189 protein-coding genes and 2 riboswitches (2 of these 191 cut by a window edge) are annotated in these 230,686 nt (G+C 71.1%); of the genes, 88 read left to right on the forward strand and 101 right to left on the reverse strand.

Annotated features, from left to right (window positions below):
- Positions 1 to 619, reverse strand: the 5' portion of a protein-coding gene (locus ACXKZF_RS13995) for an HAD family hydrolase (protein WP_243223582.1). It extends 281 nt beyond the left edge of the window; the window shows 619 of its 900 coding nt (coding positions 1–619); the start codon lies at positions 617 to 619; its stop codon lies off the left edge, out of view.
- Positions 616 to 1,884: a serine--tRNA ligase gene (gene serS, locus ACXKZF_RS14000; RefSeq protein WP_488984595.1), complete on the reverse strand. Its 1,269-nt coding sequence runs from the start codon at positions 1,882 to 1,884 to the stop codon at positions 616 to 618. Before serS ends, ACXKZF_RS13995 begins: the two co-directional genes overlap by 4 nt.
- A gap of 175 nt (positions 1,885 to 2,059) precedes the next feature.
- Between serS and ACXKZF_RS14005 the strand changes: the two genes are divergently transcribed.
- Positions 2,060 to 3,349 carry a diacylglycerol kinase family protein gene (locus tag ACXKZF_RS14005; RefSeq protein WP_082484762.1) on the forward strand — a complete coding sequence of 430 codons (1,290 nt, stop codon included), beginning with the start codon at positions 2,060 to 2,062 and terminating at the stop codon, positions 3,347 to 3,349.
- Positions 3,350 to 3,567: 218 nt separating this feature from the next.
- A complete protein-coding gene (locus tag ACXKZF_RS14010; protein WP_243223584.1) occupies positions 3,568 to 4,938 on the forward strand; it encodes a cryptochrome/photolyase family protein in 1,371 nt (456 codons plus the stop codon).
- Positions 4,939 to 5,103: 165 nt separating this feature from the next.
- Here ACXKZF_RS14010 and ACXKZF_RS14015 read toward each other — a convergent pair whose 3' ends face one another.
- Complete coding sequence (locus ACXKZF_RS14015) at positions 5,104 to 5,532, reverse strand: Asp23/Gls24 family envelope stress response protein (RefSeq protein ID WP_488984596.1); 429 nt, start codon at positions 5,530 to 5,532, stop codon at positions 5,104 to 5,106.
- A 173-nt stretch (positions 5,533 to 5,705) separates the two neighbouring features.
- Between ACXKZF_RS14015 and ACXKZF_RS14020 the strand changes: the two genes are divergently transcribed.
- A complete protein-coding gene (locus ACXKZF_RS14020; protein WP_488984597.1) occupies positions 5,706 to 6,755 on the forward strand; it encodes an LLM class flavin-dependent oxidoreductase in 1,050 nt (349 codons plus the stop codon).
- An 88-nt stretch (positions 6,756 to 6,843) separates the two neighbouring features.
- Here the strand turns inward: ACXKZF_RS14020 and pheA are convergent, their stop codons facing one another.
- Positions 6,844 to 7,806 carry a prephenate dehydratase gene (gene pheA, locus ACXKZF_RS14025; protein ID WP_055951385.1) on the reverse strand — a complete coding sequence of 321 codons (963 nt, stop codon included), beginning with the start codon at positions 7,804 to 7,806 and terminating at the stop codon, positions 6,844 to 6,846.
- A 63-nt stretch (positions 7,807 to 7,869) separates the two neighbouring features.
- Positions 7,870 to 9,279 (reverse strand): lipocalin-like domain-containing protein, encoded by a 1,410-nt coding sequence (locus ACXKZF_RS14030; protein WP_162240794.1) that lies wholly within the window; start codon positions 9,277 to 9,279, stop codon positions 7,870 to 7,872.
- Positions 9,280 to 9,505: 226 nt separating this feature from the next.
- Between ACXKZF_RS14030 and pgm the strand changes: the two genes are divergently transcribed.
- Positions 9,506 to 11,152 carry a phosphoglucomutase (alpha-D-glucose-1,6-bisphosphate-dependent) gene (pgm, locus tag ACXKZF_RS14035; RefSeq protein ID WP_243223587.1) on the forward strand — a complete coding sequence of 549 codons (1,647 nt, stop codon included), beginning with the start codon at positions 9,506 to 9,508 and terminating at the stop codon, positions 11,150 to 11,152.
- An 809-nt stretch (positions 11,153 to 11,961) separates the two neighbouring features.
- Here the strand turns inward: pgm and ACXKZF_RS14040 are convergent.
- The 3 genes from ACXKZF_RS14040 to ACXKZF_RS14050 form a co-directional block, all read right to left on the reverse strand.
- Complete coding sequence (locus tag ACXKZF_RS14040; RefSeq protein WP_243223588.1) at positions 11,962 to 13,008, reverse strand: NAD(P)-dependent alcohol dehydrogenase; 1,047 nt, start codon at positions 13,006 to 13,008, stop codon at positions 11,962 to 11,964.
- Between the two features lie 121 nt (positions 13,009 to 13,129).
- Positions 13,130 to 16,717: an RICIN domain-containing protein gene (locus ACXKZF_RS14045; protein ID WP_488984598.1), complete on the reverse strand. Its 3,588-nt coding sequence runs from the start codon at positions 16,715 to 16,717 to the stop codon at positions 13,130 to 13,132.
- Positions 16,718 to 16,929: 212 nt separating this feature from the next.
- The gene (locus ACXKZF_RS14050) at positions 16,930 to 17,973 is read right to left on the reverse strand and encodes a LacI family DNA-binding transcriptional regulator (RefSeq protein ID WP_055951400.1); all 1,044 of its coding nucleotides are present in this window, start codon (positions 17,971 to 17,973) and stop codon (positions 16,930 to 16,932) included.
- Positions 17,974 to 18,083: 110 nt separating this feature from the next.
- Between ACXKZF_RS14050 and ACXKZF_RS14055 the strand changes: the two genes are divergently transcribed.
- From ACXKZF_RS14055 to ACXKZF_RS14075, 5 genes are all read left to right on the forward strand, one after another.
- Complete coding sequence (locus ACXKZF_RS14055) at positions 18,084 to 19,007, forward strand: carbohydrate ABC transporter permease (RefSeq protein WP_243223590.1); 924 nt, start codon at positions 18,084 to 18,086, stop codon at positions 19,005 to 19,007.
- 122 nt (positions 19,008 to 19,129) lie between these two features.
- Complete coding sequence (locus tag ACXKZF_RS14060; RefSeq protein WP_055953234.1) at positions 19,130 to 19,939, forward strand: carbohydrate ABC transporter permease; 810 nt, start codon at positions 19,130 to 19,132, stop codon at positions 19,937 to 19,939.
- A gap of 135 nt (positions 19,940 to 20,074) precedes the next feature.
- Positions 20,075 to 21,427: an ABC transporter substrate-binding protein gene (locus tag ACXKZF_RS14065; RefSeq protein ID WP_156459071.1), complete on the forward strand. Its 1,353-nt coding sequence runs from the start codon at positions 20,075 to 20,077 to the stop codon at positions 21,425 to 21,427.
- Between the two features lie 71 nt (positions 21,428 to 21,498).
- Positions 21,499 to 23,019, forward strand: coding sequence for an alpha-N-arabinofuranosidase (locus ACXKZF_RS14070; RefSeq protein ID WP_488984599.1), 1,521 nt, complete (start codon positions 21,499 to 21,501; stop codon positions 23,017 to 23,019).
- 15 nt (positions 23,020 to 23,034) lie between these two features.
- Complete coding sequence (locus tag ACXKZF_RS14075; RefSeq protein WP_488984600.1) at positions 23,035 to 24,756, forward strand: glycoside hydrolase family 35 protein; 1,722 nt, start codon at positions 23,035 to 23,037, stop codon at positions 24,754 to 24,756.
- 202 nt (positions 24,757 to 24,958) lie between these two features.
- Here the strand turns inward: ACXKZF_RS14075 and ACXKZF_RS14080 are convergent, their stop codons facing one another.
- On the reverse strand, positions 24,959 to 26,230 hold the full coding sequence (locus ACXKZF_RS14080; RefSeq protein ID WP_488984601.1) for an MFS transporter: 1,272 nt from the start codon (positions 26,228 to 26,230) through the stop codon (positions 24,959 to 24,961).
- A gap of 68 nt (positions 26,231 to 26,298) precedes the next feature.
- On the opposite strand from ACXKZF_RS14080, the gene ACXKZF_RS14085 reads away from it, so the two are divergent.
- Entirely contained in the window at positions 26,299 to 26,883 is a 585-nt protein-coding gene (locus tag ACXKZF_RS14085; protein ID WP_055951416.1) for a TetR/AcrR family transcriptional regulator, read from the forward strand.
- A 129-nt stretch (positions 26,884 to 27,012) separates the two neighbouring features.
- Here the strand turns inward: ACXKZF_RS14085 and ACXKZF_RS14090 are convergent, their stop codons facing one another.
- Positions 27,013 to 27,978, reverse strand: coding sequence for a helix-turn-helix transcriptional regulator (locus ACXKZF_RS14090; protein ID WP_488984602.1), 966 nt, complete (start codon positions 27,976 to 27,978; stop codon positions 27,013 to 27,015).
- Between the two features lie 95 nt (positions 27,979 to 28,073).
- On the opposite strand from ACXKZF_RS14090, the gene ACXKZF_RS14095 reads away from it, so the two are divergent.
- The gene (locus ACXKZF_RS14095; protein WP_488984603.1) at positions 28,074 to 28,490 is read left to right on the forward strand and encodes a VOC family protein; all 417 of its coding nucleotides are present in this window, start codon (positions 28,074 to 28,076) and stop codon (positions 28,488 to 28,490) included.
- A gap of 22 nt (positions 28,491 to 28,512) precedes the next feature.
- Here the strand turns inward: ACXKZF_RS14095 and ACXKZF_RS14100 are convergent, their stop codons facing one another.
- A complete protein-coding gene (locus tag ACXKZF_RS14100) occupies positions 28,513 to 29,487 on the reverse strand; it encodes a LacI family DNA-binding transcriptional regulator (RefSeq protein ID WP_488984604.1) in 975 nt (324 codons plus the stop codon).
- A gap of 41 nt (positions 29,488 to 29,528) precedes the next feature.
- On the opposite strand from ACXKZF_RS14100, the gene galT reads away from it, so the two are divergent.
- The 3 genes from galT to ACXKZF_RS14115 all read left to right on the forward strand — a co-directional run bounded on the left by galT (position 29,529) and on the right by ACXKZF_RS14115 (position 33,333).
- Complete coding sequence (gene galT, locus ACXKZF_RS14105) at positions 29,529 to 30,704, forward strand: galactose-1-phosphate uridylyltransferase (protein ID WP_243223599.1); 1,176 nt, start codon at positions 29,529 to 29,531, stop codon at positions 30,702 to 30,704.
- On the forward strand, positions 30,701 to 31,864 hold the full coding sequence (galK, locus tag ACXKZF_RS14110; RefSeq protein ID WP_055951432.1) for a galactokinase: 1,164 nt from the start codon (positions 30,701 to 30,703) through the stop codon (positions 31,862 to 31,864). The genes galT and galK overlap by 4 nt, the downstream gene beginning before the upstream one ends.
- A 512-nt stretch (positions 31,865 to 32,376) precedes the next feature.
- Positions 32,377 to 33,333: a squalene cyclase gene (locus tag ACXKZF_RS14115; protein WP_488984605.1), complete on the forward strand. Its 957-nt coding sequence runs from the start codon at positions 32,377 to 32,379 to the stop codon at positions 33,331 to 33,333.
- 46 nt (positions 33,334 to 33,379) lie between these two features.
- Here ACXKZF_RS14115 and ACXKZF_RS14120 read toward each other — a convergent pair whose 3' ends face one another.
- The 8 genes from ACXKZF_RS14120 to ACXKZF_RS14155 form a co-directional block, all read right to left on the reverse strand.
- Complete coding sequence (locus tag ACXKZF_RS14120; RefSeq protein WP_488984606.1) at positions 33,380 to 34,363, reverse strand: LLM class F420-dependent oxidoreductase; 984 nt, start codon at positions 34,361 to 34,363, stop codon at positions 33,380 to 33,382.
- 214 nt (positions 34,364 to 34,577) lie between these two features.
- A complete protein-coding gene (locus ACXKZF_RS14125; protein ID WP_488984607.1) occupies positions 34,578 to 35,777 on the reverse strand; it encodes a hypothetical protein in 1,200 nt (399 codons plus the stop codon).
- Between the two features lie 11 nt (positions 35,778 to 35,788).
- Complete coding sequence (locus tag ACXKZF_RS14130; RefSeq protein WP_488984608.1) at positions 35,789 to 37,075, reverse strand: hypothetical protein; 1,287 nt, start codon at positions 37,073 to 37,075, stop codon at positions 35,789 to 35,791.
- The gene (locus tag ACXKZF_RS14135; protein WP_488984609.1) at positions 37,072 to 37,227 is read right to left on the reverse strand and encodes a hypothetical protein; all 156 of its coding nucleotides are present in this window, start codon (positions 37,225 to 37,227) and stop codon (positions 37,072 to 37,074) included. Before ACXKZF_RS14135 ends, ACXKZF_RS14130 begins: the two co-directional genes overlap by 4 nt.
- Positions 37,228 to 37,587: 360 nt before the next feature.
- Complete coding sequence (locus tag ACXKZF_RS14140) at positions 37,588 to 38,586, reverse strand: DNA-methyltransferase (protein WP_488984610.1); 999 nt, start codon at positions 38,584 to 38,586, stop codon at positions 37,588 to 37,590.
- A complete protein-coding gene (gene lplAB / locus ACXKZF_RS14145; protein WP_488984611.1) occupies positions 38,565 to 39,614 on the reverse strand; it encodes a lipoate-protein ligase LplAB in 1,050 nt (349 codons plus the stop codon). Before lplAB ends, ACXKZF_RS14140 begins: the two co-directional genes overlap by 22 nt.
- 118 nt (positions 39,615 to 39,732) lie before the next feature.
- Positions 39,733 to 41,964 (reverse strand): MMPL family transporter, encoded by a 2,232-nt coding sequence (locus ACXKZF_RS14150; protein ID WP_488984612.1) that lies wholly within the window; start codon positions 41,962 to 41,964, stop codon positions 39,733 to 39,735.
- Positions 41,965 to 42,019: 55 nt separating this feature from the next.
- Positions 42,020 to 45,367 (reverse strand): 3-keto-alpha-glucoside-1,2-lyase-like domain-containing protein, encoded by a 3,348-nt coding sequence (locus tag ACXKZF_RS14155; protein ID WP_488984613.1) that lies wholly within the window; start codon positions 45,365 to 45,367, stop codon positions 42,020 to 42,022.
- Positions 45,368 to 45,834: 467 nt separating this feature from the next.
- Here ACXKZF_RS14155 and ACXKZF_RS14160 point away from each other — a divergent pair, with 467 nt between their 5' ends.
- Positions 45,835 to 46,455: a hypothetical protein gene (locus tag ACXKZF_RS14160; RefSeq protein ID WP_488984614.1), complete on the forward strand. Its 621-nt coding sequence runs from the start codon at positions 45,835 to 45,837 to the stop codon at positions 46,453 to 46,455.
- Positions 46,456 to 46,626: 171 nt separating this feature from the next.
- On the opposite strand, the gene ACXKZF_RS14165 is transcribed toward ACXKZF_RS14160, so the two are convergent.
- Complete coding sequence (locus ACXKZF_RS14165; RefSeq protein ID WP_488984615.1) at positions 46,627 to 47,589, reverse strand: DMT family transporter; 963 nt, start codon at positions 47,587 to 47,589, stop codon at positions 46,627 to 46,629.
- Positions 47,590 to 47,660: 71 nt separating this feature from the next.
- On the opposite strand from ACXKZF_RS14165, the gene ACXKZF_RS14170 reads away from it, so the two are divergent.
- The gene (locus ACXKZF_RS14170; RefSeq protein ID WP_488984616.1) at positions 47,661 to 48,563 is read left to right on the forward strand and encodes a LysR family transcriptional regulator; all 903 of its coding nucleotides are present in this window, start codon (positions 47,661 to 47,663) and stop codon (positions 48,561 to 48,563) included.
- 195 nt (positions 48,564 to 48,758) lie between these two features.
- Here ACXKZF_RS14170 and ACXKZF_RS14175 read toward each other — a convergent pair whose 3' ends face one another.
- The 3 genes from ACXKZF_RS14175 to tatA are packed head-to-tail and all read right to left on the reverse strand — an operon-like array spanning position 48,759 to position 51,015.
- Positions 48,759 to 50,324 (reverse strand): DUF2079 domain-containing protein, encoded by a 1,566-nt coding sequence (locus ACXKZF_RS14175; protein WP_488984617.1) that lies wholly within the window; start codon positions 50,322 to 50,324, stop codon positions 48,759 to 48,761.
- A complete protein-coding gene (locus ACXKZF_RS14180; protein WP_488984618.1) occupies positions 50,290 to 50,727 on the reverse strand; it encodes a twin-arginine translocase TatA/TatE family subunit in 438 nt (145 codons plus the stop codon). The genes ACXKZF_RS14175 and ACXKZF_RS14180 overlap by 35 nt, the downstream gene beginning before the upstream one ends.
- Positions 50,728 to 50,775: 48 nt before the next feature.
- The gene (gene tatA, locus ACXKZF_RS14185; protein WP_488984619.1) at positions 50,776 to 51,015 is read right to left on the reverse strand and encodes a twin-arginine translocase TatA/TatE family subunit; all 240 of its coding nucleotides are present in this window, start codon (positions 51,013 to 51,015) and stop codon (positions 50,776 to 50,778) included.
- 421 nt (positions 51,016 to 51,436) lie between these two features.
- Here tatA and ACXKZF_RS14190 point away from each other — a divergent pair, with 421 nt between their 5' ends.
- From ACXKZF_RS14190 to ACXKZF_RS14225, 8 genes are all read left to right on the forward strand, one after another.
- The gene (locus tag ACXKZF_RS14190; protein WP_488984620.1) at positions 51,437 to 54,982 is read left to right on the forward strand and encodes a PQQ-dependent sugar dehydrogenase; all 3,546 of its coding nucleotides are present in this window, start codon (positions 51,437 to 51,439) and stop codon (positions 54,980 to 54,982) included.
- Between the two features lie 87 nt (positions 54,983 to 55,069).
- Positions 55,070 to 56,098 (forward strand): sugar phosphate isomerase/epimerase family protein, encoded by a 1,029-nt coding sequence (locus ACXKZF_RS14195; protein WP_235561200.1) that lies wholly within the window; start codon positions 55,070 to 55,072, stop codon positions 56,096 to 56,098.
- A 17-nt stretch (positions 56,099 to 56,115) separates the two neighbouring features.
- Positions 56,116 to 57,387, forward strand: coding sequence for a hypothetical protein (locus ACXKZF_RS14200; RefSeq protein WP_055951482.1), 1,272 nt, complete (start codon positions 56,116 to 56,118; stop codon positions 57,385 to 57,387).
- A 73-nt stretch (positions 57,388 to 57,460) separates the two neighbouring features.
- Positions 57,461 to 58,636, forward strand: a complete 1,176-nt coding sequence (locus ACXKZF_RS14205; protein WP_488984621.1) for a hypothetical protein — start codon at positions 57,461 to 57,463, stop codon at positions 58,634 to 58,636.
- A gap of 296 nt (positions 58,637 to 58,932) precedes the next feature.
- Positions 58,933 to 60,366, forward strand: a complete 1,434-nt coding sequence (locus ACXKZF_RS14210) for a four-carbon acid sugar kinase family protein (protein WP_055951488.1) — start codon at positions 58,933 to 58,935, stop codon at positions 60,364 to 60,366.
- Between the two features lie 46 nt (positions 60,367 to 60,412).
- On the forward strand, positions 60,413 to 61,312 hold the full coding sequence (locus tag ACXKZF_RS14215) for an NAD(P)-dependent oxidoreductase (protein WP_488984622.1): 900 nt from the start codon (positions 60,413 to 60,415) through the stop codon (positions 61,310 to 61,312).
- A gap of 35 nt (positions 61,313 to 61,347) precedes the next feature.
- Entirely contained in the window at positions 61,348 to 62,781 is a 1,434-nt protein-coding gene (locus ACXKZF_RS14220) for a GntP family transporter (protein WP_488984623.1), read from the forward strand.
- Between the two features lie 76 nt (positions 62,782 to 62,857).
- Complete coding sequence (locus ACXKZF_RS14225; protein WP_488984624.1) at positions 62,858 to 63,562, forward strand: FadR/GntR family transcriptional regulator; 705 nt, start codon at positions 62,858 to 62,860, stop codon at positions 63,560 to 63,562.
- A 189-nt stretch (positions 63,563 to 63,751) separates the two neighbouring features.
- Here ACXKZF_RS14225 and ACXKZF_RS14230 read toward each other — a convergent pair whose 3' ends face one another.
- The 3 genes from ACXKZF_RS14230 to ACXKZF_RS14240 all read right to left on the reverse strand — a co-directional run bounded on the left by ACXKZF_RS14230 (position 63,752) and on the right by ACXKZF_RS14240 (position 67,603).
- Positions 63,752 to 64,933, reverse strand: a complete 1,182-nt coding sequence (locus ACXKZF_RS14230; RefSeq protein WP_055951501.1) for an ROK family transcriptional regulator — start codon at positions 64,931 to 64,933, stop codon at positions 63,752 to 63,754.
- A 100-nt stretch (positions 64,934 to 65,033) separates the two neighbouring features.
- On the reverse strand, positions 65,034 to 66,032 hold the full coding sequence (locus ACXKZF_RS14235; RefSeq protein WP_488986005.1) for an ABC transporter permease: 999 nt from the start codon (positions 66,030 to 66,032) through the stop codon (positions 65,034 to 65,036).
- A gap of 50 nt (positions 66,033 to 66,082) precedes the next feature.
- Positions 66,083 to 67,603 (reverse strand): sugar ABC transporter ATP-binding protein, encoded by a 1,521-nt coding sequence (locus ACXKZF_RS14240; protein WP_488984625.1) that lies wholly within the window; start codon positions 67,601 to 67,603, stop codon positions 66,083 to 66,085.
- A gap of 266 nt (positions 67,604 to 67,869) precedes the next feature.
- On the opposite strand from ACXKZF_RS14240, the gene ACXKZF_RS14245 reads away from it, so the two are divergent.
- From ACXKZF_RS14245 to ACXKZF_RS14255, 3 genes are all read left to right on the forward strand, one after another.
- Positions 67,870 to 68,919 (forward strand): substrate-binding domain-containing protein, encoded by a 1,050-nt coding sequence (locus ACXKZF_RS14245; RefSeq protein WP_243224257.1) that lies wholly within the window; start codon positions 67,870 to 67,872, stop codon positions 68,917 to 68,919.
- Positions 68,920 to 69,011: 92 nt separating this feature from the next.
- On the forward strand, positions 69,012 to 70,199 hold the full coding sequence (locus ACXKZF_RS14250) for a Gfo/Idh/MocA family protein (RefSeq protein ID WP_314453590.1): 1,188 nt from the start codon (positions 69,012 to 69,014) through the stop codon (positions 70,197 to 70,199).
- A gap of 39 nt (positions 70,200 to 70,238) precedes the next feature.
- Entirely contained in the window at positions 70,239 to 71,243 is a 1,005-nt protein-coding gene (locus ACXKZF_RS14255; protein ID WP_055951512.1) for a sugar phosphate isomerase/epimerase family protein, read from the forward strand.
- Positions 71,244 to 71,555: 312 nt separating this feature from the next.
- Here ACXKZF_RS14255 and ACXKZF_RS14260 read toward each other — a convergent pair whose 3' ends face one another.
- From ACXKZF_RS14260 to ACXKZF_RS14290, 7 genes are all read right to left on the reverse strand, one after another.
- Complete coding sequence (locus tag ACXKZF_RS14260) at positions 71,556 to 72,938, reverse strand: alkaline phosphatase family protein (RefSeq protein ID WP_488984626.1); 1,383 nt, start codon at positions 72,936 to 72,938, stop codon at positions 71,556 to 71,558.
- A complete protein-coding gene (gene eboE, locus ACXKZF_RS14265) occupies positions 72,935 to 74,221 on the reverse strand; it encodes a metabolite traffic protein EboE (RefSeq protein WP_488984627.1) in 1,287 nt (428 codons plus the stop codon). The genes ACXKZF_RS14260 and eboE overlap by 4 nt, the downstream gene beginning before the upstream one ends.
- The gene (locus ACXKZF_RS14270) at positions 74,221 to 75,105 is read right to left on the reverse strand and encodes a TatD family hydrolase (RefSeq protein WP_488984628.1); all 885 of its coding nucleotides are present in this window, start codon (positions 75,103 to 75,105) and stop codon (positions 74,221 to 74,223) included. The genes eboE and ACXKZF_RS14270 overlap by 1 nt, the downstream gene beginning before the upstream one ends.
- Before the next feature lies 1 nt (position 75,106).
- Positions 75,107 to 76,834 (reverse strand): EboA domain-containing protein, encoded by a 1,728-nt coding sequence (locus tag ACXKZF_RS14275; protein WP_488984629.1) that lies wholly within the window; start codon positions 76,832 to 76,834, stop codon positions 75,107 to 75,109.
- The gene (locus ACXKZF_RS14280; protein ID WP_488984630.1) at positions 76,831 to 77,697 is read right to left on the reverse strand and encodes an SCO3242 family prenyltransferase; all 867 of its coding nucleotides are present in this window, start codon (positions 77,695 to 77,697) and stop codon (positions 76,831 to 76,833) included. Before ACXKZF_RS14280 ends, ACXKZF_RS14275 begins: the two co-directional genes overlap by 4 nt.
- Entirely contained in the window at positions 77,694 to 78,893 is a 1,200-nt protein-coding gene (locus ACXKZF_RS14285) for an inositol-3-phosphate synthase (RefSeq protein WP_488984631.1), read from the reverse strand. Before ACXKZF_RS14285 ends, ACXKZF_RS14280 begins: the two co-directional genes overlap by 4 nt.
- Positions 78,894 to 79,316: 423 nt before the next feature.
- The gene (locus tag ACXKZF_RS14290; RefSeq protein WP_243224393.1) at positions 79,317 to 80,183 is read right to left on the reverse strand and encodes an alpha/beta fold hydrolase; all 867 of its coding nucleotides are present in this window, start codon (positions 80,181 to 80,183) and stop codon (positions 79,317 to 79,319) included.
- 189 nt (positions 80,184 to 80,372) lie between these two features.
- On the opposite strand from ACXKZF_RS14290, the gene ACXKZF_RS14295 reads away from it, so the two are divergent.
- The 4 genes from ACXKZF_RS14295 to ACXKZF_RS14310 all read left to right on the forward strand — a co-directional run bounded on the left by ACXKZF_RS14295 (position 80,373) and on the right by ACXKZF_RS14310 (position 84,403).
- Positions 80,373 to 80,519: a hypothetical protein gene (locus ACXKZF_RS14295; RefSeq protein ID WP_488984632.1), complete on the forward strand. Its 147-nt coding sequence runs from the start codon at positions 80,373 to 80,375 to the stop codon at positions 80,517 to 80,519.
- A 206-nt stretch (positions 80,520 to 80,725) separates the two neighbouring features.
- Positions 80,726 to 81,187: a MarR family winged helix-turn-helix transcriptional regulator gene (locus ACXKZF_RS14300; RefSeq protein WP_055951529.1), complete on the forward strand. Its 462-nt coding sequence runs from the start codon at positions 80,726 to 80,728 to the stop codon at positions 81,185 to 81,187.
- An 8-nt stretch (positions 81,188 to 81,195) separates the two neighbouring features.
- Positions 81,196 to 82,557, forward strand: coding sequence for an MFS transporter (locus ACXKZF_RS14305; RefSeq protein ID WP_488986006.1), 1,362 nt, complete (start codon positions 81,196 to 81,198; stop codon positions 82,555 to 82,557).
- Positions 82,558 to 82,792: 235 nt separating this feature from the next.
- Entirely contained in the window at positions 82,793 to 84,403 is a 1,611-nt protein-coding gene (locus ACXKZF_RS14310; RefSeq protein ID WP_488984633.1) for a DHA2 family efflux MFS transporter permease subunit, read from the forward strand.
- A gap of 100 nt (positions 84,404 to 84,503) precedes the next feature.
- Here the strand turns inward: ACXKZF_RS14310 and ACXKZF_RS14315 are convergent, their stop codons facing one another.
- The 5 genes from ACXKZF_RS14315 to ACXKZF_RS14335 all read right to left on the reverse strand — a co-directional run bounded on the left by ACXKZF_RS14315 (position 84,504) and on the right by ACXKZF_RS14335 (position 90,925).
- Positions 84,504 to 85,757 carry an alpha-hydroxy acid oxidase gene (locus ACXKZF_RS14315; protein WP_055951534.1) on the reverse strand — a complete coding sequence of 418 codons (1,254 nt, stop codon included), beginning with the start codon at positions 85,755 to 85,757 and terminating at the stop codon, positions 84,504 to 84,506.
- A 66-nt stretch (positions 85,758 to 85,823) separates the two neighbouring features.
- The gene (locus ACXKZF_RS14320; protein ID WP_488984634.1) at positions 85,824 to 87,257 is read right to left on the reverse strand and encodes a rhamnulokinase; all 1,434 of its coding nucleotides are present in this window, start codon (positions 87,255 to 87,257) and stop codon (positions 85,824 to 85,826) included.
- A complete protein-coding gene (locus ACXKZF_RS14325) occupies positions 87,254 to 89,290 on the reverse strand; it encodes a bifunctional aldolase/short-chain dehydrogenase (protein ID WP_488984635.1) in 2,037 nt (678 codons plus the stop codon). Before ACXKZF_RS14325 ends, ACXKZF_RS14320 begins: the two co-directional genes overlap by 4 nt.
- A gap of 25 nt (positions 89,291 to 89,315) precedes the next feature.
- Positions 89,316 to 90,482 (reverse strand): L-rhamnose isomerase, encoded by a 1,167-nt coding sequence (gene rhaI, locus ACXKZF_RS14330; protein WP_488984636.1) that lies wholly within the window; start codon positions 90,480 to 90,482, stop codon positions 89,316 to 89,318.
- Positions 90,479 to 90,925, reverse strand: coding sequence for an L-rhamnose mutarotase (locus ACXKZF_RS14335; RefSeq protein WP_488984637.1), 447 nt, complete (start codon positions 90,923 to 90,925; stop codon positions 90,479 to 90,481). The genes rhaI and ACXKZF_RS14335 overlap by 4 nt, the downstream gene beginning before the upstream one ends.
- Before the next feature lie 84 nt (positions 90,926 to 91,009).
- Between ACXKZF_RS14335 and ACXKZF_RS14340 the strand changes: the two genes are divergently transcribed.
- Complete coding sequence (locus ACXKZF_RS14340) at positions 91,010 to 92,008, forward strand: LacI family DNA-binding transcriptional regulator (RefSeq protein ID WP_488984638.1); 999 nt, start codon at positions 91,010 to 91,012, stop codon at positions 92,006 to 92,008.
- A 70-nt stretch (positions 92,009 to 92,078) separates the two neighbouring features.
- Here ACXKZF_RS14340 and ACXKZF_RS14345 read toward each other — a convergent pair whose 3' ends face one another.
- Complete coding sequence (locus ACXKZF_RS14345; RefSeq protein ID WP_055951548.1) at positions 92,079 to 93,551, reverse strand: MDR family MFS transporter; 1,473 nt, start codon at positions 93,549 to 93,551, stop codon at positions 92,079 to 92,081.
- 83 nt (positions 93,552 to 93,634) lie between these two features.
- On the opposite strand from ACXKZF_RS14345, the gene ACXKZF_RS14350 reads away from it, so the two are divergent.
- A complete protein-coding gene (locus tag ACXKZF_RS14350; protein WP_488984639.1) occupies positions 93,635 to 94,255 on the forward strand; it encodes a TetR/AcrR family transcriptional regulator in 621 nt (206 codons plus the stop codon).
- Between the two features lie 7 nt (positions 94,256 to 94,262).
- On the opposite strand, the gene ACXKZF_RS14355 is transcribed toward ACXKZF_RS14350, so the two are convergent.
- Genes ACXKZF_RS14355 through ACXKZF_RS14365 form a run of 3 tightly spaced genes read right to left on the reverse strand, consistent with a single transcriptional unit; the run spans position 94,263 to position 97,812 of the window.
- Entirely contained in the window at positions 94,263 to 95,108 is an 846-nt protein-coding gene (locus ACXKZF_RS14355; RefSeq protein ID WP_055951554.1) for a transglutaminase family protein, read from the reverse strand.
- Positions 95,105 to 96,037, reverse strand: a complete 933-nt coding sequence (locus tag ACXKZF_RS14360; RefSeq protein WP_055951557.1) for an alpha-E domain-containing protein — start codon at positions 96,035 to 96,037, stop codon at positions 95,105 to 95,107. The genes ACXKZF_RS14355 and ACXKZF_RS14360 overlap by 4 nt, the downstream gene beginning before the upstream one ends.
- A complete protein-coding gene (locus ACXKZF_RS14365; protein ID WP_055951560.1) occupies positions 96,031 to 97,812 on the reverse strand; it encodes a circularly permuted type 2 ATP-grasp protein in 1,782 nt (593 codons plus the stop codon). Before ACXKZF_RS14365 ends, ACXKZF_RS14360 begins: the two co-directional genes overlap by 7 nt.
- 117 nt (positions 97,813 to 97,929) lie before the next feature.
- On the opposite strand from ACXKZF_RS14365, the gene ACXKZF_RS14370 reads away from it, so the two are divergent.
- On the forward strand, positions 97,930 to 99,153 hold the full coding sequence (locus ACXKZF_RS14370; protein ID WP_488984640.1) for an ATP-grasp domain-containing protein: 1,224 nt from the start codon (positions 97,930 to 97,932) through the stop codon (positions 99,151 to 99,153).
- A 133-nt stretch (positions 99,154 to 99,286) separates the two neighbouring features.
- Here the strand turns inward: ACXKZF_RS14370 and ACXKZF_RS14375 are convergent, their stop codons facing one another.
- From ACXKZF_RS14375 to ACXKZF_RS14390, 4 genes are all read right to left on the reverse strand, one after another.
- Positions 99,287 to 100,468, reverse strand: a complete 1,182-nt coding sequence (locus ACXKZF_RS14375) for a zinc-dependent alcohol dehydrogenase (protein WP_488984641.1) — start codon at positions 100,466 to 100,468, stop codon at positions 99,287 to 99,289.
- Positions 100,469 to 100,553: 85 nt separating this feature from the next.
- Positions 100,554 to 101,273, reverse strand: coding sequence for a glycosyltransferase family 2 protein (locus ACXKZF_RS14380; protein WP_488984642.1), 720 nt, complete (start codon positions 101,271 to 101,273; stop codon positions 100,554 to 100,556).
- Positions 101,270 to 102,751, reverse strand: a complete 1,482-nt coding sequence (locus ACXKZF_RS14385) for a PIG-L deacetylase family protein (protein WP_488984643.1) — start codon at positions 102,749 to 102,751, stop codon at positions 101,270 to 101,272. Before ACXKZF_RS14385 ends, ACXKZF_RS14380 begins: the two co-directional genes overlap by 4 nt.
- Positions 102,745 to 103,791, reverse strand: coding sequence for an acyl-CoA dehydrogenase (locus ACXKZF_RS14390; RefSeq protein WP_488984644.1), 1,047 nt, complete (start codon positions 103,789 to 103,791; stop codon positions 102,745 to 102,747). The genes ACXKZF_RS14385 and ACXKZF_RS14390 overlap by 7 nt, the downstream gene beginning before the upstream one ends.
- 251 nt (positions 103,792 to 104,042) lie before the next feature.
- On the opposite strand from ACXKZF_RS14390, the gene ACXKZF_RS14395 reads away from it, so the two are divergent.
- Positions 104,043 to 104,402 (forward strand): hypothetical protein, encoded by a 360-nt coding sequence (locus tag ACXKZF_RS14395; RefSeq protein WP_488984645.1) that lies wholly within the window; start codon positions 104,043 to 104,045, stop codon positions 104,400 to 104,402.
- A gap of 43 nt (positions 104,403 to 104,445) precedes the next feature.
- Here the strand turns inward: ACXKZF_RS14395 and ACXKZF_RS14400 are convergent, their stop codons facing one another.
- Positions 104,446 to 105,750, reverse strand: a complete 1,305-nt coding sequence (locus ACXKZF_RS14400; RefSeq protein WP_488984646.1) for an alpha/beta fold hydrolase — start codon at positions 105,748 to 105,750, stop codon at positions 104,446 to 104,448.
- A gap of 114 nt (positions 105,751 to 105,864) precedes the next feature.
- Between ACXKZF_RS14400 and ACXKZF_RS14405 the strand changes: the two genes are divergently transcribed.
- The gene (locus tag ACXKZF_RS14405; protein ID WP_488984647.1) at positions 105,865 to 107,406 is read left to right on the forward strand and encodes a molybdopterin-dependent oxidoreductase; all 1,542 of its coding nucleotides are present in this window, start codon (positions 105,865 to 105,867) and stop codon (positions 107,404 to 107,406) included.
- An 82-nt stretch (positions 107,407 to 107,488) separates the two neighbouring features.
- Here the strand turns inward: ACXKZF_RS14405 and rocD are convergent, their stop codons facing one another.
- The 3 genes from rocD to ACXKZF_RS14420 all read right to left on the reverse strand — a co-directional run bounded on the left by rocD (position 107,489) and on the right by ACXKZF_RS14420 (position 110,871).
- Positions 107,489 to 108,706 (reverse strand): ornithine--oxo-acid transaminase, encoded by a 1,218-nt coding sequence (gene rocD / locus ACXKZF_RS14410; RefSeq protein ID WP_488984648.1) that lies wholly within the window; start codon positions 108,704 to 108,706, stop codon positions 107,489 to 107,491.
- Entirely contained in the window at positions 108,703 to 109,587 is an 885-nt protein-coding gene (gene ddaH / locus ACXKZF_RS14415; RefSeq protein WP_488984649.1) for a dimethylargininase, read from the reverse strand. Before ddaH ends, rocD begins: the two co-directional genes overlap by 4 nt.
- Positions 109,588 to 109,911: 324 nt before the next feature.
- A complete protein-coding gene (locus ACXKZF_RS14420; protein WP_488984650.1) occupies positions 109,912 to 110,871 on the reverse strand; it encodes a carbohydrate kinase family protein in 960 nt (319 codons plus the stop codon).
- 269 nt (positions 110,872 to 111,140) lie between these two features.
- On the opposite strand from ACXKZF_RS14420, the gene ACXKZF_RS14425 reads away from it, so the two are divergent.
- From ACXKZF_RS14425 to ACXKZF_RS14470, 10 genes are all read left to right on the forward strand, one after another.
- Positions 111,141 to 112,154, forward strand: coding sequence for a sugar ABC transporter substrate-binding protein (locus tag ACXKZF_RS14425; protein WP_200936061.1), 1,014 nt, complete (start codon positions 111,141 to 111,143; stop codon positions 112,152 to 112,154).
- Entirely contained in the window at positions 112,151 to 113,722 is a 1,572-nt protein-coding gene (locus tag ACXKZF_RS14430) for a sugar ABC transporter ATP-binding protein (protein WP_488984651.1), read from the forward strand. The genes ACXKZF_RS14425 and ACXKZF_RS14430 overlap by 4 nt, the downstream gene beginning before the upstream one ends.
- Positions 113,719 to 114,720, forward strand: coding sequence for an ABC transporter permease (locus ACXKZF_RS14435; protein ID WP_055951582.1), 1,002 nt, complete (start codon positions 113,719 to 113,721; stop codon positions 114,718 to 114,720). The genes ACXKZF_RS14430 and ACXKZF_RS14435 overlap by 4 nt, the downstream gene beginning before the upstream one ends.
- Positions 114,717 to 115,766, forward strand: a complete 1,050-nt coding sequence (locus ACXKZF_RS14440; protein ID WP_488984652.1) for an ABC transporter permease — start codon at positions 114,717 to 114,719, stop codon at positions 115,764 to 115,766. Before ACXKZF_RS14435 ends, ACXKZF_RS14440 begins: the two co-directional genes overlap by 4 nt.
- Entirely contained in the window at positions 115,763 to 117,418 is a 1,656-nt protein-coding gene (locus ACXKZF_RS14445; RefSeq protein WP_488984653.1) for an FGGY family carbohydrate kinase, read from the forward strand. The genes ACXKZF_RS14440 and ACXKZF_RS14445 overlap by 4 nt, the downstream gene beginning before the upstream one ends.
- Positions 117,415 to 118,383, forward strand: coding sequence for an NAD(P)-dependent oxidoreductase (locus ACXKZF_RS14450; RefSeq protein ID WP_488984654.1), 969 nt, complete (start codon positions 117,415 to 117,417; stop codon positions 118,381 to 118,383). The genes ACXKZF_RS14445 and ACXKZF_RS14450 overlap by 4 nt, the downstream gene beginning before the upstream one ends.
- Entirely contained in the window at positions 118,380 to 119,084 is a 705-nt protein-coding gene (mtnC, locus tag ACXKZF_RS14455; RefSeq protein WP_488984655.1) for an acireductone synthase, read from the forward strand. The genes ACXKZF_RS14450 and mtnC overlap by 4 nt, the downstream gene beginning before the upstream one ends.
- On the forward strand, positions 119,081 to 119,716 hold the full coding sequence (gene mtnB / locus ACXKZF_RS14460; protein ID WP_488984656.1) for a methylthioribulose 1-phosphate dehydratase: 636 nt from the start codon (positions 119,081 to 119,083) through the stop codon (positions 119,714 to 119,716). The genes mtnC and mtnB overlap by 4 nt, the downstream gene beginning before the upstream one ends.
- 44 nt (positions 119,717 to 119,760) lie before the next feature.
- The gene (locus ACXKZF_RS14465; protein WP_243224451.1) at positions 119,761 to 120,342 is read left to right on the forward strand and encodes a 1,2-dihydroxy-3-keto-5-methylthiopentene dioxygenase; all 582 of its coding nucleotides are present in this window, start codon (positions 119,761 to 119,763) and stop codon (positions 120,340 to 120,342) included.
- A 175-nt stretch (positions 120,343 to 120,517) separates the two neighbouring features.
- On the forward strand, positions 120,518 to 121,432 hold the full coding sequence (locus tag ACXKZF_RS14470) for a hypothetical protein (protein WP_488984657.1): 915 nt from the start codon (positions 120,518 to 120,520) through the stop codon (positions 121,430 to 121,432).
- Positions 121,433 to 121,649: 217 nt separating this feature from the next.
- Here the strand turns inward: ACXKZF_RS14470 and ACXKZF_RS14475 are convergent, their stop codons facing one another.
- Complete coding sequence (locus ACXKZF_RS14475; protein WP_488984658.1) at positions 121,650 to 125,465, reverse strand: aldehyde dehydrogenase family protein; 3,816 nt, start codon at positions 125,463 to 125,465, stop codon at positions 121,650 to 121,652.
- Positions 125,466 to 125,688: 223 nt separating this feature from the next.
- Here ACXKZF_RS14475 and ACXKZF_RS14480 point away from each other — a divergent pair, with 223 nt between their 5' ends.
- From ACXKZF_RS14480 to ACXKZF_RS14495, 4 genes are all read left to right on the forward strand, one after another.
- The gene (locus ACXKZF_RS14480; protein ID WP_243224481.1) at positions 125,689 to 126,813 is read left to right on the forward strand and encodes a S1 family peptidase; all 1,125 of its coding nucleotides are present in this window, start codon (positions 125,689 to 125,691) and stop codon (positions 126,811 to 126,813) included.
- A gap of 188 nt (positions 126,814 to 127,001) precedes the next feature.
- Positions 127,002 to 127,622: an FMN-dependent NADH-azoreductase gene (locus ACXKZF_RS14485; protein WP_488984659.1), complete on the forward strand. Its 621-nt coding sequence runs from the start codon at positions 127,002 to 127,004 to the stop codon at positions 127,620 to 127,622.
- A 70-nt stretch (positions 127,623 to 127,692) separates the two neighbouring features.
- Positions 127,693 to 128,670 carry an acetylxylan esterase gene (locus ACXKZF_RS14490; RefSeq protein WP_488984660.1) on the forward strand — a complete coding sequence of 326 codons (978 nt, stop codon included), beginning with the start codon at positions 127,693 to 127,695 and terminating at the stop codon, positions 128,668 to 128,670.
- A gap of 217 nt (positions 128,671 to 128,887) precedes the next feature.
- The gene (locus ACXKZF_RS14495) at positions 128,888 to 130,366 is read left to right on the forward strand and encodes an RCC1 domain-containing protein (RefSeq protein WP_488984661.1); all 1,479 of its coding nucleotides are present in this window, start codon (positions 128,888 to 128,890) and stop codon (positions 130,364 to 130,366) included.
- Positions 130,367 to 130,423: 57 nt separating this feature from the next.
- Here the strand turns inward: ACXKZF_RS14495 and ACXKZF_RS14500 are convergent, their stop codons facing one another.
- Positions 130,424 to 131,005: an acyl-CoA thioesterase gene (locus ACXKZF_RS14500; RefSeq protein ID WP_488984662.1), complete on the reverse strand. Its 582-nt coding sequence runs from the start codon at positions 131,003 to 131,005 to the stop codon at positions 130,424 to 130,426.
- Between the two features lie 262 nt (positions 131,006 to 131,267).
- On the opposite strand from ACXKZF_RS14500, the gene ACXKZF_RS14505 reads away from it, so the two are divergent.
- Both ACXKZF_RS14505 and cofE read left to right on the forward strand, forming a co-directional pair.
- A complete protein-coding gene (locus ACXKZF_RS14505; RefSeq protein ID WP_055951616.1) occupies positions 131,268 to 131,774 on the forward strand; it encodes a GNAT family N-acetyltransferase in 507 nt (168 codons plus the stop codon).
- Position 131,775: 1 nt separating this feature from the next.
- Complete coding sequence (gene cofE, locus ACXKZF_RS14510) at positions 131,776 to 132,528, forward strand: coenzyme F420-0:L-glutamate ligase (protein WP_243224476.1); 753 nt, start codon at positions 131,776 to 131,778, stop codon at positions 132,526 to 132,528.
- A 92-nt stretch (positions 132,529 to 132,620) separates the two neighbouring features.
- Here cofE and ACXKZF_RS14515 read toward each other — a convergent pair whose 3' ends face one another.
- Genes ACXKZF_RS14515 through ACXKZF_RS14525 form a run of 3 tightly spaced genes read right to left on the reverse strand, consistent with a single transcriptional unit; the run spans position 132,621 to position 134,505 of the window.
- On the reverse strand, positions 132,621 to 133,229 hold the full coding sequence (locus ACXKZF_RS14515) for an energy-coupling factor transporter transmembrane component T family protein (protein WP_488984663.1): 609 nt from the start codon (positions 133,227 to 133,229) through the stop codon (positions 132,621 to 132,623).
- Complete coding sequence (locus ACXKZF_RS14520; RefSeq protein ID WP_488984664.1) at positions 133,223 to 133,903, reverse strand: energy-coupling factor ABC transporter ATP-binding protein; 681 nt, start codon at positions 133,901 to 133,903, stop codon at positions 133,223 to 133,225. The genes ACXKZF_RS14515 and ACXKZF_RS14520 overlap by 7 nt, the downstream gene beginning before the upstream one ends.
- Positions 133,900 to 134,505, reverse strand: coding sequence for a biotin transporter BioY (locus ACXKZF_RS14525; RefSeq protein WP_488984665.1), 606 nt, complete (start codon positions 134,503 to 134,505; stop codon positions 133,900 to 133,902). Before ACXKZF_RS14525 ends, ACXKZF_RS14520 begins: the two co-directional genes overlap by 4 nt.
- 53 nt (positions 134,506 to 134,558) lie before the next feature.
- Here ACXKZF_RS14525 and ACXKZF_RS14530 point away from each other — a divergent pair, with 53 nt between their 5' ends.
- Positions 134,559 to 135,164 (forward strand): TetR/AcrR family transcriptional regulator C-terminal domain-containing protein, encoded by a 606-nt coding sequence (locus ACXKZF_RS14530; RefSeq protein WP_243224471.1) that lies wholly within the window; start codon positions 134,559 to 134,561, stop codon positions 135,162 to 135,164.
- Positions 135,165 to 135,637: 473 nt separating this feature from the next.
- On the opposite strand, the gene ACXKZF_RS14535 is transcribed toward ACXKZF_RS14530, so the two are convergent.
- From ACXKZF_RS14535 to ACXKZF_RS14545, 3 genes are read right to left on the reverse strand one after another with little or no spacing between them, the layout of a single operon-like run.
- The gene (locus ACXKZF_RS14535) at positions 135,638 to 137,647 is read right to left on the reverse strand and encodes a cytochrome b/b6 domain-containing protein (protein ID WP_488984666.1); all 2,010 of its coding nucleotides are present in this window, start codon (positions 137,645 to 137,647) and stop codon (positions 135,638 to 135,640) included.
- Entirely contained in the window at positions 137,648 to 138,613 is a 966-nt protein-coding gene (locus ACXKZF_RS14540; protein ID WP_488984667.1) for an electron transfer flavoprotein subunit alpha/FixB family protein, read from the reverse strand.
- The gene (locus ACXKZF_RS14545; protein WP_488984668.1) at positions 138,613 to 139,389 is read right to left on the reverse strand and encodes an electron transfer flavoprotein subunit beta/FixA family protein; all 777 of its coding nucleotides are present in this window, start codon (positions 139,387 to 139,389) and stop codon (positions 138,613 to 138,615) included. Before ACXKZF_RS14545 ends, ACXKZF_RS14540 begins: the two co-directional genes overlap by 1 nt.
- A gap of 204 nt (positions 139,390 to 139,593) precedes the next feature.
- Between ACXKZF_RS14545 and ACXKZF_RS14550 the strand changes: the two genes are divergently transcribed.
- A complete protein-coding gene (locus tag ACXKZF_RS14550) occupies positions 139,594 to 140,121 on the forward strand; it encodes a MarR family winged helix-turn-helix transcriptional regulator (RefSeq protein WP_055951641.1) in 528 nt (175 codons plus the stop codon).
- An 82-nt stretch (positions 140,122 to 140,203) separates the two neighbouring features.
- On the opposite strand, the gene ACXKZF_RS14555 is transcribed toward ACXKZF_RS14550, so the two are convergent.
- From ACXKZF_RS14555 to ACXKZF_RS14565, 3 genes are all read right to left on the reverse strand, one after another.
- The gene (locus ACXKZF_RS14555; protein WP_055951643.1) at positions 140,204 to 140,992 is read right to left on the reverse strand and encodes an enoyl-CoA hydratase-related protein; all 789 of its coding nucleotides are present in this window, start codon (positions 140,990 to 140,992) and stop codon (positions 140,204 to 140,206) included.
- Positions 140,993 to 141,319: 327 nt separating this feature from the next.
- Positions 141,320 to 142,498: an acyl-CoA dehydrogenase family protein gene (locus ACXKZF_RS14560; RefSeq protein ID WP_488984669.1), complete on the reverse strand. Its 1,179-nt coding sequence runs from the start codon at positions 142,496 to 142,498 to the stop codon at positions 141,320 to 141,322.
- A gap of 185 nt (positions 142,499 to 142,683) precedes the next feature.
- Positions 142,684 to 143,421 (reverse strand): VIT1/CCC1 transporter family protein, encoded by a 738-nt coding sequence (locus ACXKZF_RS14565; RefSeq protein WP_488984670.1) that lies wholly within the window; start codon positions 143,419 to 143,421, stop codon positions 142,684 to 142,686.
- A 183-nt stretch (positions 143,422 to 143,604) separates the two neighbouring features.
- Between ACXKZF_RS14565 and ACXKZF_RS14570 the strand changes: the two genes are divergently transcribed.
- Positions 143,605 to 147,120, forward strand: a complete 3,516-nt coding sequence (locus ACXKZF_RS14570) for a choice-of-anchor I family protein (protein ID WP_488984671.1) — start codon at positions 143,605 to 143,607, stop codon at positions 147,118 to 147,120.
- 126 nt (positions 147,121 to 147,246) lie between these two features.
- Here the strand turns inward: ACXKZF_RS14570 and ACXKZF_RS14575 are convergent, their stop codons facing one another.
- Positions 147,247 to 147,963, reverse strand: coding sequence for a Type 1 glutamine amidotransferase-like domain-containing protein (locus ACXKZF_RS14575; protein WP_488984672.1), 717 nt, complete (start codon positions 147,961 to 147,963; stop codon positions 147,247 to 147,249).
- Between the two features lie 110 nt (positions 147,964 to 148,073).
- Between ACXKZF_RS14575 and ACXKZF_RS14580 the strand changes: the two genes are divergently transcribed.
- The gene (locus tag ACXKZF_RS14580; protein WP_488984673.1) at positions 148,074 to 148,217 is read left to right on the forward strand and encodes a hypothetical protein; all 144 of its coding nucleotides are present in this window, start codon (positions 148,074 to 148,076) and stop codon (positions 148,215 to 148,217) included.
- 25 nt (positions 148,218 to 148,242) lie between these two features.
- On the opposite strand, the gene ACXKZF_RS14585 is transcribed toward ACXKZF_RS14580, so the two are convergent.
- The 5 genes from ACXKZF_RS14585 to ACXKZF_RS14605 form a co-directional block, all read right to left on the reverse strand.
- Positions 148,243 to 149,421: a thiolase family protein gene (locus ACXKZF_RS14585; RefSeq protein ID WP_488984674.1), complete on the reverse strand. Its 1,179-nt coding sequence runs from the start codon at positions 149,419 to 149,421 to the stop codon at positions 148,243 to 148,245.
- Positions 149,421 to 150,701, reverse strand: a complete 1,281-nt coding sequence (locus tag ACXKZF_RS14590) for a citrate synthase/methylcitrate synthase (RefSeq protein WP_488984675.1) — start codon at positions 150,699 to 150,701, stop codon at positions 149,421 to 149,423. The genes ACXKZF_RS14585 and ACXKZF_RS14590 overlap by 1 nt, the downstream gene beginning before the upstream one ends.
- Before the next feature lie 219 nt (positions 150,702 to 150,920).
- Entirely contained in the window at positions 150,921 to 151,820 is a 900-nt protein-coding gene (gene prpB / locus ACXKZF_RS14595) for a methylisocitrate lyase (RefSeq protein ID WP_488984676.1), read from the reverse strand.
- A 202-nt stretch (positions 151,821 to 152,022) separates the two neighbouring features.
- Positions 152,023 to 153,549 (reverse strand): MmgE/PrpD family protein, encoded by a 1,527-nt coding sequence (locus ACXKZF_RS14600; protein WP_488984677.1) that lies wholly within the window; start codon positions 153,547 to 153,549, stop codon positions 152,023 to 152,025.
- Positions 153,546 to 154,175 (reverse strand): GntR family transcriptional regulator, encoded by a 630-nt coding sequence (locus tag ACXKZF_RS14605; protein WP_488984678.1) that lies wholly within the window; start codon positions 154,173 to 154,175, stop codon positions 153,546 to 153,548. The genes ACXKZF_RS14600 and ACXKZF_RS14605 overlap by 4 nt, the downstream gene beginning before the upstream one ends.
- A 123-nt stretch (positions 154,176 to 154,298) precedes the next feature.
- On the opposite strand from ACXKZF_RS14605, the gene ACXKZF_RS14610 reads away from it, so the two are divergent.
- Positions 154,299 to 155,204 carry an ABC transporter ATP-binding protein gene (locus ACXKZF_RS14610; protein WP_488984679.1) on the forward strand — a complete coding sequence of 302 codons (906 nt, stop codon included), beginning with the start codon at positions 154,299 to 154,301 and terminating at the stop codon, positions 155,202 to 155,204.
- Positions 155,201 to 156,823 carry an ABC transporter permease gene (locus tag ACXKZF_RS14615; RefSeq protein WP_488984680.1) on the forward strand — a complete coding sequence of 541 codons (1,623 nt, stop codon included), beginning with the start codon at positions 155,201 to 155,203 and terminating at the stop codon, positions 156,821 to 156,823. Before ACXKZF_RS14610 ends, ACXKZF_RS14615 begins: the two co-directional genes overlap by 4 nt.
- 24 nt (positions 156,824 to 156,847) lie before the next feature.
- On the opposite strand, the gene ACXKZF_RS14620 is transcribed toward ACXKZF_RS14615, so the two are convergent.
- Positions 156,848 to 157,423 (reverse strand): TetR/AcrR family transcriptional regulator, encoded by a 576-nt coding sequence (locus ACXKZF_RS14620; protein ID WP_488984681.1) that lies wholly within the window; start codon positions 157,421 to 157,423, stop codon positions 156,848 to 156,850.
- Between the two features lie 178 nt (positions 157,424 to 157,601).
- Here ACXKZF_RS14620 and ACXKZF_RS14625 point away from each other — a divergent pair, with 178 nt between their 5' ends.
- Positions 157,602 to 158,573, forward strand: a complete 972-nt coding sequence (locus tag ACXKZF_RS14625; RefSeq protein ID WP_488984682.1) for a zinc-binding dehydrogenase — start codon at positions 157,602 to 157,604, stop codon at positions 158,571 to 158,573.
- Between the two features lie 439 nt (positions 158,574 to 159,012).
- Here ACXKZF_RS14625 and ACXKZF_RS14630 read toward each other — a convergent pair whose 3' ends face one another.
- From ACXKZF_RS14630 to rlmN, 6 genes are all read right to left on the reverse strand, one after another.
- Positions 159,013 to 159,492: an NUDIX hydrolase gene (locus ACXKZF_RS14630; protein ID WP_488984683.1), complete on the reverse strand. Its 480-nt coding sequence runs from the start codon at positions 159,490 to 159,492 to the stop codon at positions 159,013 to 159,015.
- Positions 159,492 to 161,219: a DUF4407 domain-containing protein gene (locus tag ACXKZF_RS14635; RefSeq protein WP_488984684.1), complete on the reverse strand. Its 1,728-nt coding sequence runs from the start codon at positions 161,217 to 161,219 to the stop codon at positions 159,492 to 159,494. The genes ACXKZF_RS14630 and ACXKZF_RS14635 overlap by 1 nt, the downstream gene beginning before the upstream one ends.
- A 497-nt stretch (positions 161,220 to 161,716) precedes the next feature.
- On the reverse strand, positions 161,717 to 162,730 hold the full coding sequence (locus ACXKZF_RS14640; protein ID WP_488984685.1) for an aldo/keto reductase family protein: 1,014 nt from the start codon (positions 162,728 to 162,730) through the stop codon (positions 161,717 to 161,719).
- 318 nt (positions 162,731 to 163,048) lie between these two features.
- Positions 163,049 to 163,852 carry an ABC transporter permease gene (locus ACXKZF_RS14645; RefSeq protein ID WP_055951688.1) on the reverse strand — a complete coding sequence of 268 codons (804 nt, stop codon included), beginning with the start codon at positions 163,850 to 163,852 and terminating at the stop codon, positions 163,049 to 163,051.
- Entirely contained in the window at positions 163,849 to 164,724 is an 876-nt protein-coding gene (locus ACXKZF_RS14650) for an ABC transporter ATP-binding protein (RefSeq protein ID WP_055951691.1), read from the reverse strand. The genes ACXKZF_RS14645 and ACXKZF_RS14650 overlap by 4 nt, the downstream gene beginning before the upstream one ends.
- Before the next feature lie 190 nt (positions 164,725 to 164,914).
- Complete coding sequence (rlmN, locus tag ACXKZF_RS14655; protein ID WP_243224136.1) at positions 164,915 to 166,228, reverse strand: dual-specificity RNA methyltransferase RlmN; 1,314 nt, start codon at positions 166,226 to 166,228, stop codon at positions 164,915 to 164,917.
- Between the two features lie 212 nt (positions 166,229 to 166,440).
- Between rlmN and ACXKZF_RS14660 the strand changes: the two genes are divergently transcribed.
- The 4 genes from ACXKZF_RS14660 (at position 166,441) to ACXKZF_RS14675 (ending at position 171,740) form a co-directional block, all read left to right on the forward strand.
- Positions 166,441 to 167,349, forward strand: a complete 909-nt coding sequence (locus ACXKZF_RS14660; protein ID WP_488984686.1) for a PRD domain-containing protein — start codon at positions 166,441 to 166,443, stop codon at positions 167,347 to 167,349.
- Between the two features lie 191 nt (positions 167,350 to 167,540).
- Complete coding sequence (locus ACXKZF_RS14665) at positions 167,541 to 169,400, forward strand: beta-glucoside-specific PTS transporter subunit IIABC (RefSeq protein ID WP_200936064.1); 1,860 nt, start codon at positions 167,541 to 167,543, stop codon at positions 169,398 to 169,400.
- A 19-nt stretch (positions 169,401 to 169,419) separates the two neighbouring features.
- Positions 169,420 to 170,835 carry a glycoside hydrolase family 1 protein gene (locus ACXKZF_RS14670; protein ID WP_488984687.1) on the forward strand — a complete coding sequence of 472 codons (1,416 nt, stop codon included), beginning with the start codon at positions 169,420 to 169,422 and terminating at the stop codon, positions 170,833 to 170,835.
- Positions 170,836 to 170,894: 59 nt separating this feature from the next.
- On the forward strand, positions 170,895 to 171,740 hold the full coding sequence (locus ACXKZF_RS14675; RefSeq protein WP_055951697.1) for a Cof-type HAD-IIB family hydrolase: 846 nt from the start codon (positions 170,895 to 170,897) through the stop codon (positions 171,738 to 171,740).
- A gap of 171 nt (positions 171,741 to 171,911) precedes the next feature.
- Here ACXKZF_RS14675 and ACXKZF_RS14680 read toward each other — a convergent pair whose 3' ends face one another.
- The 11 genes from ACXKZF_RS14680 to ACXKZF_RS14730 all read right to left on the reverse strand — a co-directional run bounded on the left by ACXKZF_RS14680 (position 171,912) and on the right by ACXKZF_RS14730 (position 185,195).
- Positions 171,912 to 172,859 carry an ATP-binding cassette domain-containing protein gene (locus ACXKZF_RS14680; RefSeq protein ID WP_488984688.1) on the reverse strand — a complete coding sequence of 316 codons (948 nt, stop codon included), beginning with the start codon at positions 172,857 to 172,859 and terminating at the stop codon, positions 171,912 to 171,914.
- A complete protein-coding gene (locus ACXKZF_RS14685) occupies positions 172,856 to 173,965 on the reverse strand; it encodes an ABC transporter ATP-binding protein (protein WP_488984689.1) in 1,110 nt (369 codons plus the stop codon). The genes ACXKZF_RS14680 and ACXKZF_RS14685 overlap by 4 nt, the downstream gene beginning before the upstream one ends.
- Before the next feature lie 2 nt (positions 173,966 to 173,967).
- The gene (locus ACXKZF_RS14690) at positions 173,968 to 175,035 is read right to left on the reverse strand and encodes an ABC transporter permease (protein WP_488984690.1); all 1,068 of its coding nucleotides are present in this window, start codon (positions 175,033 to 175,035) and stop codon (positions 173,968 to 173,970) included.
- The gene (locus ACXKZF_RS14695) at positions 175,032 to 175,967 is read right to left on the reverse strand and encodes an ABC transporter permease (RefSeq protein ID WP_488984691.1); all 936 of its coding nucleotides are present in this window, start codon (positions 175,965 to 175,967) and stop codon (positions 175,032 to 175,034) included. The genes ACXKZF_RS14690 and ACXKZF_RS14695 overlap by 4 nt, the downstream gene beginning before the upstream one ends.
- A complete protein-coding gene (locus ACXKZF_RS14700; protein ID WP_488984692.1) occupies positions 175,964 to 176,620 on the reverse strand; it encodes a UbiX family flavin prenyltransferase in 657 nt (218 codons plus the stop codon). The genes ACXKZF_RS14695 and ACXKZF_RS14700 overlap by 4 nt, the downstream gene beginning before the upstream one ends.
- Entirely contained in the window at positions 176,617 to 177,867 is a 1,251-nt protein-coding gene (locus tag ACXKZF_RS14705; RefSeq protein ID WP_488984693.1) for a M20 family metallo-hydrolase, read from the reverse strand. Before ACXKZF_RS14705 ends, ACXKZF_RS14700 begins: the two co-directional genes overlap by 4 nt.
- Positions 177,864 to 179,291 carry a UbiD family decarboxylase domain-containing protein gene (locus tag ACXKZF_RS14710; RefSeq protein ID WP_488984694.1) on the reverse strand — a complete coding sequence of 476 codons (1,428 nt, stop codon included), beginning with the start codon at positions 179,289 to 179,291 and terminating at the stop codon, positions 177,864 to 177,866. Before ACXKZF_RS14710 ends, ACXKZF_RS14705 begins: the two co-directional genes overlap by 4 nt.
- Entirely contained in the window at positions 179,291 to 180,670 is a 1,380-nt protein-coding gene (locus ACXKZF_RS14715) for a dihydroorotase (RefSeq protein ID WP_488984695.1), read from the reverse strand. The genes ACXKZF_RS14710 and ACXKZF_RS14715 overlap by 1 nt, the downstream gene beginning before the upstream one ends.
- Positions 180,667 to 182,325 carry an HAL/PAL/TAL family ammonia-lyase gene (locus tag ACXKZF_RS14720; protein ID WP_488984696.1) on the reverse strand — a complete coding sequence of 553 codons (1,659 nt, stop codon included), beginning with the start codon at positions 182,323 to 182,325 and terminating at the stop codon, positions 180,667 to 180,669. The genes ACXKZF_RS14715 and ACXKZF_RS14720 overlap by 4 nt, the downstream gene beginning before the upstream one ends.
- A gap of 281 nt (positions 182,326 to 182,606) precedes the next feature.
- On the reverse strand, positions 182,607 to 183,518 hold the full coding sequence (locus tag ACXKZF_RS14725) for an isocitrate lyase/phosphoenolpyruvate mutase family protein (protein ID WP_488984697.1): 912 nt from the start codon (positions 183,516 to 183,518) through the stop codon (positions 182,607 to 182,609).
- A gap of 33 nt (positions 183,519 to 183,551) precedes the next feature.
- Complete coding sequence (locus ACXKZF_RS14730) at positions 183,552 to 185,195, reverse strand: peptide ABC transporter substrate-binding protein (RefSeq protein WP_488984698.1); 1,644 nt, start codon at positions 185,193 to 185,195, stop codon at positions 183,552 to 183,554.
- Positions 185,196 to 185,343: 148 nt separating this feature from the next.
- Here ACXKZF_RS14730 and ACXKZF_RS14735 point away from each other — a divergent pair, with 148 nt between their 5' ends.
- Together ACXKZF_RS14735 and ACXKZF_RS14740 are read left to right on the forward strand one after the other, a co-directional pair.
- Entirely contained in the window at positions 185,344 to 185,907 is a 564-nt protein-coding gene (locus tag ACXKZF_RS14735) for an Lrp/AsnC family transcriptional regulator (protein WP_488984699.1), read from the forward strand.
- The gene (locus ACXKZF_RS14740; RefSeq protein WP_488984700.1) at positions 185,904 to 187,109 is read left to right on the forward strand and encodes a dipeptidase; all 1,206 of its coding nucleotides are present in this window, start codon (positions 185,904 to 185,906) and stop codon (positions 187,107 to 187,109) included. Before ACXKZF_RS14735 ends, ACXKZF_RS14740 begins: the two co-directional genes overlap by 4 nt.
- Positions 187,110 to 187,202: 93 nt before the next feature.
- Here ACXKZF_RS14740 and ACXKZF_RS14745 read toward each other — a convergent pair whose 3' ends face one another.
- Positions 187,203 to 187,904 carry a GntR family transcriptional regulator gene (locus ACXKZF_RS14745; RefSeq protein ID WP_488984701.1) on the reverse strand — a complete coding sequence of 234 codons (702 nt, stop codon included), beginning with the start codon at positions 187,902 to 187,904 and terminating at the stop codon, positions 187,203 to 187,205.
- A 187-nt stretch (positions 187,905 to 188,091) separates the two neighbouring features.
- Here ACXKZF_RS14745 and ACXKZF_RS14750 point away from each other — a divergent pair, with 187 nt between their 5' ends.
- Genes ACXKZF_RS14750 through ACXKZF_RS14775 form a run of 6 tightly spaced genes read left to right on the forward strand, consistent with a single transcriptional unit; the run spans position 188,092 to position 195,388 of the window.
- A complete protein-coding gene (locus ACXKZF_RS14750; RefSeq protein ID WP_055951702.1) occupies positions 188,092 to 189,009 on the forward strand; it encodes an ABC transporter permease in 918 nt (305 codons plus the stop codon).
- Entirely contained in the window at positions 189,006 to 189,905 is a 900-nt protein-coding gene (locus tag ACXKZF_RS14755) for an ABC transporter permease (RefSeq protein WP_055951704.1), read from the forward strand. The genes ACXKZF_RS14750 and ACXKZF_RS14755 overlap by 4 nt, the downstream gene beginning before the upstream one ends.
- The gene (locus ACXKZF_RS14760) at positions 189,902 to 191,644 is read left to right on the forward strand and encodes a dipeptide ABC transporter ATP-binding protein (RefSeq protein ID WP_488984702.1); all 1,743 of its coding nucleotides are present in this window, start codon (positions 189,902 to 189,904) and stop codon (positions 191,642 to 191,644) included. The genes ACXKZF_RS14755 and ACXKZF_RS14760 overlap by 4 nt, the downstream gene beginning before the upstream one ends.
- The gene (locus ACXKZF_RS14765) at positions 191,641 to 193,179 is read left to right on the forward strand and encodes an ABC transporter substrate-binding protein (protein ID WP_488984703.1); all 1,539 of its coding nucleotides are present in this window, start codon (positions 191,641 to 191,643) and stop codon (positions 193,177 to 193,179) included. Before ACXKZF_RS14760 ends, ACXKZF_RS14765 begins: the two co-directional genes overlap by 4 nt.
- Positions 193,176 to 194,399, forward strand: a complete 1,224-nt coding sequence (locus ACXKZF_RS14770; RefSeq protein WP_488984704.1) for an amidohydrolase family protein — start codon at positions 193,176 to 193,178, stop codon at positions 194,397 to 194,399. Before ACXKZF_RS14765 ends, ACXKZF_RS14770 begins: the two co-directional genes overlap by 4 nt.
- Positions 194,399 to 195,388, forward strand: a complete 990-nt coding sequence (locus ACXKZF_RS14775; protein ID WP_488984705.1) for an ornithine cyclodeaminase family protein — start codon at positions 194,399 to 194,401, stop codon at positions 195,386 to 195,388. Before ACXKZF_RS14770 ends, ACXKZF_RS14775 begins: the two co-directional genes overlap by 1 nt.
- 422 nt (positions 195,389 to 195,810) lie before the next feature.
- On the opposite strand, the gene ACXKZF_RS14780 is transcribed toward ACXKZF_RS14775, so the two are convergent.
- Genes ACXKZF_RS14780 through ACXKZF_RS14795 form a run of 4 tightly spaced genes read right to left on the reverse strand, consistent with a single transcriptional unit; the run spans position 195,811 to position 199,207 of the window.
- Positions 195,811 to 196,665, reverse strand: coding sequence for an SDR family oxidoreductase (locus tag ACXKZF_RS14780; RefSeq protein WP_488984706.1), 855 nt, complete (start codon positions 196,663 to 196,665; stop codon positions 195,811 to 195,813).
- The gene (locus tag ACXKZF_RS14785) at positions 196,662 to 197,438 is read right to left on the reverse strand and encodes an enoyl-CoA hydratase/isomerase family protein (RefSeq protein WP_488984707.1); all 777 of its coding nucleotides are present in this window, start codon (positions 197,436 to 197,438) and stop codon (positions 196,662 to 196,664) included. Before ACXKZF_RS14785 ends, ACXKZF_RS14780 begins: the two co-directional genes overlap by 4 nt.
- A complete protein-coding gene (locus ACXKZF_RS14790) occupies positions 197,435 to 198,196 on the reverse strand; it encodes an SDR family NAD(P)-dependent oxidoreductase (protein ID WP_488984708.1) in 762 nt (253 codons plus the stop codon). Before ACXKZF_RS14790 ends, ACXKZF_RS14785 begins: the two co-directional genes overlap by 4 nt.
- A 45-nt stretch (positions 198,197 to 198,241) precedes the next feature.
- Positions 198,242 to 199,207, reverse strand: a complete 966-nt coding sequence (locus ACXKZF_RS14795; RefSeq protein ID WP_488984709.1) for a hypothetical protein — start codon at positions 199,205 to 199,207, stop codon at positions 198,242 to 198,244.
- Between the two features lie 128 nt (positions 199,208 to 199,335).
- On the opposite strand from ACXKZF_RS14795, the gene ACXKZF_RS14800 reads away from it, so the two are divergent.
- Together ACXKZF_RS14800 and ACXKZF_RS14805 are read left to right on the forward strand one after the other, a co-directional pair.
- Positions 199,336 to 199,830: a GNAT family N-acetyltransferase gene (locus tag ACXKZF_RS14800; protein ID WP_488984710.1), complete on the forward strand. Its 495-nt coding sequence runs from the start codon at positions 199,336 to 199,338 to the stop codon at positions 199,828 to 199,830.
- 175 nt (positions 199,831 to 200,005) lie between these two features.
- A complete protein-coding gene (locus ACXKZF_RS14805) occupies positions 200,006 to 200,740 on the forward strand; it encodes a phosphotransferase (RefSeq protein WP_488984711.1) in 735 nt (244 codons plus the stop codon).
- 112 nt (positions 200,741 to 200,852) lie between these two features.
- On the opposite strand, the gene ACXKZF_RS14810 is transcribed toward ACXKZF_RS14805, so the two are convergent.
- The 3 genes from ACXKZF_RS14810 to ACXKZF_RS14820 form a co-directional block, all read right to left on the reverse strand.
- Positions 200,853 to 201,626, reverse strand: coding sequence for an energy-coupling factor transporter transmembrane component T family protein (locus ACXKZF_RS14810; protein ID WP_488986007.1), 774 nt, complete (start codon positions 201,624 to 201,626; stop codon positions 200,853 to 200,855).
- 8 nt (positions 201,627 to 201,634) lie between these two features.
- Positions 201,635 to 203,083 carry an ABC transporter ATP-binding protein gene (locus ACXKZF_RS14815; protein WP_488984712.1) on the reverse strand — a complete coding sequence of 483 codons (1,449 nt, stop codon included), beginning with the start codon at positions 203,081 to 203,083 and terminating at the stop codon, positions 201,635 to 201,637.
- The gene (locus ACXKZF_RS14820) at positions 203,083 to 203,715 is read right to left on the reverse strand and encodes an ECF transporter S component (RefSeq protein ID WP_488984713.1); all 633 of its coding nucleotides are present in this window, start codon (positions 203,713 to 203,715) and stop codon (positions 203,083 to 203,085) included. Before ACXKZF_RS14820 ends, ACXKZF_RS14815 begins: the two co-directional genes overlap by 1 nt.
- Positions 203,709 to 203,818: riboswitch (TPP riboswitch) on the reverse strand. It overlaps the preceding gene by 7 nt.
- Positions 203,819 to 203,854: 36 nt before the next feature.
- On the opposite strand from ACXKZF_RS14820, the gene ACXKZF_RS14825 reads away from it, so the two are divergent.
- The 8 genes from ACXKZF_RS14825 to ACXKZF_RS14860 all read left to right on the forward strand — a co-directional run bounded on the left by ACXKZF_RS14825 (position 203,855) and on the right by ACXKZF_RS14860 (position 212,617).
- Entirely contained in the window at positions 203,855 to 205,465 is a 1,611-nt protein-coding gene (locus tag ACXKZF_RS14825; RefSeq protein WP_488984714.1) for a D-alanyl-D-alanine carboxypeptidase family protein, read from the forward strand.
- 3 nt (positions 205,466 to 205,468) lie between these two features.
- Positions 205,469 to 205,825, forward strand: a complete 357-nt coding sequence (locus ACXKZF_RS14830; protein WP_488984715.1) for a GntR family transcriptional regulator — start codon at positions 205,469 to 205,471, stop codon at positions 205,823 to 205,825.
- A 424-nt stretch (positions 205,826 to 206,249) separates the two neighbouring features.
- Positions 206,250 to 207,611, forward strand: a complete 1,362-nt coding sequence (locus ACXKZF_RS14835) for an HNH endonuclease (protein WP_488984716.1) — start codon at positions 206,250 to 206,252, stop codon at positions 207,609 to 207,611.
- A gap of 570 nt (positions 207,612 to 208,181) precedes the next feature.
- On the forward strand, positions 208,182 to 208,595 hold the full coding sequence (locus ACXKZF_RS14840) for a GNAT family N-acetyltransferase (RefSeq protein WP_488984717.1): 414 nt from the start codon (positions 208,182 to 208,184) through the stop codon (positions 208,593 to 208,595).
- Positions 208,596 to 208,822: 227 nt separating this feature from the next.
- A complete protein-coding gene (locus ACXKZF_RS14845) occupies positions 208,823 to 209,488 on the forward strand; it encodes an SDR family oxidoreductase (RefSeq protein WP_488984718.1) in 666 nt (221 codons plus the stop codon).
- A 38-nt stretch (positions 209,489 to 209,526) separates the two neighbouring features.
- Positions 209,527 to 209,619: riboswitch (TPP riboswitch) on the forward strand.
- Positions 209,611 to 210,432 (forward strand): hydroxyethylthiazole kinase, encoded by an 822-nt coding sequence (gene thiM / locus ACXKZF_RS14850; RefSeq protein WP_488984719.1) that lies wholly within the window; start codon positions 209,611 to 209,613, stop codon positions 210,430 to 210,432. Its footprint overlaps the riboswitch before it by 9 nt.
- Entirely contained in the window at positions 210,429 to 211,073 is a 645-nt protein-coding gene (thiE, locus tag ACXKZF_RS14855) for a thiamine phosphate synthase (RefSeq protein WP_488984720.1), read from the forward strand. Before thiM ends, thiE begins: the two co-directional genes overlap by 4 nt.
- Positions 211,070 to 212,617, forward strand: a complete 1,548-nt coding sequence (locus ACXKZF_RS14860) for a bifunctional hydroxymethylpyrimidine kinase/phosphomethylpyrimidine kinase (RefSeq protein WP_488984721.1) — start codon at positions 211,070 to 211,072, stop codon at positions 212,615 to 212,617. The genes thiE and ACXKZF_RS14860 overlap by 4 nt, the downstream gene beginning before the upstream one ends.
- A 97-nt stretch (positions 212,618 to 212,714) precedes the next feature.
- Here the strand turns inward: ACXKZF_RS14860 and ACXKZF_RS14865 are convergent, their stop codons facing one another.
- The 5 genes from ACXKZF_RS14865 to ACXKZF_RS14885 form a co-directional block, all read right to left on the reverse strand.
- Positions 212,715 to 212,897, reverse strand: coding sequence for a DUF5302 domain-containing protein (locus ACXKZF_RS14865; RefSeq protein WP_055951754.1), 183 nt, complete (start codon positions 212,895 to 212,897; stop codon positions 212,715 to 212,717).
- A 62-nt stretch (positions 212,898 to 212,959) separates the two neighbouring features.
- Complete coding sequence (locus tag ACXKZF_RS14870) at positions 212,960 to 213,886, reverse strand: DnaJ domain-containing protein (protein ID WP_488984722.1); 927 nt, start codon at positions 213,884 to 213,886, stop codon at positions 212,960 to 212,962.
- Between the two features lie 85 nt (positions 213,887 to 213,971).
- Entirely contained in the window at positions 213,972 to 214,550 is a 579-nt protein-coding gene (locus tag ACXKZF_RS14875; RefSeq protein WP_488984723.1) for a hypothetical protein, read from the reverse strand.
- Positions 214,547 to 215,383 carry an LssY C-terminal domain-containing protein gene (locus ACXKZF_RS14880; RefSeq protein WP_488984724.1) on the reverse strand — a complete coding sequence of 279 codons (837 nt, stop codon included), beginning with the start codon at positions 215,381 to 215,383 and terminating at the stop codon, positions 214,547 to 214,549. The genes ACXKZF_RS14875 and ACXKZF_RS14880 overlap by 4 nt, the downstream gene beginning before the upstream one ends.
- A gap of 7 nt (positions 215,384 to 215,390) precedes the next feature.
- Complete coding sequence (locus ACXKZF_RS14885; protein ID WP_488984725.1) at positions 215,391 to 216,455, reverse strand: enoyl-CoA hydratase/isomerase family protein; 1,065 nt, start codon at positions 216,453 to 216,455, stop codon at positions 215,391 to 215,393.
- 109 nt (positions 216,456 to 216,564) lie between these two features.
- Here ACXKZF_RS14885 and ACXKZF_RS14890 point away from each other — a divergent pair, with 109 nt between their 5' ends.
- The 3 genes from ACXKZF_RS14890 to ACXKZF_RS14900 are packed head-to-tail and all read left to right on the forward strand — an operon-like array spanning position 216,565 to position 219,434.
- The gene (locus ACXKZF_RS14890; RefSeq protein WP_488984726.1) at positions 216,565 to 217,749 is read left to right on the forward strand and encodes an ABC transporter ATP-binding protein; all 1,185 of its coding nucleotides are present in this window, start codon (positions 216,565 to 216,567) and stop codon (positions 217,747 to 217,749) included.
- The gene (locus ACXKZF_RS14895) at positions 217,746 to 218,564 is read left to right on the forward strand and encodes an ABC-2 transporter permease (RefSeq protein WP_488984727.1); all 819 of its coding nucleotides are present in this window, start codon (positions 217,746 to 217,748) and stop codon (positions 218,562 to 218,564) included. The genes ACXKZF_RS14890 and ACXKZF_RS14895 overlap by 4 nt, the downstream gene beginning before the upstream one ends.
- 51 nt (positions 218,565 to 218,615) lie before the next feature.
- A complete protein-coding gene (locus ACXKZF_RS14900; RefSeq protein ID WP_055951773.1) occupies positions 218,616 to 219,434 on the forward strand; it encodes a sulfite exporter TauE/SafE family protein in 819 nt (272 codons plus the stop codon).
- 180 nt (positions 219,435 to 219,614) lie between these two features.
- Here the strand turns inward: ACXKZF_RS14900 and ACXKZF_RS14905 are convergent, their stop codons facing one another.
- Together ACXKZF_RS14905 and ACXKZF_RS14910 are read right to left on the reverse strand one after the other, a co-directional pair.
- On the reverse strand, positions 219,615 to 220,004 hold the full coding sequence (locus ACXKZF_RS14905; protein WP_055951776.1) for a hypothetical protein: 390 nt from the start codon (positions 220,002 to 220,004) through the stop codon (positions 219,615 to 219,617).
- A 157-nt stretch (positions 220,005 to 220,161) separates the two neighbouring features.
- The gene (locus ACXKZF_RS14910) at positions 220,162 to 223,647 is read right to left on the reverse strand and encodes a family 43 glycosylhydrolase (RefSeq protein WP_488984728.1); all 3,486 of its coding nucleotides are present in this window, start codon (positions 223,645 to 223,647) and stop codon (positions 220,162 to 220,164) included.
- A 248-nt stretch (positions 223,648 to 223,895) separates the two neighbouring features.
- Here ACXKZF_RS14910 and cofG point away from each other — a divergent pair, with 248 nt between their 5' ends.
- The 4 genes from cofG to cofC all read left to right on the forward strand — a co-directional run bounded on the left by cofG (position 223,896) and on the right by cofC (position 229,999).
- On the forward strand, positions 223,896 to 226,682 hold the full coding sequence (gene cofG, locus ACXKZF_RS14915; RefSeq protein ID WP_488984729.1) for a 7,8-didemethyl-8-hydroxy-5-deazariboflavin synthase CofG: 2,787 nt from the start codon (positions 223,896 to 223,898) through the stop codon (positions 226,680 to 226,682).
- Positions 226,679 to 228,172, forward strand: coding sequence for a flavin-containing monooxygenase (locus ACXKZF_RS14920; RefSeq protein ID WP_488984730.1), 1,494 nt, complete (start codon positions 226,679 to 226,681; stop codon positions 228,170 to 228,172). The genes cofG and ACXKZF_RS14920 overlap by 4 nt, the downstream gene beginning before the upstream one ends.
- 11 nt (positions 228,173 to 228,183) lie before the next feature.
- Positions 228,184 to 229,194 (forward strand): glucose-6-phosphate dehydrogenase (coenzyme-F420), encoded by a 1,011-nt coding sequence (gene fgd, locus ACXKZF_RS14925; protein WP_488984731.1) that lies wholly within the window; start codon positions 228,184 to 228,186, stop codon positions 229,192 to 229,194.
- A 169-nt stretch (positions 229,195 to 229,363) separates the two neighbouring features.
- Positions 229,364 to 229,999 (forward strand): 2-phospho-L-lactate guanylyltransferase, encoded by a 636-nt coding sequence (gene cofC, locus ACXKZF_RS14930; protein ID WP_488984732.1) that lies wholly within the window; start codon positions 229,364 to 229,366, stop codon positions 229,997 to 229,999.
- A gap of 203 nt (positions 230,000 to 230,202) precedes the next feature.
- Here the strand turns inward: cofC and cofD are convergent, their stop codons facing one another.
- On the reverse strand, positions 230,203 to 230,686 hold the 3' portion of the coding sequence (gene cofD / locus ACXKZF_RS14935; protein ID WP_488984733.1) for a 2-phospho-L-lactate transferase. Its footprint extends 482 nt past the window's final position; 484 of the gene's 966 nt are visible here — the last part of the coding sequence; its start codon lies beyond the right edge, outside the window — the gene reads right to left on this strand; it ends in the stop codon at positions 230,203 to 230,205.

A 230,686-nucleotide genomic window follows, 5' to 3' on the forward strand; every position in this document is an offset into this window, starting at 1 on the left:
ACACCTGGCTCAGGCCGATGCGCTCGACGAGCTCGAGGAAGTCCTGATCGGTCTGTTCGGGGGCGACGACCACGACGCGGCAGACCGGCTGACCCGACAGCTCGTCGAAGGTCACCTTGTTGGCACCCTGGAGGTTCCAGTCATCGAGGTAGTCGGTGAACAGACGCGAACCATCGGGCAGTTCGACGAGGAAGTGCGCCCCGGCGAGGTGCTCGCCGAGAAGCGTCAGCACCTCGGTCGGATCGAAGGTTTCGACGTGCGCTCGCTCGTACTCCCCGGCATCCGGGTCTCCGACCCGGCGCATGATGATGGCCCCGTTCGAGCACACCGCGTACTCGGGACGGATGCCGAGGCGCGCCATGATCGTGTGGGTGCTGTCCCAACTGCGGCCGGTGGCGAGCATGACCTCGTGCCCCGCCTCGCCGGCATCCGCCACGGCGTCGACCACGCCGGGACTCAGCGTGTCGTCTTCGAGCAGGACGGTGCCGTCGATGTCGAGAGCGATCAGCATCCGCCCGACGGGGGCGTCGTCGGCCAACGCGGCGACGACATCGGCCGCCTCCTGCCGCGGCGCGCTCTCGACGGCGCCGGTGTCGGGGAGAGCCGCCTCGTCGCTCACGCGACCGGCTCCATGACCTCGAGTCCACCCAGGTACGGCCGCAACACCTCGGGCACCATGACCGACCCGTCTTCGCGCTGGTGCGTCTCGAGCAGGGCGACGATCCAGCGGGTCGTCGCGAGCGTGCCGTTCAAGGTCGCGACGGGCTGGGTCTTGCCCCCACCCTCGGGCCGGAACCGGGTCTCGAGACGACGCGCCTGATAGGTCGTGCAGTTCGACGTGCTGGTGAGTTCGCGGTAGGCGTCTTGTGTGGGCACCCACGCCTCGATGTCGAACTTGCGCGCGGCGCTGGAGCCCAGATCGCCGGCGGCGACGTCGATCACGCGGTACGCGAGGCCGAGGTCTTGCAGCATGGCCTCTTGCATCGCGACCAGGCGGTCGTGCTCGGCCTCGGCCTCGGCCGGGTCGGTGTAGACGAACATCTCGAGCTTGTTGAACTGGTGCACGCGGATGATGCCGCGGGTGTCCTTGCCATACGAGCCCGCCTCGCTGCGGTAACAGGTGGACCAGCCGGCGTAGCGCTTCGGCCCCCGCTCGAAGTCGAGGATCTCGTCCATGTGGTAGCCGGCGAGCGGGACCTCGCTCGTGCCCACCAGATAAAGGTCTTCCTTCGGCAGGTGATACACCTCGTCGGCGTGCTGGCCGAGGAAGCCGGTGCCGCGCATGACCTCGGGCCGCACGAGGGTCGGCGGGATCATCGGGGTGAACCCGGCCTGCAGTGCCCGGTCGAGCGCGAGGGTCATGAGCGCGAGTTCGAGGCGGGCGCCGATGCCGGTGAGGAAGTAGAACCGGCTTCCCGACACCTTCGTGCCGCGCTCCATGTCGATGGCGCCCAGCTTCTCGCCGATCTCTAGGTGATCGCGCGGCTCGAAGTCGTACTCGGGGATCTCGCCGTGGGTGCGGAGGGTGACGAAGTTCTCTTCGCCGCCCGCGGGCACGCCGTCGATCACGATGTTCTCGATCTTCGCGAGCGCCGCCTCGGCGGCCGCTTCGGCCTCACCGACGGCGTGCTGCGCCGCCTTGACCTGCTCGCTGAGCTGTTTGGCCTCGGCCACGAGGGCCGCCTTCTCGTCTTTCGGTGCTTGCGCGACGCGCTTGCCGTGCGCGTTCTGCGCGGCACGGAGCTCTTCGAAGTCCGTGATGGCCTTGCGGCGACGGCGGTCGGCGTAGAGCGCGTCGTCGACCGACGCGGGCGATTCCCCACGGGCGATCTGGGAGCGCTTCACGAGCTCGGGATCTTCACGCAGCAGAGTCAGGTCGATCACGCGTCCATCCTAGGGTCGGCATCCGGCATCGCCCCCTGCGCGCCGGGCCATGAACGCGCGGCGCGGCCGCGGAACGATCGCCCCGGTCCGCGGGACGCATGCGTCTCCGGCATCCGCCCGTCAAGCCCGACCGCTCGGCCGGTCGCGCGAGGAGCGCGGTCCTAGGGTGGATGCCATGGCCGCCCCTGACGCGTCGCGTGACGACGCGGAATCCCCCGAGAACCTCCCCGCCGATGCCCCCGACGGGGTGAAGGCGGATGCCGCCGCGGCCGAGGGATCGAGTGAGCACTTCGACGCGGCGCGCCTCGGCGACGACGTCGCCGACCATCCCCGCAAAGACGCGCCGCGTCCGAAGGACGCGGCCGAGCCCGACGACGTCATCCACCAGCCCGAGGATGTGCCGCCGGACACCTCGGACGAGAGCTCCGGCGAGGCCCAGCGCGTCTCGGCGGACGGCGACGAGGCCCCCATCGACGCCGAGCCCACCACGAAGAAGCGTGCCGCGCTGATCTACAACCCCACCAAGGTCGAGCCTGAGCAGCTGCGTGCACGCATGGCCGAGATGGCCGCCGCGGCGGGCTGGGCCGAGCCTCTGTTCTACGAGACGACCGTCGACGATCTCGGCGACGACTCGACGCGCGCCGCCCTCGAGGAGAAGGTGGATGCCGTTGTCGTGGCCGGCGGCGACGGCACGGTTCGCGCGGTGGCCGAGGCGCTGACCTCCTCGGGCGTCCCCCTCACGATCGTGCCGAGCGGCACCGGGAACCTGCTCGCCCGCAACCTGAACCTTCCGCTGAGCGACACGGACGCGATGATCCGCGCCACCTTCGACGGCGACATCCTCCCCATCGACACCGGACTCGCCCGCATCCGTCGGGCCGACGGCGAGATCGAGGAGCACGGGTTCTCGGTCATGGCCGGCATCGGTCTCGACGCCGCGATGATCCAGAACACGCGTGACGACCTGAAGAAGCAGGTCGGCTGGGTCGCATACGTCGACGGAGCGGCGCGGTCGCTCGTCTCGGCGAAGCCCTTCCGCGTCATGTACCAGCTCAACGGACACCGCCTGCACTCGGCGAAGGTGCAGAGCGTGCTGTTCGCGAACTGCGGCGCCCTGCAGGGCGGCGTGGCGCTGATCCCCGACGCCTCCGTCGCCGACGGCCGACTCGACGTGGCCATCCTCCAGCCGAGCGGCGTGCTGGGCTGGTTGGGTGTCTGGCGGAGCATCGTGTGGGACAACTCCGTGCTGCGCAAGTTCCGCGCGGGCCGCCGCGTGCTCGAACGCCGTAAGGACACCTCTGTGCGCTACCTGCGCGGCACGGGCATCGAGTTGGCGACATCCCCCGCGCAGCCGATCGAGCTGGACGGCGACGAGTTCGGCGAAGCGACGCGCGTCTACACCCGCATCGTCCCCGGTGGTCTCTCGGTCGCGCTGCCGAAGGGGCACGACGTCTCCTCGCTCTGACGCAGTCGCCCTCCGGGGCGCACGTGCCCGCGCGCGAGAGTGCCTGCGTTCGCCGAGCCCGTATGCCCTGCGCGTCGATCGCCCACGTGTTCGGCAACCGGGTGCGGTTTCGACGCCCATCGCGGCGGGGCGCCGCGGGGCGGGGCGCCGCGGGGCGGGGCGGGGCGGGCGGGTGTCAAGCCCGAAGCGGCGGATGCCGTGGTCGATAGCGTCGGAGGATGCCTTCGCCCTCGATCGTGTGGTTCCGTGACGATCTCCGTCTCACCGACAATCCGGCCCTGCGCGCGGCGCTCGACCGCGACGAGCCGATCGTGGCGTTGTACATCCTCGACGAGGAATCAGACGGGGTGCGCCTGATCGGCGGGGCGGCGCGGTGGTGGCTGCACGGGTCTCTGGCATCCCTCGCCGCACGCCTCGATGAACGGGGCTCCACGCTCGTGCTGCGCCGAGGCAGGGCGTCCGAGGTGGTGCCCGCCGTGGTCGAGGAGCTGGACGCCGGCGCCGTGTTCTGGAACCGGCGTTACGGCGGGGTCGAGCGCGAGATCGACGCCGGGCTCAAGGAGAAGCTGCGGAACGACGGCGTGACGGTCGCGTCGTTCGCCGCCAACCTGCTCTACGAGCCGTGGACCGTGCGGACGCAGACCGGCAACCCGTACGGCGTCTACAGCCCCTTCGCGCGCGCCGTGCAGAAGCTTCCCGCGCCGCGACCGCCCCTGCCGGAGGCGCGGAAGATCCCCGGCTTCGACGGCCGCGTCGACGGCGACGACCTCGGCGCGTGGGACCTGCTGCCGACGAAGCCCGACTGGGCCGGAGGCCTGCGGGAGACGTGGGAACCGGGCGAACCCGCGGCCAAGGCGCGCCTCAAGGAATTCCTCGACGACGACCTCGGCGACTATTCGACCTATCGTGACGAGTTCGCCGGCGGCGCGACCTCGAACCTCTCCCCGCGGCTGCGATGGGGAGAACTGAGCCCGTACCAGGTCTGGCACGACACCCTCGAGCACAAGGGATCGGGAGAGCACGCGAAGAGCGCGGGCGGGTTCCTCTCCGAGCTCGTCTGGCGGGAGTTCGCGTGGCACGTGACCTACCACTCCCCCGACATCGCGACCGCGAACTGGCGGCGGAACTTCGACGCCTTCCCCTGGCCGGAGCTGAACCGCGCACACCTGGAGACGTGGCAGCAGGGCAAGACCGGCGTCGCCGTGGTGGATGCCGGTATGCGTCAGCTCTGGCACACCGGCGTCATGCACAACCGGGTGCGCATGGTCACGGCATCCTTCCTCATCAAGAACCTGCTCATCGACTGGCGCCATGGCGAGCAGTGGTTCTGGGATTGCCTGGTGGACGCGGATGCCGCGAGCAACCCGTTCAACTGGCAGTGGGTCGCGGGGTCCGGTGCGGATGCCGCCCCGTACTTCCGCGTGTTCAACCCGGAGACGCAGCGCAAGAAGTTCGACTCGCACGATCGGTACGTGCGCGAGTGGGCGCCCGAGTACCTCGACGAGAACCCGCCGGAGCCGATGGTCGATCTCGGCGAGACGCGCAAGCGCGCGCTCGACGCCTACGCGCAGGTGCGTCACGGCGGCTGAACGCCGTCTCGCGCACGCGGCGGCGGGGGCCGTCGGTGCGCGCGGAGTCGAGCGCTGCAGTGGGCGGGCCGGGCTGATCGTCACCGCGAGGTCCGCCGCGGGTGGCGACACCCGAACACGCGAAAAGGGCGCCACCTCTCGGCGACGCCCCTCTCGGAACGAATGTCAGTTGACGCGGTTGTCTTCGACCGTGTCCTCGTCCGCGTCGTCGCCGGGGATGAAGACGTCGACCACGGTCACGTTGATCTCGGCGACCTTCATGCCCACGAGTTCGGTGATGGCCTGGTGCACGGCCGCGCGGACGTTCGACGCCACCCGCTGCAGCTGCTCGGGGTAGTCGACCTGGATCGAGATGTCGGCGGCGACCTCGGTCTCGCCCACCTCGACGCTCACGCCCTGCGCGTGGTCCTTCGCACCGACGGCCTGGCGGATGTTGCCGATGACGCGGGCGGCGCCGCCACCGAGGGCGTGGACGCCGGGAACCTCAGCCGCGGCGATGCCGGCGACCTTGGCGACGACGGCGTCGACGATGACGGTCGAGCCGCCGTCCTTCAAGGAGGTGGTGGGGGTGGCGGTGGTGGTGTTCTGGGCCATGTTCGCTTCCTTCCGTCGTACCGGGACCGTGTGTCCCGCGATGTCATAAGTGAGACGCGCGCGGAGCGCGGTTCGTCACGGCTTTTTCCTGGGAGAAGCCTGAAGATGGATGCCCCGCCGTCCCGGCCGGGGATCCGCGGAATATCGAGACGGCTCGTCACGTTCCCCTGAAGGTGAACGATGCGATCCCCTCCCTCTCCGTTCTCGACCTCGTTCCCGTGCGACACGGGCAGACCAGTGCGCAGGCGGTGAGCGACGCCCTCGACCTCGTCGAGCGGGCCGAGCACCTCGGCTACCGCCGCTACTGGTTCGCCGAGCACCACAACATGCCCTCGGTGGCATCCACCACTCCCCCCGTTCTGATCGCCGCCGCGGCCGCGCGAACCTCGCGCATCCGCGTCGGCTCGGGCGGGGTCATGCTGCCGAACCACTCGCCTCTCATCGTCGCCGAGCAGTTCGCCGCCCTCGAGGCGCTCGCCCCGGCCCGGATCGACCTTGGCATCGGGCGCGCGCCCGGGAGCGATCCGGTCATCACGCAGCTGCTCAACCGCTCGGGCACGACCAGCGACGTCTCGCGTTTCCCCGACCACGTGACCGACATCATGGCGCTCACCTCTCCCGAGGGCGCGACCGTGCGTTTCACCTCCGGCACCGAGTACCAGGTGAAGGCGACGCCCGCGGCATCCGGGACACCTCAGGTGTGGCTGCTCGGGTCCAGTGACTACTCCGCCCAGCTCGCCGCGAGCTTCGGCCTGCCCTACGTCTTCGCGAACCACTTCTCGGGCGAAGGCCTCGACCACGCCCTGCGGCTGTACCGCGACCAGTTCGTTCCCAACGAGTCGGGCGAGGGCCCACGCACGTTCGTCACCGCGAACGTCGTCGCCGCCCCGACCGCAGAAGAAGCCGAAGAGCGGGCTCTACCGCAGCTGCGCATGATGGCGCGCCTGCGCACCAACCGCCCGATGGTGCCGCTGGAGACGATCGAGCAGGCTCAGGCCGAGCCGTTCGACGCCATGGCCGACTCGCTGATGGCCTCGACGCGCAGCAAGTGGTTCGTCGGCACGGGCGACGACGTTCAGGGTCAGCTCGCCGCCTTCGCCGCGCAGCACGGCGTCGACGAGATCATGGTGTCGCCGGTTGCCGGGGCGTACGACGGCGAGGGCTCCGAGGGTCGCGTCCAGACGTTGGAGCTCCTCGCGGCGAAGGCGGCCGTCGCGGCCTGACGCTCACGGAGGGGACCCCGGTCTCTTCGACAGGCTGAGGGACCTCGCATCGACAGGTGCGGGGACCCTTGCGCGGGACGAAGCCGAGTCAGGCCTCGGGCTCGCCGCTCAGGAGGCCGCGCAGCCAGTCGCGCGCCTCGACGAACACGTCGTCGCTGTAGCGCTGGGGGTAGCGCACGATCGCGCGGTCGGCGCGGGCGTACGAGCCCAGGAAGATGACCTTGGGGCTGAATCGGCGAAGCCCCAGCAGCGCGTCCGCCATGCGCTCGTCGAGCACGTGACCGTCGGCGTCGATGACGAAGCGGTAGCGGCCGAGGGCATCGCCGATGGGACGGGATGCCAACAGGCTGAGGTTGATGCCACGGGTGGCGAACTGCTCGAGCAGCTCCAGAAGGGCGCCCGGGTGGTCCTCGGGCAGCTCGACGATGAGGGAGGTCTTGTCGGCGCCCGTGGGAGGCGCCGGGGCGACGGTGCGACTGACGAGAACGAAGCGCGTCACCGCGTTGGGGTTGTCGCCGATGTTCTCGGCCAGCACGGTGAGGTCGTGGTGGGCGACGATGCCGGGGGCGGCGATCGCGGCATCCGCGGCGCTCGTGCCGTCGAGCACGCCCAGGGCGCTTGCGACGTTGCTCTCGGCGGGCAGATGAGCGTGGGCGGGGACGTTCTCGCTCAGCCAGCCGAGGCACTGCCCGTAGGCGACGGGGTGCGCGGCGACGAGGGAGACGCCGTCGAGCGTCGCACCGGGGCGGCCCACCAGCACGAAGTTCACCGGCACGAGGTACTCGCCGACGATGCGGAGCCCCGGCACGGTGGCGAGCGCGTCCTGCGCGGTCGAGACGCCTCCGTCGACGGAGTTCTCGATCGCGATCATCGCGGCATCCGATCGCCCTTCGACGACGTCGGCGAGCGCCTCGCCGACGTTCCGCACGGGCCGCCAGATCTGATCGCGGGCCTCGGGAACCTGGGCGAGCGCCGCCTCGGTGAAGGTTCCCGCCGGTCCCAGGTAGCTGTAGGTACGGCGGGCGGGCGGGTGTTCCGTGTCGGGCAGCACCGGCTCAGCCTAGTGCGCCGGGGCCCGGACGCCGCCGCCCTCCCGGCGATGTCGACGGAGCACTCAGAAGGCTTGCTCGATCCAGGCGTCTCCCGAGACGCGCTCGCCGAGGAAGGTGCCCGTCGGTTCGGCGGTGCCCTCGTAGATCGGGGCGCCGCTGGCGGAGAACTCCTGGTCCTGAAGCCGCGTCGACACGAGGATGTCGGCGTCGAACGACGGGATCTCCACGCGGAATCGTTGCGCGTAGCTGTTGCCCGTCGAGGGGCTCGTCCACAGCTCGCCGACCGGGGTGATGGTACTGGCGACGTAGAAGGTCTCGCCGTCCGGGTCCTGGATCGTCGCGAACGCGTCGACCGAGACGTCGATCTCGGGCTTGTAGCCCTCCCCGATCATGCCGGCCGTCGACATGGTGTACCCGTTGTCGAGCTGGATGTCCTGCAGCAGCCACCGCACGCGGGTGTCCGCAGAGTTGCCGCCGAAGTATCCGTACTCGTGGTCCATCCAGGTCGTGCCGGTAACGGCGTGCGTCTCGCCCCCGAAACGGACGGTGCCGGATGCCTTCAGCCGGGTGAACGAGAAGTAGTAGTTGTCCTTCTGCAGACTCTGCGTCTTCGCGCTCGGTTCCACGCCCGTGCCGAAGATGAACATCGGACGGCCCTGCTGCGACAGCGTCAGGTCGAACTCGACCTCGTCGAGTGTCTTGGCATCCTGCAGGACCGCCGTCACCGAGATGTCGCGCGTCGGATCCGCCTGGGGCGCCGTCATGACGACGGAATGGCGCACAGCCACGGCGGTAGCTCCCGAGCCCCCGCCGCCGACGAGGGTCACGGTCGGTGTTGTCGTGTATCCCGAACCCGGTCTGAGCAGGATGATCTGGGTCACTCCGCCCTTGTCGTCGAGGATGGCGATGGCGGAGGCCCCGGTGCCATCGCCCTCGAAGTGGACGGACGGTGCTTCGGTGTAGCCGGAGCCCGTGTCGGTGACGCTGAACCCGCCGACGAGCCACTCAGGATCGCCCAGTCGCGCGTACCACTGCTTCGACGGGTCGCCCTCGGCCCAGGTGTCGACGTCGAACACCCCGAACGGCTTGGGTCCGTATACCTGCGTGCGCTCGTAGTGGCGGCCTCCCTGCACGTCGCTGAGCGAGATCTGCGACATCCCGAAATGCTGGCCGTTGAAGGACGCGGCGTTGATGTCGAAGCCGAACACGCGGTCGCCGGCCCGGAGGGTCCCGATGTGCCACCACCATTCGGTGGGCGCACCGGCGTGCCGGTACATGTCCTTCGGCAGGCTCAGCACGACGTTCTGCTCGGGCACCGGGGCAGGCTTGGTCGTCCCCCGCCAGAGCGGATTGTCGGGAACGGGGACCGACGGCGCGGTCACGGCGCTGGGCTTCTTCTTCACGATCGCCGCGATCGCCGCCACGACAAGTCCGATCCCGACCAAGCGGGTCCTCCACGACACACGTCCCATGGTCGGAGTGTAGTGACGGCGGGTGTCGAGCGGGGTGCCGGTTCGCCGCGGCTCGCTCCGGCCGGCGGAGGAGATTCGGCGAGCGGAGGACCCCGCGGCCGAATCCATCCTCCGCCCACGGAATCTCCTCCGCTCCCGCGGGCGCCAGCCCCGCACCGAGCGACGGATTCGCGCAGAATGCGACGCGGCGTATGCGCATGTCGTATGCAGCGGGCAGACTGGGCGCATGAGCAGTCGCGCAGGGCAGCCCGCAGAGGCATCCGATCTCATCGACATCGACGAACTGATCTCGGCGTACTACGACCGCAAACCGGATGCCGCGGTGCCCGAGCAGCGCGTCGCGTTCGGTACCAGCGGTCACCGAGGGTCGTCGCTGAGCACCAGCTTCAACGAGGACCACATCCTCGCCACGACGCAGGCCATCGTCGACTACCGCGCCGCGCAGGGGATCACGGGGCCGCTCTTCCTCGGTCGCGACACCCACGGTCTGTCGCTGCCCGCAGAGCGCAGTGCCGTCGAGGTGCTGGTCGCGAACGGCGTCGACGTGCGCGTCGACTCCCGCGACGCCTGGGTGCCGACTCCGGCGCTCAGCCACGCCATCTTGACGTACAACAAGGGGCGCTCGCTCGACGACGCCGGTCGCGCCGACGGCATCGTCGTCACCCCCTCGCACAACCCGCCGCGCGACGGCGGCTTCAAGTACAACCCGCCTCACGGTGGGCCCGCCGACACCGACGCGACCGGATGGATCGCCGACCGCGCGAACGAACTCATCGCCGCCGGCCTCGCGGGTGTGAACCGCACGCCGCAGACCGAGATCGACCTCGAGAACCTCGGCCAGTATGACTTCCGTGACGCGTATGTGCGCGACCTGGCATCCATCATCGACGTGGATGCCATCAAGGACGCCGGCGTGCGCATCGGCGCCGACCCGCTGGGCGGAGCGTCGGTGGAGTACTGGGCGCTCATCGCCGAGGTGTACGGCCTCGATCTGACGGTCGTGAACCCCGAGGTCGACCCGACGTGGAAGTTCATGACGCTCGACTGGGACGAGAAGATCCGGATGGATCCCTCCTCGCCGTCGGCCATGGCCTCGCTGGTCGCCGCGCGCGACGAGTACGACATCCTCACGGGCAACGACGCCGACGCCGACCGCCACGGCATCGTCACCCCCGACGCGGGGCTGATGAACCCCAACCACTACCTCGCCGTCGCGATCGACTACCTGTTCTCTCACCGCGAGGGATGGCCGACGGATGCCGCGATCGGCAAAACCCTCGTGTCGTCGATGATCATCGATCGCGTCGCCGCTTCGCTCGGCAAGACGCTGCTGGAGGTTCCGGTCGGCTTCAAGTGGTTCGTGCCGGGGCTCCTCGACGGCTCAGTCGCGTTCGGCGGCGAGGAATCCGCCGGTGCGTCGTTCCTGCGCAAGGACGGTTCCGTCTGGACCACCGACAAAGACGGCATCCTGCTCTGTCTCCTCGCGGCCGAGATCCTCGCCGTCACCGGCAAGACTCCCTCGCAGCGCTACGCCGAACTCGAGGCGGAGTTCGGCGCCTCGGCCTACCAGCGCGTCGACGCGGCGGCGACGCCCGCGCAGAAGTCGGCTCTGTCGAAGCTGTCTCCGGATGCCGTCTCGGCCACCGAGCTCGCGGGCGAGACGATCACCGCGAAGCTGTCTCACGCGCCCGGCAACGGCGCCGCGATCGGCGGCCTGAAGGTGCAGACCGAGTCGGCCTGGTTCGCCGCCCGTCCCTCGGGCACCGAAGACGTGTACAAGCTGTACGCCGAGTCGCTGCGCGGCGAGGAGCACCTGCGCGAGGTACAGGAAGAGGCGCGCGCGGTCGTATCGGCCGCCCTCGGCCAAGCCTGACGTTTCGTCCGACGCGGCGTCGCCCTCCGGGGCGGCGCCGCTTTCGCGTGCGGGTGCCTGAGCGGTGCGTCGGTGCGGCGTCTGCGGCGGGGTCCCCGCATCCATAAACGCCATCCGTGCGCATAAACACGGTGACGCCGCGTTTATGCGCAGGAATCGCGTTTACGCGTGATCGTCGAGGGACGGCGAGCGCCCGGCAGCATGCGGCGGCCCGGAGAGGGGCGGGGCCCGGCGGAGGGCGGGGCCTCGCGAGCGGCGGAACCCGCGGGGCGGGGGCGGCGGGGTCCCGGCATCCATAAACGCCATCCGTGCGCATAAACACGGTGACGCCGCGTTTATGCGCAGGAATCGCGTTTACGCGTGATCGTCGAGGGACGACGAGCGCCCGGCAGCATGCGGCGGCCCGGAGAGGGGCGGGGCCCGGCGGAGGGCGGGGCCTCGCGAGCGGCGGAACCCGCGGGGCGGGGGCGGCGGGGTCCCGGCATCCATAAACGCCATCCGTGCGCATAAACACGGTGACGCCGCGTTTATGCGCAGGAATCGCGTTTACGCGTGATCGGCGAGGGACGGCGAGCGCCCGGCAGCATGCGGCGGCCCGGAGGAGGCGGCCCGGAGGGAGCGGCCCGGAGAGGGGTGGCCCGGAGGGAGCGGCCCGGAGAGGGGTGGCCCGGAGGGAGCGGCCCGGAGGGGGGCGGAACGCTCGGGGACGGCGGGAGGCCGTTCGACGGGGAGACGGATGCCGCGGCCCCGGCGCTCAGGGGAGCGTCGGGGCCGTGGCGTCAGGCTAACGCCGGCTCAGAAGGCCGGGATCACGCGGGGGCGAAGGTCTTCGCGTCGATGACGAAGCGGTAGCGCACGTCGCTGTTGAGAACGCGCTCGTAGGCCTCGTTGATCTGGTCGGCCGAGATGAGCTCGGTTTCGGGGGCGATGCCGTGCTCGGCGCAGAAGTCGAGCATCTCCTGGGTCTCGCGGATGCCACCGATCGACGACCCGGCGAAGGAACGACGGTTCGTGAAGAGTGTGAAGACCTGGATGGGCAGGGGCTCCGGCGGGGCGCCGACGTTGACCATCGTGCCGTTGAGCGTGAGCAGCCCGAGGTACTGCTTGAGCTCGAGCGGCGCACTCACGGTGTTGACGATGAGGTCGAAGGTGTTCTTCAGCGTGGTGAAGGTCTCTTCGTCCTTCGTCGCGTAGTAGTGGTCGGCGCCCATCTTCAGGCCGTCGTCCTTCTTGCCCAGCGTCTGCGAGAGCACGGTGACCTCGGCGCCCATGGCGTGGGCGATCTTGACGGCCATGTGTCCGAGCCCACCGAGACCGACCACGGCGACCTTCTTGCCGGGGCCGGCGTTCCAGTGGTTCAGCGGCGAGTAGGTCGTGATCCCGGCGCACAGCAGCGGAGCCGCCTTCTCGTAGGGGATCGACTCGGGGACGCGCAACACGAAGTGCTCATCGACGACGATCTTCTCGGAGTAGCCGCCCTGGGTGATCGAGCCGTCGACGTCTTTACCGGCGTACGTGCCGATGTTGCCCTTCTCGCAGTACTGCTCCTCGCCGGCGAGGCAGTTGTCGCACTCGCGGCAGGAGTTGACCATGCAGCCGACGCCGACACGATCGCCGACCTTGTGGCTGGTGACGTCGGAGCCGACCTCGGCGACCGTACCGACGATCTCGTGGCCGACGGTGAGGGGGTAGGGCACGTCGCCCCACTCGCCGCGGATGGTGTGGATGTCGGAGTGGCAGATGCCGGCGTAGGCGATGTCGATGAGGACATCCTTCGGGCCGACGTCACGACGCTCGATCGTCGTGGGTTCGAGGGGTGAGGTCGCGGACGACGCCGCGTAGGCGTTGACGTGCATGGTTCTCCTGTGGGGATCGATTCAGAGGAATCCATCCTCTGTCACAGCTCGTCTCGGATGGGGACCCTTGACGGATGCCGAAAGGGGCGGCGAACCCGTCGCCGCCCCTTCCGTCATCGAATTACTTGCAGGTGGCGGCCGGGATGGCCGTCGTGGCGGTCGCGGGTGTGCCGTTCACGGTCGAGGTGACCGTCGCGGTCCCGGCGGTGATCGACGTCTGGCGCGTGCTGAACGTCGCCGACGCGCGCTTCCCGGGCTCGACGGCGCCGACGTTCTTCGCCCCGTAGGGGGTGTCGATCCGCACGTCGGCGCGGGTGGCGCCGTTGTTCTGCACCGTCACCGCGACGACGACCTTCCCTGCTACGCACCGCGACGACGCGGTCGCGGCGACGGTCGCGGCCGGGACGCGTGTCACGGTCACGGTGTAGGTGCGCTCCGCACCGTTCGGAGCGGTCACTCGCACGGTTCCGACACCGTTGGCGTCGGCGGGCTGGGTGATCCGCACCACGGCATCCTTGTCCACCGCCTGTGCGTTCAGCGTGGGCCACGCGTCTCCCACGACCGTGGTCGTGTAGTCGGCGCGCGCCGGGTCGAACCCGTCGACGGCGTCGACCCCCAGGGTCAATCGCGCAAGATCGGCGATGCCCGCCGACGACGGCGCCGCGGCGAAGATCTCGACCTCGGAGACGACCATGTGAGTCTGCGACCGCGCGTTCATCACGACCCGCACCTCGTCGGCGGCGACGCCTCCCAGCGACACCTCCACCTTCGGCGCACCCGTCGCAGGTGCCGGGACGGTCTGCAGTGTGCCCTGCGTCCAGGCTCCGCCCGCGGTGCGGTAGTCCACGCGCAGGGTGTCAGCCCAGCTCGTCCCACCGTCGCGGTAGAACTGCACGGCCACGCGCTTGACCGTCTCGGTGCTGGAGAGACCGTACGTCAGGGTGTCCTGGGTGTTCTTCGTGCCCGAGCGCCAGTTCGACCAGCCCTTGTCCGCGCTCTGACCGTTGATGGTGCGGTCGATCGGGTAGCCGCTCTCGGTGAAGGTCGCCGACGGCCGGCTCTGCGGTGCGACGTTGCGCTCGACGGCATCCGTCACGATCACCGTCAACCGCGCGGGCAGATTCTCGCCACCCGGGCCGGTCGCGGTGCCGCTCACGACCACGGTGCCCGCCGTCGCGAACGCCGCGTCGGTCAGGTCGCCCCAGGCCCAGGTGACGGGTGTCCAGAAGCCCGCGCCGTCGGCGCGCACCTCGCCTTGCACGTCCTTCGGCGCCAGCGCCTTCACGCTCGAGAGCGCGCTGCCCGCGGCGACCGTCAGCGAGATGGGTCGGGCTGCCGTGTAGGCGCCGACCTCCACGGTGGCGGTGGCCTCGACGGCAGCCCCGAAGATGTCGGTGCCGGTGCCACGGACCGTCACGGTGCCGGCCTTGGACCAGTCCTTACCCTCGAGCTGCCAGGTGACGGGGACCGCGCGGACGGTCTTGCCGGCGTAGCTGGCGGCGACCGTGGTGGGCAGGGTGGGTGCGGTGCCGACCGGGGTGCTCACCGTGACCGGCTCGACACCGAGCACCGCGGTGCCCGACAGGCGCCACAGCTGGTTGCTACCGCCGTTCGACGTCCACAGGCCCACGCGGGTCTCGGGCTGGGAGCTGGCGCCGTTGACGTCGAGCACGCGCTCGCCCCCGACGCTCAGCAACGAGTAGGTCGCTCCATCGGTGGTCGACGCCATCCACTGCAGGTTCGGGTCGGAGGCCGCGGCGGTCGGGTCGGAATCCACCAGGGTGGTTCCGCCGTTCGAGACCGCGAGGTATTGCCCGGCCGCGTTCTCGAGCGTGAAGCGGTGGCGGTTGGTCCCCTCGCCGCTGAGCGAACGCACCGTCCAGGCCTGCGTCTTCGCCGCGGCCGCTGTGGTGGCGAGCGGGCGGATGGCCAGCGAGGCGCCTCCGTCGAGAGCGAGGCCGCTCTGCACGCCCGTCAGCTGCACGGACTGCCCGTTGCGGAAGCTCGCAGCGGTGTCGGCGGTTCCCGAAACGCCGTCGATCACGAATGTGGTGACCGACCGCGCCGGAACGGTGAGCAGCGCCGTCTTCGTCGCGGGGTTCACGGTCACGGGCGCACCCTGCTTGAGGGCGTTGACCGTGGGGTTCTCGAGCGTGGACTGCGTCGTGACGATGGGCGTCACGGTGGCATTCGCCGGCACGGTGCCGAAGTCGTTCAGGTCGATCTCGACGGTACGCTCGGCGTTCTCCGTGTTCACGTGCACCACGGTCGCGCCCGTGCCGTCGGCGTCGATCGCCGCGGTGGACTGCGAGTTGGAGCTGGCGACCAGTCGGTCGCCGGGCTCGATGAAGTGCGTGAAGTTGCGGACGGTGTTGAACTTCTCGTTCGTCAGCACCTTGCAGCTCGGGTCGGCGTCGCCGTCCTTCAGACGGCGCTCGGAGTTGCCTTCGGCGTTGCAGTCGAAGTCGATGAAGACACTGCCCCAGTTGAGCTTCTCGACCTTCTCCATGTTGTAGAGGTCTTCGACCGGCTGCCAGAACACCCAGGCGTCGGGCTCCAGCTCGCGCAGGTCTCCGACGATGTGCTCCGCCATGCCGAGACCGTTGCCGATGTCCACGGGATTGAATCCCTGACCGGGGGTCCAGTTGCCCTCGACCTCGCTCATCCACAGCGGTTTGTCGGCGGCTTTGGCGATGTCACGGACGACCTGGCGTCCACCGGTGCCGTAGGTGTGCACGTTGAGCTGCTCGACGGCGGACTTCGCCGCAGGCGTCCAGGCGTTCCAGTTGGTGGCGAAGATGCCCGGGTTCGTCTCGTCCATGGCCGAGATGACGGCATCGGTCGTCGTGTCGGGATCGGCCAGCCGCGCGGCGAGAACCTTGATCATCTCGTCCTGGCGCTGCGGTCCGATGTGCGCGCCCTCCTGGCGGCTGGCACTGGTGGGCCAGGTCTGCCCTGCGGGGATGTTCGTCGACCAGTAGTTGGTGTTCGGCTCGTTGAACGGGTCGATCGTGTCGAACTGGATGCCGTGCTCTTTCTCGAGCTCGTCGACGACGGTGGTCAGATACCCGGCGAACTTGTCCATGTCGGCGGTGGCGAGCTGCTCGCTGGTGGCGTTGTTGATGCCGCCCGAGACGTAGCCGCTCTGGGTGAGGAAGTAGGGCGGCGAGTTGCTGAAGGCCTCCCAGTGGGTGATCTTGCCCTTCAGCGCATCGATCCACCAGCGCTGGGCGGAGTCGGCCGAGAAGTCGTAGTGGGTCGGGTCGTCGGGGTTCCACGCGGCCTTGTAGCGCTCGCGGTCGGCGAAGGTCGAGGTGATCGCGCCTTGGCCGTCGGTGGCGGGCAGCTGGGGGTTCCAGAAACCAGGCACCGCGCCGCCGGGGCGAAGGTACGACGGCACGTCGGTCGCGTTGCCGCCGCCGATGTTGTACCGGGCGATGTTGAGGTTCAGGCCGTTCTCGCCGAAGACGGCGTCGAAGAGCTTCTGCCGCACGTCGGCGGGGTAGTTGCCGGTGGCGTTGGCGAACCACACCAGGCTCGTCCCCCACCCCTCGAACGGCTCGGATGCCGTCGCGGGGTTAGGTGCGATGCGCACGGGGGCGGTGGCGGCGTGGCTCTCGTCGGGCGCCGACACGACGGCACCCGCCGTGAGGGCGCCAGCGGTCAAGGCCACGGCGCACGTCATCGACAACAGTCGAGGTGACTTCATCGTCATTTCCGATCCGGCCGCTTCGATGCGGCCTCGTGGGGGAGTGTTGACGTCAACATAGGACGTCTAGCGCGAGCTTAGCCGAGGCTCGTGAGCGCACACAAGGTCCAGCGGTGCGTCCCTCGACCGTGATCGACCGCGGCGTGGCGTACGGCGGACGCCCCGACATGACGAAGCCGTCACGAGGCCGCCCCCGCTATGCGGACGGAAACTCAGCGAGGACCGGAGCTCTCGCGGACGACGAGCGACGTCGGCACGAGTGTGCGGGCGTGGTCGCCGCCCGTGCTCTCGATGTCGGCGATCAGGGCCTTCATCGCCTCTTCACCCACGCGTTCGAACCGCTGACGCACCGTGGTGAGCGGGGGCCAGAAGTTGGCCGCCTCAGGCATGTCGTCGAAGCCGACGACGCTGACCTCGCCGGGCACGCGGCGCCCCGCCTCATGAAGGGCTCGGATGACGCCGAGCGCCATCTGGTCGTTCGCCGCGAACACCGCGGTCACCTCGGGTCGCACCGCCAGCGCCGCACCGATGCGGTGGCCGGAGTCGGCCGTCCAGTCGCCGATCTGCACCTCGGGCGCCCGGCATCCGCGGTCCTCGAGGGCCGCGCGCCAGGCGTCGCGGCGACGCTCCGCGGCGAAGGACTCCAGCGGACCCGACACGTGCCACACCGTCTCGTGGCCGAGGTCGAGCAGGTGCTCGGTCGCGAGCCGCGCCCCCTGCGCCTGGTCGTTGTCGACGACGGCGTAGGGGTAGTCGGCGCTGGAATCGACGACGACGACCGGAAGGCCGGACGGGATCGCGAGCTCGTTCTCGCCGAGGCGGTGCGTCTCGATCAGGATGACGATGCCGTCGACAGCGTGCTCGCGCAGGCGCAGGAACGCGCCCGACACGTCAGACTGCGAGGCGGACTGCACCGTGATGAGAGTGATGGAGTACCCGGATGCCGCCGCCATCGACGCCAACGCGTCGAGTGTGCGGGTGTTGCCGTAGGAGCCCAACGAGAACATGATGACGCCGATGCTGCGGAAGCGCCCCGAGCGGAGAGCACGGGCGGCACTGTTGGGACGGTAGCCCAGGTGCGTCATCGCATCGAGCACGCGCTGGCGCGTGGCAGGATCGACGTTCGAGCGCCCGTTCGCCACGCGCGAAACCGTCTGCCCCGACACCCCCGCGGCCGCCGCGACGTCGGCCATCGACACCTCGCGCCGGCGTTCACGCGTCGGGATCACGGTCGACGCCGTCGTCGTCTCGCTCATGTCTGCCCCCTCGGGATGTTGACGTTGACACCTTAGCTGAGTGGGGTTATGTTTACGTCAACATCTCGGCCACCCGGACCGAATGCGCACCAACGAAGAGGCACTGGACGATGACGACCACAGCGGCACCCCCGCCCGCCCTGCGCACCCCGCGGCGCAAGCGGCGCACACGCATCGACGATCGCGGCTGGCTGTTCGTCGCCCCGTTCGCCGTCGTTTTCGCGCTCGTCTTTCTCGCGCCGCTCGTGTACTCGATCTACCTCAGCCTCTTCCGTGAGCAGCTGATCGGCGGCAACGCCTTCGTCGGACTCGAGAACTACGTCGCGGCCTTCCAAGACGAGAAGTTCTGGGACGGCCTCATCCGCGTCTCGATCTTCCTCGTGGTGCAGGTGCCGATCATGCTGATCCTCGCCCTCGGCGCCGCGCTCGCCATCGACAGTGCACGCCTCCACGCGTCGAACTTCTACCGCATCGTGATCTTCCTGCCCTACGCCGTGCCCGCGGTCGTGGCGGTGCTCATGTGGGGCTACATCTACGGCGATCAGTTCGGTCTGGCCGGCAACGTCAACCAGCTGCTCGGCTCCGAGGTTCTACAGCCGTTCATCCCCCAGTGGATGCTCCTGTCGATCGGCAACATCGTCACGTGGCAGTTCGTCGGCTACAACATGCTCATCTTCTACTCGTCGCTGAAGACGATCCCCGGCGAGCTGTACGAAGCGGCATCCATCGACGGAGCGGGCGCCTGGCGCACCATCTTCTCGATCAAGATCCCCGCCGTCCGCGGAGCCGTGGTGATCGCCACGATCTTCTCGATCATCGGCAGCTTCCAGCTCTTCAATGAGCCGAACATCCTCAAGCCCCTGGCCCCGAACACGATCTCGACGTTCTTCACGCCGAACATGTACGCCTACAACCTCTCGTTCGCGGGCCAGCAGTACAACTACGCCGCGACGATCGCCATCATCATGGGTCTGATCACCGCGATCATCGCTTACGTCGTGCAGCTGCGCGGCTCACGTCAGGAGGCGCGATGACCACCGCGACCGCACCCCGCACCGACACCGTCGCGGTGACCACCGACCGCTCGCGCGGGCGCCGGTCCTTCGCGCACACATCGCCGACGCACACCCGCCGCTCGGTCGTGCTGACCATCGTCATGAGCCTCTACCTCGTGTACACGCTCCTGCCGCTGGCCTGGCTGCTCATCAATGCCACCAAGACGCAGCCCGATCTGTTCTCGTCGTTCGGCCTGTGGTTCGGCGACAGCTTCGCCCTCGGCGACAACATCGTGCAGACATTCACGTACCGAGACGGCATCTTCCTTCGCTGGCTCGGCAACACCTTGCTCTACGTCGTGGTGGGCGCCGGCGGCGCGACCTTCCTCGCGACCCTGGCCGGCTACGGCCTGGCGAAGTACAACTTCCGCGGACGCAAGGCGGTCTTCGCCATCGTCCTCGGTGCCATCGCCGTGCCGGGCACCGCGCTCGCGGTGCCGACCTTCCTGCTGTTCAGCCAACTGGGCCTGACCAACACCCCGTGGGCGATCATCATCCCCTCGCTCATCAGCCCCTTCGGGCTCTACCTGGTCTGGGTGTACGCGACCGACGCCATCCCCACCGAGCTGCTCGAGGCCGCACGCATGGACGGTGCGGGCGAGTTCCGCACGTTCTTCACGATCTCGATCCGTCTGCTCACGCCGGGCATCGTGACCGTGCTGCTGTTCGCCGTGGTGGCAACGTGGAACAACTACTTCCTGCCCCTCATCATGCTGAGCAACCCCGAGTGGTATCCGCTCACCGTCGGCCTCAACCAGTGGAACGCCCAGGCCGTCGGCGTCGGTGCCCAGCCCATCTACAACCTCGTCATCACCGGTTCGCTGCTGTCGATCATCCCGATCGTCGCCGCGTTCCTCGTGCTGCAGCGCTTCTGGCAATCGGGCCTCAGCGCCGGCAGCGTCAAGCAGTGATCACCCGAACTTCCCCCTGATCGGGGCGTCAGCCCCACCACCCGAAATACCCGGAGCGTCCTGCCCCGGTTTCACAACCCACCCTCACCGGAGCGTTCCGCCCCGGCATCCACAACAACGAAGTAGAGGAACCCGATGACAATCATGCGCAAGGGCACCGCCTTCCGGCGGACCGTCTTCGCCGTCGCCGCCGCCGCTCTGTCGGTCGGCGCGCTCACCGCCTGCTCCGGTGGCAACACCGACGGCACCACGGGCGGCGGCTCGGCCGACGACATCGAGGCTGCCCTCGAAGCCGGCGGCGAGATCACGTACTGGTCGTGGACCCCCTCGGCCGAGGCCCAGGTCGCCGCGTTCCAGGCGAAGTACCCGAACGTCAAGGTGAACCTGGTCAACGCCGGCACCAACACCGAGGAGTACACCAAGCTCCAGAACGCGATCAAGGCCGGCTCGGGTGCCCCCGACGTCGTGCAGATCGAGTACTACGCGTTCCCGCAGTTCGCGCTGTCGGAGTCGCTCCTCGACCTCGCCCCGTACGGCTTCGGCGACCTCGAGAGCGCCTACGCGAGCGGCCCGTGGGGTTCGGTCGACTTCGACGGCAAGATCTACGGCCTGCCGCAGGACTCCGGCCCCATGGCCCTGTTCTACAACAAGAGCGTCTTCGACCAGTACGGCATCGCCGTGCCCACCACCTGGGACGAGTACTACGACGCCGCGCAGAAGCTGCACGCCGCCGACCCGACGAAGTACATCACCGCCGACACCGGCGACTCCGGATTCACCACCAGCATGATCTGGCAGGCCGGCGGCACTCCGTTCTCGGCCGAGGGCACCGATGTCACCATCGACCTGCAGGACGACGGCTCGAAGAAGTTCGCCGAGAACTGGAACCGTCTCATCGAGGGCGATCTGCTCTCGACGACCCCCAGCTGGAGCGACGAGTGGTTCAAGGGCCTCGGCGACGGGTCGATCGCCTCGCTCGTGATCGGCGCCTGGATGCCCGGTGTGCTCGAGAGCTCGGTCGAAGACGGTGCGGGCAAGTGGGCCGTGGCGCCCATCCCGACCTACGACGGACAGCCCGCGACCTCTGAGAACGGCGGCGGCGGCCAGGCCGTGACCAAGCAGAGCAAGAACCCCGCCCTCGCGGCCGGCTTCCTCAAGTGGCTGAACAACGACGAGGAGAGCCTGCAGATCTTCGCCGAGTCGGGTGGCTTCCCCTCCACGACCGCGCAGCTGAGCGACCCCGCCTTCGTCGACAAGGAATCGGAGTACTTCGGCGGCCAGCAGATCAACCAGGTGCTGACCGAGGCGTCGAGTGACGTCGTCGAGGGCTTCAGCTACCTGCCGTTCCAGGTCTACGCCAACAGCATCTACGGCGACACCGTGGGTCAGGCGTACGCCAACAAGAGCGACCTCAACGCGGGCCTGACCGCGTGGCAGGACCAGCTCGTGCAGTACGGCAACGACCAGGGCTTCTCGGTCAACAAGTAACCCGCACCATCGGGGCGGGCCGCAGCGTACGTCTGCGGCCCGCCCCTCCCCTTTCCCTCCCGAGGAGAGTCATGATCCCCCCCACCCGCATCACCGTCGGCCGCGCCGCCCTCGGCGCCGAGGTACCGCGTCGCCTGTTCGGCTCATTCGTCGAACACATGGGCCGTTGCGTCTACGACGGCATACACTCGCCGGGGCATCCGAGCGCCGACGCTGCGGGATTCCGCGCCGACGTGCTCGATCTCGTACGGGAGCTCGGCGCGACCGTCGTGCGCTACCCCGGAGGCAACTTCGTCTCGGGATACCGCTGGGAAGACGGGGTGGGCCCGCGCGCGGAGCGCCCGGTGCGACTGGATGCCGCGTGGCACAGCACCGAGAGCAACCAGGTCGGGCTGCACGAGTTCGCCGACTGGGCGGATGCCGCGGGCTTCGAGGTCATGGAGGCGGTCAACCTCGGCACGCGCGGCGTCGCCGAGGCCGCCGACCTGCTCGAGTACGCCAACCACCCCTCCGGCACCGCGCTCAGCGACCGCCGCCGGGCGAACGGTCGCGACGAGCCCTTCGGCATCCGGCTGTGGTGTCTCGGCAACGAGATGGACGGCCCGTGGCAGATCGGCCACAAGACCGCCGATGAGTACGGCCGTCTCGCCGCCGAGACAGCGCGCATGATGCGCTTCCTGGATCCCACGGTCGAGCTCGTGGCCGCCGGTAGCTCCAACCACGAGATGCCGACCTTCGGGGAGTGGGAGCGCGCGGTGCTCCGGCACACCGCCGGTCTCATCGACCACATCTCGGTGCACGCGTACTACGAGGAGGACCCGGACGACCCGGCGAGCTTCCTCGCCAGCGGTGCCGCCCTCGACCGCTACATCGCCGACGTCATCGACATCATCGACGAGACCGGCGCGAAGACCCCCGACGGGGGCACGATCGGCATCAGCGTCGACGAGTGGAACGTGTGGAACCAGACCCGCTGGAACGAGGTCGACAAGCCCCGCGTGTTCACCGGTGACTGGCCGATCGCCCCGCGCCTGATCGAAGACGATTACACCGTGACCGACGCCGTCGTCGTCGGTTCCCTGCTCATCACGCTGCTGCGTCGCTCGGACCGCGTCTCGATGGCCAACCTCGCGCAACTCGTGAACGTCATCGCGCCCATCCGCACCGAGCCCGGCGGCGGAGCGGCCTGGCGGCAGAGCACGTTCCACCCCTTCGCCCTCACCGCCAAGGCGGCATCCGGCCGGGTGGTGCTTCCGCGGGTCGACGGTGCCGTCATCGACACGGCGCGCCACGGGTCGGTCGACGCGGTGGACGCCGTCGCCACCGTCGACGGCAGTGACGTGTCGGTCTTCCTCGCGCACCGCGACCTGGACGCGGCCACCGAGGTCGAGCTCGACCTCGGCGCGGTCGAGCAGGTCGACGCCGTCATCGTAACGATCCCCGAGGGCGGCGACCGCCACACCACGAACTCCGCCGACGGCGAGCCCGTCGCACCCACGCCGCTGGCCGTGGAGGCCGGCGCCGACGGCATCCTGCGCTTCACCCTCCCCGCCCTCGCCTGGGTGCGCCTGACCGCGCGCCTCACCGCCTGATCCCCGAAAGACACCGTGACGACCTTCACCATCGGCGAGACCGACTTCCTGCTCGACGGGCGACCGCACCAGGTCATTTCCGGCACGCTGCACTACTTCCGCATCCACCCCGAGCACTGGGCCGACCGCATCCGCACGGCCAAGGCGATGGGCCTCAACACCATCGAGACCTACGTGGCGTGGAACGCCCACGAGCCGGTCCGCGGCGAATGGGACGCGACCGGCTGGAACGACCTGGGCCGCTTCCTCGACCTCATCGCCGCGGAAGGCCTGCACGCCATCGTGCGCCCCGGCCCCTACATCTGCGCGGAGTGGCACAACGGCGGCCTTCCGGTCTGGCTCACCTCGACGCCGGGGATCGGCATCCGTCGCTCGGAACCGCAGTTCGTCGAGGCGGTGTCGGAGTATCTGCGCCGCGTGTACGAGATCGTCGCACCCCGCCAGATCGACCGCGGCGGCAACGTGGTGCTCGTGCAGATCGAGAACGAGTACGGCGCGTACGGCTCCGACAAGGACTACCTCCACGAACTGGTGCGAGTGACGAAGGACGCCGACATCACGGTGCCGCTGACCACCGTCGACCAGCCGATGCCGTGGATGCTCGAGGCCGGGAGCCTGCCCGAGCTGCACCTCACCGGGTCGTTCGGCTCGCGGTCGGAGGAGCGCCTGGCGACTCTGCGCGAGCACCAGGCCACGGGGCCGCTGATGTGCAGCGAATTCTGGGACGGCTGGTTCGACTGGTGGGGCAGCATCCACCACACCACCGACCCGGCGGCATCCGCCCACGACCTCGACGTGCTGCTCGCCGCGGGCGCCTCCGTGAACATCTACATGGTGCACGGCGGCACGAACTTCGGCACCACCAACGGCGCGAACGACAAGGGCCGGTTCGACCCCATCGTGACCTCCTACGACTACGACGCCCCCATCGACGAGTCGGGCCACCCCACGGCGAAGTTCCACGCGTTCCGCGAGGTCATCGGGAAGTACGCGTCCGTGCCGCCCCTCGACGCGGCCCCCCGGCCGGAAGCCCCCTCCTTCGAGGTGACGCTGTCGGGCGAGGGCGACTGGATGCCGGAGGCCACCGCCGTCGACCGCACCGCCGATCCGTCGACGTTCGAGGACCTCACCCACCTCGGGCCGCTCGTGCGGTACGACGTCGATCTCCCGGCGTTCTCGGGGCCGTCCGCCCTCGTCTTCGGCGAAGTGCGCGACCTGGCGTGGATCCACGTCGACGGCACCCCCGTCGGGCGCCTGTCACGGTCGCTGCACGAGCGTGCCCTCACGATCCCCGCGGGCTCGCGCCTCACCGTGCTCGTCGAGGACCAGGGTCGCGTCAACTACGCCGACCGTCTCGGCGAGGCGAAGGGCCTGGTCGGTGCGGTGACCCTGAACGGTTCGCCGCTCACCGGGTGGACGGCGACGCCCGTCGATCTGACGTCCGCCGCCGGCACGGGCGAAGGCGCCGTCGGGCGCGCGCTCCTGCGCGGCACCTTCACCCTCGACGCGGCCGCCGACCTGTTCCTCGACACGGCCGGCTTCGGCAAGGGCTATGCATTCGTGAACGGCTTCTTCCTCGGCCGGTACTGGAACAACGTGCCGCAGAACACGCTCTACGTGCCCGGTCCCGCCACGCGAGCCGGCGCGAACGAGATCGTCGTGCTCGAGCTCGAGCACGCGGTCGAGCCGGTCGCGCGCTTCGTCGACGCGCCGTCGCTGGGGCAGCTGGAGGAGTAAGCCCGTCGCCGGGTGTGAGAGCGAGTCATCGCACCGGGCGATGCACCGAGAACAGGCCGATCTTCGCGGATCGGCCTGTTCTCATGAGGCGGGTGCGGCCTCCCCCGCCACATCGCGTGCCGGGAGACGCCGATCCAGGGGCCCGGCCTGAGAGCTTCCGGATGCCACGACCTCGCCGCGTGGTCCGGAACGTTCTCGGGCGTCACTCGCCGACGGGCACCGGCTCCGCGGCATCCGGGGTCTTCACCCGGAGGGACGGGCTGATGAAGCGGGCCCGGACGATGACCACCGCGGCGGCGGCCATGAGCGCCGCGCCCAGCACGTACGGCGCCGCGTGTGCGACGTGCGCGTACAGCAACCCCGCCATGAGGGGTGCGACGGTGCCGACGGCGGCGTTGAGCGACTGCGCAGCACCGGCGATCCAGCCCTGCTCGTCGTCGCCCACGGCGTTGGAGAGCAGGCCGTCCATCGTGGCCTGGGCCGCGCCTTGCCCCGCGGCCAGGGTCAGCGCACCCACGATGAACAGCCACGGTTGCGCGAGCAGCGAGGCGACTCCGGCGAGCGCGACCAGCCCGACCATCTGCGTGACGATGCCGCTGACGACCACGCCCCGCTCGCCGATGCGCGGCAGCAGGAAGCCGAGCAACACGCCCTGGATGGCGATGTCGATGACACCGACGCACGCGGTGAGAAGCCCGATCGCGGTGGGGTTCCAGTCGATGGCGTCGAGGGCGAGCACGCTGAAGTTGTTGACGAAGAAGCCGAAGGGTAGACCCACCAGCACCAGCCCCAGCATGAGTCCGCGCAGTTCGGGGCGGCGGAAGACGCCGCGGAACACCGCGAACGGGTGCACGGCCCGCAGATCGAGCGAGGCGATGCGCTTGTTCGGCGAAAGGCTCTCCGGCAGGAGGAAGATGCTGACGATCGCGACCGTCAGCGCGAGGCCGGCGGTGACGAAGACGGGCAGGTCGACGTCGATGGCCGCGAGGGACCCGCCGAGGGCGGGTCCGACCATTGTGCCGATGCCGGCCGTCGCCCCCAGAACGCCGAAGCGCCGGGCGCGCTTCTCGGGCGGCGTGATGTCGGCGAGATAGGCGAAGAGGGCGGGCAGGTCGCCCGCGGTGACGCCCTGCACGATGCGACCGAGCAGGAGCACCCAGAGCGCACCTCCGATGCCGAAGAGCAGGAAGCCCAGTGCCGCGCCGAAGCCGGCGAAGATGATCACCGGCCGGCGGCCGTATCGGTCGGAGATGCGGCCGAGGAACGGGGCGACGAGGAACGCGCACAGCGCGTTGACGGTTTCGAGGATGCCGACCCACACGGCGAGATCGGAGGGGTTCCAGACGTAGCGGAGCACGACGAACGGCAGGACGGGCAGCACGACGGTCATGCCCGCGGTCGTCAGGGTCGTGATGACGACGAGCATGATCCAGGCGCGGCGGCTCTGGTCGAGAGAGGGAGAAGGTGAAGTCACGCCGTAACTGTACTCGTACCAGTTTCGGTGTCACTACGACTTCAGAGTCGATCCGTTAAGGTGGGGGCATGAGCGAGACGATCGGGCGCCGCGAGCGCAAGAAAGCCGCCACCCGCAAGGCGATCTCCGATGCCGCGACGCTCCTCTTCGTCGAGCGCGGGTTCGACGAGGTCAGCATCCGCGAGGTCGCCGAGGCCGCCGACGTCTCCCCCACGACCGTGTTCGCGCATTTCCCGCAGAAGGAGGCCCTCGTCTTCGACGAGGATGACGCGCAGCGCGACATGCTCGTCGGCGCCGTGCGCGACCGCGCCGTCGGCACCTCGGTGTCGGAAGCCCTTCACGACCTCTACCGGCGCGAGCTCATCGGCCTCGCATTCGACCCCACGGGCGAGAATCGCCGGAAGTTCATGCAACTGATCACAGGAACCCCCGCGCTCCAGGACTACGCGTCGCGCATGTGGCTGCGCCATGAGGACGCCCTCGCCGACGCGATCGCCGAGACGACCGGGCGGAGCGAACCGGATGCCGAGACCCGCGTCTACGCGCGCATGGTGCTGCAGCTGCAGATCCTCGCGTTCGAGCACGACGACGCCGCGGCGACGATCGAGGCGGGTTTCCGCATCCTCGACCGGGGGTGGCGCGAAGCCCACTGACGCCGTGGGGGCGGGCGGGAAAGTACGGCGCGTGAAGCCGGGAGGGCGTGCGACGGACGGAGGCGATGACACCGCTGCCACGTCCTCCGCTCGCCGCATCCCCTCCCCTTCCGCGCCCCCGGCCGGAGCTCAGTCGCGCGCGGCCGCCACAGCCCGACGGGCGACTTCGACGAGGGCGTCGCGGAGGTCGGCGGGGCGAGCGTCGGCGATCGGGCGGTCGAAACGCAGGCACTCCGCCGCAAGCGCGCCCCACGACCACGACCCGAGACTGACCCGCGCGCGTCCCTCCCCGGCGTCGAGCAGCGTCCCGTCTACGACGTATGGCTCGAGTTCCTCCCGCGACGCCTCGACTACGATCTCACCCTGGCACGGCCAGCCGCCCGACTCGTCGCCACCGCGGAACCGCCCCTCCAGATAGCGCGCGGGGTCACCGCCGGGCACGTCCCGACGCGGGAACGAGCGTCCGCGATGGGTCTTGAGGCGCATGCGGTCGACGCGGTACACGCGCCATGCATCCCGTTCGGGGGTGAAGGCGAGCAGATACCAGCGGCCACTGTGCCACAGCAGATGGTGCGGCTCGGTCACGCGCACGGGCCCCTCGGACCCGGCGTAGTCGAACCGCAGCTCCTCGCAGGCGTTGATCGCCGCCTCGATCGCGCCGAGTGAACCCGGGTCGACCCCGACCGCACCGACGGGTGCGACCGCCTCGACCGCGAACCTCTGCGCCCGACGGCCGAGCGGCGCGGGGAGAAGGCGTGAGATCACGCTCAGGGCTTCCTCGGCAGCATCGGCCAGTGGGCCGCCCGACGAGGCGGCGAGCCTCAGCGCAACAGCAACCGCCACCGCCTGCTCGTCGCCGAACGCCACGGGCGGTAACAGCGCCCCCGCACGCAGGCGGTAGCCGCCGGCGGGTCCGCGCGTCGCGTCGATCTCGTAACCGAGTTCGCGCAGCCGGTCGACGTCGCGGCGGATCGTGCGCTTGCTCACGTCGAGGCGGCCGGCGAGCACGGGGGCCGGCCAGTCGCGTCGGGACTGCAGAACCGTCAGCAGCGACAGCAGACGGCGCGACGTCGACGGGGAGGAGCTTTCCGGCACGGCATCCATTCTGCTCCGTATTGCGGACGATCACTGTCCGCATCTGACGAGAGAGTCATGGCATCCGGAACCTCCCGGCTCACGACAGGACAGACATGACCCTCACCACCACGCTCCACGTCAACTTCGACGGACAGGCCGCCGCCGCGCTCGCGTTCTACGCCGAGGTGTTCGGTGGCACCGTCACGGCGGTGCCCTACGGGGACACGGCCGAGGTTCCCGAGCAGCGCGAGCAGATCGTGTGGGGCGAGATGGTCGCCCCGAGCGGTGTGCACGTCATGGCCTACGACATCCAGCGGTCACTCGCGTACGACCGCGGCACGAACCCCTTCTACCTCGCTCTGCGCGGCCACGACGCCGACGAGGTGCGTTCCGCATGGGAGGGACTGAGTCAGGATGCCGAGATCCTCGCGCCCTTCGGCCCGTCGGCGTTCTCGCCGCTCTACGGCAAGCTCGTCGACCGCTTCGGCGTGGTGTGGATCATCGACGTGATCGCGTCCTGGAACGGCTGAGGCGGGGCTCCGGGGTCGCGCGTCAGACCCGCGTGCTGCTCGCGCGTACCACCAGCGCCGCGGGCACGGTCTCGGCCACCGGCGCGGCCCCTTCGATCGCGGCGACCAGGGCGGCGACCGCCTGACGGCCGAGGGCGTCGAAATCCTGGCGCACGGTGGTCAGCGGGGGACGGTACTCGGCGGCATCGACGATGTCGTCGAACCCCACCACGGCGACGTCGCGCGGAACCTCGCGGCCCGCGTCGGCGAAGGCCCGCAGGGCGCCCAGCGCCATCTGGTCGTTGGCGACGAAGACGGCGGTCGCTGCGCGCAGGGCGTGGGCGGCGAGGTGACCGGATGCCGAGGTCCAGTCGCCGCGGACCGGTTCGGGCGCGGTGATCCCGGCGTCGGCCAGCGCCTCGCGCCACCCGCGTTCGCGCTCGGCCGCGGCGAACGATCCGGAGGGTCCGGCGAGGTGATGCACCGTGCCGCGCCTCAGCGAGAGGAGGTGCGCGGTCGCCGCGCGGGCGCCCCCGGCGTGATCGGTCTGCACGATCGAGAAGCGATCGTCGGGCGGGGAATCGACGACCACCACATGCAGATCGGCCGGCGGGTCGACGTCGCGGGCGAGTTCGGTCGCCTCGTTCAGCACGACGGCGCCGTCGACGCCCTGTGAGCGGAGGCGCGCGAAGGCGTCACGGATCCCGCGATCCCCCACCGTCACGACCGCGAGGGCGTATTCGCGCGCGGCGGCGGCCTCGGAGATCGCCTGCAGCATGCGCGAGTTGCCGACCGAGGCGAGGGTCGACACGACGAGACCGATGGTGGAGGTCTGCCCGGTGCGCAGGGCCCGTGCAGCGCGATGCATGCGATAGCCGAGGTCGGCCATCGCCTTCTCGACGCGGGCGCGGGTGACGGGGTCGACGCGCGGGCTGCCGTTGGCCACGCGCGACACCGTCTGCGCCGACACTCCGGCTCGTTCGGCCACGTGGGCCATGGATACGCGCATCGCACTCATTGCATGTTGACGATATCACGCGCGGACTGTAACGTGTTATCGTGAACACGCACAGCCTCTCCGCGGTGCCCCTCCGCGCCGGTGTGGTCAAGCGCCCGACCCGCCTCGCCGACGGCCGCGAACTGATCTATTTCGATGACCCCGGCACGACGCTCGGCACCGAGCGCGCCGTCGACGCCCGCACGCTCGACCCCCGACCCGCCACCGCCACCATGCGACAGGACGTGCTCACCGGCGACTGGATCACCGTGGCATCCAATCGCCAGAACCGGGCGTTCCTGCCTCCCGCACACCTCGACCCCCTGTCGCCGCAGACCCCGACCAACCCTTCGGAGATCCCGTCGCTGTACGACGTCGCGGTCTTCGAGAACAAGTCGCCGTCGTTCGGGCCCGCGCTCGACGTCGCGACCGACGACGCACCCGCCGCCATCGACCCGCCGCTCGGCGACGACGACCTCGAGCACCTCGGCCTCGGCCGCACGCGCACCTCGGTCGGCCGGTGCGAGGTCGTCTGCTTCAGCCCCGCGCACGAGGGGTCGTTCGGCTCCCTGTCGCGCACCCGAGCCCGCACGGTGATCGAGGCGTGGGCCGACCGCACCGCGGCGCTGTCGGCTCTACCCGGCATCCGTCAGGTGTTCCCCTTCGAGAACCGCGGGCAGGAGATCGGCGTCACCCTCCCCCACCCCCACGGGCAGATCTACGCCTATCCCTACGTCACCCCGCGCACACACCGGCTGCTCGACACGATCTCGCGCAGTTCCGAGAACCTGTTCCAACGCATCCTCGACTTCGAATCCGCCGGCGAGCGCGTCGTGCTGCGCGGCGAGAACTGGACGGCGTTCGTCCCGTTCGCCGCGCGCTGGCCCGTAGAGGTGCACGTGCTCCCCCACCGCCACGTCGCCGACCTGGCCGAGACGACCGATGCCGAGCGCGACGAGCTCGCCCCGTTCTACCTGCGGCTGCTGCGCGGCATCGACGCCCTCTACGACACCCCCACCCCCTACATCGCCGCGTGGCACCAGGCGCCCGTCGGGCGGGGTCGCGACGAAGTCCGCCTCAATCTGCAGATCACCTCGCCCCGTCGCTCCGCCGACAAGCTGAAGTACCTCGCCGGATCCGAAGCGGCCATGGGCGCCTGGATCGGCGATGTGACCCCCGAGTCGCAGGCCGAGCGCCTGCGCGCCGCCCTCGACACCGTTCCGGAGGTGACGGCATGACCGCCGTCGACGACGCCCGTACCCTGCTCACCCGCATGACCGACGCCCCCCTCGCGGGTGTGTGGTCGGCTCCCGGTCGCGCCAACCTCATCGGCGAGCACACGGACTACAACGAGGGCTTCGTCTTCCCCTTCGCGATCGCGCAGCGCACCGCCGCCGCCGTCGCCGTCCGCTCCGACGACGTCATCCGCGTGCGCTCGACCTTCGCCGACGACACGGTGGAGGTATCGCTCGCCGACCTCGACGCCCGCATCGCCGCCGGCGGCCTCGACTGGGCCGGGTACCCACTGGGCGTGGCGTGGGCGCTTCTTCGGGAGGCTCCGGATGCCGCTCCGCGCGGCGTCGACCTCGCGCTGGCGTCGGAGGTACCGGTGGGTGCCGGGCTGTCGTCGTCCGCCGCGATCGAGGGAGCCGTGGCATCCGCTCTCAACGACGTCTGGAACGCCGGGCTCGACAAGGTCGCGCTCGCCCGGGTCGGCCGCATCGCCGAGAACGACGCCGTCGGCGCGCCGACGGGGATCATGGACCAGATGGCCTCGATGCTCGGCGTCGCCGACGCCGCCACCTTCCTCGACTGCCGCACGCTCGAGACGCGCCCCGTCGCGCTCGGCTTCGCCGAGGCGGGGCTGTCGATCCTGGTGATCGACACTCTCGTCGAGCACGCGCACTCCACCGGCGGTTACCGCGAGCGTCGCGAGGCGTGCGAGCGGGGCGCCGCGGCATTCGACGTTCCCGCGCTGCGAGACGTCACGGTCGATGATCTGCCGCGGGCGGCCGAGATGCTCGACGACGTCACGTTCCGCCGCGTGCGTCACATCGTGACCGAGAACCAGCGCGTCCTCGACACCGTGGCCGCACTCGACGCCGACGGCCCGTCGGCCATCGGCGATCTGCTCGTGGCCTCGCACGCCTCGATGCGCGACGACTTCGAGATCTCGGTGCCCGAGCTCGACCTCGCCGTCGAGACGACCCTCGGCGCCGGCGCCCTCGGTGCGCGCATGACCGGCGGCGGCTTCGGCGGGGCGGCCATCGCGCTGATTCCGACCGGGCTCATCCCGGCGGCGACCGAGGCGGTGCGCGCCGCGTTCGCGGCATCCGGGTTCCGTGCACCGAACATCTTCACGGTCACGCCGTCGGAGGGCGCGCGCCGCGACGCCTGACCGGCCTCCACCCGCGAGTGCGCGGCGGCGTTCCGCGCTCCGGCCCGGTCACGCGTAAACACGATGCGTGCTCATAAACACGCTCTGAACGTGTTTACCGGCACGGAGAGCGTTTATGCGCGACACCCGGAATCCCGCGTCACGGCGCGCGACCCGCACCTCACCCACACGCACCGAGAAACCGCGCCACGGCGACGGACCCCTGCCCACCACCCCATAAACACGATTCGTGCGCATGAACACGCTCTGAACGTGTTTACCGGCACGGAGAGCATTTATGTGTTGACCGGGGACGTCCGACGCAGCTCGGGGAACGACTGGCGTCGCCTGGCGTCGCCGGGTGCACCACGGGAGGCACGCGGAGCGCCCCGCAGGCCGATCGGCGCACCCCACAGGCGGAGCGACGAGGTCCGCAGACCGCGCCCGGCACCGAAACGCGCGCGCTCGAAGCCCACCCGCGGCGACGTACCCGTTGCCTGGCAAAGCGCGTGATGCGGGCGTAGCCTGCGCGCATGAGCGACGACGACGTGCTGGCGTGGCTGGCCGAGAGCGACCCGAGCCTGCGGTGGAAGGTGGAGCGCGACCTGCTCGACGCCCCCGAACGACGGTGGCAGGCCACCCGCGCCCGCGTCGCGCGCGAGGGGTACGGGGCGCAGTTGCTCGCCGCGCAAGGGGAGGACGGCCTGTGGGCGGGTGGCGCCCACTTTCCGGCCGACTACCGCGGCGAAGAAGCCGGCCAACCCTGGACGGCGACGTCGTGGTCGCTGATGAGCCTGCGTGAATGGGGAGTGGATGCCGACGCCCTCCGGCCCGACACCGCCGGCCTGCTGCGGCGCAACGCGCGGTGGGAGTACGAGGATCTGCCCTTCTGGGACGGCGAGGTCGACGCGTGCATCAACGCCTTCACCCTCGCCAGCGGCGCGTGGCTGGGGGCGGATGTCAGCGGCATCCGGAACTGGTTCGTGAAGCACCGCCTCCCCGACGGCGGGTGGAACTGCGAGTGGGTCGAAGGGTCGACGAAGTCGTCGTTCCACTCGACGATCAACTCGGTGATCGGGATCCTCGACGATGAGCAGCGCACCGGCGGGACACCCGAACTGCACGCCGCCCGCAAGGGCGCCGAGGAGTACCTGCTCGAGCGGCGCCTGCTGTACCGGCTGTCGACGGGTGAGCGGCACGTCTGGGCGCATCACCTGGGGTATCCGTTCCGCTTCCGGTACAGCGCGCTGCGCGCCCTGGACCACTTCCGCGCCGCAGCGCAACATGACGGCACCGAGCCCGATCCGCGCCTCGCCGAAGCGGTCGAGCTCGTACGGGCGTCCCGCGCCGCCGACGGCACCTGGCACCAGGCCTACCCGCCGGAGGGACGCGAGTGGTTCGCCGTCGACGTGCCCGCCGGAGAACCGTCGCGCTGGCTGACATTCTTCGCGCTGCGGGTGCTGCGCTGGTGGCACGACGACGCGACCTGACGAGACGTGCGGCGCCCTCGCCCGGGCGACGAACGACCGCGGCGGCTCAGAGGTGCGGAATGACCTCGCGCTCGAACAACGAGATGCCGGATGTGTCGTACGCCGCCTCGGGGAAGTAGTGGATGGCATAGCCGAGGCCGTGCTGCGCGCGGGTGCGCAAACGCTCGACGATCTGCCCGGGAGTGCCGAACCCGTCGGAGGAGCGGTAGTCGGCCTCGATGGCATCGGCCCGTTCGTCGCCCACGTGCGGGCGCAGGCGTGCGACGACCGCAGCTAGGCGATCGGATGCCTCGGCCTCGGTCTCGGCGACGATCGTGTTGAAGTTCGTCGAGCGGGTGATCTCGCTCTCGTCACGACCGAGCGTCTCGCAGTGCCCGCGGAGCACCTCGGACTTGTGGTCGAACTCCTCGAGTGAGCCGCCGAAGTTCGTGTACGCGGCGTACTTCGCCGCGATCTTGAGCGTGACCTTCTCGCCCCCGCCGGCGATCCACAGCGGTATGCCGCCGGGCTGCAGCGGCTTCGGCTGCACGATGGCGCCGTCGACCTCGTAGTACTTCCCCGAGAGGGTCGCCTCTCCCGTGGTCCAGGCCTGGTGCATGATCTCGACCCCCTCACGCAGACGCCCGAGACGCTCGGCGATGGGCGGGAAGCCGTAGCCGTATGCGCGCCATTCGTGCTCGTACCACCCGCCGCCGATGCCCATCTCGGCGCGACCACCCGAGATCAGGTCGACGGTGGCGGCGACCTTCGCCAGGTACGCCGGATTGCGGTAGCCCATGCACGTGCACATCTGCCCGAGACGAACGCGGTCGGTGGCCGCGGCGAAGGCGGCCATCAGCGTCCATGCCTCGTGCGTCGCCTCGGCGCTGGGCACGGGTGTGGTGTGGAAGTGGTCGTAGACCCACAGCGATGCCCAGGGACCGTCGTCGGCGCTCTGCGCGAGCGCGTTCATCACCCGCCAGTGGTCGGCGGGGTCGATCCCCACGAGATCGAAGCGCCAGCCCTGCGGGACGAAGATGCCGAATTCCATGGGCTCACCCTAGGCGCGGTCACCGACACCGCGGCCCGTCGATCGGGAACTCGCCGCCCCCGGTCGAGAGCGACGGCGCCCACGACGTCATCGGGGTGCACAGCCTCCGCCCGCTGCTCGCGTCCGCGACAGCGACAACGACAGCGACAGCGACAGCGACAGCGACAGCGACAGAGGATGCGCACATCGCTGAGAGAGGCGGCGACCGCGTCGGCTAAGCGGGTGCCGGCTCGCGTTGCCACGGGAGCGCCCGCGTCATGCTCATCACGGCGATGACGCCCAAGCCCAGCGCAGCGGCGGAACCGAGCAGCGGCAGCGTCAGCGCCCCCAGATCCTGACGCGCCTCGGGCACGAGGCCGACCGCCTGGGGCTGCGTCGTGAGCGGCGAGCTCGCGGCGAGGAACTGCTGCGCCGACATCGTGGGGTCGATCGCGGCCGGAGCCCGACGGAGAGCATTGCCGGGCACCGGTGCAGCCGACGACGATGCCGCAGCCGGTGCGGGAGCGGCGATCGGCGCCGACGACGAGTAGCTCACCGTGAGCGGCGACGCCGGCTTCGCGGCATCCCGGACCCCGCCTGTCGTCAGCCAGTATCCCTGCTGCCCCGTGAGGCGGTGGAAGTCGACGAACGACTGCGGGAACGACCCCCAGTACGCCTCGTTGGCCGCCGACCGCGCGACCTGGCCGGCTCCCCCGCTCGCGACCCCAAGGTACTGCGGGGTGACCGTGAAGCCCCCGGCGCGTGAGACGTCGGCGGCACGGAGGTCGGCCAGCACGACGGTCTGCGCGGCGATCGGACTCCATATGGTCATGTCGTCCATCGAGGTGCCGAAACCACTCGCGCTGGCCGTGAGCTGTCCGTTGCCCGCGGCGTCGAGCACGAGCCGCGGATCGGTCACGCTCCAATACGTCATGCCGCCGTAGAAGACCACGGTGAACGACCCCGACCAGGAGATCTCGACAGCGCCGTCCCGGCGCGTGCCGGTGCCCCCGTCGATGACGACCTGATTGCCCGACGTGCTCGCGGTCGAGGACACCGAGACGGCGGCGCCGCGCGCATCCAGGCACTTCGTCGTCCAGGTCGCCGCCGTCCAGGCTCCGGTCGCGGTGGGCTTCTCGATCCGTACCCGGCCGTCCTGGGCACGGTACAGACCGTCGCCCTCACCCCACACTCGCGCACCGCCGGCGTCGCCCGCCCGGCCCGCGCTCAAGAAGTTGCATCCACCCGCGAACGCTCCACCACCGGACTCGGCGTTGAGCCCCCATCGCAGCTGCGCGTCGACGATGCCCCCGTCGCCGCCCGCCGTGCCGCCGGGGCCGGGAACCGTCACGACGATGTCGCTGGGGCCGGCATCGACCGCGGGAGCAGCGCTCGCGCCCAGCAGCATGGCGAGCGCGAGACCGGCCCGCAGCATCACACCCGCCCTCACCGCGGCGTCCCCGTCGACAGCAGCTCGGTCGGAGCATCGGGGCCGGTGGATCCGGGCGCGGGCGGTACGGGGTCGTCCGCCGGGGCTTCGCCCTGCGATGAGCGCGGCGCCGCTGCAACGGCATCCGACGCGCCCCTCGGGCTCGCCGCGGCAACGGCATCCGGCGCGCCCGCCGCCAGAGCCGCACCCGTCGAGCCCGACGCTCGCGCACCCGCCACGCCCGCGCGCTCCCGCTTCACCCGGCGCCGCGAGCGAGCCCGGACGAGGGCCGTGATGATGCTCGCCATGATCAGCGTCACCGACAGCGCGATGCAGGCGAGCAACAGCACGAGCACCCAGGTGGGTGCGGTCGGGGTCCCGGCGACGGGTACCGCGACGGTCCCCCCGCTGACGGTGACCTCGGCCTCGGCGACGGCGCCCGATCCCGCCCCGCGCAGGGTCAGCAGATGCGTGCCGTCACGGACTTCGCGCGGCACCGGCAGCGCCGCCGCGACCTCCCCCTGCGATCCGGCGGTCAGGGGACCGACGGCGGTGAGCCCGCCGTCGAGCGAGGCGACGATCTGCTCGCCGGGGGTGAAGCCCTGGCCCGTGAAGACGATCGACGTGCCGGCCGTGACCGAGGCCGACTCGACGCCGACGCGCACGGCGCCCGCCGCCGCGACCGTGCCCTCTCCCCCGGGAGCCGCGGGGGCCGCAGGGGCCGCCGCGGACGTGAACGACACCGGCGTGAACGTCTCATTGTTGGCGTTCTTCACCCCGTGCGCGCCGATGGTGATGATGCCGCAGGTGACCCGCCGGCAGTCGACCTCGGAGACGCGCCCGTCACGGTCCTGGCTCTCGAAGACCGCGCCGGGGATCACCATCGACACCGACCACGATCCGTCGGCGCCCAGAATGCCGTTCGCGGAGCTCTCGGTCTGACTCCCCGGGAAGGCGAGGAAGCGCTGGAAGCCGTTGTTGTCGGCCGACTCCGCGTCGGGCACGTATCGATAGTCCGTCCCCACGACTCCCCCGGCGCTGGGCCGCCACGAGCCGCCCGCGGCGTCGTCGACCCAGCCGAACAGCACGTAGATTCCGCCGAAGCCGTTGGGGATCGACTGGAAACCCGACCCCGACACGGTCACGTCGGTGGCGAAGTCGGCATCCGCGGATGCCGTGCCCCCGGGGCCTGACACCGTCACCGATCCGGCGGCCCACGCCGGGGCGCCGGCGCCGACCGTGGCGGTAGCGGTGAGGGTCAGCGCGGCGGCGAGCGCGATGAGACGACGAGACAGATGGTTCATGGGAGCTCTCCGGGGAAGGGGAAGGGGAGGGGCGCGGAGTCGGCGACGACCAGGAGCGCCCCGCGGGGCCCGACGACGACATCGATCGGATGCCGGTACACCCGCGTGAGCAGATCGGGGTCGAGCACGTCGCGTGGGGGCCCGTCCGCCACCAGGCGACCGTGCTCCAAGAGCGCGATGTGCACCGGGGCGGACGCCGAACGCCCCGGTGCACATTGCACGCCCCGAACCGCTCGGGCCGAGCGCCTCGCCGGCCGCGGCCGTTCGGGGCACCCGATGTGCACCGGGGCGGACGCCGGACGCCCCGGTGCACATTGCACGCCCCGAACCGCTCGTCGCGGCGGGCGACGCGGCACACCAGTCCACGAACGGCAACAAACCCAGCGATGCGCGCACACTCACGCCGCTCACGGCGACCTGCACTGACCCTGCGCGAATCACCAACCCTGCGCGAACCACTGACATTGCGCCCACGCCAGCCAGCGGGGGGGGCGCGACGCGGAGCGACCGCGTCAGCGCACGAACGGTTCGAGGCGTTTGCGCATCACGGCGACGGCATCGGCGTTGTCGTCGATCAGCACGCTGTCGCGACCGAGGGGCGCGGCGACGGCCCCGAGCGTGCCGCTGCCGGCGAACATGTCGAGCACGCTGTCGCCGGGGCGACTCGACGCCTGCACCATGCGGCGGAGCACCCCCTCCGGCTTCTGCGTCGGATAGCCCGTCTTCTCGCGCCCGGTGGTCGGCACGATGGTGTGCCACCACACGTCGGTGGGGAGCTTGCCGCGCGCGGCCTTCTCGGCGGTGACGAGGCTCGGGGCCATGTACGGCTCGCGGTCGACGGCATCCGAATCGAAGAAGTACGTCGCCGGGTTCTTCACGTACACGAGGATCGTCTCGTGCTTCGTGGGCCAGCGGCGCTTCGTCTTCGCGCCGTAGTCGTACGCCCAGATGAGTTCGTTGAGGAACTTGTCGCGACCGAACAGCGCGTCGCACATCACCTTGGCGTAGTGCACCTCGCGGTAGTCGAGGTGCAGGTAGAGCGTGCCGTCGTCGGCGAGCAGACGCCACGCCTCGATCAGCCGCGGCTCGAGGAACCCCCAGTAATCGTCGAAGCGGTCGTCGTAGGTGCGGAGGTCGCCGCGCAGGCGCGCGTACTCGCGCCCGTGGAAGCCGCGCTGCACCACGGGAGGCGGCGGCGGCTCCTCTTCGGGGAACGTCAGCATGTTCGGGTCCTCGGATGCCGCAACCTCGGATGCCGCGGCCGAGGGCTCGGCGGCATCCGAGGTCGCGGCATCCTGGGGCTCGTCGACGGGCGGCGTCCACGTCGCCGACTCGACGGCCTTCGAGCGCGTGCGGCCGGTGTTGAACGGCGGGTCGAGGTAGACGAGCGCGAACGAGCCGTCGGCGTACGCCGGGGTGACGGCGAGATTGTCGGCGTGGTGGATCTCGACGGCACCCGGTTCGAGGGCGTCGCCGGTGACGACGGCGCTCACGGGACGCGCTGCAGCCACGCGTCGGTGGCGAACTTCGACTCCACGAGCGCCTCGGCCTCGGCGTACTCGTCGTCGGTGATGTGCCCCTCGGTCGCGCCGTACAGCGTGGTGAAGGTCTGGATGAAGCGATCGATCACCTGGTCACGCGGCAGACCGGTCTGGCTGCGCAGCGGGTCGACGCGCTTGGCGGCCGAGACGGTGCCCTTGTCGCTGAGCTTCTCGCGGCCGATGCGCAGCACCTCTGTGAGCACCTGGCCGTCCATGTCGTAGCTGAGGGTCGCGTGGTGCAGCACGCCGCCGTTGGCGAGACGCTTCTGGGCGGCGCCGCCGATCTTGCCGTGGGGGCCGGCGATGTCGTTGAGCGGCTGGTATACCGCGTCGATGCCGAGCGAGCGCAGGGCCTGCAGCACCCAGTCATCGAGGAACGCGTACGAATCGGCGAACGTCATGCCGGCGACGAGGGATGCCGGAACGTACATCGAATACGTCACGATCGAGTTCGCGGCCATCAGCATCGCGCCGCCGCCCGAGATGCGTCGCACCACGTCGAAGCCGTGCGCGTCGGCTCCCGCCGGATCGACCTCGTTGCGCAGCGACTGGAACGAGCCGATCACGACGGCGTTCTCGTTCCATTCCCACAGGCGCAGCGTGGGTTTGCGCAGACCCGCGCCCACGCGGGTGGTCAGCACCTCATCGAGGGCGAGGTTCATGCGCGGTGAGACGGGGCGGTCGTGCACGACCTCCCACTCGAAATCGGCCCAACCGGGAGCGGTGACGAGCGCGCGGCGGATGGCGGTGGCCACCGACTCGGGCGTGAATCCGAGCAGCTGCGCCCCCTCGGGGAGGGCCGCGCGGATCGCCGCCGCGATCGTGGGGACGTCGGACTCCACCGGAAGACCGTCGACGGCCTGATCGATGTCGTCGAGCGCGTCGTCGGGCTCGAGGAAGAAGTCGCCCGCGAGGTGGAACCCGTGGATGCGACCCTCGCGCTCTTCGAGGTCGACGACGACCAACTTGCCGCCGGGGACCTTGTACTCGCCGTGCATGGGTCCAGCCTACGGCGGCGCAGCCTCCTGCCGGGTGCCGGGGCGGGGGACCCGGGGGTGGCTGGCGCCGCGAGACGGCGTCTCGCCGACGAGACGGTTGCGGGCTGCACCCGAGATGTCAGCGAGATGCCGACTCGCGGCGCCCGGGGGCGCGATCCGCCTCGACTTCTCGGGCAAGCCGCGACGACGTCGGCTCGGCGGATGCCGCGGCATCCGCCGATCGCCGCCGGTCGGACCGTGTGCCCGGCCACCAGTTGGCGCGGCCGAGCAGGGTCATGAGCGACGGCAGGAGGAGTCCGCGGACGACGGTGACGTCGAGCACCACCGCCACCACCATGCCGACGCCGATCTCCTTCATCGCCACCAGCTCGCCGAAGGCGAAGCCGAGGAACACGATGCTGATGGCGGCGGCGGCCAGCGTCACGACGGGGGCGGTGCGGGCGATCCCGTGACGCACCGCCTCGGCGTTGACGGCGCGAGGGTCGAGCGCGACGTCGCGGGCACGCCATCGCTCGCTGATGCGGGCGAGCAGGAATACCTCGTAGTCCATCGTCAGCCCGAAGGCGAGCAGACCGATCAACAGCGGAGTGGTGACGTCGAGCGTGCCCGTGGACTCGAAGCCCAGCAGGGACGCACCCCACCCCCACCCGAAGACCGCGGTGAGAACGCCGAGCGTCGAGGCCACGGTGAGCGTCGCGAGGGCGAGCGCCTTCACCGGCACCACCACCGAGCGGGTGAGGGCGAACAGCAGCACGAAGCTCGCCGCGGCCACGACGAGCACGGCCCAGGGCAGTCGCGCGAGCAGATGGTCGCGGGTGTCGATCAGCGAGGCGGCGGGCCCCGTGACGGCCAGGGGTACCGGCGAATCGAGGGCTCGCGCGGCCTCGACCACGCGTTGCGCCGAAGGCCCCGTCGCCGTGGAGTCCGAGGGGGTGAACTCCACCGCCGTGATCTCGGGCGGTAAGCCCTGCACCACGTCGGCGTCGGCGACCTCGGGGAACGCGACGATCCGGTCGAGTACGCCGGTGACCGCGGCATCCTGGATCGATCCGTCGAGAACGACGGTGACGGGCTCGATCCCGATCCCGGTGAAGCCGGTGGTCGCCGCCTCGTACGCCCGCCGCTCCTCGGCCGCGACGGGCAGGGAGCGGATGTCGGAATCGTCGAGGGCGAGGGATGCCACGGGCGCGGCGAGCAGCAGCATCAGCGCGGCCGCCGCGCCGGCGATGACACCGGGGCGACGCTGGGCGAGGCGCGTGGAGGAGACGAGCAGGCCGTCGCGCCGTGACCTCCCGGCCCAGGGGCGCGCCCATGTGCGCTCTCCCGCAGCGGGCAGGGCACGGTGCAGGAAAGACAGCGCCGCGGGGACGAGGGTGAGCCCCGCGAGGGTCGCCACCCCCACCACGACCACGCCGCCGAGGGCCATCCCCGAGAGGAGGGGATCGCCGAGGACGAGGATGCTGAGAAGCGCCACGGCCACCGCCAGCCCGGAGACGAGCACGGCCCGACCGGCACCGGCGAGCGCGCGCGAGACGATGTCGTCGATCGCCGCGTCGGGGTCGGCGGCCCGCTCCTCGCGCACGCGGAAGACGACGAGCAGGCTGTAGTCGACCGCGAGCCCGAGGCCCAGGATCGTGACGACGTTGACCGCGAACTCGTTGACGTCGACGACCAGGGCCAGAAGACCCAGGATCGCCAGGGTCGGCGCGATCGCGGCGAGGGCGGCGATCACGGGGACGAGGGCGATGCGCAGTGACCCGAGCACGACGGTGAGCAGCACGACGAGGGCGAGGATCGCGACCCCCTCCCCGATGGCCGCGTCGGTGGCGGCGCGGTCGACGAAGGCCTGTTCCGCCAGCAGCGGGCCGCCCACGAGCACCTCCGGCGCGGCGATGGAGTGGAGCAGGTCGGAGACCTCGGATGCCACGACGACGGCGTCGTCTTCGGGCAGGTCGCGCGAGAGCTCGACGACCACCAGTGAGGAGCGGCCGTCGTCGCCGATGGCGCCGCCCGCGGTGTAGGCGTCGGTGACGTCGACGACACCCGGGAGAGCGCGCAGCGATGCCATGACGGCGGTCGCGCTGTCGCGGAGCCCCGGCGCGAAGAAGTCCTCGCCACGGATGACGGCGGTGACGATCTCACCCTCCGGGTCGAGGGCGTCGAGGCGGTCGCTCGCGCGGAGCGACTCGCTGCCGGCGGGGGCGTCGGCGACGGAGACCGTGCGGTCGAAGGCGTCACCGGCCAGGGCTGCGCCCGCGACGACGAGCAGTGCCCAGGCGAGGACGACGAGCAGTCGGTGTCGGCTGACGCCACGGCCGAGGGAGGAGAGCATGGGGGACCTCTGGGACATGAGGGAGCGCCTCCGGCGATGGACACGGGGTCCACCGCCGGAGGCGCCTGGGGGATCAGCCGCAGCTCTTGGCCGCGTACGCCGCCGTGGCGGCACCGGTGCGACCGTCGCCGGTCGCGCTCACCGACGCGTCGCCGGCGGGGACCGAGGCGGCGCGGGTGGTGAAGGTGTGGAACACGGTCGCCCCGGGCTGGACGGCGGGGATGAGCTTCTCGCCCCACGTGGTCTTCAGCGTCACGTCGACCGGCACCGTATCGGTGTTGGTCGCACGTACCGTCAGCGACGCCTTCTTCGCCATGCACCGCACCTCCGCGGAGGCCGTCACCGCGAGGGGAGCCGGCTCGTCGATGTCCTTGATGCGGACGTTGCGGTACGACACGGCCTCTCCGCCTCCGTGGTTCTGCAGGCCGATGAAGCCCTGCGAGAGGTCACGGGCGGGATCGGTGCTGGTGAAGTCGTTCACCAGCGTGCCGTTGAGGAAGATCTTGATGTTCTGCCCCTTCACGACGATCTCGTACGCGTTCCACGAACCGACGGGCTTCAGCGAAGACGCGACCGCCGCGGCATCCGCACCCTGGAAGGTGTAGATCGCGCCGGTGGTGCGGTCGGCGGCGTCGGTGGCATCGATCTGGATCTCGTAGCCCTGGTTCACCGCGACCCACGGGTCGCCCTTCGGGTCGGGGAAGCCGACGAAGACACCGCCGTTGTGATCGGCGATGAGCTTCCAATCGAGCTTGAGGCTGTACTCGGACAGCTCCTCGGCCTTGTACCAGAGCAGGCCCAGGCCGCCCTCGCCACGGATGCTGCAGTCGTTCTGGCGACCGAACCCACCGGGACCCGCCATGCGCCAGCCGGCATTGAGGCTCTCGAGCGTGCCGTCGAAGATCGACCGATACCCGTCTTCGACCTGCGCCGAGACGCAGATGTCGGCGGTGCCGATCGACAGGACGTCGACGTTGATGTTGCCCTTGTTGCCCGATTCGTACTTCAGCGCGACGGTGTTGGACCCGGCGACCAGCGGCATGTCCCGCGTGAGCGTCGCCCAGGTCTTCCAGTCCCCCGTCGAGGGGAAGTCCCATTTGCCGAGGTTCTGGCCGTTGACGTACAGGTTCACGTCTTTGGAGCCGGGTGCGGGGTTCGGGCCGTTGGAGTAGCGCACGGTGACCGGGACGGTGCCCGCGGTCTCGGCGTTCACGGTGAACTCGAATGCGGAACCCGCCTGCCACATGCCGCCCGCGAAACCGGCACCGGAGTAGCCACTGTGCTCGGAGTCGAACTTGGCCCCGCCGCTCAGGCGCGCTTCCTCCGCCTCGTACCAGCCCTGGTCGGCGGGTGAGACGTAGCCCGGGAGCGAGTTCAGCGTGTACCAGGCCTCGGTGCTCCACAGCTTCTCGCCGTTCGCCGCGGCGAACGGTTGGGGCGAGCGCAGGTGCACGACGCGTCCCTGCTTCAGACCGTCGAAGGTGACCGTGACGGTCTTTCGATCGGCGGATGCCGTGGCGCCGGTGACCGAGAGGATCTCCTCGTCGATCTTGGGTCCGCCGTAGGTGGAGGTGGGCAGGTACCGCCACTGCTCGGCGCGGTACGCCGAGCCGAGGTTCGCCACCGTCTCGTCCGACAGGGGCTGCGTGTAGGCGATCTCGAAGCCGCCCTCGACGACCTTCATGGAGGTCATGTCGAAGGTGTTCTGCGTCGCCTTCGGAACGAGCTTCTGCAGACCGTAGGTGAGCTTGCCCGCCTCACCCCAGTTGCCGCCCTCACCGGTGCCGCCGATGTACAGCGACTTGTCGGGGCCCTCGATGACGCGGTTCACGCCCACCTCGAAGCCGGCCGAGTGCCGGAAGACCGCACCCTGGAACTCGCCGTCCACCTTCTCGAGGAAGGCGCGCTGCAGGCCGCCGTAGGTGACGTCGCCGAACATCATCTGACCGGCGAAGGGGCCGTTCTCGATGAGGATCGGCGTGCTGGGGGAATTGCCGATCTCGTTCTGCGGGATCCACACGGCCGGCGGGGTGACGGGGTTCTGATCGAACGGCCCCGCGGGGGTGGTGTAGTGATTGAAGAAGCGGTCCTGTTCGATGTGGACGAGCTTGTTGGAGGGAAGCCACGCGCCCTGGTTGTCCATCGCGAACAGTTCGTTCTCAGGGCCGAAGGCGACGCCGTTGGGCGTGCGCAGACCGCCCGCGACGTAGCTGATCGCACCCGTCGAGCGGTTGATCTTCACGGACGTCCCGCGGTTCTTCGCTGGCTGGGGGGTGGTGGTCGCGCCGCCGTTGTCGATGGCGACCGACAGGTTGACGTAGAAGTTCTCGTCGTCGTGGATGAGGCCGAACGCGAACTCGTGGAAGTTGTTGCCCGAGGGGTACTCGGCGACCTTGCGCTTCGTCTCGTACGACCCGTCGACGTTCGTGTCGCTGAGCTCGGTGAGCTGGTAGCGCTCCGACACGTAGATCTTGTCGTCGATGACGTCGATGCCCATGGGGTTCTGCAGACCACTGGCGGCCTCGACCACGGTGACGTCCTCCGGGCCGTCGGCGGCCTGTGCGCCCTTCAGCACGAAGACCTTGCCCGGCACCGAGGTGTCCCAGCCGCCGGAGTTGACCGATCCTGTGGTGAGCACGGCGAGGTCGCCGTTGCCGAGGAAGGCCAGACCCGACACCTTCGGGTTGAAGCCCTCGGGGCGCAGGTTCACCAGTGTGTAGTTCGGATTCACGGCGTCCAGTCGGAGTCCGTCGCCCGCGGAGTCGCTGCTTCCCTCGCAGTACTTCGTGCCGGGGGCGGTCACCCGCACGACGCCGGCTTCGGTGCTGAGCACGCTGTTGGGGATCACCGTGAAGCTCGACGATCCGGGGGTCTTCCACTCGACGGTGAGCTGCTGGCCGTTGGTGGCCTCGAACATCTCCACGAAGAGGTCGTGCACACCCACGTCGAGCGTCGCCGTGCCCTCCACCGACTCGGCCCCGTGGAGGCCGTCGTTATCGATGATCTGGGTGCCGTCGAGAGTCAGGCGCGAGCCGTCGTCACTGGTGAGGCGGAACGCGTACTGGCCGGGCTGGCTGACGGTCAGGTTCGCCAGGGCGTGCGTGACGAAGTTGTCACCCGCGCCGAACTGCTCGTCGGTGCGCCAGTCGATCGTCGACATGAGCTTGTCGACGTTGGGCGTCTGGCCCGACTTGAGCGTGCAGAGCTCGGTCAGCGGCGGCGTGGAGTAGGTGCGAAGTGTCACGCCTGGCTCTTGCTTCGGAAGATCCGCGGGGGTGTTGACGAACGGGGTGACGGCCGCGCCGGCGGGCAGGATCGCTCCCGTCGCCACCAGCGCTCCACCGAGAAGTCCGGCCGCGAGGGTCCTCGCGACGCGGGTGCTGCGCCGGCGGGGGCCGGACAAGACAGCGGGTACGGGCATCGTTGCTCCTTTGAGTGATCGTCGGGGGCGGCGTCGACCGATGGGATCGCTCAGGTCGCCCTCGACCGTCGTCACTGTAGGAGGCTTTTGCCAATACGTCTACAAAACTTGAATAGTTTCTGTTAAGAAAAACCTGACGCAACACGGTCCGGCCTGGTCAGCCGGCGAGATGTTTTTCGGAGTTCGCGCTAAACCGCAGGGACACGGCGTTTTTTCTTCGGCATGCATACGCCGGATGAACGTCATCTTTTGCTTGACCGCCTCCGAAACGACGGCTACTGTCGCAACGAACCCGCCGAACCACTCGTGACAGCGCCGCCACGAGGCTCCCTCGAGCCCGACGCGCGCGCCCGCAGCGAGGGCGACACTCGTTCGCCGACCGGCCCGACGCCGGCCGTTTCGACCCACCCGCCGCCGAGACCCGCCGGCACCCTCACCGTCCGCGACGGTGCAAGAACGGAGCATCCATGACCCCCACCTCTCGGCGCGGCCTCTCGGCCCGCCTCGGCGTCGCCGCCCTCGGCGTCGGCATCCTGGCCGCCGTCGGCGGCGGCAGCGCGTTCGCAGCGGACGAGGACACCGTCGACGTGAGCGTCGAGATCGACCCGGCCGCCGAACCCGGCGTCCTCGCGCTCACCGTCGCCGCCGAATCGGCTGCCCTCACCGAGGATGATGCGGCGGGCACGAACCGCACCTTCTCTGGCACGTTGCCGACGGTGACGGTCACCGACACCCGCCTGCCCGAGGACGTCGACCCCGCCTCGTTCTGGTACGTCATGGGTTCGATCACCGACTTCGTCGGGAACGCCGGCCAGCCGGACATCGTCTCAGCCGACGCGTTCGGCTGGTACCCGTCGATCCTCGCGGGAAACCCGTCGGGTGGCGATCAGGTCGTTGCCCCCGGCGACGATGTCGACCCCGGAACCGGCGGATTCCGCGATGCCGAGCTGCTCGCCAGCGTCGACAGCGCCGTGGATGCCGCCGGGGGCGCCTACGCGGCCACCGCCGGCCTGCTGCTGGAGACGCCCGCGTCCGTGACCCCCGGTGCGTACTCGGCCACGATCACGCTGACCCTGCTGCAGGGGTGAGCTCCACCCCGTCGCGTCGAGGGCGGCGCGACGGGGTCACCTGTGGCCGAGGGACCCTTCTTCCGGCGAGACCCTCGAGGTGCGCAGCGGGTCGATCGGCGCGACCGCCGGTGCGGCGGCCTGCCGACATCGGCGCGGAGGCCGCGGCGCGCCCACTCGACCCTGACAGCGCTAAGCGGCGGGAACGGCGTCCCCACGCGTCTCGGACGACGCATGGCCGATCCCGCCGTCGGTCGACGCGGCGAGCCCGCGGCGATGGCGGCGCTCGATCGCCTGACCCGCGTAGGAGGCGGCGATGATGAGCGCGGCCCCGGCGAGTCCGGGGAGCCCCACGGCCTCGCCGCCGATCGCCACGCCGACAGCCAGAGCCCAGACCGGCTCAGTGCCCATGAGGATGCTCGCGCGCGTCGCCGACGTGCGCCGCACCGCCCACAGCTGTACCACGAAGGCGAAGACCGAGCACAGCAACCCCAGGAACAGCACGTTCGCCCACCCGGATGCCGTGAGGCGACCGACCGCCACGGGGAGGTCGGCACCCGCCACGGCCGACGACGTCACGGCGCAAACGACGAGCTGCACCAGCACGACGGCGAGCGTGCTGTCGTGACGACCGCGGGTGAGACGCGCACTGGCCGTGACGTGGAACGCGCGCACCACCGCCGCGGCGATGACGAGCGCGTCGCCGACGGCGGGTGCACGCAACCCGCCGCCCGATATCAGCAGTGCGACCCCGACGACCGCGGCGACGGCGGCGACGAAATACGACCGCGGGAGCCACGAGCGCGAGGCGATGCTCTCGAGCACCGGGGTGAAGACGAGAGCGAGGCTGATGAGCAGACCGGCGTTGGTCGCCGAAGTCAGATGCACCCCGGCGGTCTCGAGCCCGATCACCGCCGCCTGGGAGCACCCGAGGAGGGCCGCGATCGCGAGGCCCCGGCCGCGCGGCATCCGTTCCCGCCTGATGAGGCAGATCACCGCGAGCGCGACCGCGGCGACGATGAACCGCAGAGCCACGGCGGCGGCGACTCCGACCTCGTCCGTCAGTTCTTTGGCGGAGAGGAAGCTGGCGCCCCACACCGCCGCCACGGCGATGAGCAGCACGTCGACGACGATCTCGGGTGGGCGGCGGGTCATGACTCCACCGTCGCTCGACCAACCCTGAAGAACAACGGCCATCTTCTTCCGCATCACGTAAGTTCGGACTTATGGATGCCGCTCACCTCCGCCTGCTGCGCGAGCTCGGCGACCGAGGAAGCGTCGCCGCCGTCGCCGCGGCCCTGCACATCTCGGGATCCGCCGTCTCCCAGCAGCTCGCGACCCTACAGGCTCGCGTGCCCGTGCCGCTCACGATGCGGCGAGGACGCGTCCTGGCCCTGACTCCGGCGGGCGAGGCATTGGCCGCGGCGGGCACTCGTGTCGACGAGGCGCTCACCGCCGCGCGGGAGGCGGTGGGGGCGTTCCTCGAGAGCGACCATCGGCCCGTGCGCGTATCGGCGTTCCACAGCGCGGGGCTGACGCTCTTCGGTCCTCTCTTGCGCGAGCTGGACGGCATCCCCCCGCTGCATCTCACCGACGCCGATGTCGCCCACCGTGACTTCCCGGGGCTCACCGCCGACCACGACCTGGTCATCGCGCACCGCCTGGCGCACGACGCGCCCTGGCCGCGCGATCGCGTCGTGGCGACCCCGCTCCTCGAGGAACCCCTCGACATCGCCCTCCCGGCCGGTCATCCCCTCGCGCACCGCGACACGGTGAACGCCGCCGACCTGGCCGATGAGCGGTGGGTATCGGTGCACGAGGGGTTCCCCCTCGCGGGCGTGCTCGATCATGTCGCCGCGCACGTCGGACGACCCCTGCGCATCGCGCATCGGATCAACGAGTTCTCGGTGACGGCCGAGGTCGTGCGCGCCGGAGCCGCGATCGCCGTCATGCCGAGGACCACGACGATCCCGCTCGCGGTCGACGGCGTGGTCCTGCGCCCGCTCGCCGACCTCGAACTCGTTCGTCACGTCGACGCTCTCGCCCGCCCCGACACGCTCGCCTACTCCGCGGTGCGGCGCGTACTGCAGGCCCTACGCACGGTGGCAGCGCGGGCGGCGGCGAGGTAGCTTCCGGCACGGCGGGATCGGCAGCGTACCGTCCGTTGTCGCGCAGACCGGCAGCAGCCACCGGCTCGACCAGCCGCACCGCCCGGCCTCGCGCAGACCGGCAGCGACCACGGGCTCGGCGCAGCGTGCATCGGCAGCCGGAACGGCCCGGCGTCGCGCCGCACCCGTGCGTGCACGGCCCAGCGCCCGCCGTGGTCAGCGGCAGGCGACCTGGTACCCGTCGCTGTCGAAGACCCCCGTGTACCCGATCCCCGGGAACAACCGCTGCCCGACGGCGATGACGTCTCCCCACTCGCCGGGGGTGCCTCCCGCGACGGTGTCGATGACGAGGCAGTCGGGGGCGGGATTGACGTTGCCGATCCAGAACACGTCGTGGTCGCTCACCAGGTAGTTCATCAACCCGATGTCGCTGACGACGCTCGCCCCCTCCGGCACGGCGGCGATCGCCGCCTGGGCACTCGCCGCGCGCGGCGACGGCTCCCAGCTCGCCGCCTCGACGAGGGAGAACAGCGGCAGCCCGGGCAGCAGGACGACCGCGGCCGTCACCGCGATAGCCGGAGCCTGACGGACGTAGGCGCGCATCCACCCCCACCGTGAGGAGCGCCCGCGCTCGATGGCATCCAGCAACGCGACGAGCACGATCGGGATCAGCACGGCGCTGTAGTGCCACGTGGGCGCCCAGTAGCCGCTGTTGGTGGAGAGGAAGCGCCACGCCAGGGTCGGTAGCATCAGCAGCGCCACCGGCGAGCGCAGCACGAGCCCGGCGGAGCAGGCGAGGATGAGGGCCACGGTCTCGCCCTTGGCCGGGTCGAACAGGGTGGCGGCGTCGGCGAAGACGCTGATCGGATCGGCTTTGTCGGCGTAGGCCCACTCGCCTCCCGGGTTCAGCGCCGGCAGAACGATCATCGTCGCGACGACGAACCAGACCACGCCCCACACCGCCAGGCTTGCACCCAGCCCTACACCGGACAGGAGGAACCGGCCGGGCGCGGCGCCCGAGCGCGCTTCGGTCGCAGGGGCCGAGGGGACGCCGCCCTCCCGCCAGGCAAGGAGGATGACGACCAGCCCCAGCACGACCACGGTGAGGCCGAGGTCTTCTTTCACGAACACCAGCGGAGCGCCCCAGAGGCATGCCGCGAGCCACCGACGATCCAGGACGGCGACGAGGCTGAGGGTCAACAGCGGAACAGCCAACGCGATCTCGTGGAACTGCGCGTCGGCGGCGTACTGCAGGCCCCACGCGAAACCGAACGCCAAGCCGAGCGCCACCGACGTCGCCGTTCCCAGACGGGCACGGGCCGCGCGCGTGAAGACGGCGGCGGCCAGCGCGAAGCAGGCGGCCTGGATGACGAGAAGGGTGAACGCCGACGGGAAGACCGCATAGACCGGCGCAAGGACCGCGAGAAGCGGATGGAAGTGATCGCCGAGCAGGTTGTAGCCGTCGCCCTTGATGGTGACGATGGGCGGCTGGAGGGCCGCGTACCGCGACAGCAGCTGGGTGAAGATGCCGAGATCCCAGGAGCGGGCGGTGAACTGCGCCCACTGCTGGGCGGCGAAGAGCACGTAGCCGGCGAAGACGACGGCGAAGACGGCGGCGGGTGCGGCCCACGCGCGGCGGCGCTCCCACACCCGCGCGACCCACCTCGTCGCGCGGCCCGGAGCCAAAGACCGCTCGCCCGCCGGGGCCGCCGCCGAAGCAGCCGACCCCGACGGGGCACCGGCGGAGTCACCCGGGGTGGCGGGCGCGGACGTCTGGGTCATGCGCCCCATCATCGCGCACCACCGCATCGTCGGTCGAAGACTCGAGGCGCGGGCCGCCCGTCACATCCACCGCGCTCGGCGCGGGCTCGCCCGACTCAGCCGCATTCGAAGCCGCCGCCGTCGGCCCGGGCGTCGGTGCGGCGTCGGGCTCGGCGAGAAGGGCCTCCCGGATGATGCGACGCGGGTCGTACTGCCGGGGGTCGAGGCGCTGCCAGTCGACATCGGCGACCTCGGGGCCCAGTTCCTCCCGCACCCGCTCCTGCGCGGTGCGGGCCATGCGCCGCACCTGCTGGATCGTGCGGCGCAGCGACTCCGCCGCGGCCGGCAGGCGATCCGGGCCGATGATCATGACGGCGATCAGGCCGATGAGCAGCAGCTTCTCGATCGTCAGACCGAAGGTCACGGGGCCCCCCTCCGCGTCATCGCGGGGCCGTGCGGACGCATCGCAGCGTCAGCGCGCCGGCGGCGGGTCGGCCGCGAAGCCGTCGATGCGGGTGTCTGCGACGCCGGCGGGAGGCGTCGGCGCGTCGGTGGCGGCATCCTCCTCCTTCATCGCCTTGATCTCGCCCCGGAAGACGCGGGCCGACTTCCCCACGCTCTGCGCGAGGGCGGGGAGTTTTGCCGCACCGAACAGCAGCAGGACCACTGCCAGCACGATCAACAGATGCCATCCGGTCAGTCCATGGAGCATGGGGCCTCCTCGGCCGTGCCGACGTCGTTGCCGGCGGTGAGTGTCGGCGCGGGGGACGCACCGTCGGCGATGCTAGTGCGCGACGAAGCGTATTCACAAGCTCCGTGTCGCACACTCCTTTGTTGGTTGGCTGGTACGCAACTTTTGATTGACCTATGGAAAAACATCGGTCAAGATGACCAACGAGCGACATCGCCGACCATGCGAACGACTCATCCCCCTGAGGCTCGACCGAGAACCGCCCCGTAGAGGCGGCGATCGGCGATCCATCCGAACTCGATGAAGAGCGGAGGAAGGTACCCGCGTGTGGCCGACAGCCACCGCACGATGAGCCCGGGCCGCCACGTAACAGTCGTTGAGACCGACCGTGTGGCGACCCGGTGAAAACAACTCGCACGCATTTACAGGAGCTGTATTCACGATGAACTCTACTTCTCGGCATCCGGCCGTCCGGGCCCGGTTGACGGCGGTCCTCGCGGCCACCGCACTGGGCCTGGGCGCCATCGCCGCGGCCCCCGCACCGGCCTTCGCCCATGAGGGTCACGACCACGGGACCGACCCCGTCGTCACCGACCCCGGCGGCGATCACGGAGACCCCACCGACCCCGGCACCCCCGACCCCGGCGACACCGGCGACGGCGCCGGCGCCCTCGACTGGAGCAACTACGAGCGCGTCCTGCTCACGAAGAACGTGGGCGAGCCGATCGACCTCGCGGTGCTCCCCGACAAGCGCGTCCTGCACACGGCCCGCAACGGCGACGTTCGCCTGACCGACCCGGCCACGGGCGTCACGCGCGTCACGAACACCCTCGACGTCTACGCCAACTCCGAGGACGGCCTGCAGACGGTCGCCATCGACCCCGACTTCGAGAACAACGGCTGGGTCTACCTCGTCTACTCGCCGCGCGACGCGAACGGCGACGGCGTGACCGACACCCCCACCGGCAACGCCCCCAACACGCTGCCCGCCGGCGCCGACGAGTCCTACTGGGACCAGTGGGTGGGCGTGAACCGCCTCTCCCGCTACCAGTGGACCGGCGACCAGCTCGACCTCTCCACCGAGCAGGTCGTCCTCGACGTCGAGGTCCAGCGCGGGCAGTGCTGCCACGTGGGCGCCGACATCGGCTTCGACGCCGACGGCAACCTCTACCTGAGCACGGGCGACAACACCCCGGCATCCACCCCGGGCGCCAACGGCTTCGCGCCCAACAACGACGCCCCGGGATTCAACCCCGGCTTCGACTCGCGACGCGGCGCCGGCAACACCAACGACCTCCGCGGCAAGATCCTGCGCATCCACGTCGAGGACGACGGGTCGTACACGATCCCGGAGGGCAACCTCTTCGCCCCCGGCACCGAGCTCACCCGCCCGGAGATCTTCGTGATGGGCGTGCGCAACCCGTTCCGCATCGAGGTCGACATCGAGACCAACTCGCTGTCGTGGGGCGACTACGGCCCCGACGCGACGAAGGCCGTCGCACAGACCGCCGGCCGCGGTCCGATGGGCCTGGTGGAGTGGAACGCCATCAGCCTCGACGAGCCGCAGAACGCCGGCTGGCCCTACGTGCACGCCGACAACCAGGCGTACAACGACTGGGACTTCGCCACGGCGACGCCGGGCGCGTTCTTCGACCCGCAGAACCTCAAGAACGAGTCGCGCTGGAACACCGGTCTCACCGACCTGCCGCCCGCGCAGCCCGCGACGCTCTGGTACGGCGACAACCCCGGCGACCAGCCGTGGGACGAGCTGGTGAACTTCGGCGCCGGCAGCGGCCAGGGCCCGATGGGCGGCCCCGTCTACCACTACGACGAGTCGAACCCCTCGACCACGAAGCTCCCCCGCCACTGGGACGGTAAAGCGTTCATGGGCGAGTTCTCGCAGGACTACATCGCCTCCTTCACTCTCGACTGGGATGCCTTCGAGGTCACCGACATCGAGGACTTCCTGCCGAACGCGGCTCTGTCGTCGCTGGCGCAGCCGACCCACGACAACCCCATGGACATGGAGATCGGTCCCGACGGATCGATGTACGTGCTCGACTACGGTGACGGCTTCTTCCGGGCCAACCCGGATGCCGGGTTGTACCGCATCGACTACGTCGCCGGCAACAAGTCGCCGCAGGCGCGCTTCACCGCCACGCCCACCTCGTCGTCGCAGGCTCCCCTGACGGTGCAGTTCGACGCCACGGCATCCACCGATCCCGACGGCGACGCCCTCACCTATGAGTGGGACTTCGACGGCAACGGCACCTTCGACGCCACCGGTGCGACCACGTCGTACACCTACACGGAGCTCGGCAACTACACCGCGCGCCTGCGGGTCTCCGACGCGGGCGGACGCTTCGGCCTCACCTCGCGCACCATCTCGGTGGGCAACCAGGCCCCCGAGGTGAAGGTGGAGTTCCCCGGTAACGGCGCGTTCTTCGACTGGGGCCAGGCCATCCCGTTCAAGGTGACCACCTCGGATGCCGAAGACGGCACCGCCACCGACTGCGCCCGCGTGACGTGGACGTACGGTCTCGGCCACGACGAGCACGCCCACCCGGAGGTCTCGGGCACAGGCTGCACCGGCGTCTTCCGCACCGACCCGAACTCGCCCGAGCACGGACCCGGTGCCCTGCTCTACGGCGCCGTCGTGGTCACCTACTCCGACCGGGGCGCCAACGGCCTGCCCGCCGCCACGGGTGAGGCGACCGTTCGCCTGAACCCGAAGCTGCAGCAGGCGGAGCACGCCATCCGCCGCCAGGGTGTCGCCACGTACGCCGACACCGACGCGTCGGGCGGCAACGCCATCCGCGGCCTCGGCCAGGGTGACTTCCTCGCCTTCGACCCGGTGAACTTCGCCGGTATCGACGGTGCGGTCGTCCGGGCAACCGGTGCGGGCGAGGTCCAGCTGCGCTGGGGCGCAGCCGACGCCGCGCCCTTCGCCACGGCGAAGATCCCCGGCGGCAACGGCTGGAAGGACGTGCAGGTGGCGTTCGAAGCCCCCGAGGGCACCGGAGCGCTGTACGTCACCTCGCGTGACGAGCTCGCCGTCGACTCGCTGACCATGGTCGGCGACGGCGTGGGCGACGTCACTGCTCCCACGGTGGCGCACACCCTCGCCCCCGCCGCCCCCACGGGCGTCGGCGGCGTGTTCAACGAGCCCGTCCGCTTCTCGGTGCAGGCCGCCGACAACGGCACGCTCGCCAGCGTCCAGTACTCGCGCGACAACGGCGCGACCTGGACGAACCTCGCCGCCAACCAGCAGTACGGCGTGACGTTCGACCAGAACGGCACGTACGACCTCCGCTACCGCGCCACCGACACCGGCGGCAACGTGTCGGAGCTGGGTTCGGTGTCGTTCACGATCGACCTCGACGCTCCCAACGAGCCGACGGTCGACACGCGGACGATGGTCACGCTCGCCTCCCCGCGGGTCACCTACGGCGCCCCCGGCGACGTGACGGTGGCGGTTCGCGGCGAGGGCGGCGCACCCACGGGTGAGGTCGTGCTGACGGTCGGCGAGAACGAGATCGCCCGCGGAACGCTGGATGCCGACGGCAACGCCGTCATCGCCCTGCCCGCCGACCTGCCGGTCGGTACGCACACCCTGCGTGCCACCTACGGCGCCGACGAGACCTTCAAGGGCTCGGCCGGCATCGGTCGCCTCACCGTGTCGCAAGCGCGCTCGACGACCACGGTCGCCGTCTCGCCCACGCCGGTCAAGCCCGCCGTGGCGGCTGTCGCCACGGTCCAGGTGGTCTCGTCGACGGGCATCGTCCCGACCGGCGACGCCACGGTGACGATCCGCCGCAACAACGCGGTCGTCGCCACCCTCACCGGAACGCTCGGCGCAGACGGCACCGTCCAGGTGACCCTGCCCAAGCTCAGCACGGTGGGCGCCTACCAGGTCCAGGCGTCCTACACCGGGTCGACCGGCATCGCGAAGAGCAGCGGCAGCACCAGCCTGACCGTCCAGAAGTAACACCCCGGTGGGGGTCGCGCAGCTGCGGCCCCCACCACACCCTCGGCCGTCCCCGGCATCGGGGCGGACCCACCTCGAAGGAGAGTCATGAGTCACCACCACGACCACGCGCACCCCACGGTGCCGGATCGGCCCATGAGCCGGCGCACGCTGCTCAAGGCCCTGGCGGCGTCGTCCGTCGCCGTCGGCATCGGCGCCGCCGCAATGCCCACCGCAGCCTCCGCGTCCACCGCCTTCGGCGCCCGCGCCGCGGCCGCCGCTCCCCCGGTCAGCGCCGGCAAGCGCCTCGTGCCGGTCAACCGCATCGGCATCCAGCTCTTCACCGTCCGCGACAAGGTCAGCTCGCTGGGCTTCCGCGCGGTGTTCGAGGAACTCGCGAACATCGGCTACTCCGAGATCGAATTCGCCGGGTACACCCAGGGCCAGGTCGGCGCGATCACCCCGCAGCAGATCCGTCAGCTGCTCGACGACAACGGCCTGCGCGCGACCGGTGCGCACGTCAACCTGAACCCGAACAACATCGACCAGCAGCTCGAGATCGCGAACGTGCTCGGCATGCCGCACCTCGGCCAGGGCGGCCCCATCGCCGGCGGCTACGGCGGCCCCATCGCCAAGGACGCCTGGATGCAGGCCATCGGCACGTGGAACCAGATGGGCGACAAGGGACGAGCCGCGGGCATCAAGCTCTACCTCCACAACCACGCCCAGGAGTGGGGCTACACCACCGACACCCAGGAGCGCGTCTACGACCTCTACTGGCAGCACTTGAACCCCGAGACGGTCTTCTTCGAGATGGACGTCTACTGGGCGCACGTCGGAAAGCACCTGTACCCGGGCTTCGAGCCGATCGACTACATCAAGCGCGACCCGCGACGCTTCCCGATCCTGCACCTGAAGGACGGGAAGCTGAACCCGAACAGCCCCAACGGCTACGACATCGTCGAGTTCGGCGCCGGGAACATCGACTACACGGCGTTCCTGTCGCAGCTGCGCGACCGCGGCCAGCGGTTCGGCATGTTCGAGCAGGACAACGCCTCGACGGTGCCGGTCAACCCGGGCAACTCGCTGGCGAACGCCGACCGCAGCTACGACAACATCGCAGCCCTGCGCGGCTGAGCGACGAGGAAGATCACATGAACAAGATCACAAAACTCACCACCGTCGGCCTCCTCGTCATCGGGGGCAGCGTCGTCGCCGTCCCCGCGTACGCGGCCGACCTCACCTGCACCGACGACCTGGGCAGCCAGACCGTCTCGGGCAACCTGCTGGTCCCCAGCGGCGCGGACTGCGTCCTGGGCGGCGCGACCGTTGAAGGCGACATCGTCGTGGAGGAGGGCGGCTGGCTGGATGCCACCTCCGTCACCGTCACGGGAGACGTCATCGCCACCGACGCGTACGGTGTGTCGCTCGACGGCACCAGCGTCGAGGGCGACATCAGCGCCTACTCGGTCGACACCACGGTGGGCTTCCTCTACGTCAACGACCTGCGCGTCGGCGGATCCGTGGAAGCCGGCGGCATCGACGTCGAGGTCGTCGACAGCGCCATCACGGGCTCGCTGCTCACGCAGCAGGCGAACTACGTCGACGTCGTGCGCAGCTCGGTCGGCGGCGACGTGTCGATCGACCGCTCCGGCTGGGGCGTGTCGATGACCGGCGCGATCGTCAAGGGCGATGTCGCCGTCAGCGGCAGCTCCCGTGACGTGCTCATCGGCGCCACCGCCGACGGAGGCAGCGACGCGTTCGCCAACTCCATCGGCGGCGGTCTGTCGCTGACGGGCAACTCGGCCAACCTGCGCGTGGCGAACACCACCGTGTACGGTGCCCTGGCGCTCGATGCGAACACCCCCGCCGCCGTGTTCGGCGCCAGCGTCCGCGCCGGCTCGACCACGGGCGACTACACCGGCGAGGCGCCGACCGCGCCGCCCGCCGGCGACCAGTCGATCGCCGTGACCGTGCCCGCGCAAGGTTCGGGCGAGCTGACGTGGGCGATCGAGGGCACGTCGCGCCTCGTCGACCTCGGAGTGGCCGAGCAGGAGCTCGACCACTTCCACGCCGAGGGCGAGATCATCCCGATCCGCATCCAGGACACCCGCGCCGGCAACCCCGGATGGTCGCTGACCGCCCAGGTGTCGGACTTCACCGCCGGTGGCGAGCAGGTGTCGAGCAAGTACCTCGGCTGGACGCCCGAAGTGATCGAGAACGCGGGCGACGCCATCGCCGGCGCTCCCGTCCCCTCGGGCTTCGACGAGGGTGAGGGCCTGTCCGTCGCCCGCACGCTCGCCTCGGCGAACGAGGGCCACGCCCGCGGCAGCTCGCTCGTGGGCGCCGACCTGGATCTCAAGCTCCCGCTCGAGACCCCCCGCGGCACCTACACCGCGACCGTGACGCTGACCGCCCTCAGCTGATCCCACCCGCCGGGGTCGCGTTCCTCACGGAGCGCGACCCCGGCGGACCTCCCTCGAACCGAAAGCCACGCCCATGTCCCAGGCGATCACCTCACCCGTCCGTCTTCTCCTCTCCCTTCTCACCGCTCTCGCCCTTCTGCTGGGCACGCCGATCGCCGCCTCAGCGGCCGCCGCCGAGGACCCCGCCGCTCCTTCCGCCGACACCACGGTGACGTGGAGCGTCAAGCCCGCCGATACCGCACAGGGTCGCGACCGGCCGAACTACGCCTACGATCTTCAGCCCGGCGGCACCGTGGGCGACGCGCTCTACGTCGCGAACCGCAGCCCGCAGCCGATCACCCTCTCGGTGTACGCGGCAGACGGCTTCCTCACCGAGGACGGCTCGCTCGACATCCTCGCCGGCGGCGTGGCATCCACCGACCTGGGCAGCTGGGTGCGGGTCGAGACCCCCGAGCTGACCCTCGACAGCGGCGCGAGCGCCGAGGTCCCCTTCACCGTCACCGTGCCCGCCGACGCTCCCCCGGGCGACTACGCCGCGGGCGTCGTGGCATCCATGCGCGTCACCGCCGACAACGGCACGATCACCGAGCGACGCCTCGGCTCGCGCGTGCACCTGCGCGTGCAGGGCGACCTCGCGCCGGCGCTGACCGTGGGCGACATCGCCGTCGACTACCACGGCACGGCCAGCCCGATCGAGTCGGGCTCGGCGACCGTCACCTACACCCTCACCAATACGGGCAACACGCGCCTCGACCCCGCCGTCCAGGTCGCCCTGGGCGGCCCCTTCGGTCTCGCTGGTGTGACCGCCGCCGATGACGCCCCCGAACTGCTGCCCGGGAGCTCTCTCCAGCGCACCGTCGAGGTCGCGGGCGTGGTGCCGCTGGTCCTCCTCGCCGCCGACGTGACCGCGACCTCGCAGGTCGTCTCGCGCACGCTCGCCGGAGCCGAGCCCTCGGCCCTGGACCCTCTCGTGTCGGAGGGATCGGCAGCCACGGCCGCGGTGCCGTGGACGGCGTTGGCGATCCTCCTCGTGCTGGCATTGTTCGTCGTTTGGCGCATCGTCGCCGCACGCCGCCGCAAGGCCGCCCACGCCCGCGAGCTCGCCGCCGCGGTGGCCGCGGCTCGGGCCGATGCGTCTCCCGCCACTGCCGGCGCGGGCGAGGCCGGCGTGCCCGTCGCCGCCGGCGCGGCCGCCGCACCCGCGGACTCCCCCAGCACCGCGACCCGCGCCTCGCGCCCGTCGCCCTGAGACCACCCGCGGCGCGCGGAGGGACACCTCGCGCCGCGGGTGATGACAAAGACGCCCGTCGTGCTTCCGGCACGGCGGGCGTCGTCGTGTCCGTGGGCGATGGGCGGACGCGCTCCGGCTCTCCCGGTGTCGTGCGGCGGCGGGGCCGGCTCCGACACGCGGCGTCGGCATGACCGCCACGGGGCGTGCCACCCGAACCGGCTCAGTCTCTCCCGGGAACGTTGCCTCGTTGTCTCGCAAGCCATATGATGGCTGACACCTGACCACTGACGGTCAATCCACGAAGGAGTGAGACGATGAACGAAGCACAGGCGCTCCGCGGCTTCCCCGCCGACCGGTCGGTTGCCGCCGCCGACGTGCGCTCGGCCTCCCAGGCACTCGGCTCCCGCCTCGTGGTGCTGGACGACGACCCGACAGGGACGCAGTCGGTCGCCGATCTCCCCGTGCTGACCCGCTGGGCCACCGAAGACTTCGGCGCGGTCTTCGCCACCGACGCCCCGGCCGTCTACGTATTGACGAACGCCCGCAGCCTGGGCGAAGACGATGCCCGGGCCCGCAACCTCGAGGTAGCGCTGAACGCCCTCTCCGCCGCCGCCGACGCGGGCATCGATGTCGAGTTCGTCAGCCGCGGCGACTCCACCCTGCGCGGCCACTTCCCCCTCGAGCCCGACAGCCTCGCCGACGCGATCGTCGCGGCCGGGGGCCGCGCGGTCGACGGCGTCCTGATCGTGCCCGCCTTCCCCGACGCGGGCCGGGTCACCATCGGCGGCGTCCACTACATGCGCGACGGCGATGACCTGCAGCCGATCGGTGAGACCGAGTTCGCCCGCGATGCGACCTTCGGGTACCGCAGCTCCGAGCTCGCAGCCTGGGTCGACGAGAAGTCCGGCGGCCGGTATCCCGCCGACTCGGTCATCGTGGTCGACCTCGCCGTCATCCGCTCCGGCGCCGACGCGGTGGCCGACGCGATCCAGGATGCCGTGGACCGCACGCCCATCGTGTGCGACGTCGTGACCGAAGACGATCTGCGGCTCATCTCGCTCGGTCTGATCGAGGCGCGTCGGCGCGGCAAGACGCTGCTCTCGCGCGTCGGACCGCCCTTCGTCCGCGCCCGCATCGGCGCCGAGCGCCGCGACCCTCTCACCGCCGCGGAGATCTTCCCCGACGGCGGTGCCGACCGCGGCGGACTGATCGTCGTCGGCTCGCACGTCGCGGTGACCACCCGGCAGCTTTCCCGGCTGCGCGAGCGCACCCCCCACCTGACCGATATCGAGATCGACGTCGCGCGGGTGCTCGACCCCGCCGACGCGCCCGTCTATCTGCACGGCATCGCCGACCGGGTCGTCCGTGAGCTCGAGGCGGGCGACGTCGTCGTGAGCACGACCCGCACCGTGACCACGGCCGCCACCGCCGACGACAGCCTCCACATCGCCCGCACCGTGTCGGCCGCCGTCGTCGACGTGGTGAAGGAGGTCACCGCCCGCACCCGTCCGCGCTTCGTCGTGGCGAAGGGCGGCATCACCTCCAGCGACGTCGCCGCCCACGGGCTCTCCATGCACCGCGCGACCGTCCGCGGACCCATGCTGCCCGGGATCATCTCGCTGTGGGAGCCGACAGACGGCCCGGCCGCCGGCATCCCGTACGTCGTCTTCGCCGGCAACGTGGGCGACGACGACGCCCTCGCCCACGTCGTGTCCACCCTCACCCGCGCGGCCGCGACCAGCAGCTGACCCCCGACCTCGACCCCTCAACCCCGCAAGCGAAGGAGCTTTCCACATGACCACCGACTACACCGTCACCGTTCTGGGCCTGGGCGCCATGGGGCTGCCCATGGCCACCCGGCTGGCCACGGGCCTCACCGTCCACGGCTTCGACATCGCCCCCACCCGCCTCGCCCTCGCCGAGGAGCAGGGGGTCACGCCGTTCCCGTCCGCACGGGATGCCGTCGTCGACGCCGACGCGGTGCTGCTCGCCGTGCGCGACCAGTACCAGCTCGACGACGTGCTCTTCGGCGAGTCCGGCATCGCGACCGCGCTCCGACCGGGCTCCGTGGTCATCCTCACCAGCACCGTCGGCACCGCCGGCATCCGCCCGGTGGCCGAGCGCCTCGCCGCGTCCGACATCGACCTCGTCGACGCGCCGCTGTCGGGCGGACCCGTGCGGGCAGGTCACGGCGACCTGCTCATCGTCGTGGGCGCCTCCCCCGGCGCGCGCGACAAGGCGGCGCCCGTGCTGGAACTCCTGGCATCCACCCTCACCGTCGTCGGCGACAACGCCGGGGACGGTCAGGCGCTGAAGACCGTGAACCAGCTGCTCTGCGGCGTGCACATCGCCGCCGCCGCCGAGGCGCTGGCCCTCGCCGACGCGCTGGGCCTCGATCCCGAGAAAACCCTCGAGGCGCTCATGGGCGGTGCTGCAGCGTCGTTCATGCTCGGTAACCGTGGACCCCGCATGCTGCAGGCCTACGACGACGAGGGCGCCGAGGTGCTCAGCGCACTCGACATCTTCGTCAAGGACATGGGCATCGTCGGTGACGCCGCGCGGCGCGTCGGGCTCCCCACCCCGGTCGCCGCCGCCGCCGAGCAGCTCTACCTCAGCGGTCGCTCTCAGGGCCTCGGGTCGCACGACGACTCCGCCGTGATCCGCGCGGTCGCCCCCGTCCGTCGCCACGGCTGACACCGCACCCCTCAGGAATCGAAGGAGATCCCGACATGCCCCTCATCCTCACGGCCGACACGCCTCCCATCGCTCCGGCGGTGGAGTTCGGCACCGGCCCGCTCCTCGCCATCGCCGCCGCGGGCATCGCCCTGCTGCTGGTGCTCATCATCCTGTTCAAGGTCCACGCGTTCGTGGCGCTGCTCGTCACGAGCGTCGTGGTCGCGATCTCGGCGCAGATCCCGGCCGGCGACGTCTTCACCCTCGTCGCGAACGGCGTCGGCTCCACGATGGGCAAGGTGCTCATCATCATCGCGTTGGGCGCCATCCTCGGTCGCCTCATCGAGGTGTCGGGCGGTGTGCAGCGGCTCGCGGAGAGCTTCACCGAACGCCTCGGACCCCGACGAGTGGCCGTCGCCCTGACGATCGTGGCATTCGTCGTCGCCATCCCCGTGTTCTTCGAGGTCGGTGTGATCGTGCTCGTACCGATCCTCTACGCGTTCAGCAAGATCGCCGGCGTGAAGCCCATCGTCTTCGGCCTGCCCATGTTCGGCCTCATGCTCGCCGTCCATGTGGCGGTGCCGCCGCACCCCGGCATCGTCGCGGGCGCCGGCGTCTTCGGAGCAGACCTGGGCCTGGTCACCGCGATCGCCCTGCCGATCTGCGCCGTGCTCGGCTTCCTCTGCTTCTCGGTCGCCCGCATCATGAACCGCCGGGAGTACGACCTGGCCCCGCGCGTCGCCACCCAGATGGCCGAGTTCGGCGAGACGACGACGGTCATCGAATCGCGCCGCGCCGACGGGACGGTCATGGCGCCGCCGAGCACCGGAACCGTCATCGGTCTGATCGCGCTGCCCATCGTGCAGATCCTCGTCGGCACCATGCTCTCGCTGAGCCTCCCGGCCGGATCCGCCGGGCGCGGCATCGCGACCTTCATCGGCACGCCGGCGCTCGCTCTCCTTGTGGCCGTGATCGTGGCGTTCTTCGTCCTGCCCGTACGTCGCCGATGGGGCCTCGCGCGTACCAACGAGGTCTTCGAGAGCTCGATGCCCCCGATCGCGTCGATCCTGCTTGTCGTCGCCGGCGGGGGCGTGTTCGGCGCCGTGCTGCAGGCCTCGGGGATCGGCACCGCGCTGTCGGTGACTCTGGAGAACCTCGGCGTGCCGCTCCTCGGGGCCGCGTTCCTCATCACCCTCGCTCTCCGCGCCGCACAGGGGTCGGCGACCGTCGCCATCGTGACCACGGCGAGCCTGCTGTCGGCCGCCGTCGCCGAGGCCGGTTACAGCCCGGTGCAGATCGCCGCCGTCGCCGTGGCCGTCGGCTTCGGCTCGCTGGGCCTGTCGATGGTGACCGATGCCGGCTTCTGGATCGTCACGCGTTACCTCGGGCTCACCGTGGCCGACGGCCTCCGCACCTGGACGGTGCTCACGACCATCCTCGGTGTCGCCGGCTTCCTGCTCACGTGGGCGGTGTTCGCGCTCGCGGGCTGACCCGCTCGCTCTCATCGCCGGGTCGGGGACGGATGTTCCCGGCCCGGCGATTAGGTTTGACGGCAGGGGGGATGCCATGGCACGACGTTCACGTGTCGACGAAGTCGTCGACGGGCTCTTCGACGACATCGTCGCGCGCCGCCTCGTCGCCGACCAGGCGCTGCCCAGCGAGAACGACCTCGGCGAGCGATTCGACGTCAGCCGCGTGACCGTCCGGGAGGCCGTGAAGGTCCTTCAGACGCGGGGTATCGTGCGGGTCGAGAGCGGCCGCGGTTCGTTCGTCCAGCCGCTCGCCCGCTGGACCTCGCTCAGCGCCGTGCTGGCCGCCACCTCCGCCGACGGCGACTCCTCCGCCGCCGAGCAGCTGATCGAGCTCCGCCGCATCTTCGAGACCGGCGCCGCGGCCCTCGCCGCCCAGCGTGCGCAGCCCCACGAGGTCGAGGCGATCGCCGCGGATCTCGAGACGATGCGCACCGCCCACGCCGCCGACGACCTGGTCTCCTTCGTCGCGGCCGACCTGTCGTTCCACGACCGCATCCTCGCGGCCTCGCGCAACCCGTTCCTGACGGTGATGTTCGCCCCCCTCACCGAGGTGCTGTCGGAGCGGCGGGCGCAGACGTCGCGCGTGCGCGTCATTCAGCAGAATGCCCTCATCGAGCACGCCCACGTGCTCGACGCGCTGCGTGGCGGCGACCCCGAGACCGCGCGTCGCGCGATGGACCAGCACATGCAGCAGACCCTCGACGACCTGCGCGAGTACGTTCTGCCCCACGACGAGTGACCCGCGAGGCGGTTCCCCCCGCGGGCGGGACCCCTTCACGACACGCCGCGCGCACGGCATCCGCGATCCACGCGTGCACAACCGCGGTGCCCCTTCACGACACGCCGCGCGCACGGCATCCGGAACCGGCGTGCCGCCGAAAGGACCCGCCGTTGTGCACGGCCGGGCGCATCGCGCCGAGGAGCGGGGTCAGGCCCGCAGGAACGCGGCGTTCAACGACTCAGGCGCGAGCGCGTGCTCGACGGCGAGCATGCTCGCGCCGATGACCGCGGCGTTCTCGGCCGCCACGGACTGCACGATCGAGAGGTACTCCGTGGCCAGCGGCGTGGAGCGGGTGTAGACGACCTCGCGCACGCCCGCGATCAGGTGCTCGCCGACCCGCGCCATCGAACCACCGATGGCGATGACCGACGGGTTCATCAGGCTCACGCACGTGGTGAGCACCTCGCCGATGTCGCGTCCCGCCTGGCGGACGGCCTGGATGGCGTCGATGTTGCCGCGCTTGACCAGGTCGACGACGTCGGAGCCGGTGTGCGCGTCGATCCCCTGCGCCCGCAGGGCGCGGGCGATGGCGGGACCGGATGCCAGGGCCTCGAGGCATCCGCGATTGCCGCACTGGCACGGGATGTCGGCGCCGCGCGCGACCTGCACGTGGCCGATGTCGCCGGCGATGCCCTGGGCGCCGCGCTGCAGGCGTCCGTCGGAGATGATGCCGGTGCCGATGCCGGTGGCGACCTTGACGAACATGAAGTGCTCCACCGCGGGCCAGGCGACGCTGCGTTCGCCGAGCGCCATGATGTTGACGTCGTTGTCGACGAGCACGGGGACCGGCATGTGCCGGTTGATCCAGCCGGGGATGTCGAAGCGGTCCCACCCGGGCATGATCGGGGGGTTCACGGGCTGCCCGGTCGAATGCTCGACGGGTCCGGGGACGCCGATGCCCATGGCCGCGACGTCGGAGGCCGAACGCCCCGATTCGGTGAGCAGGACGGATGCCGTCTCGACGAGCCAGGAGAGCACCGGCTCCGGGCCGAGGGCGATGTCGATCTCGCCGGTCTTCTCCGACAGCACCTTCCCCGTGAGATCGGCAATCGCGACCGTGCCGTGCGAGGCACCGAGATCGACGGCGACGACGACCTTCGCGGCGGGGTTGATCGCGAACTGCGACGGCGGGCGCCCGCCGGTGGACACGGCGTCGGCGACGGGCGTGATCAGACCCATCCGCATGAGTTCGTCGACGCGCACGGCGACGGTGGACCGCGCCAAGCCGGTGGACTTGGCCAGTTCCGCGCGGGTGCGCGGGACCCCGTCTCGCAGCAGCTGGAACAACTGGCTCACGCCGTTGACCGACTGCACGGAATCTGTCGTCATCCTCTTCACGCCCTCAGTACACCATTAGTTGACATGTGTTCAGTCCACATGCCGAAGGCGGCTACGCACTTTACGCAGCCGCCCTCGGCACAAGCTTTCGTCAGCCCCGTCCGGGAGGACGGGAGAAGCGCTGCTGGAGCAGCACCGCGACCACGATGATGACACCCTTCGCCACCGCCTGGACCGAAGAAGACAGATTGTTCTGGATGAACACGTTCGTGAGCGTCGCGAAGATCAGCACACCGAACACGGTGCCGGTAATCGTTCCTCGTCCGCCCACGAGGAGCGTTCCACCGACGACCACGGCCGCGATGACGTCGAGCTCGAGGAGCTGGCCGTTGGTGGAGCTGCCCGCGGTGGTGCGTCCGAGGAACATCACGCCGGCGATGCCGGAGGCGAGGCCCACGAGCACGTACAGCCACATGACGTGACGCTTGACGTTGATGCCCGCCAGGCGCGCGGCCTCGCGGTTTCCGCCGATGGCGATGGTGCGACGGCCGAAGGTGGTGCGGTTCAGCAGCACCCAGCCGAGCACCGCCACGACCGCGAAGATCCAGACGAGCATGTTCACGCCGAGGATGTCGGAGTTCATGAAGGTGATGAAGCTGCGGTCCTCGACGACGAGGGTGCGGCGCTCGGCGAGGATCTCGGCGAGACCTCGCGCCCCCACGAGCATCGCCAGGGTCGCCATGAACGCCACGACGTTGCCGTACGCGATGACGATGCCGTTGATCAGACCTGCGAAAGCGCCCACGGCGAGCGCGAAGATCACGAAGACGATCCAGTGCATCGAATCGGCCAGATCCTGGACGACCGCGAGGGTGCCGACGACGGATGCCAGGCCCACGACCGATCCGACCGACAGGTCGATGCCGCCGGCGATGATGACGAGGGTCATGGCGATGGCCACGACGCCGGTGATCGAGGCCTGACGGAGGATCACGAAGATGTTGTCGACCGTGAGGAAGGTGCCCGGAGCGGAGATGGCTCCGACGATCATCATCACCACGAGGGCGACGACGAGGCCGATGTTGCGGCCGGCGGAACCGGAGAAGAACTTCCGCACCGGCGAGGCCGATGAGGGGGAGGCCGGCGTCAAGCCGGCCTCGGCGGGAACCGTGCGTACACGGGTCGGGGTGGTCGGCTCGCTCACGCGGCGGATCCTTTCATGACGAGGTCGAGCACGCCGTGCTCGTCGATCTGGTGGGAGGGGAGCGTGCGGAGGATCTGACCGTCGGCCACGACGAGCACGATGTCGGCAAGACCCAGCACTTCTTCGATCTCGCTCGAGACCACGACGACGGCGTTGCCGGCGGCGGCGAGGTCGCGGATGAGCGCGTAGATCTCGGCGCGTGCGCCGACATCGACGCCGCGGGTGGGCTCGTCGAGCAGCAGCACGTCCGTGCCGTGGATGAGCCAGCGGGCGAGGAGGATCTTCTGCTGGTTGCCGCCGGAGAGCGTGCGTGCCGCGCGGTCGGGGTCGGCGGGGCGCAGCTCGAGGGCGTCGATCTGCTCCGCGGCGACCCGTCGCGCGGAGCGGTCGTCGAGGAACCCGCCCTTGGCGAACCGCGACATCGAGGCGAGCGTGGCGTTGACGTAGATCGGCTCGTCGAGCACGAGGCCCTGGCTCTTGCGTTCCTCGGGGGACAGGCCCACCCCGGCGCGGACCGCGGCGAACACGGATCCGCGCGGAAGGGTGCGTCCTTTGACGCTGACGCTGCCGCTCGACGAACGGCGGGCGCCGTACACCGTCTCGAGGATCTCGGAGCGACCCGATCCGACGAGACCGGCCAGTCCCACCACTTCTCCCGCGCGGACGGTGAAGGAGACGTCGGAGAAGACGCCCGGGAGGGCGAGGTCCTTCACGTCGAGGACGACGGGGGCGTCGGCGGCGATCGGCGCGCGTTCGGGGAAGACGTTGGTGATCTCGCGACCGGTCATGAGGCGGATGAGCTCGGACTTCGGCGTCTCCGCGGCGGGGAGTCCCACCGCGGTCGTGCGCCCGTCCTTGAGCACGGTGATCCGGTCGCCGATCTCGCGGATCTCTTCGAGGCGGTGCGTGATGTAGACGACCGCGATGCCCTCGGAGGTCAGCTCGCGAACGACGGCGAAGAGGTTCTTCACCTCTTCGCTGTCGAGCACGGCCGACGGCTCGTCCATGATGATGAGCTTGATGTCGTGGGACAGCGCACGCGCCATGCTCACGATCTGCTTGTTGGCGGCACTGAGCGAGCCGACCTCGGTGTGCGGCGACAGGCTCGCGTGCCCGAGGCGGCGCAGCAGCTCGGTGGTCTGTCGCGCCGCGGCGGAGCGCTTCGTGAAGCCGCCACGGGCGAGCTCGTGCCCGAGGAAGATGTTCTCGGCGATCGTGAGACCGTCGACGACATCGAGTTCCTGATACATCGTGGCGATGCCGAGGTCGATCGCCGCCTGCGGGTCGGCGATCTCGACGCCCTCCCCCTGCCACGTGATCACACCGCCGTCGGGCCGGTGGACCCCCGCGAGCGTCTTGATGAGGGTGGACTTGCCCGCGCCGTTCTGGCCGAGCACGCAGTGCACCTCACCGGCGCGCACGTCGAGGTCGACGCCGCGCAGGGCATGCACCCCGGCGAAAGACTTCGTGACGCCGCGGACGAGGAGTAATGACGACGCATGGTCAACTTTGATCACGGAGCGAACATAACACGGCGGATCTCCGACGCGCGACACGCATAAATGCGCTCACGGTGCGGCGGCTCACCCGGACACTCGACGCACAGAAGGCCAGTACGGCAGGGACAAGCGAGGTAGCGATCCACTTTTATCGGCCTCATATCAAAAGTTGACTACTGAACCGATACTTCTGCTAGCGTGAGCGGCGTCAGAGTGGACCCTTCCTTCGGGACGACCCGCGTCCGCGACGACCCCCGCTGCATCACATTTCAAGGAGGAAGTACATGCGCTCACAGATGAAGTCGCGTTCCCGTCTCGTTCTCACCGGAGTCGCCGTCCTCGCGTCGGTCGGCCTGCTCGCCGGTTGCACGAGCTCCAACAACGACGCCGAGAACGTCGTCGACCAGGGCACCAGCACCGAGGAGAACGCCGCCGCCGGCGACACCGTCACGATCGGCTTCTCCGGCCCCGCCGCCGACCACGGATGGCTCGGTGCCATCAACTCCGGTGCGCTCGCCGCCGCCGAGAGCTTCCCCGACGTCGACCTGCAGGTCGCCGAGGGCACCAATGACGTCAACGCGCAGATCGCCGCCGTCGAGACCTTCATCAACAACGGCGTGGACGCCATCGTCCTGCTGCCCAGCGACGGTGCCGCCCTCACCGAGGTCGCGATCAAGGCGATGGAGGCCGGTATCCCGGTCATCAACGTCGACCGCGAGTTCTCCAGCCCCTTCGCCGCTCGCTCGACCGTGCTCGGTGACAACTACGGCATGGGCGTCAGCGCCGGCACGTACATCTGCGCGCAGCTCGAGGGCACCAGCGACGCCATCGTCGCCGAGATCGCCGGCATCGACTCGCTGCCGCTGACCCAGGATCGCTCGGCGGGCTTCGCCGACGCCCTGTCGGACTGCGGTCTCGAGGTCGGCCCGCGCGTCGCCGCCGACTTCACCGTGCAGGGTGGCGAATCGTCCACCTCGCAGCTGCTCTCGGCCAACCCGAAGATCGACGCCATCTGGAACCACGACGACGACCAGGGCATCGGCGTGCTCGCCGCCATCACGGCGTCGGGTCGCGACGAGTTCTTCATGGTCGGCGGCGCCGGTAGCCGCAACGCCATGGAGGCCATCGAGGCGGGCGACACCCCGCTTCAGGCGACGGTCATCTACCCCTCGACGCAGGCCGCCGACGGCATCGCGCTCGCGCGCCTCATCGCACAGGGCAAGACCGCGGGCGACCTCATCACCCCGAGCGTGCCCAACCGCATCGTGCTGGACGCACCGGTCGTGACGAAGGACAACGTGGCGTCCTTCATCGATCTGTCGTTCGAGTCCTGACCTGGTACGGGGCGTCCGCGCTCGCCGCGGACGCCCCGTCCTCGTTCCCCCCACAGAAAGACCTCATCGTGACCCAGCACCTTCGCATCGCCATGATCGGCGCGGGATTCATGGGCGCCGCGCACTCCCAGGGATGGCGCGTCGCTCCCCGTTTCTTCGATCTCCCCCTCGCCCCCGAGATGAGCGTCCTCGTCGGTCGCGATGCCGCCCGCACGCGGGCCGCCGCCGAGACCTGGGGGTGGGCCGAGAGCTCGACCGACTGGCGCGAGGTGCTCGAGCGAGATGACATCGACGTCGTCGACATCGTCACCCCCGGCGACACGCACGCCGAGATCGCCATCGCGGCCCTCGAGGCCGGCAAGCACGTGCTCTGCGAGAAGCCCCTCGCCAACACCGTCGACGAAGCCCGACGGATGGCGGATGCCGCGGCGGCCGCCGCCGCCAACGGCATCCGGTCGATGGTGGGTTTCACCTACCGCCGCCTTCCCGCGACCACCTTCGCGCGCGACCTGATCGCCGCCGGCCGCCTGGGCGACATCCGCCAGGTGCGCGCCGAGTATCTGCAGGACTGGCTGAGCGACGCCGAAGCCCCCCTCACGTGGCGCCTGCAGAAGGACCGCGCCGGTTCCGGCGCCCTCGGCGACATCGGCGCACACGCCGTCGACATCACCGAGTTCATGACCGGCCAGCGCCTCACCCGCGTCGCGGGCGTGCTCGAGACGATCGTCGCCGAGCGCCCCGTGCTCGCTTCATCGTCGGGCCTGTCGGGTTCGGCGGGCACCGAGCGCGGCGCCGTGACCGTCGATGACCTCGCCCTCTTCACCGGTCGCCTGGAGTCCGGCGCCCTCGCCTCGTTCGAGGCCTCCCGCTTCCGCCTCGGCCGCAAGAACGGCCTGCGCGTCGAGATCGCCGGCTCCCTCGGCTCGCTCTCGTTCGACCTCGAGAGCCCCAACGAACTGCAGTACTACGACGCGACCCTCCCCGACACCGAACAGGGCTTCCGCCGCATCCTCGTCACCGAGCCCGGACACCCCTACGTCGGCGCCTGGTGGCCCGCGGGTCACATGCTCGGCTACGAGCACGGCTTCTCACACCAGGCCAAAGACTTCGTGGAGGCGGTCGCGGCGGGCGACGACCCCCGGCCCTCGTTCGCCGACGGCCTGCACGTGCAGGAGGTGCTGGATGCCGTGGCGCGAAGCTCCGAGGCGGACGGCGTCTGGACGGGCGTCGAGGCGGCGCCGGTTCTCGCTTCCGCCGACCGCGTGCTCGCGGCATCCTGAGTCGCAACCCCGATCCGCACCGATGAGAGGACTTCCGCGATGACGCGACCGATCACGCTGTTCACCGGCCAGTGGGCCGACCTGCCCTTCGACGAGGTCGCGCGCCTCGCCGGCGAGTGGGGCTACGACGGCCTCGAGATCGCCTGCTGGGGCGACCACCTCGACCCCTGGCGCTGGGACGACGAGGAGTACGTGCAGGCGAAGCTCGACGTTCTCGAGCGCAACGGACTTTCGGTGTGGACCATCTCCAACCACCTCAAGGGTCAGGTCGTGTGCGACGACCCCATCGACCAGCGCCACCGCGACATCGTGTCGGACCGCGTGTGGGGCGACGGCGACCCCGAGGGCGTGCGTCAGCGCGCCGCCGAGGAGCTCAAGAACACCGCGCGGCTGGCATCCAAGCTGGGGGTGAAGACCGTCACGGGATTCACCGGTTCGAGCATCTGGAAGTACGTCGCGATGTTCCCGCCCGCCACCGAGCAGATGGTGGACGCCGGCTACCAGGACTTCGCCGACCGGTGGAACCCGATCCTCGACGTCTTCGACGAGGTCGGTGTGCGCTTCGCGCACGAGGTGCACCCCTCGGAGATCGCCTACGACTACTGGACGACGAAGCGGGCGCTGGAGGCGATCGGCCACCGCGAGGCGTTCGGGCTGAACTGGGACCCCTCGCACATGGTGTGGCAGGACATCGATCCGGTCGCGTTCCTCTGGGACTTCCAGGACAAGATCTTCCACGTGCACTGCAAAGACACCAAGAAGCGCCTGACCAACGGGCGCAACGGCCGCCTGTCGTCGCACCTGCCGTGGGCGGATCCGCGGCGCGGCTGGGACTTCATCTCCACCGGTCACGGAGACGTGCCGTGGGAGGACGCGTTCCGCATGCTCAACGCCATCGGCTACGACGGTCCGCTGTCGGTCGAGTGGGAGGATGCGGGAATGGACCGCCTGGTCGGAGCGCCCGAGGCGCTCGGCTTCGTGCGGAAGCTGTCGACGTACGAGCCCTCGGGCGCGGCGTTCGACGCGGCGTTCAGCCAGCGCTGAACGGGGGCTGCGGAAGCGACCCACGGAGGGGCCGGATGCGTGGGGCATCCGGCCCTTTCGCGTGCGCGGCGGCGCGGCATATCTCCTGCAGACGCCCGCGAGGCGGGCCCCGAGCCCGGGTTACGCAGGAGGTGTGTAGGCGGCCGCCGTCGGCGAGCGGCGGCGGGTCGACGCCGTCGCCGCGCGACGCAGACTCCGTCACCAGAACGGGGGAATGCCATCAGAACAGGGGATGCCACCACAACAGGCCGTCTCAGCGGGAAACGGCCTGTTCTGGTGGCATCCCCTGTTCTCGTGGCGCGCCGGCTCGCGTCAGACGCCGAGCCCGCGCAGCACGAGATCGCGAACACCGGCCGCGGGCATCGCCTCGACGTCGGGGAGCAGACCCGCGTCGCTCGTCACCACCATCGGCGCGTCCCGCCGCGAGGTGGGGAGACGGCCGTGGGTCCCTTGAACGCAGGTAGGGTCCAGCGGCACCGTGCTCATCGCATAGCGCAGACCCAGCTTCTTCTTCACCAGGTTCACTCCGGCCTTGGCCTTGGCCAGCCGGTCGGCGGGGTCGAAGAACAGCTCGGCGGGGTCGTACCCGGGCTTGCGGTGGATGTCGACGCCGCGTGCGTACTCGGGCGCGCGGTCATCGTCGAGCCAGAAGTAGTAGGTGAACCACGCTCCGGGCTCGGCCACCACCACGAGGTCGCCGGAGCGCTCGTGGTCGAGGCCGTACCGGGCCTGTGCCGCGCGGTCGAGAACTTCGTCGACGCCGTCGAGTCCCCCCAGAAGCGAACGGACGCGTGGGAGGTCCGCGGCATCCGGAACGTAGACGTGAGCCACCTGGTGGTCGGCCACCGCGAAGGCGCGCGAGGTCCACGGGTCGAGCTGCTCGCGCCCGTCCTGCACGTAGACCTCGAGCAGACCCTCGCGCCGGAGCGCCCGGTTGACGTCGACGGGACGCGTGGCCTGCTCGATGCCGTACTCCGACACCGCGATGACGGTGTATCCCCGGTCGGCGGCGTCATCGAGCAGCGGCCCGACGGTGTCGTCGAGCTCGCGGGCGGCGCGGTCGGCCTGCGCGCTGTTCGGCCCGAAACGCTGAAGGTCGTAGTCGAGGTGCGGCAGGTAGGCCATCGCGAGATCGGGCGCGGGCCCCCACCGTTCGGTGATCAAGCCGCGTGTCGCCTCGGCGAGCCAGGCGCTACTGCGGATGGTCGCGGTCGGCCCCCAGTACTGGAACAACGGGAACTCCCCCAGCGCGCCCACAAGCTGGTCGTGCAGGGCCGCGGGCCTCACGTACGCGTCGGGGCTCTTACGCCCGTCGGCGTGGTAGATCGGTCGCGGCGTGACGGTGACGTCGGTGGTCGCGCCCATCGCGAACCACCAGCCGAGGTTGGCGGTGCGCAGCTCCGGACGCGAGCGTCGAGCGGTCTCCCACACCTTCTCGCCGGCGACGAGCTTGTTGTGCTGGCGCCACAGCAGCGGGTCGCCGAGTCCGCGGAAGTACCAGCCGTTGCCGACGATGCCGTGATCGCGCGGCGCGAGGCCGGTGAGCATCGTCGACTGCACACTGCACGTGACGGCGGGCAGGATCGTGTCGAGTCCCGTCTGGCCGCCCGAGCGGCCGAGGGCGGTGAGCCGGGGCATCGCGGCGAGCGCGCGGGGGGTGAGCCCGACGATGTCGAGGAGAAGGACCTTGCTCATACGCGACTCCCGTCGTCGATTCCGGATGCCGCGGCGGCGAAGTCCTCGCGAGCCGATCGGGCGCCGGATGCCGTCGCTCCGACCGTGGCTCCCGCGCTCGGCGAGGGAGTGGCGGTCCCGGATGCCGCGACACCGGCCGGCGCGGCATCCCGATCCGCACAGGTCACCGCGTGCGGCAGGTGCTCCCGCACCCAGCGCAGCTCGGCGGCGATGCCGTCGACGAGCGTCGCGGGCTGCAGGGAGGCGGGCAGCACCGACCAGGTGTAGGTCTCGACGTCGAGGTGCGCCTCATCGCCGCCCGGCGCCTCCAGGACGGCGTCGACGGCGGCGAGGAGCACCTCGGTCGTGGCGCGCAGGGGCGCCTCCGGGCGGGCGTGCAGGGGGATGTGCACGTGCACGCGCCACGGCTGATCCGTCGGCCAGGGCTCCCGCGCATCGAGCACCTCGGGCAGGTCGTCGGCGGCGTGCGTGCCGCGAGCGGTGCGTACCTGGTGCACGTAGCGCTCCTCGGCGAAGGGATGAAGAGCCGCGATGCTGCAAGGGTCGGAGGGGTCGGGGACCTCTAGGGCGACCGAGGCCTGGACCTTGACGATCCGCACTCCCGCGGCCGTCGCCGCGGCGACCACTCCGGCGGGATCGGCGAACGACACGGCGAGGTGGCAGGTGTCGAGGCACAGTCCCAGGAGGCCGTCGGCGATGAGCGCGGGTCGCGCACCGAGCCACGCCACGACGTCGGCGACGTCGTCGAGGATGCAGCCCGGTTCGGGCTCGATACCCACCCGCACGGTGCGACCGGTCTCGCGCTCGATCGCGGCGAGACCCCCGATCAGACGGGTCAGCGCCCCTTCCGCGGCGTCGTCGGCCGCGGCATCCCACCCCTCCCGCCAGCCGAGCGGCAGCGTCGAGATGCTGCCCGCGGCACCGAGCGGCAGCAGCGCCGCCAGCGCGCGCGCGCAATCGAGGGTGTAGTCGAGGCGCTCGGGCGTGGTCCAGTCGGGGCGGTAGACCGCGAGCTTCACGACGTCGTCGTGGAACCCGCGGTACGGGAAGGCGTTGACCGTACGCAGCTCCAGGCCGTTGCGCTCGAGAGCTTCGGCCAGGATCGCCCGCGCCCCCTCGTCGTGGGCCAGGACGGATGCCACCCCCACCGGCATCCACAGTCCGACGCCGAGCCTGTCGAGGCCGGCCGCCCGGCGGACCGGACCCGCGTGCTCGTCGAGCTGGCGGACGATGCCGTCGAGGTCTTCGGCGGGATGGACGTTGGTGCAGTAGGAGAGGTGCATCAGGCTCCCTGTCGGGAGGCCATGCCGCGCAGCACCGAGTTGCCCTCGAACAGGTCGGGTCCCTGGCTCGCCGGGGCGAAGCCCTCGATCGGATCGGTGTTCACGCGGCCGCTCTGGGCGTAGAAGTCGCGCGGGTTGCGCCAGAGGATGCGATCGACGTCGTCGTCGCTGAAGCCGGCGTCGAGCATCGCGAGTCCCGTCTTCGCGGTCTTGAGCGGGTCGGAGCGTCCCCAGTCGGCGGCCGAGTTGACGATCACGCGGTCGAGCCCGATGCGCTGCATGATCGCGACCACGCGCTGCTCGTCCATCTTGGTGTCGGGGTAGATCGAGAAACCCATCCACGCGCCGCTGTCGGCGACGGTGTCAACGCAGGTCTCGTTGAGGTGGTCGACGAGCACGTGTTCCATCGGGATGCCGGACTCGGCGACCACGTCGAGCGTGCGCTGCGTGCCGACGGCCTTGTCGCGGTGCGGGGTGTGCACGAGAACGGGGAGGTCGAACTCGATCCCCAGCGCGAGATGCTGACGCAGGATCTCGTCCTCCTCGGGGGTCATCGAGTCGTAGCCGGTTTCGCCGACCGCGACGACGCCGTCCTTCGCCAGGTAGTGGGGCAGCTCCGACATCACCTCGCGGCAGCGCGGGTCGTTCGCCTCTTTGGGGTTCAGGGCGATGGTGCAGTGATGACGGATGCCGAACTGCGCGGCGCGGAACCTCTCCCACCCGATCAGCGTGTCGAAGTAGTCCAGGAACGACCCGACGCTCGTGCGCGGCTGCCCGAGCCAGAACGCCGGCTCGACCAGGGCGCGGACGCCGGCGTCGTACATCGCCTCGTAGTCGTCGGTGGTGCGCGCCGTCATGTGGATGTGGGGATCGAAGATGCGCATGTCAGGCCCTTTCACGAGCGAGCAGGAGAGTGAGGTCATCGGGCACGGTGCGGCCGGCGGCGCGGCGCTCCTCGGCGAAGCGCGCGGCCATCGCGGCGAGCTCGTCGTCGGCACGGGCGCCCAGGTCGGCCACGACGGAGAGGGGGATGCCGAGGAACACGCACTTCAGCACGCCGTGACGCCACGCGTGGTCGTCGAGGTGGGCCGCGGCGAAGGATCCGAGGGCGGCGGCGACGAGGCGGGTGTCGTTGGCGCGGAGAGCGTCGACGACCAGGTCGAGGCCCACCGCACGCCAGGCCGGGGTGGGATCGGGGATCGCGTCGAGCCCGCGCAGCACCCCGCGCCGCTCGGCGTCGTCGCCGCGTCGGTACAGGGCGGCGGCGACGGCGGGGTCGGCGCCGCTGCCGGCGAGGGCGGCGACGATCGCGGCGCGGGCGGCGTCGTCGGCGGTCGGCGCGAAGGGTTCCGCGGAGAGCGGTTCGCGGCCCACCTCGCGACCGGCCGAGGCGAACAGCCGCGCGGCGCGGGTGGCATCCGTGCGCACCTCCTCGACGGCGCGGACCGTCCAGGGGTACGAGTCACCGGCCGTTGGAGCGTGACCGGCGGAGGGCGAGGAAGCGGCGGAGGATGCCGCGGGCGCGGCGGGTCCTCCCCCGCTCCCCGGTCCTCCGCTCGCCGCACTCGGGGCGTGATGAGCGGAGGGGGAGGGAGGAGGGGAGGACTCGACCGGAGCGGTCGACCCTCCGCTGCTCCCCGACCCGCCCGTCGTCACCGAACGCGCGCCACGGGAGGACATTCCGGGAGCGGAGGATGCCACGACCCCGGCCGGTCCTCCCGTCACCGAATCCCCTCCCCCCGCCGACGCCGCAGCCGCAACGGCCGCGCCGGAGCGCTCCGCCGCGGCGGTCAGCGCCGCCATGCTCTCCTGCGCGAGAGCCGGGGCCGCGTGCGCGTGACGGGGCAGCTCGACGGCGACGACGCCGCGGTAGTCGATCTCACGGAGGGTGGCGAGGGCGGCATCCAGGTCGAGCACTCCCTCACCGAAGGGGAGGTGTTCGTGCGCGTGCGGGAGCATGTCGTCGGCCTGCACGTTGCGCAGTAGGGCGCCCGCGGCGCGCAGAGCCCCCACCACTCCGTCGGGTTCGACGACGACGCAGTGCCCGAGGTCGACGGTGACGCCGAGGATCGCAGGATGCCCGATGCGGGCGCGCACGGCGAGGGCGTCGGCGACGGTCTCGACCACCATGCCGGGTTCGGGCTCGAGGGCGAGGGGCACGCCCGCCTCCGCGGCGAAACCGCAAAGCTCGAGCAGGCGTTCGTCGAGCAGCACGCGCGCGGCGTCGATCGTGACGTCGTCGGGCAGCACACCGCTCCACAGCGACACGCACTCCGCGTCGAGGATCGCGGCGATCTCGACGGCACGACGGAGGAACACCATGCGCGGCTCGGCGTTGCGATCGACGAGGGTCGGACGATGCTTGCGCACGGGGTCGAGCAGGTAGCGGGTGCCGGTCTCGACGACGACCCGCATGCCCCGGCCGCGGAGGTCGGCGGCCTGCGCCTCGGCCTGGGCACGCCAGTCCGGGGCGAACGGGTCGAGGTGCGGGTGGCCGAGAGTGAGGGCCACGGCGGTATAGCCCTCGCCCTGCAGCACGTCGAGCGCCGCCGGCAGCGGGTGATCGGTGAAGCCGTTGGTGCCGTATCCCCAACTCCAGGGCACGGGGTTCATGTGATGTCTCCTCGGGAGCGGCGGCGCCCGAGCGCGAGGCCGATGACCTCGATGCCGAGCAGCGCGACGGTGGCGATCGTCGAACCGGCGCGAGCGGCCAGTGCGGCCTGCAACGGCACGACCGCGCGGATGCCCGCACGGGTGGCGGTCCGCGCGTGCGCCGCGTGGGGGTCGCGGGCGACGGCGAGGTGCCCCGGCAGCACGGCGGCGAGGTAGCGGGCGCCGCCGAGAGCGGCGGCCGCCCGGTCGCCCGGACCCGCGAGACCGGATGCCGCGACGGCGACGCTCGTGGCAACGGCGGCGCGGCCGGTGGTGCGCGTGGAGCCGTCGACCTCTCCGCGCGAGACGGCGGTCACAGCGACCGTGTGGGCGGCGACGGCACCGGCCGGAAGGAGCGCTCGGCGCCACCCCGGTCCCGCGGCGCCCATCATCACGTCGAGTCCGCGGCAGGCGGCCATCACGACCGGACCCGCCGCCGTGGGCTTGAAGACGAGGTCGTACGCCCACAGCGCGCCCGCGAGAGCGAGCGACACCGCGCCCGAGCGGCGCCCGGCGACGAACGCCGAGCCGACGCCCAAGAGCGTGAGACCCGCGCCGACGGCGAGTGCGCGCGACCGCGAGATGCGCCCCGACGGGATAGGGCGCTCCGGTCGTTCGACGGCGTCGAGATCGGCATCCGCCCAGTCGTTCAGGGCCATCCCGGCGCTGTACAGGCACACCGAGGACGCGGCGAGCGCACCGGCGCGCACCGCGCCGTCACCGCCCGGGCCGCGCGCGCTGAGCGCACCGACCAGGGCGTCGCCGAGCACGGTCAGCGACGCGGGGGCGCGGACGAGGTCGAGGTAGTCCGCGGCCCGTGTCACGGTGCGGCGACCCGCGCCGCAGCGACGGCGGCCGCGGTCTCGTGCACCCACGCGATGAACTGCGCCGTCTGCTCGCCGAAGCCGTGCACGTCACTGCCCCACGGGTCCTTGAAGAAGCAGCCGAGGGCGGGCACGACGCCGGCGTGGCCGGCACGGGTGGCCAGCGACAACGACCGGACGAGGTCGATCACCAGGGGCGCAGCGAGAGCAGAGTCGTACGCACTCCACGTGGTCTGCAGGGTGACGCGGCTGCCGAGGAATCCGGTCGCGCTCACGTGGTCCCACGCGGTCTTGACGTCGCCGAGGTCGGGCACGTTGTCGATGTGCAGGGGGGCCACGACGTCGTCGCCAACGAGGGCGTGCAGCCCGCGGTTCTTCGACACGAGCTTGGAGCGCACGGCCTCCGGGTCTGCCAGGGTGGCACCGTCGCCGCCGCCGAGGAGGTTGGTCCCGGCCCAGGAGTGCACGCGGAATCCGCGGGCGGTGAACATCGGCGCCAGGACCGTTCGCAGCAGCGTCTCGCCCGTCTTGCCGTCTTGACCGGCGTAGGCGATTCCCGCGCGCTCGGCGCGTGCGCGCAGCACGGGGAGGTTCAGGGATGCCGAGGGGGTGAACGCGGCGTAGGCGGCACCGGCCGCGATGGCGGCGAGGGCGGCGCGGGAGCTGGGCGGGAGCACCCGCACCCCCGGGGTGGTGAGGGCGGTCTGCAGGGCCTCGTCGTCGTCGAATCCGGGGTGGTACGGCGGGAGCGGTTCGGTCGAGGAGACGTCGATCACGACGACCTCCCGCAGACCGTGACGGTCGCGGAAGTCCATGATGTCGGCGGCGAGCAGGTCGATCTCCTCCTGCTGCGTGGCGGTGAGGGTGGGCACGACGCGAAGGTTCGCCTCGGTGGCGCGGAGCCGCTCGCGCACGGCGTCGACGAGCGCCGCGGGGAACATGCCGCCGGCCGCGAGGTGCTCGGCGCGCTCTTCGAGAGGGGTCGTGGAGATGTCATGTCCGCCGACGACGATGTCGGTTATCTCCGGGAATTCTGCGACGCGCACGGCGTCGGTCTCGGTGGTGAGGCCGACCGGCGAGGCGGCTCCGAGCGCGAGGGCGTGGATGCCGATGGTCGCCGTCGTGGCGAGCGATCCTCGTGCGCCGATGAACCAGGCGCCGACGCCGGCGGTGGGGGTGGTGTCCGAAGTGTTCACGCGGGATCCGTTCTTCGTTGAGGGACGTGACGATGCGGGCGCGCGCGATCGACCGGTCGGAGGACCGGGAGAGGGACACGCTCCAGGGGGATGGCGGGCGGTTCGGGTGTGCGAGGCGGGACTCGTCATCGAGGTGTCCCGGCCCTCCCGACAGTACCCAGGCTTTTGCGGGATAGCAACCAAAAGGTGTAGCCGCTAGGCGCAATAACTGCGCGACCACCGGGCGTGTCTGCGACAGCCGACGAGGAGGCGCCCTCTTGCGGACATGACCGCTTCCGGCTCTCCCCCGTTCGCCCTCACTCCCGCAGGCTGGAGACATCGGTCGGTTGCGTCACCGCGTCCGCCGATGCCGCCGATGGGGGGAGAGGGGCCGGGTGCCGGAGGGCTTTCGTCCCCTCTCAGGCGGCCCTGGCTGCGAGGCGCTCAGTCCACCGACGGCCGTGTGGCGCCGGCCGGCAGCCGCGCGTCGAGCCAGGCGAGCAGATCGGCACGGACGTCGGCCTGCCTCACCTCGGCGAAGATCTCGTGCCGGGCCCCGGGATAGACCCGCACCGTGACGTCGGTCAAACCGGACCGCTCGCGGTAGGCGTCGGCCAAGCGGTGCACGCTGCGGGGACCGCCGACGGTGTCATCGCGTCCCACCATCAGCAGCATCGGCACGTCTCGTCCGAGATCCCGTCGCGGACGGCCGAACAGCTTCGCCGCCTCCACCGGCCCGAACAGTCGGAGCAGCGGCACCGACGTGGTGAGCGGGTCGTCGACGAAGTCGCGTCCGACCTGCTCGTCGCTCGACAACCACTCCATCCCCGACCCGCGCAGGTGCTTCCACGGGCCGTTCAGGTCTCCGGCGTTCAGCGAGCCGGGCCAGCGCAGGGCGGTGCCGCTCAGCACGACGGCGTCGAAGGCCTGGGGATGCCGGTCGAGCAGCATCTGCGCCAGGAACGACCCCCACGAGTGCCCGATCAGCACGAGGGGGAGGGCGGGATGCGTGTCGCGGATGCGCTGCGTCAGCGTCCAGACGGCGTCACGCGCCGCATCCACCCCGCCGGGGCCGAGGCGACCGAGCTTGGTGTGATCGCCGCTCCACTGGCGGAGCCCTGTGCGTCCGTGGCCGCGATGATCGTCGGCGTACACGGTGTATCCGCCGGCGACGAGGGTCTCGATCAGGGCGGCGTATCGGCCCGCGTGCTCCCCCACGCCGTGCAGCAACTGCACCACCGCCCGAGGCTCGGACGCCTCGTAGACGTCGTAGACGATCGGGATGCCGTAGGCGTCGACGAACTCGGGCATGGGCCGAGTGTACGACGGCGACCCGCCCCCGGCGCCGGGCCCCCGCGGCACTGCGCTGCGCACTTCTGCGCTGGTCGACCCCACCCGGTCGCTCGCTCGACGATCGTGCGGATCGCGACCGGCTGCGCAAGACGACTGCACGCGCGCACCCACCTATCCGGCTCAGACACGCAGGCGTAGAGTCCAGTCATGGACGGCAACTCGAAACTCGACGACGAAGAGATTGCCCTCGAACACTGGGATGATGACGGCGGGAACGAGGCGATGGCGACGTCGCTGACGGTCGCGTCGCGGTCACAGTCACCGCATCAAATCGCGCATTTCCCGCCCCTTTGAGTCACGCATCACGCGGTGACCGGCTCCGCTCGTCCACCGGCGTGCGTAGCGGCGGGGTCGAGCACGTCCTGCGTCTCGGTGATTCCGCTGAGCCGCGCGGCGCCATCGGCTGAGCCCGCCGCGCCCCCGCCCCTCGCGCGCGTCGACGAGCAGCCTGGCATCCATTCCCTTAGCAGGACTAATGAGTTATGCTAACGATCAGGAATATGAATGACAGCGTCGACGAATCCCCCCTCACCGACAACATTCCTGACCACAGCGCCGCAGCTTCCGAGTTGCGCATGGCCACGTTCCGACTGGCTCGCCGCCTCCGGGCGCAACGAGCCGTCGACACCATGAGCGACGGGCAGTTCGCCGTCCTCGCCGCGCTGACGGTGCACGGCGCGCACACGCTCGGTCAACTGGCCGATCGTGAGCGCGTCACCGCGCCATCGATGAACCGCACCGTCTCTCTTCTCGAAGAAGCCGGCTACATCACCCGCACCCCGGATGCCGTCGACCGCCGTCGGGTGAGCATCGATCTCACCGCCTATGGCCGCACGATCGTCGACGAGACCGTCCGCCGGCGCGACGCCTTCCTCGAGGAGTCGCTCGCCGACCTGACCCCCGACGAACGGGAAACGCTGGCCCGCGCAGCCCTGATCATGAGGAAGGTGGCCGACAAGTGAGCACATCGATGTTCCGGTCGCTGTCGATCTTCAACTACCGCGTCTGGTTCATCGGAGCACTCGTCTCCAACGTCGGCGCCTGGATGCAGGCCACCGCCCAGAACTGGGTGGTCCTCACGCAGCTCACCGACAACGACGCCGCCGCGATGGGCGTCACGATGGCCCTGCAGTTCGCCCCGCCGCTTCTGCTGGTCGGCGTCACCGGATGGGTCGCCGACCGCTTCGACCGTCGCAAGCTCATCATGTGCACGCAGGGCGCCCTTCTCGCGCTCGCGGTGAGTCTCGGCATCCTGCTGCTCGTCGGAGCGATGACGCTCCCCCTCATGTACGGCTTCGCGCTGGCCCTCGGCGTGGCGACGGCGTTCGACAACCCCGCACGGCAGGCGTTCGTGTCCGACCTCGTATCGCAAGAGAATGCCTCCAACGCCGTGGCGCTGAACGCCGCGTCGTTCAACACCGCCCGACTCATCGGCCCGGCCGTCGCCGGAGTGATGATCGTGCTCGTCGGCACCGGGTGGGTGTTCCTCGTCAACGCCGTGACGTTCCTCGCGATGCTCGGCGCGCTGCTGATGATGCGGCCGCACGAGCTCGTCGCCCGCGCCCGGCGGAACGGTCCCGCTCGCCTCGCCGACGGCTTCCGCTACGTCGCGCGGCGCCCCGACCTCGTCGTCATCTTCGTCATGGTGTTCCTGCTGGGCGCCTTCGGCATGAACTTCCCGATCTTCGCCTCGACCATGGCCCTCGAATTCGGTCGGGGGGCCGACGGCTTCGGCCTGCTCAGTTCGTTCGTCGCGATCGGCTCCCTCGCGGGAGCACTGCTCGCCGCCCGCCGCGAACGGGCGCGGATGCGCGTGGTGGTCATCGGCACCGGCGGCTTCGCCGTGGCATCCGCCCTGTCGGTGCTCGCCCCCAGCTACGCGACGTATGCCGCCACTCTCGTGCTCACCGGCTTCTGCGTCGTGACGACGCTCACCACCGCCAACGGGTACGTGCAGACCACCACCGACCCGTCGTTGCGCGGCCGGGTGATCGCGCTCTACATGGCGATCCTGCTCGGCGGCACCCCGGTCGGCGCTCCGATCGTGGGTGCCGTGGCCACGGAGTTCGGAGCACGCACGGCGATCGGGCTGGCCGCCGCCGTCGCGCTCCTCGCGTGCGGGGTCGGCGTCGCGTGGACGCTGGCGTCGGGACGCGTGCACCGCCACGAGACCAAGCGGTTCCGTCTCACCGTCGATGAGACGCGCCCCATCCGGACGATCCCGCCCGAGCCCGAGGATTTCAGCGACGAGATCGCCGGCACGACCCCGATCCCACTGCCGCCCGGCGAGCGCGCTCCGCGCCCCGTGCACCGCCCCCGCCACGGGACCTGATCGACTCCTGGCTGTCCGCCGCGTGCCTGCCGCCGGAGGGGCTCCCTTTCCGAGGTGTGGAGCGCATTCCGCTGGTCGGGGCGAGAATTGCACACCCCGAAGCGCCGATCACGCCCCAAAGCGCCGATCACACCCGAACCCACGTGATCGCGCCCCGAACCGCGTGCGAGATCAGAGTGCGCAAGCGGTCGCGCTAGCCCTCGCGCTCGAGCAACTAGCTAGATAAGCTAGCTACATGAACGAGAACAAGGCTTCGCGCCGCTGGGCGGGACTCGTCTTCATCAGCATCGCCGTCTCGCTGATCATCGTCGACTCGACGATCGTCAACGTGGCCGTGCCCTCGATCGTCGAAGAGCTGAAGATCTCCTCGACCGAGGTGCAGTGGGTCCAGGAGGCCTACACCCTCGTCTTCGCGTCGTTCCTGCTCGTGTTCGGCAGCCTCGCCGACCGCTTCGGTCGACGACGCCTCCTGCTGCTGGGCGTCGCCATCTTCGCGGCCGCCTCGATCGCCGCCTCGCTCGCGCCGACGGGTGGGCTGCTCATCCTGTCGCGACTCGTGCAGGGCGTCGGCGGAGCGATGATCCTGCCCACGACGCTGTCGATCATCAACGCCACCTTCCGCGGCCGCGAGCGCGGCATCGCCTTCGCCGTGTGGGGCTCGACGATCGGCGGAATGGCGGCCGTCGGGCCCCTGCTCGGGGGCTGGCTGACCACGGCCTTCTCGTGGCGATGGGCGTTCGGCATCAACATCCCCCTCGGCGTGATCATCGTGATCGGGGTCGTCCTGACCGTCGCCGAGTCGCGTAGTGAACGCGCCGAACGCATCGACGGCGTCGGCGCCCTGCTCTCGGTGCTGACGATGGCGCCCCTCGTGTTCGGCCTGATCGAAGGCCGCACGTACGGGTGGTGGACGGTCGACACGGTCCCCACCCTGGGTGGCTGGAGCTGGCCGCTGGGCCTCTCCCCCGTGCCCCTTGCCTTCGCGGTCGCTCTGCTCGCCCTCGTGGCCTTCATCGCCTGGGGCCTGCGGCGCCAACGCCTCGGCCGCTCCACGCTCCTCGCCTTCGATCTGTTCCGCATCACGTCATTCCGCAACGGCAACATCGCCGCCGCCGTCGTGTCGCTGGGCGAGTTCGGCATCATCCTGGCCCTCCCGCTGTGGCTGCAGTTCGTGGTCGGTTTCGATGCCCTGCAGACAGGCCTGCTGTTGCTGTCGCTCGCGATCGGCTCGTTCGTGGCCAGCGGCATCGCGGGGGCGCTGAGCGGAAAGGTCGCGCCGGTATGGATCGTGCGCGGCGGCCTGTTGGCCGAGATCATCGGCGTGGGCGGCGTCGCCTTCACCATCAGGCCGGATGCCACGTGGGGACCACTCATCCCCTTCCTCTTCGTATACGGCGTCGGCGTGGGTCTGGCGACAGCTCAACTCACGGGCGTCGTGCTGGCCGACGTGCCGCCGTCCGCGAGCGGCCAGGCGTCGGGCACCCAGTCGACGTCGCGCCAGTTGGGCGCGGCCCTCGGCGTCGCGATCCTCGGTACCGTGCTCTTCTCGACGACCGCGGGGGTGTTGGCATCCACTCTCGACGGTCGCGGCATCCCCGCGGCCGAGCGCGATCAGGTCGTCTCGCAGGTCGTCGACAGCGCCGGAGCCGTGATCGCCGGCCTCGCCGCGTCGCCCGAGACGCAGGACCTGGCGATCAACGCCCGCGCGGCCTTCAGCGACGGCACGCGCGCTGCGGCCTTCACCGCGGCGGCCTTCCTCACCCTCGGGCTCGCCTCGACGCTGACCCTCGGCGCGGGCGCCTCGCGGCGCGAGACCGAAGAGGCACGAGCCGGCGAGGCGGTCTGAGTGCCGCGCGCACCCTCCGCGATGCGCACAACCTCAGCTCGAAACGCCCGAAACGGGCCGAGATTACGCGAATCGCTGAGGTTATGACCCCCGGCGGGTGTCAGACGCGCGCGGCGGCCGACTCACCCACCGGCACCAGCCGCGTCAGCTGAGTGACGTGCCGCGGCTCGAGCTCTGCCAGCGACGACACGCCCAGCAGCGTCATCGTGCGTTCTATCTCGCTGCGCAGAATCGCGATCGTGCGATCGACGCCCTGACGCCCGCCGGCCATCAGGCCGTACAGGTACGCCCGGCCGATGAGCGTGAACTTCGCGCCCAGGGCGATGGATGCCACGATGTCGGCGCCGTTCATGATGCCCGTGTCGACCATGACCGTGGCGTCCTTGCCGACCTCGCGCACGACCTTCGGCAGGAGGTGGAAAGGGATCGGCGCGCGATCGAGCTGGCGGCCGCCGTGGTTGGACAGGACAATGCCATCGACGCCGAGGTCGACCAGACGCGCCGCGTCGGCGACGTTCTGCACGCCCTTCACGACGATCTTGCCCGGCCACATGCCGCGGATGACGTCGAGGTCGTCGTAGCTGATGGTGGGGTCCATGGCCGCGTTCAGCAGCTCACCGACGGTGCCGCCGGTGGTGCTGAGCGAGGCGAACTCGAGCTTGGGGGTGGTGAGGAAGTCGATCCACCACCACGGGCGCGGGATGGCGTTGACGATCGTGCCGACGGTCAGCTGCGGCGGGATCGAGAAGCCGTTGCGCTTGTCGCGCAGGCGGGCTCCGGCGATGGGGGTGTCGACGGTGAACTGCAGCGTGTCGAACCCGGCGCGCGCGGCGCGCTCGACGAGCCCGTACGAGATGTCACGGTCGTTCATGACGTACAGCTGGAACCAGTTGCGCCCCCGGGGGTTGGCGGCCTTCACGCCCTCGATCGAGGTCGTTCCCAGCGTCGACAGGGTGAAGGGGATGCCCGCGGACGCCGCCGCGGACGCCCCGGCCGTCTCGCCCTCGGTCTGCATCAGGCGCGTGAATCCGGTTGGTGCGATCCCGAACGGCAGGGCCGACGGTCCGCCGAGGATCTCGCAGGAGGTGTCGACGTCGGCCGCCGGGCGCAGGATGTCGGGATGGAATTCGACATCCTCGAAGGCGCGGCGGGCACGGTCGAGCGACAGCTCTCCCTCGGCCGCACCGTCGGTGTAGTCGAACGCCGCCTTGGGGGTGCGGCGCTTGGCGATCGTGCGCAGGTCGGCGATGGTCAAGGCGGCATCGAGACGGCGCTTGCGCGCGTCGAGCTCGGGCTTCTTGAACTGCATGAGCTCGAGGAGCTCGCCGACTTTGGGGAGCTGACGCTGAACCATGGAGATGCTCTCTTTCGTGTGGTCTGACCACATAGTACGCGTCACCGAGCGGGGCGGGAAGGGTCTTCAGGAATGCGGCTCGAACCGCCGAGGGGGGAAGGCGATGGCCACACGCGCACGCAGGTCTTCGAGCGACGCGTCGGCCCCGAAGGCGCCGAGGGCCCGCGCCTGCACGAGCACATTGCCCGCAGCGGTCGCTTCGACGGGGCCGGCGAGCACGGGCACCCCGGACCGGTCGGCGGTGGCCTGGCACAGCAGCACGTTCAACGCACCCCCACCGACCAGGTGGATGACGTCCACCTCGCGTCCCGCGAGATCGCCGGCGGTGCGTACCGCTCGCGCGAACGCGTCGGCGATGCTCTCGACGATGTTCCGCGCGAACGCCGCGCGACCGGCGACCTCGGGTTGCGGCGTCCCGAGCAGGTCGGCGATGCGCGCCGGCATGTCGCCGGGGGCGGCGAGCGAGGCGTCATCGGCGTCGAAGACCCGCCTGGGCGACGGCTCGGCGGAGGCGGCCCGGAGCAGCGCGGGCAGGTCGACGTCCGCACCGTCACGATCCGACCACGCGCGCACCGTCTCGCTCAGCAGCCAGAGTCCGGTGACGTTGTGCAGGAACCGCACGCGCCCGTCGACGCCGCCCTCGTTCGTGAAGTTGGCCGCGCGGGCGGCATCCGTTGTGATCGGCGCGCGGAGCTCCAGCCCCACCAGACCCCACGTCCCGCACGAGATGTACGCGGCGTTCGGGGTCGACATCGGCACCGCGACGACCGCGGAGGCGGTGTCGTGCGAACCCACGGCGATCACGGGGACGCCGGCGAACTCGGCCGAGGTGACGCCGATCGCCTGCCCGGGCTCGATCAGCGGCGGCAGCACGCGGGAGGGGATGCCGAGCGCCTCGGCGAGCGCCTGATCCCACTCCCCCGTACGCACGTCGAGCAGACCCGTCGTCGAGGCGTTCGTTCGCTCGGCGACGCGGCGGCCGGTGAGCCGCTCGGCGAGCAGGTCGGGGATGAGCAGGCTCGTCTGCGTCTCGGCCAGCTGCGCGTCGACCGCGTACTGGTACACCGTGTTGAACGGGAGGAACTGCAGGCCGTTGCGGTGGTACAGCTCCTCGAACGGCACCACCGCGTGCACGGCATCCACCCCGCGCGCGGTGCGCTCGTCGCGGTAATGGAACGGCTCGGCGAGCAGATCGCCGTCTTCGCCGAGGAGGCCGTAGTCGACGGCCCACGCGTCGATGCCGACGCTCTCGATCGACGGCTCCCGGCGGAGCGCCTCGGCCAGGCCCGCGCGCACATGGACCCAGAGCTGGTCGATGTCCCAGTGCCACCCGTCTTCGCGCTTGACCGGGCCGTTGGGGAACCGGACGACCTGTTCGAGCTCGAGCACCCCGTCGCCGACGCGGCCGATCATCACGCGCCCGCTCGTGGCGCCGAGGTCGACGGCGGCGACGGCCCGGACGGCGCCGGGCTCCGTCCTGTCGGGGACGGGCGCGCTCATCGCAGGAACGCCGCGGCGACGCCCGAGTCGACGGGGATGTGCAAGCCCGTCGTGCGCGAGAGCTCGGGACCGGTGAGCACGTACACCGCGTCGGCGACGTTCTCGGGCACGACCTCGCGCTTCAGGATCGTGCGGTCGGCGTAGAACTGCCCGAGGTCCTTCTCGTCGACGCCGTAGGTGGCGGCGCGGTTCGCGCCCCAGCCCGCGGCGAAGATCCCCGAGCCGCGCACGACGCCGTCGGGGTTGATGCCGTTGACCCGCACGCCGTACTCGCCGAGCTCGACCGCCAGAAGCCGCACCTGGTGCGCCTGGTCGGCCTTGGTGGCGGAGTAGGCGATGTTGTTGGGGCCCGCGAACACGGAGTTCTTCGACGAGATGTAGATGACGTCTCCCCCCATCTTCTGCGCGATCAGCGCCTTCGCCGCGGCCTTCGAGACGAGGAACGAGCCCTTGGCCATCACGTCGTGCTGCAGGTCCCAGTCCTTCTCGGTGGTCTCCAGCAGCGGCTTCGACAGCGAGAGGCCGGCGTTGTTGACCACGAGGTCGATGCCGCCGAAGGCGAGCACGGTCGCATCGATCGCGGCCTGCACGCCCGCGGCTTCCGCGACGTTCGCGGCCACACCGATCGCGACGTCGGTCGAGCCGAGCTCGGCGGCCACAGCCTGCGCCTTCTCGAGGTCGAGGTCGGCCACGACGACGCACGCCCCCTCGGCGGCGAGACGGGTGGCGATGGCCTTGCCGATGCCGGAGGCGGCACCGGTCACGAACGCGATGCGACCCTGGTGGGTCTGGGGTTTCGGCATCCGCTGGAGCTTGGCCTCTTCGAGCGCCCAGTACTCGATGCGGAACTTCTCGGCATCCGAGATCGGGGCGTAGGTCGAGAGGGACTCGGCGCCGCGCATGACGTTGATGGCGTTGACGTAGAACTCCCCCGCCACCCGCGCGGTCTGCTTGTTCGCACCGTACGAGAACATGCCGACGCCCGGCACGAGCACGATGAGCGGGTCGGCGCCGCGGATGGCGGGACTGTCGGCGTCGGCGTGCGCGTCGTAATACGCCTGGTAGTCGGCACGATAGGCAGCGTGCCGCTCGTGCAGGCGCGCGATCGACTCCTCCACAGAGGCGTCGGCGGGCAGATCGAGCAGCAGCGGCTTCACCTTGGTGCGCAGGAAGTGATCGGGGCAGCTCGTACCGAGCTCGGCCAGGACGGGGGCCTTCACGGATGCCAGGTATTCGAGCACCACGTCGGAGTCGGTGAACTGACCGACCATCGGCTTGTCGGTCGAGGCGAGACCACGGATCGTCGGGGCGAGGGCCGCGGCCTTCACCCGACGCTCGTCGGCGGGCAGCGCCTGGAACCCGTCGCGCACGCCCCCGAACGGCTCGGCCGCACCGTGCTCGTCGATGTACCCCTGGGCCGTATCGATGATCCACCGGCTGTTGCGCTCGGCCTCCTCCGACGTGTCCCCCCACGCCGTGATCCCGTGACCGCCGAGGATCGTGCCGATCGCCTGCGGGTTCGCCGCCTTGATCGCCGCGATGTCCAAGCCCAGCTGGAACCCGGGTCGCCGCCACGGCACCCACACGACCTTGTCACCGAAGATGTGGGCCGTCAGCGCCTCGCCGTCGGCCGCGGTCGCGATCGCGATGCCCGCGTCCGGGTGCAGGTGATCGACGTGCGCGGCATCCACGAGTCCGTGCATCGCGGTGTCGATCGACGGAGCGGCGCCCCCCTTTCCGTGCAGGCAGTAGTCGAAGGCGGCGACCATCTCGTCCTCCCGGTCGATGCCCGGATAGACGTCGACGAGCGCGCGCATGCGGTCGAGCCGCAGCACTGCGAGCCCCTTCTCGGTCAGCGTGCCGAGGTCGCCGCCGGACCCCTTGACCCACAGCAGCTCGACCGGCTCACCGGTGACGGGGTCGATGTCGGTGCCCTTGGCGGAGGTGTTGCCGCCGGCGTAGTTGGTGACCTTGGGGTCGGAGCCGAGGCGGTTGCTGCGCGCGACGAGGGCTGCGGCGGTGTCGTTCGTCATGATGTCTCCTTTTCGAGGAACGCGCTCAGGCGCCCCAGCCGGCCTGGGTGCCGCCGACGCGCTCGTCGGCGATGCGGGGCAGGTATCCGGATGCCGCGAACGCGGCCATCGGGTCGGCGGGAAGTCCGCGGGAGGCGCGCCACTCGGCGAGGGCCGGGCGCACGTCGGTGTAGAACGCGTCCATGAGCACGGCGTTGGCCCCCAGCACGTCGTTGGCCCGCTGCGCCGCATCGAGCGCGTCACGGTCGACGAGCAGGGCGCGAGCCGTCATCTCCTGCACGTTGAGCACCGAGCGGATCTGCCCGGGGATCTTGTCCTCGATGTTGTGGCACTGGTCGAGCATGAAGGCCACGTCGGGGTTGTTCAGGCCCCCGCCGCGCACGACCTCGGTGAGGATGCGGAACAGCTGGAACGGGTCGGCCGAGCCCACGATGAGGTCGTCGTCGGCGTAGAAGCGGGAGTTGAAGTCGAACGAGCCGAGCTTCCCGAGGCGCAGCAACTGCATGACGATGAACTCGATGTTCGTGCCGGGCGCGTGGTGACCGGTGTCGAGGCACACCATCGCCTTGTCGCCGAGGGCGGCCACCTGGGCGTACGAGGTCCCCCAGTCCGGAACGTCGGTGTGGTAGAACGACGGCTCGAAGAACTTGTACTCCAGCACCAGACGCTGGTCGTCCCCGAGGCGCCCGTAGATCTGCCGCAGTGAGTCCTGAAGGCGATCCTGTCGGCCGCGCATGTCGTTCTGTCCGGGGTAGTTCGACCCCTCGGCGAGCCAGATCTTCAGGTCGCGGGAGCCCGTGGCATCCATCACGTCGATGCACGCGAGGTGGTGGTCGATGGCCTTGCGGCGGATGCGCTCATCGTGGTGCGTGAGAGCGCCGAACTTGTAGTCCTCGTCTTGGAAGGTGTTCGAGTTCACCGTGCCGAGGCTGACGCCGAGGTCTTCGGCGTGGCGGCGCAGGGCGCCGTAGTCGTCGACGAGGTCCCACGGGATGTGCAGCGCGACGCTCGGTGCCAGAGCGGTCAGACGGTTCACCTCGGCGGCGTCCGCGATCTTCTCGAACGGGTCGCGCGGAGTGCCGGCGGTGGGGAACACGCGGAAGCGCGTGCCGGAGTTGCCGAAGGCCCACGAGGGCAGCTCGATGGCCTGCCCCTCCAGGGTCGCGAGGATCTCGGGGCGGAGAGTGGTCATGAGCGGGCGCCTTCGGTCGGGACGGATGCCGCTGCACCGGCCTCCGAAACGGGGGATGCCGCGGATGCGGCACCGGAGCGGGGGGATGCCGACGACCCCGCGTTCGCGAGCTGGTCGGCGAGGTGGAAGATCTCGGTGAGGGCGGTGGCGGCCTGGTCGGGTCGCCCCCCGAGGTCGAGGAAGAAGGGCGCCATCTCGGCCTCCCAGGCGGCCGCGATGGGCGAGGCGGCGAGGTAGGCCTGCGCGGCTGCGTCGTCGTCGGTCTCGTAGTAACCGACCAGACGACCCCCCTCTCCCAGGAACAGCGAGTAGTTGCGGCGACCGGCGGCGGCGATCTCGGCGAGCATGTCGGCGCCGACGGGCGTGTGCCGGGCGACGTACTCGTCGATCAGCTCGGGCCGGATGCGCAGCTCGAAGCAGACGCGCGTGGTCGGTGCGGTCATCGCGGGGGTTCTCTTCCTCGAGAATGAATCGTTTCACAGCAGGGTAGCACCGGGCGACGACGGGTGCGATATCGTCGGCAGATCATGGCGGTCAAGATCAAGGACGTCGCGGCGCACGCGGAAGTCTCGGTGGGGACCGTCTCGAACGTCCTGAACGGTCGAGAGACCGTCTCACCGGCCGCCGTCGAACGAGTACGCGCCGCCATCGACGCCCTCGGGTACGTGCGCAACGACGCCGCGCGTCAGCTGCGAGCCGGTCGGAGTCGGTCGATCGCCCTCATCGTGCTCGACGTGGGCAATCCCTTCTTCGCCGCGGTGGCGCGCGGTGCCGAGGCCCGCGCCGCAGAAGACGGCTACGTCGTGCTGCTCGGCTCCAGCGGGGCCGACGGCGATCGGGAACGCCTCTACCTCGATCAGTTCCGCGAGCAGCGGGTCGCCGGGGTGCTGCTCACCCCCGCCGATGCGAGCGGCGACGTGATCGAGCGGCTGGCGTCAGCCGGCATCCCGGTCGTCCTCGTCGACGAGCAGACGCCGGGCGACGACGTCTGCGCCGTGTCGGTCGATGACGTCGAGGGCGGTCATCTCGCCGTGGCTCACCTGCTGGCGCAGGGACGCCGGCGCATCGTGTTCGTCGCCGGCCCGTTGACCACGCGACAGGTCGCCGACCGTCTCGCCGGCGCGCGCCGGGCGGTCGCCGAGGTCGAAGGGGCCGAACTCCAGATCGTCGAGACGGATGCCATGACCGTGCTGGCCGGCCGTGCCGCCGGCGAGCGCCTGCGCGGGCGGGACGACCGACCCGACGCGGTCTTCGCGGCGAACGACCTGCTCGCCGTGGGCGTGCTGCAGGCGTTGACGATGCTCGGCGACATCCGCGTACCCGAGGACATCGCGCTCGTCGGCTACGACGACATCGACTTCGCCGCCGCCACCGTCGTGCCGCTCACCTCGGTGCGCCAGCCCGCCGAGGCGCTCGGCTCGACCGCCGTCGACCTGCTGCTGCGCCAGCTCGACGGCGCGCTCGACCCGTCGGAGCGCCAGGTGCGGTTCCGGCCGGAGCTCGTGGTGCGCGCATCCAGCGGCTGACCCGCCGGCATCACGCGGCCGGGTGTGCGTGATCGCGCTCGAGCCCGCCCGACACCCCCGCACCGGGGCGTCAGTGCGCCGCCACGCGCTCCGCGCCCTCGACCTGCGTCGGCGTCCGCACGAATGCCGCGAGCACGATGACCGCGAGAGACAGGCAGGCCGCGACGAAGAACGCGGAGTGGATGCCGCTGGCCGTGGCATCCACCACCGACGCGCCCTGGTCGGCGACGGCCGCCGCCGATCCGACCGTCATCAGGGTGATGAACACCGCGGTCCCCGCCGCACCTGCCAGCTGCTGCACCGTGGAGACGATCGCCGAGCCGTGCGGGTAGAGCTCGCGCGGGAGCGAACCGAGCGCCGAGGTCATCAACGGGGTGAACATGAACGCCAGACCGAGGCTCAGGACGCAGTGCACCGCGATGACGAAGCCGATGGGCGTCGCGACCGAAAGCGTCGAGAAGCCCCAGAGCGCGATGCTGGCGACGATCGCGCCGGGCAGCACGAGCGGTCGTGCGCCGAAGCGATCGAAGAGGTTGCCGACGATCGGGGCCATGAGCCCCATGAGCAGGCCGCCGGGCAGCAGCATCAAGCCGGTGGGCAGCGTTCCGAGGCCGAGGACGTTCTGCAGGTAGAGCGGCAGCAGGATGAGCACGCCGAACAGCGTCGTCATCGCCACCACGACGAGGATCACCGCGATGGTGAAGGCCGAGTGGCGGAAGACCGCGAGGTTCAGCAGCACGCGGTCGGTGGAGCCCAGACGCAGCTGACGCACGACGAACGCGGCGAGAGCGACCGCCCCCACGACCAGCGGGATCCACACGGGGACGATCTCGTGACCGCCGGCGGCCTCGCCGATGCTCGACAGGCCGAAGATGATGCCGCCGAAGGCGAGGGCCGAGAGCACCACCGAGGTGACGTCGAGGGTGACCCGACGCGTGTCGGTGAGGTTCTGCACCCACCGCGCACCGAGGGCGATCGCGATCAGCGCGATCGGCACCATGACGATGAACATCGCGCGCCACGGGAACACCGACAGGATCAGGCCCGACACCGTGGGACCGACCGCGGGGGCGACCGAGATCACGATGGAGATGAGCCCCATCATGCGGCCGCGGCGGTTCGCGGGCACGACGTTGAGCACCGTCGTGAACAGCAGCGGGATCATGATCGCGGTGCCCGAGGCCTGCACGATGCGACCGAGCAGCAGCACGCCGAACCCGGGGGCGATCGCGGCGATCACGGTTCCGAGGGTGAACAGCCCCATCGCGGTGAAGAAGAGCGTCCGCAACGGGAAACGCTGGATGAGGAAACCGGTCGCGGGGATGACGACGGCCATCGTCAGCAGGAAGGCCGTGGTGAGCCATTGCGCGGTGGCGGCGGTGATGTCGAGCTCGCGCATGAGCTCGGGCAGCGCCACGCCCATGATCGTCTCGTTGAGGATGACCACGAATGCGGCGACGACGAGCAGCGCGATGACGGCGCCCGGGCGCACGGCGGTCTTCCCGGGCGGGGCGGCGGTGGGGACGGTTCCGGTGGCGACCATGGACGACCAATCTGAACGGGTGGTGAGCAGTGAGTGACATTGTGGCAGTGACTGCCAATAAGACATGGACTACTGTAGCCGATATGGAGACCGCAGCGGCACCCGTCGGAGAGGCGCTCCGCGACCGTCGGCGGCGCGAGACGACGCTGGAGATCTGCGAGGCCGCCCTCGACCTGTTCGAGGAGAAGGGCGTCGCGCGCACCACCGTCGACGAGATCGCCGCTCGCGCGGGCGTCTCGGCCCGCACCTTCTTCCGCTTGGCGGGCACGAAAGAGGATGCCGTCTTCATCGACGACGGACGCTTCGCCACCGCGTTCGCCGAGATCGGCACCGACGGCGACGACATCGCCGCCCTCACTCAGGCACTGCGTGAAGTCTTCGCCCGCGAACTCGACCGCCTGCACGCCGACGCACACGCGCGCACGCGATTTCTTCGCGTCCGGCGCTTGATCGGTCACGAACCGACGCTGCTCGGCGCCGCCATCCGCCGCGAGACGACCTCGTCCGACCTGTTCGTCCCCGAGATCGCCGCCCGCATCGGCGTCAGCGAGCTCGATGTGCGCGCGGCGATCGGTCTCGCGGCCCTCGAGATGCGCACCGCCCTCGACGAGTGGGCGCGCCGCGCCGACCGCGGCGAGGAGGCGAACCTCCCCGCCCTCCACCGCGAGATCCAGACGCTGCTGGGGGCGGCGGCGGCCGACTGAGCTCGGCTCAGGTCTCGCGCGTGATCGTCACCTTCACCTTGAGGTTGCTGCGGCCGGGACCCGCGTAGACGCCCCGGAGCGGCGGCACGTCGTTGTAGTCGCGCCCGCGGCCCACGAGCACATGGCGGTCGCCGATCTCGATGTTGTTCGTGGGGTCGAAGCCCTGCCAGTCGCCGGCGAACCACTCCACCCACGCGTGCGACTCCCCCGTCACGGCCTCGCCGACCGCGGCGGAGGGCTTCGGGTGCAGGTAGCCCGAGACGTAGCGGGCCGGGATACCGACCTCGCGGAGCGCCCCGATCGCGATGTGCGCGATGTCCTGGCAGACGCCCTTGCGGGCCTCCCACGCGTCGATGGCCGTCGACGTGACGGCCGTGACGCCTTGCATGTAGTCGATGGCGTCGCCGACGGCTTCGGCGATGGCGTGGGCCGCGGGACCCGGACGCTCGTGTTGCGCGGCGATGGACCGCGCCAACGCGGCGACCTCGGGATGCGGGGTCGTGCGACGTGTCTGCGTGAGTTGCTCGACGGTCGAGATGGATCGATCGGCCTCGGCGGCGAGCTGCTCCCAGGTGATGTCGGCGTGCTCGATCGGACGCGGACGCACCTCGATGAGCGAGCGCGCCGTGATCGTGAGCGCCGAGTGCGGCGACAGCACGTCGAAGGCCGCGACCCGCGTGCCGAAATAGTCGACGTACTGGTTGACCGAGGTCGACGGCTCGATGTCGAGCGACGAGCTCAGGACGAACTGGCTGTCGGTCGAGTGCGGCAGCATCCGGGCCTCGTTGTAGGACGCCGAGACGTCGCCCGGGTAGATGAACCCGGTCTGGTGCTCGATGCGAAGACGTTTCACGAGATCTCCCCGATCCAGCTCGGCTCTGCCTGCGTCGGGAAGAACCGCGAGCGGATCGCCTCCGACGCCTCTCGCGTGACCGTCTGCACGCGCTGCATGTGTTCGGGCAACTCCGACAGGATCTCGCTGATGGGCCGGTACTCGAGGTCGTTGCGGATCTGCCCGAGGGCGCGCAGCACGGTGTTGGAGTGGCCGACGCGATCGGCGCGGGGATCGATCGCGCTCATGCAGTCCTCCGCGCGCTGGATGGAGAAGATGATCGAGCGCGGGAACAGGCGGTCGAGCAGCAGGAACTCCGCGGCGTTGCGGGCGCTCGGCATCCCCCGGTACGTGCGCAGGTACGCCTCATAGGCGCCGCACGAACGCAGGATCGTGGTCCACGACGGACCCGACACCTCGGTCAGCGACCGCGTGGCCAGCAACCGCGCCGTCATGTCGGTGCGCTCGATGCTGCGGCCGAGGGTGAAGAACTGCCACGCCTCGTCGCGGTTGGTGGACGAGTCGACGATGCCGATGGCCAGGGCGGCACGCTCGCGCGTCCACTGGAAGAACTCGTGCACCTTCTCGGTCTGCAACCGTCGCGGCATCCGGGAATTCGTGGTGTTGAGGGTCTCCCAGAGCTCGGTGGAGACGATCTCGCGTGCGCGACGGGCGTTCTCGCGCGCCGCGGTGAGCGAGTACGCGATGCTCGACGGGTTCATCCGGTCGACGGCGAGACGGGCGAGCACGTCGTCGCGGCGCACGGTGTCGATGTTCTCCGGCCAGGGCGAGCCCATCACGCTCAGCAGCGAACGGCACGCGGTGTCCTCGTCGATCCAGGGATCCTCCAGCAGGAGTTGCAGGTGCACGTCGAGGATGCGCGCCGTGCCGTCGCTGCGCTCGATGTAGCGCCCGATCCAGAACAGCGATTCTGCGATGCGGCTCAGCATGGTGCGGCCTCCGCTCCTGTGTCGGCCGCGGCAGAGGACCCCGCGCCCGTCGAAGAGTCGGGGGCCCGGTGCTCCCGCGCCTGCTGCTGCTGCTCAGCCTGCGGGCCGTGCTGCACGCCCGCCTCCGCCTGTTGCTGCTGCTCCTGCTGGTCTCGACCCGGGCGGTGATCGCGCGGCGAGGTGGCGGGTGCGGGCTGACCGTCGTAGATGATCGGGATGGACTCGGTGACCGCCGCCTGGTCGGCGACCAGACCCGAGACGCCACTGCCCTGGCCGTACTCGACGTGCGAGGGGGCCGAACCACCCACGACCCAGGTGTCCTTCGACCCGCCGCCCTGGCTCGAGTTGACCACGAGCTGGCCCTCGGGGAGCGCCACGCGGGTGAGGCCCCCGGGCAGCACCCAGATGTCGTCGCCGTCGTTGACGGCGAACGGACGCAGGTCGGCGTGACGCGGCCGCATCCCGTCTTCCACCAGCGTCGGGATGGTCGAGAGCATCACGACCGGCTGGGCGATCCAGCCGCGCGGATCGGCCTTCAGCCGCTTGCGCAGCGCGTCGAGCTCGGCGGGCGAGGCATCGGGGCCCACGACGAGCCCCTTGCCACCGGAGCCGTCGACGGGCTTCACGACCAGTTCCGGCAGGCGATCGAGCACCTCCTCGAGCGCGCCCGGGTCTTCGAGGCGCCAGGTGTCGACGTTCTTCAGGATCGGCTCCTCGGCGAGGTAGTAGCGGATCAGCTCGGGCACGTAGGTGTAGAGCAGCTTGTCGTCGGCCACGCCGTTGCCGACGGCGTTGGCGATCGTGACGTTGCCGAGGCGCGCGGCCAGCATGAGACCGGGAGCGCCGAGCATCGAGTCGGCGCGGAACTGCAGCGGGTCGAGGAAGTCGTCGTCGACGCGGCGGTAGATGACGTCGACGCGCTGCGGGCCGCGGGTGGTGCGCATGAACACCTTGCCGCCGATGCTCAGCAGGTCACGGCCCTCGACGAGCTCGACGCCCATGAGGCGCGCGAGCAGCGTGTGCTCGAAGTAGGCCGAGTTGTAGACACCCGGGGTGAGCACGACGATGTTCGGATCGTCGATACCGGGCGGGGCCGAGGCGCGCAGCGCCGCGAGCAGCTTGTTCGGGTAGTCGCCCACGGGACGCACGCGCATCGACACGAACAGCTCGGGCAGCGTCTGCGCCATCACCCGGCGGTTGGAGATCACGTACGAGACGCCGGAGGGCACACGCACGTTGTCTTCGAGCACGCGCATCTCGCCGTGCTCGTCGCGGATGAGGTCGATGCCCGACACCTGGATGCGCACGCCGTTGGCGCTGCGGATGCCGGCGGCCTGACGGTAGAAGTACTGCGACGACGAGATCAGACCGGCGGGCAGGATGCCGTCGCGCACGCAGTGCTGATTGCCGTACGCGTCGTCGAGGAAAGCCTCGAGCGCCCGGACGCGCTGCTTCACGCCGGCCTCGATGCGCGACCACTCGTCGTAGGCGATGACCCGGGGCACGGCATCCAGGGGGAACGGTCGCTCCTCGCCCGCGAAGTCGAACGTCACGCCCTGCGCCAGGTACGAGCTCGCCAGAGACTCGGTGCGGCCGCGCAGCTCCTCCTGGGTCATCTGCGCCAGCGCTTGGTACAGCTCCCGGTACGCCTCACGAGAAGGTGCGGCGTCGCCGGCCGTGGCCGGGGCACCGAACATCTCGTCGTACGCCGGGATGCCGGATGCGGTCTTGCGCGGCGCCAGCGTGGAGCCGTAACCGTCGAAGAGGTCACCCATGCGAAGACTCTACTCAGCACCGTGTTGCCGACACGTTTCCCGGACCACGATGTTGGGGGTGTCGGGGGTGTGGATAGAGTGACGCCAACGTCCGCCGCCACGATCAAGGGTGCTTCCATGCGCGTGCTCGTCACCAGTTCCCGCAACACCTTCGCCCTGGATCTGATCCGCAAGCTCGGGAGCGTGGGGCACACCGTCTTCGCCGCCGACACGTACGAGGGAGCGGTCGGCAGCCATTCGCGATTCCTCGCGGGCCACCTGACGACCCCGTCGCCGCGTTTCGAGACCGACGCGTTCATCGCGACGGTCAACGCCTACGTCGAGGAGCACGACATCGAGGTCGTCATCCCGACCTTCGAGGAGGTCTTCTACCTCGCCGCCCGTGCGGCCGACCTGCCCGAGGGGGTGCGCCTGTATGCCGGCAGCTTCGGCGACCTCGCGCGCCTGCACGACAAGGCGAGCTTCCAGCGCCTCGCCCAGGATGCCGGCGTGCCCATCCCCGAGACGGTCGTCGTCACCTCGCCCGACGAGCTGCGCGGCGCCATCGACCGCTTCCCCCGCTACTTCGCCCGCGCGGCCTTCTCGCGCGGCGGCGTGGGCCTGTTGACCAACACGGGGCCGCTCGCGGGCAAGGTGCCCGTCGAGGACTGCGTCCCGACGCCCGAGCAGCCGTGGCTCGTGCAGCCGTTCGTCGACGGCCCCATGGTCTGCACCTACAGCGTGGTGGTCGACGGCACGGTTCAGGCGCACACGACCTACCGGGCGGCCGAGCAGTGGGCGCACTCCACCGCGATCGCGTTCATCGCCGTCGACAGCACCGACACCCTGCGCTACACGCAGCAGCTCGTCGCCGCCCTCGACCCCGGCTTCACGGGCCAGATCTCGTTCGACTTCGTCGACCACGGCTCCGATGCCGTCCCCGACTACAAGATCATCGAGTGCAATCCGCGCCCCACCAACGGCGTCATCCTGCTCGAGGCCGACGACGTCTCCAGGGCGATCCAGGGCGAGCTCGCCGAGCCGGTGGTCGCCGTCCCCGGTACGGAGCGGCAGATCACCCTCGCCGTGATCGCCGACGCGTTCACCGAGCCGCTGTCGCACCTGCCGAGGACCCTGCACGACCTGCTCCACGTGCGCGATGTCGGGGCCGGGTGGTGGGACGACGCTGCGATGCTCTGGAGCCCGGCCACGATCGCGCACGGCGCGAAGATCTCGCACGGCGACCGGAAAGAGGTGCTCGCCGCCCTCGGCGACGACATCGTCTGGAACGGCGAGCCGATCGAGGGCATGAGCGAGACGGATGCCGCGGCCCTCGAGGCCGTGCACGCCGGCCGCATCTGACTCCGCGACATCCCCCGCATCGCCGTGGCGAGCGTCCAGAACACGCCGCACCGGCTCGGAGCGTGCGGCGTGTCCTGGACACTCGACGGCAATGGCCGGCTCCGCGTCGCGCGCGGGGCCGGCGAGGCGAGCGTCAGGCGCCGGGGCGCAGGACGACCTTGATGCAGCCGTCTTCTTTCTTCTGGAACGTCTCGTACAGGCCGGGGGCGTCTTCGAGCGGCGCGTGGTGGGTGACCAGGTCCATGACGCCGAGCGGGTCGGCGGGGTCCTCGACGAGCGGCAGGAGATCGTCGATCCACCGCTTGACGTTGCACTGGCCCATGCGGAAGTTCAGCTGCTTGTCGAACATCGTCTTCATCGGCAGCACGTCGGCCTCGCCGGCGTACACACCGCTGAGGGAGACGGTGCCACCGCGACGGACAAGGTCGATCGAGGAGTAGACGGCGGCGAGGCGGTCGAGGCCGGCCTTGTCCATGAGCTTCTGCGCGAGGGCGTCGGGGAGCAGCCCGATCGCGTCCTGCGCCAGCTTGATTCCGCCGTTGCCGTGGGCCTCCATGCCGACGGCATCCACCACGGAGTCGACCCCGCGCCCCTCGGTGAGGTCGAGGAGCTCGTCGACCACCGTGTCGGTGAGGTCGTAGGTGAGGACGCCGTGGCGCTCGACCATCGCGCGGCGGTCGGCCTCGGGCTCGACCGCGAGCACGCGGTAGCCGAGGTGCACGCCGATGCGGGCCGCGAACTGGCCGACCGGACCCAGGCCCATCACCGCGAGCGTGCCGCCCTCGGGGACGTTCGCGTACTTCACGCCCTGCCAGGCCGTGGGGACGATGTCGCTGAGGAAGAGATAGCGGTCGTCGGGGAGGTCGTCGCCTACGCGGATGTGGTTGTAGTCGGCCAGCGGCACGCGCAGGTATTCGGCCTGACCTCCGGGCACCTGGCCGTAGAGCTTGGTGTAGCCGAAGAGCGCCGCACCGCTGCCGTACTCGCGCACCTGGGTGGTCTCGCACTGCGACTGCAGCCCGCGGCGACACATGAAGCAGTGTCCGCACGAGATGTTGAACGGCACGACGACGCGGTCGCCGACGGCGAGATTGGTCACGGCCGAGCCCACCTCGACGACGACGCCCATCGGCTCGTGGCCGAGCACATCGCCCTTGTCGATGAAGGGCCCGAAGAGTTCGTACAGGTGCAGGTCGGAACCGCAGATCGCGGTCGAGGTGATCTTGACGATCGCGTCGGTGGGTTCCAGGATCTCGGGGTCCGGGACCTCCTCGACGCTCACGTTGCGCTTGCCCTGCCAGGTCAGTGCCTTCATGTCGTGCCTCTCGTTCCGGGGACGCCCAGTGTGCGCCCCGACACGGCGGCCCGCCGAGGTGGTTGACGAGCCCCCGGTGAGTGCGTCATGCCCCCGGCGCTGCGACCGGCGGAGCGTCGATCCAGGCGTGCACGCGCGCAAGGAACGCGGCGTATCCGGCGGGGGTGCGCCCGGCGAGGCGTCCCGAGGTCTCGACCTCGTGCACGTCGCTCGCGCGTTCACGGGCTCCGATCGCCCGGGCCGCGCGCACGAGAGCGACGTCTTCGTGCGCGGAGAGATCCGGGATGCCACCGGCCTCGGCGTAGGTGCTGGCCCGAACGCCGAGATTGGCGCCGTGCACGTTGCCGGGCGGGCGTCCGCGATGGTGGGTGGCGCGCCAGTACGCGACGTGCCGCGCGCTGAGGTCGGCGAAGTCAGGGCGTACGGTTCCGAGGACCACGTCGACGCCGGCATCCGCCAGGTCGAGCTGATGGGTGATCCAGTCCACGGGCACGACCGTGTCGGCATCCGTCATCGCGATCCAGGTCTCGTGCGGGCTCGCGTCCAGCGTCGACAAGGCGTGCGCGACGCCAGTCCGGCGGGCGGCGCCGACGCGGCGCGCGCTGATCTCGACGACCTCGACCGGCCACCGCCGCACCTGCGGCTCGGTGGCGTCGGTGCACGCGTCGAGCACGACGACGACGACCGCGACGAGATCGGGAGCGCCGTCCCGCGCGTGCGCCACGGCTCTCGCCACGGATGACAAACACCGCCCGATCAGGGCTTCTTCGTCATGCGCGGGGATGACGACCGCCACCGCTCTCACGACGCGAGCCCGGCCTCGGTCGCCACCGACCGCGCTCCCGGGCGCGCGAACACCTCGAGCACGAAGTCCTCCTCCTCGTGGCGCACGAGGCGCACCAGGTCGGGGCGACCGGCGAGCGCCTCGTGGACGCTGTCGCCACTGCGGGGGTACTCCGCGACCGGATGCCGCCAGTGGCAGGCCACGAGCTGACCGTCGTCGCTGAGCGACGCGACGGCGGCGGCGAGCCCGCGATCCAGGTCGGCGCCCGCCCAGTAATACGCCACCTCCGACAGCACGACCAGGTCGAACTCCCCCGCGGGCCAGTCGTCGGGGAGGGTGCCGCGACGCAGCTCGACGTTCGCGCTGGTCGCCATCCGGCGGCGAGCCCGTTCGAGGGCGGCGGCGGCGAGGTCGACGGCGAGCACCCGGTCGCTCCGACGGGCCAGCTCCACGGTGAGCGCGCCGGTCGAGCAGCCCGCCTCGAAGGTGGCCCGGTACCGGCGCCGGGGCAGGGCGGCGAGCAGCGCGGCGCGCTTGCGCTCCTCGTACCAGCGTGAATCGAAGCCCCACGGATCGTCGTGCCGAGCGTAGATGTCGTCGAAGTAGGCCTGGCCGACGGTGGCGTCCGGGGCGGGCTCGGCGGGGCCGGGCGTGGGCTCGGCCGCGGCGGGAGCCGGCTCGGCCGCGGCGGGAGCCGGCTGGTCCGACGACGCGGCGCGCTCCGTCGCTGCGCGAGCGGCCGCACGGTCGCGCGGCTCCGGCGCGAAGAACACCTCGGCATCCCTCTCGAAATGCGCGCGCATGCGCGGGTGCACCATCGGCTCGTCGCCGGGCGCCGGCGACAACGGCTGAAGCTGACTGGCGTGCGCGTCGAGGGCGCGGGTCTTGGCATCGCGAGCACCCGTGTCGAGAACGAGACGCTCGACGGCGTCCCATGGCACGTCACCGGGTGCGCCCCAGTGCCACAACCAGATCGGGAACGCGCGCGAGCGCACGCCGCGGGCCCCACACACCTCCTCGACGATCTCGCCGACGACGCGGTGGTCGCGGTGTCCGTCTCCGCGCCAGGGCGACAGCACCAGCACGCGGTCGGAACCGGCCCGGTCGAGAGCCTCACCGAGGGCGGCGGAGACGGCATCCCGATACTCGTCGGTTGCGCCGTCGGGGAGGCCGAGGAACAGCGGTTCGGCGTCGAGCCCGAGCGTCTCCACGGCGGTGCGCAGCTCGCGACGGCGCAGCAGCGCGAGCGTCGCCGGCGAGTGCGTGGGCGAGCCGGGGTGCGACCCCTCGCCGTCGGTCACGACGACGAGGTCGACCGGGATGCCGCGGACGGCGGCCGTGGCCAGGATGCCCGCCGCCCCGAGGGTCTCGTCGTCGGGATGCGCGGCGACGACGATCAGACGGTCGACATCGAGGTCGAGCGACGAGAGGTCACGCCGTAGAGCGGCGGTCCAGACGCCTTCGTCGGTACCCGGATCGCGGTGGTCGAAGCTCACCATGCTCCCCCTCCCCGTGCCACGTCGCCGCCGATCTTCGCCAGGTCACGCGCGCCGTGATGCTGCCTCACGTACACCTGCAGGTCGGCCACCCGTCGCGCGTGCGCCTCGTCGGCGACGAGGGGCAGGGGGCCGAGGGCGTGGGCGGCCTCGGAGATCGTCGTCTCGACCGCGTCGGCCACGACGGTGCGCGCACGGGCGGCACGAAGCCCCTCGGATGCCGAGCCCCCGGCGTCGAACAGCCGCGCGGTCTCGACGAGCACGGCGCGGGCGGCCCACAGAGCCGTGTCAGCCCGGCCGAGGTGCACGCGAGAGACCTGGTCGGCGCTGTCACCGGTGGCAGCGTCGGCGAGCGCTACGCGAAGGGGCGCCGCTCCGCCCCACCAGCAGGCTGCGACCCCCACCCCGCCGTGGGCGAAGCCGGGACGGCGGAGATACCACCCGGCATCCCCCACCGGTACGGCGGGGGCGCCCTCGACGTCGATCGGGGCGCTGACGACGCGGTCCAGCCCGCGGGCGTGCCACGGGCCCTGGTGTGCGGTCACGGCCGCATCGCGCAGGTCGAGCGCGAAGAGCTGCCGCCGCTCGTCGTCGATCCAGGCCGTGACGAGTGCGCGGTCGAGGTCGGCGGCGAGCGAGCACCACGGCTTGGTCCCGTGCAGCGTCCAGGTGCCCGCGTCGTGTCGCGCTTCGAGTCGGGTGCCCGGCCCCTCGGCGGCGAAGACGCCCCAGGTGCCGGTCGTGTCGAGGTCGAGCGCGAAGCCCGACGCCGCGGCCTCAGCGAGGATGGTGAGCGCGTCGAGGTGCGGCTCGAGCACGCGGGCGGCGGCGACATCGCGCGCCGCCACCGACGCGAGCAGCTCCCAGGTCGCCGCGACCGAGGTCGGCCGGGCGACGTCCACCGCCCATGCGAGGGTGGCGGCGATATCCGTACCGAGGCCGTCGATGGCGTCCGCCCCCTCCAGGGCGACACGGACGCTCCCGAGGCCGGGGGTGTCGTCGGGCACGAGCAGGGGGAATGCGAGATGGTCGCCGTCAGTCACCTCGTCAGCATCCGCGCGCGTGCGTCTTTCGTGCAGATCCTTGACACCGCGGTCCGTCCCGGACAGGAGTGCCATTCCAGCGGCGATGCCCGCCGGTTCCCACGTCGGGATGGAGAGCCGGGCTGCGAAACCGATCATCTGATGACAGCGGCGATCCCCGCCGTCATCGCGGCACTCTTGGACGGAGACCGGGATGACGTACGATCTATTCGGCGGAATGAACCCGCCGGAAAGATCCGAGGGTGCGGACGGTGCCGTTCCGGAGTAAAGACACGTTGCAGGCCTGGCTCGATGAGCACGCCGCCGGTGGCGCCGACGGCGGCGGGGTGGCGTATGTCGCCGACCAGGAGGCCGTCGACGGCCGCGACAGCGGACTCGTGGTCTACCCCCTCCGCAACGCGACGACATCCGTCTACCTGCAGGCCGTCGCGGTGGGGCAGCCGGACTGGCGCGTCACGATCGAGGCTCAGCCCGAGGTCACGGAGTTGTCCCCGGAGGAGGTCTACGACCTGTGCCGCGAACTCCGGAACGTCGCAGACCTGTGCGCGTTCCTGCAGGCCAAGTCGGTGGAGCACCTGGTGAGGCTCCGCGAGGCGGACGCCGCGTCCTGATCAGGCGGCGGAGGCATCTTCAGCCGCGATGCCGAGGACCCGCTCAGCCTTCGCTCTCGCGGCCGTCATGGCCACCGCCGCGAGGTCGGCTTCGAGGTGCGACGACTTTCCCCTCAGCCTGACCGCCGGTCGCGCCTCGACGCCCGGGTGACGCGTCAGCGACCCCGTCGCCCGAGCGGGCTCGACGCGGCAGCACGCGGCGGCGCAGCAGGGCGTCGAGATGCGCGACGTGCAGGAGCAGCCCGGGGAACGACGCCGACAGTCCCTTCCGCGGCAACCGGTCGAGCGCCGCCTCGTCTGCGGGGAGACGCGTCTGCTGCCCCCGCACGAGCCGCCGGATGGCGTTCAGCAGCGCCAGCGGGTGGGTGTCGAGGGCGCTGTGGCCATTGCGGATGCGGACCAGGGTGGCATCCGGGGCCGACGCCGCCACCCGCTCGGCGATCGCCGGAGGGGTGCGCAGATCCCGGTCACCCGAGAGCACCACGAGCGGGAAGGCGAAGGCGCCCACCGCTGCCACGAGGTCGTACGGCTCGCGCTCGAACGCCGGGAAGCCGGGTGCCAGCGGCAGATACGTCAGCGCCGGGTCGAGCGGGTGGCCATCGGGCGTGCCGGCGTACCCCAGCTCGCGGAACGCGATCGTGCCGACGAGATCGAACTCGTAGATGCCCGGGATCCGAGGGAGCCCGCCGTCGCGCGTGGCGTAGGCGCCCAGCGCGCGCCAGGTGAGGCCGGGACGGTGCCGCAGCAGCGGGTGAACCAGGTCGGCCCCGCCCAGCTCGTACGCCGCGCGCACGATGTCGAGCACGACGCGTGGAGTGACACCCCCCGCGATGAGGCGCCTCACACCGCGGGCCATGTCGTCATCGGCATCCCAGAACAACTCCCGCAGGCGCGCCCGCTCGACACCGATATCGCGGGTGGACTGCAGCGCGGAGTCGAGCAGCATGGACGCCACCCGCTCCGGATGCCGCGCGCCGAACGCCATGGCCAGGTAGCTGCCGTACGAGGAGCCGACGATCACCGCGCGGTCGATGCCCTCGGCGTCGAGGACGGCCACGATGTCGTCGAGCACCGCGGTGATGCGCATCGCGTCAGGCGGCAGGGGTCGGCCGTCGAGATCGTGACGCGAGCGGCCGACACCGCGGTGCTCGATCATCACGAGATCGAGCCCGCCGCTCGCCGCCCACCGCCGGAGACCCCGGTACGGCAGCACCGACGCCAGCCCCGGGCCGCCCGGGATGACCAGCACGGGCGTCGCCTCCCGCGGACCTGTGCGCACGTACCTCAGGTCGAACGCCGGCGCCCCTCCGGCCGCGGGGCGGCGGATCGACCGCAGGCTCTCGGGCATGCCAGCACGCTACTCGCGTGCAGGCTGGCGAGGGCGCGAGGCACGGGGTTCCGGTTGGCTGTGAGTTCGGACGCGGACGGCCCCGGTGGGGCCCGGCATCCATAGGCTCCGTTCGTGCCCTCCGCCTCCGTTCGAACCCGCGACCTGCCTGCCGCCGTCGCCGCGATCGGCGCGACCGCCCTCGGCGCCGGGCTCGGCGAACTCGTCGCAGCCATCGTCGCTCCCACCGCGAGTCCATTCGCGGTCATCGGCGGCGGCATGATCGACATCGCCCCCGCGTGGGCGAAGAACCTCGCCATCAGCCTCTTCGGCACCGGCGACAAGGCGGCGCTCCTCGTCGGCATCGCGGTGCTGCTGCTCGCGGTCGCCGGTGCGGCCGGAGTGCTCGAGTGGCACCGGCCCCCGTGGGGGCGCGTCGTCCTCGGCGCACTGGGTGTCGTGGGGGCGATCGTGGCGCTGACCCGCTCCGACGCGGGCATGCTGTCGCCCGTGCCCTCGATCGTCGCGGCCGGCGCGGCCTCGGCGGCGACGGCGTGGCTCATCGGGCGCCTGCGTCGAGGGCCGCGCTCCGGACTCGCGGCCGACGAGGGCATGACCCGTCGGAGTGTGCTCGCCCTCTCGGGCATCGCGGTCGCGGCCGGGGCGCTCGCCGCCGCCGGCTCGTTCGCGCTGAGCTCCGGCGCCCGCGCGGTGAGCGCCGTACGCGCGGCCCTGCGCCTTCCGACGCCGACGACCACGACGGCCGTTCCCGCGGCGGCGGAACTCGGCATCGACGGCCTCTCGCCGGTCATCACCCCCTCAGCCGATTTCTACCGCATCGACACCGCGCTCGTCGTGCCCCAGGTCGACCCGGCGACGTGGACGCTGCGCGTGCACGGACTCGTCGAACAGGAGGTCGTGCTGCGCTGGGACGACCTGATCGCGATGTCACCGAAGGAGACGGTCGCCACCCTCGTGTGCGTGTCGAACGAGGTCGGCGGATCGCTCATCGGCACCGCCCGCTGGCTCGGCGTGCCGCTGCGGGAGGTTCTGGCCCGCGCACGTCCGACCGCCGAGGCCGACATGGTGCTGTCGCGCTCGATCGACGGGTTCACGGCATCCAGTCCGCTCGAAGCACTCACCGACGACCGCGACGCGCTCCTGGCCATCGGCATGAACGGCGAGCCCCTGCCGATCGAGCACGGCTTCCCGGTGCGCATGGTCGTGCCGGGCCTGTACGGCTACGTCTCGGCCACCAAGTGGGTCACCGAGCTCGAGGTCACCCGCTACGACCGGGCCGAGGGGTACTGGACCTCGCGCGGCTGGTCGGAGCGCGGCCCTGTGAAACTCCAGTCGCGCATCGACGTCCCGCGAGCCGGCGCCCGCGTCGAGGCGGGCACCGCCGTCATCGCGGGCGTCGCCTGGCAGACCCACGTGGGCGTGTCCGGGGTCGAGGTGCAGATCGACGACGGGCCGTGGCTACCGGCGACCCTCGCGTCGGCGATCTCGGCCGACACCTGGGTGCAGTGGAGCGTGGCGTGGGAAGCGACGAGCGGCTCGCACACCGTACGCTGCCGCGCGATCTCGGCCGACGGTCAGACGCAGACCGACGTGCCGGCGCCGCCCGCCCCCGACGGCGCGACGGGGTGGGACGAACTCACGGTGACGGTGGCCTGACCGTCGCCGTGCCGAGGCGTGAGGGGTCAGCTTCTGCCGCCGAGCGTGGACGAAAGCGACAGATTCTGACCCCTCACGCGGCTCAGGCCGACAACACGTGCCGGAGCTGTTCGACCGCCCAGTCCAGTTCGGTGGCGCGGATCGTCAGCGGAGGGGCGATGCGGATCGTCTGGCCGTGCGTGTCCTTCACGAGCACCCCGCGCGTCAGCAGCTTCTGGGCGACCTCGCGGCCGGTGCCGTAGGCGGGGTCGATGTCGACGCCGGCCCACAGGCCCGCGATACGCACCGCGGTCACGCCGTGGCCGATGAGCGCCCGCAGCGCGGGCTCGAGGTGCGCTCCCAGCGCCTTCGCGCGGGTCTGGAACTCACCCGATGCCAGCATCTCGACCACGCGCAGGCCCACGGCCGCGGCCAACGGGTTGCCCCCGAAGGTCGAACCGTGCTCGCCCGCACGGATGACGCCCAGAACGTCCTCGTCGGCGACGACGGCGGACAGGGGCAGGATGCCGCCGCCGAGCGCCTTCCCGAGGAGGTACACGTCGGGTACGACACCCTCGCGATCGCACGCGAACGTCTCGCCCACGCGGCCGAGGCCCGACTGGATCTCGTCGGCGATGAAGAGCACGTTGTTCTGCGTGCAGATCTCGCGCACCCGCTGCAGGAACCCCTCGGGCGGCAGGACGACGCCCGCCTCGCCCTGGATGGGCTCGAGCAGTACGGCGGCGGTGTTCTCGTCGATGGCCGCTGCGATGGCATCCGCGTCGCCATAGGGCACGTGCACGAAGCCGGGCGCGTAGGGACCGAAGTCGTCGTGGGCGACCGGGTCGTCGCTGAAGCCGACGATCGTGGTGGTGCGGCCGTGGAAGTTGCCGTTCGCGACGATGATCGTCGCCGCATCGGCGGCGATGCCCTTCGTGCGGTAGCCCCACGCGCGTGCGACCTTGATGCCGGTCTCGACGGCCTCGGCACCGGTGTTCATCGGCAGGACGAGGTCTTTGCCGCACAGCTGCGACAGCGCCGTGGCGAACGGGCCGAGGCGGTCGTTGTGGTACGCCCGGCTGGTCAGCGTGAGGCGATCGAGCTGCTCGCGGGCGGCGGCGAGGATCGCGGGGTGACCGTGGCCGAAGTTCAACGCCGAATAAGCCGACAGCAGGTCGAGGTAGCGCTTGCCCTCGACGTCGGTGACCCACACGCCCTCGGCGCGCGAGACGACGACCGGCAGCGGGTGGTAGTTGTGGGCGAGGTGGGCGCCCTCCTCGGCGACGAGACGCTCGCTGAGCGCGTCGATCGTGGTGCTCATCGGGCACCGCCGCGCAGCTCCAGCGTGCAGCACTTGATGCCGCCGCCGCCGAGCAGCAGTTCCGAGAGGTCGACCATCACCGGGGTGTATCCGCGCTCGCGCAGCTGCGCCTCGAAGCCCACGGCCCGCGGGGAGATGATGACGTTCTTGCCGTCGCTGGCGGAGTTGAGTCCGAAGACCGCTCCGTCGCTGTCGGACACCCGGATGGCATCCGGGTAGCGCTCGCGCAGGATCGCCTGGCTGCGCTCGTCGAACGCGGTGGGCAGGTAGGCGATGTTGGCCCTCTCGACACCGCCGGGCCCCTCGACGGGGTCGAGCACGGCGATCGCGGTGTCGAGGTGGTAGAACCGCGGGTCGGTGAGGGTCAGCGAGACGACCTCGCGGGAGAACACCTCGCCCACTTCGCGGTGGCTGTCACCGGTCGAGCGGAAGCCCGTGCCGGCGAGGATCGTGTCGCCCACGAGCAGGAAGTCGCCCTCGCCCTCGTTGACCTCCACCGGTTCGGCGACCTCGAAGCCGTTCGCTGCGAACCAGTCGTTGAACGCCGGCGCCTCGGCCGCGCGCTCGCGGAAGCGGAACTTCGGACCGTACGCGACACCGTCGATGACGAAGCCGCCGTTGGCGGTGTAGACCATGTCGGGCAGACCCTCGACCGGGTCGATCAGCTCGATCTCATGCCCGAGCGAGGTGTAGGTGTCGTATAGCGACTGCCACTGCTGCAGGGCGAGATTCGTGTCGGTGGGGCGCGAGGGCTCCATCCACGGGTTGATGCTGTAGCTCACCGTGAAGTGCGCGGGCCGGCACATCAGGTACCGACGGTGCTGCTGCACACGCTCGGTGGAGGTGGCCTCGGCGGTGCTGGCGATAGGGGTGGCGGACATCTGTGCTCCTCGGAGAAAGGTGCGGCGGACGCTGTCCTGGGGCCCGGTGGCCCTTCGAACCCGGCGGCGCCGTGGCGCCGTGCGGGGAAAGGTCGGTCCGAGCACGCCGTGGCCATTCTCGCACGCGTGTGCGCGCGGGCGCGAACAGCCGCGCGCACCCTCCGCGATGCGCACAAACTCAGCGGCATCCGCGCCGACCCGACGGAGGTTGCGCGCATCACTGATTCTCTGCACGGCGGCAGGCGGGCGGACCCGCGCCGCACAACCTCAGCGATGCGCGCAGGTTGCGCAAACCGACCCTGCGGGCCGGCACCGGATGCCGCGTCACACGGCTCCGCGCACGCCCTCCGCCCGCAGCCGCGCCACGTCGGCCGCGGAGTGCAGGCCGGCGTCGGAGCCGAGGCCCGTGGCCACGAGGCTGCCGCACGCGAGGCCGCGCTCCGCGGCCTCGGTGACGTCGGCGCCGTCCATCAGACCCCCGATGAAACCGGCGCTGAACGCGTCGCCGCAGCCCGTCGTGTCCACGACGTCGACGGCATATGCCGGCAGCCGCATGTCGCGTGAGGCTCGCGTGCTGATGCTGGCCCCCGCCGCGCCGCGGGTGATCACGAGCGTCGAGACGCCGGCATCCAGGTAGAAGGCGATGGCCTCGTCGAGGCTCGACGCGCCCGCGAACGACAGCGCATCCTCCTCGCTCGGGAAGAGGTAGTCGACGAACGGCAGGCACGGAAGCACCGCGTCGCGGTCGGCCGGCGACCCCGTCGGGATGAAGTCCATCGTCGTCACGACCCCGGCGTCGCGGGCGCGGCGCAGCAGGTCGACGCTGGGCGCGCCGTCGATGCCCGGCAGCAGGCACGTGCCGCCGAGGTGGAGCACCGCGACATCGCTCAGATGGATGGATGCCAGATCCTCGGGCGCGATCGCCGCGTTCGACCCGATGACGTGCAGCGCGGGCCGGCTCCCGTCGCGGCGGATGGGCAGCATCGTCGCGGAGGTGGGCCGCTCGGGGCGCACGGCGAGGCCGGTGACGTCGACCCCCTCGTCGGCCATCGTGGAGCGCAGGAAGACACCCAGCGCGTCGTCGCCTACGGCGCCCACCGTCGCCACGGGAACGCCGAGTCGCGCGAGGTCGACGGCGGTCGCGGCAGCGGTGCCGGCCACGGTCAGGCGGATCTCGTCCAGCAGCGCGAGGCCCTGCCCGGGCGGAATGGCGTCGACGTAGCGACCGAGCACGTCGGCGACGTGGAGACCGACGGTGACGACGCGACGGGCGGGGTAGGACATGGATCTCCTGCGGTGGGGTGGGGCCGATGCGAAACCGGCGTCACGAGGGGGCGGTGTCCGGTCGGCACCGGACGGGCCGCTGCGGGGACGGGCGAAGCATACTGAGCGGCTCACCCGTGATGGCTTCATTTCACCGTGTGACGCTCGAGTCGAACGTCGTCCGCCCCCTCCCTACGATTCGAGAGACCGCTTTCCGGCGTCATCCCACACAGCATCCGCGGCGACGCGCGCACCGACGCGAGCGCCCATCGGCCCCACAGGAGCCCACCGTGAGAAAGTCCCTCTTCGCCCTCCCGGCGATCGTCGTCGCAGCGTCCCTCGCCCTCGCCGGCTGCAGCACCGTCTCGTCCGACGCGGCCGCCCCGAACGGCGACGGCGTCGACGCCGCCCAGCCGCTCGCGGGTAAGACCATCGGCATCGCCGTCGTCGGCACGCAGCACTTCTGGGACCGCGAGGCCTTCCAGGGCGCGGTCGACGAGGTCACCCGGCTCGGCGGCACGCCGCTCACCACCGACGGCAACCGCGACAACACCCTGCACGCGCAGAACCACGACATCTTCCTCGCCCAGAACGTCGATGCCGTCATCACGATCCTCGGCGACGCGTCGGTCGACCCGAAGCTGCAGCAGCTGCACGACGCCGGCATCCCCGTCTTCGGCGTCGACCACGCCTCGGAGTGGGCGGTCAACAACGCCCAGTCCGACAACGAGGTGGGCGGCACGGCCCTCGGCAAGATCACCGGCGACGCCCTCGGCGGCACGGGCAACGTGGCCGTCTTCAACGCCTTCGGGACGAGCCTGTCGTTCTGCGGCGAGCGCTACGACGCGTGGAAGAACGAACTCGCGACGGACTACCCGGGCGTCAAGCTCATCGAGCCCGAGCTGGCCGAGCAGTTCGCCAACGCCCCCGACGACGCGCGGCAGCAGACGCTCGCGCTGCTGGAGAAGTACCCCGCCGGCACCATCCAGGGCATCCACGTGGCGTGCTGGGACCAGCCGGCCATCGGCGTGGTGCAGGCGATCGAAGACTCCGGTCGCACCGACGTGAAGGTCACCGCCTTCGACGCCGGCCCCGACACGCTCGAGATCATGAGCGAGCCGAACAGCCCGTTCGTCGGCAACATTGCCCAGCTGCCGCGCAAGATCGCCACGATCTCGGCTGACAACGTGGGCAAGTACTTCCTCGGCGAAGAGGTCGAGAAGGTCAGCTACGTCGACACGATCCCGGTCGCCGGTCCCGATGAGGCGACCGCGGTCGCGAAGGAGCTGGGCTACACCCAGTGACGATCGGTTCCTCCCCCCTCGTGACGCCGGTGCTCCGCATGACCGGCGTCACGAAGGCGTTCGCGGGCGTCCCGGCTCTCCGGGGCGCCTCGATCGACGTGCGCCCGGGCGAGGTGCACGGCCTCGTCGGCGAGAACGGCGCGGGCAAGTCCACGCTCATCAAGATCCTGGCCGGTATCTACGAGCGCGACGGCGGCACGGTCGTCATCGGCGGGACGGATGCCGGGCGACTCACTCCCGCCGACGCCCACGCGGCCGGCATCCGCTTCGTGCATCAGGAACTGCAGCTCGTACCCGACATGACCGTGGCCGAGAATGTCTGGCTCGGCAACGAGCACAGCGCGGGCGGGGTGCTCCGCGGCCGCGCCATGAAGGCCCGCGTGACCGAGGTGCTGCACGACGTGCTCGGCATCCGGCTCTCCCCCACCCGGCTCGTCCGCGACCTCGGGCCCGCCGAGCGCAAGCTCGTGCAGGTGGCCCGCGCACTGGTCGACGACGACACGCGCCTCATCGTCTTCGACGAGCCCACGGCCCCCCTCGCCAGCGCCGAGGCCGAGCAGCTGCTCGGCATCATCGGGCGCCTGCGCGAACGCGGCATCTCCAGCCTCTACATCTCGCACTATCTCGGCGAGGTCACGCGCATCTGCGACCGCGTGACCATCCTGCGCGGCGGTGTCGACGTGGGCCGCATCGAGGGGGTCGGGCCCGACAGCGGTCGGGAGATGGTCCGCCTGATGATCGGGCGCGAGATCGACGACCTCTACCCCCCGCGTCGTCCCGTCGCCACGACCGAGCCGGTGCTGCGTGCCCGGGGCCTCCGCGTCGGCGCTGTCGTGCACGGCGTCGACCTCGACGTGCGCCCGGGCGAGATCCTGGGGCTCACCGGCCTGCTCGGCTCCGGGGCGTCCGAACTCGCCGAGGCCCTGGTGGGGCTCCACCGCCACGCGGGCGATCTGTCGCTCCTCGGCCGCCGGTTCCGGCCGTCGAGCCCGGCCGCCGCCCTCGAGGCCGGCGTCGTGCTCGTGCCCCGCGACCGCCGCCACGACGGCGTCGTGCTCGACTTCTCGACCCAGCGCAACCTCACCCTCTCGACCCTCGCCGAGGGCACTCGCGCGGGCCTCCTCGACGACGCCGCGTCGCGGACGCGCGCCGAGGGCCTCGCCGAGCGCCTCGACATCCGTCCGCGCGACACGAGCGTGCAGACCCGCCTGCTCAGCGGAGGAAACCAGCAGAAGGTGGTGCTCGGCCGGAGCCTGGCCGCCGGCGCCCGGGTCATCGTGCTGGATGAGCCCACGGTGGGTGTCGACATCGGCGCGAAGCAGGAGATCTACCGCCTGCTGGCGGAACTCGCGGCATCCGGGACCGCGGTCGTGATCGTCTCGACCGACCCCGCCGAGGTGCTCGGGCTCAGCGACCGCGTCGTCGTGCTCGAACGCGGACGCGTCGCGCACGAGGTGACGACCGACGGTCTGACCCTCGAGCACCTGAGCGCGTTGGTGACCGGGAGCGCCGGCGGGTCCACCGCCGACGCCGCCGCCCCCGAACGAACCGAAGGGGATGCCGCATGAGCGCCCTGACCGTGGAGCGCGCGGCGCTCGTCCCGCGTCTGCGCAGCCTGCTGGCGCGACGCGGGCCACTACTGGTCGTGCTCGCGATGACCGTGTACCTCGCCGTCACGGCGAGGGGCTTCCTCGGCGTCGCCAACGTCACCGCGAGCCTCACCCAGGCGGCGCCCGTCGCGTTGGTCGCGATGGGCCTCGCCATCGTCGTGATCGGCGGCGGCGACGACGTGGTCGTCGGCGGCATCGACCTGTCGATCCCCGCGACCGCGGCGCTCGCCACCGCCATCGTGAGCGATCAGCTCACCACCTACGGCACCCCGTTCGCCGTCGCGTTCGCCCTCGGCATCCTGGTCACCACCGTGTTCGGTCTGCTCAACGCGGTCCTCGTCGGCTGGGTCGGGCTGTCGTCGATCCTCGCCACACTCGCCGTGTACGTCGCCGTCGTCGGCATCACGCGCGTGGTCAGCGGCAATCGCCGCATCGACGTGACGGATCCGCTCATCATCGCCGTCCGCGACACGCGGATCGCCGGCATCCCGCTCGCCGCCGTGCTCATGCTCGTCGTCGCGGCGGTGCTCGTCTTCGTCATGGCGCGCACCCCGTACGGCCGACGTCTGCAGGCCGTCGGCGGCAATCGGGATGCCGCGACCTTCGCCGGCATCCCGACCCGGCGCTACATCATGTCGACGTTCGTCATCGCGGGTGTGGTCGCGGGCCTCAGCGCGCTGCTGCTGGTCGCGCGCGGCTCGGGCAGCAGCCCGGGGATCGACGAGCGCCTCATGGTCGACATGGTTCTGGCGACATTCCTGGGGGCGGCCTTCACCCGCCGCGGCACGGTCACGATCTTCGGCTCCGTCCTGGGCGCGGTGTTCGTGGCGCTGCTCTCGAACGGCCTGATCCTCTCGCGCGTGGCCAACGCGTGGGTCGACGGGTTCAAGGGTGTGCTGATCCTGCTCGTCGTCGCCGCGGCCGCGGCACGCAAGAACGAGGAGGCCCGCGCGTGAGCACCACCGCCACCCGCACCCGCTGGTCGGGGGTCGCCGGTTCCGCCGCCGCGACCGTCACCCGCTACGGCTTCGTCGCCGCCTTCGCGCTGCTGGTCGTGTTCTTCTCGTTCGCCAGCGATGCGTTCCTGCGCCCGAGCAACCTGCTGAACGTGCTCGACGGGGTCGCGATCCTGCTGCTCGTCGCCCTCGCCCTGACGGTGGTGGTGTCGTCCGGCGGCATCGACCTGTCGGCCGCGGTCGCGGTCGACTTCGGCGCGTGGTTCGCGATCGTGTCGATGATGTCGTTCGGGATGCCGTGGCCCGCAGCCGTCCTGCTCGGACTCGTCGGCGGCGCGCTCATCGGAGCGCTCAACGCCTTCCTCATCGTGGGGCTCGGTGTGACGCCCTTCCTCGCGACACTCGGCACCTTCTTCATCGGCCGCAGCGCCCAGCAGATCGGCACGAACGGCGGGGCGAGCGTCAGCTTCCGCGCCGCCCCCGAGGGCTTCACCTTCCTCGGCTCGGGCGACGTGCTGGGCGTCGGCATCCCGGTGATCATCGCCGCGGTCGCGGCCGTGGGCGTCGGCATCCTGCTGCACCGCACCCCCGCGGGCGTGCGCATCCAGGCGATGGGTTTGCAGGATCGCGCGGCGGTCGTCGCGGGGCTTCGCACCCGCCGCATCCGCGTACTCGTCTACATCGGCGCGGGCGTGCTGTGCGCGGCGGGCGGCGTGCTGCTCAGCGCCTCGCTGCGGCTCTACACGCCTCTCGCGGGCTTCAGCTACCTGCTGGATGCCATCGCCGCGGTGTTCATCGGCGCGTCGATGCACCCGCGCTCGCGGCCGAACGTGCCCGGCACCGTCGTGGGAGTGCTCTTCCTGGGCGTCCTGGCGAACGGCCTCGATCTGCTGGGTCTCGACTTCAACGTCAAGGCCGCGGTGCAGGGGGTCGTGCTGCTGGTCGCCCTCGTGCTGGCGTACACCGTCGCGCAGCGCGCGCGGGCGGCGGCGGAGCGCAAGCCCGCGGCGAAGACCCTCGACACCACCCCGGGCGGCACCCCGTGACCCCCGCCGTCCTGGGCATCGACGCCGGAACCACCGCGGTCAAGGCCGTGCTCTACTCGCTCGAGGGTGAGACGCTCGCCGCCGGTCACCGCGCGGTCACGGTCGTCCGCACGCCCGACGGGGCGGCCGAGAGCGACATCGACCTCGTGTGGGAGGCCGTCGTCGGCGCCGTCCGTCAGGCCCTGTCGCAGGCCCGTAGCGCCGGGCCCGACGTGGTCGCGATCGGTGTCACCGGCCAGGGCGACGGGGCGTGGCTCATCGACGCCGACGGTCGCCCGGTGCGCCCCGCAGCTCTGTGGCTCGACGGACGCGGCGCCGACCGCGTGACCGCGTGGCAGCGCGACGGGCGGGATGCCGCGGTGATCGCCGCCACCGGCTCGGCCAGCTTCCCGGGGACGCTCCCCGTGCTGCTCGACGGCTTCGCCGAGTCCGAGCCCGAGACCCTCGCCCGCGCGGCCCACCACCTCAACTGCAAGGACGCGGTGCGTCACCGCCTCACCGGCGAGGTCGCCACCGACCCCTCCGAGGCGTCGCGCACGTATTTGGATCCGGCGACCCTCGCCTACTCCGACGAGATGATCGACGCGCTCGGACACCGTCGCTTCGCACACCTCCTCGCCCCCGTGCGCGCTCCGCACGAGAGCGCCGGCACCCTCACCGATGCCGCCGCCGCCGAGCTGGGCCTCCGGGCCGGCGTGCCCGTCGCCGTCGGGCTCGTCGACTCGGCGGCCTGCCCCGTGGGGCTCGGTGCCCTCGACGATCAGGACGGGTGGGTCGTGCTCGGCACGACCGCCACCGTGGCCGTCAACCGCGTCGACCGCGCCGCCGCCGACAGCGGGATCGGCATCCTCATCCCCACGGGCCGCGGGACCCAGGTGCTCGAGGCCCTGTCGTCGATGGTCGGCACGCCCAACCTCGACTGGGTGCGCGACACCCTGGGTCTCGCCGACCGCGGCTGGAGCGAGCTCGAACGCCTCGCGCGCACCGCGCCGGCCGGCAGCGGCGGCGTGATCTACCTGCCCTACGGATCCCCCAGCGGCGAGCGCGCCCCGTTCGTGGACGCCGCCGCCTCGGCCTCCTGGGTCGGAATGAACGTCACGACGGCTCCGGCGCAGCTGCTGCGCAGCGTCTTCGAGGGCCTCGCGTTCTCGGTCGCCGAGTGCCTCGATCTTCTGGATGCCGCCGAGCGCGTACCCGTGTGCGGCGGTGGCGCGCGCAGCGACTTGCTGTGCCAGCTGCTGGCCGACGTGTCGGGTCGCACGATCGTGCGCACGACCGACCCCGAGGTCGGAGCGCGGGGCGCAGCGACCGTCGCCCTCGTGGCCGCGGGGCTCGCCGTCGACCTGGAGGCCGCGGTGCGGGTCTTCCCCGCCGACGCCGTCGAGTTCACCCCGCGCCCCTCCCCCGCACTGTCGTCGGCGCGAGAGGTGTTCGCGCGCGTGCGCGCGGCGCTGCGGCCGGAGTGGCCGGCGCTGCGCGCGCTCGGTCGGCTGACACCGGATGCCGCCGGCGCCCGCCCGGACGCCGCGTCCCGCGGTGCGGCCCCGAGCGATGAACGCGCCGAGGCGGAACGCACCGCCGCCGGCGCCCCTGCCGCCCACCTCGACGAGCCGGCCCCCGACGTCCCCACCCCCGAGAGGACCCCCGCGTGACCCACATCGTCGTCACCGCCCCCTTCGACCCGCGCATCGCGGCCACGCTCCCGGGCGAGGTCTTCACGGCATCCGAGGTCGAGACCGGCCAGTCCCTCGGTGCGCGCGCCGCCGCCGACCCCGTTTTCGCCGAGGCTCTGGCCGGCGCCGACGTCGTGATCGCAGAGCTCGACCGCATCGACGACGACGCGCTCGCGGCCGCGCCTCGCCTGTCGTTGGTCGTCGCCTGCCGCGCGAACCCCGCGAACGTCGATCTCGCCGCGTGCGCCGCGCGCGGCGTCGAGGTGCGCACGACACCGGGCCGCAACGCCGACGTGACCGCCGACTTCACCCTCGCCCTCCTGCTCGCCACCGTGCGCCACGTGCCCGCGGCGTCGGCGTGGCTGCGTGAGGGCAGGTGGAGCACCGACGACGTCTTCGAGCCGTATGCGCGCTTCCGCGGCATCGGCCTCACGGGCCGGCAGCTCGGCGTCGTCGGTGGCGGCGCGGTCGGTCGACGCGTCGTGCGCCGCGCGCAGGGGTTCGGCATGCGCGTCGCCGTCTACGACCCCTTCCTCGCCCCCGGCGCCCTGGGCGACGACGTCGCGCACCTCGACCTCGACGAGCTGCTCGCCGGGAGCGACATCGTCACCCTGCACGTGCCGCTCACCCCCGAGACCACCGGTCTGATCGGTGCGCGCGAACTCGCACTGCTGCGCCCCGACGCGTATCTGATCAACGCCGGCCGCGCCGCTCTCGTCGACCGCGACGCCCTCCTCCCGGTGCTGCGCGACGGGCGCATCGCCGGCGCCGGCTTCGACGTGTTCCACGACGAGCCGCTCACCCCGGGCGACGAACTGCTGCGGCTGCCGAACGTCACACTCACCCCACACATCGCCGGGGCGTCGGACGACGTGGTCGTCGAGCATTCCCGCCTCGCGGCCGCCGCCGTGGCATCCTTCATCGACACGAAAGAGAAATCATGACCGTCTCCGCCACCGCCGACGTGGTCGTGCTCGACATCGAGGGCACCACGTCCGCCGCAGGGTTCATCCTCGGCGACCTGTACGACTACGCCCGCCCGCGTCTCGACGAGGTGCTCGGGCGCGCCGACGACACCGTTCGCACCGCCCGTGTCGACGCGATCGCCGAGACGGGCCTGGATACCGACGCGTCCGACGCCGAGATCGCCGAGGCGCTGCGCGGTCTGATGGCGAACGACGTGAAGTCCACCCCGCTGAAGACGCTGCAGGGGATCATCTGGGCCGAGGGCTTCGCCGCGGGTGAGATCCACTCGCAGTTCTTCGACGACGTGCCGCCGCGCCTGCGCGCGTGGCATGAGGACGGCATCCGTCTCGCCGTGTACTCCTCGGGTTCGGTCGCCTCGCAGGTGCCGTGGTTCCGTCACGCGCCGCAGGGCGACCTGACCCCTCTCGTCGAGGACTTCTTCGACACGGTCAAGGCGGGGCCGAAGAAGGAACGCGCGTCGTTCGACGCGATCGCCTCCGCCCTCGACGTCGCGCCCGGGCGCGCGCTGTTCCTCACCGACCACCCCGACGAGGTGACGGCGGCTCTCGCGGCCGGCTGGCAGGTGGTCGCCCTCGACCGCGCCGGCGAACCGTGGGCCGGCACCGCATTCGCCGCCCCCGCCGTGGCATCCTTCGACGAGATCGAGGTGACCCGATGACCGTCCTCCCCTCCCGCGACCGCGTGCAGGCCGCCGGCGCCGCCCTCGCGGCCGAGGCTTCGCGCTTCTCGGGCTACGGCTGGATGCGCGGAACCTCGGGCAATCTCTCGGTCGTCGTCGACCGCGACCCGCTCGTGCTCGCCGTCACCGCGTCGGGCCTCGACAAGTCGCTGCTCACCGACGCCGACGTCGTGCTCATCGACGCGAACGGCGAGGCGATCGACCCCGACGACCGGCGCCCCCCGTCGGCGGAGTCGGGTCTGCACGCCCACATCGCCGCGCGCACGGGCGCGAACGCCGTGTTCCACGTGCACGCCTTCGACGCCGTCGTCGCGGGGCACCGGTGGCCGAACGGCGTCGAGATCCGCGACATGGAGATGCTCAAGGGCATCGGCCACCTCGCCGACGACGAGACGGTGACCGTTCCCGTCATCCGCAACCACCAGGACATGACCGTCGAAGCCGGCTGGTTCGACGAGGTCTACCGTCCCGCCACCCCCGAGGTGCCCGAAGTCCCCGCCCTGATCGTGGCGAACCACGGCATGTACGCCTGGGGCAGCGACGTGGCCGCTGCCCGTCGTCACCTCGAGATCACCGAGTGGCTGCTGCGCTTCGCCGTCGCGACGCGCTGAGACACCGGCATCCATCCTCCCCACCCCCAACGAAAGGAGCGGCCATGACCCTGCTGACCGTCTGGAAAGAATCCGACCCGGGCACGCCCGTGCTCGAGACCACCGAAGAGAGCGAGATCCGCGAGGCCCTCGCCGAACTCGGCGCCCGCTTCTCGCGCTGGGAGGTCAAGGACGTCGCCACGGGCGCCTCGCAGGACGAGGTGCTCGCGCTGTACGCCGCGGAGATCGGCGAGGTGAAGGACCGCGAGGGCTACACCCTCGTGGACGTCGTCGCGCTCGACCCCGCGCAGGCCGATTACGACGAGGTGAAGACGCCGTTCCGCGAGAAGTTCCTGTCGGAGCACGCTCACGACGACGACGAGGACCGCTACTTCGCCAAGGGTGCCGGTGTGTTCTACCTGCACGCGAACGAGAAGGTGCACGCGGTGTACTGCGAGGCGGGCGACCTCATCTCGGTGCCGGCGAACACCACGCACTGGTTCGACATGGGCACCTCGCCCCACTACGTCAGCGTGCGGTTCTTCCACGACGACGACGGCTGGGTCGGTCACTTCACCGGCAGCCCGATCGCGGAGTCCTTCGCCTCGTTCGACCAGCTGGCGGAGCGTCGCGCGCAGCTCGCCTGATCCCGCTTCTCCCGGAACGCCCGTCCCCGTCGCATCCCTCCGGATGCCGTGGGGGCGGGCGTTCTCGGCGGGTGCAGGCCCCGCGCCCGGCCGTCGGCGGTCTCCGACGCTTGCGGGGCCTCCCCCGCCGCAATACCTTCATGTCCACCGGGCACGCGGTGAGAGGGGCGGGCACATGGTGGCACCCGTGATGCTGCTGTCGGTGACGTGCCTCATCACAACCGGCATGCTGCTGCTGGTGGGCCTCCTGCTCGTCGGCCGCGACGGCCCGACCGGTGACTCGCTGCAGTACGCCGCGACCGCCGGCGTGGCCGAGGTCGGCGCGTCGGCGATGTATCTCGTGTGGATCAACGTCGGCGGGTCCCCGGTGTTCGCCGCCGCCAGCGCGCTGATGGTCCTCGGACCCGCGATGATCCCGTTCGCGTTCCACGCCCTCAGCCGCACGACGGCGAACCGATGGTTCGCAGTCCTCGCGGCATCCGGGGTGGTCACCGTCGCCGTGACCTCTCTGCTTCTCCCGGTCGACGACGCCGCCGTCGTGCAGGCAGCCGCCTTCGCGGTCGTCGGCGTGTGCGGTGCGGTGGCCGCCGTCCACTCCCGCGAAGGGCACCGGGCGTCGATCCGCGTGCTCGCCGGGGCGCTCTGCGCGTTCGCCCTGTACTGCGCGGCGCGGGGACTCGCACTCGTGGTCGCCGGCGGAGACGGCGGCGGCCCCGACGGCCTCTTCTCCGATGCGGGGGCCGTCACGGTCGGGATCGTCGTCATCGTCGTGGTCGCCGCCGCGACCTCGGCGTTCTGGATCGCCGTCAGCCGCGAGACCCTGCTCGCGGCCGCGGGGGCCTCCGCCCTGCTGGTGATCGTTCCCGGTCGCCGACCCGGCGACGCCGGACGGCTGCCGCGCTTGCGCGAACTCGTGGACGACGTTCGCGAAGCCGCCACCGCCATCGATTCCGATGCGGTCGCCGTGTTCGGCGGCGCAGGGCTGTCACGACCCGGCGCGGTTTCGGCCCTGAAGGACACCCTGCGCATCGATCACGGGTGGACCGAGGACGAGATCGCCCTGCTCACGCAGACCACCGTCGAGCGCTGACCGCCCGATTCCGGCGGGCCGTGGGCCGCTCAAGACCCGACGTGCCGAGGTCGTGCGGTCGCCTCGCACGTCGGGGTCATCCCGGCTCGTCTCGAGATGACCCGACGTGCCCGACGTCGTGCGGTCGCGGCGCATGTCGGGCTCATCCCGGCTCGCGTCGGCTGACCAGTGCGGTCTCGGGGGCGGAGGCGGTCCGGGCGCGGTGGCCGTCAGTGTCTCAGATGACGGCGGCCGACCAGGGGTCGGGGCGGCCGTGGCGGTGTGCGGCGATGGACACCGCCTGCTCGCGCAGGAAGGGCAGCAGCTCCAGGCGACCGGCGGTGGTGACCTCGTCGGCGTACACCGTCAGCGAAAGGTCGGCCCCCACGGTCTCGGCGACCGCCGTGCGGAGGGCGACGACCGTGTCGGCCGGGCCCACCAGACGGATCCGCTCTGGCCGCCCCGGCGTGATGACGGCGTCAGCCGCGTCGGCATCCGGGATGCCGCCCGCCAGGCGCTGCAACCACTCCGCGTCGGTCTCCACCGAGACCGCGACGCTCGCCTCGCCGAGCAGGTGGCGCACGGCCGCGGGGAGACCCACGGGCGTGCTGAGCGTGAACGTCGAGCCCGAGCGCACCGCCGCGACGAGCACGCGCAGCACCGCCTGCCAGGCCGCATCGCCGGTGGCGCGCACCGCGACGCCGGTCGGACGATACCGCCGCAGATTGCGCTCGACCCGCAGGTGCGAGACGTCGATGACCCGGCCGAACTCGCGGTCCCACGCCACGGCGTCCGACAGTGCGCCGCGGCGCAGCCACTCGAACGCCTCGTACGACAGGGTCGGTTGCGCGGCCTCGATGAGCCCCGTGATGCGACTGTCGAGCCCACGCAGGTGCAGCGTCGACGACGCCGCGCCTCCCGACGACGGCCGCCACGAGCCGAGGGTGACCAGGCGGTTCGGCCCGCCCGACATCGCGCCGGTGCCCGCCGAGGCCTCGCCCCAGCCGCCGAGCGGCTCCCGTTGCACGACCCCTCCCGTCGAGGGACGGTTGACGCGCAGCACCGCGGCCTCGGCGGTGTCGAGCCACAGCTCGAGGTCGCCGATGTCGCGCGTATGCAGTCCCGCCACGAAACCGGAGCCGATGGCGTTCTGCAACTCGATCGCCCGCGTCACGGTGGGCGCGTGCAGGATACCGAGCACGGGAGCGGCGACGGCCGCCCGGGTGAGGTGCGAACCGGCGGTGACCCCCGTGCGCACGCCCGGTGACCAGAACCGTCCGGCCGTCTCGGCACCGAGGTCGAGCTCGCGCGGTTCGACGAGCCAGCGCTCGCCTTCTCCCAGCACCGTCAGCGCCCGGCGGACCTCGCCGGTGGGCTCCTCCCCGAGCGGACCGATGTCGGACAGCGGATCGTCGGCGGGTCCGACCCGCAGTGACGAGACGGTGTCGGCGAGTTGCTCGAGGAACGGCGTCGACCGGCCGACCGCTCCCACCAGGATGACCAGCGACACGGCGGTCGCCGCCTGCCCCGCCCGCGCGAAGGCTCCCTCCACGATGTCGGACACGGCGGCGTCGAGGTCGGCGGACGGCGCGACGATGGCGGCGTTCCGGCCGGCGGTGAGCGCCTGCATCTTCGCGGCCGGGCGCCAGGCGGCGAAGCGTTCGGCGGTCGCCCGAGCCCCCGCGAGCAGCACGCGGTCGACGCCGGGATGCACGATCAGCGCGCGCCCCGACGCCTCCTCGTTCAGGTCGACGTAGACGAGCAGGTCGCGCGGGACCCCCGCCGCCCACAGCGCCTCGGCGACGACGGCTCCCGCGCGCCGGGCGCGGGGCGACGGCGTGAGCAGCACGCCCGACCCCGCAGCGAGGGCGGCGAGGGTCTCGGCGGCGCACAGGCCCACCGGGGCGTTCCACCGGGGGGCGACGACGCTCACCCGGTCGGGGAGGAAGACAGCTCCCGGCACCCGGTCGAGCTCCTTCGCGGTCGCGGCGTAGTAGGCGGCGGCATCCACCGCCTGGCTCACCTCGGCGTCGGCCTCGGCCAGCAGTGCCCCGCCCTCGGCGGCGAGCACCTCCATGAGCTCGGCGCGGCGCGCGGCGAGGGTCCGGGCCGCGCTCTGCAGCACGGCCGCGCGTTCGACCGCCGCCAGCGCGCCCCAGGGCTCGGCGGCCGCGCGCACGCGCCGCACGGCGGCGGCGAGCCCTTCTTCGTCGTCGATGCGTCCGGCCGCGGCCGTCGCATCCCCCGCGGTCGATGCGGCGACACGCGCGAGCACATCGGCCGCCCACGCGCGATCGTCCGCGACCGTCGGATCCGTGTCGGCGACGCTCCGGAAACCGGGCGCGCCGCCGGCGAGCTCGGCGCTCTCGCGCGCCGAGAACACTGCGGTGTCGACGAAGGCCTGACCGCCGAAGAGCATCTGCTGCACGTCGGGACCGAGCGACGACGTGTCACCGGATGCCGCCGCCTCGCGCGCGATGCCGAGCACCGCCTGCGTGAGCCCGGGCTCGGCTGCATCGTCGGCCGCGCGCTCGCGGAGGATCGCGGGGTCGTCCTCGCCCCCGCGCTGCGGGCCGCGGGCGATCGGAGCCGGCTCGTCGGCGGCGGCGAGGGCCCGACGCGCCCGCGCGGACACGGCCGAGGTCTCGGGCTCGGGGATGTCCGCCGCGTCGCCGTCGTCGCCCGAGGCGTCTCTGCGCTCGGCTTCTGCGCCCCTGGTGTCGGCGCCCTCGGTGTCGGCGCCCTCGGTGTCGGCGCCCTCGGTGTCGGCGCCCTCGGTGTCGGCGCCCTTGGCGACGGTGCCGGCGGGGACGGCGAGGGGCAGAGCGGGGGCCGCGGCGACCGCCTCGGCGTAGTCCGTGGCGAGGCGGCCGGCCACGGCATCCAGGTCATCGGGATGCACGGCGGCGACGACGATCACATGCTCGTCGCCGGGGGTCCACGGAGTCGCCCGCGGGAGCACGAGGCGCACCGCGGCATTCACCTCCGCGGCGACGGCGAGGGCGAGGGCCGCCCGCTCGGGGTCGGCCGTGGCGATCTCGAGTGTCAGCCCCTCGATCCCCCGTGGGGCGACGGCCGTGCGCACGGTCCGCACGAGCCCTGCATCGACGTCGTCGCGGCCGGAGAGCGCCGGGGGCGCCCACCCGTGGCGCGCGGCGTTCACGACGTCGGCGGTGTCGATGGCCTCGTCGCCGAGGCGCAGCGTCACACGCGCACCGCCCTGCGCCACGCGCACCCGGGCCCACGCGGCGAGCTCGCGAACGGCGTCGAGCGTCTCGGCCACGGCGACCGGCAGCGCGATGCCGGCGCGGAGCCCCTCGAGCCGCGGCTCCTCGAGCACGCGGGTCAGCACGGCCATCGTGGCATCCAGGTCATCGCGACCGGTGGCAACGAGGGTGATGTGCGTTCCGGCGGCCTCGGCGGCCAGGAACACCGGCAGCACCCGCTCGGCGACGTGCTCCACGTCGGCGGCGAACGCCCAGGGAGCCCGCCGCGCCGATACGTCGGACAGGGCGAACGACACGCGATCGACGTCCTCACGCGAGACGAGGGAACGGATGCCGTCGAGACGACGCCGCGCGCCCGTCTCACCGAGTACCGCCGGCCCGGCCAGGCGCACGTCGAAGATGCTTCCGCTCTCGGCGGCCGCCGCGAGCTCTTCCCCGAACCGCTCGGGACGCGCATCGAGGGCGAGCTGCCCGAGCATCTCGCGCAGCGCGCGGCGGGCGATCGGCACCGCCGGCGTGGGAAGCACCGGGGCGACGGCCGCCCCGATCTGCAACGCGCCGCGCACGAACCAGGGCAGCGTCGAGGGGATCTCGGCCGCGAGGCGGTGCAGGGCCGCCGCCGCAGCCGTCACGCTCTCCGGCCGCACGACGCCGTCGCACACTCGGGCGACGAAGGCCGCGGCGTCGGGATCGGTCGGCAGCGCGCCGCGGCGCGCGGTCGCGGGAGCGACGGCGCGTGCCGAGAACGTCCGGATCTCGGCGGCGGCCCGCGACGCGAGGTCGAAGGAGAGCGCTGGACCGGTGGCGCGAGGGTCGTTCGTGCTCATGCCCGTCAGCCTAAACACCGCGCGCGTGCCACCTCGGCGGCCCGCCGCGCACGTCGAGGATCGACACCGGGACCCCCGACGTCGGCCTGTCCCCCAAATGACCGACACTTTTTGGACGCAAACCATCAATTCGCGAGAATTCCTTCGCATTCCGGCCGTCTCGTGTTTCGATAGCCGTGGGTACCCCAACCATTTATCCCCCCTGGATGGAAGGTCACTCCACGTGAACCGTTTCTCGAAGACGGTCGTCGGCGCTGCCGCGATCGGCCTGTTCCTGACCACCGCCGCCAGTGCTCCCGCGCTGGCGCAGACCCCCACCTCATCCCCCGACGCGGCCGTCGACGGCGTCGACGCCCAGCTGCTCGAGGCGATGGCAGCCGACCTCGGCACCGACGTCTCGGGCGCGCAGGACGTGCTGCGTTTCCAGGCCGACGCGGCCGGGACCACCGACGAGGTCGAAGGTGCCGCCGGCGACGCCTTCGCCGGCACCTGGCTCGACGAGTCCACGCAGACGGTGTACGCCGCGGCGACCACCGACTCGGCTCTGGACGCCGCCGCCGACGCGGGCGCCGTGCCCGTCGCGGTCGAGTACTCGCTCGCCGAGCTCGAGGCGATCACCGCGCAGATCGAAGCGAGCGGCGTTCCCGACACGATCCCCTCCTGGTGGATCGACGTCGAGGCGAACGACGTCGTCGTCGACGTCGTCGCCGGCGGCGAGCAGGCCGCGACCGAGTTCGTCGCCTCGCTCGGCGCGCCGGCAGATGCCGTCCGCCTGCAGACGGGCGTCGAGGCCCCCGAGACGTTCGCCACGATCCGCGGCGGCATGTCCTACCTCATCAACAACGCCAGCCGGTGCTCCGTCGGCTTCGCCGTGCAGGGCGGCTTCGTCACCGCCGGCCACTGCGGCGTCACCGGCGACAGCACGAACTACGGCACCTTCCGCGGCTCGTCCTTCCCCGGTAACGACTACGCCTGGGTCGCCACGCCCAACCACACCCCCGTCGGGCAGGTCATGGACTACTCCGGTGGCACCGTCGCGGTGAAGGGCTCGACGCAGGCCGCCGTGGGCGCGACCGTGTGCCGTTCGGGCTCCACGACCGGCTGGTACTGCGGGAAGATCCAGGGCTTCAACTCCACCGTCCGCTACGCGGAGGGCTCGGTCTCGGGCCTCATCCGCACGAGCGTCTGCGCCGAGCCCGGCGACTCGGGCGGATCGCTGATCGCCGGCAACCAGGCGCAGGGCGTCACCTCCGGCGGCTCGGGCGACTGCACCACCGGCGGCACGACCTACTTCCAGCCCGTCAACGAGATCCTGCAGGCGTACAACCTGCGTCTTCTCACCAGCTGATCCCCCGGGTACCCCGGAGCCCCGGTCGCCCCCGGCGATCGGGGCTCCGCCGTGGGTGGAGCGATCCGCGGATGCGCCGCTGCGACCTGTCCGCGGACCGGCGGATGCCGCATGGGAGCGACGGGTCACCGCGGGTGTGCGCCGTCAAGCGTCCGCCGTCGACCGCCTCCGCCCGCGAAACTGACGCCATGCGAGTCCTCCACATCATCTCCTCCCCCCGACACGAGGGCGCGTCGGTCACCGTGGCCACCGCCCTGATCGACGCACTGCGCGAACGGCATCCTGATCTCGACGTCGACACGCTCGACGTGTGGCACGAAGACCTGCCGGAGTTCGACGAGCGCGTCATCCGCGCGAAGTACAAGTGGGTCGACGGCGACGACCTCGACGACGTGGAGTCTCGAGCCTGGACGAAGATCGAGTCCCTCGCACGTCGCTTCCGCGAAGCCGACCGCATCGTGCTGGGCGTTCCGATGTGGAACTGGTCCATCCCCTACAAGCTGAAGCAGCTCATCGACCTCGCCGCCCAGCGCAACCTGCTCTTCACCTACGACGGTGTGGACTTCGGTCCCGCCGTCGACGTCGCGCGGGCCGACGTGGTCTTCGTTCGCGGGCAGTACTACGGCGAGGACGGACCGACCCCCGGGTCGATCTTCGACCACCAGGTCGCGTTCGTGGAGTTCTTCCTGCGGACGATCGGCGTGCGCGATGTGCGATCGCTCATCATCGACCGCACCTGGGACCCCGCGGCGGCGGAGGCGATCGCCGACGGCGTCACGCGGGCGCAGGAACTCGCCGCCTCCGACTGAGCCTCTCCGCGTCGCCGACCCGGGTGAGCGCCGACCCGGCGCATCCCCGCGGCCGCTACTGTCGATGTCCATGGCCGTGACCTTCACCGACATGCCGATCGAGTCGCTCCGCGCGTACCGCCCCGACCTGTCCGTACCCGCGGGACTCGACGCCTTCTGGACCGAGACGCTGCGCGAGGCGCGGGCAGCAGCCGGCCCCACCCGTGCGACGCCCGTCGATGCCCCGGTGCGCTCGCTCCGTGTCCTCGACCTCACGTTCACCGGCTTCGACGGCGACGAGATCCGCGGCTGGGTCGTACGTCCGCAAGGCGACGAGGTGCTCCCCGCTGTCATCGAGTACATCGGCTACGGCGGCGGACGGGGCCTCCCCGGCGAACGTCTCAACTGGGCCGCCGCCGGCTACGTGCACGTCATCATGGACACGCGCGGCCAGGGCTCGACGTGGAGCGTGGGAGCCACGCCCGATCCCCACGGTTCGGCGGCCGCCTACCCGGGCGTCATGACGCGTGGCATCCTGGATCCGAACGACTACTACTACCGCCGGCTGTACACCGATGCCGCTCGTCTCGTCGACGAGGTGCGGGCGCTCCCGGGAGTGGATGCCGGTCGGGTCGCCGTCACCGGTGCGAGTCAGGGCGGCGGGCTGGCGATCGCGGCGGCCGCCCTCTCGGGTGACGCGGTGGCAGCGGTCATGCCCGACGTGCCCTTTCTCTGCGACTTCCCGAACGCCATCGTGCGTACGCCCTCGCCACCGTTCACCGAGATCACGCGCTTCCTCTCGGTGCACCGCGACGACGCCGACCGCGTACTGCACACGCTGTCGCACGTCGACGGCGCGGTGCTCGCGCGGCGGATCAGCGTACCGGCGTACTTCTCCGTCGCCCTGATGGACGACGTCGTCCTGCCGTCAGGGGTCTTCGCGGCGTTCCACGCGTTGGCGTCCGACGACGCCGCGATCGAGGAGTACCCCTACAACGGCCACGAGGGCGGCGGATATCGGCACTGGATGAAGCAGGTCGCCTGGCTGGACGCCCGCTTCGGTCGCTGATCCGGCGCCTCTCCCGCGAGAGGTGATGCCGACGTCCCCGAGACGTGAGTTGCCGGGTGAACGGCGATCGCCCGGGACTGTCTCACCTCCGCCGTGGCAAGAGACGACGGCAGGCGTCGTCATGCCTTCACCTCCGTGATGGCGCCGACCCTCGCCGCCCGGGCGGCCGTCACCATGAGAACGTGTGCCTCTACGCCCGATAGAGAATGAGGACCACATGCGGCACGACGACGCGACAACGGACACGATCCCTCTCCACCCGGCGAGACGAACTGTCCTCACCGGAGCCGCCTGGGCCGTGCCCGCGATCGCCCTGACCGCCGCCTCACCCGCATACGCGGCATCGAACAGCGCGCTGATCACCGTGTCCACGCCCCAGCAGCAGATCATCGCCACCGGTGCCACCACCGTCACCGCCACGGTCACCACCGAGGCCGGCGCTCCCGCCGCGGGCAAAGCGGTGTCGTTCACGGCGCCTTCCGGCGCGAGCGTCACTCCGAGCGTCGCGACGACCGACGGCAACGGCGTGGCGACTGCACAGGTCAACCTCGGTACGCCGTGGCGCACCCCGGGATCCACCGTCATCGTCACCGCGACCGTCGGCGGCGACTCGAAGGCTCAAGCTCTCACCGTGCTCGGCGCCAACGCCCTCGCCGCCGGCGCGTGGGTCGCCGGCGCACCCGAAGCCAGTCGGACGACGTTGACGCAGATCGAGCTCGTCTTTCCATCGCCGATCGTGCAGATCGTCTCGCCGACGCTCATCTTGCTGCAGAACGGCACGGTCTGGACTCGCGGCTCGAACAGCTTCGGACAACTCGGCATCGGTTCGACGGGGAACAGCCGAGCAGCATGGGGAATCGTGCCGAATCTGACCGGGGTCGTGCAGATCGCTTCGGGATTCCAGCGATCCAACTACGCCTTGCGATCCGACGGCACCGTCTGGGCGTGGGGATACAACGGGTTCGGACAGCTCGGATTGGGCACCCAAACCGATGCCACTGTGCCTACTCGCCTTCCGAGCCTGGCGAACGTGACGCAGGTCGCCGCTCGCCGAAGCACCGCGTACGCCCTCGTCGGTGGCGCCGTGTACGCGTGGGGGCAGAGCGACGCCGGTCAGGTCGGCAACGGCACCTCCGGCGGCACCGCGCGAGAGCTCTCGCCGGTGCAGGTCATCGCCGGCGGAGCGATCCAACTCGCGCCGACCTCGTCGCGCGGAGCAGCCCTGATGAGCAACGGCACCGTGCAGATCTGGGGGCTGAGCTTCACCCCGTCGCCGACAACGTTCTCCGGCATCTCGGGGGTCACCGCCCTGGGCGCGGCGTCGAGCACCTATTACGCCCGACTCACGGACGGATCGGCGCAGAGCTGGCTCGCCAACTCCTCGGGCCAGGGCGGTAACGGCGACACGACGACCTCACTGACGACGGCTCGGCCGATCGTAGGCCTCACCTCGAGCGTCCGTGTCCTCGCCGGGAGCGGTGTCGATCAGGGAGGTCAGACCGGCACCGGCTACGCGTGGATGGACGACGGCAGCCTGCGCTCGTGGGGCCACAACCGCTACGGCGAGGTGGGCGACGGTACCACGACCAACCGCACCTCCCCGCTCACGCCCGCCCTACCGACGGACACACCCCCGGTCGTCGGGCTGACCGACGTCTACGGCGATGTCTTCGCCGTCGTCGTCAAACCCGACTGAGCGCGCGCCACGGGGCCGTTTCGGGGACGCGATGGCCCCGTGCTGCGCTGCAGGCCATTACCCGTCGGCGGCTGCGCGGCCCTCCCAGACACTGGGGGCCGGGCGCCGCGTCGAGGGTAAGGCCGAGCCCGCCGCCCATTCGTGCACCCACGGCTCGATGTCGGGCAGCCCCTCGGGTCGTCCGACGGCGGCGAACAGCTCGTCGTGGGGAACCGTGCCGCCGGTGCGGCGCAGGATCCGCGCCCGGATGATCGCGCGCGCGTAGATCTCCTCGCCGACGAGGGCGCGGTGCTCCAGGTACACGGCCCGGTCGTCGTGGCCGATGAGGCGCGTCTCGAGATCGAACCGCTGCCACAGCTCGAGCGAGCGGCGGAAGGTGATGGTCTCGGCGGCGACGACGGCGTACCAGCCCTCCTTCGTCATCGCCGCCACGAGTCCGGAGCGCGTGAGAAGGTCCCACCGCCCCAGGTCGAACAGCGACAAATAGCGACCGTTGTTGAGGTGGCGCAGCACGTCGATGTCGGTGGGCAGCACCCGCAGCCGCAGTCGCGTGACCGTGTTCGGGTCGAGGGGGCCCTCGCGTCGCAGGCGGCGGCGGGCACGGAAGAGCACCAGGAGGGTGCGCCAGAGGACGTTCACGAGGGGCGAGCGTAGCGATCCGACGACGGATCGACCATCGCGTTGTGCGCGATCGACAATCAAGGCGCCTCGGGATCCGACGCATGCGGGCTCTGGCGAAATGTCGAGTGTCCACGAAACGCCGTCGCGTCGCGCGCGGGACGGCGTGTTCCGGACAATCGACGGAGACGGGCGCGGCGATTCGTGACGCACCTCACTACCCCATCGCGAGGGGCCCCGCGACGGATTTCACCCGAACGGGTCCCGAGCGTAGAGTCGCGCCATGACTGCGGAAACCCGAACCGACATCGTCGTCCGTCCGGTGCGCGATGTGGATGCCGAGGCCCTGGGCCGCGTGCACGCCACCTGCTGGCACGAGACGTACGACCACCTCATCAGCAAGGCGGCCCTCGAAGCCGTCTCGCCCCGACGCATGGCCGAGCTCTGGACCCACTGGGCCTCCCAGGGCGACGACTACCGCATGCACGCCGCGCTCGTGAACGGCGAGATCGTCGGCTTCGTCGGGTCGGGCCCCGCCCGCGACGACGACGCCCCGCGTGAGCGCGAGTTGTACTTCATCTACCTGCTCGACGCGTACCACGGCACCGGCATCGGCCAGCAGCTGTTCGACGCGGCGGTCGAAGACGGTGAGGGCCTGTACCTCTGGGTCGCCGACGACAACCCGCGCGCTCATCGCTTCTACGCACGAAACGGCTTTGCGGTGGACGGCGCCTCGCAGACGCAGCCCTTCCTCGGCGAAGAGCTCACCGAGGTCCGTTTCGTCCGCTGACGTGCTGCAGGTCTGGGCCCTCGACGGCATCCGTGAGATCACCCCGGGAGACGACCTCGTCGGGGTGATCATCGATGCCCTGCTCGACCCCCTGCAGGATGGCGACATCGTCGTCGTCACCAGCAAGATCGTGTCGAAGGCCGAGGGGCGGATCATCCGGGCCGACGACCGCGAAGACGCGATCACACGTGAGACCGTGCGCCTCGTGGCGTCCCGCACCTCCCCCACCGGGCACGTCACGCGCATCGTCGAGAACCCCCTGGGCATCGTGTCGGCCGCGGCCGGCGTCGACGCGAGCAACACCCCCGAAGGCACCGTGCTGCTGCTGCCCGTCGACCCCGACGCGTCGGCGCGACGCCTCGCCGAGGGGCTACGGTCCGTCGCCCGTGTGGGCGTGATCATCACCGACACGCTGGGGCGCGCGTGGCGCGAGGGCCAGACCGATCACGCGATCGGGGCGGCCGGCATCCATGTCTTCGAGGACCTCCGCGGGACGACCGACGCCGAGGGGCGACCCCTCGTCGTGACCCTGCCGTGCGTGGCCGACGAGATCGCCGCGGCCACCGACCTCGTCAAGGGCAAGGCGTCGCGTCGACCCGTCGCGATCGTGCGCGGCCGAGCCGACCTGGTCGGCGACCTCGACCTCCCCGGCGCACGGTCCATCGTGCGCGATCCCGCCCGCGACATGTTCCGCCAGGGCGCCGACGAGGCGTACGCGGAGGGTTTCGCGGCGGGGCGTGCGGCGCGCGACTGACGAGTTATCTCTCTTGGGGGGTTCATGGTTCGCGCGATACCGATCCTTGACGTCCCGCCCCTTCGACCCCGCAAGCCCCGCGACTGATCGAATCAGCGGATGCCGCGGGCGGCGAGGGCGTCGCCGAGGTCGTCGGCGTGACGCAGGGTCACCACCAGGAACGGCAGTGCTCCGCGCGCGAGGGAAGGCCGCAGGCCCCGTGCGCGCTGGGCATCGCGGATATCGCCGGCCAGCTTCGACAGCACCGGAATCGTGGTCAGGGCGATCGTCACCAGCAGCGCGACGCGCGCCGGATCGGCGCCGACCCGACGCAAGGGCCGCAGCCCGCGCTCGAGGGCGTCGAGCATCGCCGCGACGGGGGTCGTCAGCGGGACGAGCCCTGCCACCAAGAGAGCGGCGACGACTCGTGCCGTATTGGCGACGGCGGCCTCCGGACCGAGGAACAGCAGCTGCCCGACCGCCGTGACGACGATGACCCAGCGGAGCGCCCAGGCGTGGCATCCGTAGTAGCGGACGCCGGCTCGCGCGCCCATGCCGCTTCCGGCGTACAGAACGATCGACGCGCCCACCGCGACGGGCGCCGTCGCCCAGGTCGACGGCAGCGCCGCGAGCACCAGGGCAACGAGGGCCAGGCACGCGAGCTTCGGGCCCGCCGGCATCCGGTGCATCCATCCCCCACCGGGGCGGTACATGCTCAGCACGCCACGGCCGCTGAGTAGCCGTCGACGACCTCGGCGGAGGCTCCGGATGCCACGACCCGACCCTCGGCGAAGACCACGGCCTGATCGCAGCGACGCGCCAGAGCGAGGTCGTGGGTGATGACGAGCAGCGCGTGTCCGGTATCGGCGAGCAGGTGGTCGGCGACGAGGCGGGCGTTTCGCGCATCGAGGAAGGCGGTGGGTTCATCGGCGACGACCAGGTGCGGCGAGCGGACGAAGGCGCCGCACAGCGCGAGGAGCTGCTTCTGACCGCCGGAGAGATCGTGCGAGGGACGGTCGGCGAGCTCGGCGAGTCCGAAGCGTCCGAGCGCGGCGGCGACCCGACGATCGCGCACGTCGCGCGGCAGACGCTCCGCCCTCAGCGAGAGGGCGACGTCGTCGGCGACGGTCGGCATGACGATCTGCGCGTCGGGGTTGCTCAGCACGAGCGCCACCCGTCGGCGGAGCTCAGCGGCATCCCGCTGCGGGTCGAGTCCCAGCACGCACAGGTCTCCGACCGACGGGCGGACGAGGCCGGCCACGAGTCGCGCGAAGGTCGATTTACCCGATCCGTTGTCGCCGATGACCGCGACCGTTCGCGCGTCCAGGTCGAGGGTGACACCTCGGAGCACCTCGCGCTGGCCCAGGCGTGCACCGACGCCCGCGCACCGGATCACGCGTCGACCGCGACCTCGGCCGGTCGCCGTCCGGTGGCCGGCGCGCGCCAGTCACGGCGGAAGCCGCGCGGGTACGCCGTGACGAGCGTCGTCACCACGATCGTGGCGACCGCCGCCTTCAGCAGATCACCGGGCACGAACACGAGGCTGGTGAGGGCCGTCTCGGCGAGCGGTAGGCGCGTGACGAGGCTCTGGACCGGGATGCCGAGGGCGTAGATCGCACCGATCCCACCGGCCAGCATCGCCAGCGCGGTGCGCCAGACAACGGGACGACGTCCGCCCGCGTGCACGATGAGCCCGATGACGATCGCCCCGAGGATCCAGCCGAGGGCATAACCCGCGGTCGGTCCGAGGAAGACACCGAACCCCCCACGGCCGCCGGCCAGGACCGGCAGCCCCACCGCCGCGAGCGCGAGCAGCACGGTGACCGACAGCGCACCGAACCAGGGACCGAGGACCGCTCCGGCGAGCATCACGCCCAAGGTCTGCGCCGTGATCGGCACCCCGCCGAACACGGGAAAGCTGCCGGGGAGCCCGAGCACCGCGATGAGCGCGGCGAAGACGGCGATGCGGGCGAGATCGGTGGCGTCGGCGGTGCGCATGACGGTCCTTCCTGAACACTGTTCACCTGAACGCCGTTCACTATACTCACACCATGGCTCCTCGCGGACACTCCGCCGATGACGTCGCCCGCACCGCACTGCGGATCCTCGACGATCACGGCCTCCCCGACCTCACGATGCGACGTCTCGCGACCGCCCTCGAGGTGCAGCCCAGCGCACTGTACTGGCACTTCCCGAACAAGCAGACGCTGCTCGCCGAGCTGTCGGACCGGATCGTCGCGCGCATGGCATCCGGCGCCGCGACCGACCTGCGCACCGAGGCCCGCGCCCTGCGCGATGCGCTCCTGACCTACCGCGACGGCGCCGAAGTGGTGTCGAGCACCCTCGCGCTCGGCCTCGGCGCGCCGCTCGCGACCGACCGACTGACGGCCGCCGTCGTCGCCGACGGGTTCGACGCCGAGACCGCGGGCCGCGTCGCGACGACGGTGCTGCACTACGTGCTCGGCTTCGCCTGGCACGAGCAGCAGCGCCTGCAGTACGACAGCGTCGGAGTGCGCGGAGAGGGGGCGGGTGCGGCGCTCCGCGGTGCCAACGGAGCCGGCGCGGCCGACGCTGGCGCCGCGGGTCTCGCGAGCGACGACTTCGCCTTCGGCCTCGACCTCATCATCGCCGGCCTGCACGCACGCCGCCGCGTCTGACGATCGAGCCGTGGCCCCCGACGGTGGCGGCGGGCGGCGGCGCGGGTCGAGCGGGGGCGGGGCGGGCGGCGGTGCCCCCGCGGCGGCTAGAGCGCGGGGCGGCAGCGGGCACGAGGCGAGGAGCGGGCGCGGCGAAACCGCAGTCAATCGTCGAAGACGCACCCTTTCGTCGACAAACATCTGCGTCCTCGGCAATCGCGTACGGTCTCGGCACCCCCATCCGCACAGGGGCCCGAGCGCGGCCGGCGGCGGCGTGCGGCGCGGGGCGCGGGCCGACCGCGGCGAGACCGCAGTCAATCGTCGAAGACGCACCCTTTCGTCGACAAACACCTGCGTCCTCGGCAATTGCGTACGGTCTCGGCACCCACCCCGCGAGCCGAGCCGGGCCGGGCCGGGCCGCACCGGGGAGGGCCGCGTGCCGGGCCGGGCCGGGGAGGGCCGCATGCCGGGCCGGGCCGGGCCGCCGGGGCGCGTCAGCGCTGCTTGACGTCGCCGAACAAGCGGGCGATCGGCACGAGTACGCGGGGACGCGCGGCCGCCCAGCCGACGGCCATCACCAGCAGGGATGCCGCGAAGATCAGCAGACCAGTCGGGTCGCTGGTGAAGGCGGCGGGGTCGACCGAGCCGCGGGCGGCGTACATGTGGTTCAGGTTGCGCAGGGCGCCGGTGGCCAGCACGAGCGCGACGTGGACGACGATGAACGCGACGAAGAACAACATCACCGGGAAGTGCACCTTCCGCGCCCACTCGACCGGGTACATGCGGTTGAGCCTCTCGGCATCCTTCGGCCACACGCCCGACAGCCGCACGCCGCTCACGATGGCGAGAGGGGCGGCCAGGAAGGTGATCGCGAAGTACGACAGCTGCTGCAGGCTGTTGTAGTTCACCCACCCGTTCTCGGTGGGCCAGTCGAGCGAGACGTACTGCAGCGCCGCCGACAGAGCGTTGGGGAAGACCTCCCAGGAGGTCGGCACGATCCGCATCCATTGCCCCGTGACGAACAGCAGCACGACGAAGACGACACCGTTCGCGATCCAGAGGATGTCGATCGCCTGATGGAACCACAGCGTCAGGCTGATGCGTCGACGCTTGTTCTTGCGCGGCGACCAGAAGGCCGCGGGGCGCTTCTCGCTGCGCACCTGCCAACCCGTGCGGATGATGAACAGCAGGAAGAAACTGTTGAGGAAGTGCGACCAGTTGAGCCACGCGGGGATGCCGACCGGCGCGGAATCCGGCAGGGGGTACTCGCCCGGGTACGCGGCGAGGAAGTCCTGACCCGGACCGAACGCGAGGAGGAACCGCGCCACCAGCACCGTGATGCCCGCGAGAGCGAGGGCGAAGACGCCGAGTACCGCGGTGGACCCGACCCACTGCAGCGACGTGTAGGGGCCGATGCGCTTCGGGTCCGTCCTCGCGGGACGCGCGGCGGAGGCAGCCGCCCCCGGCCAGACGGTCCGCCGCACCGTCAGCGGCGCGCGCGGGGCGGTGGACACGCGCTCCGACGCGGGTTCGGACGGTGCCGCCTCGATCGGCGCGGTCGGAGACGCCTCCGCCAAGGGAGTGGATGCCACGGCCAGAGAATCAGCCGAGGTCGGTTCGGAGCCGGATGCCGCACCCCCGGACGTCGGAGCGTCGTCGCTACGAGACGAGCCGGATGCCGCACCCCCGGACGTCGGGACGTCGGCGGCCGCAGCCGGGTGCAGGGAAAGGGCTTCAGGCTCGGGAGCGGGCGGCCAGGGCTCACCGCCGGCCTCGCGCGGAAGCCCTCGGCGGGGGTGGTCGACGTTCGAATGCGCGGGAATCTCCTCGGCAGCCGAGCCGTGCGCCGAAGGGTCCGAGTCACCGCGCACGGCCGGTACCGCAACGAAATCGGCCGACCTCTCGATCCAGGTGCCGGCGTCCGAATCCGTAACGGCCGCGGGCGCGGCAGCCCGCGCCTGCGCACCGGAAACCGAACCCGCGACGGCCGAGGGCGTCGGCGGCCAGGGCTCGCCGCCCGGCTCGCGCGGCAGCCCACGACGCACCGAGGCCACCGCGGGCGTGGCGTCGGTACCGCGGGCGGCGACCGGGTCGGAGGCGGGGCCCGGGTGCGAACCGGCCACCGGGCGCGGCGCGGCGCCGGGCAGCGGGGTCGAGTCCGTGGCATCCGCTCGCGCATACGTCGAGTCCGTGGCATCCGCTCGCGCATACGTCGAGTCCGTGGCATCCGCTCGCGCATCCTCGGAGAAGGAACCGATGCTCGCAGCATCCCGCGCGATATCTGCGAGATCCGCGCCATTCTGCGAGGTGCGTGCCGCGTTCGGCGCCGCCTCGTGGCCGCTCGCTCCGGAGCCCGCGCTGCGGGACGTTCCGGCGGCCACCGACGAGCCGTCGACCGCGTTCGCCTCGACGACCTCGGGCACGCCGGAGGCCGCGGGCGGCCAGGGCTCCCCGCCGGGGACGCGCGGCAGCCCGCGACGCGGGGTGCGTGGTGTGGACGCCATCTAGTTCTTGTGGGCCTCGAGCGCGCTGATGAGTTGCGGGACAACGGTGAACAGATCTCCGACGATACCGAAATCGGCGATGTCGAAAATCGGTGCGTCGGAATTCTTGTCGATTGCGACGATCGTGCCCGCCGTCTGCATGCCCGCGCGGTGCTGGATCGCCCCCGAGATACCGAGCGCGACGTACAGGCGCGGTGACACCGAGACTCCGGTCTGGCCCACCTGTGCGCTCGCGGGGACGTAGCCGGCATCGACCGCGGCACGCGAGGCGCCGACCGCGGCACCGAGAACGTCAGCGAGACGCTCGACGAGGGCGAAGTCCTCGCGCGAACCGATGCCCCGCCCTCCCGCGACCACGGCCGCGGCCCCGCGGAGTTCCGGGCGCGACGAGGGTGCGGACGTCTCGGCCAAGCCCTCGATCCGGGCGGCGCGGACCCCGGATGCCGTGACCTCGAGCTCCTCGACCACGAGCGGCTGCGCGTCGAGACGAGCATCGACGGAGCCGGGGCGCAGTGTCGCCAACAGCGGACCGAAAGTGGGCGCGCCGTCGACGGTGAAAGCGCCGCCGAGCACCGAGTGGTGCGCCACCACTCCGATGTCGTCGCGGTCGACTCCGACGACATCGGTGGCCAGGGGCAGCCGGTGACGCGCGGCCAGACGGGCCAGCGCGTCACGCGACTCGACGGCGTTCGATGCCAGCACGAGGTCGGGGCGCTCACGGCCGACGGCCGCGGCGAGTGCGTCGACGACCGGGATCGTCAGGACCTCGGGCGGCGTCTCGGCCGTCAGCACGCGGACGGCGCCCATCCCGGCGGCTTCGGCCGCTGCCCCGGCGAGCACGTCGGAGGCGGCCGCGACGATGGCGACCGGGTCACCCACCCGCGCAGCGGCGGCCAGCAGGCCCGGCGCCGTCGCGGCGAGCGCGCCGCCCGGAAGCACCTCGAGCAGAACCAGTGCGACGCTCATCACGCCACCCCCTCGGCCATGAGGAAGGCGGCGAGCTTCTCGCCGGCGTCTCCCTCGTCGACGATCTTCGTGCCCGCCGTGCGCGCGGGCCGCTCGGCGACGGCCAGCATGATGTAGCGGACGGTGGCCGGATCTTCGGGCTCGATGCCGAGGGCCGTGGCATCCACGGTCTCGTACGGCTTCTTCTTCGCGGCCATGATTCCCTTGAACGTGGTGAACCGCCCCTCGGGCAGCGCCTCGGTGATCGAGACCACCGCGGGGAGCGCGGCCGTGACCCGCATCGTGCCCGCGTCGCTCACGCGATCTCCGGACACCGCGCCGTCGGACAGCTCGAGGGCCGCGAGGCCGGTCACCTGCGGCACACCGAGCAGTTCGGCGACCATCGCGGCGACGACGCCTCCGCCTCCGTCGGTCGAGAGGTTGCCCGCGATCACGAGGTCGTAGTCGGCGCGCCGCACGGCGGCCGCGAGCACTTCTGCGGTCAGCAGCAGGTCGGCCCCGCGCAGGGCGTCATCGACGATGTGCACGGCCGAGGTCGCCCCCATCGCGAGCGCCTTGCGGATCGTCGCCGTGGCCGACGCGGGTGCCATCGACACGACCGTCACCTCGGTACCCGGATGCGCGTCGGCGTGAGCGAGCGCGACCTCGACCGCACGCTCGTTTATCTCGTCGAGTACGGGCGACGATGCGGCGCGATCAGCGAGCCCGGTCTCGAGGTCGAGTCGACGCTCACCCCACGTGTCGGGCACTTCTTTGATCAGGACCACGATCTTCATCGATGCGTCTCCTTGGTCGGGGGGAGGGATGCCACGGCGGCGGTGCCGCGGCGGGGTTCGGGGCGCGGAGGCTTCGACGAGCGGCTCAGCCAGGACTCCGCACGCGAAGCGCCCGCATCGCCCCAGGGAGCCGACAGCTGCGACGGGTGCGATCGCCCGGCACGGGCGGCGCGGGAGCGGTACCGTGAATCCGGAGGAGGACCGATGACGCGACGACTGCCGGTCGACCCGATCGCCGAGGCGAAGCGCCAGTGGCTGGCGCACGGGTGGGACGACGCCGCCGACGGCATGACGGTCGTGACCTCGGTGATCCGGGCCCACCAGTTGCTCATGGCATCCATCGACCGTGCGCTCAGACCGTGCGACCTGTCGTTCTCACGCTTCGAGATGCTCCGGCTGCTCGCCTTCACCCGCGAGGGACGGATGCCGATGGCCAGCGCCATCACGCGGTTGCAGGTGCATCCCACCAGCGTCACGAACACCGTCGAGCGCCTGACCCGCGACGGGCTGATCTCGCGCGAACCGCATCCCACCGACGGTCGTGCGGCCCTGCTCGTGTTGAGCGCCGCCGGTCGCCGCCGGGTGGACGAGGCGACCGAGGCGTTGAACGCGGTGTTCGCCGATCTGGGTCTCGACGACGACGACGCGACCGCGCTCGTGCGCATCATCGCGCGCTTCCGCAAGGGTGCCGGCGACTTCGCCGACCCGGCGCCCGTGCCCGACCCGCTCTGACGCCGCAGACCCCCCACGCCGCACGACGGCTTCCCTCGACGGGTACGAACGTCCGCCACCGGGTCACGCCGCGCCGAGCCGTTCATCGGTGCGTGAAGGAGGGCGGGCGCTTCTCGCGGAACGCCGCCATCCCCTCTTTCTGGTCGGCGGTGTCGAAGAGGCCGGCGAACGCCTGCCGTTCGAAGCGCACGCCCTCGGCGAGCGTCGACTCCAGGGCCACGTCGAGCGCCGCCTTCGCCGCGTACAGCGCGGGCAGGGGCTTCTCGGCGATCGTGCGAGCGACGGCATCGGCCTCGGCGAGCAGCTCGGCGGCCGGTACGACGCGCGACACCAACCCCGCGCGCTCGGCTTCGGCCGCGTCGATCATGCGGCCGGTGAGCACGAGTTCGGCGGCCTTGTAGTACCCGAGGGCGCGCACGAGCCGCTGGGTGCCGCCCATGCCGGGGATGACGCCCAGCTGCACCTCGGGCTGACCGAACTTCGCGCGGTCGGACGCCAGGATCACGTCGCACATGAGCGCGAGCTCGCACCCACCGCCCAACGCGTACCCCGACACCGCGGCGATCACGGGCGTGCGCACGGCGGCGAAACGCGCCCAGGCGCCGAAGTGGTCGGTGAGCGTCATGTCGAGACCCGACTTCTGCTCCATCTCTTTGATGTCGGCGCCGGCGGCGAACGCCTTCTCACTGCCGGTGACGACGATCGCTCCGACACCGGTGTCGGCGTCGAAGGCCTCAGCGGCCGCGACCACCTCGCTCATCGTCTGGGTGTTGAGGGCGTTCAGCGCCTCGGGGCGGTCGAGCGTGATCCACCCGACCCGTCCGCGCTGCTCGACGCGGATGGTCTGGTGCTCGGCATCGTGCTCCGTCATGGTGACTCCCGTCGTCTCAGTCTCGGGCGATGCGGACAGTGCCGCCCCCGAATGCTTGCACGCACCCCCGACATCGATCGAGGGGGTTCCCGCCGACCCGACAGCGCCCCGGATGCGTTCGGGGCGCCGGCTCGCGAACTCGGACGGCCTTGGGGGCGCGTTCGGCACCTCGGGGCGCGATAGCGCCGCCCCGAACGGCGAATCCCGCCCCAAAACTCGCGGAAGCCGCCCGTACCCCGCCGAATCCCGCCCCAAACCTTGCGGAAGCCGCCCGGCACCGAAACCCCGTCGAACGCTCCGGCACCGAAACCCCGCCGACCCGCACGCTCACGCGGCGAGAACGCTGCGGCCGACGATCAGCCGCATGATCTCGTTCGTGCCCTCGAGGATCTGATGCACACGCAGGTCGCGGACCACCTTCTCGATGCCGTAGTCCTGCAGATACCCGTAGCCGCCGTGCAACTGCAGTGACTCGTTGGCGACGCGGAAGCCGACGTCGGTCGCGAAGCGCTTCGCCATGGCGCAGCGGGTAGCGGTGTCGGGGGCCCCGGCGTCGAGAGCGAGGGCCGCGTCGCGCACGAGGAGCCGCGCAGCCTCGAGCTCGGTGGCCATGTCGGCCACGGCGAACACCACCGACTGCTTCTCGGCCAGGGGCTCGCCGAACGTGAAGCGCTCGTGCACGTACGCGACCGCGCGGTCGAGCGCCCAGCGCGCCCCGCCCAGGGAGCAGGTCGCGATGTTGAGACGTCCGCCGTTCAGCGCGGTCATGGCGATCGAGAAGCCGCGGCCCTCACCGCCGAGGAGATTCCCGGCCGGCACGGACACCTCGTCGAGCACGACGGCGCGCGTGGGCTGCGCGTTCCAGCCCATCTTCTTCTCGTTCGGCCCGAACGACAGTCCCCCGGCATCGGCGGGCACGAGGAACGCGCTGATCCCGCGAGCCCCCGGTTCACCCGTGCGGGCCATGACCACGTAGACGGATGCCTCGCCGGCACCCGAGATGAACTGCTTGACGCCGGTGAGCACGTACGTGTCGCCGTGACGGATCGCGGAGGTCGTGATGGCCGCGGCATCCGACCCCGCGCCCGGTTCGGTCAGGCAGTAGGCGCCGAGATCCTCCATCGCGACGAGACCGGGGAGCCAGCGCTCGCGCTGGGCGCCGGTGCCGTAGGCGTCGATCATCCAGGCCACCATGTTGTGGATCGTGATGTAGGCCGTCACGGTGGGGTCGCCGTAGGCGAGCTCCTCGAAGATCGCGACCGCGTCGGCCCGTGTCAGCCCGGCGCCGCCCACGTCGTCGTTGACGTAGACGCCGCCGAGACCCAGGTCACCCGCGCGGCGGAGGACGTCGCGGGGGAAGTGCTTCTCGACATCCCATTCGAGGGTGTGCGGAGCGAGCTCGGTCGCGGCGAAATCGCGGACGGCATCGAGGATGGCGGCGCGTTCGTCGGCCGAGAGGGTTCCGGCGGCCGGGGCGTCGAGCGCGGGGGCAGGGGTGGCGTCCATGCGGCTCTCCTTCGTGAGGGCGACGACGTCGTCGCATCTCCCAGATTAGCTGGACGTCCTAGTAATTGGTAGGGGACGCGAGCAAACGGCTGTCGACGCACGCTCGAGAAACGCTCCGCCGCGCGAGAAACGCGGTGACGAGGCGTGTCTTCCGCGCGAGAGCGTTTCTCGCGTGCCCGAAGGACCTACGCGGATGCCACGCCGAACAACGTCCCCACGAGGTACGTCGCGCCGAGGGCCAGCGCGCCGCCGATCACGGTCCGCACGATCGCCCGGTCGCGCCGTGCGCCGCCGATCCACGCGGCGAGGTAGCCGGTGACCGCGAGGGCGATCAGCACCGCCACGAAGGTGAGGGCCACGCGCACCTCGACGGGCGCGAGCAGGATCGTGAGCAACGGCAGGACGGCTCCGACGGTGAACGCCACGGCCGAGGCCAGCGCCGCCGTCCACGGACTCACCACGTCTTCGGCGTCGAGGTTCAGCTCGACCGAGAGGTGGGCTTTGAGGGCATCGGATGCCGTGAGTTCGGTCGCCACGCGCGTCGCGGTGTCGTGCGAGAGCCCCTGTGCCTCGTACAGGCCCACGAGCTCGGCGAACTCGGCATCCGGGTCATCCGCGAGTTCGCGGCGCTCCTTCTGGATGAGCGCGTGCTCACTGTCGCGCTGACTGGACACCGAGATGTACTCCCCCAGCGCCATCGAGATCGCACCTCCCACCAGGGCGGCGAGGCCGGCCACGAGCACCGGTCCGGTCGCGGTCGTCGCTCCCGCGACGCCCACCACGACCGCCGCGGTCGACACGATGCCGTCGTTCGCGCCGAGCACGCCGGCGCGGAGCCCGTTGAGGCGCTGCGAGAGGCCCTGGCGGTGGGGCTCCTCGGGGTGGGCTCCGGGCGGCGGACCGCCGGCGGCATCCTGGATCATGCGACGAGCGTACGACCGCCATGGGCGTCCGGGGCGGCCGCATTCTCCCACCGCGGCGACAAGGAGCGAGCGGGCGCCCCGTTCCCCCTCCGTTCACCCGGGCGTCACCCCATCCAGGCAAGATCCACAAGATCGCGCCGACCGCGCGCATCGCATCCCCCACCCGAATCCGAGGACACAGCCATGCCTTCGACCCTCCTTCGCCGCGCCGCCGCGCTCACCGCGACGACCGCGGCGGTGTGCGCGCTCGCCCTGTCGAGCGCCACGGCGGCATCCGCCGCGATCGTGCCCCAACCCGTCTCGAACAGCGCTCCGGGTGCGGCCCTCACCGTCACCCCCGTGGGCTCGTACGACACCGGCGTCTACAAGAAGTCGGCCGCCGAGATCGTGCAGGCCTGGCGCGACCGCCTGTTCGTCGTCAACGCCGAAGCGGGCACCGTCTCGGTTCTCGACAACAGCGACCCCGCGAAGCCCGTCGAGCTCTTCGACATCTCCTCGACCGGTGTCGCCAACTCCGTCGCCGTGCGCGACGACGGTCTCGGCGTCGTCGCCTTCGAGGCGCAGACCAAGACCGACCCCGGTCACCTGGTGTTCTTCGACGCCGGCAAGACGGATGCCACGAGCGCCACCCTCGGCGAGATCACCGTGGGCGCCCTTCCCGACATGGTGACGTTCTCGAAGGACGGCGCCTACGCCGTCGTCGCCAACGAAGGCGAACCGGCCGACGACTTCGCGGTCGACCCCGAGGGTTCGGTGAGCGTGGTCGCCCTGAGCACGAGCGTCGTGGCGCCCGCACAGAGCGCGGTGAAGACCGCCGGCTTCGGCGCCTTCGAACCGGGCGGCACCAAGACCCTCGACGCGAAGGTCCGCATCTTCGGGCCCGACGTCGCAGCCCCAGGTCAAGACCCGACCACCCAGTCGAGCAACCGCGTCTCGCGCAACCTCGAGCCGGAGTACATCACGGTCGACGGCACCGTGGCCTACGTCACCCTGCAGGAGGCGAACGCCCTCGCGACGGTGGACCTCACCAAGGCGGAAGTGACCGGCATCCTGCCTCTGGGCTATAAGGACTGGGGCGCCGTCGGACTCGACCCCAGCGACAAGGACGGCGCGAACATCCGCACGGTGCCGGGCCTGAAGGGCCTGTACATGCCCGACGGCGTCGCCTCGTATTCGGCGAGCGTCGACGGTAAGGCCGCCACCTACCTCGTCACCGCCAACGAGGGCGACGGACGCGAATGGGGCTCCTTCATCGACGAGGCCCGAGTGAAGGACCTCGGCGCCGACGGGCTCGCGCCCGTCTGCGCGACCTCTCCGCTCGCGGGACGCGCCGCCGACACCGACCTCGGCCGTCTCAAGGTCGTCACCGACCTCGGCCTCACCGCCGACGGATGCTACAGCGAGCTCTACGCCTATGGCGCTCGCTCGTTCTCGATCTGGGACACCAAGGGCACCCTCGTCTTCGACTCGGGCGACCAGTTCGAGCAGAAGCTGAAAGAGGTCGCTCCTCAGCTGTTCAACGTCTCGAACGACAACAACACCGTCGACGACCGCAGTGACGACAAGGGCCCGGAGCCCGAGAACGTCACCGTCGGCGTGGTCGACGGGCGTCCCTACGCCTTCATCGGCCTCGAGCGCGCGGGCGGTGTGATGGTCTACGACATCACCGACCCGAAGAAGCCCGCCTACGTCACGTACGTGAACAACCGCGACGCGTCAGCCGATGTGAAGACCGCCGCGGCGGGTGACCTCGGACCCGAGGGCATCACGTTCGTCTCATCACTGCGCTCGCCCACCGGCGTGCCGCTGCTGATCACGGGCAACGAGGTTTCGGGCACCACCACGGTCTTCGAGGTGCGCCCGACGCAGCCGAAGACGCCCGATCTGCAGATCCTCACCGTCAACGACTTCCACGGCCGTCTGCTGCAGGAGACCGGCGGCGTCGCGGGAGCAGCAGTGGTCGCGGGAGCGGTGGAGAAGTACCGCCAGCAGAACCCGGACACGCTCTTCGTCTCGGCCGGCGACAACATCGGCGCCAGCGCGTTCGAGTCGTTCATCGACGAGGACAACCCCACCATCGACGCTCTGCGCGCCGCGACCCTCGACGTCAGCGCCGTGGGCAACCACGAGTTCGACCGCGGCTTCGCCGACCTCACCGAACGAGTCATCCCCCGGTACGAGGGCGACCCGAAGGCGGACGCATCCAGCGACTTCGCCCTCGGAGCGAACGTGTACGAGAAGGGCACCAAGACTCCCGCCCTCAAGCCCTACACGATCAAGGACGTCAACGGCACGAAGGTCGCCTTCGTCGGCACGGTCACGCGTCAGACGGCCGGCATGGTCGACCCGTCGAAGATCACCGAGATCGAGTTCGGCGACCAGGTCGAAGCGGCCAACCGCGAGGCGAAGAACGCCCGCGCCGCCGGCGCCGACATCGTCGTGCTGCTCGCCCACGAGGGCTCGGAGGGTACCGACTGCACGAAGATCGCGGTCGAGTCCGGAGACTACGGCGACCTCGTCCGGGGTGTTTCGGGCGACGTGGATGCGATCGTCTCGGCGCACACGCACCAGAAGTACGCGTGCACCATCGGCGGCCGCCCGGTCATCCAGGCCGGCCAGTACGGGACCAACCTCGGCACGCTCGACATCGACCTGGATGCCGCCGGCGACCTCGTCTCGATCACGCCCGGGGTGCGCTCGCTGTACGACAGCACGGTGGGCCAGTACATCGCCTACCCGCAGGCGGCGACGGCCGAGATCGTGGCGAAGGCGAAAGCCACCGCCGACGTGAAGGGCCAGGTCGAGGTCGGGAAGATCACGACCGACATCACCCGTGCCAAGAACGCATCGGGCGGCGAGGACCGCGGTTCGTACTCCACGCTCGGCAACACCGTCGCCGACGTGTACCTGTGGGCCACGAGCGAGAACCCCTCGTTCAACGGGGAGGACGCGCAGATCGCGTTCATGAACCCCGGCGGCCTTCGCGCCGATCTGCTTTACGGCACCGACAACGGCTCGGTCTCCTACCGCGAGGCCGCGAACGTGCAGCCCTTCGGCAACACGCTCGTGACGGTCTCGCTCACCGGAGCTCAGCTGAAGAGCGTGCTGGAGCAGCAGTGGCAGCCCGCGGGCGCCTCGCGACCGGTGCTCGCGCTGGGCGTCTCGAAGGGCTTCACCTTCGCGTACGACCCCAACGCCGCCACGGGCTCGCGCATCTCGTCGATCGCTCTGAACGGCACCGCGGTCGACCCGGCGGCGTCGTATCGCGTGGTGACCAACTCGTTCCTCGCCGCCGGCGGTGACAACTTCACCACCTTCGCGCAGGGCACCGGCAAAGCCGACTCGGGCCAGATCGATTTGCAGGCGACCGTCGACTACTTCACCGCGAAGGGGACGGTCGCACCGTCGCCGCTCGGTCGCGCGTACCCGCTCGGCTCGAGCCCGGTCGACGAGGGCACGGTGACGCCGACGCCCACGCCGACGGCCACGCCCGCACCGACGGTCACCCCCACGCCCACGGCGACGCCGACGGGCACGCCGACCGCATCGCCGTCGGCCAGCCCGAGCGCGGCAGCTGCCGGCAAGGGAACGCTCGCGGTCACCGGCGCCGAGCTGCCGTGGGGCATCGCCCTCGCGGGCGGGTTCCTCGTGGTCGCGGGCGGTCTCGCCTTCGCCTTGCGCAAGCGTCGCACCGTCTGACACCTGACAGCGGACGGCCCTCACCCTCGCGGGTGGGGGCCGTTGCCGTTCGCGCGAGGGGTCCGGAGATGTCGCCTGGGAGCGCGCCGCGCGACACTTCTCGACCCCTCACGCGCCTATGGCCCCTCAGGGGCGGAGCACCTGAACGTTCACCCCGGATGCCGCGGACTCGACGCGCCAGACCTGACCGCTGCCCCGCACGGCCGGGGCCGCCTGCGCCGAGACCACGAGGGCCGTGTTCTCGTCGATCGCCACACCGTCGGCGACGAGCCCCGCGTCGACCGCTGCGACGAGACGTGAGAGGGTGCCCCACTGGGCGGCATGCACGTCGACGGCGAAGTCGAGGAGTCCGAGACCCGGTCGCACTTCGATCGCGTCGAGCTCTTCGCTCGCGTCCTCCGACACGACCTCGACCCCGCGGACGCGATACCCGCCGACGAGCGCGGGTCCCGCCGCGATCGCCGATCCGGCAGAGAAACCGGCGTACGGGACCCCCTCGCGGACTCGGTCGATCACGGCATCCCCGACATGACCGAAGGCGTTCAGGTACGCCGGGGAGAGGCCCCCGCCGACGAACAGCGCGTCGGCGTCGAGCGCTGCGGCATCGTAGACCTCACCCTCGACGATCGACTCCACGCGAATCTCCTCCGCCGTAGCGCCCGCTGCCTCGAGCATCGCCATGAAGCGTGCGACCGACGAATCATCGTCGGCCTCGAGCACGAGAAACAGGGCGATCACGGGCGCGCGATCGGCGGCGCGATGTCGAGCCTCGGCGACGAAAGGACGCAACAGGTCACCGCAGCGCGCGAGGTCGCGACCACCGCCGAGGAGGAACAGGCTCATGCGCCCAGTATCCCGGGGCTGCCGCCCTGCGCGTGAGTCGCCATGGTTTGTCGCTTCGACGGGCCGCTGGCGACACACCCCCGGCGACTCACGCGGACTCGGTCCGAAGGATGGAGTACCGCCTGCGCCCGGCTGTCGCCGTCGACATCGAGTGGCTCGTCGAGCTGCGCGCCGAGGTGCTGCGCGGCGACCTGGAACGCCTCGACCGCTTCGATGAGCAGCGGGTGCCCCAGCGGCTGGGCGACAGTTTCTGACCCCTCGCGCGACAAAGCGCCCGGGTCAGTACCGCCGCAGCAACGCCGCCAGCGCCTGGCCGCCGCCGATGCACATCGTGACGACCGCATATTCGAGGTCGCGGCGCTGCAGGTCGAGCGCCGCGCGCACCGTGAGGATCGCCCCCGTCGCGCCGACCGGGTGACCCAGCGCGATCGCGCCGCCGTACGGGTTCACCTTCGCGGGGTCGAGGCCCGCATCGCGGATCACCGCGACCGCCTGGGCGGCGAACGCCTCGTTCAGCTCGATCACGTCGACGTCGGCCGGGGTGAGTCCCGTCTGCTCCCACAACCGCCGCAGGGCGAGGACGGGGGCGTAGCCCATGATCTCGGGGTCGACGCCGGCGGTGGTCACGGCCTCCAGCGTCACGAGACCGGTGAGGCCGCGGTCGCGCACCTCCTCTTCGCGCATCAGCACGGTCGCGGCGGCGCCGTCGTTGATGCCCGACGAGTTGCCGGCGGTGACCGAACCCTCCTTCTCGAACGCCGGGCGCAGCCCCGCCAGCGCCTCGAGAGTGGTGCCAGGGCGCGGGTGCTCGTCGACCGAGACCTCGACCGGCCGCTTGCCGCCGGTGGTCACGGGCACGATCTCTTCCGCGAACGCCGCGCGGGCGGCATCCGTCGCCGCCCTCCGCTGGCTCTCGACGGCGAACGCGTCCTGCTCCTCGCGCGACACCCCGTATCGGGATGCCACGACCTCGGCCGTCGTGCCCATGTGCCGGCCGCTGAACGGGTCGGTGAGGATCGCCAGCGTCCCGTCGAGGAGGGTGCGGTCGCCGAGTCGGCTGTTGCCGCGGGCGCCGTAATCGAGGAAGGGCGTGCGCGACATGCTCTCGTCGCCGCCGGCGACCGCGACGTCGATGCCACCCCAGCGCAGCTCCTGGGCGGCCGACCAGATGGCCTGCAGGCCCGAGCCGCACAGGCGGTTCACGGTGAAGGCGGGGACGCGGGTGGGCAGCCCCGCGGCGAGCGCGACGCGCCGGGCGTTGTAGGCGTCGGGGCCGTTCTGGGCGATGCAGCCCATGACGACCTCGTCGATGTCGCCCGCGTCCACCCCGCCCCGACGCAGGGCCTCGGTGACGGCGACGGCGCCGAGCTCATAGGCGTCCACGCTCGAGAGCGCCCCGCCGAAAGACCCGATGGGCGTCCGCGCTCCCGAGACGATGACGATCCTCGGCGCCGACATCAGCCCGCCGCCTCCTCGGGTCGGTCCTGCGCCTCGACGTCAGCGGCATCCGGGATGTATCCCTCGACGTGCCGCTCATCGGGACCGACGTAGGCCGACAGCGGACGGATGAGGGCGTTCGACGCCTGCTGCTCCCTGATGTGGGCGGTCCAGCCGGTCACCCGCGCCGCGACGAAGAGCGGCGTGAAGGTGAGGGTGTCGAAGCCCATCAGGTCGTAGGCCGGACCCGAGGGGTAGTCGAGGTTCGGGTAGATGCCCTTGCGCTCGACGAACTGCGCCTCGAGGGCGTCGTAGAGCGCGGCGACGTCGGGGCGGTCGTAGTGGGCGACGAGGGTGTCGAGCGCGGCCTTCATCGTCGGTACGCGCGAGTCGCCGCGCTTGTACACGCGGTGGCCGAAGCCCATGATCTTGCGCTTCTCGGCGAGGGCTGTGTCGAGCCACGGGCCGACGTTCTCGGCGGAGCCGATCTCGGTGAACACGTGCAGCACGGCCTCGTTCGCGCCGCCGTGCAGCGGGCCCTTGAGGGCGCCGATCGCGCCCACCACCGCCGAGTAGAGGTCGCTGAGCGTCGAGGCGATGACGCGAGCGGTAAAGGTCGAGGCGTTGAAGGAGTGCTCGGCGTAGAGGGTCATCGAGCGGTTGAACGCGTCGACGACGACGGGGTCGGGGGTGCCGCCGGATGCCGAGGCCCCTGAGCCCGCAGCCGAGGACCCTGAGCCTGTCGAAGGGTCCGGATCCGCCACAGCACCGGTGCTCGTGCAGATCTCCTCACCGAACGTCATCCACAGGAAGTTCGCCGCGTAATCGAGGTCGTCGCGGGGCTCGATGAGCTCCTCACCACGGCGGCGGCGCTGCCCGTACGCGACGACGGCGGGGAGCTCCGCCCACAGGCGGATGCTGCGCTCCAGGTTCTCCTCGGGGGTGCCCACGGCATCCATGACGTTCGCGATGCCGGCCGTCTCGCGCGCGCCGATCACGCTCACGGCGGTGCGCACCTCGTCCATCGGGTGGGCCGCCGTCGGCAGCAGGTCGATCGCGGCGCGGACGTCGTCGGTCAACGCCCGGTGCTGACGCTCGACCTGGCGCAGGGCGGCGAGCTGTGCGGCATCCGGAAGCTCCCCGTTCCACAACAGGTACGCCACCGCCTCGAAGGGCTGGGTGGCGGCGAGCTCCTGCACGGGGTATCCGCGGTACAGCAGGCTGTTGGTCTCGGGGTTCACCTTGCTGACGGCGGTCTCGTCGACCGTGACGCCGGCGAGGCCCTTCTTGATGTCGGTCATCGTCTCTCCCTCGAGTCGTGGTCGGTGTCCATGGTGCCGGATTCTGCGGGCGCGGTGCGGGGAACCTCGTCCCCATTTCGGTTGCCAGGGTGCCCGGCGAGGCGAGCCATGTCCCGATTCTGGCTGTCTGGAGCCGCCCCAGACAGCCGAAATCGGGACGCGGTCTGCGCAAACCGGGACACGGTTCGCCGAACCGCTGCGACCGGACGCCCCGCCGCGTCAACGCTCGACCGTGAAGTCGAACACGTCGGCGTCGAAGCGCGTGTAACCCTCGTAGTCGATGAGGTCGTACAGGTCGGCGCGGTGCTGCATCTCGCCGAGCTGGTCGCGCAGATGACCCTCGGATGCCAGGGCGTCGAGGCCCCGGCCGGCGGCTCCCATCGCGAGTCGCAGCAACGAAACCGGCCAGATGACGAGGTTCACCCCGGCGTCCTGTAGCTGGGCGGTGGAGAACAGCTCGCTCTTCCCGAACTCGGTCATGTTCGCCAGGATCGGCACATCCAGCGCGGTGCGCATCGCCTCGAACTCGCCGAGGTCGCGCATCGCCTCGGGGAAGATCGCGTCGGCGCCGGCGTCGACCAGGGCCTTCGCGCGGTCGATCGCGGCATCCAGACCTTCGACGGCCCGCACGTCGGTGCGCGCCATGATGAGGAAGTCGGGGTCGCGCCGGGCATCGACGGCAGCGCGGATGCGCTTGATCGCGGTGTCGGCATCCACGACGCTCTTGCCGTCGAGGTGGCCGCAGCGTTTCGGATTCACCTGGTCCTCGATGTGGGTGCCGGCGAGCCCCGCGTCTTCGAGCGTCTGGATCGTGCGGGCGACGTTCATCGGCTCGCCGAACCCGGTGTCGGCGTCGATGATCGCCGGCAGCTCCGTCATGCGCGCGATCTGCTGCCCGCGTCCGGCGACCTCGGTGAGGGTCGTCAGTCCGATGTCGGGCAGACCCAGGTCAGCCGAGATGACCGCCCCCGAGATGTAGACGCCGTCGAAGCCCTTCCGTTCGATGAGCCGGGCCGACAGGGGGTTGAAGGCTCCCGGCATCCGCACGAGCTCTCCGGATGCCAGCTTCTCGCGCAGCGCGCGGCGCTTCTGGGCGGGGGTGGTCTGGGCGTACAGCATCAGCGGGCTCCCTCGAGGCTGTGGAGGATCGCGCGCACCGGCGGCTCCGGCTTCTGGGGCGCGCACCCGCCGCCCGAGCGTGCACAACGGCGGATGCCTCTCACGACACGCCGCCCCGCGGCATCCTGAACCGGCGTGTCGGAGTGAAGTCCCGCCGTTGCGCGCGGCCTCGTGCGGCGCCGCCCCTCGAGAACGCGGCGCATCAGAACAGCCCCTTCGGCGCGGGTGCCAGGGCCAGCACGCCCGGCTTGGCCACGATCGAGAGCTGCATGACCTCGGCGGGGGTCAGTTCGGGCAGTCGCTGCACGAGCTCGAGGAAGCGCTCGACCTCCTCGGGCAGCAGCACCGGCTCGGCCAGCAGGCGGAATTTGCGGACGTAGTCCTCGCGGGCGAACGGACGGGCGCCCAGCGGGTGGGCATCGGCGACGGCGATCTCGTCCTCCACCGTCGACCCGTCGGTCAGGGTGATCACGACGCGGCCGCCGAAGGCCTTCTCGTTCGGGTCCTCGGAGTGGTAGCGGCGCGTCCACTCGGCATCCTCGGCCGTGGTGACCTTGTGCCACAGGGCGACGGTGTCGGCCCGGCCCGCCCGCTCCGGGGCGTAGGAGTCGACGTGGTGCCACGCGCCGTCCTGCAGCGCGACGGCGAAGATGTACGGAATCGAGTGGTCGAGCGTTTCGCGCGAGGCTGCGGGGTCGTACTTCTGCGGGTCGTTCGCCCCCGAGCCGATCACGTAGTGCGTGTGGTGGCTGGTGTGCAGCACGATGGATGCCACGTTCGCGGGGTCGCGCAGATCGGGGCGCTCCGTGCCCAGACGACGGGCGAGGTCGATCCACGCCTGCGCCTGGTACTCGGCCGAGTGCTCCTTCGTGTACGAGTCGAGGATGCCGCGCTTGCTCTCGCCCTCCTCGGGCAGCGGCACGTCGTACGAGGCGTCGGGACCGTCGAGCATCCACGCGATGACGCCGTCTTCGCCCTCGTAGATGGGCGAGGGGCTGGTCTCTCCGCGCATCGCCCGGTCGACGGCCTCGATCGCCATCTTGCCGGCGAAGGCGGGGGCGTGGGCCTTCCACGTCGAGATCTCGCCCTTCCGCGACTGCCGGGTGGCGGTGGTGGTGTGGAGGGCCTGGCCGATGGCCTGGTAGATCGTCTCCTGGTCGAGGTCGAGCAGGGTGCCGATGCCCGCCGCCGCCGCGGGGCCGAGGTGGGCGACGTGGTCGATCTTGTGCTTGTGCAGCGAGATGGCGCGCACGAGGTCGATCTGGATCTCGTACGCCGTGGCGAGGGCCCGCACGAGGGCGGCGCCGTCCTTGCCGGTGTGCTGGGCGACCGCGAGCACGGGCGGGATGTTGTCGCCCGGGTGCGAGTAATCGGCCGCGAGGAAGGTGTCGTGGTAGTCGAGCTCGCGCACGGCGACGCCGTTCGCCCAGGCCGCCCACTCGGGGCTCGTGCGCCGCTCGAGCAGGCATCCGAATACGGTCGCACCGGCTCCGCCGATCGACACGGCGTGATCGAGCGCCTGCTGGCGCGCCGCGCTCACGGGCTGACGAGTGAGGGATGCCGCGGCGACGGCGGCGTTGTCGATGAGGCGATTCACGATCATGTCGACCACGTCGTCGTCGACGCTCACCGGGTCGACCGCGACCCGGGCGAGGGCCCAGGCGAGCTGGCCCTCGCGGGCGAGGTTCTCGTCGCTGCGGTGCACGCGCACGTGGTGGGTGATCGTCATGAGGGGTCCTCCGTGAGGGCTTCGAGGATGGTGGTGAGGGCGTTGTGCAGATGCACATGGGTGGCGTGGACGGCGAGTTCGGGGTCGCCGGCGCCGATCGCTCGCGCGATCAGTTCATGCTCCCCGGCGGATGCCGAGAGGCGAAGGGGGTTGAAGCGGGCCATGCGCCGCACCCGCACGAGGTGGGTGCGCACGCTACGCAGAGCCGAAGAAAGGTAGGCGTTGTCGACGGCGGTGTCGAGCGCCGCGTCGAAGCGCGAGATGAGGGCGTAGTACGCGTCGGCATCCGCGAGATCGACCGCGGCGAACTCCCGGGCGAGGGCGACGAAGACCCGACGATCACCGCGGCGGGCAGCCGATCGCGCCGCCTCGCTCTCGAGAGCCCGGCGCACCTCGAACAGCGCACGGATGTCGTCGGCGTCGATCCCGGCGACGACCGTCACCCGCGCCGAGGCCTGGGCGACGAGACCATCGGATGCCAAACGGCGCAGGGCCTCGCGCAGCGGTGTGCGGCTGACGCCGAGGCGCGTCGCCTGCTCGACCTCGCCGAGGACGGTTCCCGGGGGCAGAGCGCCCGTCTGGATCTCGTCGAGGAGGGTCGCGTACGCACGTTCTCCTGCTCGCACCCCGCACCTCCTCGTCGTGTATACATTACGCCTGCTCAGTGACAGGGGAATCGGGAGGCATCCGCTCTCCGTATACATTGCTCCCCCTTGAAGGGGCCGCGCGGGCGGCGTAATGTCCGCGACATGAGTGGGGCGATCCGCACCGCGGGCCTGCGGAAGACCTACGGCCGCACAGTGGCATTGGACGACCTCGACCTCGAGGTCGGCGTCGGAGAGGTCCACGGCTTCCTCGGACCGAACGGCGCGGGCAAGTCCACGACCCTGCGCATTCTGCTCGGTCTTGCGCGGGCAGACGCGGGCACCGTGGAGGTGCTCGGCGCCGACCCCTGGCGCGACGGGCCGCGCCTGCACCGCCGCCTCGCGTACGTACCGGGTGATGTGAGTCTGTGGCCGAACCTGTCCGGCGGTGAGGCGATCGACCTGCTCGCCCGCCTGCGAGGGCACGGGGGGACGACGGCGTTCCAGCGCGAACGCGCGCGCCTGCTCGACGTGTTCGAGCTCGACCCGCGCAAGAAGGGCCGCTCCTACTCAAAGGGCAACCGGCAGAAGGTCGCGCTGGTCGCGGCATTCGCGTGTCCCGCCGCCCTCCTCGTGCTCGATGAGCCCACCAGCGGTCTCGACCCGCTCATGGAGGTCGTGTTCCAGCGCGAACTGCACCGCGTACGCGAGCACGGCACCACCGTGCTGCTGTCGAGCCACATCCTCTCCGAGGTCGAGCAGGTGTGCGACCGGGTCAGCATCATCCGCGCCGGAAAGGTCGTGGAGACCGGCACCCTCGACGATCTCCGCCATCTCACCCGCACGCAGATCTCCTTCGCCGACCCCGGCGCCGAGCTCGCCCTCCCATCCAGGTACGACATCGAGCGGCGCGACGGACGCGTACGGTTCACCGTCGACACCGCGGAGGTGGCATCCGTCCTCCCCGATCTCGGAGCCGCCCACGTCACGGGCCTGCGCATCGAGCCGGCGTCGCTCGAGGAACTCTTCCTCCGCCACTACGGCGAGCGCGTCGAGGACGAACGGCGATGAACGGCCTCGGTCCACTCCTGCGAGTGCGCCTGCGGCGGGACGCCGTGCAGCTGACCATCTGGATCCTCGGCACCGTCGCCCTCGGCGCTGCCACCGTCACGGGCGTGCGCGGCCAGTTCGCCGCGGCGACCGATCGGGAGGCGCTGCTGGCGACCGCCATCGCCAATCCCGTCATCCTGCTGTTCCGCGGCCTGCCGTCGGGCAGCGACGAGGGGGCATTCGCCTCGTTCCTCATCGCGCCGTTCCTCGCCCTGCTCGCCGCCCTCATGAGCACCTTTCTCGCCGTGCGTCACACCCGCGGCGACGAAGAGGCGGGCCGCGCCGAACTCGTCGCCGCCACTCCGGCTGGGCGCTCCGCCGCCCTCACGGCGACCGTCGCGCACGGCATCCTGGCGAACATCGTGCTCGCCGCTCTCGTGGCGCTGACCTTCGTCAGCCTCGGCTTCGCGCCGGTGGGGAGTGCGCTGCTCGGCACGTCGGCGGGCCTGACGGGTGTCGCATTCCTCTGCGTGGCCCTCGTGGCGGCCGAGATCGCGCGCACCGCGCGCGCGGCGAACAGCATCGGCGTCTGGACCGTGCTGCTGAGCTACCTCGCCTGCGGCGCGGGAAACGCCCTCGGCACGCCGAGCGACGACCTGCAGCGCATGCAGAGCGCGCCGCTGGCGTGGGCGTCGCCCTTCGGGTGGGCCGAGAACGTGCGCGCGTTCGACGCCGATGACCCGCGACCCCTGCTGCTGTCAGGTGCCCTCGCGATCGCCGCCGTCGGCATCGCGGCGGTGTTGCATCGTTCGCGCGACCTCGGCGCCTCGCTTCTTCCCGCCCGGCGGGGCCCGGCGACGGCCGGACGGCTGCTCTCGGGGCCGGTCGGCCTGGCGTGGCGCGAGAGCCGAGGCGCCGTCACCGGATGGATCGTGGCGGGCCTGCTCGTCGGGCTGCTGTCGACGCGACTGTCGGCGGTGATCTCGCAGATTGGCGACTCGATCCCCTCCGTGCAGGCTCTGCTGCAGAGTCTCGCCGCGCAGGGTTCGCTCGCGCAGGGGGCGGTCGAGGTGTTCTTCACCCTCGCCGGGATCCTCGCCGCGTGCGCCGGCGTTCAGGCCGTTGTGCGCCTGCGCCAAGACGAGGCGGCGGGCCTGGCCGAGCCGGTCCGCGCCGCGGGGGTCAGTCGGGTGCGCTGGCTGGGCGCCGCGGTGTGCGTGGCGATCGCGGGGATCGCCGGAACCCTCGGCGCTGCCTTCGCCGGGGCAGCGCTCGGCGTGGCCACCACCGACGGGGGCGACGCCTCGCTGCTGCGCGCGGCCGCGGTCAGCGCCGCGGGTCAGTCCCTGGCGGCGCTCGTGATCACCCTGGTTGCAGCCCTCGCCGTGGTCGTCGTGCCGCGACCGTCGATCGCGATGGGCTGGGGTCTCGTGGGGCTCGCGGCCGTCGCCGGTCTCTTCGGCCCGCTGCTCGGCCTCCCCGACGCCGTCGTGCGCGCCTCGCCGCTGGCATCCGTTCCGATCCTCAGCGGCGATACCGTCGACCTGCGCGGCGCCGTCTGGTGGGGGCTCGCCGCTGCCGCCCTGATCGTTGCCGCGACGGTCGGGGTACGTCGGCGCGCGCTCATCGCCGATCGCTGAACGCCCGCCGCGGACGCGCAGCGGTCAGCGGCGTCCCCACGACGTCAGGGTCGAAGCAATGGATGCCAGGGTGGCCAGCGACGCGTCGCGATCGGCGCGGGCGAGGGTGAGGCCCGCCACCACGAGCGAGGCGCAGACCGCGGCGAGGGCATCGACGGCATCCGGGGCGAGGTCGGGTCGGCGGTCGGCGACGGCGGCGCGGATCGCCCCGCGCATCTCCGCGGTGTACCCCGAGACGAGCGCGCGCACCTCGGCGTCGTCGCTGGCCAGGGGCGACGACCCGGCATTGAGCAGCAGGCAGCCGAGCCGTGCGCGCGGTGCATCGTCGGCGATCGCGGTGCGCATCTCGTCGACGTAGGCCTCGAGCGCGCCGGGGTCTCCCCCGCCGAGCGGGCGCAGGCGCGTACGCACGACGTCGTCGAGGTACGCCGCCAGCACCGCGTCGAACAGGCCGCGTTTGCTGCCGAAGGCGTTATAGATGCTCGAACGCGTGAGACCGGTCGCCTCTTCGAGTTCGGCGATGCCGGCCTCGGCGTAACCGCGCTGCCAGAACACGTCGCGAGCGGCGTCGACGACGACGGAGCGGTCGAAGCTCGGCATCCTGCCCATGGTCTGTCCCTCTGGTCGTGCACCCCGACCCTTCAACACGCTCAGGGTCCTGCATCGCGAGGTGGCTGAGCCCGTCGAAGCCACCGGACCCCGGCACCTCACGGTTGCATTCGCCGTCTCGGGGTCTATATTAGACCGGTCGTTACAAAATAACCACCGGAGGAAACCCATGCGCGCAGTCATCCACCACGAGTTCGGCGAACCGGCCGACGTGCTCGGAGTCGAAGAGGTCGAGACCCCGACCCCCGGCCCCGGCGAAGTGCGCCTGCGCGTCATCCTCTCGCCCATCCACAACCACGACCTCTGGACAATCCGCGGCACCTACGGCTTCACGCCCGAACTGCCCGCGCGCGCCGGCACCGAGGCCGTGGGGGTCGTCGACGCCGTCGGCGAGGGCGTCTCGCTCGAGGTCGGTCAGCGCGTCGCGACCGGCGGCACCTTCGGCGTGTGGGCCGAGCAGGTCGTCGCCAAGGCCGCGGGCCTGATCCCCGTGGCTGAGGGCCTGTCCGACGAGGTGGCCTCGCAGCTGGTGTCGATGCCCTTCAGCGCCATCAGCCTGCTGCACTCGCTCGACCTGCATCCCGGCGACTGGATCGTGCAGAACACCGCCAACGGCGCCGTCGGCCGTATGGTCGCGCAGATCGCCGAGGCCCGCGGTATCCACGTCATCGGTCTCGTGCGCCGCCAGAGCGCCGTCGCCGAGCTCGCCGAGCAGGGCATCGACAACGTCGTCTCGACCGACGCCGACGACTGGCGTGACAAGGCCCTCGCGCTCGCAGACGGCGCGAAGATCGTCGCGGGCGTCGACTCGGTCGGCGGTTCCGCTGCGGGTCAGGTGCTGTCGCTGCTGAGCGAGAACGGCACGCTCGTGATCTTCGGCTCGATGGGAGCCGGAAAGCTCGAGCTCTCGGCCGGGGATATCATCTTCCGCCAGGCCACGGTGAAGGGTTTCTGGGGCAGCGTCGTCAGCAAGACGATGGATGCCGACACCCGCGGCGCCCTCTTCGGCGAACTGTCGCGATACCTCGCCGACGGCACGGTGACCCTCCCCGTCGCCGCCACCTTCGGCCTCGACGACATCGTCGACGCGGTCACCGCGAGCGACTCGCCCCGCGTGGGCAAGGTGCTGCTGCGCCCGTGAGCGGGTCGCGCCGCGGGGCTCCTGTCCCGCGGCGCGCGGCGCGGCCCCTCGACCCCAGCCGGAATCCCCGCCGAGTGTCCATAACACGCCGCCCGCGAGGCAGCCGCGCGGCGTGTCCCGGACGCTCAACAGCTCGCACCGGCCGCGCGGGGCCCGCGTCCCGCGGCGCCCGACGTTGCTTCCGGACGCGCCCGGTCGCCGGTCGCGGCCCGAAGCCTCGGTCGAGTGTCCAAGACACGCCGCGTGGCGGGGCGGGAAGCGGCGTTTCGAGGACAGTCAACAGCCTCGGCCCTCTGCGCTCCGCACAGTGCCGCCTCCGGATGCGCCCGAAGGCACGGTCGCGGCCCGAAAGCACGGTCGAGTGTCCAAGACACGCCGCGTGGCGGGCAAGGACGCGGCACGTCTTGGACACTCGACCGACTCCCCCACGAAGAGGGGGTCAGGAGCCGGGCAGGGCCTCGAGCGCGGTGGCCAGCGCATCGATCGCCGGACGCTGACCCTTCACGAGGGCCTCGCGGGTGGCATCCAGACCCATCCACTCGGCGCGGTCAACTTCGGGGAACGAGGCCATCCTGCCGGAACGGGGCGGCCACTCCAGCTCGAAGGTGCCGTACGTGAACCCGGATGCCGAGAACCCGGCGCCGTCGCCGGCGAACACCACGACCTTCTTGCCGCTCGAGTACGCGAACGTGCCGAGCTCGGCCCACTCCACGGTGGGCGGTTCGACTCCGAGCTCCTCCCGGAACTCGCGCCGGGCGGCATCCAGAGCACTCTCCGTGTCGGGGTCGAACTCCCCCTTCGGGATCGACCACGCGGCCGCGTCCTTCTTCGCCCAGAACGGCCCGCCCATGTGCGCGATGAGCACCTGGGGCGCGGGCGTGAGCCGGTACAGCAGCAGTCCCGCGCTCCAGACGACCATCAGGTCACCGCCGCCGGTACGCGGTTGGCTTCGTCGGCGATGATGTCGGCGCGCTTGCGGTACGTGCGGGCCGATACCCGGTCGAGGGCGATCTGACCGCGCATCTTCTCGGCCTTCTCGTACAACGACGGACCGCCGAAGCTGGTGAGCACCTTCACGATCACCGGCAGCAGTTCGATCATGAAGAACAGCGCCGCGATGAGGTAGTGCGCCCAGCGCAGCACCGGCTCACGGTCCGACAGGCGCTCGAGCGCGGTGATCTGGCTCAGCAGGCCGACCGCCCCCGCGTTGCCGTCAGCGACCGACTCGGCGCGCGCGTTGTACGCCGCGAGCGCCGATTCGTACTGGGCCCGGGCGGCGGGAAGCTGATCCTGCGCCTGCTGCTTGTTGGACTCTGCGGAGGATGCCGCAGCCTCGGTGCCCGCGGTGTTGGCGGCCGCGAGCGTGGACTGCGCCTGCTGCAGCTGCGTCGACAGCGAGTCGTACGCCGACTGCGCCTGGGCGAGCTGCGCCTGTGCGGCGTCGGAGCTCGCGCCGTCTCCGGCGACACCGGTGCACCCGGGGACGGTCCCGGCGCCCTGGCCGGTCAGTTCGCACTGGTACACCGCCCGCGCTTGGTCGATCACGGTCTGCTGCGCCGCCAGCTGCTGGGTGAGCTGGTCGACCGTCTGCTGTGCGGCCGCCGACTCCGCTGATGTCGAGGAGGTGCCGGTCACCGCGCCGGTGGCGGCCTGATTCTCGAGCGCCGACACCTGCGCACTCGCGGCGTCGAGCGCCTGCTTCTCGGGGCCGCTGGTCACGGCATCCTGGTCCGTCAGAGCCTGGGTGACGTTCGTGGAGTTGACCTCGCGCACGATGTCGTTCTGGAACACCTGCAGCACGAGGGGCTCGGCCACCACGATGCCGATGAGCGCGGCCATGATCACGCGGGGGAGAGCGAGGCCGAGCAGCCGGAAGACGTTCTTGGTCGAGCGCATCGTCGAGGTGAGGAAGCGGTCGAGATTGAAGATGATGAGGCCCCACACGATGGCGAGCGGGATCGCCAGCAGGATGCTGACGCGCACGCCGGTCATCAGCGCGAACATCATCGACAGCGCCGAGACGAGGGCCGTGCCCCCGAGCACGAGGAACATCTGAACGAAGCGCGGCACCTCTTCGGGCACCTCGTCGAGCACGTCGTTGTCCGCGCCGCCGAGAACGGCCATCCTCCGGATCAGCGAGAGGCGCGGCCGACGCGGATCGTGGCGGCGCAGACGCGGCTGACGGGGTTCGGATGCCATCGGGCTCGGTGCCGCTTCGGGCTGCGGCGCGCGAGCTTCCGGCGCGACCCCGACCGACTCGCGGTCGAAGCGGAGGGTCTCATCGTCGGACACGGATGCCGCGGGTGGGGGGTCGAGGCGGAGGGTCTCGTCGTGGGGAGTGGATGCCGCGGTATCGCGGTCGTAGCGGACGGTCTCGTCATCGGGAGACGGTTCGGAAGCATCTCGGTCGAGGCGGAGGGTCTCGTCGTCGACGAACGGATCGCGCGGCTCGTCGTCGGCGGGCGGTGCGTCCCACGGCTCGGAGGCGTGCTCCTGCCGGGCGGTGGCAGGTTCGGCCGAATGCGGCGCGGCGGAGTTCTGCGCGGCGAGGATGTCATCGAGATACTGCTCGCGTTCCTCGTCCGTCGTGAACTCGATGCGGCCGTCGGAGCCGAAGCGGCCGGGCCGGTGAGCGGAAAAGGACATTCGCACAGGGTACGTCGCCATCCCTGCCCGCTCCTGAGCGGCACCTGAGGCGCTGCCCAGCGCCGCGGGCGCCGCCCGGCCGGACGACAGCTCCAGGCACGCGGCCCGGCCGGACGTCAGCGCCAGGCGCGCGGCCCAGCCGGACGTCGGCGCCAAGCGCGCGACCCGGCCGGACGTCGGCGCCGTCGAAACCGCAGTCGTTCGCCGAGGCCGCATCCGTTGGGGTGCAATCGAATGCGGTCTCGACGATCCGATGCGGTCTCGTCATCCGCCGCGCCGGGCGCCGCGGCACGAGGCACGCGGCACGCGGCCCACCGCTCACCGCTCACCGCCTAGGGCCCACGGCCCACGGCTACGGCCACGGCCCACGGCCCACGGCCCACGGCCCACGGCCCACGGCTACGGCCCACTGCCACCGCCCACGCAGCGCGGCGTCAGACGCCCCCACACGCGGAAGCGGGCCGGACGCGAACGCCCGACCCGCTGTCGCTCGTGCGTCAGACCAGGCGCTGCTTCGGCGAGACCTCGTACGTGTTCTCTGCGTCGGAGAAGACCTCGTCGCCCAGGGCCGCGTCGATCGCGGCGAGGGTGTCGGCGTCGAGGGTCACACCCGACGCCTTGACGGTGTCGGCGAGCTGCTCGGGACGCGAGGCACCGACGAGCGCCGCAGCGATGTTGGGGTTCTGCAGCACCCACGCGATCGCGAGCTGCGGCATGCCGAGCCCGGCCTCGTCGGCGATGGGCTTGAGCCGCTGCACGGCCTCGAGCGTCTCGTCGCGCAGGAACCGCTTGATGAAGGTGGCGCCGCTCTTCTCGTCGGTCGCGCGCGAGCCCTCGGGCACCGGCTGACCGGGCAGGTACTTGCCGCTCAGCACGCCCTGAGCCATGGGCGACCAGACGATCTGCGAGATGCCGAGCTCTTCGCTCGTCGGCACGACCTTGCCCTCGATGACGCGCCACAGCATGGAGTACTGCGGCTGGTTCGAGATGAGCTGGATGCCGAGCTGCTTCGCGAGCGCGTGACCCTCGCGCAGTTGCTCGGCGGTCCACTCGGACACGCCGATGTAGAGCGCCTTGCCCTGGCGCACGACGTCGGCGAACGCCTGGAACGTCTCTTCGAGCGGCGTCTCGTAGTCGAAGCGGTGTGCCTGGTAGAGATCGACGTAGTCAGTGCCGAGACGCTTCAGCGACCCGTTGATGGAGTCCATGATGTGCTTGCGGCTGAGACCGGTGTCGTTGGGCCCCATGGGGCCGGTGGGGAAGTACACCTTCGTGAAGATCTCGAGCGACTCGCGCCGCTGACCCTCGAGGGCCTTGCCCAGCACCGTCTCGGCCGCCGTGTTGGCGTAGGTGTCGGCGGTGTCGAACGTCGTGATGCCCGCATCGAGGGCGGCATGCACGGTCTTGATCGCGGCGTCGTCACCGACCTGCGACCCGTGGGTCACCCAGTTGCCGAGGGTGATCTCCGAAATCTTGAATCCACTGTTTCCGAGGTAGCGATAACCAACCATCCCTCCACGCTAACGCTCCCCTCCGACACCGGGGCCGCGGCTTCCCTTCCCTCCATCGAGAAACGCTGTCCGCGTGCACAAACGCCGAGAGCACGCGTTTCTGCCGGCGAATCGCGTTTCTCGCTAACCGCTCGCGCTCACCCCGCGCGAGCGTCGCGGCGTCCGCCCCCGCACGCATAAACGCGATCTGTGCGCAAAAACGCGAGGAGAGCGTGTTTATCGTCGCCGAAAGCGTTTATGCGTGGAGAACAGTGCGGGGCCGCCCGCGTGCGGCCGCCGCGCACGCGGATGCGTTGGGCGCGGATGCGTTGCGCCGCGTCAGGCGTCCTTGCGGATCCAGCGGAACGTCGCCCGCACCAGAGCGAGCCCGACCACCAGCCAGAGCAGGGTCACCAGCAGGATGAGCGGGTGGTCCCACGAGCCCGAGGGCTCGGCATCCGCGAAACTCTCGGGCAGGAACACCGACCGGAAGCCCTGCGCGAGCCACTTCAGCGGGAAGACGCTCGCGACGTTCTGCAGCCACTCCGGTAGGGCGGCGAAGTTGATGTAGACGCCCGAGATGAACTGCAGCAGCAGCACGATGGGGATGACGACGCCGGTGGCGCTGCGGCCGGTGCGCGGCAGCGCCGACAGCCCGATGCCCAGGATCGCGCAGGTGGTGACGCCCAGCAGGAACACCCACGCGAACGTCAGCCACCGTTCCGGCTCGGTCGGCAACGGAACGCCGAAGAACACCGCCGCGACCACGATCAGCAGCACCGACTGCAGGAAGCCCGTCACCAGCACCTGGCCGAGCTTGCCGATGAAGTACGACACCGGGCTCAGCGGGGTTCCGCCGAGGCGCTTGAGCGTGCCGTCACTGCGCTCCATCGCGATGTCGATCGACATGTTCTGCAGCCCCGACAGCAGCACGCCGGCGGCGAGCATGGCGGGGAGGTAGAACTGCGCGGCATCCACCTCGTCGCCGGGCGGACCGAAGGTCTGCGCGTCGAAGGCGACGGCGAAGATCAGCAGGATCATCACCGGGAAGAGGAACGTGAAGAAGACCGAGTCGCCCTGCCGGAAGTACGCGCGCACCTCGAACGCGACGCGCGCGGCCCCCAGCCGCAGCACCCGGCTCACGCGGCACCGCCCGCGGCGGCAGTGCGGCGCTCGTCGGCACCGAGGAACGACAGGTACACGTCCTCGAGGCTCGGACGCACGACCTCGAGCCGCTCCGGCTCGCCGCCTCGGGCGTACAGGGCGGAAACGAACGCCCCCGGGTCGTCGGTGCGCTCCTCGCGCGTCACTCCACCCTCGCGCCACCGCACGAGCGGCACCCGCGCGTCGGGCCCGCCGAGCTCGTCGATACGACCGACGGATGCCATCTGCCCGCCGACGATGATGGCTGCGCGCTCCGCGAGCTCGGCGGCCTCGTCGAGGTAGTGGGTGGTGAGCAGGATGGTGGTGCCCTCGCGCTGCAGATCGCGGATCAGGTCCCAGAACTGCCGCCGCACTTCGGGGTCGAACCCCGTCGTGGGCTCGTCGAGGAACAGCAACTCGGGACGACCGACGATACCGAGCGCCACGTCGACGCGGCGGCGCTGTCCGCCCGAGAGCTTGCGGACGCTGACCTTCGCCTTCTCGGTCAGCCCCACCGACGCGATCACCTCGTCGACGTCGCGCGGCCGCGGGTAGAACGAAGCGAAGTGGGCGAGCAGCTCCCGCACGCTCGCGGTGGGCGCCTCGCCCGTGTTCTGCAGCACGATGCCGAGGCGCGCCTTCCAGTCGAGACCGCCGCGGTGCGGGTCGACGCCGAGCACGCTCACGTCACCTCCGGTGCGGTCGCGGTACCCCTCGAGGATCTCGATGACGGTGCTCTTACCCGCGCCGTTGGGTCCGAGCAGCGCGAACGTCTCGCCACGACGGATGTCGAATGTCACGCCGCGCAGCGCTTCGACGCCGCCCCGGTAGGTCTTGCGTAGGTTCTCGACTTCGACGACGCTCTCGCTCATGCCCTCAGTCTGGCGGGGCGGGCTCATTCGGAGTCTGCGGATGTGCCGAGGAGTCCTGGCAACCATCGACCGCGGGGCGCGGCGACCTTGAAGCCGCGCGTCGCACGCGGGACGCGCACGCCCGGCAGGCGCTCGACGATCTGCGCCGGCACAAGCCGCACGTCTGACGCCCGTGGCGCCCGGAACGGTCTCAACCGACGGGCGTGACCGCGGCAGCCGCCTCGTCGTCCTCGGTCGCCACGAGCTGGCCGCACGCCCCGTCGATCTCTTTGCCGCGGGTGTCGCGCAGGGTCGTCGGAATTCCGGCGTCGTTCAGGCGCCGCACGAACTCGTTCTGCACGGGCACCTCGGATGCCGTCCAGATCGAGCCCGGAGTCGGATTCAGCGGGATGGGGTTCACGTGCACCCACCCCCGGCCGCGGGCGTTGAGCTTCTCGGCCAGCAGGTCGGCACGCCACGCGTGGTCGTTCATGTCTTTGATCAGGGCGTATTCGATCGAGACGCGGCGACCGGTCTTCTCGAAGTAGGAGCGGGCGGCATCCAGGGCCTCGTCGACCTTCCACTTCGAGTTCACCGGGATGAGCTCGTCGCGCAAGTGGTCGTCGGGGGCGTGTAGCGACAGGGCGAAGGTCACCGGGATGTCTTCGTCGGCGAGCTTCTTGATCGCGGGGACGAGCCCCACGGTCGACACCGTGATGCCGCGGGCGCTCATGCCGAGCCCGTGGTCCTTGTCGACCATGACGCGCACCGCCTGCATGACGCGGTTGTAGTTGGCCAGCGGCTCACCCATGCCCATGAAGACGATGTTCGACACGCGATCGAGCGAGTGGTCGGTGCTCTTCTTTCCGCCCAGTCCGCCTGCGGCGATGAGGGCGTTCGCCCGCACGATCTGCTCGATGATCTCGGCCGCCGACATGTTGCGGGTCAGGCCCGCCTGCCCCGTCGCGCAGAACGGGCAGTTCATTCCGCACCCGGCCTGGCTCGACACGCACAGCGTGATGCGGCCGGGGTAGCGCATGAGCACCGACTCCACGAGCGCACCGTCGTGCAGCTTCCAGAGGAACTTGATGGTGTCGCCGCGATCGGTCTCGAGTCGGCGCACCTCGGTGAGCAGCGGCGGGAGCATTCCCGCGACCAGCTCGTCGCGACCGGATGCCGGCAGGTCGGTCATGTCGGCAGGGTCTGAGGTGTAGTGCGTGAAGTAGTGCTTCTCGAGCTGCTTGGCGCGGAAGCCGGGAAGCCCCAGCTCCTTCGCCTTCGCCACGCGCTCGACGGGCGTGAGGTCGGCGAGGTGCACGGGCGGCTTGCCGCGCTTGGGGCTGGCGAACTGCAGGAGCGGGCGACCGGTCTCGTCCTTGGCTTGCTGCCAACCTTCGGTCTTCGGTCGCACCTGGCGGATGCCGGTGTCTTTCGGCCGCGTCTCGCGGACGGCGGTGTCGGCCGGGGCCCCCGCGGGGCGCGCCTGCCGGGGTGTGGTGGTGCGCACGGGGGGCTGGTCGGTCATGGTTTCCAGGGTACCGGGGCGCGCCTGCACCGCGGCTGGGCGCCTCGCACCCTCGCCGGCAGGACACAACGCAGGAGATTCCAAGCCCGCGGCAACGCGGAACCCGGCGATGACGGCGTCCCCCTGCATCCGTCCACCGAACCTCCTGCGTTGTGTCCGACGGCGCGATGCGGACCAACCGCCGTCCCGGCCACCGCTCTAAACTGCATCCCATGCCCGGTGCCGGTGACGCCTCCATCCCGCCCGGCGGCGTGCAGAAGCTGCTGAACAACAACGTCGTCGTGGCGATCGACGCCGACGGCCGCGAGCGCGTGCTGATGGGCCGGGGCATCGGCTTCCAGCTGAAGCACGAGGGGCGCGTCGATCCCTCGAAGGTCGAGAAGACCTTCGTGCTCGACCAGGCAACCGACACCGCGCACGCGCAGAAGCTGCTGACCGACGCTCCGTACGCGCTCGTGCAGGCGGTGCTCCACGCCGTCGACGAAGCCGAGCGCGAGCTCGGTCGCGATCTGGGTCGGCGCCTTCCGCTCGCGGTCATCGATCACGTGAACTACGTCATCGAGCGCCTCGACCAGGGCATCCGCATCCCCGGCACCTCGATGCCCGAGCTGCGCATCCTCCACCCCGACGAGTCCCGCGCGGCGGAGCACATGGCGGCCTCGATCGCGGCATCCCTCGATCGCGAGCTCCCGCCCGAAGAGGGGGTGTTCCTCACGATGCACCTGCTCAACGCCACTCGCGACGAGCCCAACGGCACGGCGGCGCTGCTCTTCCGCCGGGTGCAGCACGTCGTCCGCACCGTCGAGACCGGCCTCGGCGTCACGCTCGACACCGACAGCCCCGACTACGCGCGGTTCATCCTGCACGTGCGTTTCCTTCTGCAACGTCTCGTGAACCGCGCGATGCTCACCAGCGGAGACTCGTCGTTCTTCGAGTTCGCGAAGCACCGCTACCCCCGTGCGTTCGGTATCGCCGAGGGGGTGAAGGCCTACGTGCTCGCGGCGACCGGGTCGACCCTGACCGACGAGGAGGTGCTGTACCTCACGGTGCACGTCGAGCGCCTCGCGACGAGCCTGGGTCGCGCAGACACCTCTGGCGGACCCGACGCACCGGTGCTATAGTCACCGACGCAGGCTCACACCTGCCGACGATTTCCGGATTGTTACCGCGCGAGCGGGCAAGACCTGAATCCACATCGCTGACGAGCGATGAACGGATTCGGGTCTTTTTTATTGCCCGAAAACACCCGGGGTCGTCGCCACAGAACATTCGAACAGGCCGCACCGAAGCGGCGAAAGGCAGGCGGATTCCGATGGTGGATCACGCGAAGACAGCGGCGGCGGTTCTGACCGGCGTCGGCGGAGAGACGAACATCACCTCGATGGTGCACTGCGCCACGCGGCTCCGGTTCGTGCTGAAGGACGAGGGCAAAGCGGATGCCGCAGCCCTGCGCGCCACCCCGGGCGTCATCACCACCGCGCAAGCGGGTGGGCAGTACCAGGTCGTGATCGGCAACGACGTTCCCGACGTCTATGCCGCGATCCAGGCGCAGACGAAGCTCGGCGGCGCGGGCGGCGAAGGCGACGACGAGGGACCCAAGGGCAACCTCTTCAACCGCTTCATCAAGATGATCTCGGCGATCTTCACGCCCATCCTCTGGGCGCTGGCCGGCACGGGCCTGCTGAAGGCGTTCCTCGCCGCGGCCGTCACCTTCGGCTGGCTGGATGCCACGACCACCACCTACACGATCCTCAACGCCCTCTCCGACGCGCTGATCAACTTCCTCCCGATCGCGTTGTCGATCACCGCGGCCCGGTACTTCAAGGCGTCGGAGTTCACCTCGTTCGCCATCGCCGCGGCCCTGGTCTACCCCTCCATCGTCGCGCTCAACGGCCAGCCCGACATCACCTTCTTCGGCATCCCGGTCACGATGGTCAGCTACGTCTCCAGCGTCATCCCGGTGATCATCATCGTGTGGCTGCAGAGCCACGCCGAGCGCTTCCTGCTGAAGGTGCTCCCCGGTGCCGTTCGCCGCTTCCTGACGCCGATGATCGTCGTGCTCATCGCCGTGCCGCTGGTGTTCCTCGTCATCGGCCCGATCTCGAGCCTCGTCGGTGGTGGCCTCGCGGCCGGTATCGGCTGGGTCTTCCAGACCCTCCCCTGGCTGGGCGGCGCCATCATGGGCGGCCTGTGGCAGGTCTTCGTCATCTTCGGTCTGCACTGGGGCCTCGTGCCGCTGTTCCAGCTCGAATACCAGACCACCGGTCAGATCCTGCTCATCGGTCCGGTGTTCGCCGCCGTCCTCGCCCAGGCCGCCGCGGTCGCCGGTGTGCTCGTGCGCACCCGCAATAAGAACCTGCGCTCGCTCGCCGCCCCGGCCACCCTCTCGGGCTTCCTCGCCGGTATCACCGAGCCCGCGATCTACGGCATCAACCTGCCGCTGAAGCGCCCCTTCGCCTTCGGCATCGTCGGTGGCGCGCTCGGTGGCGCGCTCATCGCGATGGGCGGAGTCTTCTCGACGGCGTTCGTCGTCCCCTCCGGTCTCGCTCTGCCGGCCCTGCTCGGCAACGGCAACATGGTCATGCTCGGCATCGGTCTCGCGGTCGCGATCATCGTGCCGTTCCTGCTGGTGGTCCTGCTCGGTTTCAAGGACCCGGTCGACGCCACCGCCCCCGCGACTCCCGCCGTGGCCACCGACACCGTGGTGCGAAACCCCGTCGACGGCACCGTCGTGCCCCTCGCCGAGGTTCCGGATGCCGCCTTCGCCGACGGTTCCCTCGGCAAGGGCGTCGCGATCCGTCCGACCTCGGGCGCGGTCTACGCCCCCTTCGACGGCACGGTCGTGGCCGCCTTCCCCACCGGTCACGCGATCGGTCTGCGGGGCACCGACGGCGTCGAGCTGCTCATCCACGTGGGCTTGGACACCGTCAAACTCGGCGGCAGCCACTTCACCCTGAAGGTGCAGTCCGGCACCGAGGTCAAAGCGGGCGACCTGCTCGTGGAGTTCGACGGCGCCGCCATCGAGAAGGCCGGATACGACCTGATCACCCCGGTCATCGTCACCAACGGCGACCTGTACCCCGACGTCGCCGACGTGGCATCCGGACCCCTCTCGCACGGCGAGACGCTGTTCCGCGCCGTCTCGGTCGACTCCCTCACCACCGCCCGCTGATCCCCCGGAGACACGAACAATGACGAACACCCCCTTCCCCGACGGTTTCCTCTGGGGCGGCGCGACCGCCGCCAACCAGATCGAGGGCGCGTACGACGAGGGCGGCAAGGGCCTGTCGGTGCAGGATGTGATGCCCCGTGGCATCTCGGCTCCCCGCAGCGACCGCCCCACGCCCGACAACCTCAAGCTCGTCGGCATCGATCACTACAACCGCTACGCGGAGGACATCGCGCTCTTCGCCGAGATGGGCTTCGGCGTCTACCGGTTCTCGATCGCATGGAGCCGCATCTTCCCGAAGGGCGACGAGACCGAGCCCAACGAAGAGGGTCTGGCCTTCTACGACCGCGTGCTCGACGAGCTCGAGAAGCACGGCATCGAGCCGCTCGTGACGATCTCGCACTACGAGACGCCCCTCCACCTGGCCGAGGCCTACGGCGGATGGACGAACCGCGAGCTGATCGGCTTCTACGAGCGCTACGCCCGCACGCTCCTCGAGCGCTTCGGCTCACGCGTGAAGTACTGGCTCACGTTCAACGAGATCAACTCGCTGCTGCACGCGCCGTTCATGAGCGGTGGCATCCCGATCCCCGAGGGCGGCGTGCCCGAGCAGCAGCTCTACCAGGCGATGCACCACGAGCTCGTGGCATCCGCCCGCGCCACCCGGATCGCCCGTGAGGTGGCCCCCGAGGCGAAGGTCGGCTGCATGGTGCTGTCGATGCCGATCTACCCGCTGACCCCGTCGCCCGACGACGCGCGCGCCGTGATGGATGCCGACCACGGCAACCTCGTCTACGGCGACGTGCACACGCGCGGCGAATACCCCGGGTACTTCCTGCGGACGCTGCGCGAGAAGGGCATCGCCCTCGAGATCACCGACCAGGACCGCGACGACCTGACGAACACCGTCGACTTCGTCTCGTTCAGCTACTACATGTCGATCGCCGAGACCGCCGATCCCGCGAAGCGCGCCGAGGGCGAGGGCAACATCATGGGCGGCATCGCCAACCCCACGCTCGAAGCGAGCGAGTGGGGCTGGCAGATCGACCCGGTGGGGCTCCGCCTGGTGCTGAACCAGTTCTGGGACCGCTGGCAGAAACCGCTGTTCATCGTCGAGAACGGCCTGGGCGCGCGCGACCAGCTCGTCGAGGTCGACGGCGAGAAGACCGTGGTCGACGACTACCGCATCGCCTACCTCAACGACCACCTCGTGCAGGTCGGCGAGGCGCTCGAAGACGGCGTCGACGTGCTCGGCTACACCTCGTGGGGCTGCATCGACATCGTCAGCGCCAGCACCGCTCAGCTGAGCAAGCGATACGGTTTCATCTACGTCGACCGAAACGACGACGGAACCGGAACGCTGGATCGCTACCGGAAGAAGTCGTTCGGCTGGTACGCCGACGTCATCCGATCCAACGGCGCATCCCTCACCCGCTGACCCCCGTCCGGTTCGGCCCCGGGCCCTCTGGGCCCGGGGCCGCCCCTTTGGAGTGCACCATGACCCGCATCGCCTTCCTCGACGTCGACGGCACGATCCTCGAGCACGGCTCGGTGATCGCGCCCTCCACGGTCGAGGCCATCCGCCAGGCCCGCACCAACGGCCACCTCGTGTGGCTGTGCACGGGCCGCGCCGAGGCCGACATCCACCCCGACGTCATGGCCATCGGCTTCGACGGCGCGATCTCCAACGGCGGCGCCTACGCGACCCGTGACGGCGAGACGCTCGTCGAGCGCCCCCTTCCTCGCGGCGACGTCGACGCCCTGGAGGCGTACTTCCGAGCCCACGACATCCACTACTTCCTTCAGACGCACGACGCCGTGCACGCCTCGCCCGGAATGGCCGAGACGATGGACGACTTCCTGCGTGCCCGCCACGCCCAGCGGGTCGAAGAACTCGAGGCGCTCGGGCTGCCGTCCGACATCGAACACCGCCAGCGCGACCTGCGTGCCGTGGACGAGGTGGACCGCGACCGCGTCGCGAAGGCGGTGTTCGTCAGCCCCTCCCCCGACACCGTCGCGCACGCCGCGGCCGAGCTCGGCGCCCGCTTCCACGTCATCCCCGGTTCGATGCCCCTGCCCGGCGGCTCGAACGGCGAGATCGGACAGGCGGGTGTGACCAAGGGCTCGGCCATCACCGAGGTGCTCGACGTGCTCGGGCTGTCGGCGACGGATGCCATCGGCATGGGCGACAGCTGGAACGACGTCGAGATGTTCGAGGTGGTCGGCACGCCCGTCGCGATGGGCAACGCCGAACCCGAGCTGCAGCGCCTCGCCGGCCGTGTGACGACCGCGGTCCTGGAGGACGGCGTGCACAACGCGTTCGCGGAGCTGGGCCTGATCTGACGTTCCGCGCCGCTGCGGCTACGGACGCGGCTGCCCTCGCCGATAAACGCGAACCGCGCGCAAAAACGCGTTGACGGGGCGTTTATGCGCGCGGATCGCGTTTATCGATGCCTGAGGCCCGTCACGGCACCTCGGACACCTCGGCGGCGACGCGTCCGCTCGATCCCGCTGTCACGCTGTCGGCTCGACCGCCGTCCATTCCGCCAGCTGCGCATCGGTGGCGAGCACGCGGTGGGTCTCCGACAGCGTGTGCTCGCTGCCTTCGCCGTAGTCGATGCCCAGCGCGACCGGGTCGTAGGGCGCGGATGCCGTGCGGCGGCGCATCGCACGGGGATCGGCCGAGAGCACCGCGCGCAACAGCGACTGCGTGTAGGGGTGCACGGCCGAACCGAAGATCTCGGCCGTGGCGCCCGTCTCGACGAGGTAGCCGCGGTGCATGACGCCGATGCGATCGGAGATGTACTTCACCATCGCCAGATCGTGCGCGATGAAGAGGTAGGCCGTTCCGAGCTCCTTCTGCAGCGAACGCATGAGGTTCACGACCTGCGCCTGGATCGACACGTCGAGAGCCGAGACGCACTCGTCGGCGATCACCAGGTCGGGCTGCATGACCAGGGCCCGGGCGATGCCGATGCGCTGGCGCTGGCCGCCCGAGAACTGGTGCGGGTAGCGATCGGCGTACTCGCGCGCGAGGCCGACCTTCTCGAGGATCGCGTAGACCTTCTCGTCCCGCTCCGCCGTGGTGGCGTAGCGGTGCTGGGTCATGAGCCCCTGCGCGACGATGTCGAACACCTTCTTGCGCGGGTTCAGGCTCGACATGGGGTTCTGGAAGATCATCTGGATGCTGGAGCGCAGGTGCGAACGCGCCGACGGACTCAGCCGCCCGCTGATGCGGTCGCCCGCGAGGGTGACGTCGCCGCTCGTGGGGTCGAGGAGGCGGATGATCGAGCGCCCGATGGTCGACTTGCCGCTGCCCGACTCCCCCACGAGGCCGAACGTCTCGCCACGGTGGATGTCGAACGACACCCCTCCGATCGCGGTCACGGAGTGGTGCCGGCCGAGACGGAAGATCTGGGTGAGGCCGCGGACGGACAGGAGGGTCTGCTCAGCGGTGGTCATCGGTTCGATCCTTCGTGCAGGGCCAGCATCGCGTCGATCTTGTGGCGCAGGGGCGCGGGCATGTCGACGTCCGGGGCGTCGGGGTGGGCGAGCCACGAGGCGACCCGGTGGCCCTCGCCGACGTCGAAGAGGGGCGGCTCGCGCACCAGATCGATCTCGAGCGCGAAGGGATTGCGCGCCGCGAACGGGTCGCCCTCCGGAAGGTTCGCCAGGGTCGCGGGGCTCCCGGGGATCGCGAACAGCTCCGAGGCGTCGGTGGCGAGGTCGGGCATGGCCGACAGCAGTCCCCAGGTGTACGGATGCCGGGGGTCGTAGAAGACCTGCTCGGCAGTGCCCTGCTCGATGATGCGCCCGGCGTACATGACGTTGACGTGATCGGCGACGGTGGCCACGACGCCCAGATCGTGGGTGATGAAGATCACCGAAAGGCCGCGCTCGGCCTGCAGGCGCGTGAGCAGTTCGAGGATGCGCAGCTGGATGGTCACATCCAGCGCCGTGGTCGGCTCGTCGCAGATGAGGATGTCGGGGTTGCACGACAGGGCGATGGCGATGTTCACGCGCTGGCACATACCGCCCGACAGCTGGTGGGGGTACTGCTTGAAGCGGCGCTCGGGCTGGTCGATGCCCACCTCTGCGAGGAGTTCGACGGCCCGGGCGCGCGCCGCGCGGCGATCCAGGCCGAAGTGCTCCTGCATCCCCTCCATCACCTGCTTGCCGACGGTCATGGTGGGGTCGAGGCAGGTGAGGGCGTCTTGGAACACCATGGCGACGCGGCGCCCGCAGATCTCGCGTCGGATCTGCCTCTCGCCCATCTGGGCGATGTCGCGAGTCACGGGGGTGCCGTCGTCGCCGTACCGGGTGATCTCGATGGAGCCCGCCGTGATGCGCTGGTTCGAGGCCATGAGGCCGAGGATCGCGCGGGCGGTGACCGACTTGCCGCTGCCGGACTCGCCGACGATCGCGACCACCTCGCCCTCGTACAGGTCGAAGCTTGCGCCGCGGATGGCTGTGATGGCGGTGTCGCCCTGGAACTCGATGGCGAGGTCGCGCACCGACAGCACACGGCGGCGGGTACGGCCGCCTGCGGTTGTTTCGTTCGCGGTCACGGTCATCCTCTCCGGCTGATGAGACGGGGATCGGTCGCTTCCTTGAGCCCGTCGGCGACGAGTGTGAAGGCGACCATGAGCAGGCCCAGGACCACCACGGGGATGATCACGAGCGAAGGGTAGGAGAGGAACGACTTGTAGCCGATGCTGACCAGGGAGCCGAGAGACGCCATGGGCGCTTGCACACCGAGCCCCACGAACGACAGGTAGGACTCGGTGAAGATGGCCGCGGGGATCGAGAACATGCTCATCGTGACGATCGGACCCAGGATGTTCGGCAGGATCTCGACGAACACGATGTGGCCGTTGCGCGCCCCGAGCGTGCGTGAGGCGAGCACGTACTCCTCGCCCTTCTGCCGCAGCGCCTGGGCGCGCGCCACACGGCTCATGGCCAACCAGTTGCTGAGCAGCAGGCCGAACACGATCGCGCCGATACCCGGACCGACCGCGACCACGAAGAGGGTGACGATCACCAGCTGGGGGATGCCGGAGAGCACCTCCACGACACGCTGCATGCCGCCGTCGATGCGGCCGCCGAAGTAGCCCGAGATCAGCCCGTAGGTCATGCCGATCACGATGTCGATGGCGAAGGCGATGAGGGCCACCAGCAGCGAGACGCGGGTTCCGCTCCACACGCGCTCGAACAGATCGCGTCCGAGCTCGTCGGTGCCGAAGAGGAAGTACGTCCCCGCGGGGACGTTCGCCTTCGCGTACTGGTCGACGCCGTCGCGGGTGCCGTCGAGGACGCCCAGTGCGTCGAGGACCGGCACTTTGGGCGGCAGGAACCGGTAGGCGACGTTGGCGGTGTCGCCGGCCGTGGGGAAGAAGGGCACCACGACGGCCAACAGCACGATGACGGCGAGCACCGCCAGGCCCACCATCGCGGGCACGTTGCGACGGAAGCGGCGCACGATGTCGTGGAGCCCTCCCCGGCCGCTGCGGCCGGCCGCGATGACGGAGGTGAGGGGACGATTCGCATCCGAGACGAGCCGCAGCCCCTCGGGCGCGATGCCCGGGTCGAGCGCGGTCGTGGGTGCGATGCGGTCCGGCTGCACGTTGGGGTCGGTCATCGCGTCTGTCCTGCCAATCGGATGCGGGGATCGATGAGGCCGTAGAGCACGTCGACGGCGAGCATCACGATGATGTAGATCACGCTGTACACGAGGCTGATGGCGATGACGATGTTGTAGTCGACGTTCTGTATGGCCGTCAGCAGGAGTTGCCCGAGGCCGGGGGCCCCGAAGATCTGCTCGATCACGACCGAGCCGGTGATCAAGCCGATGAGCAGGGGCGAGAGCACGGTGATGATCGACACCATCGTGTTGCGCAGCGCGTGCCGGCCGATCACCTTCGCGGGGCTCAGCCCCTTCGCCTTGGCCAGCAGGATGTAGTCGCTGTCGAGGCAGTCGAGCATCTCGGACCGGGCGTAACGCGCCGTGACGGCCATCACGTACGCGGCGAGCGAGATGGTCGGCAGGATGCTCGAGACGAACGGGTCGTCCTCCGAGTAACGGATCGGGAGCAACTTCCACTCGAAGCCCACGAAGTAGACAAGCAGCAGCGCGATGACGAACGAGGGGACGCTGAAGGCGATCACCGAGACGAACGTCGACAGGTTGTCGAACCAGCCGCGCTTCTTGATCGCCGAGACGATGCCGATGAGGAGACCCAGAACCACGCCGAGCACGAGCGCCTGCAGACCGATGCGGATGGTCACCGGGAGGCGCGAGCCGAGCATCTGCGCGACGGGGAAGTCCGGGATGAGGTTGTAGGACACCCCGAAGTCGCCGCGGAGCAGGTTCAGCAGGTACGTGCCCAGGCGCAGCATGACGGGCTCGTCGAGGCCGTACTTCTGCGTGAGGAGCTCGCGCTGGATCTCGTCGAGCTTCTCGTTGTTGAAGGGCGACCCGGGCAGCAGCTGCAGCAGGGCGAACATCACGATCGCGATGGCGAGGATCGTGAAGACCGAGGTCAGCAGACGCGTGAGGACGAATCTGGTCACGGCGCTCCGCCCCACCCCGCGGTGTCGCCCCGCACGTCGGCGGCGACCGCGTTCTCCGCGTCGCGCGGGAGGCCCTCCCACGACCGCGAGTGGAACTGCGTCAGGCCCACGCGCACGAGTGCACGGCGGGCGAGGGAGTCGATGATCTCGTCCACCGACTGCGGTCGGGTGTAGAAGGCGGGCACCGGCGGCGCGATGATGCCGCCGGCACGGGCCACGGCATCCATCGCCGCGATGTGACCGCGGTGCAGGGGCGACTCGCGGAACATGAGCAGGGTGGGGATGCCCTCCTTGAGGCAGACATCAGCGGCACGGGTGACGAGGTTGTCAGCGAGGCCGTAGGCGATTCCGCTGAGGGTCTTCACCGTGCACGGTGCCACGATCATGGCCGAGGTCGGCGTCGAGCCCGACGCGATCGACGCGCCGATGTGCGACGGCCGGTGCGCCACATCGGCGAGCGCCTCGACCTCCTTCAGAGCGAGGCCGCACTCCTGCTGCAACGTCATGGCGCCGGCTTTGGAGATGATGACATCGCTGCGGAGCCCCGGGTCCATGCGGAGCAGTTCGAGGATGCGGACGCCGATGCCCACGCCGGAGGCGCCGGTGATCGCGACGATCACACGCCCGGGGGGCTCCTGTCGGGTGCGGTTCATGAGAGTCCTTCCTGATCCAGGGTGATCACCGAACGCGCCAGGGCGTGCACGCCCACGACGATGTCGTCGAGTTCGGTGAACTCTTCGGGGCAATGGCTGCGCCCGTTGCGAGAGGGGATGAAGATCATGCCGATGGGGCCGAGCTTGGCCATCTGCACGCCGTCGTGACCCGCGCCGCTGTAGAGATGAGCGGCCGGGTGCCCGAGCGCGGAGATCGACCGCTCGATCGCCGACGACAGGCGCGGGTCGACCGCGGTGGGGCGTTCCCACGGCAGCCAGGTCACTTCGTGCGTCAGGCCGCGCTTCTCGGCCTCCTTCGCCGCGATCTCGGCGATCTGGTCGCGCGCCAGGCTGAACCAGCCGAGGTCGGGGCTGCGGAACTCCGCCGTGAGCAGTGCCGCCTCGGTCACGACGCTCGTCGCGTCGGGGGTGAAGGTGACGGCGCCGACGGTGCCCACGGCCTGGTCGGCGGACCCGGCGATGCTCTCGACGGCGAGCACGACGCCCGCGGCGGCGCACCCGGCGTCGTGACGCAGCGACATCGGCATCGTGCCGGCGTGGTCGCGGCGACCGGTGAACAGCGTACGGAACCGCGAGATCCCGGCGATGGAGGTGACGATGCCGAGCGGCAGACCCGCGCGCTCGAGGATCGGCCCCTGCTCGATGTGCAGCTCGAGGAAGCCGAGCACCTCGTCGTCGCCCCACCGCGTGCCTCGGAGCGGGTCGTCGTAGCCGGCCGCGGCGAGCGCGGCGCCGAGGGTGCGGCCGGTCTCGTCGGTGGCGGAGAGGTGGTTCGTGGTGAGCGAACCGGCCAGGGCGCGGCTGCCCAGGCACGAGAGTTCGAAGCGATTGGCCTCTTCGTTGTAGAAGTCGACCACGCGCAGGTCGTGCGCCAGACGGATGCCGTTCTCGCGCAGCATCCGTGCGACCTCGATGGCGCCGAGCACGCCGACGATGCCGTCGTAGCGCCCGCCGCCGTCGACGGTGTCGGTGTGCGAGCCGATGACGATCGCGCGGCGGTCGCTCCCGGTGCCGGCGAGGGTGCCGATGACGTTGCCGATGTTGTCGACGCGCACGTCGAGGCCGGCCGCGCGCATGAGCGCGGCCACATGGTGTCGGGAGTCGGTCTCGACCTCGCTGAGGGCCACCCGGCTCCAGCCCGGACGAGAGGTGTCGACGAGGCGGGAGATCTCCTCCAGGTCGGCGCTCAGGCGCGCGGCGTCGGGCAGACCGATGTCGGTCTTCATGCGCGGATCCTCCCCCCGTCGGCCACGAGTGCGCTGTGAACGACGATCGCGGGGCGCAGTCGCTCGCCCCATCCCTCGCCGACCAGGCGGTCGCGCACCTCGCGAACGACCTCGGCGGGCGGGACGGCGAGCTCGGGCCCCACCGCGCGGTCGCCCGCGGTGATCGTGGCATCCATGCCGACCTTGGTCACCATGCCGTCGCGCTGCATGGGGACGTTGCGGTCGGTGGCGACGCCGTCGATCAGCACGAGGTCGCGGTCCCAGCGCATACGGCTGGTGCGCGCCCAGTGCACGTGCTCCTCGTCCCACACGTCGACGTCGGCATCCACGACGGTGACCTGTTTGACCATGCTGACCGCGGCGAAGGCGCCGAACATCACGCGCTTCGCCCCGCCGGGGCGGGCGTTCGCGATCGAGACGACGACGTCGACACGTCCACCGCCGGAGTGCGTCACGGCGACATCGACGATGTCGCATCCGATGTTGCGCAGGGCGTGGCGGATACCGGCGGCGATGGGGAGCGCGGCGATGTAGCTGTGCTCGGACGACAGGCCCGGGAGGATGACGTGCACCTCGGGGTCTGTGCGGCGGGTGACGGCGGTGACCTCGAACGTGAAGCCGTCACCGTAGTCCTCGTACATGCCGTGGTACTCGTTGACGAGTCCCTCGTGCACCGGTCGATCGGCGTGGATGAGACCCTCGACGACGATCTCGGCGTCGGCGGGCACGAGCACCTCGCTCGTGAGGGCTCGCACCACGCGCACGGGCTCGCCCAGCAGCGCCGCGGCGTGCTCGAGCTCGTCGTCGCCGAGGCCTAGGTAGCAGCACGCGGCGAGCTGGACGGCCGGGTGCGCGCCGAGGACGACGGCGACGGGCAGCCCCTGTCCGGCGGATGCCGCCGAGCGCGCCATCGCGGTGAGGTGGTGGTTGGGGGCGATTCCGACGAAGCCGGTGGTCTCGTCGAGCGGCTTGATGCGCGCGTACGACGCGTTGCGGTGGCCGGTGACCGGGTCGTAGGCGACGATCATGCCCGCGGTGATGTAGCCGCCGGAGTCCTTCTCGAAGAACGTCGGGGTCACGACCTCCGTCCAGACCGAAGCCGGTGGCAGCGTCACGGCCTGGACGGGGCCGTCCGTCGCGATCTCGACCGGCTGCCGGTCGGCGATCGCTGCGGCGAGCCGGGGAAGGAGGTCGCGCACGTCGGCTCCGATGGCGCGGGCGAGTCGTTCCCGCGAGTTGAGCACGTTGCCGACGACCGGGTGGGGGGATCCGTCGACGGTGGTCATCCGCACGGCGGGGCCGCGGTCGAGCAGGGCGAGGACGCTCGCGAGCTCGAAGCGCGCGTCCACGGGGCTTTCGACCTCGATCAACTCGCCGACGGCGGAGAGGTCGTCGAGGTAGGTGCGCATCGACTGGTCGGCCATCAGCGCCCCCGCCCGAGGAAGACGCCGTCGCCGGGCTCGGCGAGGAGGCCGTCGGCATCCGTGTAGACCTCTTCGCCGCGCACGATCGTGGAGTGGATGAGTCCCGGGAAGCTCATGCCGGCGTACGGGCTCCAGGTGGCGGTCGAGTACATGCGCATGTCGTCGATCTCGGTCGTGCCCGCCGGGTCGATCACGACGAAGTCGGCGTCCAGACCGGCGGCGATCGACCCCTTGCGGTGGTCGATGCCGAACGCCCGGGCGGGGTTCGACGCGAGGACCGCGGCGGTGCGCAGCAGCGACAGCCGTCCCTCGAAGTACCCGGCGCCGACGACGATGGGCACCAGCGTCTGCACGCCCGGCGCACCGGAGGCGTTGTCGAAGATCTCCGGGAGGACCTTCTTCGACAGGGGCCAGGGCGCGTGGTCGCTGGTGACCATGTCGATGCGGCCGTCGGAGAGCGCCGCCCACATGCCCTCCGCGTGCTCAGAGGTGCGCAGCGGGGGGTTGATCTTGCCGAGGGGGCCGAGCCGGTCCATGTCGTCCTCGGTGAGCACGAGGTAGTGGGGGCAGGTCTCCAGGGTCGCGTCCAGGCCGTGCGCGGCTTTCTCGGTCACGAGCGTCACGGTGTCGGGCAGGCTCGCGTGGAAGATGTGGAAGCGCACGCCGGCCGCGGCGGCGACCTCGAGGCCCAGAGCGACCGAGGTGGTCTCCGAGACCGGCGGGCGCGTGCGGTTGTGGTCGATGGGGGCCGTGCGTCCGGCCTCTTTCGCGGCCGCGACGAGAGCGGAGATGATCTCGCCGTCCTCCGCGTGCACGCCCACGCGCACACCGCGGGCGGCCATCACGGTGAAGGCCTCGAGGAGTTGGTCCGAGGGGATGCGCGGGAAGCGCACCGGGTCGGTCTCGAACAGCGAGACCTTGAAGCCGCTGACGCCCTCGTCGATCATCCCGTCGATGTCGCGCACGCCGTCGCCGGGCCGGACGGTGCCGTGCAGGGCGACATCGACGCGCGCTTCGGCCGCGATCCGTTCGCGCTTGCCCGCGACCGCGGCCGCGGTGTTGATCGGGTTGCCCGCGTCGTACGGCATGTCGATGATCGTCGTCACGCCGCCGGCCGCCGCGGCGGCTGTGGCGCCGTCGAAGGTCTCGGTCGGCTCGGAGAACGCGTGCACGTGGGCGTCGACCGCCCCGGGCAGCACCAGCAGGCCGGGGCCGCCCAGCACGCGCGCCGCTCCCGCGATGGCAGCCGCCGCGGCGTCGCCCTCGAGCACGGCCGAGATGCGGCCGTCCTCGATCACGACGGCGCCGTCGTCGACCACGCGATCAGGAGTGACGATGCGGCCGCGGACGACGCCCGATCCACCGGTGCCGCGGGTCACCGAACGCCTCCGACGACCTCTTCGACGCGCTCCAGCACGGAGCCGAGCACGACCATCGCCTGGGCGTTGACCATCTGCTCCGACTGGTAGATGTCCTCACGGGTCATCGGAACGATCTCACGGACGGCGTCGTAGGCGGCCTGGCTGCCGAGACCGAGGCGACGCCCGCCGAGGTGCGGTGCGCCGAGGTCGATGCCCTGGGTGGCGAGGATGAACTCGATACCGAGGATGATCTGCGTGTTCTTGATGATGCTGCGCGCCTTGCGGGACGAGAACGTGCACATCGACACGTGGTCTTCCTGGTTGGCCTTGGTGGGGATCGAATCGACGACCGAGGGGAAGCACAGCACTTTGTTCTCGGAGGCGATGGCCGCCGCCGCGCAGTGCACGATCGAGAAGCCCGTGTTCAGGCCCAGCTGACCGCCGACGAGGTTCAGCGGCAGGCCGTAGCTGAGGTTCGGGTCCGTCAGGCGGAACGAGCGACGCTCGGAGATGGCCCCGATCTCCGCGACGGCGATCGCGATGAGGTCGGCCGCGACGCCGATGGGCTCGCCGTGGAAGTTGCCGCCCGAGAGCACGTCGTAGCCACCCTTGCCGTCGCTGAGCACGAGCGGGTTGTCGGTGGCGGCGTTGGCCTCGCGCACCAGGAGCGTCTCGGCGAACAGCAGCGATTCGCGTGTCGTACCGTGCACCTGCGGCGCGCAGCGCAGCGAGTAGGCGTCCTGGACGCGGCGCTTGTACCCGCCCGGACGCTGCTCGTCGGGGAGCTGGATCTCGCGGGCCTCCTCGACCGTGCGCTCGCTGCCCTGCGTCAGGGCACGGACGTTCGCCGCGACCGACACCTGGCCGGGGGCGTTGCGCGCCGTGTGGATGCGCTCGTCGAACGCGTCGAGCTCGCCGCGCACCGCCTCGAGCGAGAGGGCGAGGGCGACGTCGGCCTGACGGGTGAGGCTCCACGCGTCGGTCAGCGCGAGGCACGCGGTCGCGAGCGAGATGGTCGACCCGTTGATGAGGGCGAGGACGTCCTTCTGCTTGAGCTCGAAGTCCAGCGCCAGCCCGGCCGCGGTGAGGGCCTCGACCGCCGGCATCCGCACGCCCCGGTGGTAGGCCTCGGCCTTCTCGTGGCCGACCATGACGCTCACGAGGTGCGCGAGGGGGGCGAGGTCGCCCGATGCACCCACCGAGCCCTGCCCGGGGATGACGGGGAGGACATCGGCGTTGAGCATCTCGACGAGGCGGTCGATGCATTCGATGCGCACGCCCGACATGCCCTTGGCGATGGCGTTGGCGCGGAGCAGCAGCAGGGCGCGGGTCTCGTCCAGCGGCAGCGGCTCGCCGATGCCGGCGGAGTGGGAGTTGATGACGAGACGCTGGAAGCGCGCCTGGTCCTCGGCCGGGACACGGACGTCCATGAGGCGGCCGAGGCCGGTGTTGATGCCGTAGATGGCCGGCGCGTCCTCGGCGAGGAAGTGCGCCTCGACGTAGGCGCGGGCCTCGAGCGTGACCCGCCGGGCTTCGTCGGAGAGCACCACGACGGGGAACGAGCCGTCGGGCAGGCCGCGCGCGACGAGCGCGATGGTGTCGAGGTCGAGGGAGAACCCGTCGATCTCGACGGTCGTGGTCGCGGCCAGGGTAGGCGCCGCCAATTCAGTCATCGTTCCTCTTTCGTCGATCCGGATCGGGTCTCGGAGCGTTCGGTATCAATGCGTCAATCCTGCATAGAACAAAACAGATCGGCAAACCATCCGAACAAGATTCAGAATTGGTCGAATGCAACCGCCGTATGCCGAGGGGCGGCGGGATCGTGCGGGGCCCGGCCGAATATCGTTCGGCGCAGAGATGCGGCATCTCGACCCGCGCGCCGAATTTCGTTCGGTCGCGAACGCCGAACCGCCCCGCCGCGTACGAGACGCGGCGGGGCGGTGGGCCTGAGCGGTCAGGCGGAGTGAATGGCCCGCGGATCGTTGAAGCTCCGCGCGCGCCCGGTGAACTCGGTCTCGAGGTCGAGCAGCTCCTGCGCGGCGAAGAACGCCATCCCGCTGTGACCGGGGTACTCGTCGGGGAGCATCTCGTTCGAGAAGGTGTTGCCCATCTCGGCGAGGTTCGCCCGGCCGGCCTCGAGCATGCCGGCCATGGACGCCTTCATCGTGAAGTGCATCGTGATGAGGTCGTACCCCAGCTCGGACAACTGGGCGAAGGACATCTGCTCGAGCCCACGCTTGGCGTTGATGTCGGCGAACATCTTCAGCCCTGGCACCCGACGGGCGACCTCCGCGGCATCCGTCAGGGTCGTGACGTTCACCACGACCGTCGCGTGGGCGCCGAGTTCGACGCAGTCGATCATGCGCTGGATGCCCTCTTCGAGGTTCGCGCTGCCGTAGTTGCTGCGGGCGATCACCATGCAGTCGGTGCCCTCGACGGCCTTCACCGCCGCGCGCACCTTGGCGTAGTACTCCTCGCGCGGCAGCATGTTGTCGATCGAGACGTCACGCGCATAGCCCGGTTCGAACTCGTCCTCCATCAGCACCGCCATCGCGCCGGCCTTGGCCACCCGCCGGCAGGTCTCGTAGACCTGCAGCGGGCTGGCACCGAAGCCGTCCTCGATGTCGACCGCGAGGGGAAGGGGCGACATGTCCACGATCCGCTCGACGGCCCACAGCAGTTCCTCGAGCGAGAGCAGACCGAGGTCGGGGATGCCCTTCATGGACATCGACACCTCCGACCCGCTGAGGAGCATCGCCTCGAACCCGGCCAGCTCCACCGCGCGGGCCGACGAGCAGTCGAACACGCACGGCGCCAGGACGCTGCCCGCCTCCATCACTTCGCGGAGGGTCTTCTTCGCCGTCATCTCGCCTCTTCCTCTCGGCAGTCGGTCATCTCGTCAGTCGTCCTTCGTCACGATGCGGTAGTTCCACGTCAGGCTGACGTTGCGGACGTCCATGTTGTGCACCTCGGGGTTGATCAGCATCGCGATGCCGTTCTGGACCGTCGGGAACACCGCCACGTCGCCGAGCAGGATGCTCTCGGCCTCGTGGAGGCTGTCCCAGCGAGCCTGGGGCTGGCTGAGCATCTCGGGCGTGCGCGCCGCGGCGATGATCGCGTCGTACTGGGGGTTGGCGTAGCCGCCGAAATCCCGCTGCGAGGTCGAGGCCAGCAACTCGAGGAAGGCCATCGGGTCCTTGTAGTCCGGGCCCCAACGGAACAGGTACAGGTCGAAGTCGCCGGCCAGCGCCTGCTCGTTCGCCGTCGCTTTGGGCTGGCTGGTCAGTTCGATCTTCAGACCGGGCAGGGCCGCCTCCCACTGCGAGGCAACGTACTCGGCCTGGGCGATCGAGGACTCGTCGTCCCAGTACGACAGACGGAGCGTCACCGAGTCGGTGCCGAGAGTGGCGAGGCCCTTGTCCCACGCGGCCTTGGCGGCATCCAGGTCGTACGGCAGGTAGGTGTCGCCCGTGTCGCGGAACTGCTCGCCGTCGGGTCCGACCGCGAGGTTCTTGCCGACGAAGTAGTCGGCCGGCTCGGCGCCGTTCTTGAGCACGTCGTTCGCCAGCGCCGCCTTGTCGTACGAGGTGGCGAGGGCCGTACGGATGTCCTTGTTCGCCAGCGCCGGGTTCGACAGGTTCGGGTACATGTACCACATGTGCACCTCGAGCGCCGTGGTCAGCTCGTCGGAGTCGGCGTAGCGGTCGATCAGGCTTCCGGAGATCTCTGTGAAGTCCAGGTCGCCGCTCTCCTGCAGCAGGGCAGCGGTCTGCGAGTCCTTGACGACCTGCCACTTGATCTCGTCGATGTCGGTGTTCGACGCGTTCCAGTAGTCGGGGTTCTTCTTCGCGGAGAAGTTGTTCGCGAAGTCCCAGGAATCCCAGGTGAAGGGACCGTTGTAGATCGTCGTCTCGGGGGTCTGCCCGTACTGGTCGCCGACCTCCTCGAGGTATGCCTGGTGGACGGGCAGGAATGCGGGACGCACCAGCAGCGCCTGGAAGTACGGAACGTCGGCGGCCAGCTCAACCTGGAGGGTCTTGTCGTCGATCGCCGTCACGCCGAGCTCGTTGTAGTCCATGCCGTTGTTGACGATGTCGTTGGCGTTCTTGATGCCGGCGGCCACCGCCTCGTTGCTGTTGGGTGCGGCCGTGGCAGGATTGACCAGTCGCTTCCACGAGTATTCGAAGTCGGCCGCCGTGACCGGGTCGCCGTTGCTCCACGTCGTGTCACGCAACTGGAACGTGTAGGTGAGGCCGTCGTCGGACTTCTCGAAGCTCTCGGCCATGAGGGGCTGGAGCTCGTGATTCTCGTCGAGGGAGTAGAGGCCGTCGAAGACGGCGGTCAGCACCTCGTTCGACATGCCGTCGTTGACCTTGTGGGGGTCGACAGCCTGGAGCGGGAGCAGCTTGCCGACGGTCAGGACGTGGGCTGAACCGCCACCGGATGCCGCGGGGTCGGCGCCGCCGTCGCTGCAGGCGGTGAGAAGGCCCAGCGCGGCGGTCAGAGCGACCGCGGCGGTGAAGACCTTGGGAAACCTTTTCATTGCTGGTGGTGCCCTCTCTGGAATGGGCGCGCTGTGATCGCACCCAGGGAATGGGAGCAGTGCACTGTCGAGGGGACCAGCGCGTTGCATTCGGGTATTTAGGCAAAATTCTGCACGCTTAGGCGTTGCGGAACAACTTCTCTGTACTATGTTCTGCACTTACCCAGAATCAGCGTCTCCCCGTGCGGGAACACAGCGAAAGGCCGTCATCCTGCCGAACATAATTAGGCCCGTCCGCCTCGACGACGTCGACCGTGCGATCGTCGCGGTGCTCATTCAGGACGGCCGCATCCCCAACAAGGAGCTCGCCGATCGCGTGGGGCTCGCACCCTCGTCGTGCCTGGCGCGCGTGCGCAGCCTCATCGAGAACGGCGTCATCTCCGGCTTCCACGCCGAGGTCGACCCGCGCCGCATCGGCCAGGGCCTGCGCGCCATCCTGCGCGTGCAGCTCAAAGAGCACTCGCGCGCCGAGAATGCGAGATTCGCGGAGGCGATGGCCAAGCTCCCGCAGGTGGTCAACCTGTGGCTCGTCGCCGGAGAGGACGACTACCTCATCGAGGTCGTGGCTTCGACGACCGACGACCTGAGCGACTTCGTGCTCGACTGCGTCACGAGCGACCCGGTCGTGGCCGACACGTACACGACCCTCGTCTTCTCGCGACGCCGCGGAATGGGCCCGATGCCCGTCGATCCGGCATCCGCGACGAGATGAGCGACGTCGCCGTCGCCCGCGCCAGGGATCTGCTCGCCGGCGAAGTGCTCCTCGACACGCACAACGACCTCATGTGCGGTCTGCGTCGCTACCGGGGATACGCGGTCGAGGGCTTCCAGGATCACCGGCCCGACTTCCACACCGACATTCCGCGGCTGCGACGCGGAGGGGTCTCGGCCCAGGTGTGGTCGGTCTTCGTGTCGGGCCTGCAACCGGAGGCCGAGGCCACCGTCGGTACCCTCGAGCAGATCGATGCCGCCTACCGGTTCGCCGCCGCCTACCCCGACGACATCGAGATCGTCACGAGCGTGGCCGAGGCGGAGCGCTGCATCGCCGCGGGTCGGATCGCGTCGTTCCTCGGGATCGAGGGGGGTCATTCGATCGCGATGTCGCTGGGCGTGCTGCGCATGTTCGCCCGGCTGGGCGTTCGCACCATGACATTGACGCACAACTCGTCACTGGAGTGGGCGGATGCCGCGACCGACGCGCCTCGCTCGCACGGGCTGAGCGCGGACGGCCGCGCCATCGTCCGCGAGATGAACCGCCTGGGGATCGTCGTCGACCTCTCGCACACCTCCGAGGCGACGCAGCGGGCCGCCCTGGACGCATCCCGTGCGCCCGCGATGTTCTCGCACTCGGGGGTCGCCGCGGTCGCCGCCCATCCGCGCAACGTCTCGGACGACGTCCTGCGTCGGCTCGCGACCGCCGGAGGGGTGCTGCAGGTCGCCTTCGTCGCCCAGTTCATCTCGCGGTCGTTCGCCGACTGGTCGGCCGAGGCCGCGGTCGCGCAACGTCGGTTCGGGCTGACGTCATCGATGCCCTGGCCACGGGCTCCCCGTCCGTCCGAGTCGGCCGAAGACGCCCGCGACGCCAACGTCGCGCAGTTCCCCCGAGCGGATGCCGGGGCCCATCGCGCCTTCGCGCGGTGGGCTGAGGCTCACCCGGCGCCGATCGTGCGCGTGTCCGACGTCGCCGACCACGTCGAGGCGGCGCGCGACACCATGGGCGTTGCGCACGTGGGACTCGGCAGCGATTTCGACGGCGTCAGCGATCTGCCCGACGGACTCGACGACGTCTCGGGGTACCCGCGCCTGCTCGCCGAGCTGTCCGCGCGCGGGTGGAGCGACGAGGAGTTGCTCGCCCTGGCCGGCCGCAACGCGATGCGCGTGCTGCGCGATGCCGAGGAGATCGCCGCCCGCTGAATTCGGCGGTTCCGAGCCGGCACCCGGCCTCCCGAGGGACCGGACACGCGCCCCCGCGCCGCCGGCGCCGTCACGGGGCGGGCGACGCGCGGATCAGGACGTCGTCGCGACCCGTCGCGCGCGGCGGCGACGCTCCACCCGCTCGACGGGCGGAAGGCGCTCGGTCAAGCCCGGCATCGACTCCACGCGGGCCCGCTCGACGTGAGCGGCGGCGAGCGTCTGAGCCAGCGACACGTGCCCGCCCACGATCGCCTCCACCATCTCGGCGTGCTCGTCCCACCGACCGACGGTGTCGCGTTCGGGCGTGAGGCGGAAGAGCCACCGGGTGCGGCCCGTGAGCAGACCGCTCATGCGCGAGAGCAGCGCGTGACCGGCGAGGGCGAAGATCTCGTCGTGCAGATCGGAGTTGCGCGACGACGCCGACGCCGCGGCGACCGAGGCGACGTGCGCCACGTCGAGCGCGGCCCGGAGCGCTGCGGTGTCGGCGCCGGCCGCGGCGCGCTCCGCGGCGAGCGCCGCGGCGAAGGGCTCGAGGTGCATGCGCATGTCGAAGAGCTCCTTGGCGTCGTCGACGGTGAAGCGATGCACGACGGCGGCACGGCGATGCGCCGACGACACGAACCCCTCGGCCTCGAGCACGTGCAGCGCCTCCCTGACTGGGACCCGCGAGACGCCGAGCTCTTCGGCGATGTCGCGCTCGCCGAGGCGATGCCCCATGTCGATCTCGCCGGTGATGATGCGTTCGCGCAGGATGTGCGCGATGCGCCTGCCGGTCGCGTCGATGTCGTCGTCCACGCCTCCATCCTGACAGGAGCGGGTCGTGCGAAGAAACCGACGTTTGGTATTCCAAAATAGGCTTACAGGGCCGTGCGCCTTGTCCAATATGCCCTCTGGTACTCCAAAATGACGCTGGCGTAAGGATCACATTGCGTGTTCGTTACATCGCTTTGGTATACCCGTTGCGCGCCGTAGCGTCACCTCCGTGCTCGCCTTCCTCCTCCGCCGCCTCGCCCTGGCCGGCGCCACGGTCTTCCTCGTGGTCACGATCGGCTTCGTCCTCGGTCGCCTCACCGGCGCCCCGGGCGCACTCCTGCTCCCCGACAACGCCAGCAGCGCCGACGTCGATGCTCTCAACGCCAGCCTCGGCTTCGACCGCCCGGTGCTCGTGCAGTACCTCGACTTCCTCCGCGGGGTCGTCGTCGGCGACCTCGGCGACTCGTACCGGCTGCACGAGTCCGCGCTCGGACTCGTGTGGGAGCGCCTCCCCGCCACGGTCGAACTCGCCTTCTGGGCGTTCCTGGCCGGCTTCGCCCTCGCGCTGGTTGCCGCCGTGGTCATCCACCTCAGCGGCAGCCGGATCCTCCGCGCGATCGTCGGCTGGCTCGGCGCCACGCGGCAAGCGGTCCCCGACTTCTTCTTCGCCCTGCTGCTCGTGCTGATCTTCTCCGTCTCGCTCGGCCTCCTGCCGTCGCTGGGCCGCACGAGTCCCGCGAGCCTCGTGCTCCCGGTCGTGACCCTCGCCACCGGACAGTTCGTGATGTATCTCCGCCTGCTCGACGCCGCACTGAGCGATCAAGCCGAGCAGGACTACGTCCGCACGGCCTTCGCCATCGGCCAGTCCCGACCGACCATCTTGTTCACCCAGATGCTCCCCAACGCCCTGCCGCCGGTGCTCGGCATGGCCGGCCTGAACCTCGGCGGGCTGCTCGGCGGCACGGTCGTGGTCGAGGTGGTGTTCGCCTGGCCCGGGCTCGGCAGCCTGCTGACCGCCGCCGTGAGCCAGCGCGACTTCCCGATCGTCCAGGCGGGGCTCCTCTTCGTCGCCGTCGCCTTCGTCGTCGTCAACACCCTCGTCGACCTGCTCGTCGCCCGCATCGACCCCCGAACGGCCACCTCATGACCACCGTCGCCCTGCCCCCGATCCCCGAGGCCGCGACCTCGGCACCGCCCCCTCGCCCCCGTCGTCGGCGCCTGCGCCCCTCGGCCGTCGTCGGCATCGTGATGCTCGCCGTCGTCATCGGCGCGACCGCGCTTCGTCCCGTACTGCCCGGCTTCGACCCGTTCGGACAGGACCTGTCGCGGGCCCTGCTGCCGCCGTTCGTCGACCCGGGGCACCCGCTGGGCACCGACCCGCTCGGGCGCGACCTGTTCAGCAGGATCGCCCTCGCCTCCGCCGTCACCCTCGGTATCACGGTGGCCATCGTGTGCCTCAACGCGGTGATCGGCACCACCGTCGGCATCCTGGCCGGCTTCTTCGGAGGGCGGATCGAGTCCGCCCTGTCGGTGCTGTCGAACACCGTGCTGGCGATGCCCGTCGTGCTGCTGCTCATCGCCGTCTGCGCCGTCGTGCCGCCCAGCGCCGGTCTCACGATCCTCGTCGTCGGCTGCACCTGGTGGGTGGGCTACGCCCGGGTGACGCGCAACGTCGCCGCGGCCCTTCGGGCGCAGGACTTCGTGGTCGCACCGCGCACGCAGGGCGCCGATCGCTTCTGGTCGCTCACCCGACACGTGCTGCCGAACGTCTGGCCGCACACGCTCATCATCGCGGCCACCGACATCGCCACGATCGTGCTCATCGAGGCCTCCCTCGAATACCTCGGTCTCGGCGTACAGCCGCCCACGCCCAGCTGGGGCGCCATGATCTTCGACGGTCAGAAGTATCTGGCCACCGACCCCTGGCTGGTGATCCTGCCCGGCGTCGCGATGTTCCTCGCCGTGGGCGGCGTGCAGTTCCTCAGTCAGCAGTTCACCGCCGAGGCGCGTGGCGCCTTCCTGCGCAAGGGAGCCCGCCGATGACCCGCCCCGTCCTGTCCGTCGAGAATCTGCGTCTGGATGCCACGTCGGACGAAGGTCACCGCACCGTCGTACACGACGTGTCGTTCGAGGTCACGCCTTCGTCCTCGCTCGGCGTGGTCGGGGAGTCGGGTTCCGGCAAGAGCCTGACGATGCTCGCAGCCCTCGGCCTGCTGCCCCCGGGCGTGCGAGTCGCCTCCGGGAACGTCCGCATCGACGGCCGCGACGTGACGTCGATGGGCGAGCGCGACCTCCGCAGCATGCGCGGGCGGGTCACCGGAATGGTGTTCCAAGACCCGATGTCGGCGCTCAATCCACTGCGCTCGGTGGGGGCGCAGGTCGCCGCCGCGGTCAGGGCCCACTCCCCCGCCACCTCGCGCACCGCCGCCCGTCGGCGGGCGGTCGAGCTGCTGCAGTCGGTCGGGGTGCGGGACGCCGCGGAACGCGCGGCGTCGCGGCCCCACCAATGGTCGGGCGGCATGCGCCAGCGCGCGGTCATCGCCATGGCCATCGCCAACGACCCGCTGCTGCTCATCGCCGACGAGCCCACGACCGCTCTGGACGTGACGGTCCAGGCGCAGGTCATGGCGCTGCTCGACGAGGTGCGCGAGCGCACCGGGTCGGCCTTGGCCCTCATCAGCCACGACCTGGGCCTCGTGGCCCAGCACACCGACGACCTCGTCGTGATGCGATCGGGACGGGTCGTCGAGAGCGGCGGGACCCGCGCGGTGCTGTCGGCCCCCGCACACGAGTACACGCGTCGGCTGCTCGCGGCGGCGCCGTCGACCCGGACCGGGGCGGATCGCCCGGCGCTCGTCGAGACCGCCGAGGAGCCCGCCCTCGACGTGACCGACCTCGTCGTGGAGTACCCCGGTCGACGTGGCCGCCGCACCCGGGCGGTCGACGGTGTCTCGCTGCGCATCCGCGCGGGAGAGACGGTCGCCGTCGTCGGGGAGTCCGGATGCGGCAAGTCCTCGCTGCTGCGCGCCATCCTGGGCCTCACCCCGGCGAGCGCGGGCACCATCCGCTTCGAGGGGCGCACCGTCTCACCCGACATCGCCGGGCGCAGCGCCGAGCTGCGCTCCCGTGCCCAGGTGGTGTTCCAAGACCCGTCGTCGGCTCTGGATCCGCGCATGAGCGTCGCCCGCTCCGTCGGTGAACCGCTGAGGATCCGCCGCGGCTTCACGTCGGCGCGCGTGCGGACGCTGCTCGACGGGGTCGGCCTCGACAGCTCGTTCGACGACCGTCTCCCCACCCGCCTGTCGGGCGGGCAGCGCCAGCGCGTCGGCATCGCCCGCGCGCTCGCCCTCAACCCCGCGATCGTGCTGCTCGACGAGCCCGTCTCGGCACTCGACGTCTCGATCCAGGCGCAGGTGCTCGATCTGCTGGGCGGCCTGCAGCGCGATCAACGGCTCGCGTATCTCTTCGTCTCGCACGACCTCGGCGTCGTCCGCGGCATCGCGGACCGCGTCGTCGTGATGCAGGCCGGACGCATCGTCGAGGAAGGCCCGACCGAGCGTGTCTTCGCCGAGCCCCGGCATCCGTATACCCGCACCCTGCTCGATGCCATCCCGCACCTCTTCTCCGACCCGCCGACCGGTTCGGCGTCGCCGGATCCCGCCCCCTCCCACGCGCTCTCCAACTCGCCCACACTCTCCAACTCGCCCACACTCGTCGACTCGTCCGCACTCGACAACTCGCCCACGCTCTCCGACTCGCCCACCCGAAAGGCCCTCTCATGACCCGCTCGACAGCCCGCCGCGCCCTCACGGGCTTCGCCGCCCTCACCCTCGGCAGCGTGATCCTCGCCGGATGCGCCGGCGGATTCGACTCTCCCACCGGCTCGGGCGACACCGCCCGCACGAGCCTGACCGCCGCCCTGCCTACCGACCCGAGCTCCATGGACCCCATCCGATCCGGGGCGCTGGTGGTGCTGTCGGTCTTCTTCCACACCCACGATCAGCTGGTGAAGATCGCCGCCGACGGCACCCTCGAGCCGAAGCTCGCGACGGACTGGACGGCGAACGACGACCTCACCCAGTGGGAGTTCACGCTCACTCCCGACGTCACGGCGAGCAACGGGGAGGCCATCGACGCCGACGACGTGGTCTTCACGTACGAGACGATCCTGGGCGATCCGAGCGGGGAGAACTACGCCTATCTCTCCTCCCTCGACAGCGTCGAGGCGGTGGATGCCACCACCGTGCGCTTCACTCTCAAGCAGCCCTTCTCGGCCTTCCCCCGCAACACCTCGCTGATCTCCATCGTCCCCGCCGACACCTACCAGGAGATGGGAGCCGACGCCTACGCCCGTGAGCCGATCGGATCGGGGCCCTACGTCTTCGACAGCATCACCACGGGCGTGTCGTACGACCTGAAGCGCAACGACGACTACTGGGGCCCGGCCCCGGTGATCGAGGAGATCTCGCTGCAGCCGGTCTCGTCCACCGAGTCGCGCGCGAATGGCGTGCTCTCGGGGAGTCTCGACGTCGCCCAGATCGGACCGACGCAGGTGGCATCCGTGCAGGCCGCGCCGTCGGCCCAGACGTTCTCGGCCGCCTCGAACGGGGTCGTCTTCCTCGGCGTCAACTCCACCGCCGGTCCCCTGCAGGATGTGCGCGTACGCGAGGCGGTCGCCAAAGCCGTCGACACCCAGGCGATCGTCGACTCGCTGCTGTCGGGACTCGCCGAGCCCGCGAAGGCCATGATCGCGCCGGCGGTGGAGGGGTTCTCCGACTCCGTCCAGCCCCTCGCCTACGACCCCGATGGCGCGCGAGCCCTGCTGGCCGAGGCCGGCTACGACGGCACGCCGATTCCCTTCGACTACGCCACCGACGGTCGCATCCCGCTCTCCAGTGAGGTGGCCCAGAGCATCCAGGGCTACCTGGAAGACGTCGGGATCGCCGTCGACATGCGCGGCGCCGACCAGCAGAGCCACACGCTGAAGGTGCGCGGCCGCGAGATGCAGGGCGTCTACCTCAACACCTGGGCCCCCTCCACGCTCGACGGAGACCTGCCCCTGACCGACTTCTACGAGACGGCCGGCAACAACAACTACGCGCAGGACCCTGCCACCGCCGCCTGGGCGGCCGAGCAGCGCGGGGTCGAGGGCGACGCACGCCAGGAGGTGTTCGCGAAGCTGCTGGACTACAGCAACACGCAGGGATACTTCGTGCCGCTGTACGTGCCGTTCAACAACTTCGCGGCGGTCAGCGGACTGCGCTGGACCCCGCGCGCCGACGGACTGTACGACTTCACCGGAACGAGCTTCGAATGACCTCCACCGTCCTCACCGACGTCCGCCCCTGGGGCGGCGCCCTCTCCGACGTCGCCCTCGCGGACGGCCTGATCGCCGGCATCGATCCGGCGGGCACGGGACCGATCGACGCTACAGCCGAGACGGTGTCGGGCCGCGGACGCATCCTGCTGCCGTCGTTCGCCGACGTGCACGTGCACCTCGACTCGACGCGCATCGGCCTGCCCTTCCGGCCGCACACGGGTGTGCCGGGGGTGTGGGGGATGATGCTGAACGATCGCGACAACTGGCGCCACGCCGAGCAGAGCATGGAGCACCGCGTGGCGACGACACTCGAGAGCGCGATCGCGCGCGGTACGACCCAGGTGCGCACCTACGCCCAGGTCGACGTCGACGCGGATCTCGAGAGGTTGGATGCCGTGCTCGCGGCGCGCGAAGCCAACCTCGACCGGTGCGAGGTCGAGATCATCGCGTTCCCGCAGGCGGGTCTGCTCCGGGAGGCGGGATCGATCGAGGTGCTCGATCGGGCCATGGCCCGCGGTGCCGACGTGGTCGGGGGAATCGACCCGTGCGCCCTGGACCGCGATCCGGTGCGCCACCTCGACGCCGTCTTCGACATCGCGGAGCGCTACGGCGCCCCCGTCGACATCCACCTGCACGAACCGGATCAGCTGGCGAAGTTCTCGGCCGAGTTGATCATCGAGCGCACCCGCGCCCTCGACATGCGAGGTCGCGTCACGATTTCGCATGGTTACGGTCTGGGCCGGCTTCCCGAGGCGGAGCTGCGGACGCTGCTCGAGCAGTTCCGCGACCTCGGCATCTCGATGGCGACAGTGGCGCCGCAGACGCCGCTGCCCACGCGCCTGCTCGACGAGTACGGCATCGCACTGGGCCTGGGCCAGGACGGCCAGCGCGACTACTGGTCGCCCTACGGCAACACCGACATGCTCGATCGCACCTGGCAGCTGGCCTTCACCAACGGCTTCCGCCGCGACGACGACATCGAGCACTGCGTCGCGATCGCCACGGTGGGCGGCCGCGCGGTGATGGGGCGCGCCGCGATGCCGACCCGGGGCGACGAGAATCCCGGGCTCGGGATCGACGACCCCGCCGACCTCGTCCTGGTCGCCGGCGACACCGTGACGGCGGCGGTCATGGACCGCCTGAGCGACCGCACCGTGCTCTTCCGCGGCGCCGTCGTCGCCGACGCCCTCGAGCTGACCGACGGGAGCCGCGCCTGATGCTGCTGCTCAGCACGCCCCAGCTCGAGGGTCTCGTCGACCGCGGGGCCATCGCCGACGCCGTCTCCCGGGGGTTCGCCGAGATCGCCGAGGGCCACGCCGACCAGCCCGGCCCGACCTCCATGTCGACGCCCGCGGACTCCAACCGCTTCATCCTGATGTCGGCGGTGTCCGAGGCGTCCGACCTCGCGGGGGTCAAGCTCCTGGCCGACGTGCCCGACAATGCGGGGCGTCGACTGCCGACCCAGCGCTCGATGATCCTCGTCGTTGATCGCGTCGACGGATCCCCCGTCGCGCTGCTGCACGGCGCGGTGCCGACCCGGGTACGCACCGCCGCCGCCAGCGCCGTGGCCACCCGGACGCTGGCCCGTCCCGACAGCCGGACCCTGGGTCTCATCGGCGCCGGCGCGCTGGCCCGCGAGCACGCTCTGGCCCTCCGCGACGTGCGGCCCTTCGACCGCGTCGTGGTGTGGTCGCGCACCCGGGAGCGCGCCCAGGGGCTCGTCGCCGACCTGCGCGGCGAGGGGTGGGCCACCGCGATCGACATCGCGGCATCCCCTCAAGAGGTGGTGGAGGAGGCCGACGTCGTCTGCACCCTGACCCCGTCGGTGGAGGCCATCGTCGAGGGCGCGTGGCTGCGCCCGGGGCAGCACCTCAACGTCGTCGGAGCCCGCCCGCGCGCCGACGAGCGAGAGGTCGACGGCGAAGCCATGGCGCGCTCCTCGATCTGGGTCGACGACCGGGCGACGGCGCGCACGAAGTCGGGCGACCTGCTGCGAGCGATCGCCGAGGGCGCGATCTCCGAGACCGACGTCGTCGGCACGATCGGAGAGGTCGTCGCCGGTCGCGTGCGCGGCCGTCGGGCGCCGGAGGAGATCACGCTGTTCGACTCGGTCGGCATCGGCGCGCAGGATGTCGCCGTCGCCGACGTCTTCATCCGCGCTGCCCGCGAGCAGGGCCTCGGCACGACGGTCGATCTGAGCGCCTGAGCGACCCGTCGTCCCGGCGGCGCCCACGTGCGGCGGCGCCCGCTCGGCATCCGCGATGCCGATAAACGCTGTTCGTGCGCATAAACGCGGTGACAGAGCGTTTATGCGCACGGACAGCGTTTATGGACGCACCACACCACCGCGACTCCTCGCCCGCTGGGGGCCGTGCGCCATCGCGGCACAGCGCACCTCGCTCGCGTCGGACTCGCCCGTCGGTCTGTCGTGCGAGCGGGGCACCCGCCCATAAACGCGATTCGTGTCGATAAACGCGGTGACAGAGCGTTTATGCGCACGGACAGCGTTTACGGATGCCGACCGCAGCGCCCCGCGCCGACGGAGGACGCCACGCCGACCGCGGGGCCCCACGACCCCACGCCCACCGCACGACCTCCACCGCCCGGCGAAGGGACCGGAACGCCGCGTCAGTCCAGGAAGATGTCCGGATACATCGCCTCGTCGGGCGTGCCCGGCACGGCGGCGTAGCCCGCGAAGTCCGTCACCCCGGCGGCCAGCAGCACGTCCTCGACGATCAGCGTCTGCCCGGTCCGCTCGCGCGACGGCGCGCACAGCACCTCGTACGCGGCATCCGCGTAGATCTCGGGCGTGCGCGACACGCGCATGAGCCGGTCGCCGCCGATGACGTTCTGCACCGCCGCGGTCGCGATCGTCGTGCGCGGCCACAGGGTGTTGGCCGCGATCCCGTCATCCGCGAACTCCGACGCCAGGCCCAGCGTCGCCATCGTCATGCCGAACTTCGCGAGGCTGTACCCGGTGTGCGCCCCCAGCCAGCGAGGGGTGACGTTGAGAGGCGGTGACAGCGACAGGATGTGCGGGTTCGCGGCGTCGCGAAGCTGCGGCACCGCCGCCCGGGACAGCAGGAACGTGCCCCGCACGTTGACGTCCTGCATGAGGTCGTACTTCTTCGTCGCGAGCTCCAGCGAGCCCGAGAGGTCGATGACGCTGGCGTTGTTGACGACGATGTCGATGCCGCCGAACTCCCCCACCGTCCGCAACACGGCCTCGGTGATCGATGCCTCATCGCGCACGTCGCCGACGATCGGCAGCGCCTGTCCGCCCGCCGCGCGGATCGCCTCGGCGGCGGTGTGCACCGTGCCCTCGAGCTTCGGATGCGGGGTGTCGGTCTTCGCGAGCATCGCGACGTTCGCGCCGTCCCGGGCCGCGCGGAGCGCGATCGCGAGGCCGATGCCGCGGCTCCCGCCCGACATCAGGATGGTCTTGCCGGCCAGTGGGGCGCCGGACGATAGCGACGTGCTCACGAGCGTCCCTTCGCGGAGGCGGTGGCGAACGCGGCGACCCGTGCCCGCGCCTCGGGGGTGTCGAAGGCGGCGCCGATCGTGGCGGCCTCGTCGGTGAGGTTCTCGGCGAACGTGCGCCCGGCACCGACCCGCACGAGCCGCGTCGCCTGCCCGAAGGCCGCCGTCGCACCGTCGAGCCAGAACCGCGCGATCTCCTCGACGCGGGACTGCAGATCTCCGGATGCCACGACCTCGGCGACCAGACCCCAGTCCCGCGCCTCCACGGCGGAGAGCATCCGATCCTGCAGCAGCAGCTGCAGAGCCCGCCGCTGGCCGATCGCCGCGGGCAGGAGCGTCGACACGCCGAGGTCGGGGGTGAGGCCGATGTTGGCGTAGCGGCTGACGAAGCGGGCGTTCTCGCTCGTCACGACGTAGTCGGCGGTGAGCATCAGCCCGAGTCCGCCACCGGCGACGGCACCCTGGACGGCGGCGACCATCGGCAGCGGAGCCTCGGCGAAGGTGCGGATGCCGTCGTGAATCGCCTCGGCTGTCTCGGTCACCTCAGCGCCCGACGCGCCGGTCGTCGACATCGCCACGATGTCGCCGCCCGCGCAGAACGCGGGGCCGTTGGCATCCAGGATCACCGCTCCGATGGACGGATCGCCGGTCACCTCGTGGGCGACGGAGCGCCAGCGACGGGCCATGGGGAAGTCCATCGCGTTGAGCGAGGCGGGGCGATCGAACGTGACGCGCGCGAGCCCGTCCTCGACGTGGAGAAGGATGCCGTCGGTCATTTCGGTGCCATCCGGATCGCGCCGTCGAGGCGGATCGTCTCGCCGTTGAGGTAGCCGTTGTCGACGATGGCGAGCACCAGACGCGCGTACTCGTCGGGGGCGCCGAGGCGGGAGGGGTAGGGAACCTGCTGGCCGAGCGAGTCCTGCGCCGCCTGCGGCAGACCCTTCAGCATCGGCGTCTCCATGATGCCGGGGGCGATGGTGACGACCCGGATGCCGTGGCGGGCGAGCTCTCGCGCGATCGGCAGCGTCATCGCGTGCACGCCGCCCTTGCTCGCCGCGTACGCGGGCTGCCCAACCTGGCCGTCGAAGGCCGCGACGCTGGCGGTGTTGACGATGACGCCGCGGTCGCCGCCCTCGGCAGGGTCGGTCTTCGCCATCACCGCCGACGTCTGGGCGACGACGTTGTAGGTGCCGATGAGGTTGACCCGGATGACGCGCTCGAAGTCGGCCAGCGCGGAGGGCACGCCCTCCCGGTCGAGCACCTTGGCGGGAGGCGCGATGCCGGCGCAGTTCACGACCACGCGCAGGGGGCCGGCTTCTGCCGCACGGGCGGCAGCATCCGCGATCTGATCGGCATCCGTGACGTCGGCGGCGACGAAGGAGCCACCGAGCCCCTCGGCGACGGTGGCGCCGTTCGATGAGGGCAGATCGACGATCGTGACGTTGGCGCCCGCTGCGGTGAGACGGCGGGCGGTGGCCAGGCCCAGGCCCGAGGCACCGCCGGTGACGAGGGCGGAGGCTCCTGCGATATCCATGCGTTCTCCTTCGAAGCTGAAACCGGGTCCCACCCTAGTCGAGACTCAGGACCGCGCCGAGCGTCTCGGAAGGCGGAGTCCGCGCGACGGGCGGGTGCGGATCGCGGCCGTCTCGCCGCCGTCGACGAGCAGGATCGTCTGCTCCGGTTCCCAGCCGTAGGCCGATCGCAGATGATCGCCCAGAACGGCGACGGCGTTCTCCAGGGTGATCTCGACACCGCTCGGCACGTCGACGGCATCCGGACGTAGTTCGCGTGCCGCGGCGCGTAGGTCAGCGAGGAGGGTGCGCATGCGGTCGGGACCGTAGGCGGCGGATGCCAGGTCCCAGTCGCCGATGACGACGGCCGCGCCCACGGGGCAGGGTTCCGGCCGCTCGGTGGGCGGCCGACCGGAGCGCAGACGGACGACGGCGGCCCCGACGAGCAGCACGGCCAGCGCCCCGAGAATGGTCGCCGGGGCGAACGAGAACGCAGCGAGATACACGGCGGAATCCCATCCGGCCGCGGCTCCCACCACCACGCGTGCGACGCAGTACACCGCGTACACCGCGTTGGTCAGAGCGATGAGGCGGAGCGGGCCGCGGGCCGGCACGTTCAAGCGGAACGCCGTCCACGCGGTCACCGCGCATGCCGCCGCCAGGGCGAGCGCCTTCACGGTCAACGAGCCCGGGAGGGGCACCGTCGCCGAGACGACGGCCACCACGAGTGCCAGTCCCCCGGCCGCGAACGACGGGCCCGCGGCCCGTCGGCCATCGAGCGTGCTGAGCGCGACGAACATCAGGGCCGGAGCGAGGAACATCGCCACATCACCCATCACCAGACTCAGCGAGCCGCCACCCGCGCCGTACATGAAGTACATCGCGCTGGAGCCCACCGCGCACACGCCCGACACCGCCGCGAACCGCAGGAACAGGGTGATCTCTCCGGGGGTGCCGACTCGCGGCAGTGCAACGAAGAGCACCGTCGTCGCGACCGCGACGCTGACCGACAGCAGAACGAGCGACAGCCCCATGACACCCCCCTTGTGACATTGTGCCCCGTGGCTACCCGGGGGCCACCCGCATTGACGGCGCGATCGTCTGCCCGACGCGCGGCCGTCCTCCCCGCCGCGGGCGGATCTTCCGCACATAGGCTCGTCGCGTGAGCGAGCCGCGGTTGCGCATCGAGCAGGTGCAGGTCGACGATCCGCGCGCGGTCGAGCTGCGCGGCATGCTGGATGCCGACCTCGACGAGCGCTATCGCGACGCCGATGGCGGCGACACCCCCGCCTTCGCCGCGAAGCGCGAGGCGGCCCTCGCCGTGCACCCCGAGCAGGTGGTCGCGACCCTCCTGGCGGTGGATGCCGACGACGCACCGCTCGGACATGTGATCCTCCGCCGCCTCGGCGACGAGTGGGAGCTCAAGCGTCTCGTCGTCGTCGCCGCGGCCCGTCGGCGGGGCGTCGGTCGCGCCCTCACCGCCGAGGTGATCGATCTCGCCCGCCGCGGCGGCGCTGCGCGGGTGATCCTGCAGAGCGGGCGGATGCAGCCGGAGTCGCTGCGGCTGTACGCCGCCGCCGGCTTCACGCCGATTGCGGTGTACGAGCCGTACGTCGAGACGATGCCGCGCTCGCTGTGCTTCGAATACGTCTTCTGACGGGTGGGGAATGCGAGTCGGTCCCGCCTCATGACCGCCGGGTCGCACTCCCCCGCTGAGCGTGCAGGACACGCGGACGGCCCGGGGGATCTCCGCGTGTCCTGGACACCCGGAGGATCGACCCACGGTCGAGCCCGCCTGTGACCCCGCCCCGCACGTGCGCGAGGATCGAACCGTGAGCATCCCCGACACCGGCGAGCCCGTGCCCGACCGCATACGCGCAGTCGCGGGTGACGCGATGCTCGAGCCGGTCTGGCGGAACAACATCGGCGGCGTGACGTTCCGCGCCACCGATGCCGATGGCATCCGGTTCGTGAAGTGGGGACCGCGCAACGCCGAGACGTCGATGCGCGCCGAGGCCGAGCGACTGCGATGGGCGGCGCCGTTCACGCCGGTGCCGGGCGTGCTCGACGAGGGACGGGATGCCGCCCACGAATGGCTCGTCACCGCGGGTGTTCCGGGTCTGTCGGCGGTTCATCCGCACTGGGTCGCGCGGCCGGAGCGGGCGGTGCGGGCACTCGGACGCGGCCTCCGCGCCCTTCACGAGGCTCTGCCGGTGGAGGGCTGCCCGTTCTCGTGGAGCGTGGCCGACCGTATCGCGAACGCCGCCGTCCGCGGCGTTCAGGTTCCCGATGACCTGCGCGATGCCCCACCCATCGACCGGTTGGTCGTGTGCCACGGCGACGCGTGCGCGCCCAACACCCTGATCGGCGACGACGGGGAGTGGACGGCGCACGTCGACCTGGGCACCCTCGGCCTCGCCGATCGGTGGGCCGACATCGCGGTCGCCGCCTTGTCGACCGAGTGGAACTACGGCCCCGGATGGCACGAGGCCCTGCTCGACGCCTACGGCGTGGCCCCGGATGCCACCCGCCTGGCGTTCTACCGGGAGCTGTGGAACGCGACGTAGCCGGCCCCGCGCAGTTGAGCGTCCAAGACACTCCGTTGGCAGCGCGCCGCAGCGGCGTGTCGTGGACGCTCGATCAGCCGGGCACCCCGGCGGACCCTGGAGGTGACCCGCCTCACGAACCCACCACGCGGAACGCGCCCGTCACCACGGCCGCCCCGAGCGCCACGGTCATGAGCAGAACCGCACCGCCCACGGCCACGGCATCCCGAGCCGACAGCGTCGACGGGCGTGCCCACGTGCGCTCGATGCCGGCGCCGAAACCGCGCGCCTCCATGGCGGTGGCGAGCTTCGTGCCGCGGCGCACGGCGAACACCAGCAGCACGAACGCCATCGAGAAGAACCGGCGCACGGCCCCCCGGTCGCCCAAGCCCCGCGCGCGGCGCGCGAGGGTCATCGTGCGCCAGTCGTCGACGAAGAGTCCGACGGTGCGGGCGCCGGCGAGCACACCGAGTACGAAGCGGCTCGGCAGCTTCGCCACCTGCGCGAGCGCGTCCGCGAGCTCGGTGGGGTCGGTGCGGGCGAACAGCAGGATCATCGGCAGCGCCAGGGCGACCACGCGCAACAGCACCGCGATCGACAGCGAGATCGAGTTGTCGCTGATCGTGGCGAAGAGGAAGGAGCCGTAGACGGTTCCGCCCGGGCGGGCGTACAGCAGCATGCTGATCCCGGCGACCGGTGCGAAGATCAGCACCGGCAACAGGCGCTTCAGCACCGCGGTGAAGGCGACACCCGTGAACGGCACGCACAGCAGCTCGAGCACGATGGCCGTGGCCGCACTCACGGCGTCGATCGAGACCAGCAGCGGTACCGCGAGCACGATGACCATCGCGACCTTGGCGACGGGATTCACCCCGTCGAGCCACACCGGCCGCGGGCGGACGAGCATCGAGGCGCTCACGCGGCGCCCCCGAGGGTGATCCGGTGCTGTCCCAGGTGCCGCACCACATCGGCGTCGTGAGTGACGGCCACGACCGTACGCCCGCGCGCGATCTCGCGCTGCAACAGGCCGACGAGCTCGCTCCACCCGCGGCGGTCCTGCCCGAAAGTGGGTTCGTCGAGCACGATCACCTCCGGCGAGGCGGCGAGCACCGTCGCCACCGACAGGCGCCGCTTCTGCCCCCCCGAGAGGGTGAAGGGGTTGGCGAGGGCGAGGGATGACAGATCCAACCGTTGCAGCAGCTCGTCGACGATCGCGTCGACCTGGGCCGCCGGCATCCGGAGCGCCCGGGGCCCCACGGCGAGCTCGTCGCGCAGCGTCGAAGAGAGGAACTGGTGCTCGGGCTCCTGGAACACCGTGCCGATGCGTGTCAGCAGCTCGGTCGAGCGCCAGCGCGAGGGGCGACGGATGCCGCGGGCGGCGAGGCCGGATGCCGCGATGACCTCGCCCGAGAGCTCGGGGAGCAGTCCGGCAAGGGTCAGAGCGAGGGTGGACTTGCCGGCGCCGTTGGGCCCCGTCACCACGGTCCCGGCCGCGCGGGGGACGACGACGTCGAGTCCGGATGCCACGACCGTGCGCTTCTCGCGACCGATCGACAGCGCCGCGGCCGACAGCACGGCATCCGGTGTCTCGAGCGGCGCGAGCGCGGGAAGGTCGACGGGGCGCCCCGGCACCCACACGCCCGCGTCGGCGAGCGCATCGCCGTACTCGGCGAACACGCGAGCGGGTGGTCCGTCGGCCAGCACGCCGCCTCCCGGCGCGAGCACCACGACGCGGGTCATCAAGTCGACCCACACGTCGGTGCGGTGCTCGATCAGCACCAGGGTCGTCCCGTCGGTGCGGGCGACGTGCTCGACGGCCGCGCGTACCTCGGCGACGCCCTCGGGATCGAGGTTGGCGGTGGGCTCGTCGAGCAGCAGCAGGCCCGGTCGCATCGCGAGCACTCCGGCGAGGGCGAGGCGCTGCTTCTGCCCGCCCGACAGCGCCTTCGTGGGGCGGTCGAGAGGCACGGTCAGACCCACGGATGCCACGGCCTCGGCCACACGCGCGGGGATCTCGACCGCGGGTACGCCGAGGTTCTCGCAGCCGAAGGCGACGTCGTCGCCGACCTTCGACAGCACGATGCCCGACTCGGGGTCCTGGAGCACCAGGCCGATCCGGCCACGCTGCACTTCGGGCGCCTGACCGTCGACGCGGATGCGCCCGGTGGTCTCTCCTTCGTCGCTGCCGCCGAGCAGGCCCGCCAGGCCCGCGAGCAGCGTCGACTTACCCGCCCCCGAGGCACCGAGCAGCAGGACGCGCTCGCCGGGCTCGATCGACAGCTCGACGTCGCGCGTGGCGGGCAGTTTGCGGCCGGCGTAGCGCCAGCCCCAGCCCTCGACGTCGACGCGCGCGGGGCCCGCCATCAGACGTCGCGGCGTGCGTCCCGACCGACGGCGAAGCGGCTGAGCGCTCCGGTGGCGGCGAGCGCGCGCACCAGCAGCCAGCCGACGAGGCCCGCGAGCAGGGCACCCGAGACGATGAGCGAGCCGAGGTAGATGAGGTTGAACTCCACGGTCTTGGCGATGTTCGCCGACAGGAACAGCTCGAGCACCCACGCCCCGATACCGGCGCCGGCGCCCGCGAGCATCGCGACGGGCAGCGTGAAGCGCACGTAGAGGAAGGCCAGGAAGATCAGCTCGGCGCCGAGGCCCTGCGCGAGGCCGGAGAAGATCGTCGTGACGCCCCAGACGTTGCCGATCAGGGCCGAGACGATGGCGGCGATCAGTTCGACGAGCAGCGCCGCACCGGGCTTGCGGATGATGAGCCCGCCGATGACGCCGCCGATCAGCCAGATGCCGACCGCGATGCCGCCGAGCCCGGGGGTCAGACCGTCCATCGCGACGAACCACAGGCCGCCGACGGTGTTCCAGCCCCAGAAGACCAGGCCGATCGCGACGCCGAGGACGGCGGCGACGACGATGTCGACGACGCGCCACTGGAAGCGGTTCGCGGAGGCGACGGCCGGGGCCGTGCGGGCAGACGTGGACGTGTGCATGAGGTGCTCCTCCCTGCGCCGGCATGATCCGGATCAGGTTCGACGGTCGAAGCGTGGATCGCTTCCTCTCAGCCCGGCTCACCGGACTCCCGTGGTTGACGTGACGAGTATAGGGGGATGCCCGGGGTAGCGTGGGCGGGTGCACGAGCAGACCCCGGCCACGCGACGCGATCAGCGCCGGGGAGGGGCGGCTTCGGATCCCGGGTCCGGGGCGGCGGGCGAGGCGATCGCGAACCCGGCCGGCACGGCGACCGCGGCATCCGGCACTCCCGTCGACCCGGCCGGCGCGGCGCCCGCGGCATCCGGCGCTCCCGTCGACCCGGCGGGCACGGCGCCCGCGGCATCCGGCGATCCCGTCGACCGGGCGCCGGCACCCGCCTCGGGAGCGCAGGCGACCGCGGCATCCGGAGCCCCCGTCCTGATCGGTGCGCTGACCTGGCTCGACCCCGACGACGCCGCCGACACGCGGCCCGCACCCGCGTTCGTCGTATCGGGGGCCGCTCCTCGGCCCGTCGACCTGCTGGCGGGTCGTCGCCGCCGTCGCCTCCGCCCGGCGACCGTGATCCCGCCGGTGCTGATCCTGCTGATCCTCGGGCTGTACGCCGCGGCCACCCTGCTATGGCCGTTGACCGCGATCGCTCCCACGACCCGCGCCGTCGGCGTGCAACCCGCCGCCGCCCCCGTCGCGGATCCCGCGTGGCCGGCCGAGGGCGAGGCAGCCATCGCGATCGACGGCGTACCCGAGACGCTGTCGACGGGGGCCACCGCGCCCGAGTCGATCGCGAGCATCACCAAGGTCGTCACGGCCCTCGTGGTGCTCGACCGCCTGCCCCTCGCGCCCGGCGAGCAGGGACCGTCGTACGCGTTCACGCAGGCCGACAGTGCCGACTACTGGCAGTACCGCGCCCGCGGGGAGTCCTCCCTCGACGTCCCCATCGACGGCAGCCTGTCCGAGCTGCAGATGCTCCAGGGCATGCTGATCGCGTCCGCGAACAACTACGCCCAGCGTCTGGCATCCGATCTCTTCGGCACGGATGCCGAGTTCTCGGCAGCCGCGAACCAGTACCTCGCCGAGCGGGGCATCGAGGGCATCACGATCGTGAACCCCACCGGCATCGAGGAGGGCAATACCGCCACCCCGGCCGCCCTGATCGCGCTCGCTGAGCGGGCTCTCGCCAACCCCGTGATCGCCGAGATCGTGCGCACGCCGGAGCTGACGCTCCCCGGCGCCGGCACCTTCTCGAACGGAAACGCCCTGCTCGCCGATCCGGGCGTGGTGGGCGTGAAGACCGGCACGCTCGACGCGTGGAACCTGCTGACCGCCAAAGACATCACGGTCGGCGACGCCACCATCCGCGCCTACGCCGCGGTGCTCGGCCAGCCCGGACCCGACACCCGCAACCAGGCGACCCGCGACCTGTTCGCGCGCATCGAACAGGAGCTGCAGCCGAGCCCCTCGGTGACCGCGGGCACCGTCGTCGGAAAGGTCGAGACGCGATGGAGCGACGACATCGACCTCGTCACCGCCTCCGATGCGACCGTCGTGCTGTGGAACGGCGGCGCCGCGCAAACCTCGGCCACCTTCGACCTGGGCGGGGCCACCGCCCCCGGCGCGACGGTCGGCACCTTCACCGCGACCGGTCCGGTCGATGCCGACACGGTGGACGTACGGCTCGCCGGCGAGATCGAGCCGCCGAGTCCGTGGTGGCGCCTGACGCATCCGCTCGACCTGTTCGGCCTGAACGACTGACACATGGACTTCTCCCTGGATGCCACGTCGCCCGCGCCGCCGTACGAGCAGGTGCGGGCGCAGGTCATCGCCGCCATCGACGACGGGTCGCTCGTCGCGGGCACGCGCCTGCCGCCCGTGCGAGCGCTGGCCGGCGACCTCAACCTCGCCGCGAACACCGTCGCCCGCGCGTACCGGGAGCTCGAGGAGGCCGGGTACGTCGAGACCCGCGGGCGAGCCGGAACGATCGTTCGCGGCGGCGATGCGGCCTCGTCGCGCGCGGCGCAGGCGGCTCGGGCGTACGCCGACACGGTCCGACGTCTGGGCATCGGCCCGGATGACGCGGTCGCGCTCGTGCGGGCGGCGCTGGACGAGCGCTGACGCGAGCCGTCCCGATGGACTGTGCTGTGGTGCGGGGTGGCGCTGGGCGAGCGCCGGCGCGAGCCGTCCCGATGGACGGTGCTGTGGTGCGGGGTGGGGTGGGTGAGTGTGTCGACCGCGCCGGGAGGTGGCGGGGCGTGTATGAACCACCGGGATCCGCGTCACCGACCCGCGCGCGCCGCGATGTGGCTGAGCGTGTAGAAGCCACCGGTATCTGCGTCGTGGTTGCGCGTGTCGAAGCCATCGGAACATCGTGTGGTCCCACTTCGACGGGCTCAGTGACCTCGGTGAGGGGCGACGATGCCCCCGGGGCCGGCTCCGCCGACGCTCCGCCCCTCCTCCCCACCCGGCGAAGGAGCGCATCTCTCCCCGAACGCCCCTGGTCGCCCGGTCCGATGTCGGAGGTCGTCGCTAGCATGCACACATGCACTCCGACACCGTCTCCGCACCCCCGCCTGACCCTCCCCCACCAGACCCATCCCGCCCGGCGCGACCCCTCACCGTCGTCCTCGACGACGTCCTGCGCACGGGCGCTGCCCTCGCCGCCGCCGAGGTCGCCCGCACCCGCGCCCTGGCGGAAGCCGGGCACCTCGCCCTCGACGTGATGGCCGACCAACGCGCCACCGCCCGCGCCGCCGAACTGGCGTTACGAGAGGTCGCATCCGAACTCGCCGCCGCCGAGCACCTCTCCGACCGCACCATGCAGACCCAGATCGGGCGGGCGATGATCCTCGTCGACGACTACCCGCACACCCTCGCCGCATGGGAGGCGGGCGCGATCACCCGCACACACGTGCAGGTCATCATCGACGTCGGCTGCCCCCTCCCCGTCGACGCCCGCGCCGAGTACGACCTGCTCGCCGTGGCCACCGCCGACGGCCTCAGCCCCGGCCGGTTGCGCTCCCGCCTGGCGATGCTCGCCGAACGCCTCCACCCCACCACGATCACCGAACGCCACCACCGCGGCCGCGACACCCGCAGCGTACGCATCGTCACCGGGCAAGACGGCATGTCCGACCTCATCGCCACCCTCCCCACCGTCCTCGCCGTCGGCATCTGCGACCGCCTCACCCAGCAAGCCCGCACCATCGTCGACGCCCGCGGCAACACCAATGAAATTGTCACCGATGAGCGCACCACCGCGCAGCTCCGCGCCGACATCCTCACCGACCTGCTGCTCACCGCCGCACCCGAAGCCGACCCCACCCGCACCGACGACGGCCCCGGCACCCTCGGCACCATCCGCGCCCGCATCCAGGTCATCGTCCCCGCCCTGACCCTGCTCACCCCCAAAGGCGAGAACCTCGACCCCGCCGACCTCGTCGGCCACGGCCCCCTCGACGCCGACACCGCCCGCACCCTCGCCGACACCACCACCCTCCCCTGGGACCGCGTCATCACCCACCCCATCACCGGGGCCGTGCTGCACACCGACACCTACCACCGCACCACCGCCATCGACCGCCACCTCCGCGCCCGCGACCGACACTGCCGCTGGCCCGGCTGCACCGTCCCCGCCACCCGCAGCGAAGTCGACCACACCCACGACCACGCCCTCGGCGGCGAAACCACCATCACCAACCTCGCCCACCTCTGCCAACGCCACCACACACAGAAACAATTCACCCGCTGGACCGTGAAACAACTCCCCGGGGGAGTCCTCGAATGGACCAGCCCCACCGGCCGCACCTACACCGACGAACCCCTCCCCTACTCCCCCGCCGTCCGCTTCCTCCCCGACAACCCACCCCCACCCGACCCCGACGAACACCCCGCACCCTTCTGACGCCGGCCCATACCCTTCTGACGACATCCCCGCAGCTCCGACGCCGTGCTCAGCGCACGGGTGGTGACGGAGACTGCCGCGCATACGACGACTCCCACGAGCGCGGGCTTGTCCAGCGCGAAGCGGCGCGCGGAACAGCGCGCGCGAGAAACGGGCCGTGGGGAACGGCCCGCGCGGCGAGCGGCGCCACAAGCGCGGGCTTGTCGTGCGCGAAACGGCGCGCGCGGAAAACAGCGCGCGCGGGAAGCGGCCCGCGGGGAACGTCGCGCGCGGGAAACGGGCCGCGGGAACCGACCCGCGCGGCGAGCGGCGTGGGGGGAGCGGCCTGCGGGGAACGTCGCGCGGGGGAACACCGCGTGAGGGAAACGTCGCGTGGGAGACGTCGCACGCGGGAACCGACGCGGGAAACGCCCCCCGCCCACGCGGGAACAGCGCGCGGGAAACGTCACGCGCCCGAACACGTCGCGCGCACCGACGGAGCTCGCCCGACACGTCACACGCCGGCGCTCTCGCCGCGGCACGCCACGGACCCATCGCATGCCCAGGATCCTGCCTCGTTACGGTGAGCACATGGCATCCCCGCGCGTGACCACGGATCCGGACGAGATCGACTTCGACCTCGTGCACCGATGGCTCTCCGAAGACGCCTTCTGGGCGATCGGGCGCAGCCGCGACACGGTCGATCAGGCGGCCCGCGCCTCGCTGAACTTCGGCGCCTTGGACGCAGACGGGACGCTCGTCGGGTACGCCCGCGTCGTCACCGATCAGGCGACCTTCGCCTGGGTGTGCGACGTCTACGTCACCCCCGCCGCACGCGGCCTCGGCATCGGACTACTCCTCAGCGAGGCCATCGTCGCCACCCTGCGGCCGCTGAAACTCAAGCGCGTGCTCCTCGCCACCGTCGACACGCACGGCCTGTACGAGAAAGTCGGGTTCGAGGGCTACCCGCACCCCGAAGGTCTGATGCAACTGCGCCCCGCCTGACCACCGGAGCGTGGACCGCGACCGACGTCCCACTTCACCAGCGGGGCCGAACACCGCGAACGACCCACCACGGCTAGGCGTGGCGGGACGGGGCGAGGCGAGGCGACGCGAGGCGGGACGGGACGGGGCGAGGCGGGACGGGACGACGCGAGGCGATCCGCGAAGAGATGCCGCGACCTCAGCGTTCGACGCCCGACCCGTGAGCACCAGCGACGTACCCTCGTCCCATGCCCCTCGCCCTCGTCACCGGAGCCGCCCGCGCGAACAGCATCGCCGCGGGAATCATCCCTCGCCTCGAGTCCGACGGCTGGGACGTCGTGACGAGCGAGCTCGACTCCGGCGACTACCCGTGCGACCTCGCGAGCCCCACGGCACCGACGGAGCTCGTCGACCGCGTTTCGCGCGAGCGTGGGCCGATCCACGCCCTCGTACTGAGCCACGCGCACGGCGTCGAATCCGGCATCCTCGACACCACCGCAGAGAGCCTCGACCGTCACATCGCGGTCAACGCCCGCGCGACGTTGCTGATGATCGCTGCCTTCGCCCGACAGGTCGACGAGACGGGCGGCGCGATCGTCGCTTTCACGAGCGACCACACCACCGGCAACCTCCCCTATGGCGCGTCGAAGGGCGCCCTCGACCGCATCGTGATGTCGGCCGCGCGCGAGCTCGGCCCCCGCGGCATCTCCGCGAACGTCGTGAACCCCGGCCCGATCGACACCGGGTGGATGGATGCCGAGACCCGCGACGCGCTCGCCGGACACCACCCCCTCGGCCGATTCGGCACGCCCCACGACATCGCCGGGATCACCACCTTCCTCCTCTCGGACGAAGGCCGCTGGGTCAGCGGACAGCTCCTCCACACCGACGGCGGCTTCTCCGCGCGGTTCTGAGCGCCCGACGCGGCGGCATCCGCCGTGCTAGCGTCGCCGGAAGTGACACGGGGTGCCCGCAAGGGGCTGAGAACACACCCGTTGAACCTGATCTAGCTCGTACTAGCGAAGGGATGTCGCGAATGGTCGTTCGCACGTCGTCGTCTCCGTCCACCTCCACACCCGCGTGGGAACCCGACCCCGCCGGGGCGCTCGCCCGCCTGCGCGAGGCGGCACCGCTCACGCAGTGCATCACCAACGCGGTGGTGACGAACTTCACCGCCAACGCCCTCCTCGCGCTCGGTGCCGCCCCCGCGATGTGCGACATCCCGGGCGAAGCGGGCCTGTTCGCGGGGATCGCAGGCGGCGTGCTCGTCAACCTCGGCACACCCACCGCCGAACAGCGCGACGCGGCCCGCGAAGCCGTCACCGCCCCCACTCCCTGGGTGCTCGACCCGGTCGCCGTCGGCGCCCTCCCCGTCCGCACCGCCCTGGCGCGGGAGTTGCTCGCGGCACGCCCGGCGATCATCCGCGGCAACGCCTCGGAGATCCTCGCCCTGGCAGGAGTCGGCGCGGGTGGACGCGGCGTCGACGCGACCGACGCGGCCGAAGACGCCCTCGACGCGGCCCGCGCGCTCGCCGCACGCACCGGCGGAACGGTCGCCGTCTCGGGCGAGGTGGACGTGATCGTGGATGCCGAGCGCACGGCCCGTGTGCCCGGCGGAAGCGCGTTGCTGACCAAGGTCACCGGCGGCGGCTGCGCCCTCGGCGCGGCGATGGCGGCTTTCGCGGCCGTGGCCGAGCCGTTCGAGGCGGCGATCGCGGCGTCCGCCGTGTGGGCCGTGGCGTCGGAGCGAGCGGCATCCGGATCCCGAGGACCGGGATCGTTCGCCGTCGCCTTCCTCGACGAACTCGCCGCGGTGCGACCGGAAGACCTCACGGGCCGGGCGGAGCTCGCACGATGATCGACCTCTCGCTCCACCTCGTCACCGACCATCGCGTCCCCTTCGACCGCCTGCGCGACATCGTCGATCAGGCCGTGGCCGCGGGCGTCACCGTCGTGCAGCTGCGCGACAAGGTCGCCGGCGGCGCCGAACTCTTCGCCCGCACCCTCGACCTCGCCGACGTCGTCGCGGGGCGGTGCGCCTTCCTCGTCGACGACCGCCTCGACGTCGTCCTCGCCGCACGTGACCGCGGCGCCCGGGTCGACGGCATCCATCTCGGTCAGAGCGACCTCCCCGTCGATGCCGCGCGCGCCCTGCTCGGCACCGACGCCCTCGTGGGCTGGACGGCGAACACCCCGGCCCACTTCGCCGCGGCCGCCGCCCTGCCGGAAGGCACCATCGACTACCTCGGTGTCGGCGTCATCCGCGCCACGGCGACGAAGCCCGACCATCCGCAGCCCCTGGGTATCCGCGGGTTCGGCGAGCTCGCGGCATCCGCCGACCTGCCGTGCGTGGCGATCGGCGGGATCGACGTCGACGACGTCGCCGCCCTCCGCGCGGAGGGAGCGGCGGGCGTCGCCGTCGTCTCGGCGGTGTGCGCGACCGATGACCCGGGCGCGGTGGTGCGCGCCCTGCGTGCGGCGTGGGGAGCCGTCGCGTGAACGCCGCATCCGTCGACACCGCATCCGCCGCACCGCGGCCCGGGTCGCCCGACGCGACGCGCGCGACACCCCGCGTGCTCAGCATCGCCGGCACCGACCCCACCGGCGGTGCCGGGGTCCAGGCCGACCTGAAGTCGATCGCGGCCTTCGGCGGCTACGGCATGGCCGCGGTGACGGCGCTCGTCGCACAGAACACCGTCGGCGTCCGCGAGGTGCACGTGCCGCCGACGTCGTTCCTCGACGCGCAGTTGCGCGCGGTCAGCGACGACGTCGACATCGACGCGGTGAAGATCGGCATGCTCGGCTCGGCCGAGGTCGTCGCCACCGTCGACGCGTGGCTGGTCGATGTGCTGGCCGACGTGCGCCCCCCGATCGTCGTGCTCGATCCCGTGATGGTCGCGACCAGCGGCGACCGCCTGCTCGACGCCGACGCCGAAGAGGCGGTCAGAGCACTGTGCCGCCGCGCCGATCTCGTCACGCCGAACCTGCCCGAGCTCGCCGTCCTGGTCGGCGCATCCGTCGCCACGAGCTGGGACGAAGCCGTCTCTCAGGCGCAGACCCTCGCCGGGCGAGCCGACACCGCGGTCCTGCTGAAGGGCGGACACCTCGACGGCGCACAGAGTCCGGATGCCATCATCGCCGGCGCCGACGTCCACCCGGTGCCCGGGCGCCGGGTCGCGACGCGTCACACCCACGGCACCGGCTGCTCGCTGTCGTCGGCCATGGCGACCCTCGCGGCGCACGGCATGTCGTGGCCCGAGGCCCTGACGCGCGCGAAACACTGGCTCACCGGCGCCCTCGAGCACGCCGATGCCCTGCGGGTCGGACGCGGCAACGGTCCCATCGACCACCTGCACGAGCTGCGCCCGCACGTCGAGCTCGGCCCACCGGTACCGGACGCCCCGCGCAACGAGGCGGCATCCTGGAGCACCGAACGATGGGATGCCGTGGCCCCGGTGAGAGCCGACGTCGACGCCTGCGCCTTCGTGCGGGGGTTGGCATCCGGCGACCTGGATCGCGACGCCTTCGGCTGGTATCTCGGCCAAGACCTGCTGTATCTCCGCGAGTACGCGCGGGTGCTCGCCCGCGCCGCAGCACTGGCACCGACCGTCGACGAGCAGCGGTTCTGGGCCGAGGCCTCCGTCTCGTGCCTCGAGGAGGAGGCGGCGCTCCATCAGGCGCACGTCGACCCGGCGGGGCTCGAGCCTGCGGCATCCACCCTCGACTACACCGACCACCTGCACGCGGCGTCGACCGTGGGTTCCTACGCGGTCCTGGTCGCCGCGATCCTGCCCTGCTTCGTGCTGTACACCGACATCGGCGCCCGCTGGCGAGGGACCTTCGCCGCCGACCACCCCTACGCCGACTGGCTCACCGCCTACGGTGACGAGGCGTTCGCGACGTCGTCGGCTCAGGCGGCGACGATCGTGGATGGCGCAGCCCGAGTGGCATCCGAGTCCGAACGCTCAGCGATGGCCGCGGCCTACGACCGCTCGATGGCCCTCGAGCGGGCGTTCTTCGAGGCGCCGCTGAAACGCCGGTGAAGCGCCGGTGAAGCGAACGGAGGTGTCGCCGCCGCGAACGGCGAGGCGACACCTCCGTGCGATCCGATGCCGACTCCCGGGGGAGAGGGCCGCTGCGTCAGCCGCTCTTGCGGCGGAACTCGCGCTTGGTGACTGCTCCGTGCGTGCCCTGCACGGCGGAGTGGCCGTCGAGGTGCGCCTGACCCGAACGCTGATGCCCGTTCTTCTTCTCGAGCGCTTCCTTGAACTTGCGTTTCATGTCGTCGGACGCCGAAGCGTCCGAGGTCTCGTCGGTACTCATGGCTCCACCCTAGACATGACCGCGCGAGAGCGGACAACCGAGACAGGACCGTGCGGGTCGTCCTAGACGTGGCGCACGCGCTGCTGCAACCGCGTGCGGATGTCGAACAGCTCGGTCCCGCCGACCTCGCGCGCACCCGGGATGCCGCGACGCAGCAGCGTGGTCAACGCGCTGCGCGTGACCAGGGCGACCGGTGTGCCGCGCATCTTGCCGAGCTCGGTGACGGCCTCGAGCACGTCGTCGTCAGGGAGCACGACCATCGCACCGCTGAAGCGCACGCCCGCGGACCGCGCGATGACGCGGGCACGCGACACCAGCTCGGTCACGGGCGCACCGATGACGTTCGGGCCGCTGATCTCGCCGCGGCGCACGCCGACCGGGCCGCCGAAGTCCTCGCTGAGCAGGGCGTAGAGTCCGCTCGGTCCGAGCACGAGGTGGTCGAGCTTCTGCTCGGGATCGAGTCCGTCACGGTCGGCGAACACGTCGTGCCAGACCGTGTAGCCCATGCCCAGCTCCGACACGAGCCGCGCCGTCTCCTCCTCGGCGAGCGCGTCGGCGAGGATGTGCCGGATCTCGGGCGGAGCCGAGCGCACGAGCGCGGGGTCGTAGGGGTCGGCGATGTCGACGCCGCGACCGACCCACTCGCGGATCAGGCCGAGGTAGCGCTCGCGACGCCAGCCGCCGGGCTGTCCGTACGAACGCGCGCGCGGTCGCGTGTCGGTCGGACGGGAGGGAGCGGATGCCGTGGACCCGCCGCCCCATTCACCCGCGGTGGACCCGCGGCCGCGATCGTAGACGCTGCGGGCCTCGGGCGTCCCGACGAGCTCCCATGCGCGCTGCACCTGCACGAACAGTGCGGCGTCGCCGCCGGTGTCGGGGTGCGTCTCGCGCAACCGTACGCGGTAGGCGCGGCGCAGACCCTCGTCATCGACGTCGGCCGCGACGCGGAGCACCTCGTATGCCGAGGACGACATGGGGCTGTCGAACACGTGCGTCATCCGTTCTGCCGCCCGGGTGCGCGGCGCCTCTCAGGCTAACCCGCCGCGGCCGTGCACGGCCCGTGGCGACGGCGTCTCACACCGCTTCCGCGGCATCCGCCCCTCGACGACGATCCCGGCGCCGCCGTAGGGGCCGACGCGGCTTCCGCGCATAGGCCGCGGCGTCGCGGCTCGACAGGGCGAGCAGCACGAGGATGTCCAGGCTCAGCGTGATCAGGGTCGTCCGCACGGTGATCACCTGCCCGAACTCCCACCACCCCACGAAACTGGCGCTGATCGAAGCCACCGATATGACCATCACCAGCACCCGCGCGAGGTTGCCGCCGAAGAAGATCCGGATGCCGAAGACCACCTGCACCGCGCAGACGACGGCGACCACGCCGAGGAAAACCGCGGTATCCACACCCAGGTCGGACACGCTCAGATCGAGAGGCTCGTCCGCGTTCCCGCTCGCCGCGCCCGCGATCTCGCGCAGCCACGGAGGGAGGGAGAACGCCACCCCGGCCGCCCACAACGCCCCCGCCGCCGCGCGCAGCAGCACGAGGACGCTGCCGGTGACGATGGAGGCGGGGCGACGCATCGCCGGATCGGCCGTGGTCGGGTCGACCGGCGGCTCGAACGCCACGCGCTTCTCGGGAAGCCGCTCTGCGCTCACGGCGCCGACACCCCCTCGGGTGCGGACGGACGCACCGCGCTCACGTCGATGATCGGCAGGTCGCCGTCGGTGCTGATGCTGTCGCCTCCGCCGTTTCTCGAGTGGTAGCCGGTGGCGAAGTCGCGGATGACGTCGACCTCGACGCCCGACACTCCGCGGACGCTCGTGACGATGTGGTCGCGCTCGATGTCGGTGTCGGCGTCGATGCGGTGGGTCACCTGCAGCGTGAACAGCGACAGCCCCACCGCGCGGTCGAACGTGCCCGCGGCGAGCCAGTCGACGCGGCGTCCCCCCGGCAGGAGCCACCCGTCCGGGCACTTCCACAGCCGCACGTGGTGGCGCTGGGCGGGAGAGCCCGCGACCTCCTGCTGGTAGGCGAGGTCCTGCATCCGTCCGAAGAGGAACAGCGGACTCACGGGCGCGCGCGGGTAGCTCCGACGGCGCAGCGTCGACACGACGATGCGCCATGACGACCGCAGGCTCACGGGGTCGGCCGGGATCCATCCGGCCGAGGCCATCACGGTTTCGACGTTCTCGCGAGACCCCTGCAGGGCGAGGTTCACGGGATCGCCGAGCAGCCCGTCGGAGGTGCGGGTGCGGCCCATGAAGTAGTCGGGCACGTAGACGGCGGTGAGGATGCGATGAAGCCGCGGTAGCGCGAAGTAGGCGAGCAGCACCCAGAACGCCACCGCCATGAGCACGCCTCCCCACCCGAGCGAGAACGACTGAGTGAGGCTCAGGTAGGCGAGCCAGATCGCGGCGGCACCGGCGAAGACGAAGAAGAACCCGTCGAGGGCCCGACCGATCGACCAGCGACGCCGCGACGGGGTCATACGCTCGTCACCACAACGCAGGGGTGGGCTCGTAAGCGAACGCCTCGGTGACGCGCTCGGCGGGGAGGTCGTCGAGCCGTACCGGCGACCACGACGGAGAGCGGTCCTTGTCGACGACTTGCGCGCGGATGCCCTCGACCAGGTCGGGCTGCGTGAACGCGAACCACAGCACGAGGCCGTACTCCTGCGCGAGGGCGGCCCGGAGCGACGGCAGCTCGCGTGCCCGGCGGACCGCCTCGAGCGTCACGGCGAGCGCCGTCGGCGACGCGGTCGCGAGCACCTCGGCCGTCTGCTGCGCCTCGGCCTCAGGCCGGGCGCGCAGGCGCTCCAGGATGCCGGGGACATCGGCGGCCGAGAACGCCTCGTCGATCCACTCCCGCTCTGTCTCGAAGCGCGACGGCTCGGGCGTCTCGTCGAAAAGCAGCACCAACTCGGTCGGGCTGGAGGGGTCGGCACGGTACTCCAGCGCTTCGTAGAGCGCCGGGAGATGGGCGGTGGGCACCATGTGGTCGGCGAAGCCGGCGTACAGGGCGTCGGCGGCATCCATCGTCCCGCCCGTCAGCGCGAGGTACTCGCCGATCCGGCCGGGCGCACGGCCGAGCAGCCACGACCCGCCCACGTCGGGGGTGAATCCGATGCGCGTCTCGGGCATCGCCAGACGCGAGCGTTCGGTGACGATGCGGATCGCCGCGTGACCGGCCAGGCCGATGCCCCCGCCCATGCACACGCCGTCGGCGATGGCGACGACCGGCTTCTTCGACGTGGCGATGCGGTGATCGAGGGCGTACTCCTCGCGGAAGAACGCGTGCACCTCGTCGACCCGGCCCCCCACCACCATCTCGTGCAGTGCCCGCACGTCGCCGCCGGCGCAGAAGCCACGCTCGCCCGCTCCGTCGAGCAGCACGATGTCGACGTCGGTGTCGCTCTCCCACCTGTCGAGGGTGAGGTGGAGCGCGCGGATCATGCCGAGGTCGAGCGCGTTGATCGCCGCCGGACGGTTGAGCGTGAGGTGGCCGAGACCACCGCGGCCACCGACCAGGACACTGTCGTTCTCGGTTCGCTCTGCGTGCACGCTGCCACGTTACACAGACCCCGCGCACCGCCTCCGCCTCCGGGAGGATACGTTTTCGGCCCCGGATCGGGGAAGATAGGCGGAACGTCTGCCGAAGGAAAGGGGCCGCATGCCCGACGGACAGGTGCTCGAACTGGCCGGCCTCACCAAACGGTTCGGGGCGATCTCGGCCGTCGACGGCCTGACCGCCCGCATCGAACCCGGGCAAGTCACGGGCTTCCTCGGCCCGAACGGCGCAGGCAAGACGACCTCCCTCCGCATGCTGCTGGGGCTGGTGCGTCCTACCGCCGGCACCGCGACGATCGGGGGCAAGCGCTACGCCGACCTCGCCTCGCCGTTGCAGAGCGTGGGCGCGGCCCTCGAGGCATCCAGCTTCCACCCCGGTCGCTCGGCCGCGAACCACCTGAGGGTCTACGCGCGCGCAGCGAACCTCCCGACCTCCCGCATCGACGAGGTGCTCGGCCTCGTCGGACTCGCCGACGTGGCCGGTCGCCGGGTCGGCGGCTTCTCGCTCGGCATGCGCCAGCGTCTGGGCCTCGCCACGGCGCTCCTCGGCGACCCCGGCGTGCTCGTGCTCGACGAGCCGTCCAACGGGCTCGACCCCGAGGGCATCCGGTGGATGCGCTCGCTGCTGCGCCACCTCGCCGAAGAGGGACGCACGGTGCTCATCTCGTCGCACCTGCTCGCCGAGGTGCAGCAGACCGTGGACGCGCTCCTGATCATCTCGCGCGGTCGCCTGGTGTTCCAGGGCGGCATCGAAGACCTCGCCGACCCCGACGAGTACGCCACGGTCGTCGACTCCCCCGACCGTGCCGCGCTGTCGCGCTTGCTTGAGGACCGCGGGATCGACCACCAGCTGCTGCGCAACGGCTTCACGATCCGCCACCACGAACCGGTCGAGATCGGCGCCCTCGCCGCGGGCGCCGACATCGCGCTGTCGAACCTGCAGAGCAAGGGCGCGAGCCTGGAAGACATCTTCCTCGAGCTCGTCAGTGGCGTGCGCGTGCACGCGAGCGCCGGCGCCGTTCCCGACCCGGTTCCAGATGCCGAGGACGCCCCGGATGCCGTCACCTCGGCGCCCGCACCGATCGCGGCGACCGCTGCATCGGCGGATCCCGACGACGACCCGCGTCCCTCGACGGCCATGGTGGCGGTGACGCCGCCGCCTCGCTCCGCCCGTCCCGCGGCGTCGCCGGCCGACGACGGCCCGCGACGCTCCTACTCCGTCGCATCGACGGGAGTCATCGACATCGTCCCCTCAGCCGCCCCCGATCAGACGGAGGCCCCGCGATGAGCCTCGTCGCCGCGACCCGTTCCGAGTACACCAAGCAGTTCACCACCGCCGGGTGGTGGGTGCTGGGCATCGTGCTCGTCGTCTACGTCGCCTTCACGGCCGGCGTCCTCGCCCTCGTGTTCGGCGGAGTGGCATCCGGTCAGCTGACGGGGTCGCGCGGTCCCGCACTGTCGACCGACGGCATCCCCGCCCTCGTCTACAGCTCCGCGACCGCGGTCGGTTACGTCTTCCCCCTGCTCGTGGGCACGCTGATGGTCACGACGGAGTTCCGGCACAAGACGCTGACGCCGACGTTCCTCGCCACCCCGCGCCGCGGCACGGTGCTCGTGGGCAAGTTCGTCGTCGGCATCGTGGTGGGTCTGCTATACGGCATCCTGGGCGCGATCGCCGCGCTCGGCGCCGGCGCGGGCGTGCTGAGCATCTTCGGCATCGACACCGCCCTCGGCGCGCCCGACACCTGGGAGCTCGTCGGCCGGATGCTGCTCGCGTTCGCACTGTGGGCGCTCGTCGGCATCGGCGTCGGCACGGTCGTGCGCAATCAAGTCGCCGCGATCGTCATCGTGTTGGCGGTGACGCTCTTCGTCGAGCCGATCGTGCGCACCGCCGGGGGTCTGGTCGAGGGGTTCGCCGGAGTCGTGAAATGGTTCCCGAGCGCCGCGAGCGATGCCCTCGTCGGGCAGACGATCTTCGGCATCATGGGAGCCGCCGGTGGCGACACCCTCGAGTGGTGGGCGGGCGGGCTCGTCCTGCTCGGCTACGCGGTGGTGCTCGTCGTCATCGGACTGCTGACGACCTGGCGTCGCGACATCGACTGACCCACCCCGCCACCCATTTGGAGGCTCGCCACGCAGAGGCGAGAATCAACCGTGCTCGATGGACCGGTGATCGCGGAGTGGCTGCCGGTGTCGGTGGCATCCCTTCTCCTGCTGCTGGTCGCCGCGGGGGTGGCCGGCTGGGTCGACGCGGTCGTCGGCGGCGGCGGACTCATCCAGCTCCCCGCCCTGGTCATCGCGGTCCCGAAAGACGTGGCGACCCCGTTCATCCTCGGCACGAACAAGCTGTCGTCGTTCTTCGGCACGCTCTCGGCCAGCTGGGTGTACCTGCGCAGGATCCGGGTGCAGCTCGTGCTGCTCATCCCCCTGGTCGCCGGGGCGTACGCCGGATCGACCGTGGGCGCCGCGCTCTCGCGCTACGTGCCTCGCGAGGTGCTGACACCGATCGTGCTGGTCGCGGTGATCGTGGTCGCGCTCTACACCCTCTTCAAGCCGAAGATGGGCCTCGAGCACGCGCCGCGCCACGGCAGCACCGCGGCCATCGCCTGGCGCGCCGCCGCCATCGGTCTGCTGGTCGGCTTCTACGACGGCATCCTGGGGCCGGGGACGGGGTCGTTCTTCGTCATCCTGATCGTCGGGGTGCTGGGCTACGGCTTCCTGCAGGCGAGCGCCAACGCCAAGATCGCCAACCTCACCACCAACCTCGCCGCCCTCGCGGTCTACGGCGTGCACGGCGAGATCCTGCTCGTGCTGGGCCTGGCGATGGCCGTGATGAACATCACCGGCGGGTTCATCGGCGCCCACATGGCCACGCGGCGGGGCAGCGGCTTCGTGCGGATCGTCTTCCTCGTGACCCTGTCGATCCTCATCGTCAAACTCGCGTGGGACACCGTGGTGCAGTTCACGAGCTGACGCGCAGGATCGCTCACCGCCTGCCGACCCGCGGGGCGCGCCGCAGCGCGGCGCATCGTCACCACCGCAGCGGTTCGCACGACCTCAGCCGAGATCGCGGCATCCGCGCCGACCTCATACGGATCACGGAGAGCCCGCCGCCCGGACCACGGGGCTGCCACCGCCGGCGGCCGACGCGCGTCAGGCGACGATGTCGGCCACGTTCTCGGGTTCGGATGCCACGTCGAGCCGCAGGGCCTGGAGCAGCGCCACACCGTGCTTGGTGGTCAACACGAGCCGTTCGAACTCGTCGTGACCGGTGAGGTCGACCACCACGCTGGGCTTTCGCCCGCGGATGACGACGAAGTCGTTGCCGCCCGCCGACTTCCACGTGCCCATGCCCACCGCGACAGGCAGGTTGATGCCGGGGTTGGGGACGCCGCGCAACCACGTCCACGCGTCGTCGGTGAGCTGCACGCGCTCGATGTGCTCACGCGGGACGACGATGTTGGACCTGCGGAAAGACATCGCCCGCTCGGTCGACGAGAGCACGACCTCGAGCTGCGTCGAATCGAGCAGCAGGGTGACCATGGCATCCATCCTGCCAGCGCGAACGGGTGCCCACCGGCACCGCACCTCACGAGAGCGCAACGATCGCCCTCACCTCGAGTTCTGACACCACCGAAAGACGAAGCCGCGCCCGGGGAAGGTCCGGACGCGGCTTCGTCGTGAGCGATCAGCCGTGTGGTTAGCCGCAGCTCGCGGCGGCGAACGGCAGCGAGACCGTGTCGGTGATCGCCTTGCCGTTCACCGTCGCGGTGGCATCCACCGTCACCGTTCCGGCGGGGATCGACCCCAGACGGGTGGTGAAGGCGGCCGACGAGCTCTTGCCCGCGGCGAGGGAGCCGAACGCCTTCGTTCCGTACGGACCCTTCGCCGTCACCGTCACCGGGAAGCCCTCGGCGTTTCGCACCGTGACGGTCTGGGTGACCTTGCCCGAGATGCAGCGGGAGCTCACGGCTCCGGTGACCTCGAGGCCCGCCGGCGCGGTGACGACGACCGTGGCCGTGACGCGACGGTTGTCGGGCGCGACCTCTTCGGCGCTCTCCATGTCGAAGATCGGCAGGCCGTCCGCGGCGAAGTGCACCCGGCGCACGAACATGTCCCGACCGCTGAGGTTGTTGTTGTCGGTGCGGGCGTGGAAGACGTACAGCAGGTTGTCATCCTCGTCCTGCGACCACATGCCGTGGCCCGTGCCGAGCTGCCAGGAGCCGTTGAAGACGCCCGACTTCTGGATCGGGTAGTTGAGCTTGCTCCACGCGCTCGGCGAGGTCAGATCGACGTTCTTCCCCGCCGTGGCCAGGGCGAGCCCGGTCGTATAGGTGTCGCCGACGGTCGATCCGGAGTAGATCAGGTACAGCTTGCCGTCGCGCGCGTAGACGTTCGGCCCCTCGGCGATGACGTTGTCCCAGGCGTACTCGGGGGCGAGGATGCGCACCGGCTCCGAAGTCAGACGGGTCGGGTTGGCCGGGTCCATCTTGGCGATGAACAGAGCGCCGAGCTGCTGCCACACGTAGTACGACTGACCCGAGTCCTCGACGTAGGTCATGTCGAGCGAGATCGTCTGGACGGGATTCAGGATGCCGCCGCCTGCCCGCAGCACCTTCTGCGCCTTCGTCCAGTTGGCCGGCACCGCGGGATCGAGGTCGCTCCCCTGCGCATCCTTCTTGAGCTGGATGATGCTGGCCTGCCCGGTGAACATGTCGGGCCGACCGTTCGCGCCGTCGTAGCAGGGCATGAACAGGATCGAGAGCTTGCCGCCGATCACGTGATACTCCGGAGCCCAGAAGCATCCGGTCATCGCCCGGCCCTCGGCGTCGGTGTCACCGCGACGCAGCAGGTCGACCTCGACGTTGCGTCCGGCGCGGATCGCCTCGTCGGACAGGTCCTCGATCGAGTTCGCGATGCGGATCGGCATGTGCGCACCGCCCTGCGGGTCGATGTTGCCGCCGTAGATGTCCTCGGTCGCGATCATGAGGAACTTCTGCTGTCCGTTCAGGTCGTAACGGAACACCGAGGGGTCGGCGCGCTCGTCGGCGAACGGCGTCGCGTACTCCGGCTGCTTGACCGTGCCGGTGACCTCGTAGGTACCGGGCTTCGAGGTGTCGACCGCGCCGATGGATGCGGCATCCCAGGTCACCGGGCGGGTGGCCTTCGAGCCGTCCGAGTACGACAGGTCGACGCGCTTGGCGAGGGCTGCCGCGTCGAGGGTCGCCCCCTGCGCGATCTCGACCCGCGCCGGGGCGGTGACACCGGTGTTGACGACGCGTCCGAAGCGCACCTCGAGGCCGGCCAGGGTGTCGGCGTCGACCGGGACGGTGTTGCCCGAGTCGAAGTTCGCCACCTCGGCCTCGTCGATGCCGGCGGTCGCGGCGACCTCGCCGCGGCGCACCTCGCCGCGGGTGGAGACGTCGCCGAGGTCGGCGAACAAGGTGTACATCGCGGCTCCCGCGTCCGATGTCCACGAGACCACGTAGCGGTCCGCGGCGGAGTCGTAGACGGCTGCGGGGTCGTTGACGCCCGACGTCACGCCGAGGTCGACCATGCCCACCTCGTCGTAGCTGCGCAGGTCGGCGCTGCGGGCGAAGAGCACGCTCGAGGTCTGCGTCCCGTCGGCACCGCCGCCTCGCGCCGTGCGGGTGGCGACGACGCCGTAGCCACCGTCTTCGAGGGTGAACAGGTGCGGGTCGCGCAGGCTCCGGATGTCGCCGTCACGCGGACCGTTCGCCGGCACGGGGACGGCGGTCTTGGGGAAGAAGATGCCGTAGTTCTCGTTGAGCGGACGCCAGGCGTCGTCCTCGCCGACGGCGAGGTGCATGCTGAGCGCCACATCGGCGTTGTTCGCCTCGGTGACCAGCGTGGGCACGCGGTTGTAGGCGAGCAGTTGCTCGGTCGAGTCGGCCGGGAGCACCGTGACGGCGAAGGTGCGGTCGGCGGTCGCGCCGGTCGCGGTGTCGGTCACGCGCACGGTGATCGATCCGTCGGCACCCGACACGACGCCGTCTGTCACGACGACACCGCCGTCGGTCGAGCTGACGGCGACCGTCGTCCCCTCCGGGGCGGCGGGAAGCGTCGAACCCGATTCGAGGACGCTGGGGATCACGAACCGCCCCGCGAGACGGGCCGCGCGCTGTGCGGCGGTCTCGGTCGAGGCGGTCACGGTCACGGTGATGGTCCGGGTCGCCGTCACCCCGCGGACGGCGGCGGTCGCCGTCAGCTGCGCGGTGCCGCCCGGCTGACCGGCGACGGGAGCGCTGACCGTTCCATCGGGCGCCACGAGCGCGGGGTTGCTCGAGGTCCAGGTCACGCGTCCGCCGGAGGTCGGCAGGTCGATGTCGGTCGAGGTCGAGATGTCCTTCAGCGCGAGTGCGTCGAGGATCGCCTGAGCCTGCGCCCGCAGTTCGGTCGCGTGGGTCTCGGCGTCGGTCTGAGCCGTCGCCGCGACCTCGGTCGCCGACAGTGCGCGGTCGTAGACGCGGAAGGCCGAGATCGCTCCCTGGAAGAGCGGGTCGGGCCAGGGGGCGCGGCCGATGGTGTTCAGTGACTGGTCGCGCACGTCAGCGGGGGTGCGATCGATCGCGGCGTCGGCGACGCGGACGCCGTCGAGGTAGAGCGACGCGCGCCCCGTGGCACCGTCGACGACGGAGGCGACGTTGACCCACTGATTCGCGGTGACGCCGCAGGACGACGCTCCCACGAGCCGCTCGACACCGGCCGATTTCACACCGAGAAGCGGCGTCCGACCGGAGCCGCAGTTGAGGGAGGCGAAGAAGTACTCGGTCGCGGCCGACTCGTTGCCCACGTTCCACAGGAAGTGGAACGAGTTCAGCATGGCCTGCGACGCCTTGACCTCGGCGACGACCGTCGCCGATCGGTCACCCGCCAGGATGTCGTCGGGCAGTTCGACCCAGTTCCCCGTCGAGGTCTTGGCCCCGCCGCGCATGGTCAGGCCGCTCGCGGTCCAGTCGGCGCTCTGCACGTTGCGGACGGTCGCGGGCCCGAGTGACGACCCCGTCGCGGTGTTGGGGACCGTCGCGCCGGAGGGCTGACGGAAGTCGTAGGCGGCGACGAGGCCGTCGGCGGGGGCGGCGGCGACTGCGGGCTGGGCGGTCGCGAAGGTCGCCGCCCCGACCGCGAGCGCGGTCAGGAAGGCGAGGCGTCGTCGGGTACTCACGTGGTCCGGCTCCTTTGCTCGGGTGATCGTGCACCCCGTCGAGCGATGTGCTCGTCGACGCCGACCGAGTCGGCGGAGGTGGGGGGTGCCCGTGCGGTGATGTTAGCGGCAACATTCGTGTCTGTCCACGGTCATTGCGCGGGGCGGCCACGCGGAGATCGCGCGGCCACCATGAGCGGGCGTTCCGACCGGACCGCGCCGCCACGGTACCCGGCCCCGATGTCGGGGGCGGGGGATAGCCTGGAGCGATGAGTACGGGCAGCGCTGCGCCGCGAGTCGCACCGGCCCGAGGCACCTCGATGGGCGACCTCCTGGCGCGCGTCGCGGCGGGTCACCGCCCCGACGCCGATGAGACCGAGGCACTGCTGCACGCGCCCCTCGAGGCACTGCTGCCCGCGGCATCCGCTCTCCGAGATGAGGGACTCGCCCGCGCCGGCCGCCCCGGCGTCATCACCTATTCGCGCAAGGTGTTCGTCCCTCTCACGACCCTGTGCCGCGACCGGTGCCACTACTGCGTGTTCGTCGACACGCCCGGCCAGCTCAACCTCCTGCGCAAACCCGCCTACATGAGCCCCGAGCAGGTGCTCACGGTGGTGCGCCAGGGGCAGGCCCTCGGCTGCAAAGAGGCGCTGCTCACCCTCGGCGACCGCCCCGAGGAGCGGTGGCCCGAGGCACGCGCCTGGCTCGACGCCCACGGCTTCGCCTCGACCATCGACTACGTGGCCCACATAGCCGGTCTCATCACCGCCGAGACCGGCATGCTCGTGCACGCCAACCCCGGCGTGATGCATCCCGACGAACTGCAAACGCTGCGCCCCGTCTCGCCGTCGATGGGCATGATGCTCGAGACCACCTCGCGGCGCCTGTACGAAGAGCCCGGCCAAGTGCACTTCGGCTCTCCCGACAAAGACCCCGCGCTGCGCCTGCAAGTCATCGACGACGCCGGGGCCGCCGGCATCCCGTTCACCACCGGCATCCTGGTGGGGATCGGCGAGACCCTACGCGACCGCGCCGAATCGCTCGTCGCGCTGCGCGAGCTCGACGACCGCCACGGGCACGTGCAAGAGGTGATCGTGCAGAACTTCCGCGCGAAGCCCCGCACCGCCATGCAGGGCGCACCGGATGCCGACATGCACGACTACCTCGCGGCGGTCGCCGTCGCGCGGCTCGTGTTCGGCCCCGACATGCGCATCCAGGTGCCGCCGAATCTCTCCGATCCGCGCGAGCTCGGCCTGCTCATCGAGGCCGGCGCCGACGACTGGGGAGGGGTGTCGCCGCTCACCGCCGACCACGTCAATCCCGAGCGCCCCTGGCCGCAGATCGACGACCTCGCCGCGCACACGTCCGCGCGCGGCTACCTGCTGCGCGAACGCCTCACCGCCCACCCCGAGTTCGTCCGCGATGCCGACCGCTGGATCGACCCGGCACTCCACGCTCCGCTGCGGGCGCTGGCGGATGCCACGGGGCTCGCCGCCGATGTGAAGCCGGTCGGCGCGGTCGTGCCCGCGGTACCCGCGACGGGAGCGGCCGCGACCTTCGCGACTCCCTTGGCTCCCGCGGCCTCCGCGACGGCCGCGACGGCCGCGACGGGAGGAGAATCCGCCGCGGGAGGACGCACCGCCCCGGCCGCATCCTCCGCTGCCGTAATCCCCTCCGCCCCCGGCGCCGACGCCGATTCGGGCGATTCCGCCGCGGGCGCTGGCCAGCGGCCCGGCGCCGACCCGGACCCCGTCGCCGTCACCTCCGAGACCTCTGCGACCTCCGCGACGTCCGTGACTCCCTCGACGGGAGGAGAATCCGCCGCGGGAGGACGTGCCGACCCGGCCGCTTCCTCCGCTGCCGGGATCCCCTCCCTTCCCGGCGCCGCCCCCGCTGCGGCGCTGCCCTCCACCACCCACGCCGACCCCGCGGCTGCGCGATCCGGCAGCGACCCGGGCGTCCGCCGGCTCGCCGAACGCGCGGCATCCGGCGCCCTCGCCCTCGACGACGCCGACTGGGTGCGTCTGCTGCGCGCGACCGGCGCCGAGCTCGACGAGCTGACGGCCGTCGCCGACGACGCGCGCCGCTACACCGTCGGCGAGCCGATCACACTCGTGCAGAACCGCAACCTCACCTCGACGGGCTTCCGCCGCACCGGCCGCACCGGCCCGGGCGAGTTCGACCTCGACGACGCCACCGCCATCGCCGCGGATGCCGCCGACCTCGGCGCGACCGAGGTCTGCGTGCAGGGCGCGCTCCGCGGCGACGAAGACCCCGCCGGGTACCTCGACATCGTGCGGGCCGTGAAACGCGGGGCTTCCGGCATCCACGTGCACGCCTACCGTCCGCTCGACGTGCGCGATCTCGCCGAGCGGGGCGGCCTCGGGCTCGACGGAGCGCTCACGGCGATGCGCGAGGCGGGCGTCGGCACCGTTCCCGGCACGGGTGTCAAAGTCCTCAGCGAGCGGGTGCGCGCGCTCATCGCGCCGGGCGATCTCGAGATCGATCGCTGGGTCGAGACCATCACGGCGGCGCATCGCGCCGGTTTCCGCTCGACCTCCGTGATCTTCTACGGCCACGTCGAGACCGCCGAAGAGCGCATCGCGCACCTGCGGCATCTGCGCGCGATCCAGGCCGAGACCCGCGGCTTCGCCGAGTTCGTCCCGATCCCCCTGCCCGGCGGTGACGTGCCGCTCGTCGCTGGCCGCGCGCCGATCGACGAGCACCGGGCGATGGTCGCGGTGTCGCGGCTGCTGCTGTCGGGCAGCATCCCGCACGTGCAGATCCCCTGGACCCGCGTGGGCGGCGAGACCGCGGCTGTGCTGCTGCGCTCGGGCGGCGACGATCTCGGCGGCACCCTCTACGACGGCCGGGTCCTGCCCGACGCGGGCATCGAGCAGGGACTCGAGCTGCCGGTCGCCGCGGCCGAACGCATCGCGCGGAGCCTCATGCGGCCGTTCCGTCTGCGCAACACCGACTATCAGGTGGCGACGGCGTACACGGTCGCCGACGAGGCGGCCCGCCACGCCTCCCCCGCTGATCGGCCGCGCCCGTGAGGACCATCGACGTCGCGATCGTCGGCGCCGGCTTCGCCGGACTCGCCATGGCCGGAGCCCTGCGCCGAGCGGGACGCGACGACATCGTCGTGCTCGAACGCGCCGACGACGTCGGCGGCACGTGGCGCGACAACACCTATCCCGGTGTGGCGTGCGACGTGCCCGCGCACCTCTACAGCCTCGCCGCCCACCCCCACGCCGGCTGGTCGCGCACGTTCGCGCCGGGCCAGGAGATACAGACGTACCTGCGGGGCGTCGCCGCCCGCGAGGGCCTCGGCGACCGGTTGCGCCTTCGCACCCCCCTTCTCGGCGCGCAATGGGATGCCGCAGGCTCGGTCTGGCGCCTCGACACGGGCGCCGAACCCGTCGTGGCCCGCTCCCTCGTGCTGGCGTGCGGCCGCCTCACCGAGCCGCACGTCCCCGGCATCCCCGGACTCGAATCCTTCGACGGCCCGATCTTCCACACCGCGCGGTGGGACCACGGCGTCGACCTCACCGGCACGCGGGTCGCGGTCGTCGGCACGGGCGCGAGCGCGGTGCAGCTGGTGCCCGAGCTCGCCCGCCGCGGAGCCCAGGTGACACTGTTCCAGCGCACACCGGCGTGGATCGTGCCCCGCGGAGGCGGCGAGATCGCCGACGCCGATCGGGATCACCTCGAAGCTCACCCCGGTGACCTGGCGCGCCTGCGCGCCGACCTCTACGCCGAGGGCGAGCAGCGCTACGCATCGCGCGCGGGTGACGCCGCGGCGTCCGCTGCCGCCCGCGCCGCAGCCCTCCACCACCTGCACGCCCAGGTCGCCGACCCGGCGCTGCGTGCCGTGCTCACCCCCGATTACTCCTTCGGATGCAAGCGCGTGCTGCTCTCCGACGCGTTCTACCCCGCCGTGGCCTCGGATGCCGTGACCCTCGAACCCACAGCCCTCGCCGCCGTCGACGGCCCGATGCTGACGGCCGACAGCGGTAAGCGCTACGAGGCCGACGTGCTCGTGCTGGCCACCGGGTTCGCATCCGCCCAGCAGCCCTACGCCGACCTCGTGCGGGGCGAGGAGGTCACCCTCGCGGAGCACTGGTCCGAGGGCATGACCTCGTTCGGCTCGACGGTGGTCGCGGGCTTCCCCAACCTCTTCGTGTTGAACGGCCCCAACGCCAGCCTCGGTCACAACTCGGCCGTCCTCATGGCCGAGGAGCAGGCGGCCTACGTCGTACGCGCTCTCTGCGAGCGCGACCGCCGCCCCGAGCCCGTCCTGCGCGTACGCCCCGAAGCCGAGGCGGCCTACACCGACGAGATCGCCGCCGCCGCGGCATCCACCCCCTGGCTGACCGGCGGATGCCGCAACTGGTACGTCGACGACCGTTCGGGCCGGCTGACCCTGCTGTGGCCGGGGACGGTGCAGGCGTTCCGCGAGCGCCTGGCCGGAACCGACGGGTCGGAGTTCGAGACCGTCCACACCCCCGTCATAGAGTCCACCCCCACCCATCCGCACGCCTAGGAGACACAGTCATGAGCGTTCCGCTGAGATTCGGTTACAAGGCCTCGAGCGAGCAGTTCGGCCCCAACGAGCTGCTCGACTTCGGTGTGTTGGCCGAGGAGATGGGCTTCGACTCGGTCTTCCTCTCCGACCACCTGCAGCCCTGGATGCACGACGGCGGCCACGCCCCCAACGCCCTCCCCTGGCTCGGTGCCCTGGGCGCCCGCACCGAGCGCGTGATCATCGGCACGAGCGTGCTGACCCCCACCTTCCGCTACCACCCCGGGGTGATCGCGCAGGTGTTCGCGACCCTCGGCGTGATGTACCCGGGTCGGGTGGTGCTCGGCGTCGGCACCGGCGAGGCCCTCAACGAGGTCACCCTCGGCCTCGAATGGCCCGAGCCGCCCGAGCGCTTCCAGCGCCTCAAAGAGGCCATCACGATCATCAACGAACTGTGGGCGGGCGAGCGGGTCACCTACGAGGGCACGTACTACTCGGTGAAGGACGCCACCATCTACGACCGCCCCGAACAGAAGGTGCCCATCTACATCGGCGCCTCCGGTCCCGCGGCCACGCGCCTGGCCGGCCGCATCGCCGAGGGATACATCACCACGAGCGGCAAGGATGCCGAGCTGTACACCGACAAGCTCCTCCCCGCCCTCGACGACGGGCTGAGCAAGGCCGGGCGTACGCGCGACGACGTCGACACCCTCATGGAGGTGAAGGTCTCGTATCACCCCGACCACGACACCGCGCTCGAGAAGACGCGGTTCTGGGCCCCGCTCGCCCTCAGCGCCGAAGAGAAGATGAGCGTGCACGATCCCCTCGAGATGCAGCGGCTCGCGAACGAGCTGCCGATCGAGCGCGTGGCGTCCCGGTTCATCGTGTCGACCGACCCCGACGAGCACGTGGAGCGCATCGCGCGCTACGTCGACCTCGGCTTCCGCCACCTGGTGTTCCACGACCCCGGGCACGACCAGAAGCAGTTCTTGACGATGTACGGCGAGGAGATCCTGCCGCGCCTGCGCAAGCGCTTCAGCTGACACGGGGCGCCGCCGACAGCGGGATGACGCGCGCCTCCCGAGATGACCCGTGATTCATCGCAGACGCGGGTCATCTCGGCGATCGCGGATCACCTCGCCTGTCACTGATTCACGATCTCGGACGCGCCCGCGCCCGTGAACGTCGGGGGTTCGGCGCACAATGGACGCGATGAGCATTCCTGACACCTCCGGCTGGACGATCATCGTCCCGGTGAAACCCGCCGCCGTCGGTAAGTCGCGTCTGACCGACGTCGGCACCGACCGAGAGGCGCTCGCGCGCGCCATCGCCCTCGACACCATCGCCGCCGCGGCGGCCGCCGATCTGGTGTCCCGGGTCGTCGTCGTCACCGACGACGAGGGCGTCCGTACCGAGTTCCGCAGATCGCGCATCGTCGAGGTGATCCCCGAGGGCGACGTCCGCGGCCTCGACGCCGCCATCGCGCTCGGCGCCGCCGTCGCCGGCCAGAGCACCGCACGCGCCGCCCTCCTCGGCGACCTGCCCGCTCTACGCGCCGCCGACCTCGACGTCGCGCTCGAGCTCGCGGCATCCGTCGAGCGGGGTCTGGTTCCGGATGCCGAGACCACCGGCTCCACGCTCGTCACCGCCCGCGCCGGGGCGGTGTGGGTTTCGGCCTTCGGCGAGGACTCCGCGGCCCGCCACCGCCTGCTCGGCTGCACCGACCTCGCCGTCGAGCGCGACTCGACGCTGCGTCGCGACGTCGACACCGCCTCGCAGCTGTCGCAGGCCGTGACACTCGGCGTGGGTGCGCACACCTCGGCGGTCCTGGCGGCCGCGGCGGCCTAGTCCCCCGGCATCGCGCGCGCGTTCCGCCCGCCGCGTGATGAACGGAATCGGCCGTGCGCATCGCCCGATCCCGCCGCACATCGCTCAGTCCGACGAGCCGGCGCACATCCCCGGCGTGGTTACCGCCCCTCGGGCCGCGGCACCGCCGTGGGGATGATGGCCGAGGCTCCTCACCCCGACGCCGCCCGGACGGGCGGCCCGCCTCACGCCTCGAGCGCCGCCTCAGCGATCGCAGCCGAAGCGTCTTCGTCGCGCATCCACAGCGGTGCCACGACGGTGCGGATCCCCGCGGCCTCGACCTCCGGCGCCGCGGCCGCGTCCTCCTCGGCCAGCAGCCACGCGTCGAGCACGCCGTCCGCCGAACGCGCCCCGTAATGCCGCGCCACCGCCGCGGCCGAGGTCTCCACCCCGATCGCCGTCAGGCAGACGTCCGCCATCCCGCGCACGACCCGCCCACCGATGATCGGCGACACGCCCACCACCCGTGCCGCGGTTTCGCGCAGGGACTCGCGCACGCCCGGCACCGCGAGGATCGGACCGATCGACACGACGGGGTTCGACGGCGCGAGCAGCACCACGTCGGCCGCAGCGATCGCTTCACTGACTCCGGGGGCGGGTACGGCATCCGTGATCCCGGGATTCTCGAACGCGCGAGGCGCGAGCTTCGCGCGGTGCCGGGTCCACCAT

It is taken from the genome of Microbacterium sp. ABR10 (genome assembly GCF_057812175.1).

Excerpts from the sequence above, each read along its gene's own strand:
- ACXKZF_RS14325 (WP_488984635.1), bottom strand. The coding sequence starts at position 89,290 with ATGACGAACGACACCGCCGCAGCCCTCGTCGCGCGCAGCAACCGCCTC.
- ACXKZF_RS14550 (WP_055951641.1), top strand. The coding sequence starts at position 139,594 with ATGACGCGACGACTGCCGGTCGACCCGATCGCCGAGGCGAAGCGCCAG.
- ACXKZF_RS14190 (WP_488984620.1), top strand. The coding sequence starts at position 51,437 with ATGAACTCTACTTCTCGGCATCCGGCCGTCCGGGCCCGGTTGACGGCG.
- ACXKZF_RS14290 (WP_243224393.1), bottom strand. The coding sequence starts at position 80,183 with ATGCCCGAGTTCGTCGACGCCTACGGCATCCCGATCGTCTACGACGTC.
- prpB (WP_488984676.1), bottom strand. The coding sequence starts at position 151,820 with ATGCTGTACGCCCAGACCACCCCCGCCCAGAAGCGCCGCGCGCTGCGC.
- ACXKZF_RS14670 (WP_488984687.1), top strand. The coding sequence starts at position 169,420 with ATGACGAACACCCCCTTCCCCGACGGTTTCCTCTGGGGCGGCGCGACC.
- ACXKZF_RS14205 (WP_488984621.1), top strand. The coding sequence starts at position 57,461 with ATGTCCCAGGCGATCACCTCACCCGTCCGTCTTCTCCTCTCCCTTCTC.
- ACXKZF_RS14660 (WP_488984686.1), top strand. The coding sequence starts at position 166,441 with ATGCCCGGTGCCGGTGACGCCTCCATCCCGCCCGGCGGCGTGCAGAAG.
- ACXKZF_RS14175 (WP_488984617.1), bottom strand. The coding sequence starts at position 50,324 with ATGACCCAGACGTCCGCGCCCGCCACCCCGGGTGACTCCGCCGGTGCC.
- ACXKZF_RS14350 (WP_488984639.1), top strand. The coding sequence starts at position 93,635 with ATGGAGACCGCAGCGGCACCCGTCGGAGAGGCGCTCCGCGACCGTCGG.
- ACXKZF_RS14775 (WP_488984705.1), top strand. The coding sequence starts at position 194,399 with ATGCTGCTGCTCAGCACGCCCCAGCTCGAGGGTCTCGTCGACCGCGGG.
- ACXKZF_RS14060 (WP_055953234.1), top strand. The coding sequence starts at position 19,130 with ATGAGCCTCTACCTCGTGTACACGCTCCTGCCGCTGGCCTGGCTGCTC.
- ACXKZF_RS14050 (WP_055951400.1), bottom strand. The coding sequence starts at position 17,973 with ATGAGCGAGACGACGACGGCGTCGACCGTGATCCCGACGCGTGAACGC.
- ACXKZF_RS14255 (WP_055951512.1), top strand. The coding sequence starts at position 70,239 with ATGACGCGACCGATCACGCTGTTCACCGGCCAGTGGGCCGACCTGCCC.
- ACXKZF_RS14125 (WP_488984607.1), bottom strand. The coding sequence starts at position 35,777 with ATGCTGCGGGCCGGTCTCGCGCTCGCCATGCTGCTGGGCGCGAGCGCT.
- ACXKZF_RS14420 (WP_488984650.1), bottom strand. The coding sequence starts at position 110,871 with ATGTCCTACCCCGCCCGTCGCGTCGTCACCGTCGGTCTCCACGTCGCC.
- ACXKZF_RS14845 (WP_488984718.1), top strand. The coding sequence starts at position 208,823 with ATGCCCCTCGCCCTCGTCACCGGAGCCGCCCGCGCGAACAGCATCGCC.
- ACXKZF_RS14905 (WP_055951776.1), bottom strand. The coding sequence starts at position 220,004 with ATGGTCACCCTGCTGCTCGATTCGACGCAGCTCGAGGTCGTGCTCTCG.
- ACXKZF_RS14065 (WP_156459071.1), top strand. The coding sequence starts at position 20,075 with ATGACAATCATGCGCAAGGGCACCGCCTTCCGGCGGACCGTCTTCGCC.
- ACXKZF_RS14535 (WP_488984666.1), bottom strand. The coding sequence starts at position 137,647 with ATGGCGTCCACACCACGCACCCCGCGTCGCGGGCTGCCGCGCGTCCCC.
- ACXKZF_RS14320 (WP_488984634.1), bottom strand. The coding sequence starts at position 87,257 with ATGAGCGCGCCCGTCCCCGACAGGACGGAGCCCGGCGCCGTCCGGGCC.
- ACXKZF_RS14600 (WP_488984677.1), bottom strand. The coding sequence starts at position 153,549 with ATGACGATCACCCACCACGTGCGCGTGCACCGCAGCGACGAGAACCTC.
- ACXKZF_RS14120 (WP_488984606.1), bottom strand. The coding sequence starts at position 34,363 with ATGGAATTCGGCATCTTCGTCCCGCAGGGCTGGCGCTTCGATCTCGTG.
- ACXKZF_RS14795 (WP_488984709.1), bottom strand. The coding sequence starts at position 199,207 with ATGGGGCTGTCGCTCGTTCTGCTGTCGGTCAGCGTCGCGGTCGCGACG.
- ddaH (WP_488984649.1), bottom strand. The coding sequence starts at position 109,587 with ATGTCCGCCACCCCTATCGCCAGCACCGCCGAGGCCACCTCCACCGAG.
- ACXKZF_RS14085 (WP_055951416.1), top strand. The coding sequence starts at position 26,299 with ATGAGCGAGACGATCGGGCGCCGCGAGCGCAAGAAAGCCGCCACCCGC.
- ACXKZF_RS14680 (WP_488984688.1), bottom strand. The coding sequence starts at position 172,859 with ATGACCACCGCTGAGCAGACCCTCCTGTCCGTCCGCGGCCTCACCCAG.
- ACXKZF_RS14435 (WP_055951582.1), top strand. The coding sequence starts at position 113,719 with ATGAGCGCCCTGACCGTGGAGCGCGCGGCGCTCGTCCCGCGTCTGCGC.
- ACXKZF_RS14170 (WP_488984616.1), top strand. The coding sequence starts at position 47,661 with ATGGATGCCGCTCACCTCCGCCTGCTGCGCGAGCTCGGCGACCGAGGA.
- ACXKZF_RS14530 (WP_243224471.1), top strand. The coding sequence starts at position 134,559 with ATGGCTCCTCGCGGACACTCCGCCGATGACGTCGCCCGCACCGCACTG.
- ACXKZF_RS14470 (WP_488984657.1), top strand. The coding sequence starts at position 120,518 with ATGGTGGCACCCGTGATGCTGCTGTCGGTGACGTGCCTCATCACAACC.
- ACXKZF_RS14010 (WP_243223584.1), top strand. The coding sequence starts at position 3,568 with ATGCCTTCGCCCTCGATCGTGTGGTTCCGTGACGATCTCCGTCTCACC.
- ACXKZF_RS14770 (WP_488984704.1), top strand. The coding sequence starts at position 193,176 with ATGACCTCCACCGTCCTCACCGACGTCCGCCCCTGGGGCGGCGCCCTC.
- ACXKZF_RS14160 (WP_488984614.1), top strand. The coding sequence starts at position 45,835 with ATGACCCCCACCTCTCGGCGCGGCCTCTCGGCCCGCCTCGGCGTCGCC.
- ACXKZF_RS14575 (WP_488984672.1), bottom strand. The coding sequence starts at position 147,963 with ATGAGCCTGTTCCTCCTCGGCGGTGGTCGCGACCTCGCGCGCTGCGGT.
- ACXKZF_RS14590 (WP_488984675.1), bottom strand. The coding sequence starts at position 150,701 with ATGACCGACATCAAGAAGGGCCTCGCCGGCGTCACGGTCGACGAGACC.
- ACXKZF_RS14635 (WP_488984684.1), bottom strand. The coding sequence starts at position 161,219 with ATGTCCTTTTCCGCTCACCGGCCCGGCCGCTTCGGCTCCGACGGCCGC.
- ACXKZF_RS14675 (WP_055951697.1), top strand. The coding sequence starts at position 170,895 with ATGACCCGCATCGCCTTCCTCGACGTCGACGGCACGATCCTCGAGCAC.
- ACXKZF_RS14895 (WP_488984727.1), top strand. The coding sequence starts at position 217,746 with ATGAGCCTCGTCGCCGCGACCCGTTCCGAGTACACCAAGCAGTTCACC.
- lplAB (WP_488984611.1), bottom strand. The coding sequence starts at position 39,614 with ATGCACGGCGAGTACAAGGTCCCCGGCGGCAAGTTGGTCGTCGTCGAC.
- ACXKZF_RS14610 (WP_488984679.1), top strand. The coding sequence starts at position 154,299 with ATGAGTGGGGCGATCCGCACCGCGGGCCTGCGGAAGACCTACGGCCGC.
- ACXKZF_RS14580 (WP_488984673.1), top strand. The coding sequence starts at position 148,074 with ATGGAGTACCGCCTGCGCCCGGCTGTCGCCGTCGACATCGAGTGGCTC.
- mtnB (WP_488984656.1), top strand. The coding sequence starts at position 119,081 with ATGACCGTCCTCCCCTCCCGCGACCGCGTGCAGGCCGCCGGCGCCGCC.
- cofC (WP_488984732.1), top strand. The coding sequence starts at position 229,364 with ATGAGCATTCCTGACACCTCCGGCTGGACGATCATCGTCCCGGTGAAA.
- ACXKZF_RS14865 (WP_055951754.1), bottom strand. The coding sequence starts at position 212,897 with ATGAGTACCGACGAGACCTCGGACGCTTCGGCGTCCGACGACATGAAA.
- ACXKZF_RS14195 (WP_235561200.1), top strand. The coding sequence starts at position 55,070 with ATGAGTCACCACCACGACCACGCGCACCCCACGGTGCCGGATCGGCCC.
- ACXKZF_RS14275 (WP_488984629.1), bottom strand. The coding sequence starts at position 76,834 with ATGAACCCCGTGCCCTGGAGTTGGGGATACGGCACCAACGGCTTCACC.
- ACXKZF_RS14705 (WP_488984693.1), bottom strand. The coding sequence starts at position 177,867 with ATGAAGACCGACATCGGTCTGCCCGACGCCGCGCGCCTGAGCGCCGAC.
- ACXKZF_RS14890 (WP_488984726.1), top strand. The coding sequence starts at position 216,565 with ATGCCCGACGGACAGGTGCTCGAACTGGCCGGCCTCACCAAACGGTTC.
- galK (WP_055951432.1), top strand. The coding sequence starts at position 30,701 with ATGACCGCCGTCGACGACGCCCGTACCCTGCTCACCCGCATGACCGAC.
- ACXKZF_RS14820 (WP_488984713.1), bottom strand. The coding sequence starts at position 203,715 with ATGCACACGTCCACGTCTGCCCGCACGGCCCCGGCCGTCGCCTCCGCG.
- ACXKZF_RS14570 (WP_488984671.1), top strand. The coding sequence starts at position 143,605 with ATGCCTTCGACCCTCCTTCGCCGCGCCGCCGCGCTCACCGCGACGACC.
- ACXKZF_RS14620 (WP_488984681.1), bottom strand. The coding sequence starts at position 157,423 with ATGCCGAGCTTCGACCGCTCCGTCGTCGTCGACGCCGCTCGCGACGTG.
- ACXKZF_RS14585 (WP_488984674.1), bottom strand. The coding sequence starts at position 149,421 with ATGTCGGCGCCGAGGATCGTCATCGTCTCGGGAGCGCGGACGCCCATC.
- ACXKZF_RS14305 (WP_488986006.1), top strand. The coding sequence starts at position 81,196 with ATGTTCCGGTCGCTGTCGATCTTCAACTACCGCGTCTGGTTCATCGGA.
- ACXKZF_RS14045 (WP_488984598.1), bottom strand. The coding sequence starts at position 16,717 with ATGAAGTCACCTCGACTGTTGTCGATGACGTGCGCCGTGGCCTTGACC.
- ACXKZF_RS14720 (WP_488984696.1), bottom strand. The coding sequence starts at position 182,325 with ATGACTGAATTGGCGGCGCCTACCCTGGCCGCGACCACGACCGTCGAG.
- ACXKZF_RS14360 (WP_055951557.1), bottom strand. The coding sequence starts at position 96,037 with ATGCTGAGCCGCATCGCAGAATCGCTGTTCTGGATCGGGCGCTACATC.
- ACXKZF_RS14485 (WP_488984659.1), top strand. The coding sequence starts at position 127,002 with ATGCGAGTCCTCCACATCATCTCCTCCCCCCGACACGAGGGCGCGTCG.
- ACXKZF_RS14790 (WP_488984708.1), bottom strand. The coding sequence starts at position 198,196 with ATGGATATCGCAGGAGCCTCCGCCCTCGTCACCGGCGGTGCCTCGGGC.
- ACXKZF_RS14165 (WP_488984615.1), bottom strand. The coding sequence starts at position 47,589 with ATGACCCGCCGCCCACCCGAGATCGTCGTCGACGTGCTGCTCATCGCC.
- ACXKZF_RS14225 (WP_488984624.1), top strand. The coding sequence starts at position 62,858 with ATGGCACGACGTTCACGTGTCGACGAAGTCGTCGACGGGCTCTTCGAC.
- ACXKZF_RS14370 (WP_488984640.1), top strand. The coding sequence starts at position 97,930 with ATGCGCGTGCTCGTCACCAGTTCCCGCAACACCTTCGCCCTGGATCTG.
- ACXKZF_RS14545 (WP_488984668.1), bottom strand. The coding sequence starts at position 139,389 with ATGAAGATCGTGGTCCTGATCAAAGAAGTGCCCGACACGTGGGGTGAG.
- ACXKZF_RS14270 (WP_488984628.1), bottom strand. The coding sequence starts at position 75,105 with ATGCGCATCTTCGATCCCCACATCCACATGACGGCGCGCACCACCGAC.
- ACXKZF_RS14250 (WP_314453590.1), top strand. The coding sequence starts at position 69,012 with ATGATCGGCGCGGGATTCATGGGCGCCGCGCACTCCCAGGGATGGCGC.
- ACXKZF_RS14465 (WP_243224451.1), top strand. The coding sequence starts at position 119,761 with ATGACCCTGCTGACCGTCTGGAAAGAATCCGACCCGGGCACGCCCGTG.
- ACXKZF_RS14735 (WP_488984699.1), top strand. The coding sequence starts at position 185,344 with ATGTTCTGCACTTACCCAGAATCAGCGTCTCCCCGTGCGGGAACACAG.
- ACXKZF_RS14400 (WP_488984646.1), bottom strand. The coding sequence starts at position 105,750 with ATGCCCGAGAGCCTGCGGTCGATCCGCCGCCCCGCGGCCGGAGGGGCG.
- ACXKZF_RS14665 (WP_200936064.1), top strand. The coding sequence starts at position 167,541 with ATGGTGGATCACGCGAAGACAGCGGCGGCGGTTCTGACCGGCGTCGGC.
- ACXKZF_RS14040 (WP_243223588.1), bottom strand. The coding sequence starts at position 13,008 with ATGCACGTCAACGCCTACGCGGCGTCGTCCGCGACCTCACCCCTCGAA.
- ACXKZF_RS14055 (WP_243223590.1), top strand. The coding sequence starts at position 18,084 with ATGACGACCACAGCGGCACCCCCGCCCGCCCTGCGCACCCCGCGGCGC.
- ACXKZF_RS14245 (WP_243224257.1), top strand. The coding sequence starts at position 67,870 with ATGCGCTCACAGATGAAGTCGCGTTCCCGTCTCGTTCTCACCGGAGTC.
- ACXKZF_RS14730 (WP_488984698.1), bottom strand. The coding sequence starts at position 185,195 with ATGAAAAGGTTTCCCAAGGTCTTCACCGCCGCGGTCGCTCTGACCGCC.
- fgd (WP_488984731.1), top strand. The coding sequence starts at position 228,184 with ATGAGCGTTCCGCTGAGATTCGGTTACAAGGCCTCGAGCGAGCAGTTC.
- ACXKZF_RS14710 (WP_488984694.1), bottom strand. The coding sequence starts at position 179,291 with ATGGCCGACCAGTCGATGCGCACCTACCTCGACGACCTCTCCGCCGTC.
- ACXKZF_RS14505 (WP_055951616.1), top strand. The coding sequence starts at position 131,268 with ATGACTGCGGAAACCCGAACCGACATCGTCGTCCGTCCGGTGCGCGAT.
- ACXKZF_RS14650 (WP_055951691.1), bottom strand. The coding sequence starts at position 164,724 with ATGAGCGAGAGCGTCGTCGAAGTCGAGAACCTACGCAAGACCTACCGG.
- pgm (WP_243223587.1), top strand. The coding sequence starts at position 9,506 with ATGAGCAGTCGCGCAGGGCAGCCCGCAGAGGCATCCGATCTCATCGAC.
- ACXKZF_RS14315 (WP_055951534.1), bottom strand. The coding sequence starts at position 85,757 with ATGGTTCAGCGTCAGCTCCCCAAAGTCGGCGAGCTCCTCGAGCTCATG.
- ACXKZF_RS14365 (WP_055951560.1), bottom strand. The coding sequence starts at position 97,812 with ATGGGTGACCTCTTCGACGGTTACGGCTCCACGCTGGCGCCGCGCAAG.
- ACXKZF_RS14295 (WP_488984632.1), top strand. The coding sequence starts at position 80,373 with ATGGACGGCAACTCGAAACTCGACGACGAAGAGATTGCCCTCGAACAC.
- ACXKZF_RS14475 (WP_488984658.1), bottom strand. The coding sequence starts at position 125,465 with ATGAGCACGAACGACCCTCGCGCCACCGGTCCAGCGCTCTCCTTCGAC.
- ACXKZF_RS14100 (WP_488984604.1), bottom strand. The coding sequence starts at position 29,487 with ATGAGTGCGATGCGCGTATCCATGGCCCACGTGGCCGAACGAGCCGGA.
- ACXKZF_RS14625 (WP_488984682.1), top strand. The coding sequence starts at position 157,602 with ATGCGCGCAGTCATCCACCACGAGTTCGGCGAACCGGCCGACGTGCTC.
- ACXKZF_RS14155 (WP_488984613.1), bottom strand. The coding sequence starts at position 45,367 with ATGCCCGTACCCGCTGTCTTGTCCGGCCCCCGCCGGCGCAGCACCCGC.
- ACXKZF_RS14765 (WP_488984703.1), top strand. The coding sequence starts at position 191,641 with ATGACCCGCTCGACAGCCCGCCGCGCCCTCACGGGCTTCGCCGCCCTC.
- ACXKZF_RS14880 (WP_488984724.1), bottom strand. The coding sequence starts at position 215,383 with ATGACCCCGTCGCGGCGTCGCTGGTCGATCGGTCGGGCCCTCGACGGG.
- ACXKZF_RS14815 (WP_488984712.1), bottom strand. The coding sequence starts at position 203,083 with ATGGCGGGCCCCGCGCGCGTCGACGTCGAGGGCTGGGGCTGGCGCTAC.
- ACXKZF_RS14755 (WP_055951704.1), top strand. The coding sequence starts at position 189,006 with ATGACCACCGTCGCCCTGCCCCCGATCCCCGAGGCCGCGACCTCGGCA.
- cofG (WP_488984729.1), top strand. The coding sequence starts at position 223,896 with ATGAGTACGGGCAGCGCTGCGCCGCGAGTCGCACCGGCCCGAGGCACC.
- ACXKZF_RS14840 (WP_488984717.1), top strand. The coding sequence starts at position 208,182 with ATGGCATCCCCGCGCGTGACCACGGATCCGGACGAGATCGACTTCGAC.
- ACXKZF_RS14630 (WP_488984683.1), bottom strand. The coding sequence starts at position 159,492 with ATGGTCGTCTGGAGCGCGGGACTGCTGCTGTACCGGCTCACGCCCGCG.
- ACXKZF_RS14200 (WP_055951482.1), top strand. The coding sequence starts at position 56,116 with ATGAACAAGATCACAAAACTCACCACCGTCGGCCTCCTCGTCATCGGG.
- ACXKZF_RS14690 (WP_488984690.1), bottom strand. The coding sequence starts at position 175,035 with ATGACCGACCCCAACGTGCAGCCGGACCGCATCGCACCCACGACCGCG.
- ACXKZF_RS14030 (WP_162240794.1), bottom strand. The coding sequence starts at position 9,279 with ATGGGACGTGTGTCGTGGAGGACCCGCTTGGTCGGGATCGGACTTGTC.
- rocD (WP_488984648.1), bottom strand. The coding sequence starts at position 108,706 with ATGAGCACCACGATCGACGCGCTCAGCGAGCGTCTCGTCGCCGAGGAG.
- ACXKZF_RS14130 (WP_488984608.1), bottom strand. The coding sequence starts at position 37,075 with ATGAACCATCTGTCTCGTCGTCTCATCGCGCTCGCCGCCGCGCTGACC.
- ACXKZF_RS14015 (WP_488984596.1), bottom strand. The coding sequence starts at position 5,532 with ATGGCCCAGAACACCACCACCGCCACCCCCACCACCTCCTTGAAGGAC.
- ACXKZF_RS14560 (WP_488984669.1), bottom strand. The coding sequence starts at position 142,498 with ATGGACGCCACCCCTGCCCCCGCGCTCGACGCCCCGGCCGCCGGAACC.
- tatA (WP_488984619.1), bottom strand. The coding sequence starts at position 51,015 with ATGCTCCATGGACTGACCGGATGGCATCTGTTGATCGTGCTGGCAGTG.
- ACXKZF_RS14810 (WP_488986007.1), bottom strand. The coding sequence starts at position 201,626 with ATGCTCGTCCGCCCGCGGCCGGTGTGGCTCGACGGGGTGAATCCCGTC.
- ACXKZF_RS14640 (WP_488984685.1), bottom strand. The coding sequence starts at position 162,730 with ATGGTTGGTTATCGCTACCTCGGAAACAGTGGATTCAAGATTTCGGAG.
- ACXKZF_RS14375 (WP_488984641.1), bottom strand. The coding sequence starts at position 100,468 with ATGAAGGCACTGACCTGGCAGGGCAAGCGCAACGTGAGCGTCGAGGAG.
- ACXKZF_RS14615 (WP_488984680.1), top strand. The coding sequence starts at position 155,201 with ATGAACGGCCTCGGTCCACTCCTGCGAGTGCGCCTGCGGCGGGACGCC.
- ACXKZF_RS14565 (WP_488984670.1), bottom strand. The coding sequence starts at position 143,421 with ATGATCCAGGATGCCGCCGGCGGTCCGCCGCCCGGAGCCCACCCCGAG.
- ACXKZF_RS14300 (WP_055951529.1), top strand. The coding sequence starts at position 80,726 with ATGAATGACAGCGTCGACGAATCCCCCCTCACCGACAACATTCCTGAC.
- ACXKZF_RS14525 (WP_488984665.1), bottom strand. The coding sequence starts at position 134,505 with ATGCGCACCGCCGACGCCACCGATCTCGCCCGCATCGCCGTCTTCGCC.
- thiM (WP_488984719.1), top strand. The coding sequence starts at position 209,611 with ATGGTCGTTCGCACGTCGTCGTCTCCGTCCACCTCCACACCCGCGTGG.
- mtnC (WP_488984655.1), top strand. The coding sequence starts at position 118,380 with ATGACCGTCTCCGCCACCGCCGACGTGGTCGTGCTCGACATCGAGGGC.
- eboE (WP_488984627.1), bottom strand. The coding sequence starts at position 74,221 with ATGCACCTCTCCTACTGCACCAACGTCCATCCCGCCGAAGACCTCGAC.
- ACXKZF_RS14005 (WP_082484762.1), top strand. The coding sequence starts at position 2,060 with ATGGCCGCCCCTGACGCGTCGCGTGACGACGCGGAATCCCCCGAGAAC.
- ACXKZF_RS14310 (WP_488984633.1), top strand. The coding sequence starts at position 82,793 with ATGAACGAGAACAAGGCTTCGCGCCGCTGGGCGGGACTCGTCTTCATC.
- ACXKZF_RS14230 (WP_055951501.1), bottom strand. The coding sequence starts at position 64,933 with ATGACGACAGATTCCGTGCAGTCGGTCAACGGCGTGAGCCAGTTGTTC.
- ACXKZF_RS14335 (WP_488984637.1), bottom strand. The coding sequence starts at position 90,925 with ATGACCGCACCGACCACGCGCGTCTGCTTCGAGCTGCGCATCCGGCCC.
- rhaI (WP_488984636.1), bottom strand. The coding sequence starts at position 90,482 with ATGACCACTCTCCGCCCCGAGATCCTCGCGACCCTGGAGGGGCAGGCC.
- ACXKZF_RS14345 (WP_055951548.1), bottom strand. The coding sequence starts at position 93,551 with ATGGTCGCCACCGGAACCGTCCCCACCGCCGCCCCGCCCGGGAAGACC.
- thiE (WP_488984720.1), top strand. The coding sequence starts at position 210,429 with ATGATCGACCTCTCGCTCCACCTCGTCACCGACCATCGCGTCCCCTTC.
- ACXKZF_RS14740 (WP_488984700.1), top strand. The coding sequence starts at position 185,904 with ATGAGCGACGTCGCCGTCGCCCGCGCCAGGGATCTGCTCGCCGGCGAA.
- ACXKZF_RS14385 (WP_488984643.1), bottom strand. The coding sequence starts at position 102,751 with ATGGTGAGCTTCGACCACCGCGATCCGGGTACCGACGAAGGCGTCTGG.
- ACXKZF_RS14540 (WP_488984667.1), bottom strand. The coding sequence starts at position 138,613 with ATGAGCGTCGCACTGGTTCTGCTCGAGGTGCTTCCGGGCGGCGCGCTC.
- ACXKZF_RS14070 (WP_488984599.1), top strand. The coding sequence starts at position 21,499 with ATGATCCCCCCCACCCGCATCACCGTCGGCCGCGCCGCCCTCGGCGCC.
- ACXKZF_RS14835 (WP_488984716.1), top strand. The coding sequence starts at position 206,250 with ATGCACTCCGACACCGTCTCCGCACCCCCGCCTGACCCTCCCCCACCA.
- ACXKZF_RS14495 (WP_488984661.1), top strand. The coding sequence starts at position 128,888 with ATGCGGCACGACGACGCGACAACGGACACGATCCCTCTCCACCCGGCG.
- ACXKZF_RS14260 (WP_488984626.1), bottom strand. The coding sequence starts at position 72,938 with ATGAGCAAGGTCCTTCTCCTCGACATCGTCGGGCTCACCCCCCGCGCG.
- ACXKZF_RS14215 (WP_488984622.1), top strand. The coding sequence starts at position 60,413 with ATGACCACCGACTACACCGTCACCGTTCTGGGCCTGGGCGCCATGGGG.
- rlmN (WP_243224136.1), bottom strand. The coding sequence starts at position 166,228 with ATGACCGACCAGCCCCCCGTGCGCACCACCACACCCCGGCAGGCGCGC.
- ACXKZF_RS14095 (WP_488984603.1), top strand. The coding sequence starts at position 28,074 with ATGACCCTCACCACCACGCTCCACGTCAACTTCGACGGACAGGCCGCC.
- ACXKZF_RS14150 (WP_488984612.1), bottom strand. The coding sequence starts at position 41,964 with ATGTCCCAGAGGTCCCCCATGCTCTCCTCCCTCGGCCGTGGCGTCAGC.
- ACXKZF_RS14220 (WP_488984623.1), top strand. The coding sequence starts at position 61,348 with ATGCCCCTCATCCTCACGGCCGACACGCCTCCCATCGCTCCGGCGGTG.
- ACXKZF_RS14830 (WP_488984715.1), top strand. The coding sequence starts at position 205,469 with ATGGACTTCTCCCTGGATGCCACGTCGCCCGCGCCGCCGTACGAGCAG.
- ACXKZF_RS14760 (WP_488984702.1), top strand. The coding sequence starts at position 189,902 with ATGACCCGCCCCGTCCTGTCCGTCGAGAATCTGCGTCTGGATGCCACG.
- ACXKZF_RS14115 (WP_488984605.1), top strand. The coding sequence starts at position 32,377 with ATGAGCGACGACGACGTGCTGGCGTGGCTGGCCGAGAGCGACCCGAGC.
- ACXKZF_RS14785 (WP_488984707.1), bottom strand. The coding sequence starts at position 197,438 with ATGACCGACGGCATCCTTCTCCACGTCGAGGACGGGCTCGCGCGCGTC.
- ACXKZF_RS14340 (WP_488984638.1), top strand. The coding sequence starts at position 91,010 with ATGGCGGTCAAGATCAAGGACGTCGCGGCGCACGCGGAAGTCTCGGTG.
- ACXKZF_RS14725 (WP_488984697.1), bottom strand. The coding sequence starts at position 183,518 with ATGACGGCGAAGAAGACCCTCCGCGAAGTGATGGAGGCGGGCAGCGTC.
- ACXKZF_RS14490 (WP_488984660.1), top strand. The coding sequence starts at position 127,693 with ATGGCCGTGACCTTCACCGACATGCCGATCGAGTCGCTCCGCGCGTAC.
- ACXKZF_RS14555 (WP_055951643.1), bottom strand. The coding sequence starts at position 140,992 with ATGACGGAGCACGATGCCGAGCACCAGACCATCCGCGTCGAGCAGCGC.
- ACXKZF_RS14210 (WP_055951488.1), top strand. The coding sequence starts at position 58,933 with ATGAACGAAGCACAGGCGCTCCGCGGCTTCCCCGCCGACCGGTCGGTT.
- ACXKZF_RS14700 (WP_488984692.1), bottom strand. The coding sequence starts at position 176,620 with ATGAACCGCACCCGACAGGAGCCCCCCGGGCGTGTGATCGTCGCGATC.